Annotated in this window: 177 protein-coding genes, 9 pseudogenes and 1 riboswitch (1 of these 187 only partly in view); of the genes and pseudogenes, 94 read left to right on the forward strand and 92 right to left on the reverse strand. The window is 64.9% G+C overall.

The annotated features are described in order from the left end of the window. From ACQEVO_RS15520 to ACQEVO_RS15540, 5 genes are all read right to left on the reverse strand, one after another. Positions 1–920: the 5' portion of a hypothetical protein gene (locus ACQEVO_RS15520; RefSeq protein WP_432913554.1), read on the reverse strand. The gene continues 343 nt to the left of window position 1, outside the view; only the first 920 of its 1263 coding nucleotides appear in the window; it begins with the start codon at positions 918–920; the stop codon falls past the left edge of the window. Between the two features lie 223 nt (positions 921–1143). Then, positions 1144–1737: a recombinase family protein gene (locus ACQEVO_RS15525; RefSeq protein ID WP_432913556.1), complete on the reverse strand. Its 594-nt coding sequence runs from the start codon at positions 1735–1737 to the stop codon at positions 1144–1146. A gap of 318 nt (positions 1738–2055) precedes the next feature. Beyond that, positions 2056–2274 carry a hypothetical protein gene (locus ACQEVO_RS15530; protein ID WP_432913558.1) on the reverse strand — a complete coding sequence of 73 codons (219 nt, stop codon included), beginning with the start codon at positions 2272–2274 and terminating at the stop codon, positions 2056–2058. Positions 2275–2425: 151 nt separating this feature from the next. Further along, positions 2426–3229, reverse strand: coding sequence for a pentapeptide repeat-containing protein (locus ACQEVO_RS15535; protein WP_432913560.1), 804 nt, complete (start codon positions 3227–3229; stop codon positions 2426–2428). A 458-nt stretch (positions 3230–3687) separates the two neighbouring features. Beyond that, positions 3688–3897: a hypothetical protein gene (locus ACQEVO_RS15540; RefSeq protein ID WP_432913562.1), complete on the reverse strand. Its 210-nt coding sequence runs from the start codon at positions 3895–3897 to the stop codon at positions 3688–3690. Between the two features lie 197 nt (positions 3898–4094). Between ACQEVO_RS15540 and ACQEVO_RS15545 the strand changes: the two genes are divergently transcribed. Together ACQEVO_RS15545 and ACQEVO_RS15550 are read left to right on the forward strand one after the other, a co-directional pair. Further along, positions 4095–5138, forward strand: coding sequence for a DUF2637 domain-containing protein (locus tag ACQEVO_RS15545; protein WP_432913564.1), 1044 nt, complete (start codon positions 4095–4097; stop codon positions 5136–5138). A gap of 79 nt (positions 5139–5217) precedes the next feature. Then, positions 5218–5826: a hypothetical protein gene (locus tag ACQEVO_RS15550; protein ID WP_432913565.1), complete on the forward strand. Its 609-nt coding sequence runs from the start codon at positions 5218–5220 to the stop codon at positions 5824–5826. A 12-nt stretch (positions 5827–5838) separates the two neighbouring features. Here ACQEVO_RS15550 and ACQEVO_RS15555 read toward each other — a convergent pair whose 3' ends face one another. Both ACQEVO_RS15555 and ACQEVO_RS15560 read right to left on the reverse strand, forming a co-directional pair. Then, complete coding sequence (locus tag ACQEVO_RS15555) at positions 5839–6408, reverse strand: hypothetical protein (RefSeq protein ID WP_432913567.1); 570 nt, start codon at positions 6406–6408, stop codon at positions 5839–5841. A gap of 203 nt (positions 6409–6611) precedes the next feature. After that, complete coding sequence (locus ACQEVO_RS15560) at positions 6612–6791, reverse strand: hypothetical protein (protein ID WP_432913569.1); 180 nt, start codon at positions 6789–6791, stop codon at positions 6612–6614. Between the two features lie 918 nt (positions 6792–7709). Here ACQEVO_RS15560 and ACQEVO_RS15565 point away from each other — a divergent pair. The 16 genes from ACQEVO_RS15565 to mobF all read left to right on the forward strand — a co-directional run bounded on the left by ACQEVO_RS15565 (position 7710) and on the right by mobF (position 29463). Next, positions 7710–8303 carry a hypothetical protein gene (locus ACQEVO_RS15565; protein WP_432913571.1) on the forward strand — a complete coding sequence of 198 codons (594 nt, stop codon included), beginning with the start codon at positions 7710–7712 and terminating at the stop codon, positions 8301–8303. Between the two features lie 99 nt (positions 8304–8402). Next, positions 8403–9638 carry a hypothetical protein gene (locus ACQEVO_RS15570; protein ID WP_432913573.1) on the forward strand — a complete coding sequence of 412 codons (1236 nt, stop codon included), beginning with the start codon at positions 8403–8405 and terminating at the stop codon, positions 9636–9638. A gap of 90 nt (positions 9639–9728) precedes the next feature. Next, the gene (locus tag ACQEVO_RS15575; RefSeq protein ID WP_432913575.1) at positions 9729–9929 is read left to right on the forward strand and encodes a hypothetical protein; all 201 of its coding nucleotides are present in this window, start codon (positions 9729–9731) and stop codon (positions 9927–9929) included. A 103-nt stretch (positions 9930–10032) separates the two neighbouring features. Continuing rightward, the gene (locus tag ACQEVO_RS15580; protein ID WP_432913577.1) at positions 10033–11703 is read left to right on the forward strand and encodes a ParB/RepB/Spo0J family partition protein; all 1671 of its coding nucleotides are present in this window, start codon (positions 10033–10035) and stop codon (positions 11701–11703) included. A 117-nt stretch (positions 11704–11820) separates the two neighbouring features. Beyond that, positions 11821–12690: a bifunctional DNA primase/polymerase gene (locus ACQEVO_RS15585; protein ID WP_432913579.1), complete on the forward strand. Its 870-nt coding sequence runs from the start codon at positions 11821–11823 to the stop codon at positions 12688–12690. Between the two features lie 201 nt (positions 12691–12891). Continuing rightward, complete coding sequence (locus tag ACQEVO_RS15590; protein WP_432913581.1) at positions 12892–14043, forward strand: DUF4192 domain-containing protein; 1152 nt, start codon at positions 12892–12894, stop codon at positions 14041–14043. A 310-nt stretch (positions 14044–14353) separates the two neighbouring features. Continuing rightward, positions 14354–14740 carry a YraN family protein gene (locus ACQEVO_RS15595; protein WP_432913583.1) on the forward strand — a complete coding sequence of 129 codons (387 nt, stop codon included), beginning with the start codon at positions 14354–14356 and terminating at the stop codon, positions 14738–14740. Further along, the gene (locus tag ACQEVO_RS15600; RefSeq protein ID WP_432913585.1) at positions 14741–16243 is read left to right on the forward strand and encodes a YifB family Mg chelatase-like AAA ATPase; all 1503 of its coding nucleotides are present in this window, start codon (positions 14741–14743) and stop codon (positions 16241–16243) included. It begins immediately after the preceding gene. Positions 16244–16346: 103 nt separating this feature from the next. Then, positions 16347–16841 carry a hypothetical protein gene (locus ACQEVO_RS15605; RefSeq protein ID WP_432913587.1) on the forward strand — a complete coding sequence of 165 codons (495 nt, stop codon included), beginning with the start codon at positions 16347–16349 and terminating at the stop codon, positions 16839–16841. Positions 16842–17001: 160 nt separating this feature from the next. Continuing rightward, positions 17002–17634: a hypothetical protein gene (locus tag ACQEVO_RS15610; RefSeq protein ID WP_432913589.1), complete on the forward strand. Its 633-nt coding sequence runs from the start codon at positions 17002–17004 to the stop codon at positions 17632–17634. A 255-nt stretch (positions 17635–17889) separates the two neighbouring features. After that, positions 17890–18762 carry a DNA-processing protein DprA gene (gene dprA, locus ACQEVO_RS15615; RefSeq protein WP_432913591.1) on the forward strand — a complete coding sequence of 291 codons (873 nt, stop codon included), beginning with the start codon at positions 17890–17892 and terminating at the stop codon, positions 18760–18762. A gap of 235 nt (positions 18763–18997) precedes the next feature. Continuing rightward, positions 18998–19477: a single-stranded DNA-binding protein gene (locus ACQEVO_RS15620; RefSeq protein ID WP_432913593.1), complete on the forward strand. Its 480-nt coding sequence runs from the start codon at positions 18998–19000 to the stop codon at positions 19475–19477. A gap of 360 nt (positions 19478–19837) precedes the next feature. Further along, entirely contained in the window at positions 19838–21430 is a 1593-nt protein-coding gene (locus ACQEVO_RS15625) for a hypothetical protein (protein WP_432913595.1), read from the forward strand. 149 nt (positions 21431–21579) lie between these two features. Beyond that, the gene (locus tag ACQEVO_RS15630) at positions 21580–21873 is read left to right on the forward strand and encodes a hypothetical protein (RefSeq protein WP_432913597.1); all 294 of its coding nucleotides are present in this window, start codon (positions 21580–21582) and stop codon (positions 21871–21873) included. Positions 21874–22023: 150 nt separating this feature from the next. Continuing rightward, positions 22024–22764 carry a hypothetical protein gene (locus tag ACQEVO_RS15635; RefSeq protein ID WP_432913599.1) on the forward strand — a complete coding sequence of 247 codons (741 nt, stop codon included), beginning with the start codon at positions 22024–22026 and terminating at the stop codon, positions 22762–22764. A gap of 432 nt (positions 22765–23196) precedes the next feature. Beyond that, entirely contained in the window at positions 23197–29463 is a 6267-nt protein-coding gene (gene mobF / locus ACQEVO_RS15640) for a MobF family relaxase (RefSeq protein WP_432913600.1), read from the forward strand. 1026 nt (positions 29464–30489) lie between these two features. On the opposite strand, the gene ACQEVO_RS15645 is transcribed toward mobF, so the two are convergent. From ACQEVO_RS15645 to ACQEVO_RS15665, 5 genes and pseudogenes are all read right to left on the reverse strand, one after another. Further along, on the reverse strand, positions 30490–30717 hold the full coding sequence (locus tag ACQEVO_RS15645; RefSeq protein WP_432913602.1) for a hypothetical protein: 228 nt from the start codon (positions 30715–30717) through the stop codon (positions 30490–30492). Positions 30718–30733: 16 nt separating this feature from the next. Then, positions 30734–31901, reverse strand: a pseudogene (locus ACQEVO_RS15650) (IS3 family transposase). 337 nt (positions 31902–32238) lie between these two features. After that, positions 32239–34050, reverse strand: a complete 1812-nt coding sequence (locus tag ACQEVO_RS15655) for a hypothetical protein (protein ID WP_432913604.1) — start codon at positions 34048–34050, stop codon at positions 32239–32241. A 58-nt stretch (positions 34051–34108) separates the two neighbouring features. Beyond that, positions 34109–35416 carry a cytochrome P450 gene (locus ACQEVO_RS15660; RefSeq protein ID WP_432913606.1) on the reverse strand — a complete coding sequence of 436 codons (1308 nt, stop codon included), beginning with the start codon at positions 35414–35416 and terminating at the stop codon, positions 34109–34111. Positions 35417–35427: 11 nt separating this feature from the next. Then, complete coding sequence (locus ACQEVO_RS15665; protein WP_432913608.1) at positions 35428–36711, reverse strand: cytochrome P450; 1284 nt, start codon at positions 36709–36711, stop codon at positions 35428–35430. 289 nt (positions 36712–37000) lie between these two features. On the opposite strand from ACQEVO_RS15665, the gene ACQEVO_RS15670 reads away from it, so the two are divergent. The 6 genes from ACQEVO_RS15670 to ACQEVO_RS15695 all read left to right on the forward strand — a co-directional run bounded on the left by ACQEVO_RS15670 (position 37001) and on the right by ACQEVO_RS15695 (position 44993). Continuing rightward, positions 37001–40060, forward strand: coding sequence for an orotidine 5'-phosphate decarboxylase / HUMPS family protein (locus tag ACQEVO_RS15670; RefSeq protein ID WP_432913610.1), 3060 nt, complete (start codon positions 37001–37003; stop codon positions 40058–40060). After that, on the forward strand, positions 40057–40533 hold the full coding sequence (locus ACQEVO_RS15675; protein WP_432913612.1) for a GNAT family N-acetyltransferase: 477 nt from the start codon (positions 40057–40059) through the stop codon (positions 40531–40533). The genes ACQEVO_RS15670 and ACQEVO_RS15675 overlap by 4 nt, the downstream gene beginning before the upstream one ends. 321 nt (positions 40534–40854) lie before the next feature. Continuing rightward, entirely contained in the window at positions 40855–42165 is a 1311-nt protein-coding gene (locus tag ACQEVO_RS15680) for a phosphomethylpyrimidine synthase ThiC (RefSeq protein ID WP_432913614.1), read from the forward strand. Next, entirely contained in the window at positions 42054–43196 is a 1143-nt protein-coding gene (locus ACQEVO_RS15685; protein ID WP_432913616.1) for a hypothetical protein, read from the forward strand. The genes ACQEVO_RS15680 and ACQEVO_RS15685 overlap by 112 nt, the downstream gene beginning before the upstream one ends. Then, the gene (galE, locus tag ACQEVO_RS15690) at positions 43193–44167 is read left to right on the forward strand and encodes a UDP-glucose 4-epimerase GalE (protein WP_432913618.1); all 975 of its coding nucleotides are present in this window, start codon (positions 43193–43195) and stop codon (positions 44165–44167) included. Before ACQEVO_RS15685 ends, galE begins: the two co-directional genes overlap by 4 nt. 19 nt (positions 44168–44186) lie before the next feature. After that, positions 44187–44993: a class I SAM-dependent methyltransferase gene (locus ACQEVO_RS15695; protein ID WP_432913619.1), complete on the forward strand. Its 807-nt coding sequence runs from the start codon at positions 44187–44189 to the stop codon at positions 44991–44993. A 23-nt stretch (positions 44994–45016) separates the two neighbouring features. Here ACQEVO_RS15695 and ACQEVO_RS15700 read toward each other — a convergent pair whose 3' ends face one another. Continuing rightward, a complete protein-coding gene (locus ACQEVO_RS15700; protein ID WP_432913621.1) occupies positions 45017–45391 on the reverse strand; it encodes a DUF397 domain-containing protein in 375 nt (124 codons plus the stop codon). A gap of 2 nt (positions 45392–45393) precedes the next feature. Continuing rightward, positions 45394–46254, reverse strand: a complete 861-nt coding sequence (locus tag ACQEVO_RS15705; protein ID WP_432913623.1) for a helix-turn-helix domain-containing protein — start codon at positions 46252–46254, stop codon at positions 45394–45396. A gap of 155 nt (positions 46255–46409) precedes the next feature. On the opposite strand from ACQEVO_RS15705, the gene ACQEVO_RS15710 reads away from it, so the two are divergent. From ACQEVO_RS15710 to ACQEVO_RS15725, 4 genes are all read left to right on the forward strand, one after another. Beyond that, positions 46410–46706, forward strand: a complete 297-nt coding sequence (locus ACQEVO_RS15710) for a hypothetical protein (RefSeq protein ID WP_432913625.1) — start codon at positions 46410–46412, stop codon at positions 46704–46706. Positions 46707–46944: 238 nt separating this feature from the next. After that, a complete protein-coding gene (locus tag ACQEVO_RS15715; protein ID WP_432913627.1) occupies positions 46945–47301 on the forward strand; it encodes a hypothetical protein in 357 nt (118 codons plus the stop codon). 5 nt (positions 47302–47306) lie between these two features. After that, entirely contained in the window at positions 47307–47783 is a 477-nt protein-coding gene (locus tag ACQEVO_RS15720; RefSeq protein ID WP_432913628.1) for a DUF4254 domain-containing protein, read from the forward strand. Between the two features lie 161 nt (positions 47784–47944). After that, positions 47945–48265, forward strand: coding sequence for a hypothetical protein (locus tag ACQEVO_RS15725; RefSeq protein ID WP_432913630.1), 321 nt, complete (start codon positions 47945–47947; stop codon positions 48263–48265). Here the strand turns inward: ACQEVO_RS15725 and ACQEVO_RS15730 are convergent. Further along, positions 48254–49448, reverse strand: a pseudogene (locus ACQEVO_RS15730) (IS110 family transposase). The gene ACQEVO_RS15725 and the pseudogene ACQEVO_RS15730 sit on opposite strands and share 12 nt — an antisense overlap. Before the next feature lie 779 nt (positions 49449–50227). Here ACQEVO_RS15730 and ACQEVO_RS15735 point away from each other — a divergent pair. Both ACQEVO_RS15735 and ACQEVO_RS15740 read left to right on the forward strand, forming a co-directional pair. Then, positions 50228–50554, forward strand: coding sequence for a hypothetical protein (locus ACQEVO_RS15735; RefSeq protein WP_432913631.1), 327 nt, complete (start codon positions 50228–50230; stop codon positions 50552–50554). An 89-nt stretch (positions 50555–50643) separates the two neighbouring features. Further along, complete coding sequence (locus ACQEVO_RS15740) at positions 50644–52170, forward strand: hypothetical protein (protein ID WP_432913633.1); 1527 nt, start codon at positions 50644–50646, stop codon at positions 52168–52170. A gap of 172 nt (positions 52171–52342) precedes the next feature. Here the strand turns inward: ACQEVO_RS15740 and ACQEVO_RS15745 are convergent, their stop codons facing one another. Continuing rightward, on the reverse strand, positions 52343–52933 hold the full coding sequence (locus ACQEVO_RS15745) for a TetR/AcrR family transcriptional regulator (RefSeq protein ID WP_432913634.1): 591 nt from the start codon (positions 52931–52933) through the stop codon (positions 52343–52345). Between the two features lie 145 nt (positions 52934–53078). On the opposite strand from ACQEVO_RS15745, the gene ACQEVO_RS15750 reads away from it, so the two are divergent. Continuing rightward, positions 53079–53657, forward strand: a complete 579-nt coding sequence (locus tag ACQEVO_RS15750) for an SRPBCC family protein (protein ID WP_432913636.1) — start codon at positions 53079–53081, stop codon at positions 53655–53657. Positions 53658–54821: 1164 nt separating this feature from the next. Here the strand turns inward: ACQEVO_RS15750 and ACQEVO_RS15755 are convergent. Continuing rightward, positions 54822–55247: a MarR family winged helix-turn-helix transcriptional regulator gene (locus ACQEVO_RS15755; RefSeq protein ID WP_432913637.1), complete on the reverse strand. Its 426-nt coding sequence runs from the start codon at positions 55245–55247 to the stop codon at positions 54822–54824. 132 nt (positions 55248–55379) lie between these two features. Between ACQEVO_RS15755 and ACQEVO_RS15760 the strand changes: the two genes are divergently transcribed. From ACQEVO_RS15760 to ACQEVO_RS15770, 3 genes are all read left to right on the forward strand, one after another. Beyond that, positions 55380–56462 (forward strand): alkene reductase, encoded by a 1083-nt coding sequence (locus ACQEVO_RS15760; protein ID WP_432913639.1) that lies wholly within the window; start codon positions 55380–55382, stop codon positions 56460–56462. A gap of 80 nt (positions 56463–56542) precedes the next feature. After that, positions 56543–57370 carry an NAD(P)H-binding protein gene (locus tag ACQEVO_RS15765; protein ID WP_432913640.1) on the forward strand — a complete coding sequence of 276 codons (828 nt, stop codon included), beginning with the start codon at positions 56543–56545 and terminating at the stop codon, positions 57368–57370. A gap of 40 nt (positions 57371–57410) precedes the next feature. Next, the gene (locus ACQEVO_RS15770; RefSeq protein ID WP_432913642.1) at positions 57411–58337 is read left to right on the forward strand and encodes a zinc-binding dehydrogenase; all 927 of its coding nucleotides are present in this window, start codon (positions 57411–57413) and stop codon (positions 58335–58337) included. A gap of 228 nt (positions 58338–58565) precedes the next feature. On the opposite strand, the pseudogene ACQEVO_RS15775 reads toward ACQEVO_RS15770, so the two are convergent. Then, positions 58566–59476 (reverse strand): annotated as a pseudogene (locus tag ACQEVO_RS15775) (helix-turn-helix transcriptional regulator). Positions 59477–59606: 130 nt separating this feature from the next. Between ACQEVO_RS15775 and istA the strand changes: the two are divergent. The 4 genes and pseudogenes from istA to ACQEVO_RS15795 all read left to right on the forward strand — a co-directional run bounded on the left by istA (position 59607) and on the right by ACQEVO_RS15795 (position 64343). Further along, positions 59607–61223 (forward strand): annotated as a pseudogene (istA, locus tag ACQEVO_RS15780) (IS21 family transposase). After that, positions 61220–62014: an IS21-like element helper ATPase IstB gene (istB, locus tag ACQEVO_RS15785; protein WP_432913644.1), complete on the forward strand. Its 795-nt coding sequence runs from the start codon at positions 61220–61222 to the stop codon at positions 62012–62014. The pseudogene istA and the gene istB overlap by 4 nt, the downstream one beginning before the upstream one ends. Positions 62015–62203: 189 nt before the next feature. Continuing rightward, positions 62204–63538 carry a DUF1254 domain-containing protein gene (locus ACQEVO_RS15790; RefSeq protein WP_432913646.1) on the forward strand — a complete coding sequence of 445 codons (1335 nt, stop codon included), beginning with the start codon at positions 62204–62206 and terminating at the stop codon, positions 63536–63538. Between the two features lie 361 nt (positions 63539–63899). Further along, complete coding sequence (locus ACQEVO_RS15795; RefSeq protein ID WP_432913648.1) at positions 63900–64343, forward strand: NAD(P)H-dependent oxidoreductase; 444 nt, start codon at positions 63900–63902, stop codon at positions 64341–64343. Here the strand turns inward: ACQEVO_RS15795 and ACQEVO_RS15800 are convergent. Further along, complete coding sequence (locus ACQEVO_RS15800; RefSeq protein ID WP_432913650.1) at positions 64340–64621, reverse strand: transposase; 282 nt, start codon at positions 64619–64621, stop codon at positions 64340–64342. The two genes, ACQEVO_RS15795 and ACQEVO_RS15800, sit on opposite strands and share 4 nt — an antisense overlap. 119 nt (positions 64622–64740) lie before the next feature. On the opposite strand from ACQEVO_RS15800, the gene ACQEVO_RS15805 reads away from it, so the two are divergent. The 3 genes from ACQEVO_RS15805 to ACQEVO_RS15815 all read left to right on the forward strand — a co-directional run bounded on the left by ACQEVO_RS15805 (position 64741) and on the right by ACQEVO_RS15815 (position 67667). Then, the gene (locus ACQEVO_RS15805; RefSeq protein WP_432913652.1) at positions 64741–65184 is read left to right on the forward strand and encodes a MerR family transcriptional regulator; all 444 of its coding nucleotides are present in this window, start codon (positions 64741–64743) and stop codon (positions 65182–65184) included. After that, positions 65153–66169, forward strand: coding sequence for a zinc-binding dehydrogenase (locus tag ACQEVO_RS15810; RefSeq protein ID WP_432913654.1), 1017 nt, complete (start codon positions 65153–65155; stop codon positions 66167–66169). Before ACQEVO_RS15805 ends, ACQEVO_RS15810 begins: the two co-directional genes overlap by 32 nt. Positions 66170–66761: 592 nt before the next feature. Continuing rightward, positions 66762–67667 (forward strand): LysR family transcriptional regulator, encoded by a 906-nt coding sequence (locus ACQEVO_RS15815; RefSeq protein WP_432913656.1) that lies wholly within the window; start codon positions 66762–66764, stop codon positions 67665–67667. 19 nt (positions 67668–67686) lie between these two features. Here the strand turns inward: ACQEVO_RS15815 and ACQEVO_RS15820 are convergent, their stop codons facing one another. The 3 genes from ACQEVO_RS15820 to ACQEVO_RS15830 all read right to left on the reverse strand — a co-directional run bounded on the left by ACQEVO_RS15820 (position 67687) and on the right by ACQEVO_RS15830 (position 69590). Beyond that, positions 67687–68565 carry a TIGR03620 family F420-dependent LLM class oxidoreductase gene (locus tag ACQEVO_RS15820; protein ID WP_432913658.1) on the reverse strand — a complete coding sequence of 293 codons (879 nt, stop codon included), beginning with the start codon at positions 68563–68565 and terminating at the stop codon, positions 67687–67689. A gap of 137 nt (positions 68566–68702) precedes the next feature. Then, positions 68703–69038, reverse strand: a complete 336-nt coding sequence (locus ACQEVO_RS15825; protein ID WP_432913660.1) for a putative quinol monooxygenase — start codon at positions 69036–69038, stop codon at positions 68703–68705. 48 nt (positions 69039–69086) lie between these two features. After that, complete coding sequence (locus tag ACQEVO_RS15830; protein ID WP_432913662.1) at positions 69087–69590, reverse strand: VOC family protein; 504 nt, start codon at positions 69588–69590, stop codon at positions 69087–69089. A 432-nt stretch (positions 69591–70022) separates the two neighbouring features. Between ACQEVO_RS15830 and ACQEVO_RS15835 the strand changes: the two genes are divergently transcribed. Beyond that, positions 70023–70943 carry an acetamidase/formamidase family protein gene (locus tag ACQEVO_RS15835; RefSeq protein WP_432913664.1) on the forward strand — a complete coding sequence of 307 codons (921 nt, stop codon included), beginning with the start codon at positions 70023–70025 and terminating at the stop codon, positions 70941–70943. 302 nt (positions 70944–71245) lie between these two features. Here ACQEVO_RS15835 and metE read toward each other — a convergent pair whose 3' ends face one another. Continuing rightward, a complete protein-coding gene (gene metE / locus ACQEVO_RS15840) occupies positions 71246–73510 on the reverse strand; it encodes a 5-methyltetrahydropteroyltriglutamate--homocysteine S-methyltransferase (RefSeq protein WP_432913666.1) in 2265 nt (754 codons plus the stop codon). 135 nt (positions 73511–73645) lie between these two features. Further along, a riboswitch (cobalamin riboswitch) is annotated at positions 73646–73866 on the reverse strand. A 743-nt stretch (positions 73867–74609) separates the two neighbouring features. Here metE and ACQEVO_RS15845 point away from each other — a divergent pair. Next, on the forward strand, positions 74610–75902 hold the full coding sequence (locus ACQEVO_RS15845; protein WP_432913668.1) for a hypothetical protein: 1293 nt from the start codon (positions 74610–74612) through the stop codon (positions 75900–75902). Between the two features lie 295 nt (positions 75903–76197). Here ACQEVO_RS15845 and ACQEVO_RS15850 read toward each other — a convergent pair whose 3' ends face one another. The 4 genes from ACQEVO_RS15850 to ACQEVO_RS15865 form a co-directional block, all read right to left on the reverse strand. Continuing rightward, positions 76198–77886 (reverse strand): SRPBCC family protein, encoded by a 1689-nt coding sequence (locus tag ACQEVO_RS15850; protein WP_432913670.1) that lies wholly within the window; start codon positions 77884–77886, stop codon positions 76198–76200. Between the two features lie 2415 nt (positions 77887–80301). Beyond that, a complete protein-coding gene (locus ACQEVO_RS15855) occupies positions 80302–81612 on the reverse strand; it encodes a helix-turn-helix domain-containing protein (RefSeq protein ID WP_432922711.1) in 1311 nt (436 codons plus the stop codon). Between the two features lie 690 nt (positions 81613–82302). Then, the gene (gene qcrB / locus ACQEVO_RS15860) at positions 82303–83703 is read right to left on the reverse strand and encodes a cytochrome bc1 complex cytochrome b subunit (RefSeq protein WP_432913672.1); all 1401 of its coding nucleotides are present in this window, start codon (positions 83701–83703) and stop codon (positions 82303–82305) included. Between the two features lie 156 nt (positions 83704–83859). After that, positions 83860–84180, reverse strand: coding sequence for an antibiotic biosynthesis monooxygenase family protein (locus tag ACQEVO_RS15865; protein WP_432913674.1), 321 nt, complete (start codon positions 84178–84180; stop codon positions 83860–83862). Between the two features lie 156 nt (positions 84181–84336). On the opposite strand from ACQEVO_RS15865, the gene sigJ (ACQEVO_RS15870) reads away from it, so the two are divergent. Then, positions 84337–85257 (forward strand): RNA polymerase sigma factor SigJ, encoded by a 921-nt coding sequence (gene sigJ / locus ACQEVO_RS15870; RefSeq protein WP_432913675.1) that lies wholly within the window; start codon positions 84337–84339, stop codon positions 85255–85257. 780 nt (positions 85258–86037) lie between these two features. Here sigJ (ACQEVO_RS15870) and ACQEVO_RS15875 read toward each other — a convergent pair. Both ACQEVO_RS15875 and ACQEVO_RS15880 read right to left on the reverse strand, forming a co-directional pair. Further along, positions 86038–86802 (reverse strand): AMP-binding protein, encoded by a 765-nt coding sequence (locus ACQEVO_RS15875; RefSeq protein WP_432913677.1) that lies wholly within the window; start codon positions 86800–86802, stop codon positions 86038–86040. 728 nt (positions 86803–87530) lie between these two features. Beyond that, positions 87531–87881, reverse strand: a complete 351-nt coding sequence (locus tag ACQEVO_RS15880; protein WP_432913679.1) for a DoxX family protein — start codon at positions 87879–87881, stop codon at positions 87531–87533. 627 nt (positions 87882–88508) lie between these two features. On the opposite strand from ACQEVO_RS15880, the gene ACQEVO_RS15885 reads away from it, so the two are divergent. The 7 genes and pseudogenes from ACQEVO_RS15885 (at position 88509) to ACQEVO_RS15915 (ending at position 93637) form a co-directional block, all read left to right on the forward strand. Beyond that, the gene (locus tag ACQEVO_RS15885) at positions 88509–89309 is read left to right on the forward strand and encodes an SDR family NAD(P)-dependent oxidoreductase (RefSeq protein WP_432913681.1); all 801 of its coding nucleotides are present in this window, start codon (positions 88509–88511) and stop codon (positions 89307–89309) included. A 63-nt stretch (positions 89310–89372) separates the two neighbouring features. Beyond that, the gene (locus ACQEVO_RS15890) at positions 89373–89630 is read left to right on the forward strand and encodes a hypothetical protein (RefSeq protein ID WP_432913682.1); all 258 of its coding nucleotides are present in this window, start codon (positions 89373–89375) and stop codon (positions 89628–89630) included. A 19-nt stretch (positions 89631–89649) separates the two neighbouring features. Beyond that, positions 89650–89775 (forward strand): hypothetical protein, encoded by a 126-nt coding sequence (locus ACQEVO_RS15895; protein ID WP_432913684.1) that lies wholly within the window; start codon positions 89650–89652, stop codon positions 89773–89775. Positions 89776–89900: 125 nt separating this feature from the next. After that, on the forward strand, positions 89901–90380 hold the full coding sequence (locus ACQEVO_RS15900; RefSeq protein WP_432922714.1) for a thiamine pyrophosphate-dependent enzyme: 480 nt from the start codon (positions 89901–89903) through the stop codon (positions 90378–90380). Positions 90381–90553: 173 nt separating this feature from the next. Next, a pseudogene (locus ACQEVO_RS15905) lies at positions 90554–91461 on the forward strand (IS1380 family transposase); the annotation flags it as partial. A gap of 304 nt (positions 91462–91765) precedes the next feature. Continuing rightward, positions 91766–91918 (forward strand): annotated as a pseudogene (locus ACQEVO_RS15910) (4-oxalocrotonate decarboxylase); the annotation flags it as partial. A gap of 408 nt (positions 91919–92326) precedes the next feature. Further along, a complete protein-coding gene (locus tag ACQEVO_RS15915; protein WP_432913686.1) occupies positions 92327–93637 on the forward strand; it encodes a PucR family transcriptional regulator in 1311 nt (436 codons plus the stop codon). A gap of 67 nt (positions 93638–93704) precedes the next feature. On the opposite strand, the gene ACQEVO_RS15920 is transcribed toward ACQEVO_RS15915, so the two are convergent. Next, positions 93705–94274, reverse strand: coding sequence for a winged helix-turn-helix transcriptional regulator (locus ACQEVO_RS15920; RefSeq protein WP_432913688.1), 570 nt, complete (start codon positions 94272–94274; stop codon positions 93705–93707). Positions 94275–94437: 163 nt separating this feature from the next. On the opposite strand from ACQEVO_RS15920, the gene ACQEVO_RS15925 reads away from it, so the two are divergent. After that, entirely contained in the window at positions 94438–94779 is a 342-nt protein-coding gene (locus ACQEVO_RS15925; RefSeq protein ID WP_432913690.1) for a nuclear transport factor 2 family protein, read from the forward strand. Here the strand turns inward: ACQEVO_RS15925 and ACQEVO_RS15930 are convergent. From ACQEVO_RS15930 to ACQEVO_RS15940, 3 genes and pseudogenes are all read right to left on the reverse strand, one after another. Beyond that, positions 94765–95226, reverse strand: coding sequence for a CPBP family intramembrane glutamic endopeptidase (locus ACQEVO_RS15930; protein ID WP_432913692.1), 462 nt, complete (start codon positions 95224–95226; stop codon positions 94765–94767). The two genes, ACQEVO_RS15925 and ACQEVO_RS15930, sit on opposite strands and share 15 nt — an antisense overlap. 20 nt (positions 95227–95246) lie before the next feature. After that, the gene (locus tag ACQEVO_RS15935) at positions 95247–95537 is read right to left on the reverse strand and encodes a hypothetical protein (RefSeq protein ID WP_432913694.1); all 291 of its coding nucleotides are present in this window, start codon (positions 95535–95537) and stop codon (positions 95247–95249) included. A 318-nt stretch (positions 95538–95855) separates the two neighbouring features. Then, positions 95856–96715, reverse strand: a pseudogene (locus ACQEVO_RS15940) (aldo/keto reductase). A 421-nt stretch (positions 96716–97136) separates the two neighbouring features. Here ACQEVO_RS15940 and ACQEVO_RS15945 point away from each other — a divergent pair. The 7 genes from ACQEVO_RS15945 to ACQEVO_RS15975 all read left to right on the forward strand — a co-directional run bounded on the left by ACQEVO_RS15945 (position 97137) and on the right by ACQEVO_RS15975 (position 101752). Further along, positions 97137–97448, forward strand: a complete 312-nt coding sequence (locus ACQEVO_RS15945; protein ID WP_432913696.1) for a type VII secretion target — start codon at positions 97137–97139, stop codon at positions 97446–97448. 2 nt (positions 97449–97450) lie between these two features. Beyond that, positions 97451–98800, forward strand: a complete 1350-nt coding sequence (locus tag ACQEVO_RS15950; RefSeq protein WP_432913697.1) for a hypothetical protein — start codon at positions 97451–97453, stop codon at positions 98798–98800. 33 nt (positions 98801–98833) lie between these two features. Beyond that, complete coding sequence (locus tag ACQEVO_RS15955; RefSeq protein WP_432913699.1) at positions 98834–99163, forward strand: PE family protein; 330 nt, start codon at positions 98834–98836, stop codon at positions 99161–99163. Positions 99164–99209: 46 nt separating this feature from the next. After that, on the forward strand, positions 99210–100184 hold the full coding sequence (locus tag ACQEVO_RS15960; protein WP_432913701.1) for a PPE domain-containing protein: 975 nt from the start codon (positions 99210–99212) through the stop codon (positions 100182–100184). Continuing rightward, a complete protein-coding gene (locus tag ACQEVO_RS15965) occupies positions 100181–100972 on the forward strand; it encodes an ESX secretion-associated protein EspG (RefSeq protein ID WP_432913703.1) in 792 nt (263 codons plus the stop codon). Before ACQEVO_RS15960 ends, ACQEVO_RS15965 begins: the two co-directional genes overlap by 4 nt. A gap of 86 nt (positions 100973–101058) precedes the next feature. Continuing rightward, on the forward strand, positions 101059–101385 hold the full coding sequence (locus ACQEVO_RS15970; RefSeq protein ID WP_432913705.1) for a WXG100 family type VII secretion target: 327 nt from the start codon (positions 101059–101061) through the stop codon (positions 101383–101385). Positions 101386–101440: 55 nt separating this feature from the next. Next, positions 101441–101752 (forward strand): hypothetical protein, encoded by a 312-nt coding sequence (locus ACQEVO_RS15975; protein ID WP_432913706.1) that lies wholly within the window; start codon positions 101441–101443, stop codon positions 101750–101752. A 79-nt stretch (positions 101753–101831) separates the two neighbouring features. Here the strand turns inward: ACQEVO_RS15975 and ACQEVO_RS15980 are convergent, their stop codons facing one another. From ACQEVO_RS15980 to ACQEVO_RS15995, 4 genes are all read right to left on the reverse strand, one after another. Continuing rightward, the gene (locus ACQEVO_RS15980; RefSeq protein ID WP_432913708.1) at positions 101832–103826 is read right to left on the reverse strand and encodes a hypothetical protein; all 1995 of its coding nucleotides are present in this window, start codon (positions 103824–103826) and stop codon (positions 101832–101834) included. Between the two features lie 445 nt (positions 103827–104271). Continuing rightward, on the reverse strand, positions 104272–104694 hold the full coding sequence (locus ACQEVO_RS15985; RefSeq protein ID WP_432913710.1) for a DUF1877 family protein: 423 nt from the start codon (positions 104692–104694) through the stop codon (positions 104272–104274). A 211-nt stretch (positions 104695–104905) separates the two neighbouring features. Then, positions 104906–105706 carry an ESX secretion-associated protein EspG gene (locus tag ACQEVO_RS15990; protein WP_432913712.1) on the reverse strand — a complete coding sequence of 267 codons (801 nt, stop codon included), beginning with the start codon at positions 105704–105706 and terminating at the stop codon, positions 104906–104908. Positions 105707–105708: 2 nt separating this feature from the next. Next, positions 105709–107598 carry a hypothetical protein gene (locus ACQEVO_RS15995; RefSeq protein ID WP_432913713.1) on the reverse strand — a complete coding sequence of 630 codons (1890 nt, stop codon included), beginning with the start codon at positions 107596–107598 and terminating at the stop codon, positions 105709–105711. Positions 107599–108292: 694 nt separating this feature from the next. Between ACQEVO_RS15995 and ACQEVO_RS16000 the strand changes: the two genes are divergently transcribed. Further along, on the forward strand, positions 108293–108715 hold the full coding sequence (locus ACQEVO_RS16000) for a styrene monooxygenase/indole monooxygenase family protein (RefSeq protein WP_432913715.1): 423 nt from the start codon (positions 108293–108295) through the stop codon (positions 108713–108715). Here ACQEVO_RS16000 and ACQEVO_RS16005 read toward each other — a convergent pair. Further along, complete coding sequence (locus tag ACQEVO_RS16005) at positions 108600–109955, reverse strand: PucR family transcriptional regulator (protein WP_432913717.1); 1356 nt, start codon at positions 109953–109955, stop codon at positions 108600–108602. The two genes, ACQEVO_RS16000 and ACQEVO_RS16005, sit on opposite strands and share 116 nt — an antisense overlap. Before the next feature lie 320 nt (positions 109956–110275). Continuing rightward, positions 110276–110764 (reverse strand): annotated as a pseudogene (locus ACQEVO_RS16010) (winged helix-turn-helix transcriptional regulator). A gap of 78 nt (positions 110765–110842) precedes the next feature. On the opposite strand from ACQEVO_RS16010, the gene ACQEVO_RS16015 reads away from it, so the two are divergent. Continuing rightward, a complete protein-coding gene (locus ACQEVO_RS16015; protein WP_432913719.1) occupies positions 110843–111265 on the forward strand; it encodes a nuclear transport factor 2 family protein in 423 nt (140 codons plus the stop codon). A 470-nt stretch (positions 111266–111735) separates the two neighbouring features. On the opposite strand, the gene ACQEVO_RS16020 is transcribed toward ACQEVO_RS16015, so the two are convergent. From ACQEVO_RS16020 to ACQEVO_RS16080, 13 genes are all read right to left on the reverse strand, one after another. Next, complete coding sequence (locus tag ACQEVO_RS16020) at positions 111736–112353, reverse strand: TetR/AcrR family transcriptional regulator (protein ID WP_432913721.1); 618 nt, start codon at positions 112351–112353, stop codon at positions 111736–111738. Positions 112354–112441: 88 nt separating this feature from the next. Then, positions 112442–113917: a class I adenylate-forming enzyme family protein gene (locus tag ACQEVO_RS16025; protein ID WP_432913723.1), complete on the reverse strand. Its 1476-nt coding sequence runs from the start codon at positions 113915–113917 to the stop codon at positions 112442–112444. A 133-nt stretch (positions 113918–114050) separates the two neighbouring features. Beyond that, positions 114051–114965, reverse strand: coding sequence for an NAD(P)H-dependent flavin oxidoreductase (locus ACQEVO_RS16030; RefSeq protein ID WP_432913725.1), 915 nt, complete (start codon positions 114963–114965; stop codon positions 114051–114053). 56 nt (positions 114966–115021) lie between these two features. Beyond that, the gene (locus ACQEVO_RS16035) at positions 115022–116185 is read right to left on the reverse strand and encodes an NAD(P)/FAD-dependent oxidoreductase (protein ID WP_432913726.1); all 1164 of its coding nucleotides are present in this window, start codon (positions 116183–116185) and stop codon (positions 115022–115024) included. Continuing rightward, positions 116182–117000 carry an SDR family NAD(P)-dependent oxidoreductase gene (locus ACQEVO_RS16040; RefSeq protein ID WP_432913728.1) on the reverse strand — a complete coding sequence of 273 codons (819 nt, stop codon included), beginning with the start codon at positions 116998–117000 and terminating at the stop codon, positions 116182–116184. Before ACQEVO_RS16040 ends, ACQEVO_RS16035 begins: the two co-directional genes overlap by 4 nt. Before the next feature lie 13 nt (positions 117001–117013). Then, positions 117014–117550, reverse strand: a complete 537-nt coding sequence (locus tag ACQEVO_RS16045; protein ID WP_432913730.1) for a 3-phenylpropionate/cinnamic acid dioxygenase subunit beta — start codon at positions 117548–117550, stop codon at positions 117014–117016. Beyond that, on the reverse strand, positions 117547–118845 hold the full coding sequence (locus ACQEVO_RS16050; protein ID WP_432913732.1) for an aromatic ring-hydroxylating oxygenase subunit alpha: 1299 nt from the start codon (positions 118843–118845) through the stop codon (positions 117547–117549). The genes ACQEVO_RS16045 and ACQEVO_RS16050 overlap by 4 nt, the downstream gene beginning before the upstream one ends. Then, complete coding sequence (locus tag ACQEVO_RS16055; protein WP_432913734.1) at positions 118842–119195, reverse strand: non-heme iron oxygenase ferredoxin subunit; 354 nt, start codon at positions 119193–119195, stop codon at positions 118842–118844. The genes ACQEVO_RS16050 and ACQEVO_RS16055 overlap by 4 nt, the downstream gene beginning before the upstream one ends. Next, on the reverse strand, positions 119192–120115 hold the full coding sequence (locus tag ACQEVO_RS16060; protein ID WP_432913736.1) for a hypothetical protein: 924 nt from the start codon (positions 120113–120115) through the stop codon (positions 119192–119194). The genes ACQEVO_RS16055 and ACQEVO_RS16060 overlap by 4 nt, the downstream gene beginning before the upstream one ends. Beyond that, entirely contained in the window at positions 120033–120308 is a 276-nt protein-coding gene (locus ACQEVO_RS16065; RefSeq protein ID WP_432913738.1) for a hypothetical protein, read from the reverse strand. Before ACQEVO_RS16065 ends, ACQEVO_RS16060 begins: the two co-directional genes overlap by 83 nt. A gap of 16 nt (positions 120309–120324) precedes the next feature. Then, on the reverse strand, positions 120325–121164 hold the full coding sequence (locus ACQEVO_RS16070) for an alpha/beta fold hydrolase (protein WP_432913740.1): 840 nt from the start codon (positions 121162–121164) through the stop codon (positions 120325–120327). A gap of 402 nt (positions 121165–121566) precedes the next feature. Continuing rightward, complete coding sequence (locus ACQEVO_RS16075; RefSeq protein ID WP_432913742.1) at positions 121567–122385, reverse strand: IclR family transcriptional regulator; 819 nt, start codon at positions 122383–122385, stop codon at positions 121567–121569. Positions 122386–122682: 297 nt separating this feature from the next. Further along, positions 122683–123291 (reverse strand): helix-turn-helix domain-containing protein, encoded by a 609-nt coding sequence (locus ACQEVO_RS16080; protein WP_432922717.1) that lies wholly within the window; start codon positions 123289–123291, stop codon positions 122683–122685. A gap of 218 nt (positions 123292–123509) precedes the next feature. Between ACQEVO_RS16080 and ACQEVO_RS16085 the strand changes: the two genes are divergently transcribed. Beyond that, a complete protein-coding gene (locus ACQEVO_RS16085; RefSeq protein WP_432913744.1) occupies positions 123510–124880 on the forward strand; it encodes an MFS transporter in 1371 nt (456 codons plus the stop codon). Between the two features lie 542 nt (positions 124881–125422). Here the strand turns inward: ACQEVO_RS16085 and ACQEVO_RS16090 are convergent. The 3 genes from ACQEVO_RS16090 to ACQEVO_RS16100 all read right to left on the reverse strand — a co-directional run bounded on the left by ACQEVO_RS16090 (position 125423) and on the right by ACQEVO_RS16100 (position 128824). Next, positions 125423–125791, reverse strand: a complete 369-nt coding sequence (locus ACQEVO_RS16090) for an integrase core domain-containing protein (protein WP_432913746.1) — start codon at positions 125789–125791, stop codon at positions 125423–125425. Between the two features lie 970 nt (positions 125792–126761). Continuing rightward, positions 126762–128408 carry a cytochrome bc1 complex cytochrome b subunit gene (gene qcrB, locus ACQEVO_RS16095; protein ID WP_432913748.1) on the reverse strand — a complete coding sequence of 549 codons (1647 nt, stop codon included), beginning with the start codon at positions 128406–128408 and terminating at the stop codon, positions 126762–126764. 11 nt (positions 128409–128419) lie between these two features. Continuing rightward, the gene (locus ACQEVO_RS16100) at positions 128420–128824 is read right to left on the reverse strand and encodes an antibiotic biosynthesis monooxygenase family protein (protein WP_432913749.1); all 405 of its coding nucleotides are present in this window, start codon (positions 128822–128824) and stop codon (positions 128420–128422) included. A gap of 52 nt (positions 128825–128876) precedes the next feature. Here ACQEVO_RS16100 and sigJ (ACQEVO_RS16105) point away from each other — a divergent pair, with 52 nt between their 5' ends. Beyond that, complete coding sequence (gene sigJ, locus ACQEVO_RS16105; RefSeq protein WP_432913751.1) at positions 128877–129797, forward strand: RNA polymerase sigma factor SigJ; 921 nt, start codon at positions 128877–128879, stop codon at positions 129795–129797. A gap of 272 nt (positions 129798–130069) precedes the next feature. On the opposite strand, the gene ACQEVO_RS16110 is transcribed toward sigJ (ACQEVO_RS16105), so the two are convergent. The 6 genes from ACQEVO_RS16110 to ACQEVO_RS16135 are packed head-to-tail and all read right to left on the reverse strand — an operon-like array spanning position 130070 to position 134843. Then, positions 130070–131113 (reverse strand): amidohydrolase family protein, encoded by a 1044-nt coding sequence (locus ACQEVO_RS16110; RefSeq protein WP_432913753.1) that lies wholly within the window; start codon positions 131111–131113, stop codon positions 130070–130072. Continuing rightward, positions 131083–131607 carry a 3-hydroxyanthranilate 3,4-dioxygenase gene (locus ACQEVO_RS16115; RefSeq protein WP_432913755.1) on the reverse strand — a complete coding sequence of 175 codons (525 nt, stop codon included), beginning with the start codon at positions 131605–131607 and terminating at the stop codon, positions 131083–131085. Before ACQEVO_RS16115 ends, ACQEVO_RS16110 begins: the two co-directional genes overlap by 31 nt. A 14-nt stretch (positions 131608–131621) precedes the next feature. Next, a complete protein-coding gene (locus ACQEVO_RS16120; RefSeq protein ID WP_432913756.1) occupies positions 131622–132047 on the reverse strand; it encodes a RidA family protein in 426 nt (141 codons plus the stop codon). Further along, positions 132044–132805 carry a 2-keto-4-pentenoate hydratase gene (locus ACQEVO_RS16125; RefSeq protein WP_432913757.1) on the reverse strand — a complete coding sequence of 254 codons (762 nt, stop codon included), beginning with the start codon at positions 132803–132805 and terminating at the stop codon, positions 132044–132046. The genes ACQEVO_RS16120 and ACQEVO_RS16125 overlap by 4 nt, the downstream gene beginning before the upstream one ends. Then, positions 132802–133380 carry a hypothetical protein gene (locus ACQEVO_RS16130; RefSeq protein ID WP_432913759.1) on the reverse strand — a complete coding sequence of 193 codons (579 nt, stop codon included), beginning with the start codon at positions 133378–133380 and terminating at the stop codon, positions 132802–132804. The genes ACQEVO_RS16125 and ACQEVO_RS16130 overlap by 4 nt, the downstream gene beginning before the upstream one ends. Beyond that, positions 133377–134843 (reverse strand): 2-hydroxymuconic semialdehyde dehydrogenase, encoded by a 1467-nt coding sequence (locus ACQEVO_RS16135; RefSeq protein WP_432913761.1) that lies wholly within the window; start codon positions 134841–134843, stop codon positions 133377–133379. Before ACQEVO_RS16135 ends, ACQEVO_RS16130 begins: the two co-directional genes overlap by 4 nt. Before the next feature lie 562 nt (positions 134844–135405). On the opposite strand from ACQEVO_RS16135, the gene ACQEVO_RS16140 reads away from it, so the two are divergent. The 4 genes from ACQEVO_RS16140 to ACQEVO_RS16155 all read left to right on the forward strand — a co-directional run bounded on the left by ACQEVO_RS16140 (position 135406) and on the right by ACQEVO_RS16155 (position 140169). Continuing rightward, positions 135406–136845, forward strand: coding sequence for an APC family permease (locus ACQEVO_RS16140; RefSeq protein WP_432913762.1), 1440 nt, complete (start codon positions 135406–135408; stop codon positions 136843–136845). A gap of 108 nt (positions 136846–136953) precedes the next feature. After that, complete coding sequence (locus ACQEVO_RS16145) at positions 136954–138369, forward strand: aldehyde dehydrogenase family protein (RefSeq protein WP_432913763.1); 1416 nt, start codon at positions 136954–136956, stop codon at positions 138367–138369. 349 nt (positions 138370–138718) lie between these two features. Continuing rightward, positions 138719–139495, forward strand: coding sequence for an SDR family NAD(P)-dependent oxidoreductase (locus tag ACQEVO_RS16150; protein ID WP_432913765.1), 777 nt, complete (start codon positions 138719–138721; stop codon positions 139493–139495). Positions 139496–139764: 269 nt separating this feature from the next. Beyond that, entirely contained in the window at positions 139765–140169 is a 405-nt protein-coding gene (locus ACQEVO_RS16155) for a helix-turn-helix domain-containing protein (RefSeq protein WP_432922720.1), read from the forward strand. Between the two features lie 64 nt (positions 140170–140233). Here the strand turns inward: ACQEVO_RS16155 and ACQEVO_RS16160 are convergent, their stop codons facing one another. Further along, positions 140234–141163, reverse strand: coding sequence for a LysR substrate-binding domain-containing protein (locus ACQEVO_RS16160; protein ID WP_432913767.1), 930 nt, complete (start codon positions 141161–141163; stop codon positions 140234–140236). Positions 141164–141357: 194 nt separating this feature from the next. Between ACQEVO_RS16160 and ACQEVO_RS16165 the strand changes: the two genes are divergently transcribed. Beyond that, positions 141358–141852: an ATP-binding protein gene (locus tag ACQEVO_RS16165; RefSeq protein WP_432922724.1), complete on the forward strand. Its 495-nt coding sequence runs from the start codon at positions 141358–141360 to the stop codon at positions 141850–141852. On the opposite strand, the gene ACQEVO_RS16170 is transcribed toward ACQEVO_RS16165, so the two are convergent. Together ACQEVO_RS16170 and ACQEVO_RS16175 are read right to left on the reverse strand one after the other, a co-directional pair. Then, on the reverse strand, positions 141734–143233 hold the full coding sequence (locus tag ACQEVO_RS16170; protein WP_432913769.1) for an MFS transporter: 1500 nt from the start codon (positions 143231–143233) through the stop codon (positions 141734–141736). The two genes, ACQEVO_RS16165 and ACQEVO_RS16170, sit on opposite strands and share 119 nt — an antisense overlap. A gap of 710 nt (positions 143234–143943) precedes the next feature. Next, entirely contained in the window at positions 143944–144138 is a 195-nt protein-coding gene (locus ACQEVO_RS16175) for a hypothetical protein (RefSeq protein ID WP_432913771.1), read from the reverse strand. 691 nt (positions 144139–144829) lie between these two features. Between ACQEVO_RS16175 and ACQEVO_RS16180 the strand changes: the two genes are divergently transcribed. Beyond that, a complete protein-coding gene (locus ACQEVO_RS16180; RefSeq protein WP_432913773.1) occupies positions 144830–145024 on the forward strand; it encodes a hypothetical protein in 195 nt (64 codons plus the stop codon). A 197-nt stretch (positions 145025–145221) separates the two neighbouring features. Here ACQEVO_RS16180 and ACQEVO_RS16185 read toward each other — a convergent pair whose 3' ends face one another. Then, positions 145222–146001: an NAD(P)H-dependent oxidoreductase gene (locus ACQEVO_RS16185; RefSeq protein WP_432913775.1), complete on the reverse strand. Its 780-nt coding sequence runs from the start codon at positions 145999–146001 to the stop codon at positions 145222–145224. Between the two features lie 138 nt (positions 146002–146139). Between ACQEVO_RS16185 and ACQEVO_RS16190 the strand changes: the two genes are divergently transcribed. Then, positions 146140–147051: a helix-turn-helix transcriptional regulator gene (locus tag ACQEVO_RS16190; protein WP_432913777.1), complete on the forward strand. Its 912-nt coding sequence runs from the start codon at positions 146140–146142 to the stop codon at positions 147049–147051. Positions 147052–147848: 797 nt separating this feature from the next. Here ACQEVO_RS16190 and ACQEVO_RS16195 read toward each other — a convergent pair. Then, positions 147849–148382, reverse strand: coding sequence for an SRPBCC family protein (locus tag ACQEVO_RS16195; RefSeq protein ID WP_432913778.1), 534 nt, complete (start codon positions 148380–148382; stop codon positions 147849–147851). Positions 148383–148535: 153 nt separating this feature from the next. Between ACQEVO_RS16195 and ACQEVO_RS16200 the strand changes: the two genes are divergently transcribed. The 3 genes from ACQEVO_RS16200 (at position 148536) to ACQEVO_RS16210 (ending at position 149782) form a co-directional block, all read left to right on the forward strand. Next, entirely contained in the window at positions 148536–149132 is a 597-nt protein-coding gene (locus tag ACQEVO_RS16200) for a TetR/AcrR family transcriptional regulator (protein ID WP_432913779.1), read from the forward strand. A 114-nt stretch (positions 149133–149246) separates the two neighbouring features. Further along, positions 149247–149405 carry a hypothetical protein gene (locus tag ACQEVO_RS16205; RefSeq protein ID WP_432913781.1) on the forward strand — a complete coding sequence of 53 codons (159 nt, stop codon included), beginning with the start codon at positions 149247–149249 and terminating at the stop codon, positions 149403–149405. A gap of 143 nt (positions 149406–149548) precedes the next feature. After that, a complete protein-coding gene (locus ACQEVO_RS16210; protein ID WP_432913784.1) occupies positions 149549–149782 on the forward strand; it encodes a hypothetical protein in 234 nt (77 codons plus the stop codon). 259 nt (positions 149783–150041) lie between these two features. Here ACQEVO_RS16210 and ACQEVO_RS16215 read toward each other — a convergent pair whose 3' ends face one another. The 9 genes from ACQEVO_RS16215 to ACQEVO_RS16255 all read right to left on the reverse strand — a co-directional run bounded on the left by ACQEVO_RS16215 (position 150042) and on the right by ACQEVO_RS16255 (position 157873). Further along, positions 150042–150830 (reverse strand): CPBP family intramembrane glutamic endopeptidase, encoded by a 789-nt coding sequence (locus ACQEVO_RS16215; protein WP_432913787.1) that lies wholly within the window; start codon positions 150828–150830, stop codon positions 150042–150044. 241 nt (positions 150831–151071) lie between these two features. After that, on the reverse strand, positions 151072–151515 hold the full coding sequence (locus ACQEVO_RS16220; RefSeq protein WP_432913790.1) for a VOC family protein: 444 nt from the start codon (positions 151513–151515) through the stop codon (positions 151072–151074). A gap of 5 nt (positions 151516–151520) precedes the next feature. After that, positions 151521–152753, reverse strand: a complete 1233-nt coding sequence (locus tag ACQEVO_RS16225; RefSeq protein ID WP_432913793.1) for an NAD(P)/FAD-dependent oxidoreductase — start codon at positions 152751–152753, stop codon at positions 151521–151523. Beyond that, positions 152753–152950 carry a ferredoxin gene (locus tag ACQEVO_RS16230; RefSeq protein ID WP_432913795.1) on the reverse strand — a complete coding sequence of 66 codons (198 nt, stop codon included), beginning with the start codon at positions 152948–152950 and terminating at the stop codon, positions 152753–152755. The genes ACQEVO_RS16225 and ACQEVO_RS16230 overlap by 1 nt, the downstream gene beginning before the upstream one ends. Before the next feature lie 37 nt (positions 152951–152987). Beyond that, positions 152988–153914: a fumarylacetoacetate hydrolase family protein gene (locus ACQEVO_RS16235; protein ID WP_432913798.1), complete on the reverse strand. Its 927-nt coding sequence runs from the start codon at positions 153912–153914 to the stop codon at positions 152988–152990. 43 nt (positions 153915–153957) lie between these two features. Further along, positions 153958–154845 carry a VOC family protein gene (locus ACQEVO_RS16240; protein WP_432913801.1) on the reverse strand — a complete coding sequence of 296 codons (888 nt, stop codon included), beginning with the start codon at positions 154843–154845 and terminating at the stop codon, positions 153958–153960. Positions 154846–154919: 74 nt separating this feature from the next. Next, positions 154920–155780, reverse strand: coding sequence for a 3-(cis-5,6-dihydroxycyclohexa-1,3-dien-1-yl)propanoate dehydrogenase (gene hcaB, locus ACQEVO_RS16245; RefSeq protein WP_432913804.1), 861 nt, complete (start codon positions 155778–155780; stop codon positions 154920–154922). A 243-nt stretch (positions 155781–156023) separates the two neighbouring features. Further along, positions 156024–156560, reverse strand: coding sequence for an aromatic-ring-hydroxylating dioxygenase subunit beta (locus ACQEVO_RS16250; protein ID WP_432913806.1), 537 nt, complete (start codon positions 156558–156560; stop codon positions 156024–156026). Further along, the gene (locus ACQEVO_RS16255; RefSeq protein WP_432913809.1) at positions 156557–157873 is read right to left on the reverse strand and encodes an aromatic ring-hydroxylating oxygenase subunit alpha; all 1317 of its coding nucleotides are present in this window, start codon (positions 157871–157873) and stop codon (positions 156557–156559) included. Before ACQEVO_RS16255 ends, ACQEVO_RS16250 begins: the two co-directional genes overlap by 4 nt. Before the next feature lie 536 nt (positions 157874–158409). Between ACQEVO_RS16255 and ACQEVO_RS16260 the strand changes: the two genes are divergently transcribed. Next, positions 158410–159345, forward strand: coding sequence for an IS110 family transposase (locus ACQEVO_RS16260; protein ID WP_432913811.1), 936 nt, complete (start codon positions 158410–158412; stop codon positions 159343–159345). A 30-nt stretch (positions 159346–159375) separates the two neighbouring features. Here the strand turns inward: ACQEVO_RS16260 and ACQEVO_RS16265 are convergent, their stop codons facing one another. Further along, the gene (locus ACQEVO_RS16265; protein ID WP_432913814.1) at positions 159376–159957 is read right to left on the reverse strand and encodes a MarR family winged helix-turn-helix transcriptional regulator; all 582 of its coding nucleotides are present in this window, start codon (positions 159955–159957) and stop codon (positions 159376–159378) included. Between the two features lie 127 nt (positions 159958–160084). Between ACQEVO_RS16265 and ACQEVO_RS16270 the strand changes: the two genes are divergently transcribed. Then, complete coding sequence (locus ACQEVO_RS16270; protein ID WP_432913817.1) at positions 160085–160747, forward strand: TetR/AcrR family transcriptional regulator; 663 nt, start codon at positions 160085–160087, stop codon at positions 160745–160747. Between the two features lie 3 nt (positions 160748–160750). Here ACQEVO_RS16270 and ACQEVO_RS16275 read toward each other — a convergent pair whose 3' ends face one another. Beyond that, positions 160751–161107 (reverse strand): DoxX family protein, encoded by a 357-nt coding sequence (locus ACQEVO_RS16275; RefSeq protein ID WP_432913819.1) that lies wholly within the window; start codon positions 161105–161107, stop codon positions 160751–160753. 502 nt (positions 161108–161609) lie between these two features. Here ACQEVO_RS16275 and ACQEVO_RS16280 point away from each other — a divergent pair. Next, complete coding sequence (locus ACQEVO_RS16280) at positions 161610–162521, forward strand: VOC family protein (RefSeq protein WP_432913821.1); 912 nt, start codon at positions 161610–161612, stop codon at positions 162519–162521. 18 nt (positions 162522–162539) lie between these two features. On the opposite strand, the gene ACQEVO_RS16285 is transcribed toward ACQEVO_RS16280, so the two are convergent. Further along, positions 162540–163742 (reverse strand): IS110 family transposase, encoded by a 1203-nt coding sequence (locus ACQEVO_RS16285; protein WP_432913824.1) that lies wholly within the window; start codon positions 163740–163742, stop codon positions 162540–162542. A gap of 213 nt (positions 163743–163955) precedes the next feature. Here ACQEVO_RS16285 and ACQEVO_RS16290 point away from each other — a divergent pair, with 213 nt between their 5' ends. From ACQEVO_RS16290 to ACQEVO_RS16340, 11 genes are all read left to right on the forward strand, one after another. Continuing rightward, the gene (locus ACQEVO_RS16290; protein WP_432913827.1) at positions 163956–165188 is read left to right on the forward strand and encodes a Rieske 2Fe-2S domain-containing protein; all 1233 of its coding nucleotides are present in this window, start codon (positions 163956–163958) and stop codon (positions 165186–165188) included. Beyond that, positions 165188–166441, forward strand: coding sequence for a hypothetical protein (locus tag ACQEVO_RS16295; protein ID WP_432913830.1), 1254 nt, complete (start codon positions 165188–165190; stop codon positions 166439–166441). Before ACQEVO_RS16290 ends, ACQEVO_RS16295 begins: the two co-directional genes overlap by 1 nt. A 4-nt stretch (positions 166442–166445) precedes the next feature. Next, complete coding sequence (locus tag ACQEVO_RS16300; RefSeq protein WP_432913833.1) at positions 166446–167228, forward strand: alpha/beta fold hydrolase; 783 nt, start codon at positions 166446–166448, stop codon at positions 167226–167228. Between the two features lies 1 nt (position 167229). After that, positions 167230–168018: an SDR family NAD(P)-dependent oxidoreductase gene (locus ACQEVO_RS16305; RefSeq protein ID WP_432913836.1), complete on the forward strand. Its 789-nt coding sequence runs from the start codon at positions 167230–167232 to the stop codon at positions 168016–168018. 63 nt (positions 168019–168081) lie between these two features. Further along, complete coding sequence (locus tag ACQEVO_RS16310) at positions 168082–168618, forward strand: thiamine pyrophosphate-binding protein (RefSeq protein WP_432913839.1); 537 nt, start codon at positions 168082–168084, stop codon at positions 168616–168618. Next, entirely contained in the window at positions 168605–169183 is a 579-nt protein-coding gene (locus tag ACQEVO_RS16315; protein WP_432913842.1) for a thiamine pyrophosphate-dependent enzyme, read from the forward strand. Before ACQEVO_RS16310 ends, ACQEVO_RS16315 begins: the two co-directional genes overlap by 14 nt. Positions 169184–169233: 50 nt before the next feature. Then, positions 169234–170049, forward strand: a complete 816-nt coding sequence (locus tag ACQEVO_RS16320) for a 2-keto-4-pentenoate hydratase (protein ID WP_432913845.1) — start codon at positions 169234–169236, stop codon at positions 170047–170049. A gap of 196 nt (positions 170050–170245) precedes the next feature. After that, positions 170246–171394: an acetamidase/formamidase family protein gene (locus tag ACQEVO_RS16325; RefSeq protein WP_432913848.1), complete on the forward strand. Its 1149-nt coding sequence runs from the start codon at positions 170246–170248 to the stop codon at positions 171392–171394. A gap of 5 nt (positions 171395–171399) precedes the next feature. Beyond that, positions 171400–172143 carry a sulfite exporter TauE/SafE family protein gene (locus tag ACQEVO_RS16330; protein ID WP_432913850.1) on the forward strand — a complete coding sequence of 248 codons (744 nt, stop codon included), beginning with the start codon at positions 171400–171402 and terminating at the stop codon, positions 172141–172143. 83 nt (positions 172144–172226) lie between these two features. Continuing rightward, positions 172227–172787: a DUF4254 domain-containing protein gene (locus ACQEVO_RS16335; protein ID WP_432913853.1), complete on the forward strand. Its 561-nt coding sequence runs from the start codon at positions 172227–172229 to the stop codon at positions 172785–172787. A gap of 184 nt (positions 172788–172971) precedes the next feature. Beyond that, complete coding sequence (locus tag ACQEVO_RS16340; protein ID WP_432913856.1) at positions 172972–173196, forward strand: hypothetical protein; 225 nt, start codon at positions 172972–172974, stop codon at positions 173194–173196. Here the strand turns inward: ACQEVO_RS16340 and ACQEVO_RS16345 are convergent. From ACQEVO_RS16345 to ACQEVO_RS16370, 6 genes are all read right to left on the reverse strand, one after another. Then, complete coding sequence (locus tag ACQEVO_RS16345) at positions 173167–174030, reverse strand: aldo/keto reductase (RefSeq protein WP_432913859.1); 864 nt, start codon at positions 174028–174030, stop codon at positions 173167–173169. The genes ACQEVO_RS16340 and ACQEVO_RS16345 overlap by 30 nt on opposite strands. A 253-nt stretch (positions 174031–174283) precedes the next feature. Beyond that, entirely contained in the window at positions 174284–174568 is a 285-nt protein-coding gene (locus ACQEVO_RS16350; protein ID WP_432913861.1) for a hypothetical protein, read from the reverse strand. A gap of 50 nt (positions 174569–174618) precedes the next feature. Further along, a complete protein-coding gene (locus tag ACQEVO_RS16355) occupies positions 174619–211308 on the reverse strand; it encodes an amidohydrolase (protein WP_432913864.1) in 36690 nt (12229 codons plus the stop codon). Positions 211309–211324: 16 nt separating this feature from the next. After that, positions 211325–211834, reverse strand: a complete 510-nt coding sequence (locus ACQEVO_RS16360) for a YbaB/EbfC family nucleoid-associated protein (RefSeq protein WP_432913867.1) — start codon at positions 211832–211834, stop codon at positions 211325–211327. A gap of 14 nt (positions 211835–211848) precedes the next feature. Further along, a complete protein-coding gene (locus ACQEVO_RS16365; protein ID WP_432913869.1) occupies positions 211849–212184 on the reverse strand; it encodes a hypothetical protein in 336 nt (111 codons plus the stop codon). 37 nt (positions 212185–212221) lie between these two features. Continuing rightward, positions 212222–213736, reverse strand: a complete 1515-nt coding sequence (locus ACQEVO_RS16370; protein WP_432913872.1) for a hypothetical protein — start codon at positions 213734–213736, stop codon at positions 212222–212224. Positions 213737–214461: 725 nt separating this feature from the next. Here ACQEVO_RS16370 and ACQEVO_RS16375 point away from each other — a divergent pair. The 6 genes and pseudogenes from ACQEVO_RS16375 (at position 214462) to ACQEVO_RS16400 (ending at position 221127) form a co-directional block, all read left to right on the forward strand. Then, the gene (locus ACQEVO_RS16375; RefSeq protein ID WP_432913875.1) at positions 214462–215982 is read left to right on the forward strand and encodes a hypothetical protein; all 1521 of its coding nucleotides are present in this window, start codon (positions 214462–214464) and stop codon (positions 215980–215982) included. Positions 215983–216501: 519 nt separating this feature from the next. After that, positions 216502–216828, forward strand: coding sequence for a hypothetical protein (locus ACQEVO_RS16380; protein ID WP_432913878.1), 327 nt, complete (start codon positions 216502–216504; stop codon positions 216826–216828). A 559-nt stretch (positions 216829–217387) separates the two neighbouring features. Beyond that, entirely contained in the window at positions 217388–217891 is a 504-nt protein-coding gene (locus ACQEVO_RS16385) for a transposase (RefSeq protein WP_432913881.1), read from the forward strand. Between the two features lie 539 nt (positions 217892–218430). Beyond that, positions 218431–218971 (forward strand): annotated as a pseudogene (locus tag ACQEVO_RS16390) (tyrosine-type recombinase/integrase). Beyond that, positions 218968–219312: a hypothetical protein gene (locus tag ACQEVO_RS16395; RefSeq protein ID WP_432913884.1), complete on the forward strand. Its 345-nt coding sequence runs from the start codon at positions 218968–218970 to the stop codon at positions 219310–219312. Before ACQEVO_RS16390 ends, ACQEVO_RS16395 begins: the two are co-directional and overlap by 4 nt. A 144-nt stretch (positions 219313–219456) precedes the next feature. Continuing rightward, positions 219457–221127, forward strand: a complete 1671-nt coding sequence (locus ACQEVO_RS16400; protein ID WP_432913887.1) for a tyrosine-type recombinase/integrase — start codon at positions 219457–219459, stop codon at positions 221125–221127. Positions 221128–221240: 113 nt separating this feature from the next. On the opposite strand, the gene ACQEVO_RS16405 is transcribed toward ACQEVO_RS16400, so the two are convergent. The 5 genes from ACQEVO_RS16405 to ACQEVO_RS16425 form a co-directional block, all read right to left on the reverse strand. Next, a complete protein-coding gene (locus ACQEVO_RS16405; protein WP_432913890.1) occupies positions 221241–221450 on the reverse strand; it encodes a hypothetical protein in 210 nt (69 codons plus the stop codon). Beyond that, positions 221447–223258: a hypothetical protein gene (locus ACQEVO_RS16410; protein WP_432913891.1), complete on the reverse strand. Its 1812-nt coding sequence runs from the start codon at positions 223256–223258 to the stop codon at positions 221447–221449. The genes ACQEVO_RS16405 and ACQEVO_RS16410 overlap by 4 nt, the downstream gene beginning before the upstream one ends. A 10-nt stretch (positions 223259–223268) precedes the next feature. After that, a complete protein-coding gene (locus ACQEVO_RS16415; RefSeq protein ID WP_432913894.1) occupies positions 223269–224531 on the reverse strand; it encodes a cytochrome P450 in 1263 nt (420 codons plus the stop codon). Positions 224532–224610: 79 nt separating this feature from the next. After that, on the reverse strand, positions 224611–225783 hold the full coding sequence (locus ACQEVO_RS16420) for a cytochrome P450 (protein ID WP_432913896.1): 1173 nt from the start codon (positions 225781–225783) through the stop codon (positions 224611–224613). A 104-nt stretch (positions 225784–225887) separates the two neighbouring features. Beyond that, positions 225888–226781, reverse strand: coding sequence for an SAM-dependent methyltransferase (locus tag ACQEVO_RS16425; RefSeq protein ID WP_432913899.1), 894 nt, complete (start codon positions 226779–226781; stop codon positions 225888–225890). A gap of 409 nt (positions 226782–227190) precedes the next feature. Between ACQEVO_RS16425 and ACQEVO_RS16430 the strand changes: the two genes are divergently transcribed. Next, positions 227191–228459, forward strand: coding sequence for a hypothetical protein (locus ACQEVO_RS16430; RefSeq protein ID WP_432913901.1), 1269 nt, complete (start codon positions 227191–227193; stop codon positions 228457–228459). Between the two features lie 30 nt (positions 228460–228489). Here the strand turns inward: ACQEVO_RS16430 and ACQEVO_RS16435 are convergent, their stop codons facing one another. From ACQEVO_RS16435 to ACQEVO_RS16445, 3 genes are all read right to left on the reverse strand, one after another. Then, positions 228490–229134: an HAD family hydrolase gene (locus tag ACQEVO_RS16435; RefSeq protein WP_432913904.1), complete on the reverse strand. Its 645-nt coding sequence runs from the start codon at positions 229132–229134 to the stop codon at positions 228490–228492. Between the two features lie 96 nt (positions 229135–229230). Then, on the reverse strand, positions 229231–229884 hold the full coding sequence (locus ACQEVO_RS16440; RefSeq protein WP_432913907.1) for a hypothetical protein: 654 nt from the start codon (positions 229882–229884) through the stop codon (positions 229231–229233). Beyond that, a complete protein-coding gene (locus ACQEVO_RS16445) occupies positions 229881–230447 on the reverse strand; it encodes an NUDIX domain-containing protein (protein ID WP_432913910.1) in 567 nt (188 codons plus the stop codon). The genes ACQEVO_RS16440 and ACQEVO_RS16445 overlap by 4 nt, the downstream gene beginning before the upstream one ends. Positions 230448–230686: the final 239 nt, after the last annotated feature.

A 230686-nucleotide genomic window follows, 5' to 3' on the forward strand; every position in this document is an offset into this window, starting at 1 on the left:
GGTGCCTCGCCGCCGTGGACGATGGTCGATCTGAAACCGTACAGCCGCTTGAGGTCCTCGAACAGGGATGGCGCCGGGTCGTCTTCGTGTGCCAACAGAGCGGTCACTCGGGTGCACAGCCGCAAGGTCAATCCCTCGCCTTCATTGGTGCCCAGTATGACCCCCTCCAGTGCCGTCGCGAGGTCCACCAGCTGCTCGCTGTACGACGTCGTGTCATCGAGATTGGCGAATTTCTTGAGCGCTTCCCTGAAAGAACTCAGCCAGTGGTCCCTGCTGCCCGTCTTGGATTCGGCAGTGGCGATCAGGTTGCCGAGGGCCGCGAGTGCAGATCCCTCTGTGCCGTCGAGACGGGCGGTCCTCCGTGTCAACGGGGTGTGGGTGTTTCGAGCCAGGTGGTCAAGGTTGGCCGGCCGACCAGAGATACGGCTACTTGACCCGGATACCTGATACATGCCCAGGACGTTGGCGCCGGTCAGCAGGCAGACTCCTAACTGAAACCGGTCCAGTAGCCTCCTTAAATCACCCTCACCGTGGTAGCCGACTCCTGAGACGGACCTCCGCACAATCAGCAGCGCATGCGGGCGTCGGCCCGGTGTCGCAAGAAAGCGCTTCCAGGCATGGTCGGCGTCAGGGATCTCTTTCAGGATTCGATACGTCAAATCCCGTCGCTTGTCAGGGACGATGGTGACACCGTTGATCTCTAGCTCCCCATCTGGCACGAGGTGCGAGACATAACGTGCCAAAACCATGTCGTAGGGGCAACCGGACACGACCTCGGCGAACTGAGCAATCGAATCGGAGACTTCTTCGCTGTTCGGATCGTAGGCGTCAGCGTCGGAACATCTCTGTACGCACAGTTCCAGGAAACCGAAAACCAGAAGTGACACTGCGAACTCAGGCCCAACGAGGTCACCCTTCATGGGCAACCCCTCGGGCCCTAGAGCCATGATCGCCTCAGCGAGGCGCTCATATTCCTGGAGGTCTTGGATCGGCTGGCTCTCGAAATCAAGCCCATGCTGTAGGTGCCGATGAGAGGTTGACGTAGGGATTGCGTTTTCGGCCCGTAACCTCGCGAAAGCCGCGGCAACGAAGGACCTCACGATCGAACCGAACTCGTTCAAAAGACTCCTCTGTACAGGTGAGCTAGTTTCTAATCGTCGTTTCGGGCCGCTGGCTACCACCGTTACTGAGTTCGGGCAGGTACTTGTAAAGCGTGGTCCGGGAGACCCCAAGCAGCCGCGCGATCGAGGACACCGACTCATCCGGCCGGGTCAGCAGCGCGCGGGCCTGCCGGATCTGCTCCTCGCTCATAGCCGGTGGCCGGCCGATGCCCTGCCCGCGGGCCCGAGCGGCGGCGAGGCCTTCGTGGGTGCCGTCGACGATGAGCTCGCGGATGAACTCGGCCAGCGCGGCGAAGACGTGGAACACCGGGCGGCCGCCGGGGGTGGTGGTGTCGAGTGCTTCGTGCAGCGACCGGAACCCGATACCGCGGCGCCGCAGGTCAGCGACGATCGAGATCAGGTCCTGCAGGGAGCGGCCGAGCCGATCGAGGGAGGCGACGACGAGGCTGTCGCTGGCGCGCATGTAATCCAGGCACGCCGAAAGCTGTTCGCGCTCGGCATCCTTGCCAGACTTCTTGTCGGCGAAGGTCTTCTTGCACCCGGCCGCCTTCAGCGCTCGGGTCTGCCGATCCAGATTTTGATCGCCGGACTTCAGCGGTGATCTGTACCTTGACAAGGGGATTCGAGCCCTTACGCGTCAGATCATCTGACCCCTTATACACACGCGGTGTCACCGACCCCTCGGAGCTCCGTCCCTGGATTCGGCCAGCTGATCAGGCGAAACGTCACCCACGGTATGTTGCGCCAATCGGGGGTGTATTCCGACCTCGCCCTGGCCGACCGCGGCGATACGCTTTCCAGAGAGTCCACCTCACCAGCCGAACTGGATGGATCCGCGCTATGCCGGGATGTCCTAGAACCGATTGAGCCCAAGATCATTTTGTGAACACATCTAATCGTCCTCGCCAATTGCCGTATCACGTCCAGTGGCTCCTTACCGGCCACCACCCCAGCGCCACTTCTCACCGATCTCATCCCAGTCAGCATTCATCCTCTTATTGAGCTCGCCGTCGCCATCGGGCATGAGCTGGAATCCGTAACGCTTCCCACGGTCGCTCATGGCGCTTACCTGCATCCAAAGTGTGTTGGCGATATCGGAGTACAGCTCCGGGTCCAGCTCGGTATCGAACATGATGGTGATCTTCTTTGGCACTGCAACAACGCCTTTCGTGGTCAAGGGACGTCGCGGCAAGGATAGCGGCCGTACTCCGACTCGCCCACCGCGTCGGCTGAACTGCCCACTTCGACGCGGTCGGCCACAGGTTGATTTAGAGCAACTGCCTACGTAGAATCCCGCGTGGAGGTCACGGCGGCGGCCATTCCTGCGGCTTCACATTCTCTGGCTTTTCCACTTCGTTTGAATCCCACGCGAACTGTGGTGCGGGGGGACCCCAGCCACGAGGCGCACTGAAATCAATCAGACCAGTACCGAAGTCAGCTGTCGTGAAATCGGTCTTCGCTTCAAAATTCACTCTTCTGAACTGGGTGTCGCCGGCGAAGCTGGTCCTGTCGAACCAGGTGGGGCCGGCGAAAGTGGTCAGTCGGAGCTGGAGGAAGTCAGGCAAGCTAGTCACGTCGATCTCGGTGCTGCCAGCGCCAGCGACGGCGGCTCCAGCGAACAGCGTCCTGCCAGCGAAGGTGGCCTCGTCGAACCGGGCGGGCCCAGCGAAGGCGGCATCGTCGAACCGGGTGGTACCAGCGAAGGTGGCATCGTCGAATACCGCGTTTTCCATGTGAGCAGTCCGGAAGTCGAAGTTGTTGAGTGACCAGCTGTACTCTGCATCTGGCCGTAAGTGATCAGCGATGACACGCACGATGGTCGCGCGTACCTCACGGTCGTTCTGTCGGTACTCGACTGTTTCTTCTGTCTCACCCCGCACCCGCCCATGCTCAACGCGGGGTGCTTTGATTACGAACCTGGTCCGGCCACTGGCGCCATGTTCTGTGTCGTAGGGCAAGCGCAGGTACCCGCACAGGACGTCGATGCACTGCTGACGGCGCAACCCGTCGGATTCATCAGCCACTCTGGCCATCGCATAGACACCCGCGATCCGAACAGCGACGTCGGTCGCGCCGAGCTGAGCTGCAGCAGCGCCGAAGCGTTCCATGAACCGGCTCTGTTCCAGAGCCCGCTGTCGGCGGCAGGCGATCACTAACGCGACCACCCCGCCTACACCGACGCAACGGTCAAGGCCACTCGGGTTATGTCGATCTCGGCGGCGAGCTTGCTGGTATCGACTGGGGTGATCCACCGCAGTAGCCAATAGGCCGCGCTGGCTACAGCCGAACCGGCAACCAACGCGCACACGACCGCGGGGAGCAGCCCGATCCAGCCGATGCCATGATGGGTTGTCCTGATCCTCTTACGTACCGGTACACCGACGGCACTCATCCACCCACTCACTGCTCGATTTTGGCCGACGCCATCCGATCTCGCGACATCGCGGCCTAATTCTCGCGGCTGACCGATCGCGGCTTGCCATGGAGGCCGAGCATGCCGGATGCCGTCTCCCAGCTTTGGCTGTGAGACGTTTCCCGGCGTACGGGTACCCCCAGCAGGGCTGTCCTAGGCTCGTGGGAGTGCGCGCAGGGCGCCGACGATTTCGGCGGCAGTACCGCCGCGGTGTTCGGGTAGTTCTCCCCAGAAGACCACCGGACAGTCGTCGACCATGACGAAAGTGGTCTGTATTTCGGCTGGTTCGTCTGCCTGCACATTGCTGGCGCGCAGCCATTCGGAGATCAGCAGCTCGCGTTCGGCGGTCTTGATCTTCGTCAACCGGTATTTACACTTTCCAATTCCAGAAAGCTGATCTGGAAGACCTGCGTCCGTTCGGCGCGTGGTTTGAGACCCCGGCGCGCTGCTCAGCTCGCCTGTGCCCGAGGTGGTGGGCGGCAGATCTTCTCGCCGCATGTCACTCCATACAAAAATCCCGTCCCTTCGCCCTCCGCTGCACGGAAGGAGTCTCACGCACCATGGCCGATCTCGATGTCGACCGCACGACACCTGGTCGCCGCGCTGCGTCGGCGGTGTCCGCACGGGGCCCGCGTGCGCACACCTTCTTCTGGGCAGTTCTGATCACCGCCGCTGCGGTCAGCGTCACTGGTAACGCCACCCAAGCCGTACTCCACGACACACAGGTGCCCGCCATCGCCGCGGTCGTAGCGGTCATCCCACCGTTAGCGCTGCTCGCGGCCGTGCACGGGGTTTCGGTGCTTTCCCGTGCGCACGCCCACGCTCGCGGCACCCACCGGTTGGCCACCGCCATGACCGTGCTGATCGCGGCGGGCGCATTCTGGTTGTCGTTCACTGCACTGCGGTCGCTGGCGATCATCGCCGGGATTCCACCGGGAGAAGCTTGGCTTTGGCCCGTCATCATCGAGGGGTCCATGGGCCAGGCAACCGTCGCGCTGCTGTCTCTGGCCCGCTCCCCCACCTCTGACGACGAAGCAACCAATGCACCGGTTCCTCCCGTGCGCACTAGGAACGAGGTCGCCGCGCTCGATCATCATGGCACCACGGGCGAACGCACGGCCTGTGCGGACGAGCGGAACGACACGCGCAAACCCCTGGGACCCGCCGTGCGAACATCTGAATCCCTACTCGACACTGTGCGTACACCCCCGGAACCCGCCGTGCGTACACCCGAGTTCGTGCCGGGCACTGTGCGCACAGTGCCCGGAGAGGGCGAACGGACTCCGGAGAATCTGTCTTTGGTGGCGGAGCGAGTGTGCGCACGCGATCCGGCGGGGCGCCGCGATCCCGATCAGGTCGCACAGATTCTGACCCTCCACTACCTTGATGGCCTGAACCCGTCCCAGATCGCCCAGCGGGTGCCCCGGAGCCGCACCACGGTGAGCCGGATCCTTAGCGAAGCCCGCGACCTACATGCCGAGGGGCCTCTAGCGCCCTCGTCGGTGAGGGCGGCAATCAATCTGTCGTCCGGATCGGACACTGACCCGTGGCCGATGCCCCCACCATCACACTCGACAACCCACCGGAGAGCGGTGTTGGATTGATCTCAAGGTCTCACCCTTGGATCGGTCACCAGCAGCGCTGTCGCGTTCTCCACGCCGCGGCGTGGGAGGGAACGCCCGGATGGACGTCGATATCACCTGTCCCCAATGCCACCAACTCGACGGTGTGCAGAGCGTGCCGGCGATCTGCGCTGACGGGTCCTCCAGCAGCTACGACACCGATACCTACACCGGTGTCGGCATCGCCTCCACCGGACTCGTGCCCGTGGTCGGCACCACCACGACCGAACGCAGCCACAGCACGGCACTGGCTCGAAGCCTGGCCTGTGCGCCTGCACTTGAGCCGACCGGACGACTCACCGGTTTGGGGCTGTTACTGCTGGTACTGCCAGCCATCGTGCTCGCGATCCTGATCACCGCGATGATCTTCCCCCCGCCCAATACAGATCGGTCATCGCTGGTGCTCGGCACGATCATGTTCGTCGGAATGATCTCGCTGCCGGGACTGCTCGTCCTACGCAGTTCGTTCCAGCGTGGGCGTCACAATGCCCGGATCATGCGGGGTCGTCCCCGTGCGATGGCGGTGTGGGGCGCGGGCTGGTACTGCCATCGCTGTTATTTGGCTTTCTGGCCGTATTCGCCGCTGCCCGACATCCCAGCCCGCCGAGGCGTTGCTCCCGATCAGTTCCGTTGGCTGGTCTGGAAAGCCGGCGGGTACCTGAATCGGTAACCACATCACCGATCATTCCTTCCCAGCCACGGTTTTCGTCCTGTCGTGGCTCGGGTGTTCGGCTCCATCCGGTTCACCGCCGATATGACGTGCCGGTTCTGGGACAGGAGAAACGGGGTTCGGGTTATTCTGCTTCCGTCCTGTGCTTTGCGGTCCGGGCGGCGTAGCCGGTTGCGCTGTGGTGGGTTCGGTTGCGTTGTGGGCCAGCCCGAGAAGTCGTCGTGCTTCTTTTGGGGTGATCTCCAGGAGTTCGGCGATGTCGTCGGCGGTTTGTCTCTGTTCACGCAATGTTGCGGCGATGCCGGCCTGGGTGATGCGGTGGCGGTCGATTTCGGCTGCGGCGTCGGCTTCGACTTCGGTGATGCGGAGGCGGAGCTGCTCGATATCGGTGTCGCGTTTGGCTTCCCGGACTCTGATTGCCTGCCAGGCGTCGATGTAGCGTTTCACCGCCTCGAGGATGATCTGTTCCTGCAGCCGCGCGGCGTCGCGGCGAGCTTTGACTCGCTCCTGGGATCGTTGTATACGGTCGAGGGCTTCTGGGGAACGTCTGATTTTCGATGATCGGGGATGGTCTGCGTGCATGCGGACTCCTTGGACGCGGATACCCGTGCCATCTGATCTGTCCCGTTGCTATTTTATCCGAACGATCAGACACACGGTCGGCACTGCCATTCCGCATTCCGGCGTTCCGCCCTCTACAGCCTGGCCCGAACGGGAGGGGTGCCGGATATTCGTCCCGGTGTCTTCGCAGGTCAACATCTGTTAAGCCTCCAGCTGTACGCTGTTCATTCCTCGGGTTCGCCGCGGCCCGGTTGATCCCCGAACTCGCCGCCGTCGAATCCCACATCGCCCACCGGTTCCGCCTCGGTCTGAGCATGGCCGACACCATCGCCGCCGCCGAGCGCGGCGACGACCTGCCTGGGCAGGGAGATTTGTTTCTCTGCATGCGGGCCGGACCCCATCATTGAGCTGTAACCGGGAGTAGTCGGCCGCCAATATCTTTCGTCCGATGTGGATTTCGTCGTACTGCTGGTCCGCGGTCCGTCCCTGCGGTTCGGCCATTTGGAATCGATTGGCTTCCCACTGCACCGCCGGTGTCGCCATGCACGAGGGTAACGACCGACTCACTCGTGGGGCCGTGACGCCCGGATTCGCTCCACGGTCGCCCGAGCATCCCGGGTTACTGCCCGGCCTCCCTGCCGGATCCGGTGCGAGCGCGAGTAACCCGCTCATCCGCTGCACAGCCGACCTGCTCTGCTGAGGGCACCAGAGCCCGCCGACCATCACCGCCCTGATCACGCCTCGTGACCGCCTCGGCGTTGTTCTGCCGCGGCTCTGTCATCTGTCACCCGGAGAGGGACTGCCATGTCCACAATTTCCCACGCCGCGCATTTGGTGCAGTGGATTCACCAATGTCTTCCTCCGGTCGACGAAGACCGCCACCACCCGTGGCTGGCCGAACCCGCCACCCCCGGTGCGTTGGTCGCCTATATCGACGTGAGCGTCCGTATCCCCGGTTTCGGTGATCACGAAACACATCTCATTCTATCGGCGCCGCTTCTGGCCACCGACAACCAGCACCCTCCGCCCTCTGCTGGACGACACCCGTCTCCACCGGCCCTCACAGACACATCGACGACTACATGAAGCGGAAGCCATTCCTGTCTGACAACACTTTTCGAGCGCGGATTCCGCGTGAATTATACGCCACACGCTGTATTCGAAACCCCACGCACCACAGCGTCGCCCAGGGTCCCGCGACCACCAATAAGCGCTTCCACAGCCCGGCCGAGGGTGTCGGCATGCCTGGTCACCGGTGGGCCCGGAACCTCGTCCCACCGCTCAGTCATCCCCAGCCGCCTTGTTCCGGAAGGAAATCTGTGATGTCCATGCCTGCGTTCCGTCTCGACCCATCGGCGGTCATCTCCAGCAGCGCTGCCGCCTACGAGCTGTCACCTACCCCTGGCTATCCGATCACCGGCCGGGTCGTCGCCGTGGTCGAGGAGTACCAGGTCCGCGTTGATGACCGTGTCGAACCGCGCCCGCGGGTCCGGTTCGAGTTCTCCGACCTCACCGTCGGCGCAGTATTTCTCGGGGATCCGTGCTGCATGGTGGAGTTCCATCCGGATTTCTCCGATGCCACCGACGGGTATCGGATGGTCAGTCTCGGCGAGCCCGGCTACCTGCAACTGGTGACCGCGTCTGAGATCACCGTGGCTTCCGAACAGATCCGGCGGTGCGTCGCTGATCTGCTGGCCGCGCTGACCATCGAGTTCCTCACCGATCCGCGGGTCGCGCGGGCGCGGCGCGACGAAGCCTTCGCCCAGCTGCAGCACGCACGAACCCAGTATCTCGACCTGATCACCATTAACCAGGGTGCCCGCGAGAGGGTACAGCGCGCCCGCGCCACCCTCGCCGCCGCGACCGCGCTGCTGCGGTCGGTGCAGGCCCCGCTCGCCGGCTCCGACAAGGGCTGACGTTTTCGCCCTGCCACCCCATGGTCTCCGGCCCGTCCGTCTTTCGCGCGGGCAGGCGGCGCGTGTCTTATCCCTTGTCCAGGAAGGAAGTAATCGGCCATGTCGATCGCGACGGAGGTCCGTCACGCGGGCCTTCAAGATCTGGTGGCGCTGCTCACCGAGCAGAACGCCGCGAAAGTCGATGTCATCGCCCCCGCGGCGGCCCTGCGGGCTGTGGCCGGGGCGGTGCACTTAGCCGGGGTGGCGCCAGTGGTCGACGAGCACGGGGTGACCACGGTCGACGGACAGTACCGGCCGACCGCGGCCGCGGATGCGCAGTTGGCGGCCAAACTCGATATCCCCGCCGGCTATCTGAAACGACTCCGCCGCGACGGCCGCACCGACCTGTGGGATGCCAACATCAACGGCTTACTGCACGGACCCACCGATCCCATGGTGTCCGGCACCCCGGACGAGCGGACATTCCTGCTGCGGCTGTTCGCCTCCCACCGCCCGGGACAACCGGGGGTACTGCGGGCGGTGCTATCGGACCGGTACGGGGTAATCGATCACCTCGATGTACTGACCGCGGTCCTCGACGGTATCCGCATGGCCGACGCCGACGTTCAGGTGCGGTCGGCGGACCTGACGGCAACGTCGATGCACTGCCGCGTGTTCTCCCCGAAAGTCCGGGCGCTGGCGCCCGGGTTCCTCGCCGGTTACCGCAACCCGTTCGCGCATCCGGACTTCGCCGCCGACCGGCGCCGCGCCGCCAGAGCCCTCGCTGCTGGCCGCCAGCTCGCTGTCGGCGCCAATGAGCAGTATCAGCACGGCAGTGAGCCGGTCGTGTTCGCCGGGTTCCGGTTCTCCAACTCCGAAACCGGGCATCACGCCGTCACCCTCAAACCCGAGCTCGTGGTCCAGATCTGCGGGAACGGTCTCACTTTGCCGCTGTTCACCAGTACCCGCCGCCACCTCGGAGAGCGCCTGAAGACCGGAGTCGGTGCCTGGTCCCAGGACACCCAACGCAAACGTCTGGCGGTGCTGACCGCCGAAACCCGCGACAAAGTCGCCGAATGGCTATCCCCGGAATTTCTCGCCGCCCGGATCGATGAGCTCGAACACCGCGCCGCCACACCGGTAACCCGCCCCGAGCAGGCGATCGAAGTGGTGTCCAAACAGTTGGGGTTCACCGAAGACGAACGCTGCGGGATTCTGGCGCATTTCATCGCCGGCGGCCAGCTCACCGCCGCGGGAATCGCGAACGCCGTCACCAGCTATTCGCAGACCGTCACCGACGCCGACCGCGCCACAGCCCTCGACGACTGCGCCGTCGAAGCCATGACGCTCATCTGACGACACGCCAGCGGCTGTCCCCGCACTCCTATATCCAGCTCCGAACGTCCTATTTGGGCGCCCACCGTTTCCTCGAGGAGGTCACTTCTGATGCTGCACACCCTGACCCGCGACGAGTTCAGTCTCGCCGAGCATTTCGGTGCCGCCGGCCCGGTCACCGGTCTGGGCGCCGACACCGTCACCCGCTGGCGTGACCATGCGCCCGACTGGGCTGGCAAGCACTGGGTCTACAGCGAACCCGATGACCGCGGGGCCCGCTATCTGCATCCCGCCAACATCACCACCGACTGACCTACCCCTTCATCCTCCGCCACATCAATCCCCCGGGCCGGCACCACGCAGGCAGTGCGCCTCTGGTGCCGGCCCGTTCCGTCTCATCAGTCAGGAGCCCAGTATGTCCGCTGCCCTCACCCTCGCCCCCGAGGACGCAATCACCCACAGCGACCCTGTCGCCACCGCGCCCGGACCCGCTGTGCTCGATTCGGGTTCCCCGTTTGCCATGATGATCGATCCGGCCTGCTTGGAGGTCGGGGAGAACGTGCGCGTCGATTTCGATCTGGACGACGAACCCAGTTTCACCGCCTCGGTCCAGGAGCACGGGGTGCGTATCCCGATCACCGCCGTCCGCACCCGCGACGGCCGCTTCGTCGTGACCGACGGTCAGCTGCGCACGCTCACCGCACAAGCGTTGAAACTCGACAACGTGCCGGTGTGGGTGACCCATACCGAGGTCGATATCGACGACCGCCGCTGGCGCGCCAGCAACACTCTCGGCCAGATCACCGTCAACGACCGACGGATCGGGTTGACCGATGCCGACCGCGCCGCCGGGATCACTCTGGCTCTCGATCTGGGGACGTCGGTCACCAAAGTCGGTAAAGCTCTGCAGTTGAAACGCGACCAGGTCAAGCAGCTCGGCAAGGTCGGGTCCTCGACCGCGGCCCGACAGGTACTCGACACCGGCCAGCTCGACCTCGAACAGGCTGCGCTCCTGGCCGACTACGACGCGGTCGGTGATACCGACGCCGTCCAGCGACTGCTCGATGGTCCTCCCTACCGGTTCGCCTATACCGCTGCGCGCATCGCCGAAGACCGCGCCGAACAACGGGCGCGCCTTGCCGCGGCCCGCCCGTATGCCGAGGCCGGATTCGGGATCCTGCTCGACCACACCACCGGCCTCGTTCCCGCCAGCGATGTGGTCGACAGCGACGGCCGGCCCGCCACGGTCGAACGCCTGCACGCCAACCCGGCCGGGTGGCTGGTGCACTGCGAACCCTGCGACGAGCTGCTGGTCGTGGACCGCGTCACCGGTGACCGCGTCGAGCACGACGAGGTGGACTGGGACACCGAAGGCAACTCCGAGGCGGCTCCTGCCGAGGGGCTGCGCCACGCCGACAGCATCGAAGCGCGCACCGACTGGCGCGTCGACTATCTGCTGCCCGCCGAGCTGGTCGGCGAATCCGGCTGGCACTACCCGCCCTCCCCCGAACCCGAACACATTCCGGACACCGGCGCCGATCCTGATTCCCGCGCCGCCACGGCCCGCGATGCTGCCGCCGATCATGCCCGGGAGCAGGAACAGCAGCGGTATGCGCGGCGGCAGGTGCGCGAGCTCAACAAGCAGGGCGCGGCCGCCAAGACTGCGCGCATCGCGTTCGTGACGGCGCTGCTGGCGCGCAAAACCTTGCCGGGTGAGGCCTCGCGCTTCATCGCCGATTCTCTGGTGCGCGAGCCGAGCCTGCTCGGCGGCTACAAGGCCGACCTGTGCGCCCGCGAACTGCTCGGAGTCACCGGCGGCCGCGACACCCTCTCGGAAATGCTGGTCACCGCGAAACCCGCGCGCTGCCAGGTCATCACCCTCGCCTTAGTGCTCGGCGCCCACGAGCAGCGTGTCGAGAAGGACTGCTGGCGCTGGACCGTGAGCGGCACCCGCCACTACTTGGCGTTCCTCCGAGATCTCGGGCACAGCCTGACGCCGGTCGAACTCGCCGCTACCGGCGAACTCGACTACCACGACATCGATCTCGATACCGGTCCCGACATCGAGGCGACCGGGCAGGAATAACCCCCTTGGGTCGTGATGCCGGTGCGCCAGCACCCGCCTGCGCACCGGCATCCGACACCTGTCCTTCCCCTCGTGCACGCGCGCACCCGCCGACGTGCCCTGTACCGGAGACCCTCAATGTCCTGTGGTCCTGACCTCGAATCCGTACAGGCGGCCGCGCTGGCCGCTGCGGGACGTGGCTGGCCGGTGTTCCCGCTGCGGCCAGGCTCGAAAGTTCCGGCGATCGAAGGCTGGCAGACTCGCGCCAGCACCGACGACACTTTGCTGCGCACCTGGTGGCGCCGGGTTACCTACAACATCGGGATCGCCACCGAACCCGCCGGCCTGCACGTGGTCGATCTCGACGCCGACCACCTACAACCCCCGGTCACCGACCTGGACGCCGCACTGGACGAACTCGCCACAGTCCTGGGCGAACCGGTACCGGACACGTTCACGGTCACCACCCCGGGCGGGGGCTGGCATCTGTACTATCGCGCGCCGCCGTCGCTGCGGCTGCCATGCACGGTCGCGCGGCTGGGGCCCGGGATCGACACCCGCGGCCACGGCGGCTACATCGTCGCCCCCGGCTCGGTCACCGCCTGCGGTCACTACCGCATCCTGCGCCCGCACCCGCTCGCCGACCTACCCGCCACCGTCATCGACCGACTCACACCCTCACCACCCCCACTCCCAGCTGCACCGCTATACGTCGCGCCCCGCCACAGCCGGGGACGGCTGCGGGCTCTGCTGGAGGCGATCGTGGCCCGCGAAACCGACGCCGTTGCCCTCGCGGCACCGGGCACCCGTAACACCAGGCTGTTCCACGCGGCGCTGACCTTGGGCCGGCTCGTCGCCGGCGGTGAACTCGACGAACACGACGCCCGCGCCGTCCTGTCGGCGGCGGCCGCACCGCATATCGGCATCGACCGGTTCACCACCCGGGAAGTGGACCGCACCATCACCAGCGGCTTCCGCTACGGCGCACGCCGCCCCCGCCGACTCTGACCCGTCCCCGCATTCCCGCCTGCGCACGCACTGCAGCGGTCGGGCCACAACTGGCCCTGAGGCCGCGCCACTTCCACTGGGACCACAGTCAGGCCACCTGCCGCCCGCCGGGAACGTCCGGCGCGGCCGGCCGATCGGCTGTTGCCGCTCCGTGGCCCTGGCGGGGCCACCGACCTTCACCCCTCTGACAGGAGTTCACCCATGACGCCCGCACAGCCCGATCCCAACACCGCAAACACCTGGCCCGCAGGTCTGAACCCCGCAGATCACGCCCCTGCCAGCATGGACGATCCGGGCGAGTTCATCGCTGCCCTGCCGGCCATGCTCGGGTTCCTCCCTGAACGCTCCCTGGCCGTTGCCGTCCTGCGCGCGGCGGACAGCAAACCCGGCAAGGCGTTGATCGACCTGGTGATCCGATTCGACCTGTATCACCGAGACACCGGCGACCCGGCCGATCCGGCGACTCTCGCCGCGGCCGCCACCCGGATCTGCGCGCGCCCCGAAGTGGTAGGGGTTCTCGCGGTCGTCATCGACGACACCGCGCAGCCGCCAGGCGAATCCGCGGCGCCGCCACCGCAGCCGGTCCTCGACAATCTGGAGCACCGGCTCGCGGCCGCCGGTGTTCCGGTCCGAGCAGCATGGGCGGTCCCGGCCATTGCTGCCGGACAACCGTGGTGGAGCCTGCGCGGCCCGCAACACAGCGGGCACGTTCTCGACCCCGGCACCTCCCTGGTGACCTTCGGTCGCGTGCTCGACGGGCGACCGATAGGCTCTCGCCCCCGTAGCGCGCTCACCGAACAGGTGACCCCCGACCCCGCGATGCAGGCAGATGTGTCGGCGGAATTGGCCGATGCCGTGGCCCGGGCGAACCGACGCTCCCACGCAGCCGAGGCCCGCAACGATCACACGCTTTATCTGAGATCGCAACTCGATACAGTCCTCGGCTACATCCGCGGCCAGCAACGCGGTGAACAGACTCCGGCTCGTGCAGTCGCGGAGATCGCGGTAGCCCTGCACGATCACGAGGTGCGCGATGCGCTCTTCGCGCTCGCCGACAGCCCGCACGCCGACGCCGCCGAACAACTCTGGGCACAACTGACCCGGACGCTGCCTGGCCAGGATCGGGCCGAGGCCGCGACCCTTCTAGGCTATTTCGCCTACGTCCGCGGCGACGGCCCGCTCGCCGGGATCGCCCTGGATGCCGCGCTCGACGCCGATCCGCGACACCGGATGGCACGACTGCTGCACGTCGCGCTGGAAGCAGGGATACACCCGCAACGACTGCGGGATCTCGCCCGCTGCGGGCGCGACGCCGCTACCGAACTCGGTGTCACAATGCCCGCCGCCGAATAACCAGGGTCCGGCTGCCCGCACCTGAGCCGGACACCGCACAGGCGTAGTCCCAGGCTCGGCGATGCCACGTGGATGCAGGAGCAATTCACCGCGCGGCCCATGGACGACGTGAGCGTCTACGGCCTGAGCGCACCGACGTAGCCGTGCGCTCCGATGGCCCGGACATTCCGCGGTCCGGGCCATCGGCGCAGAGCATCGACACAGCCGGCGAAACCCCGGTCCGCAATCACCGCCAGTGCTGTTCCCCCTCTCCCTATTCAGAAGGTTGCCATGTCTTTACTCACGACGATTCCCACCGTGGTGGTGCGCTGTGTCCGATAATCCCCGCGCCCCACAATCCACCGGCGAACTGCCCGCGACCGGAAAGGATCTCGCGGAGCAGTTTCTGCAGACCGCCGGGATCGAGATCGTGTCCCGTGACTGGCAGTGCAGCTACGGCGGACTCGACCTGATAACCCGCGACGCGGGCACCACCGCCTTCGTCACTGTCACCACGCCAGCCGAGCCTGCCCAACCCGGCGGCAACATGGCGGATGCGCTGCTGTCGCCGACCGAACGCCGGCGGATCCGCCGGCTCGCGCTGTTGTGGCTCACCGACTCCGACGGTCCCTGGCAGCGCATCCGGTTCGACGTGGTCACGGTCGTGGCCGGCACCGACAGCGACCCTCGCATCGAACACCACAAGGCGGTGTTCTAGATGACCCGCGCACACGCAGTCTCGATCGCACTTCGCGGAGTCGACGGCCATATTGTCACCATCGAGGCCGACCTCGGCCGTGGACTACCGTCGCTGCACCTGCCCGACCTGCCCGGCAGCGCCTGGCAGGAAACCCGGGACCGAGTACGCGCCGCCGTGCTCAATTCCGGCGAGGCGTGGCCGGACGGCCGAGTCATCATCACGCTCTCACCGGCTCGGCTGCCGGTGCCCTCCAGCGTTCTCGATCTCGCGGTGGCCGCAGCGGTACTGACTGCGGGCAACATGATTCCCTCAGCGCGCCGGCCCGAGCCGGTGTTGTTGGGGGAACTGGCCCTCGACGGCCGACTGCGGGCAGTGCGCGGGATCCTGCCCGCGGTGCTCGCCGCTCGCAATGCCGGGTACACCACGGTGGTGGTGCCCGCCGCGGCGCTACCCGAAGCACGCCTGGTCACCGGGATCGAGGTGCTCGGCGCGGCCACACTGCGCCAGGTCCTGGCGTGGCTGCGCGGCCAGGGCACGCTCACCCGCCCCACCGACCGCGCGCCGGTGTCGCCTCGTGACCGGGGCGATTTGCGTCGTGTCACCGGTCAGGGCGAGGCGCGGTGGGCGCTGGAGGTCGCGGCGGCCGGTGGACATCACCTTCTGCTGATCGGCCCCGCAGACAGTGGGAAGACACTGCTGGCTCAGTGTCTTCCGGGGTTGCTGCCACCGCTATCGACCGACGAAGCGCTGGAGGTCACCGCGATCGAGTCGCTCGCTGGCACTCTCGACGACGATCACCTCAGCCTGTCGACGAGACCGTTTATCGCGCCGCATCACTCGGTGTCGGTTAGTGCGATGATCGGCGGTGGCACTGTCGCCGCGCGGCCCGGGGCGGTGGCCCGAGCGCATCGAGGCGTGTTGTTCCTCGACGAGTGCCCCGAATTCAGTACCCGAGTCTTTGAGGCCTTGCGCGCGCCGATCGAGGACGGCGAAGTGCGCCTCGCCCGACCCGACGGCCTCGTCCGCTACCCCGCCCGCTTCCAGATGGTGCTCGCCGCGACTAAGTGCCCGTGCGGGTCGGCACGCGAGACCGACTGTGTCTGTGCGCCGCTGGCCCGTCGCCGGTATCTGGGGAGACTGGCGGGGCCGTTGCTCGACCGCGTCGACCTGGTAGCCCCGACACACCCGCTCACCGGCAGCACCGCAGCCGCTGGCGACCCGGACACCAGCGCCGCCGTGCGTGAGCGGGTGCTCGTGGCGCGCCGGCGCGCTGCCGAACGCTGGCGCGCCGACGGCTATGACATGAACGCAGAAGTTCCCGGTCCTGTCCTGCGTCGACGGGTCCCGCTCTCGCCCGAGGCAACCGCCCCACTCGAAGACGCGCTCCGGATGGGCCGTGTCTCAGCCCGCGGTGCTGATCGAGCTCTGCGGGTCGCGTGGACGATCTGTGACCTGCGCGCCGGGAGGCAACCCACCGACTCTGATATCAGGGCGGCACTGGACTTCCGGTTCCGGCGCTGACCGCCACGATCTGCTCAATCAACCAGTGCCATCGCTCCCGCCGGGATCGGGCGCACGGATCCGAGATCCTGGCACTGGGGCGCCCAGCAAGAAAGGAGTGACCGTGACGAAGCCGACGATCACCCACCGTTCCGGCGACGCCACCGCGCCCACTGGTGTCGGCCCCCGAATCATTGCCCACATCGTCAACGATCAAGGGCGATGGGGCCGCGGCTTCGTTCTGGCGGTGTCGCGGCGCTGGCCACAACCCGAACACTGCTACCGGGACTGGCATCGGCACCGTGTGACCAACGACTTCGCGCTCGGCGCGGTGCAGCTCGTCACCGTCGGCGACGGGCTGTATGTCGCGAACATGGTCGCCCAGCACGGCATCCGCCGCACCGGTTCCTCGGTTATCCCGATCCGCTACGACGCCCTCGACCGCTGCCTGACCCGTCTCGGCAACTATGCCACGAGCCTCGACGCCTCGATCCATATGCCACGGATAGGCACCGGCCTCGCCGGAGGGCAGTGGGCTGTCATCGAACCCCTGATCACCCACGGTCTGTGCCGCCGCGGGATTCCCGTCACCGTCTATGACCTCCCACCCCACCGGTAATTCCGCGCGCACCCCGACCGTGGCCGCCGCGGCGGCCGCTTCGTACCTCCCTTAGCTCTACGGTCCCGGACCCAGGATTCCGCTTGTCGGCCGATCGCCGGTGATCCCTGGTTCGCTGCGACTTCCTCAGCCGTTTGTTCTTTCCTGGAAGGGATTTGTCATGCCTGTTCCCGCTGCGGTTCTCGACACGCTCTACCCCACCGGACCAACTTCTGCTTCAACCCAGGTTTCTCGCGCCGGCGCGGAGCGTTGGTCGGCACTCTGGCAGCGACTCACCGACTCGGGCAGCGTGGGGGCTGAGGATCCGGAGCAGTTCGCTGCATTGCTCACTGAAGCGTTGCTGCACCGTGACCCGGTATCGGCCGGTGGCGAGGATCCTTTCGATATCGATGCCTCGGCCCTTGCCCCGGTCGTGGGCTGGCGATGCGTGTGGTGTTTCATCGAACGCTCGCTCGCCGATACGCGCCCGATCGACCCGGTCACCGGGCAACGCCGGAGCGACGACGGGTTGTGCGATCACTGCCGCAGCAACGGCCGCCCCGGCCTGCCCCCGCACCCCTTTGGGCACGGCCACACCGAACTGGTCGAGGTGTTCTGCGCACATCTGGCAGAACGTTATCCCGGCAGCGTGGTCTCGCTGCTCGGTGAGCATGCTCGCCGCAGCCCGCTGCCCGACCGCGCACGCATCGCCGCCTGGCTGCGCACCCATCGGCCCGAATCCCGGCCGCCCGTAGCGACCGGCTCCCCCGCCGCCGATCCCCTCCGCGGCCGCGACCTGGTGGCCGCCGCGTAAGGACGGCCATTCCGGCTGGCTCGATCCGGCAGGTCGACACCCGCCGTGCCGCGGACACAGCCGGGGCACCCGCGGGTGTCGGCGGCATCGCGTTCACCGGTTCTGCGTTCAACACCGCGGCCCAGTTCAACGCTGCCGCCGCGCCCCGGCGACCTCCTCTTCGAAGTTTGTCGCCGTTCCCGCTCCCTGGTTTGTAGGAGGTCCTTGTCATGTCCGTTGCCGTGCCCGATCCCCGCGCCGTCGGGGTGATTCGTCATGGCTGATCCGCGTCGCCTGCCGTGGGCGATTCTGGCGCGGGCCGCGCTCACCGGTACCGCGTCCGCGCAGCAGGTGTGGCGCGCGTATGCCCTGGATGAGGCTGTCGCTCGGGTTCTCGAGGATCCGGGCGTGTTCGGTGTGCCGCCGACTGTGCGGCAGGCCGCGGCCGACGACCTCGACCGCGCCACCGAGATCGGTGCCCGCCTCATCACCCGCGACGACGCGGAATGGCCGAAAGATCGGTTCACGGTGCTCGCTGCGCCGCAGTCGTCCGGCCGTGATCCTGTGGCGTTGTGGGCGCGGGGACCTGCACGTCTGGATGCCGCGGTCGAGTCTTCCATTGCGGTGATCGGTTCGCGCTGCAGTACCGGCTACGGCGACCGGGTGACCGGTGAACTCGCCGGCGATCTCGCCGCCCGCGGTTGGACCATCGTCTCCGGTGCCGCGTTCGGTATCGATGGGATGGCGCATCGGGCGGCTCTTGCTGTCGGCGCTACCACGGTGGCGGTGCTGGCCTGCGGCATCGACCGGCCCTATCCCGCGCAGCACGATCGCCTCCTGGACCGGATCGCCGAATCGGGTTTGGTGGTCAGCGAGTACCCGCCCGGTGTGGTCGCCCGCAAGCAGCATTTCCTCGACCGGAACCGGCTTGTCGCCGCGCTCGCTCGCAGCGTGTTGGTGGTGGAGGCCGGTATTCGCAGTGGGTCGGCCAACACCGTCAGGTGGGCCGGCCGGTTCGCTCGGCCCGTGTTCGCGGTCCCGGGGCCGATCAACTCGGCGGCATCCACCGGCTGCCACACCATGATCCGCGACGGCCGCGCCCAGCTGGTCACCGACATCCAGCACATCCTCGACACCCTGACCGACTAAATCCGCCTCGGCTGTCTCCGCGCTCAGGTGATCCGGGCCCGCTCGCTCTGCGACGGCTCGAACCACCCGAGGTACAGGGTCGGCAACGGGCACCGGTTGCCCGGTGCCGCGACCGATGTCGGCCAGTGACGGTGAGCCGCCGTGGCACGGCCCTGTACTCGATCCGCCTCCTAGTACACCGATCTCCCCTGCTGTACGGGGTTTCGGTTCACCCGACGACGAAAGGTCACCTGTTATGCCCGACGACACCATCATCACAATCAAGGGGAACCTGACGGCAGACCCTGAGCTCCGCTTCACCCCGAGCGGGGTGGCGGTCTGCAACCTCACCGTGGCGTCCACGCCGCGGGTCTTCGACCGCTCTACCAACGAGTGGAAGGACGGCACCGCGCTGTTCATGCGCTGCACCGTGTGGCGCGAGGCGGCGGAGAACGTCGCCGAAACCCTGCGCCGCGGAATGCGCGTGATCGTGGAGGGCAAACTGAAGCAACGCAACTGGCAGACCCCCGACGGACACAACCGCAGCACGGTCGAGCTCGAGGTCGACGAAATCGGCCCCTCGCTGAAATTCGCAACCGCGAAAGTACAGCGCGCTCCGCGCCGCAACACCGGTGAACCCACCGGGACCAGCGGCGGCGAGAACGATACGGCGCGGGAATTGGTCGCCGCCGGCGCGGGCAGCGCCGACCCGTGGGGTGCCGAGCCGGGGTTCTGACCCCGGCTCGGCTGGATGGTTGCGTTGGGGTGGGCTGGCTGTCTGGCCGACTGCCCCGCCTGGCTGAGTGCTACCGGGGTGTGGCCCCGCCACGGCTGCGGGCCCGCGCCCGGTCACCATCGAATTTCCCCGGCGCCCCGTCTCCGACTCCCGCGCCAGTGGGTATGCGCGTGCGCGGAAATTCGATGCCGCCCGCTGGGGCGCGTTCCCTGCGCCGTGTCGGGGCCCCACCCCGGTCGGGTCGCACTCAGGCGGGTCAGCCGACCAGCCACCCAGCCCCGTTCCGGGGCTCGTGCGTTTCGTGCACGAGATCTCCCGGTACGGGGCTGTGTCGTCTTTCTCCGACCGAAAGGAATCGTCATGACCGCTGCACTCACTGCACCCACCACCGACACCGTCGACCTGCCCCGCCCCTCCGAGGCCAGCACCACCGGTTCGCTTTTCACTGACGCGCTGTGTGAGGTCGGTGCTCTGCTCGGGGTGGACCCGGATGAGGCTCGTGAACGTTTCCGCGCTGCCCTCGCCCTTGCCACGACCGCTGAGCGCGAGTTCCTCGATCGGGTCGTCGACCTGTTGTCTCGTCAGCCGTGGCCGGTGGCCGCCCGTAAACTCGGGTGGATGGCCAAGAGCCGCCCGGAGTGGCGGGACATGGTCATCGATTTGACCACCGACTCCGACCCAGGCCTGCATATCCCGAGCATGCCCGAGACCCACGAGGTGTCGATCGAGGCCGCCGAGTGGGTGACCCGCTCGCTGCGCGAGCGCCGCGACCGCTACCGCGACCGGCTCACCGCGACCCCGTCGCGGGAGACCGACGCCGCGCGGCTGCGGCCCGAGGCCATCGCCGCCCGCCGCGCCCGCACACCCCAGCCCCCGGCCGAGCGGGTAAGCCTGCGTCATCGCGACCGAGACCGCCGCACCGCGGCCCGCCGCGACGCCGAGTTCGCCGCCTACGCCGCCACTCGCTTGTTCGCGATCGACACCGAACCCGAACCCCGCGACGCCAACCCCGCCGCGGATCCGCGCAAACCCGCACACCTGGTGTGGAGCCATGTGCAGGCCCAGCTCTGGGACCGCAGCTACTTCCTGCACATCGCCGAGGCATACACCGATCGCGACCGCGACCTCCTCGACCCCGAAGCGAATTCCGTCGACCGCGTCCGGTCCGGCCGGCACAGCGCGCTCGACGCCGACGCGTCGCAGTTCCTGCGCGAGCACGGCGTCGACACCGGACCCGCCGACGGACCCGCCCACCGCCAGCGGCGCAGGCCGGTGCGGCGGGCGCGGATCAGCCCGATCGATCAGACCCGGTTCGCGGCTCGACGTACCGGGCTCGCCACGCCGAGTGACTACGACATCTTCCTGCCCTACAGCGACCTCGATACCCCCGAGCTCACCTGGGAGGGCTCGGGGTTGGATTACGATCTCGCCGCGATGGTGCCCTACCTCGGGTGGCCGTGCGTCGGATGCTGGATCGACCGCCCTCAGGCCGACCGCCGTGCCATCCACTCCCGCGACGGGCGACTGGTCAGCGACGACGGGCTCTGCGACGTCTGCCGCGCCGACGGCCACCCCGGCATACCCGAACTGCCCCGCCCATGGGGCACACACGAGTTCGTCCAGTCGCGGTGCGCCTACATCGCCGCCACCCACCCCGGGCAGGTCCGCATCATACTTGAACGGATCCGCGCTGCCGCCGCCAACTCCGGCCTGACCTGGCGGCTCATCACCCGCTGGATGGCCGCCCATCTCGATCAGCCCGCCCGCACACGCACCGCCCGCCCGGCGACGCCGCGACGGCGGCGGCCCGCCGCGCTCGGGGCCGGGCAGCGGATCGGCCGCTGCGATGCCTGCGCCCGCACCGGAGTCGTACATGCCGACAACTACTGCACGCAGTGCCGCATCGACCTCGGCGTCGTCGAACCCCGCGACCGCCCGGGCCGCGCCGCCTGATCCTGCCCTTCGCATCACCCCGTTCTCCGGTCCGCCGCAGTGTCGAGCTCCTGCGGCGGACCGGACCTCCACTTGCCCCGCCTCACGCTCTGGAGACGTCGTGCGCACTCCCCTCTCCCGCTTCCGAACCCCGCACGGCCGAGGTCTCGGTGTTCTGCAACGCCACCGGCCGCCTCGGTTACTACCGCCCCGAAGATCATCTGGTCCTCGCCCACACCTGCACCCTGACCGGCGGCGCCACAACCTCCGACACCGAGTTCCTCGAACGCGTCTTCGCCATGTTCAACGACCACCCCGACCCGAACTTCCCCAGCGACACCGCGCACACCTCCGCCTGGTACGACAGCGGCCTGCGTTCCCTCTCGGTCGGAGACATCGTCGCGATCAACGGCCGCCACTACGCCTGCGATTCCCACGGCTGGATCCCGCTCCGCACACCCTGAAACCGAAACCACCCATCGCTATCACGCAGGGCAACCACCACTGCGACCATCCCGGCACTCTTCGGTTCCACGTCACCGCCATCCGACGTGTTCCCGGTATGCGCCAACCCCGCCCATACCTTCCACCCCCAAATAAACCGAGGGAGACTCATGTCCGCACCCACAGTCAACGACATCGACACCGACAACGCGATCCTCGTCGCCCGACTGCTGCGCCACAACGAACGAGTCGGCTACGGCGACTATGCCCGCGAAGCGCTCAACCATGTGGGGCTCACCGCACTGATCCCCCGCGAGAGCAAAACATTCTCGATCGACCTCAGCGACTTCCTCGCCGCGCTCCCCCGCACCGCCACCATCGACGTCCTCACCGGCAACAACGGCGAACCCGACACCTACCGAGCCGGAACCCAAATCCGCAACCTCATCGAAACCCACCTCGACACCGCCATCACCGCGATCCGCCTCGGCCACACTCCCCTCTCCCTCATCCCCGACGACACGCACACCATCGAACGCGACGCAATCATCGAGCAGTGGGGCGACTTCGACACCCCTTACCCGCCGGCCGGCAACCCCACCGTCGACGACCATCGGCGCACACTCATCGCCACACTCCGCGCATACGGCAGCGACCAGCGGTGGTGCGACGAACTCGAGCACACCATCGAACGCATCGGCCTCGGCAACTACATCACTGAACCGGTCACCATCGACCTCACCGAACTCGGCGCACTCACCCTCCGCCTCCCCATACGACGCGACGGCACCCGCCACGACAACGCACTCAGCGAGCAACTCACCACCGCACTCACCGCCGAACTCCACCGCCGACCCGAACTCATCACCTCCACCCACACCCCCGACACCACAACGGCCACAACACGCTGACCAGAACCAGGCCGGGCAGGGCAGCCGCAGCAGTCGGCCGCCCTGCCCGGCAGCACACTCTCCGCCGTCCGAGCTCGCCTATCCGAGATCCGTTCCTCGCGTCGGCACTCGCCGAACGCCGTCGCGCGTCCGCGCGCCTTCGCGACTCGAGACCACCCACCTCACCATCGCGAGCACTCACGCAACCCCAACCCACCCCTCAACCGCCATCCACCACTTCCCACACACCATCACCCTCCCCTCTCCTCACGCACTCACCACCACACCACCCCTTCTCCCCCCACTCCACCCCCACCACTCACATTTTCAACAAGCAGACCTCTTGCATTCAGGATTGCAATCAGATAACGACCTGGGGGTTTGTTCGATTTACCGATTTTTGCGTGATTTTCGAACCTTGTCAACTTGCAGGCAAGGGCGCTCACTGAATATATGACCGCGACGATCCACAAGGTTGCGGCAGGCAATGGCTATCTCTATTACCTACGGAATGTTGCCGCGAATGATTCCTCGTCACGCGGGCGGTCGCCGTTGTCTGATTACTATTCCGCGCACGGGGAGTCCGCGGGCCTCTGGCACGGCAAGGGTTTGGGTGCGTTGCGTCTGTCTACAGGGCAGGAAGTCGCCGAGGAGCAGATGAAATCGCTGTTCGGGTTGGGTCGTCACCCGGACGCTGACCTCATCGAGAAAGAGGTCTATGCCGAGCAGATCCGCCTCGGCGCCACCCACCAAGAAGCAACCAAAAAGGCCGAAACAGAATCGCGTTTAGGGAATCCGTTTCGCTTCTATGGTGGTGTTTCCGAGTTCCGGAAACGCTGCCGGAAAGAATTCGAATCCTACAATTCGATGCGCGGAGCAGACCCGCAGGAACCGATTCCCGAGGAAGAACGGGAGTGGATTCGCACCCTGGTGGCCACCGACATGTTCACCGAACAGTACGGTCGGCCCCCACTCAACGATCGGGAACTATCCGGTTGGGTAGCGGTGAACTCGCGGCTGACCACCGCGGTCGCGGGATTCGACATCACCTTTTCTCCGGTCAAAAGCGTGTCGGCACTGTGGGCGCTGGCACCCAGAGCAGTCGCCGAGAAGATCGAGGCCGCGCATCAGGCAGCGGTCGACGACGCGCTCGACTGGCTCGAACAGCACGCGACCTTCACCCGGTTGGGTCGCAACGGGGTGCGGCAGGTCGATGTCGACGGGCTGGTTGCGGCCCGGTTCACCCACCGAGACAGCCGCGCCGGGGATCCGGATCTGCACACGCATGTGCTGATCGCCAATCGGGTCCGCACTGCGGATGGCCGCTGGCGCACCCTCGACGGTGCCGCGGTCTACCGGGTCGTAGTCACGGTGTCGGAGATCTACAACACCCGCCTCGAACACCACCTACAAGACACGGTGGGTGTGGAGTTCGCCGAACGGCCCGGCCGCGACCCCACCAAACGCCCGATCCGCGAAATCGTCGGCATCCCTGTGAAGTTGATTGCGCATTGGTCGCGTCGCGATGCCGCTATCACCGGGCGCTTGGCCGAACTGGCCGCGGCGTTCCAGCGCACGCACGGCCGCGAGCCGATCGCCACGGAAATGTACGGGCTGGCCGACCGCGCCACCTTGGAAACCCGCCCAGGTAAACACGAATCCCAGTCGCGGGCCGAGCAACGCCGCGACTGGCGCACCGAGGCGCTCGCACAGCTGGGCGGGCGGGCGACGCTCGCCGAGATGCTACGTACGGTGTTCAATCCGCTACGCCCGGTACGACCGCCGTTGACGCCCGCGCAGGTGGCTGCGACCGCGCAACGGGTACTCAAGGTGGTTTCCGAACAGCGCTCAACCTGGCAGACCCACCATGTGCGGGCCGAAATCGAACGCCAGCTTCGCGGGAAAATCGCGGGTCGCGACTGGGCACACACCGCCGAAACCGTACTCGCCGAAGCCTTGTCCCCGACGCGGGCGATCGCTGTCGACGACCCCGATATCGCCGATCAGCCGGTGCTCGGGAATCTGCCGGCGGCGTTGCGGCGGCGAGACGGCTACGGTGTGCACACCGTAGCCGGTACCCGCCTTTACACCTCCGCGGATGTGCTAGCGACCGAGAAGGCGTTGATTGCGCTGGCAAATCAGGCCGGCGGGCGCCAGCTGTCGCTGGGCACTGTCGCCAAAGCGGTGCGCGGCTACAACGAGGCGAATCCGGACCGGCCACTGAATGCCGGGCAGGTGGCGGTGATCGAAGGTTTCGCTACCTCGGGGATGCGCGTGCAGACCGCGAACGCCCCGGCAGGGTCGGGAAAAACCACGGCGATGCAAGTGCTGACCGACGCCTGGGGCCGCGACGGCGGCACCGTGCTCGGGCTGGCGCCCACCGCGTCGGCGGCGGCGGTGCTGACCGACTCCATCGGGGCACGGGTGGAAACAGTCGACAAACTCCTCGACGTCCTGTCCCGCCACACCCCTGGGCCGGATAATCCCGTCACCTATCGGCTGCATCCGCCGCCGTTACCGGAGTGGGTGTTGCAGATCGGTGCGGACACGCTGGTGATCATCGACGAGCACGTCAAAGTCGGCAACCTCAAACGCCTGCGGTTGCTGCAGTTCCTCACCGACCAGGGGGCGACGGTGCGCTGTATCGGCGACGACCGCCAACTCCCGGCGATCGGTGCCGGTGGCGCGGACGCCGATATGGCCGCCACCGCACCCGAACACACGCTCACATTGACGCATGTGGTGCGGTTTGCCTCCCGCGCCGAATCCGCCGCGAGTCTGCGACTGCGCGACGGGGATGCGGCCGCGCTCGGCTGGTATCTGGACAACGACCGCATCCACGCCGGGCACACCGGCGCCACCCACGATGACGCCTATACCGCCTGGATCGCCGACCACCGCGCTGGCCGCGACGCCATCATGCTGGCTGGAACCCACGAGGTGGTGGCCGCGCTCAACGCCCGCGCCCGCGCCGACCGCCTCACCCGCGCCGGCACCGATCCGGGCGCGGAATGTGTCCTCGCTGACGGCCTACGCGCCTCAGTCAGCGACGTCATCCGTACGCGCCGCAACAATCCCCGGTTGCGGGTCGGGGAACGCGATTGGGTGCGCAACGGCTACGCCTGGACCGTCACCGCCGTTCATGCCGACGGCAGTCTCAGCGCGACTCACCGCCGCGCGGGCGGGGCGGCGGGGCCTGAGGTGTGGTTGCCGGGCGAGTATGTGCGCGAATCGGTGCGGCTGGGGTATGCGACGACGATCGATTCGGCGCAGGGAATCACCGCCGATACGTGTCATGTCGCGCTCACCGGCAGCGAATCACGACAGCAGCTGTATGTGGCGCTTACCCGGGGCCTGCACGGCAACCATGCCTATGTTCCGACTGCGCTGCAGGGTGCGGAGGGCTCGTTCTTCAGTTACGCCGCGGTGTATCCGCGCACCGCCGTCGAGCATCTACTGGCGATCCTCTCCCGCGACGGTGCACAGAAATCCGCGCACACCATGCTGCGCGATGCCACCGATCCGCTCCGTCGGATCGGTCGCGCTCTCGACATTTACCTCGACACCGTCGGTGTCGACGCCGAGGAAACCCTCGGCACAGCAGGTCTGGCGCGCATCGACGCCGCCGCCGAACGCGTGCACCCGAACCTCACCGATGCCCCCGCCTACCCGGTCCTGCGCCAGCAGTTGGCGGTACTTGCGCTATCGGGAACCGATTCCGTTGATGCCCTGTTGGAGGCTGCGGCCGATCGGGAATTGGACTCCGCGCACGATGTCGCCGCGGTGTTGCACTGGCGCCTGTCTCCCACTACCGGGTCGGTCGAGGCGGGTCCGTTGCCGTGGATCGGCCTGCCGCCCGGGCCGTTCTCCGACTCGTTGGTGGCCGATCATGTACGCGCCAGGTGCCGGATCGTGGCCGATCTTGCACGCCGGATCCGCACCTACGCAGGGGCCTGGACCACCGCAACCGCGCCGACATGGGCGCGGCCATTGTTGCCGACAGCCCCTGAGTTGGTGGCGGATCTGGCGGTGTGGCGGGCCGCGTTGCACGTCGATGAGACCGATCCGCGTACCACTGGGCCGGTGCGTTTCGCCCGCAACGAGCGCGAGCATCAGCAGGTGCTCGATGAGCGGGTCGCCGGTGCGCTCGGCGACATCAGCACGCCATCCCGGCGGTGGGCGCCGCTGGCGGAACAGATCGAACCCCGCCTCACCAGCGACCCGTATTGGCCGGTGGTCGCGGCCAACCTCGACACCGCGTCCCGCGCCGGCATCGATATCGAGTCCTTCCTCACCGCGGCAGCCGCGGCCGGTCCGCTGCCCGACGAGATGCCGGCTGCCGCCCTGTGGTCACGTCTGGATCTGGACACCACCGTCTCCGAGTCCTCAGGTGCTTCCGGTCTGAGCCCGGACTGGAACCACGTTCTCACCGATGTTCTCGGCGAGCAGGTCGCGTCCGCGGTGCGCGCTGATGCCGGATGGCCGCGCCTGATCGCCGCTATCGACCGCGGCACCGGGACCGGTTGGACCGCCTCCGACTTGTTGTCGGCCGCCCACGACCTGCTCACCGCCGCCCGCTCCGGCACCGAACCCGCCTTGCTGGTGCCCGACCTGGTCACCGCTCTCACCTGGCGCATCGAGTTGCTGCTCCGGCCCACCCCCGCCGGTGACACCACCGGCCACTTCTCCGCAGGTGCACGACAGGACGCGTCGCCGCGCGGCCCGCACGCCACAACAAGGACCGGGCCCGGCGCCGATCACCGCTTCCACGACCACGACCCGGACGACCCCGGCCCGACAGAACCGCCACCGGACCACACCGAGACCGGTGTCCCCTTCCCTGATTCCGACGACCACGACGACCTGCAACCGGAGAAGATTATGGTCGACGACCCCCGCCCATCAGACAACACCGCACCGGAACCCGAACACACACGCCCAGCAGAATCGGCCACCGGTCCCGGCCAGGCAGGGCTTCCCGACGAGGTCGGCCGGGTGACCGCACTGTTCGCCTCGGGTGACCTCGCTGCAGCGGCCCACGCACTCGACGACGTCCCCGAACAGCATCGCCGCACCATCCGGAAAGTGGAAGCAACCCTGCGCGCCCGCCCCTTCCCTATCGCCCGCGCCCGCCTGAAATGGGCGGCCGAACAGAACCCGGAACTCCGCGCGGTCATCGAAGCTTGCACTCCCGACACCGACCCCGGGCTCTACCGCCACGACCGCAACAACGACGGCTGGCAACCCCCACGCGACGACCGCCGCTGGATAGACCCGACCAGGAGGGTCCCATCGGACCCGCACCGAACCGGCCCCAGCAGCACCGACCGCTACTTCCAGCACCGGCCCGACCTCACCGAACCCTGGGCCGGCGACCGCATCCCGCCCGCCCAAGAAACCGATGACCGCACGCAGCGGCCCGACGCGGTGGCCGCACGCTGGTCCGGAGACCGCCGCATCGACCGCGAACCCGGAGGACGGCAGGGACCGGACGGCCCGCTCAGCCTGCCGCCGCTGCACGACCCAGCACCGTACGGAAGCGGCGGGGACCACGAGCGAATGCTGCTCGAACCCCTGCGCGACCTACCCTGCGTCGAATGCGGAGTAGAGCGCGCTCTCGCCGACCACAGGCCGCGACCCGACCACACCACCTCCGACACACCCCATGACGACGGGCTCTGCGGTGACTGCCGCGACACCGGCGTCACCGGCATTCCCCCTCATAATCCTGACGAACGCATCACCGCCCGCGCCGCCCACATCGCCGGCACCCGCACACCCACCGAGGCGCTGGCCTTCCTTCGACGTGACTGGGTTCGCCTATCACTCTCAGCCCGATTCACCCTCAGCGACTGGGTCACCCGCCGCGGCCTGGACGCGGCCGAAGATCCCCGAAAGCCGGAAAACCCCGCACCGCGCGCCGCCGAAACACAGCACACACATGCACAGCCCGGTAGCGATATCGAACCGTCGACCCCTGATACGGCCTCCGACAATCCGCTGTTCGCGCTCACCGACACCGAACTCAGCGATCGCATCGACGCGTTGCAGCAGCGTCTCGCACTCACCGACACCGACACCGACGTGTTCAACCCGCCCGCATCCCGGCCCAGCAGTCTCGCCGGCACCGCCGAAGCCCAACGCCGCCACTACACCGCCCAAGACGCGATCCGCGCTGCCCGCACGGCCGGCCAGGACCTCGCCGCTGCCGACCGCGCCGTCCACGCCGCCGGCAGCGCTCTACACGCCGCCCGCACCGAACTCAACAACACCCCCAGCTACAAGCGGGCCGACCGCCGAGCCCTGCGCACCCGCGTCGATACCCTCATCACCGCACAGCGCGACGCCGCCGACGCCCGTGACACTGCCCGCACCGCCGCCCGCACCGCCCACCGCCACGCACTGCATCTGGCCGGACCGCCCGAACGCTGGGACAACGTCCTGACCCAGCCCGCCCCCGCCGCCAATCGAATCCCCCCAACCGCCGGAATCGACAAGGACGCCGACCTCACTCGCGAAATCCGGGACCGCACCCACGACATCGAACACCAACTGACCGAGCTGCACGACGAGCAACAGCGGCGCGCCGCGCTGTCACCCCGCCAGCACGCAGCCGAACAACGGTGGCGGCGGCATCAACCGATCGGCCCTGACGCCACAGACCGCTACGACCCCGAGCCCCGCACCGCGCGCAGCCCCGAAGCCGACCTGGGCTTATGATCCCTTGCTCGCCACCGACACCTGAGACAATTGCCGATGAAAGGCCGACATCGACGATGGTGTAGTGGAGCTGGGCTGCGTGCTCCGACAACCCCGAGAGCTGGCGACCGTGATTGATGCGGCGGGGTCGGACGTGGCAACCTTGCACGGCCCGATGGTGCGCTACCGCAGCGGCAATGAGATCGACAGCGATTCCTGCTGGACTGGTACACGCAGCTGCTCATGTCGGCCGAGGAGACCGACCAGCTCCACTACTCCGAATCTATGTCGGTTGCTGCCAATTCCTGACCGTACAGCTCGGCGAGGGCTCGTTTCCCAACGAAGAACTCGACGATTAATCACAGGAAGCCAGCGAGTTCTGCCTCGTCTTCGACAGTGGGTCGATCGCACCCGAAGTCGCCAACCAGTTCCGCGAGCCGGTCACCGACGCCGTGCTCTGGTCCTGTCCGCCGCGGTGCTCGACCCACTCCATGGCCACGACCTCGGCGTGCGATGGTCGCCGAAGTGATCCACCGCATGCCGCCCGGCCACAACGGCCTCGTACTACTGGACCCCTCCTCCGCTGCCCGAACCCGCCGAACCCATGCAGCACCTCGAAACCCTGGAAAAACTCTCCCGGCATTGGCAAACCAAACTCGGTGTCGTACCGGTCGACCAGCACCCCGGCATTGTCGGTCAGAGCACCGCCTACGTTCACCTGCTCTGAGCCCGAGACGCGCTACGCCGCCCCTACTCGATCACCGTCCCCCTCGAACACCTGGCACACTGCCCGGAACTTCCGCTGTCGCGCTGACTACGGGCTGTCGATGCCCACCTGCAGGCAGGACCGCTCCACCGTTGGCGCGTGTGCTCACCGTGGCCGATGGCGCCCCGAGCCGGGTCCGGCCGAAACTGTTTCAGCGGCGTCACGCCACAGCGATAGCCACGGTCACCCCGACCGGCCACATTCCGCCCTACCATCCTGAAGGGCTCTGCCTACCCATGCGGGTGCGGCAGGAAAATGCGCGTGTGGCCCAGGGGCCGGGCTCATTGCGGCCGGGCCAGCGCGGCGCGGATCTGATCGGCCAGCCCGACAGCTTGCTCATAGGTCCAGGGCACAGCACTGTTGCCGGGAGAGAGGATGTGATGTTGCTGGTCGGAGTAGGGCACCCCGGGCGGCAAGGGCGCGATCTGCCAGTGGATGTGGGAGTCCTGTTGCTGGCTGCCCAGGCTCAGCAAGTACATCCGTTCGGTCGGCACTAGGGGCTGCTGCACGATCAGGTGACAATGGTTAGGCAGCCTGACCGGCTGCTGCTGGGGTTATGATCGCTTCGTATTCGACCGGGGTCAACCGGCCCAGGCGGGCTTGGCGGCGTCGGCGGTGGTAGGTCCGTTCGATCCAGGTCACGATCGCGATCCGTAGTTGTTCGCGGGTATCCCACCGCTGCCGGTCCAGCACGTTGCGTTGCAGGAGGCTGAAGAAGCTTTCCATCGCCGCATTGTCACCGGCCGCGCCGACGCGGCCCATCGACCCGGCCATCCGGTGCCGGTTCAGGGTGTGAACGAAACGCCTGGAACGAAATTGCGACCCGCGGTCGGTATGGACTATGCAGCCGGCGACCTCACCACGGCGGGCGACAGCACTGTTCAACGCGGTGACCGCGAGCCGGGACTTCATCCTCGAGTCGATCGAATAGCCCACGATCCGGTTGGAGAACACATCTTTGATCGCGCAGATATAGAGCTTGCCTTCACCGGTTCGGTGTTCGCTGATATCGGCCAGCCACAACCGATTCCGATCCTTCGCGGTGAACACACGATGGACCAGATCGTCATCGACCGGCGGACCAGGCCGCCCGGATTTCCCGCGTCGGCGTTTGCCGAACCGGCTCCACCAGCGATTGGTCGAGCAGATCCGCCAGGCGGTCCGCTCTGCCATCGACTCACCCGCGACACCGGCCTCGTCGGCGAGGAACCGATACCCGAATTCCGGGTCATCGTGATGGGCGTCGAACAAGGCATTCGACCGATATGCCTCGACGAGTTCGGAGTCGATGATTGGGCTGTTCAACAGCGGTAATAAGGCTGTCGAGCAAGCTGCAGGACCCGGCACGTCACCACGACGGGAATCCCGTCGGCGGCGAGCTCGCTCACGAGCGGGTAGAGCCTTTTCCCGGAAGATGAGCTTGCGACAGATACGCTGCCGCACGGCGCAACACTTCGTTCTCCTGCTCGAGCAGGCGGTTGCGGCGCCGCAATTCGCGCAGTTCAGCGGACTCGCCGCTGCTGGTCCCCGGCTTAGTCCCGTCATCGACGTCGGCTTGACGCATCCATTTCGACAGCGTCACCGGATGCACCCCGAAATCGGCCGCGACCTGGTCCAGCGTCACGCCGTCCTCACGGTTGCGAGCGACCCGGACAACATCGTCGCGGAACTCCTGGGGATAGGGCTTGGGCACAGTGACATCCTTCCAGGCTCGCCTATCGGCAAGCCAGATCGATGTCACCTATCCGTGCAGCAGCCCGGACGGGTGTGGTGCAGCAGTTGATGCATGGCCAGCGAACGCACGATCATCTCCGCAACCCCAAGCTATGCGTAGTCGTCGTCGGACTGACCATCGAGCCAGGCGACTGCGGCAGTGAATCGCACGCATTCCGCCCCGTGGCCGCCGTGCAGCCGACGGACGAAATCCGCCTCCTCGTAGCAGGCGAAGGAAGGCTCCCCCTCGCCGCAGTCGGCGTGCCAGGATCGCCACCGATCACAATCGGCCATCCCCGCACGCGTACGGTACGGAGTCATCGGGTAGCGAATTTCGTCTCGTCCCACCCAGCTCGGTCGCTCCACGCCTGCAGGAAGTCGGGGGCGAACATCGGAGCGTCCGGGAGTTCTGGGATATCGAATGCGGCGGCCAGCAGGATCTGGTTCGCGGCGACGATTAACCGGTTGCATCGCAGTTCGTCGTGTATCTCCTCGGCTAGGTCCGGGGACTGGTTCCGGTGGGCGTTGTACCAGCCGCTGTGCCGGTCGAGGTAGGTGAGTGCCACCACCGCCGCACAGGCTCGGGCCACGGTGCGGGAGCCCGGGTCGGAGGCCTGCTCCGCGGCAATCAGCGCGGCGGTCGCCACGAGCCTGACACCTGTGGTGCGGGCGAGGTCGACCCTGGTCGAGTCGATCCCCAGGGCGGTGCCGTCGGGTTCGTACTTTTCGCCCGCCTGTTCGACGCCAGGGGCGGTGTAGAGGTCGGTGGCCAGGGTCGTCTCGCGGGTGATGATCATGTCGAGCCACCACGGCAACACTGCCGGGGTGCTGGGCAGCTTCAGCGTCGACAGGGCGTGATGGGTACGTCCGGCGGCCTTTTCCAGGACTTGGGTGTCGCCTTCGGCGGTTTTGGAACCGCGAGCGCCGGCGATCCAGTCGGGATAGTAGTTGCAGCGCAGTTGTCCTTGGGCACCCGCACGAGCGCTACACGTGCGCAGGGCTTTCTCGGCGATGGTGGTCAGGATGGGTTTGACCACCGTCATCCACGGGGGCAGCCGGTCCTGGTAGGCGTAGTCGGCGCTCAGGTGGCGGACCAGCCGTCCCAGTACACTGCCCGCGTAGACGTGCGCAGCGGAGGTGACCAGGTCACGTTGCAAAACGTCACTGTGACCGTGAGGCCGCTGCCTGCTGTAGTTGATCAGACCCGCGACTCCCGCGCGGGCCGCAGCGATATTGGCGGTGGCCAGGTCGAGACGGCCACCGACCAGTGGGCTGATGGAGCGATGGCAGCGTTGTCGCAAATCGGGTTCGTCGCAGCGGAACTCGCCCTCGGCGGTGATCGTGGCCCACTCCCCGCCGAGGAAACCTTCCCGCGGCACGAACAGCCGGTCGGCCAGTACCCACCCGTGGTCCATGGCGGCGCCGAGTTTGCTGGACATCTCGCCCACCTCGACACCCTCGGCCAATCCGCCGTCGAGGGTGCGCAGGCGTGACAGGAATAGGAACACACCCTCGTCGCGGCCCTCGACGATCAGGCGGGCGCTGAACACTACGATCTTCGGCACTGTCGTGTCGGCGATATTCGGCGGGCCTTTCACTGCCCCGCGCGTCGGAGTCCACAGCCAGAACCCGTCCGCGTCGCGATTCCAGACCGCCTGCATCTGCTGGTCGGCGCCATTGGTGCCGCCGAGCTCGGTCAGGGCGAGGACACCGACCGCGGCGCCGGTGTCGAGGTCGGCCAGGCACCCCTGTTGGTAGGGGGCGCCGGTGCCGTGGGTCGTTATCGCGCCGATCGAGAGGTCGAAATGCCCGGTCCACACCGTCAGCAGGTGCGGCGCGGCAACCGCGGCCCAGTCGCCCAGCGCACCCCGCAGGTGAGCGTCGGCAGTGATCTCGCGTGCAGGGACACCGACCTCGGACAGCACCCTGTGCAGCAGGTCCGGGGCGATACCGGCCTCCAGTGCATAAGATAGGTGGTCCTGGGGGACGTCGCCGAGTCGGAGGATGATCTCGCGGGCTTTGTGGTGGGTCGCCAGGTGCGGGCCGTAGATCGAGTCGCGTAGTGCGGCCACGGTGGGGTCGTCGCCGTGGTATCCGATGGGGCTGATCTGGTCGAGTGTTGTTGTCATGTCGGGTAGCTCGTTTCGGTGGTGCTCAACCGAGCACATCATTGGGACTGGTGCCGGGCTACGGGCGGACGGACGGCCACAGGACAGGAAGGGGCGATGTCGGCGCGAACACGACGGGCAGGGCGGTGAGCGCGCGGTGGAAGGGGCCGGGGCGCCAGGTGAGGTGCTCACGCGGGACGGCCAGCTGCATATCGGGTATTGCGTCGTAGAGTTGGCCGATCGCCTCGCCGACGATGAGGTCCGAGGATTGGTAGGCCATTTTCGGGCAGTGGTGCCGGCCGGCTCCGCGGCCGAGGTGCCAGCCGTTTCCGCCGCCGTAGTCCCAGTCGCTGTCGGTGTCGCGGCGCAGCTTGGGGTCGTTGTTGGCCGCGGCCATGCTGATCACCACGGGCTGGTTCGCGGGCAGCCATACACCGTCGATGAGCGTCCGGGCTCTGGGGTAGGTGATGCAGTAGTTGGCCATCGGCGGGTCGGTAGTCAGGTTTTCGACCATCGCATCGGTAACCAGCGGGGCGAAACCTTCTTGGTTGGGCCGGTAGCGGGGGTCAGTGAGCATCAACAGGATCGTGTTGGCGGCGTGGTTGCGCGGCACTTCGATGCCCGCGGTCAGCAGCGTCACCAGCTGATGCTGTTTCTCCTCGTTCGACAGGTCGGTAGCGGTGTGCACGAGGTGGGCCGTGACATCGGTATCGGCCGGGAGATGGCGTTTGGAATCCATGAGCGCACCCAGGGCACTGCCCAGCATCGCCTCGACATCGACGGTGGCATCGGTGTCGAACATCGCGACAGTGGCGGTCAGGACCGAATCGACGAGCTCCGGCGGGCAGCCCATGATGTCGGTGGTCAGGACGGAGATGAAGAAAGGGGCGAGGTACTGGCTGATCAGGTCCGCGCTGCCGTCCCCGCAGAAGCTGTTGATCAGCGGGATCGCCGTGCGTTCGGCGGCCGCGCGCACGTAATGCAGGTCGATCACCGCCAACCCGGCGTTGAGTGCTTTGCGGTATCGGCCGTGCACGTCCCCAGTGGTGCGGAGCGGGTTGGGCCGGTATTCCATCATCGGCCGAAGCGGATGCCGGTCCGGCAGCGTTTTCTGCCACGTCCGCGGATCGGCCGGGAACCGGTCATCGTCGTTGAGGATCTGCTTCGCGGTGTCGTAGCCGATCACCAGGGTCGCCGGAACATCCTCGGCCAGCAGCACCGGAACCAGCGATCGGCCACCGGCACGCATCCGCTGGTAGACCGCATGCGGGTTCTGGGCGAACGCGGCGTCGTACATGCGATAGTGCGGCCCCAGGTCTTCGATCGAGGGATACGACTGCGGAGTGGAGACTTGGGGGGCACTGCTGTGCAGCGAGTGAGATTGCACGAGAATTGTCCTTACGAGAGGTTCAGCGGCGGTGCGGGGGTGAACGTCACGGGCAGCGCGGTCAACGCCCGCAGGAATGGGGTCGCAAACCAACTCAGCTGCTCGGCGGGTATCGCCAGCTGCATCACCGGCAGCGCATCGAGGAGTTGTTCGAGCCCGATAGAGGCGATGAGCAGCGCGAGAGCACTCGATGGGCATTGATGTGCCCCCGCACCCCACGCCAGATGCGCACGGTTACCGTGACGTTCGCCGGTGTGAATGGCCGGATCCGCATTCGCCGCCCGAATACCGATAACCACCGGCTGGTGCGCGGACAGCCACACCCCATCCAGCCGCGGCGCGGTCGGATAACGCACGCACCCATTCGCCACCGGAGGGTCGAGGAACAACGTCTCCTCGACCGCTTCGCGAGCCCCGAGCGCCCCGCCCAGGACATCACCGCCGTACCGCTCATCGGTGAGCAACAGCCGCAGCGTATTCACCAGCAGTGAGATGGTCGGCTCAGCCCCGGAGAGGTAGAACTCCGCCAGCTGCCGCACGACCTCGTGGTCGGTCAGGTCGGCTGGATGTTGTATCAGCCGCGTCGCTACATCGTCGGTCGGTGTGGTTCTCTTCTGGCTCAGCACCTCGTGCAGTACCGCGGCGGCGAGGATGTATCCCTGCTCTGCGGCCTGGGCCTCGGTCGCGGTCGTGTGTTCGGTCAGTGCCTGATACAGGTGCGCACTCGCGTCCTCGGGTACCCCGAGGATCTGGCCCAGAACCGCGTACACCAGCGGCACACCGTATTCGGAGCGCAGATCAGCCTGCCCACCTTCACAAAACGCGTTGATCAGCCCGACCGCGGCGAGTTCCACCTGGGCCCGCACCGTGTGCAGGTTCACCCCGCCCAGAACATCGACCACCACGCCCCGGTACCGGGCGTGATCGGCACCGGAACTGCGCGCCGCGGTCGGCCGCCACTCCAGGCCCGGACGCACCGGGCACTCGCCCGACACCTGTTTCCGCCAGGCCCGCGGGTCGGCGGAATATAACTCGTCACGCAGGATGGCCAGCGCCTTGCCGTATCCCGTCACCAGCGTCGCCGGCACCTCGTCGGCCAGCGTGACCGGGACCAACGGCCCGAACTGCTCGCGCATCTGCTGGTAGGAGCGATCCGGATCAGCAGCGAACGCCGCACCCTGTAGCGGCACCGCCCGGCCGTCCGGCGCCATCGGCGAGCCCTGCGCAATCCCCGATCCCCCGGGTAGGGTCTGTGGTGGACGGGCGAGAGACCTGTTCACAACACTCCAAGCCATACATAGAAGTCGAATGCACGTGTCCCCCTGTGGTACACGTGGCGCCGCCGTCGTCGTGAGGGCTGGACTGCTGGGGTTTTCGACGTACCGGCTGAGGCAGATTCAGGCTGGCAGAGCACAAGATTCGCGAACACGAGCCGCTGCCCTAGACTTGTCCTACTCTCGTGTTCGACCGAGTGCCGATGCACAGTCTGAGTGGCGACCGATAAGGGGATGAACGGGGTCGATGGCGTCAGTGGTGGCCCGCTGGACGGGATACGAGGCCCGCGCCTTGCGTGAGGCCACAAGGATGAGCGTTCGCGAGTTCGCTGCTCACCTGGGGGTGAACGATGCAGCGGTCTCCAACTGGGAACGGCGCGGGATCGAAGCCAAGCTACGCTATGAGACTCAGCAGATTCTCGATACCGAACTCGCCCGATCTGAGCCGGACGTAATAGCCAGGTTCGAGTTCATCCTCCAGCCCGAAGCGGAAAACAATCCCGTTGGAACAGGAACGATTCCGAACCAGCCAGTGACCAGCGAGCCTGACCTCGGACTCCGGTCCAGGCGGCGAACGATGGCACTCCTCGATACAGCGACCACGGTCCTCATGGAGGCACCGTATCGAGTCGACGACGCCGCAGTCGCGACGTTTCGCCAATTCCTCACCTCCACGACGAGGGCCTTCGTCATCGCGGGCGGTGTGGGTAGCGGAAAGACCTGTCTCTCTCAACACTTGGTTCGCGAATGCCGGGAAACGGTGAATTTCCAACTTCACCTTTGCCAGACGTGGGTCCTGCCCACAACAGACCTGGCTACCGAAGTCCTGCGATACGCCTCGTTACCGAGCGGCGACGATGCGTTACTCACTCTGGAGCGCGTCGTCGGCGCGCTCGAATCCCCCTGCGTTGTCGTCATCGATGGCATCTCTTCGGCGGAGCACCTTTCCTTCGTCGGTCGCCAAGTCGATGGCATCTTGCGCCAAACAGACTCGCACCACCTTCGGTTTGTCCTCGTCGTCCGGACACCGCCCGACCTCGACCTCTCCCCTTTTCCGATCCTGGCGGCCTCTACATTCGGACACATAAGCGCATCACCGGCGGCTTCGTACACCCTGGCACCGTGGACGATGACCGAGACACGCGAATGGTGGGACCGCACGCGCCGCGAGCGTGAGATACCGTTCTCGCACCTGCCGGGGCCGCTGCAATCCCTGGCATCTATCCCTCTGTATTCGCAGATGCTTCACAGTGCAGGAGAGCCTCTCCAAGAAGGTCTCCCCGATGGTCCGGCGAATGGGTTCCGACTTGTCGACCACTGCGTGCGGACTGTTCTCAGCCGCAACGCCCAACCCATCGAGCCGTCCATCGAGAGCCTCATACAGGTAGCTCGTGCACTGGATCCGAACGCGATTCCGCCGTCTCTGACCACCGCTTACCAGAAAACCGATTACCGCGCCGAGCCTCCGCAGCCGACTCCTCTTTTCGTGGAGCGGGACCCCGACGGAGGTATCCGTTTCGCCCACGATATCTTCCGTGTCTACTTCCTTGCTACCTGGATTTCGGACCGGTTGGCAGAGACCGGGAGATCCGCCGCCACCGTCATCGCATTCAACGAACTGGCTGTTCGCGCGTCGCAGTCCGCCGCGGCGCGCAATGTGTTCGATTTTGTGGTGTGTGCACTCGATTCCCGTGCGCACCACCTCATCGAACTGATCGCATTGGCGCCATCGATCACGATGGACGTAGCGCTGCCGATGTTGCTCGAGACGATGGCGACCAACGGCGTACTGGCAGAAGACGCTATTCGTTCTTCTGCGCACCGCTGTGCCCAGTCGCAGGCACTGATCAAAGCGGTGCTGGCCACACCGGGCCTCCCGGAAATCCTTGGCGATAAGCACGCGCCCTGGGTGGTCGACCAACTACGCACTCACGGCTCACAGATCTGGCCCTCCATCGCCAGACATGTCGAGGAGGTCCTGAACGTAGAGATCAGCACTCGAATCGTCAGCTGCATCGACCTCGACAGCCCTGCGGAAGCGGCGTTCCTCGCCCGCTACTTCGACCTGTTCACCAATGCGGGCCACGACCCATTCGGTCTCCTGCACCGACTCGTGCATGCTCTGGACTGGCGTGTACGCGCGGCCCTCGCCGAATCATTACCGGGACGTGGCACGCTCAGCCCAACACAGGTGAACTCCCTGATCGAGCAACTCGCAGGTGATTACGACTACAAAGTGCGAGCGGGCCTCGCCAGGGCGGTCAGCGCCCTCGACATCGACGCTTCTCGTCGTGTCCTTCGGTTGCTGCTCACCGACAACAACTGGCATGTACGGGAGCAAGCACTCCAGTCGGTCGCCACCGGACGGCAGAACCCGGTGCCTGATCCAGCGGTCACGGGCGAAGTCCTAGCCATCATCTCCGCTGATAAGAGCTGGCTCAGACCCCCGGTACACGTTGCGAAGCTCATTACCCGAATACATTTGCTCAGCGGCACAACCACTCCGGATCCATCGTTTCGGGAAAATTCCGGGCTGATCGGGCTTCTCAAGGAAGTGCGTTCGGGCTGGATCACATTGCCGCCCGAGAGTGAGCAAGTCTTGGTCCGCTGCGGTCAGGAGTCCTCTCACTGGCTGCTTGCACGCGAAGCCGAAGCAGTCCGACGGCGACGTGAGTCCGGGACGCCCAGCATTCAGGAGTGGTACCGACGGCGCCGCGGAAGTCGTTCGCTCCAAGTAGCGCTCGATGTTCATTCGCTCGACCGGGCAGCAGAGATAGCCCGCGTGGCTGTCGAGGCCGGCGTGGACTTCATCGAGGTCGGTGATCCCCTGATCAAACGAGAGGGCGTCGCAGCGATCGAAGCGATCAAGCAGTGCGCGCCGGACACCGCCGTCGTCGCGGAGATGATGTCCGCAGACTGGGGCCGCGACCAGGTCGAACTCGCCGCTGAAGCGGGTGCTGATGTCATCCTCTTGATCGGTCCTGCATCGATGGCCAGCGTTTCTACCGCGGTCGCGGCGGCCCGGCGCCTGGGTGTCGCGCTCACCCTCGATGCCACACCCGAGCACGCTACGCCGGCCTGGCTGCGAGATATGGAACGCGCCGGTATCGATGGCTTCGTAGTCACCACCAATATCGACCTCGGTGTCGGCAGTAACCACCCCCTGCCCACCGCCGCCGCGGCCCGCAGATATAGCCAGCTGCCCGTCGCGGTCTCCGGCGGCTTCAGCCCCGGCGACGACGCGCTGAGCAGTGACGAATGGGATATCGCCATCATCGGCCGCAGCATTGCCGACGCTGTCGCGCCCGCCGATACAGCCGGCCAGCTGGCCACCCTAGCCCGTAAAATCCGCGCCAAGGAGCATCTGTGATCATCACGCCGCTACAGCCAGAACACATCGGCGAAGTCCGCCAGCTCATGCAGCTCGGGGAGCCCTACATCAGCGCGCGCACCCTGTCGGACTACTGGCTGTATGCGACGCTGTTTTCAACCACCTGCCCCGTGGCAGTCGACGAGGGGAACATCGCCGGCGCAGTCATCGCCTTCCGAAGCCAGGACGACCCCGCCGACGTGTACGTCCAGGACGTGATGGTTCATCCGAACTACCGCCGCCGCAACATCGCACGAACGCTTCTCGGTGCCGTGCGATCGCGAGCTGCCGGATGGGGTTGCACGCGGCTGTACTTGACGTCCGAACCCGAAAACCACGCAGCACACTCCAGTTGGATCGCACTGGGGCTCGAGAACCTCGAGGGCGACAAGGAGATCGATGGGATCTCCGTGACTGCCGACTTCAAAGGTCCGGGCCGAGACCGAGCTGTCTACGCCCTTTCCCTGGAATAGGCCTTCCCGCATCCGGACTCGACTTCCGCCTGATCGGCCCCTGGTCACCGGCTGCTCATCCTTGCTCAGCGAGCGCACACCACGGCCAGACTGCAATCCATGACGCGAGCCAGCGTCAGGCAACGCTGCCGCGTAACACCACCGCGCAGGACTACAGCAGAACTAGGGCAGGACCGCGGTATCTACTTTCGGTCTCACCGACGATGCTGATCACGAGTACGCGACTCCTCGTCGCCGACGGCCGAGCATCGTAACCTGTCGTTTCCGGCACCGACCTCACCAGAGGCGATGAGGTCCATTCGAGTGAGAGGTGAGCCCGTCATGCTCACACCGGAAACAGATTCCCAATTCGCCGAAACCTGCCGAGAGGAAGGAATCAACCCGGCCGAAGCCGCCCGCTCGATAGCCGACGGGACGATGGTCTTTCTCCGGTCCGAAGCCAGCAGACATATGGAGAACTTCAAACCCCTCCTTGTCGGCACCGGCACCAGGCCCAAGATCAGCGGGCTGATCGGGTTGGGGCCGCGTGACACCGATCGGCAGGCCGTCATCGACACGATGAGCGTCATCCTCGCCGCACGTCCCGATGCCGTCATGGACCTCACGACCAACCCGGAAGGTGTCGCGCTACGGACCGACCTCAAAGAGGTCATGGGAGTTCCGCTCGGTGCATGCCTGACCTATGACTTGTTCACCGATCCCCGTCGGCGCATGAGTCGTGCGGAGTTCCTCGAGCGATTCGAGATGGGATTGGCGACCGGGGTCGACTACGTGCTTGTCCATATGGGTATCACCCCGGCGATATCCGAGGCGATGAAGAAATCGACCCGCATCGTGCCCACCACTTCGCGCGGCGGCGGCCTGATCGACCGCTACATGCGGATACAGCACTGCGACAACCCCTTGATAGAGCACCTCGACGGCATCATCGAGATCTGCCGGCGCCGCGAGGTCGTGCTCGACCTCGGCGATATCTTCCGGCCTGCCTGCACCGCGGACGCCGCCAACCATGAACTGAAGTGGATGGAGCTGCGACTGCTGGCCCAGCTTCGCGCCGAAATACTGCGCGGCGGCGTGCAGGTGCTGTGTGAAAGCGGCGGGCACATCCCCCTCCATCTGATCCCCGAGCTCATCCCCGCCTACAAGGAAGCCCTGGGCGGTGCGCCGCTGTGGCTGGCCGGGCCCATGGTGATCGACAATGCCGTCACGCTCGACCAGGTCGTCAACACGCTCGGCATCCTCGCCGCCGGCCAGTGCGGCGGCGATATGTTCGCCTCCATCACCCACAACGAGCATTACGCCATGCCGACCGCACCCGACACCGCCGAAGCCATCCGCTTCGCACGGGTCGCGATCACTGCACTGGAGCTGGCTCGCGGAAAGAAATCCGAGACCACCCGGCAACGCGCGATGGGGCAGTCCCGGCGCCGCAACTCCTGGGCCGAGCAGGCCCAGCTGGCGCTATACCCGGACCTGGCAGATCAGGCGTTCATCCGCGAAGGACTCAAAGACGGTGCACCGTGCACGATCTGCGGCAAGTACTGCCCACTCGTCATCGTCCACAAAGACGACGAGAACCCGGTCACAGCCTCGGCCGCGCGGCCCTTGCCCGTTATCGAACCGGAGGACTGATCGTGCTGGCCACTGGTATACGCCACAGCATTGTGCGGCGCCTCGCGGATTCCGCCGAACTCGACGATTTAGCGACCGACATCGCGGACCGCCTCCTGTCGCTCGGCCGCCGGGTACCACCGGAAGACTGGCTGATTGTCGGTGGTTCCCTCGCCCGCGGCGAGCCGACATTCGTGCGGCACGACCAGCAGCACGTGCTGGCCTCCGATATCGATTTCCTGTACGTCCACTCCGGGCAGCGGCCATCGATGCCGGTAACGGAGCTGGCCGAGTTGGCCGAACAATACTTTTCGACTGTCGATCTCATGGTTCTGCCGTTGTCCGGCTACCGCCGCATCCAAACATCGCTCGGCTACGACTTCAAGAATCTCGGTGTAGCACTCACCGACACCGGTCTCCCAGGCCATACCCCTGTCGAGCTGGACCCCCGCGACGCCTACGAGATCCTGCTCTACTACACACAAGCATATTTCTGGTGCGGGCTGCACGACTCGTGGCTCAACGGCGAAGACACTGCGCAACACCACCTCGTGACCAACCGGCTGTGCATGAAGATCCTGCGCGCCACCGCGATGCTGGACGGCGCCTACGCGCACCACGACTTCAAGCGCATGCCACGGTCGATCGCGGACCGGATGAGAGCAGAACTGCGCTGGCGCCGGGACCCGTCGCAGCCTCCGATGGCCCCGGGGCGATTCTGGACCTATCTCGCCGAAGCATTGGCGCGTTTCGATACCGAATTCGGGCAACGGCGCGCCGACGCGGTCAACTACAGCCGCTACGCCACAACAAGCAGCGGGCGGATCGTCGCCCGCCACCACCAGGCAGCCCATCAGCTGGCGCGGACAATGGCTGACGCATGGCTCGTCACCAGCGACCCGCGGGCATTGGCTACGGTGAAACACCGTGCGTGGGCGGAATACACCGGCTGGGACGGAACCCACATACAGCCCAGCCCGGAAGACTACTTCCGCCGCCATAAACAAGACATTCACCACCATCTATTGGCGATGAAAGTGCAGGTTGTATGAAACTGCTGGTCACCGGAGGTGCAGGCTACGTCGGCGCCACCGTCGCTCGCATGGCACGCGACGCCGGCCACCAGGTCGTCATCATCGACGACCTCTCCCGCAACGACGACCGACAGATCCCCTCCGGCGTGGTCTTCGCGCGGCTACGCGTCCACGACATCGCCGATGTCCTCACCCCTGAAGCTGGTTTCGACGCAGTCCTGCACTTCGCCGGCCTCATCGCCGCCGGTGAATCCATGACGCATCCGGAATGGCACTGGGACAACAACACCTGTGCCTCGCTAGCCCTTCTCGACGCCATGCGTGCCGCCGAGGTCGGCAAACTGGTGTTCTCCTCCACCGCCGCCGTGTACGGCGAGCCGACCGAACTGCCGCTTACCGAAACCTCACCCACCAGCCCGGTCAACACCTACGGCGACACCAAACTCGCCGTCGACCGCGCCATCGCGACCTACACCCGCACGGGCACCCTCGGCGCGACCTCGTTGCGCTACTTCAATGTCGCCGGCGCCCACGCGTGCGATGACGGCACCATGATCGGCGAACGACACGACCCCGAAACCCACCTCATCCCCCTCGCCCTGGACGCTGCACTCGGCCACCGCGACAAACTTTCCTTGTTCGGCGACGACTACCCCACCGCCGACGGCACCTGCGTCCGCGACTACATCCACATCACCGACCTCGCCCGCGCCCATCTGCTAGCACTCGACGCGATCGAGCCGGGCGAACACAATATCTACAACCTCGGCAACGGTATCGGTTTCTCCAACCTTCAAGTCGTACAGGCCGTACGCGAAGTCACCGGAACACAGTTCGACGTCGAGATCGCCCCACGTCGACCCGGAGACCCCGCCACCCTCTACGCATCCTCGGACCTGGCACACAGCGAACTCGGATGGAAACCGGAGAAACCCGACATCACCCATATCGTCGCCGACGCCTGGACATTCCACCGCACCCACCGGTAACCGAACCAACAGGACACCGATGACAAGCCCCTCGCTGGACACCGAATACGCCGACCTCACTCCCCTACAGGTCCGCATCGCCACCCACCAGCGCCACTCCGAAAACCCCGACGACCCCGTCGCCGCCGTCCTCACCGCGCTCGGTCTCACCGGCAGCGAGGCCCTCGCCGATATCGGGTGCGCCGCCGCAGGTTTCCTCGCGCACCTCCGCGAAACAGGCCACACCGGCCGCCTCGTCGGCGTAGACACCTCACCCACCATGGTCGCCGCCGCGGCCATGGTCGCGGGGGTCACCGCGATCCACGGCGAGGCCGGAAAACTACCGCTACAGGACGCCCAGTTCGACGTGTGCACCGCCCGGCATATGCTCTACCACGTCACGGACCCACTCGTCGCACTCTCGGGGTTCCGGCGTATCACCCGGCCCGGCGGGATGGTCGCCGTCACCGTCAATCACGCCGGAGCCTGTCATCGCACACACGAACTTGTTGCCGCGCATGCCCGCAATTACGGCCTCACCCCACCGCAGGGAATGATCAACCACACCGTAACCAGTGAGAACTTATCCGACATGATGCAGGACGTTTTCGGCAATACAACGATCGAAGCCCACGACAATGCGCTGGTTTTCGACCAACCCGCGCCGCTGATCGCGTTCGCCGAGGCACTGTTCACCTTCTGCGGCATCGCAGCCGACTCCCCGCACCGCGTTCAGATCCTCACCGACATCACCACCGACATCGAACAATGGTTCATTGCCCATCCGAACCAACTCTGGCGCGACTCGAAGGGTTATACCGTCGCGACCTCAATCATCAATGGTTAGTAGCAGCGCCGGCGTTCCAGTCCTTACGCGGCAATGAGCTCGAATTCTCGGGCTTCGATTCCCGCGACGAAGGCGGCCCATTCGTCCGGGGTGAACACCAACGCGACGGCAGTAGCGCGGCATCTGACGGTCACCCAGCCGTCGTCGCGGTGGTGGATTATCGGCAGGTCGGACGCATCGTGTGCGGCTCGGTTCGTTGAGTGGCCACAGAAGGTGGGCCAAAGACCGGCTGGTATCGAGATCACTGGCTGCGCAGCAGGGTCGTTTTCCGGGTTCCGAAGGTATTTGCTGTCGCGCATGAGCACGTGGTCGCCGATGAGGTTGACCTCGACGCACGAGGCGCCCCCATTATTGCTGAACGAGCTTTTCCGCCAGCCGCGGCGGATCTGGGTGGTCATTGTTACTCCATGTTCTTGAACTGCGAGATCCGGCGCTCGATGGCTGCCGCAGTTTCCTCGGGTGTATACGCCTTCTGGCGCAGTCGGTCGGCCGCCAGTGTGTACAAGTCTACTTGCGGCTGATCCTGGAGATAGAGGGCGCCGGTGTGGTACTCGACGTAGGCGATGCCACGGGCTTCGGCGAAGTTGAGGATGATGAACGAGCCGGGAAGCCCGTCGTGCACCGCTACCTGAGTCGGGATGACCTGGAACCGAACGTTGTCCTGGTCCATCAATGTGAGCAGGTGTTCCAGTTGCTCACGCATGACGCGTGGGCCGCCGACGGGGCGGTCCAGAGCTGCCTCTTCGACTACGGCGCTGAGCTGAAGGGGGTTGTCGGTTCCGGACAAACGTTGGCGGGCGATCCGGGCGCGGACCGATTGTGCCAGGTCCATGGCGGGGATGTGGAGACTGTCGCCCAGGAGCGCGGTGGCGTAGTCCGGGGTTTGTATTTGTCCTGGTAAGACTTTGTCGGCGTACTCGAATTGCTGGGTCGCCAGACCTTCCAAACCAACAAAGGTCTTGAACCAATCCGGCAGCACCTCGTCGAAGGGTGCCCACCAGGTGCCGTGGTCGGCGCGTCCGGCCAGTGTGACGGTTCGGTCGACGTCTTCGACCTTGACGCCGTAGTAGCGCAGGAGTGCAGCGACTTCGTCGGGCGCTTGCTGGGTTTTGCCGCTTTCCATATAGCTGAGCTTCGCCGGCGTGCAGCCGATGTGTTTGGCGGCCTCGGCCTGCTTGACCCGTGCCTGTTCGCGGGCTGAACGCAGATCGTGGCCGACCAGGAAACGCAACGCTGACGGGTCGAAACGTTCGTCGCGCATGTCGTCCTCTCCCAGCTGCCGGATACCTGCGGACAAGTTACCGCATGAACTTCGCCGCAACCATAGCGTTATATTTGGATTTAAGTTTAAATCGATTCGTCACATCAAGAATCAGCGGCCCATCCGGAGCCACTCGATCGAGGCAGGAGGCGGTCATGACCGTGCGCGTCATCAACAACTCATTCATGCTGAGCGACCACACGAAACACCACGCCAGAGCAACCGGGAACGACGGATGGGTGGTGAGTTATCTGCCCGGCCGGACACTGTCACGCGCCCAAGCGGAAGCGTCCCTGCTCGCCCTCGAAGACATCGCGGCGCTGCGGGCACACGCCGGGCTGCTGGGGCTGACCGTGCTGGAGGTCATGGGTATGGCAGCGAAGGAGTTCCCGGCACCCCGCAAGGAAGGGTTCGCCGCGCGTGCGCTGGCCTGGGCAGGGATGTCGCTGTGATCGCACGATGGACATGTTCGGTGGCGAGCCCGATCGTGGCGTTCAGCGCAGGCGCGGCCCGCGGACGTCGCATGGCGGCCTCGATGCAGCCGGTATCGGGGCCTCGGCTGTTGGTGTCCACCAGCGGGCGCCATCGGAGGGCGGAGTGATGTTCGAGAACTGTCACACCCCGGTCGAGGTGGCGCACGTCTATCGCGGCATGGGATTTCCGGTTTCGTGCAGGTTCGGTCGGGTCGCGGTGACCGCGTCCAGATCGCTGGGTGCGGTAGTGATGCCACCGGATGTGGGCACCGCGGTCCGGCAAGAACACGACCACGACATCACGGCGCCGGTGCTGACCTATCATCGGCCGCGTCGCGACTGGGTGTTCATTGTCGGTCCCGGATCGGGCAGCACGCTTGGTACCGCCGCCCGTACGGCGCTGCACCGTGCGGGGGTGCGAGTGCTGACGGAGGGGCAGCAGGTGTGGCTGCCGATGTCCGACCAGCCCCTCACCTGGTACTGGATCTGGCCCCCGACCACCGCCCAAGCCCTACCCTCCCGGTCCACGGTGCTCACCACGGCCAGCCGACAACTCCTGACCGGACGGCGGTAACCGAGATGCGCGCCAGCACTCACATCCCACGGCCTACCCGTCTCACCGATCCGTCGGAATCGTTGTTCCCCACCGGAGAAGCACTGCTGTCGGCCATCCGGGACCATCACGTCGGCCCTCACCCACTCACGTCGATCGCCCACCGGTTCGGGCAACTGCACCAGCAGAATCTCCACGGCCCAGCCTGCCCGGCATACCCAGACCGCGCCGAACTGTCGCGGCAGGCCGATCTCTGGGTGGTCGAGCATGTACCGCCCCCGCACCCGGAGGCAATCATGCACTCCGAATCATTGGGGACCGTGATCGATCGGCTCGCCGTTCAGCAGGTTCAGGCGTTTCACCTGTTGATGAACGCCGAACCGTCCGACCCGATCGTGCACGCCGCTTGGTATCGCCTCGCGGAATTGGTCGACAACTACACCGATCTGACGACCGCAGTCGCCCGCCGGTCCCGACGCCTCCCCTGCACAGCCCGTCCGTAATCACCTGGGCAGCTTCACGCGCCCACACTGGAAGAAGCTCCGAGAATTTCTATTCCCGGCCTATCCGCGTCCGGCCACCGGTCACCACCACCCGCCGGTACCGCCAACGAGTTGGTGATCCTCGATCCGATATCGGTTGGCAGCCAGGAGGTCTCGTAGCATTGGCTGCCGCGGCGCGGGTGGTGTCAAACCTGGTCGTTGTCACCGCCGACGAAACCCGTGGCCGCCGCGCCCAGCTGGCCCGCCACGCGCTGAACCTGCTCGACCGCAACGACGTTGCGGTCATCATCCCGGGCTTCGATCTGGGCGGCGAAGATCGCTTCCTCCTCGACACCGACTACCTGTCTCCAGAACACGAAGAGGATTTCCTCGAACACATCCGCGGCCTCGATCGCATGATCGCCGCCGTGGTCGAACTCTGCGAGACCACCACCGGCCCGATCCAATGGGGGGTGTCCCTATGGTGTTCGTCAAGCCGCTGAGGGTGCCGGTGCCCGGTAGGGCTGTTTGCTGTGAAGCATGGCGTAGAGGACGTCGCAGCGTCGCCGGGCCAGGCAGATGAGGGCGGCGTTGTGTTTCTTGCCCTCGGCGCGTTCGCGGTCGTAGTAGGCGCTGCTGGCCGGGTCGTGCAGCGCGGCGAACGCGGACAGGAACAAGGCCCGTTTGAGTTTGTGGTTGCCGGATCGGGCGGGGTGTTCGCCTCGGATGGAGCTGCCGGAGCGGTGGGTGATCGGGGCGATGCCGGCATAGGAGGCAAGGTGGTCGGCCGAGGCGAAGGCGGTGGCGTCTCCGACTTCGAGCAGGATGCGGGTGCCGGTCCTGACCCCGATGCCGGGCATCGAATTCAGGACCTCGGCAAGAGGGTGATCGGCGAACATCTCCTCAATGTTATCGGCGATCTGCTTGCGCTGCAGCAGCACCCCTTTCAACGAATCGGCCAGCTTCGGCAGGACCGTCTCCGCGGCTATCGTGCCCGGGACGATGACGGTTTGCGCGGGCAGCGCGGCCAGGATCTCCTCGACCAGCCGGGCCGCCCATGCGGGGCGCGTGTTTGGTCGCGATGGCGGTGAGCTTGCGTCGGCCAGCGACCCGGATCCCTTCCGGGCCGCCGCATCGCGACAGAATTTCCAGCACTGCTGGATGCGCGATTCTCGGGCCGAGGACTCGTTCGAGGGCGGGATGGACGCTGGTGAGCAGGCCGCGCATGCGGTTGCTGGTGCGAGTCGCCTCGCCGGCCAGGTCGTCGTCGAACCCGGCCAGAACACCGAGCTCGGTCAGAGTGTCATCACCGATATCCACCCGGCGCAACGTGTGCGGCATCGTGCGCGCGGCATCAGCGATGATGTGGGCGTCGCGGGCATCGGTCTTGGCCCGACCTGGGTAGAGGTCGGCGATGCGGCGCATCGACAACCCGGGCAGGTAGGCGACATCGTGGCCGCAGGCGCGGGCCACGGTCACCGGCAGGGCGCCGATCGTGTTGGGTTGATCGACCACGATCAGCAACCGGCCGTGGGTGGCGAGCTTGTCGAACACCGCCCGCAGCCGGGACTCGTCATTCGGCAGTGCCTTGTCGAACAACCGTTTCCCGGCCGGGTCGAGCCCGACCACGTGATGCTCGCCTTTACCCACGTCAACGCCGCAGAACACGGCATAAGGTTGTGTCACCTTGCTCGGTCCTCAATCGCCTCGAAACGCTTTCCGGACGGCCGCCGATCCAGCGTCAACGCCCGGCACCCACGTTACGAAGAGACCTACCAGCGGCCCTGTCCCCATCAGCGGTCTGTCGACGCCATCAGGACCCGGCGACACCACCCCCCGGATCATGGACAAGACAGGGGCAAGAAGTCATACCGGGCCTGGCGACCGTGGGCCCGGTTCCGGGCCCACGAAAAAGGTAACGGGTTGGGTCCGATGTCCAACCTCACCGCTGTCATCTCCCGCGTGCCCGAGATCGCCGACCGGGTGAGGGTCACCAGCAAGCCTGCACTCACGGACGGTCAGCCGGGGTCGATCCACCCGGCAGGAGGTTCGGTGCACCCGCACCGGCCACTGCCCCGTCCGTCTGGCGTCGGCCGGTGGCCGGTCGGCGGGTCGCGCTCACTGTCGGCCAAGGCGATCCGGAATCCCATCGAATTACTGGTGGCGGTTGATTGAAAAGTCGATCCCCGAGCCCTGCATAGATAGTCCACCTCTGTCCAAGAGTGACAACCACGGGTCACATTGTGACTGACAGCGAATCACACCTCCGCGAGACGCCCTCTGACCCGGATTGTGCGCGATGCACTGTCCGCCGGTCGAATCATGACCTGTCGGACTATTCCTCAGCCGCCGAGGATCCAATATTCTGATACACGTCCGCCACGTGGCCCCGCGTGCAGACGACCCCTGCGATTGCCGACGACCGCGGGCCGGGGTGGTGACCAAGGCTGTATAGGAGCGTTTCCGTGCCCGCACAATGGGATGCGAATGACCTTGCCGTCGTCAGCAGCGGGCTCGAGGAACCGATGCGGATCATCGGCGACACACTGGATAGACTCACGGAAGCTGTCGAGCGTGTTGTGCACGCCGAAGGGGCTCTCACGGATTCCGATATGGGACCGGCCGAGGTCGTAGCAGCGTGGAACGCCTTCCGCAGCGCATTCACCGAGGAACTGGATGTCGGGATAGACGCGCTCCGATCCATCGCAGAACGGATTCCAGCGGCACTCATCGAATTCGCAGTGGCGGACAAGGTGGCGGAGGGGCAGGTCGGTGGAGTGCAGGACGAATGACACCAGGTATGTGCAATGGTGAGCGTTCGGGCGGTACCGCAAGTACCGGATCCGCAATGCCGAGTTCCGCGGTCCGGGGTATTTGATCCGTGGCGACCGCAGCGCAAGCATTGGAAGATCTGCTGGAGGTGATCGAGTTGATCACCTCTTCGGAATACTCCCTGGACAGGGCAGGCCTGGCGAACGCTGTGGCAGCGGCCGTAGGGGTGGCTCCACCCGCCGGTCTTCCCCGGGTACTTTCCGGGGCGACAATCGCGCACGACGGTTTAGCCCGCGAGTATCAGCAACTGGCCAAGACTGCGACGTACGGCGAATCGAATCTGGCGTATATCGCCGCTGGAGCGGTTCCCTCGGCCTGGCGCGGAGCGGCCGGGGAGAACGTGGTACAAGCTCTGGAGAGCGTGTCCGGCTACCACCTTGTTATCGCGAATATCTACTTCTCCGCACGCCAGGCGATGGAGACCTGGGCCGAGCAACTCGCTGAAGCCCAACGATACGATGACCATGGACGATCGGACCTTGCGCAGGCCGTGACAGCGATTGCCGCCGCGCAGGCCAGAAATTCATACGCGGCAAACCCGACTTCGACCGCCGATCTCATCGGCGGCTACCAGGAACGCCGGCTCGCAATCGAAGGCTGCCGGCTACGGTTACGAGGTGCACGATTAGCCGAACAAGCAGCAGCCGATTTCGTACACACCATGACCGGACTCAGCGGGCAGACCCGGGCACGAGCACTACGAAACGCCGGAATCGATCCACTCGCGGCGGTAGTCGCCGCCTACGCCCCACGCGGTATCGAACCCGCCGCGGTACTGGTGGCCGGGATATCCAGCCCCACCGAGATCACCCACGCGGCCCAAATATTCGCAACGCTCCCCACAACCGAACAGGCCGAGTTCCAGAAACTGCTCGCCGACTCGAACAGTCCTCAGGAAGCTGCGTGTCTGTGGAAGTTGCTGGGCCGGGGCGAACCCGTCGAAGCAATCGTCGCCGCGAACACGCAGCTCCGGCAGATCGGCATAGATCCTGTGGATATCGCCGGCGCTCTCGACAATGTCGGCGAAGCGATGTTACAGCCCGAGGATTATCGAATGATCGCCATGTCTCCAACACTGACCGACCAGCTCCGGGATCTGTATGCGAAAGGCACCACAATCAGCTACGCCGACCTGCGGCCCGGTGTTCTCGGTGCGTATCGAGAGCTGAGTGCCCTACCCGGTCTGAACGACCGAATCCAGCTCGACTCACAGTTCGAGAACACCGGTGGACGGGACTCCGTTTCGATCCTGGCTCATGAGGTCGGGCACGCCGTCGATCCGGAAATCTTGCTGCCCGACCTCACGCCCCGGGATTGGGGCGAGTCACCCGCCGAATACAGTGAGAAAAAAATCCAGAACGGACTCGAATGGGAAGCTAGGGCCGAGATGAACAGAAGTATTTCGTCCAACGAAATAATTGAAAGTGGCGGACCCGGCCTTACAGGATTTTCAGAGAACGAAGAGCGCATTTTCAACCTGTACCATCAGGGCGTCATTTCCGAGGATGAGACGATTGATCGGATAGTCGATTACAAATGGGAACAAGACGATTTCTACAAAGAGGAATACGGGTAGTTACCTGACAAGACGAGCCGTCGACAGGGTCGTAGCGACCACCCATCACCAACCTGCTGCTACCAGCACAACTCGAAGCGACGCGCACCGAACATGATTAGTTGCCGCTGATTGCGTTGACATAGCGCGATACCAAAGAGACCGATCTCGCTTTACTGTCTTGCACTGCTCCTCAGGTCCGACGCATGGCGATAAGTGACGTCACAGCGTGTTCGGCAAGATCGGCCGCATGGGCCGGGATCTCCCGCCCGGAATTCAGATATCGCCTGATCATCGCGTACGGCAGATCGACCACCGCGACCATCATCCGATCGGCCGCGTCGGGAGCGGTATCGCCACAGCCCTCGACCAGCGCGCTCAGCCTTTCGTGCAGCATGGCGTTCGCCCGGGCATTATCGGCGCACGCCTGCTCACTCCAACTCCGCTCGTCCAACTCGCGAGCGCCCACCAGCAGAACACCCGCGTCACGGGGATTGCGCCGCGCCCACTCCAGACTCGCGCGAGCACCGCGGCCGACCGCCTCCCAGGACTCCCCGTGACTCAGCGCCGCGAACAGGTCGTCGTGAAATCCCCGCAGCGCACGCGCCCACAACGCGGCCAGCAACGCGGGCCGATCCGGAAAGCGGTGATACACCGACCCGCTCGGCGCGCCTGCTGCCTTGGCGACCCCCGACATGGTGACAGCAGCCGGCCCGCCGGCAGCGAGAAGATCGGCCGCGGCGTCCAGGAGCCGGTCGGTATCGTGCCTCGGCGGTCTTCCCATGCAGTAGAGAATATGCTAACTTCGTTTTAGAGAACACTCTCTAAAACAGAACTGTCGGCCACCGCCGACCGGCATCCCGGCAGACCGAGCACTTCCCTCCCACCGGCAGATACGACGCCTACCAACCGAAAACGAGGACCCCATCATGGCCGATCTCAACATTCACCGTCGGCACCTGCCTGTGCCCGCGAGCGAAGTAGGCGCACTGCTGGACACCCTCGCCGGTGAAGACGACGCGCTCTGGCCCATACACCGCTGGCCACCGATGCTGTTCGACCGGCCACTGAGCGAAGGCGCGGCAGGCGGACACAGCCCCATCCGGTACACCGTGGAATACTACGTGCCCGGCCGGTGGGTCCGCTTCCGCTTCACCGGCCCCCGCGGCTTCAACGGCTTCCACGAATTCACCGTCCACCCCACCCCCGACGGCACCGAACTGACCCACCAGCTCGTCATGGACGCGCACGGACCCGCCAGGCTGACCTGGCCGCTGATCTTCCGTTGCCTGCACGATGCCTGCCTGGAAGACAGCCTCGACCGCGCCGAGCGGACCCTCACCGGCGCCGTGGCCCGGCCGGCCCGATGGAGCGTACGGGTCCGCCTGCTGCGCCGGATCGCCGCATACACCCTCAGCCGCACATCGGCGGAGGCGAAGAACGCTCCCGCAAACCAGCAGGCCAGGCGGCTACTGGCAGGCGATTACACCACGAATCCGTCGGTGTAGTTCGCACGGCGCCCCGGAAGGCGCCGTACTACTCCTACGTCGCCGGCAGCGGTATGGCCGACATCACCGGAGTCCGCGGCCACCGCGAGTATGTTTCGCTGACACCAGTCTCCCGCCGACCCTGCTCAGCGGCCCGGCCCCGCTGCAGAAGTGTCTCGACCTTCGGGGTCCTATTGTGTCGGAATAGAATCCGGCAATACCGACGAAGGCGCGGATCATCGGCGACCGCGTGCGCGATGTAGCCCGCGCCGGCGCACACTGCGACTGCCAGAACGGGTATCCGGCAGGTTCGCTCATCGTCGGTCAGGGCGGTAACCGCGGCGCGAATATCGTCGACCTTGCCCACTGGTGAAGTACCACCGCCATGCGACCTGGGCGTGAACTCGGGCAGGATGGTCAATCGCTGGTAGCCGGTCGACCACGCGATGGTTCGTTCGATCTTCCACCGATGCCGGCCCAGCCGCGAGGGGCCCCCGAACCCGCGACGGGCGATGCGGGGCACGATCCCACGGGCGCGTAGCCAACGGCGGTGCACATCGTAGTCGGCGAACGGGCTGTGGTCACCGCGGTCGTGTCGTATTGGCCAGCGGTTGTACGTGGCGGCATCTGCCGCCGCCGTTCGGGGTGGTGAGCGTGCCTACCGCGCACCGGCAGTTCATGGTGTGGGCCGCGGCCGGGGTTTCGATTCGCAACACCGGGAAATACTCGGGCGGCGAGTTGGAGAAATGCTGCGAAGAGGTGGCCGTGTTCGTAGCGCTTCCCGATGGATTGTCAGTCTATGTGTCGAGCAGCACGGTGCGTCAACGCGCGCATACGCTATTCCTCCGGGGGCAGCCCGATCAGTTTGCAGTAGGCGTCGGCAATCGCTGCAGGCTCGAGCGAGCCGCCCTCGTGGAACCAACTGACCATACTTAGTATCGCGAAGATCAATACCGACGAGGAAGCGTCGGGCAGCGCCCCCGCAGACTGGACTTCTTAGACGACTTTACGGACGGCGCCAACGAATTGACGCTCGTGCTCTCGAACCTCCTCCGCTACTCACGGTTCCAGCCATCGTTGCTCGGTGCGATATACGACGTAGGTGAGGTGGTTCGCGGTCACTGCGTAGCGCACAGCAGACCCGCTCGAGCGGTCGGCTCCTCGACGAGCCGGACCGCCATTCCGTCAACCCGGCAGCGCTTTCCGCAGCAGTGTCGTGAGCTGCTTGCGTTCCGCCGCGGTGAGGTTTGCAGCGGCCACCCTGGGGAGCTCGAAGGAGTCCTCGAACTCGCCATAGAGGTCGTCACCGCTCGGGGTCCGCACGATTTGGCGCGACCGCCTGTCCTCGGGGTTGGGCTCACGACGGACCAGATGGCGGGCCTCGAGGCGAGCGACGATCTGGGTGATATTGGAGGCATCGCAGCGCAGCTCTTCGGCGAGTTCACCCATGCCACGGCGGTTTTCGACCCGACCCAGCACGCAGGCGTGGGCGGTGCTGAGGCCGTGCTCGTTCGCCGCAGCCTCCCACGCCTGGTTGTAGGCGTCGACGAACGCGAACATCGCCTGTTCGAGATCGTTCGAGGCGCTCGCGGGGACTGAAGGCACTGCCATAAAACGATGGTATGCCACCCAGGCGAGTGACCAGATGGGCAGTAGTGCTTGATTCACTCAAGCAATCGTGCAAGGATTTCCTTGAGCTGCTCAAGTAACTCGAATTCGGGCACCTTACAGTGAGGAGAAGTCGTGAGTACTCTGTTCGATCCGGTAACGGTGGGCGCGCTGCAACTGCCGTCCCGCCTGGTGATGGCCCCGATGACACGGAACAGGGCGACCCAGCAGGGTGTCGTCACCCCTCTGACCGCCGAGTACTACGCTCAGCGGGCCGGCGCCGGCCTGATCATCTCCGAGAGCATCCAGCCGAGCGTGCTTGGCCAAGGCTACATTCTGACTCCTGGTCTGCACACCGCCGAGCAGGTGGCGGCATGGCGTACGGTTACCGACGCGGTGCACGCGAAAGGTGGCCGCATCGTGGCGCAGCTGACCCACTGCGGCCGGATCGCGCACCCATCGCTGTACCCGAATGGCGAGTTGCCGATCGCACCGTCCGCAGTGGCCTCCGGCGAGCAGATGATCAGCTTCGAGGGCCCGCTCGACCACCCGACGCCGCGGGAGATGACCGCCGAGGACATCACCAGCGTCGTCCAGGAGTTCGTCCAGGCCGCGCGCAACGCCGTCGAAGCCGGTTTCGACGGGGTCGAGGTGCACGGCGGGAACGGTTTCCTCGTGCACCAGTTCCTTGCCGACAACACCAACTTCCGCACCGACGAGTACGGCGGTTCGGTCGCCAACCGCGTCCGTTTCGCCGTTGAGGTGGTGCGGGCGATCACCGATGCTGTCGGCGCCGGCCGCGTCGGTATCCGGGTCTCCCCGGGTAGCCCATACAACAGCATCGTCGAGAGCGATCCGGTCCCGGTGTACACCGCGCTGCTCAGCGAGCTCGCCGCACTCGACATCGCCTACCTTCACGTCATCGAGATGGGCACACGCGACCTGACAAAGCAGCTCCGGGCCGCATGGCCGGGCACACTCATCCTGAACCCGCACGAGACCATGGAGATCTTCCCTGCCACGGCCGACGTGGCACAGGACACGATGGCGGCCGGCATCGCGGACGCAGTGTCCCTGGCCGCCTTGTGGCTCGCCAACCCCGACCTCGACGTGCGGATCAAGGCCGGCGGCCCGTACAACACCCCGAACCCGGAGACCTTCTACGGCGGCGACCACGTCGGGTACACGGACTACCCGACGTTGGAGAGCACCGAATAGGCCGGACAAACCACCCGCACATCGCTCCGACTGTCGTCCAGCAGACCGACCAAACCCGCAGTTGGGAAGGACCCGATCAAATGACCCGAACCATCTTCGTCACCGGAGCCCGCGGTAAGACCGGCCGCGAAGTGGTGGCGCAGCTCGCCGAACATGGTGACACCGAGGTCCGCGCAGGGACCTCGCAGAGCCTGCGGGAATCGACGACAGTCCACTTCGACTGGCAGGACCGATCGACCTGGCCCGAAGCGGTGGGCGAGGCAGACGCGATCTACCTCGCCCGCCCCGATGTCCAGGACGCCCCCGAGCTGATCACGCAGCTGATCGCCGCGGCGCCGGGCGCTCATATCGTCCTCGTCTCCGAACAGGGCGCCGAGCAGGTCGCGCCCGGTGGCTGGGTGCGGCGGGTCGAAGCGGCCGTCACCGGTAACGCCGGCCGTTGGACGATCCTGCGTCCATCGTGGTTTCAGCAGGTCCTGACCGATCCGCGCTACTTCCTCGACACGATCCGCCGCCAGCACAGGATCACGCTGTCCACCGGCGGCGCGCCGATCGCCTGGGTCGACACCCGCGATATCGCCGCCGTCGCAGTGCAGGCGATCGTGGACCCTGTCACCCACCAAGGCAAGATATACACGGTTACCGGCCCGGAGGCGGTCACCACCGCCGTCATCGCGGCGGACATCTCCGCCGTTATCGGCGCGGAGGTCTCGGCGGTGGATATCGCGCTTTCCGAAACCATTTCGGGCGCAAGCCCGTGGCTGGCCGATGTCGTCGGCGATATGTTCGGCCGGGTGCACGATGGGACGTTCGCGACTGTCACCGATGCGGTCGAGAGGGTCGCGGGCAGCAAGCCGCGCGCGGTCCGGGACTTCATCGTCGAGCATGCCGAGCAGTGGCGTGCCTGAACGGCATACGGCAGACCCCACCGGAAAGATCGGATTCACGATGAAGGCACTGGTTCACTACCGAGCAGGCGAGCATATGCTGCGAATGGATAGTGCGCCTCCTCCGAAGCCCGGACCGGCACAGGCGCTCGTCGAGGTCGTCGCGTTCTCGTTCAACTTCGGTGAGGTCGCGTTCCGGACGCCGGACCTGCCCGACGGCACGATCCCAGGTTGGGACGCCGCGGGCATCGTGGTCACTCCGGCTGCCGACGGCTCAGGTCCACCGGCCGGAACCCGTGTGGTCACCTTCGGCTGGTCAGGCGCATGGGCGGAATTCCGAGCCGTCGATACCGACGAGCTCGCGGTAGTTCCGGACGGAGTCGACCTCGGGGCCGCGGCGGCATTGCCGGTCGCCGGAGTCACCGCGCTCCAGGCGGTCCGCCGACTCGGCTCCCTGCTCGGTCGCCGCGTGCTGGTCACAGGCGCATCAGGTGGTGTCGGCAGATTTGCCGTACAGCTCGCGAGCCTGGGCGGAGCCGAGGTCGTCGCCTCCGTCGGGTCGGCCGAACGGGGCGAGGGGTTGCTCGAGCTGGGCGCGGCGGAAGTCGTCGTCGGGCCCCGGGCCATGGCGGGCCGGGTCGACGCGGTCGTGGACAACGTCGGCGGGCAGCAGCTGGCGGACGCGTACCAACGGCTCTCGAACGGCGGTATCGTGTCGGCGGTGGGTATGGCCTCGAAGGAGCCGACCACGATCGACTTCGAGCAGGCACGCATCGGGCACGACCGCGGACGCATCGAGACGTTCAACATCTCTGTGCCGCTCGGAGGTGACCTGACCGACCTCGTGCGCCTGGTTCAGCGGGGACAGCTAGAGACTCCGGTGGGCCTGCGTACCGACTGGCACTCCTACGATGAGGCCGCGACAATGCTGCTGAACCGAGAGGTTCGCGGAAAAGTCATCTTGGACGTACGGAAAGCTGATCTCTGACCACAAGCCGTCATCAGCCGACCTGTGCGACTCGGCGCCTCCTGCGCAGCTGGGCGTCCTCGTTTTCCGACAGTTCGGTGATGTCGTCGTCAAGGGTCTCCCGGATCCCGCAGACCACAGCGGGTGCCGTTCCGATGCTCGGCCCGGTGGTGTTCGCAGTGCTGCAACAGCAGTGCTGCAACGGCCTCAGCATCAACGGTCACATTCCCGGGGAAACAGTCCGGGTACTCATCCTCCTTCTACTGGCCCGCCCGGGCGCCCCGGTCTGCCACGGCCGCCGGCACCGCGGTGGTCGACGGGTCGTGGCGCGGGCTTCTGATCTTCGCTGCGGGTGCTGTCCGCGCCGAGGCCCGCGAGCAGCCCCAGCCCGTCCTCAGCTGGGCTGCCGGAGGCCGCGGATAGCACCAGCAACTCCAGACCCGTGTCGTCCGGGAGGGCGAAGTTCTCCTGGTGCAGTTCCCGCATTCCGACCAGGGGATGCCGGTACACCTTGCGTCCATGTGTGCGGGCACGCACGTCCGCGCGGGCCCAGAAACGGCGGAAACGCTCGCTGCCCATCGCCAACTCACCGATGAGCGAGGTCAGGCGGGGATCTTCGGGGTACTGGCCGGCGGCCAGGCGCAGATGTCCGACCACGTCGAGGGTGCACGCCTCCCAGTCCCCGTACAGCCGCGCTCGGCTTCCTCGAGGAAGATGTGCCGGGCGGTGTTCAGGCCGGGTATCGACCGGCCGTACAGAAGTTCGGCGAGGCGGTTCCCGGCAAGCACATCCAGACGGTGGTTCATGATCAGCGCGGGTGCGTCGGAGACCGAGTCGAGAACACGCAGCAGCTCCGGCCGGACCCGTCCACTCGGAGCCTTCACGCGCGGGCGGCGCTGCCGGGCGAGCCGGTGGAGGTGCCCGCGTTCGGTCTCGTCGAGGCCGAGGACATAGGCGAGTGCGTCGAGGACCTGCTCGGAGGGCTGGGGCGCCCGGCCCTGTTCCAGGCATACGTAGTAGTCGACACTGACTCCGGACAGGCGCGCGATCTCTTCGCGGCGCAACCCTTCGACCCGACGGTGCCTGTCGCCGGGTATGCCGACGGCCGCCGGGGCGACCTGGGAACGCCGGATGGTTTTATCGGTGATCTGTGACGTCACCTGTCGATGGATCTTGGCGTCGGTGTGGGGCGGAAGATGTTCGTATCGGCGAATTTTGACGTCGTGATCTTGGTTGCGGTGCGAGGATGCGTGTGCTTCATCCCGTTTCTCGCGTGGAAGAAGGTCACCGGTGCCTCGTCAGTCGAAGGTCGAGCTGTATGCCGCGATCCGGCGAGATGCGCGTGCTGGGGTGTCGGGGCGGGCGTTGCAGGCCAAGTATGGGGTGGGTTGGCGCACGGTGCAGGCGGCGACGTCGTCGGTGTGGCCGGCCGAGCGTCGCCGGTATCCCAAGCGTGGGTCGAAGCTGGATCCGTTCAAGGCATTCATCGACGCAGTGTTGCGGGAGGACCTGGTTGCACCGAAGAAGCAGAAACACACGGTCAAGCGCCTGTACGCCCGGTTGATCGACGAGCACGACATGGATGGGGTGTCGTATCAGACGGTCCGTGACTACGTCGCCGAGCGCAAGCCCCAGATCAGAGCCGAGGCCGGGCGAGGGCCGGCTGAAGTGTTTATCCGCCAGACCCATCGCCCGGGTGAGGAAGCGGAGGTGGACTTCGGTGATGTGACGGTCCGGCTGCGTGGGGAATTGCTGGTGGTCTGTCTGTTCGCGCTGCGGCTGTCGTTCTCGGGGAAGGCAGTCCATCGCTGCTTCCTGTCGGCGGGGCAGGAAGCGTTCTTCGAGGGTCACGCGCATGCTTTCGAGGTCCTCGGTGGGGTGCCGTTCGGCAAGGTCCGCTATGACAATCTGCGTGCCGCGGTGTCGCGGGTGCTCGGATTCGCGCGGTTGCGTGAGGAATCGGATCGGTGGACGGCGTTTCGCTCGCACTACGACTTGGAAGCGTTCTACTGCCAGCCCGGTATCGGCGGGCGCATGAGAAGGGCGGTGTCGAGGGACAGATCGGCTGGTTTCGCCGCAACCATTTCGTCCCGATCCCCGAGGTCGAGTCGATCGACGAGCTCAACGAGATGATCGATGCCTGGGATCTGGCGGATGAACAACGCCGCATCGGAGCTCGGCCCCGCATGATCGGAGAACTGTTCGCCGCCGAGAAACCACTGCTCAAGCCGCTTCCGGACGAGTCGTTCGAGACGGGGCGCTGGTTCACACCCCGAGTCGACAAGTTCTCCCAGGTCACCGTCCGCACCAACCGTTACTCGGTGCCGGTCCGGTTGATCGGGCGTCAGGTCCGGGTCTTGCTGCATGCCAACCACCTGGTCGTGTTCGACGGCCGCACCGAAATCGCGCGTCATGAGCGATTGCCGGCCAAGGCTGGGACCCGGTTGGATCTGGACCACTACCTCGAAGGGCTGCTGCGCAAACCCGGCGCGTTGCCTGGGGCGACCGCGCTCGAGCAGGCCCGGCTGGCGGGCAAGTTCACCCCGGTCCACGAGAGCTGGTGGGCGGCCGCGCCGCGCGCACGGCGAACGCGACGGCACCCGCGCCCTGATCGAAGTCCTGCTGCTGCACCGCCATGTTCCCCACGAGCAAGTCGTCGCTGGCCTGGCTGCCGCCTTGCGAGCGGGAGCGTTGACCGCGGACGCGGTCGCGCTGGAGGCCCGCAAGGTCGGCGAATCTCTTCCGGCCGAACACCGTGTCGTCGAGCTCGATGAACCGGGACAGGTGCCGTCTCTGACGCAGCGACGCATCGCGTCGCTGCCACCGGATCGTCGACCGATCCCGTCGGTCGCTGCTTATGACCAGTTGCTCCGCCGTTCACCCACGACGAAAGGCAGTTCCGCATGACAACCACCTCACCGCGTCGGCATGGAATGACCGAACAGGCCGCCGACGCCGCGGTCGACCAGGCATGCCGGCTGCTGCGGCTGCCGACCGTCCGGGCTCAGTTCAACGAGATCGCTGACGGCGCGTCCCGCGATCAAATGACCTACCGGGCGTTTCTGGCCGAGTTGTTGCTGGCCGAATGCGACGACCGCGCCCGCCGCCGTTCCGAACGCCGCATCCGCGCCGCGGGGTTTCCGCGCGACAAGTCGTTGCGCGCATTCGACTTCGACGCCAATCCGAACATCGAGGAAGCCACTATCAACACCCTCGCCCGCGGTGACTGGATCAAGAAGGGCCTGCCGCTCTGCTTGATCGGTGACTCCGGCACCGGAAAATCGCACCTGCTCATCGCGCTGGGCAGCGAGGCCGCGATGCAAGGCCATCGAGTCAAATACACCTTGGCAACCAAGCTGGTCAACGAACTCGTAGAAGCCGCCGACGAGAAACAGTTGACCAAGACGATCGCCCGCTACGGCCGGGTCGACCTGCTCTGCATCGACGAACTCGGCTATATGGAACTCGACCGCCGCGGCGCGGAACTGCTGTTCCAGGTACTGACCGAACGCGAGGAGAAGAACTCCGTCGCGATCGCCTCCAACGAGTCGTTCTCCGGATGGACGAAAACCTTCACCGACCCGAGGCTTTGCGCCGCGATCGTCGACCGCCTCACCTTCGGCGGCCACATCATCGAAACCGGCACCGACTCCTACCGCCTCGCCCGGACAGCGCAAGCAGTGGCCGCGGCGAGGTGACATCGAAATTCACCGATAGATCCCAGGTAGGCGTGCGGAAACGCGGCGGGGACCGGCCGACCGATTGATGGCGCAACCCCACCGATTGATCGACCGGTGCCGGATCACCCTGTCCGGGTGAAGCGGCACCGCCCCCCGCACGTCGATGCTTGCGCGGTACGGCTGCGCCGACGAGGACAAGGATCGCCGATGACCAGTGAAGCCCTGCCCGAGCTGGCCGCCCGCGCCTACATCTACGGGTTTCCGCTCGTGTTCAACCTGGAGCAGGTCGACCGCTATGTCCGGGAGGGGGTCGGGGCGAATCCGGCGGCGGCGTTCAACACCTTCTCCCACGCCCGGACCCTGGCCGGGCCTGCGGACACCTTCGTGACGATCAACAACGACACCTTGTACTCGATGGCACAGATCGACCTCTCGGTCGGGCCCGTCGCCCTGCGCGTCCCTGACACCGCTGGCCGGTACTACGTGCTGCAATTCGTCGACGCCTGGACCGACAACTTCGCCTACATCGGGCACCGCGCCACCGGCACCGGCGCCGGGGATTTCCTGCTCGTACCACCGGGATGGCGCGGCGACAGCCCGGAACAGGCCACCGTCATCACCTTCCCGACCACCATCGCCTCGATTGTCGGCCGGTGGGCCTGCGCCGGGAACGACGATCTCCCCGCGGTCCACGCATTGCAGGACGCCACGACCGTGACACCGCTGGACACCACCGCCCGCCCGGCCGGTCTGCCTTCACCGGACCGCGCCCTAGACTCGGACCTGCTGTTCCTCGAGATGCTGCGCCTGTGGTCGCAAGCGTTCCCGCCCGCACCACGCGACCGGGAACTCCAGGATTCGCTCGCGCCGGCCGGTATCGGTGACCCCGGTCCCTCGCCCTATGTCTCCATGGACGAAGTGACGGCCACCGCCCTGCGCGCCGGGTTGCGCGCCGGGGAGAAGAGCCTCGACACCGCACTGACCCACGGGTCCAGTCCCGAAGTCAACGGCTGGAAGCTGACGCTGCACGCCTTCGACTACAACCTCGACTACTTCGAAATCGGAGCGCTCGACGACCCCCGATTCAAGATCACCGATCCCACGCTGCGGATCGTCGAACGGGCAGCCGCCGCCAAGGGCGGACTGTGGGGTAACCACGCCTACGAAGCCGCCTACATCATGACCTACCTCGACGACCACGGTGAACAACTCACCGGCGCCCACACCTACGCCCTGCGTCTGGACCCCACCCCGCCCGTGGGCGCGTTCTGGTCGATCACCATGTACTCGGTCCCCGACTTCTACCTGGTCGAAAACCCCATCGACCGCTACTCGATCGGCGACCGCACCCCCGGCATCGTCTACGACCCCGACGGCGCGCTCACCCTCACGATCAGCCACACCGCGCCCGACGACCCCACCGCCCGAGCGAACTGGCTGCCCGCACCCGCCGGCGCGTTCCGGCCGGTGCTGCGGATGTACGAACCCGACACTTCAGTGCTGGAGCAGACCTACGCCGTGCCACCGATCACCAAAACATGACAGACCCGAACCCTTCGCACTCTGGATAGACACGTACGGCCAAGATCGGCCGACTGTCGTCGCACGCTCCAGACGGGCCACCCCAGTCTCAGACGACGTCACATTTCACCGTCACGATCGCAGCCCCGCGGACTCACACGGCGTCGGATTTCGTCGATAAACGGCGCCGGAATTCGCTGGCACAACCAGCCGGATCCGTAGAAAGCCCGCGAGGTCGTCCATGTCCCCCAGTATGGCGGCACCGGTGCCCGTAAGGGTGGTCCTGGCGATACCAGGAACTCCGTTCCGACGGAAAAGGCATCCCTGAACGGCAAGGAGCGCACCGGCCAGACTCGAAAGCACCGAATCTGAAGGAGTTCTGATGAAAACGCTGATCGTTTACGCCCACCCGGGGCCGAAGTCACTGAACGGCTCGCTGAAGGACCTCGCAGTATCCACGCTGGAGGCCGCCGGGCACGAGGTCCAGGTGAGCGATCTGTACGCGATGAACTGGAAGGCGGTCGTGGATGCGGCGGACTTCGGTTCCGACGCTTCGAGCCCGCTGAACGTCGCCCTGGACTCGGGCCGGGCCTTCGTCGAACCGCAGGGCTGCCCAGGCCCGGCGGAACCCGTGACACGGGTTCTTGCCGGCATAACTGCGCAGCCAGGACCGTGTCCCGGCATCGGGGTCTGCCGGTGTTTGCGCGGCCGGCAACCGGTGATAGGTGGAACGAGCCAGCCCGACGACTTTGCACGCGAACCGTTCCGACATGCCCATCCGATCTCGGAGCATGTCCGCGGCGCGTCGCTTGGCCGCCGGGCCTAGAATTTTCCCTTCGAAATTTCGCGCAGGGCGTCTTTCTCCAGCTCGGCGTCGGCCAGTAGCCGCTTCAATCGGGCGTTCTGTTCCCGCAGCTCCTTGAGCTCACGGGCGGCGTCGGTGTCCATACCGCCGTACTGGCGGCGCCAGTTATAGAGTGTCGCCGCCGAAACCCCCAGGTCAGCGGCGATCTGCTCGCCGGTCAAGCCCTCCGCGGCCAGTTCATCGGCGCGCCGCAGCTTACGCACGATGTCCTCCGCGGAATGCCGCTTGCGTCCAGCCATGGTTCCTATCGTCCCTCCTGGCCCTTACCAGGGCCAACGGGACTCTAATTCCAGCCGGTCGCATCCACGGGGAGCGGGTCAGCCGGAAGAACACGGTGCGCTCGAGCGTTAATTCGAGCATGAAGATCGGTGAGGCTTCCAGAATCAGCGGTGTGAGTGCGAGATCGTTGCGGCACTACGAGGAGGAAGGCTTGATCGTCCCCGGTCGCATCGGCAACGGTTTCCGTGACTACTGCCAGTCCACGATCGACCGGGTCCTCGTCATCCGCACACTGCTGGAGTCCGGGCTGCCCGTCCGCTTGATCAGGGAGCTCCTGCCCGGCCTCACTGACGGCTCTGTGCACACCGAGTCGGTGTGCACAGAGTTCCTGCAAGAGGTGCAGAGCTATCGCAATCGTCTTGCCGCTCGCATCGCCGTTCTCAGCGATCAGCAGGCAGCACTCGACGCCTACTTACGCGAGGCCCGCCGCGTTACTGCCGGACCGCGGCCGCTTGACCTTGACATAAGTGTCAAGGTCCTACATTCGCTGCATGGAAGTCAACGAGCAGAACAACACCGCTGAGCAGACGATGCGGGCACTCATCCAGCGGTCGCATCGTGGACCGCAGGATCTGATCCTCACGACCGATCAGCGCCGCCCCAGGCCGGGGCCCGGCGATTACCTGATCCGCGTGGGGGCTGCCGGGATCAACTTCGCCGACGTTATGCAGACCCACGGAACATACGGAGGAGGCCCGCAGGCCCCTTATATCGCGGGTTTCGAGGCCGCCGGTGAGATCGTGGAGGTCGGGCCGGATGTCGAGAGTCCACTGTCGCTCGGTACTCATGTGGTCGGAGCCGGCCCAGGGGCCTTCGCACAGTACATGACGATGCCGGCCGCCGGTGTGCTTGCGGTGCCGTCCAGCTGGAACGATGCCGCCGCCCTCGGCATGGTGCTGAACTGGGCAACAGCCATGGCGGCGCTTAAGCCGTTGGGCGAAATCAAAACAGGTGAGGTCGTGCTCGTCCAGGCCGCCGCCGGCGGCGTGGGGCAGGCTGCCGTTCGCCTCGCCCGTCACTACGGTGCACGCGTAATCGCCACGGCGTCACCAGAGAAGCACGATGCCGTAAAAGCCCTCGGCGCGGACGAAGTCTTGGACAGTCGGCGCCCTGATCTGGCCGAGGAGATCATCCGCATAACCGGTGGGGTCGACTTGGTCCTGGAATCAGTGGGTCAGGCCACATTCCAGACCAGCCTATCGATCACCAGACCCTTCACCGGACGCATCGTCGTCTTCGGCGCGGCGTCCGGCAATGCCACCCTGACCACGCACGACCTGGTCTTCACCCACCAGGTTCAGGTGAAGGGCCTGCACATCGGTGCGCTGGCGGTCGCAGCCCCGTCTATTTACCAGTCGGTGCTCGTCGAGATCGAGGCGCTCATCGCCCACGATGTATACCCGCCAGGCAGCCCCCAGGTTCACCCACTGGCCGCGGGACCGATGGTCCTGCAGCAAGTCGAAGCGGGCAAGACCGAGGGCAAGCTCGCCCTCGATCCCTGGCGTTAGGAACGCCCATGTTTCATCGAAACGCTCGATGAGAAAGCTGCCACTGCCACGGTCTTCCTCCATCGGGCCGGCTCGCGACGGGTAGCTACATCGACCGTGAGCCGCTACGGGAGATACATAGCCGGAACCTCGATTACCGTTCCCGGGAATGTGAATAACTGGTGCGAAGACTCTACACGGTGCGCAGTCTTCCCCTCCGAGTGTGGCCCGGCAGACATGGGGTTTATGCGGGTATCGGAAGCGTATGTGCGCCAGATGATCCACGACTTCAACGAACAGGGATTCGAAGCATTGGACCCAAAATGGAGCGGGGCAGGCCAAGCAAGATTGATCGGGCGACGAGTGAACGCATCGCCTGCATTGCCCGGTGCCGCCCCCACAAGTACAGGACACCGCAATCGGCGCCTACATCCGCTGGCGAAACCGGCACGCCCGACCGAAGCAACAGTTCGCAGTGAACTCCTTGAGCCGGCACCCGGATTACCTAGCCAACGTTGCTTGACGCGGCACTGGAATCTTTGCTGAACCTATTCTATTGTCACGATAATCTACTCTTTGCTATAGAGGGGATTCATAGCTAGTCTTTCCGCACGTGAACCTCCGTCAGCTCGAGTACTTCGTCGCCGTGGCCGACGAGGGCGGCTTCACTCGTGCGGCACAGCGTCTGTACGTCGCGCAGCCGACCCTGTCCAAACAGATCGCCGCGCTAGAGCATGAGCTGGGCGGACCACTGTTCGAGCGGTTGAACCGTGGTGTCCGGCTGACCCATGCCGGTCGGGCCTTTCTACCCGAAGCGCGGTCGGCGACTCTGTCCGCGAATCGGGCGCGCCGGGCAGCTCGGATGGCTCAAGATCTCACCTCCGCCGAGCTGGAGATCGCCGCCGTTCTGTCGATCGCGATCGGCCTGCTACCCAGATCTATTCGTGCCTTGCGTGAGCGTTATCCCGGCATCGCAGTCGAGTTGCACGAGTACCGCCACAAGGATCTGATGGAGGATGATGTGCGACATGGCGTCGCCGATCTGGCCATCGGTCCTGTGCCCGGTTCGTGGGACGGCCCGATCGAGTCGCTCGGTTGGGAGTCGTTCGTTCTGCTCCTGCCCGAAGGGGACAGACTTCTGAAAGAGGCCGGCCCCGTCGAGCTTTCCGATCTCAGCGATCGCCGATGGGTACTGCCCACGCCGACGGCTGGTATGGCGCCATTGCTCACCGCGGTATGCCGCGACGCGGGCTTCGACCCGGAACCCGCGGTGCACTCGGCCCAAATAGAAGGTCTAGCGCGGTTCACGGCTTGCGGATTGGGTCCAACGATGATGCCGTTGTCCGCCGTGCCGGGGGACCTGCAACACCTCGTCAAACACATGCGCAAACCGCTGGCGCGCGAGCTCTCTGCGTATACCCGAAGCGAATGGACCCCGCTCACGCGGGCGCTACTGGAAAGCTGCAGGGACGCCGTCGCGGCGACGCCGCGGCCCGCGCACGCGTTCATCGTTGGGTAGGTATCGACTTCGGGTGATGCTACGACAACAGTGCGTCGGCCAGCCGCTGCCAATGTCCGACAGCCGACTCGCCCGGATCGAGGCCGATTACTTGAATCGAAACGTGACTGGCGCCGGCGGCTATATGCCGTTGGAGCTTCTCGACGATCGTATCCTGATCACCCCAAAAGACGTAGTCATCGATGATCCGATCACTGCCGCCGTTTCCGATTTCTTCATCCGAGTATCCCAAACGGCGAAATTTCGCGATGTTGAACGGACTGGTGAGGTAGATATCCATATGCTCGCGGGCGATTGCGCGAGCCTTCTCGGGGTCACGCTCGAAAAGCACCGTCTGCTCGACGGCCAGGAACGTATCCGGTCCCGCCACCTCGCGTGCGCGAGCCGTATGCTCGACATTCGAATGATAAACCTGAACACCATCCGTACGATCACGTGCCAGCTCGATCATCTTCGGCCCGTATGCAGCCAGGAACCGACGACTCGGCGACTTCGGAGCCGGACTCGGGTCGGCGAACGAGTCCATCTCGTCCAGGTAGTCCCGCATCGCTGTCAACGGTTTCGTTCCCGCTTTGGGCTCGCCGCCGAATCCGAGTCCCACTACATACCGGTCCGGGTAGGCGTCGGAAAGCAGGACGCTGGAACTCTGCGCCCAGCGGGCTGGGCGCACCCAAATCTTGGCGATAGCACTGACGATCCTGATCTGCTCGGTGCAGGATAGCAAGAATCCCGCGTGCGAGAACGATTCGCGCCCCAGAAGCTCTGGAAACCAAAACGATTGCCAGCCCTGCCCCTCCAGTGCTTGAATCGAATCGCGTATCTGCGCGGCGGGCTGGAACTCGAAATCGAAAGTGTATATTCCGAAATCTCCGAGATCGAGACCGGCGATGCTACCCATTGGGATCTCCTTGATGTAGTGCGAAGAGTTGACAGAACCGTCACACGGTAGGGCAACGCGCGCCTGGGCGATGCCGGCTTCCATGGGCACCCGCCAGGGATTGCACCCCACAACGCCCCTGCCGGACAGCGACCGAATCAGGCGCGCGCATGTCCTGCTATCGAACCCTTGTCGGAATGTCCCCCTGGAACCGCCTCATAGTAAACGATGTCCGAGTTCGAGAAGAACTCGGGCACCCTCGACAAGGCGGTTTGTATGTGCGCACTGTTGAGGTGGGCGTCGAGCAGTGGACGAGACTCCCACCTTTCGACAAACACGAACCGCGATGGATCTTCGACGCCGCGATGCAGCGCGTAGAGCAGACATCCGTCCTCGGCGTGCGTGGTATCCAGCAGATCCGCGAGAAATATCTCGGCCGCCTCTTCGGTTCCCTGGTGGGCGGTGAACGATGCGACTACGACGATCTCAGACATTGGCTTCTTCCTTACACGGTCCAACCAGTTGGCTTTCGGAATTCGGGTCTAGCGGACATCGGAACGATCCGACAGGATGGCCTGCTCCGGCATGAACAGCGAGGACTGCCGGTTCCAGGCCGACAATTCGCTGTCGGGAACCCACCGGCCGGCCACGGCCGCGATAGTGCTGTCCAGGTCTGTGATATCGGGGTAGTCGACTTCGATGACGTTCCCCGCATGGTCCCGCATCCACATCTGAACGTTCCCGTTCGGCAACTCGAAAATGTGGTTCGGAAAGGTCTCGCGATCCAGACGATCTTCAGATTCCGCGCGCCGATACAACGCCTCGAACTCTCCACGGTCCTCGACGGACACGGCGAAGTGATAATTCGTCGACAGCTGATCTGGGTGCTGGACTAGATGGATCTGCGTCGGACCGAGCAGAAGCCACGCGACCGGCACCGGAAACTTCGGTGACGGTACGACACGAGCCCCGAACCAGTCCACGTAGAAGGCGCTGGCGCGGTCGACGTCATCGACCGGTAGCGCAACGTGATTGATGTAGGGCATCCGGGTTCCTTCCGCTCACACCTGGCGGTGGCGTCGTCACAGCGCCGGTGACTTCGTATTGTTCACAACACTCTCCACCTCCTGAGCCATGCTGTCCAATACGAAATATCCCCTCTTGCGATAGCCAGAAGTTATGGCTCACGACACCGTTCGTCAGACATGGCAACCGCCGCTCATGCAGGGCATGCCTGCGCCTCGGAACAAGAGGATGTGACGCCGGGCGGAATCGATAGCGGTAACCTTCACGGAAGGGGCATTGCCGACCTCGACGATGTCGCCGGTCCACGACGGTCGACCCCGGCGCCAGCGCGGCGATCGGTGTATCCATCCGGCAGGGCAGACGACCCCAGACACCTTGTCCGGATCTGCCGGAACGTACAGGTCGATACGATCAGCCACGAGGGAATCCTCGAAGACCAGGGCTCGGATCCCGTGCGCTACTTCGGAAGTCACGGGGTGGAGCGCGCGGAGGTGCTCGACGACGCGGTCGAGGTGGCCGCCCGGCGTCGCCACAACACTGACACGGGGCCGCATATCGTCACCGGTCCGATAGCAGTCGATGGGGCACGGCCGGGTGACCTGCTGGCGCTTCGTATCGATGCGCTCACCATGCGCGCGCCGTACGGGGTGATCTCGACGCGACACGGATGCGGTGTGCTGTCCGGCCGTCCCGGATTCGACGGTGACTATGGTCAGTTCTGCCAGGTCCACGACCGCGACGGCCGCTGGTTCGGCGCCCTGCCGCTCGATCCGGCAGGCCGGTCGGGGAACGCTATGTTCCCGCTGGCACCGTTTCTGGGAATCATCGGCGTGGCCACCAATACCGGCACCCGTATCGATTCCGTTCCGCCCGGACCACACGGCGGCAACATCGACGTCAAACTCCACACCGCCGGCGCGACCCTGTTCTTGCCCGTCCAGGTACCGGAGGCACTGTTCTATATCGGTGACCCGCATTTCGCCCACGGTGACGGCGAAGTGGCGCTCACCGCACTGGAAGCACCACTGCGTGCGACGCTCACCGTGGACCTCATCACGGCAGCTGAGATTGCCGGCGGTTTCGGCAGCCGGATCGGCCCCTTCGCCGCCGCGCACGGACTGCTGATTCCAACCGGTATGCACCGGGATCTGGACACCGCACTCCAGCTGTGCGTCGGCTACGCCGTGGACCTGGTGAGCGAACACTTCGACGCCCACCCGCGGCAGGCCTATCTGTACCTCAGCGCCGCCGCCGATTTCACGATCTCGCAGGCCGTGGACCAGGTGCGCGGGGTACACGGCATGGTGCGGCGATCCGATTTCGGTGCGGGCGCCGACACCACGCTCGCGCGTCGAGTCCTGGAGCGGGTGTGACGACTGAGGGTTTCTCACCCAGAACTTCGGTTATCCAACATATTTCGGACGACGCCCGTTATCACGAGTGCACACCCGGCAAACCCCACACCGATTCGGTCGAGGACGTTCGGATACCTCTCTACTGTCGTGGAGTGGGTTCGCAGGCTCTCATCGCCGACCGAGCTGCGGGCGCCCTTCAGGGCGGGTCGGACGGCATTGCGGGTTAACCCGCGGTCCGCGGGAAAGAATGATGGCCTCGGACTGGAAGGGAAACACCACGGAAACCGGGGCGCCCGCCGTGCGGGCGCCCCGGTCACGCATCAGCGCAGGGCCTGGGCCGCCGCGACGAGATTGCGCAGCGAGGCGATGACCTCGTCGGTACGGCGGGTCTTCAGACCGCAGTCCGGGTTGACCCACAGCCGTTCGGCCGGAACGGCTTTCAGCGCGAGCTCGAGCGACTTCTCGATCTCCTCGGTGCCGGGCACGCGTGGTGAGTGGATGTCGTAGACACCGGGGCCCACACCCAGGCCGAACCCGGCCGCGTTGAGGTCGTCGAGCACCTCCATATGCGAGCGCGCCGCTTCGATCGAGGTGACGTCGGCATCCAGACCCGCGATGGCACCGATGACCTCACCGAACTCCGAGTAGCACAGGTGGGTGTGGATCTGGGTGGTATCGGCGACGCCGGAGGTCGCGAGCCGGAACGCCTCGACCGCCCAGTCCAGGTAGGCGGCCTGGTCGGCCTTGCGCAGCGGCAGCAGCTCGCGCAACGCGGGCTCGTCTACCTGGATGATGCCGATTCCGGCCGCCTCGAGGTCCACCGTCTCGTCCCGGATCGCCAACGCGATCTGGCGGGCGGTGTCAGCGGGCGGCTGGTCGTCACGAATGAACGACCACGCCAGGATGGTGACCGGACCGGTCAGCATGCCCTTGACCGGCCTGCTGGTCAGCGACTGCGCGTAGGTGATCCATTCGACGGTCATGACCCGCGGACGGACCACATCGCCGTAGACGATCGGCGGCCGCACACACCGAGTGCCGTAGGACTGTACCCAGCCGTTGATCGTCGCAGCGAAGCCGTCGAGCTGCTCGGCGAAGTACTGCACCATATCGTTGCGCTCCGGCTCACCGTGCACCAGCACGTCGAGACCGATCTCCTCCTGCAGCGCGATGACCTCGGCGATCTCGGCACGCATCCGCGTATCGTATTCGGCCTGGTCGATCTCGCCTCGGCGCAGCTGGGCGCGGGCCACGCGGATGCGGCTCGTCTGCGGGTAGGAGCCGATGGTGGTGGTCGGCAGCAGCGGCAGGTTCAGCCGCTGCTGCTGCAGCACGCGACGTTCGTCGGCCGGGGTACGGCGCACAGCGTCAGCGTCCAGTCCGGCCAGGCGCGCACGCACCGACTCGACCCGCAGCCGCGGATCGGCCAAGCGAGCGGCCACGGCCGTGCGAGCGATCTCGAGAGCCTCCGCGACCGCCTCCTCGCCCGCGGCGAGTGCGGTGGCCAGCACCCGGATTTCGGCGATCTTCTCCTCGCCGAACGCCAGCCAGTTTCGTAGCCGTTCGTCCAGCTCGGTCTCGGGCGCGAGGCTGTAGGGCACGTGCAGCAGCGAGCACGAGCTCGACACGGCCACCGGCACCCCGGCGTCGCGCAGCCCGGTCAGCTGTGACAGCGCGTGATCGGGGTCGACCCGCCAGATGTTGTGACCGTCGACGACACCCGCCACGATCAGCTTGTCCGTGATCGACTGCGCCACCGCCACGTCCGAATCGCCACCGGCCACGAGGTCAACGGCGATACCCTCGATGCCGGTCTCCGCAAGCACCGGCAGCGCCACCCCCAACCGGCCGAAGTAAGCGGCCACCAGAATGGCCGGGCGCGCCGGCACCTGCGACAGCTGCCGGTAGGTGGAACGCACGGCCGCCAGCTCGGCCTCGGTCAGATCGGTCACCAGCGACGGCTCATCGATCTGCACCCATTGCGCACCGGCCTCGGCGAGCAGGCCGAGCAGCTGCTCGTAGAGGGGAAGCAGGTCGGGCAGCCGCTCTAGCAGGTCGCTGCCGTCCACCGACTTGGCCAGCTTCAGGAAGGTGATCGGGCCGATAACGACCGGGCGGGCCGGCACGCCCTGCGCCAGCGCTTCGCGCAGCTCGGCCAGCGGCTTCTCCGGATGCAGGGAGAACACGGTGTCCGCGGCGAGTTCGGGCACCAGGTAGTGGTAGTTGGTATCGAACCACTTGGTCATCTCCAGCGGCGTCACCTCGGCGTTGCCACGAGCGGCCGCGAAGTAGCGATCCAGTTCGTCGGCGATCCCCGACACCCGCTCGGGCAGCGCCCCGAGCAGCACGGCGGTGTCGAGCATCTGGTCGTAGTAGGAGAACGTGCCCACCGGCACCGAATCCAGCCCGGCGTCACGCGCCGCGGTCAGTTGCGTGGTGCGCAGGCCCGCCGCGACAGCGTGCAAGCCCTTGGCATCGAGGCGCCCGGCCCAGTAGGACTCGGTAGCGCGTTTGAGCTCCCGGTTGGGGCCGATACGCGGTAGCCCCAGCACGGTTGCGGAAAAAATAGTGTGCGGGTTCGACATCAATGAACTCCATGGTCGGCAGCAACGACCGCCACCCATACAGAGCGCACGCTGATGGAGCCCATGAAGCATCGTTCCCGTGCCCGAGTCCACTCAGCGTACGCCCGATCCACGAGGCGACGACCACCGGATACGGCGTATCCGGTACAACGGGCAGGTCTTCGGACTCATGGGCATCGACCTCGAACAGGTCGGCCCCGGCGCTCGAGGCCCGGAGCTGGTCCTACCGACCGTCGCTTCCCAGGCAGGCGCCCAGTGCGGATGACGGCTGCCGTTCCCACTCACCGCTGCGGGACAGTCCCGGATTCCCACCGGGTTCCCTCTCACTCGACGATGCGAACACCACCGAGCTTCGACACCATCGGACGGATCAGGGGCTCCTCGACTCCGCCTCCAGCGAACCAGCTGCACTCACAAATATAGCCGACCTCAGAAAGGATCCGGAATCGAGGTCTTTGCGAACGGGTGGGCCCTTCCTACACCCGCCGGTCAGTTCGGCTACGAGCCGTCGATCCGGGCACCGCGGGCCAGCGTGGCCTGAGTCATCTTCACATGCGCCGCGTCGACGAGACCCGTCGACCCCACTGCGCCGCGCCCGCCTCGGCTGTCGATCACCGGGTAGAACCGTCTTTTGGGCCGGAAGTGTCCTCCCCGAGGAACTTCGCAGCGTGGCGGATGACCGCCAACTCGGTTTCCAACTCTCGAATCCTGCGGCGAGCAGCACGCAACTCCACCGACTCCGCTGATGGTTACCTGGACGCAGACCGTGGTCGACGTCGAGTTGCCGTGCCCGCTGTGGTTTGGGTCGTTCCACGGATGCCGGGGTCGGGGTTTCGCCCCGTCACGAGACGAGGCGGGTCTGTCAGTGGTGACGGGTGCAGCGAATCCCACTGTCAGGTCAGGCGGGGTGACCTCACCGTGGTGCATCTGGATCGGTACAGGACAGAGGTTACCGTCTGGCTCACGGGTGAGAAGGTTGTGTAGGGCAGCGTCGGCGTGCACTTCGGTCGTCCGCACCCGGCAGCGGCGACAATGTGAACCAACCAGGGGAGGGAAGTCCGTTTCGCGATGATCTCTGAATCGCATTAGCCTTGCGCCCATGACCGCCAACGCCTCCCTCTTCATGCTCGAGCTTGCCACGAAGAATCGCATTATCGTTCTTCTGTCTTGGCGAGACAGCGGAAAAAGCCGATCGATGTTTCTCAGACGTGACGGAAAGCTGTGCAGCTTCACCGACATTACTCATCTCGTGGCTTTCCTGAACAGCAGCGGCCACTACGACTTGATTCCACGCTCCGCAGGGGAGGTAATCGACGGTCTTTCTGCATCGGAACTCAGCGAGTTGGTCCCGGTCCATGAATCTTTGGAGAGCAAGTTTCAACGGTCTTTCCCGGATCGCTACCTGGATCTGGCAACAATACCGGATGCAGTAGCCAGGAAGCACGCGCCCAACCGGATCGCTACAGCTGTGCAATTCGTTCGTATGCTGCACAGGATCTTCGGCCTCGAATCTGCCCCGGCACTTCTGGATTCGGGCATCGTCCTCGAATTCGAGCAGGTTTCGACTGCCCCCATCGCAGCCTGGTCCGACGAGCGCTGGAAATCGCTTCGGGCTGTTATCGATGAGCACTGGGGTGCGATCCTTGCCGAGATAGAATCCATTATTATCGACCCCCCGGTGAGTCATGACGAGCGAGTTCGCGCCTCGCGCGAACTGTGGTCGGCGCGCGTATCGGAGAAATACGACCTGGATCAGGCGGATTTCTCCTTCTTCTTCGGGGATGATTGGAATGAGGTGTTCTTCGAGGCTGCGGGCGTTGTGCTGATGGAAATAGTGAGTGATGCGGGAACTTATGTTACGGTCTTGTTCTGCGCCCACGGAATCGGTGGCGGATTCCATCTTCCGGGACGGGAGGGATCTATTTTCGCTTTTTCCGGCGAATCCGCCCTTGCTCGCTGGATGGCCGACAACTCCGAGCATGGACTAATTGGGGTGGAATACGATCATCACGACAGGAACTTCTACGATGGAAACAGCGACCTGACTATCGAAAAGTTCGAGCATGAGATGCTCGCATACCTTTTCGAGGACGAGGAAATCGATAAGTTCGTGCCCATTCCGACGATCGCTGCCGAGATCACGGCCGCCGAGAGTCGCAGTGCCGTGCGGTGCATCCTTGACCTGGTGAAGGTACGGGAAAGGATCCTGGGCGGGGGTGTGTCGGAAAACGAGCTTTCGCAGACGCTTTGGTTTATCGGTTGCCTCGGTGCGGCGGCTGGACTGGAAGCCGTGACCACCGCAAGTCGGCAATGGGAGGAGGACGGGAATCTCTCGCCGGGGGCGTGGGAGAAGGCTCTCACCGCTCTGGAGGGTGCGTTCAATCGAATGTAGTCCCGAAAAGCGGCGATGATCGTTGGCGCCCCACCCTAGGTCGGCTCATTCGGTTGGCCTCGGCCCCTGTCCACCGGGGCGGATCCCACCGATCAGCCGACATTTCGGCAATGTCGGCGGTCGGCTGGCAGTAGAGACACGCTGGTCCTCGTACGAGTCGTCGCCGAGGCGATTACATGGTCGTGCGCTCCCGCATGAAACCGGCGGGCAACGTGCACAGTATCGCTGTCGTGGACATGGCCCGTACTCGGCCGCGCCGGTACGCGGATTCGTCCGGAAACAATCGATGGGCTGCTCATCGCCCAGTCCGGTTTTCGCTCGGCGGCCGGATCTGAGGGAGCCGCGAGAAATGGGTGACGAGCGGCCCAGCCAGGTCCGGACGGCCCGCGATATCAGACATTAGGTGTAGAGCGCGGCGTGATGGCCGGGCACGACAAGTTTCCCACTTGCCGATCGAAGACGCCGACACTTGGTACCCACGCAGGCCGAGAGCTTTCGCCAGCTCCAGTCGGGTGCCCATTCCGAGGAGCCGGGCACGTAGCGCTGCGATCACTGCACCGAGATCCCGAAATGTATGGAGGTTCGTGCTGGACGGGATTGGTCCATCGAAATGCTCGATGGCGGCGTCGACGTAGGTGCGGGGCAGCCCGAGTGCCTGACCCGCCGCGCGTATGGTGGATGGCAAACCTTTGCCACGGAGTCGATTGCGCATTGTGTCGGTGCTGAGTCCCAGCAAGTCCGCCATAGCCGACATAGTGGTCACGGTGGGCTGATCGAGGAAAACGGTTTCCAGCCATTGGTGTACCCCGTACTCTCGGGCGAATTCGGTGGGATCGGGAAGGCGTGGTGTTGTTTCGGGTGCAGCGCCGACCGACCGCGGAGAGAAAGTGTGCCGCGGTGTTTTTCGGAAGAGGGCGATGAGTGCGGCGCTCAGGTTGGGGTCTTCGGCCAGACCTTGCAGCCGGCCCATGGCTTGCAGACTGTCGAGATCCGGGCGGGAATCGTCGGCTTCCCAGTGCCGTATAATTCGGGTGGTTCGGGCGAGGGCTGTAGCGAGCTCGGCCTGGGTCATGCCGAGCACGTGTTTCCGGATTGCCCGGAAGGCTCTGCCGCGGGTGGGGTAGACCGACCGGTCCGCTATTGTTTCGGCCGACGGGTGAGCTTGCTGTAGGCGTTCGATCAGTTTGGGCGCCCACTCGGACCGCCCGGCCAGCTCACAAATCACATGCAGGGCTTCGGGGCGCGGAGCCGATTCGCCTGTCTCCCAGCGGCCTACCGTGGCTACGCTTACCGCGTAGCCTCGCGACGTGAGTGCCGCCGCCAGCTCCGCGCGTGATGCCATCGCGAGGATCCCGCGCCGGATACACCGGATCAAATCTCCGATTGGCGTCGGCTGTTGCCAAGCGGCCGTGATCGAAGGTGAGACTGTAGATTCCGCAAGGTTCACGATGGGTCGGTCCTGGCCACGAGGTGTCGAAAACTCGCGTAAGCCTTCCAGTGCAGCCTCCGCGTGTTCCTCTAGCGCCCTAGTGAAACGTTCTAGCAGTGGTGTGATGCTCTCACCCCATTCGGCAACCGGCGACGCGGGTGATACATCGTATGCCCAGGTGATCTTGCATGCGTTATCGCCGAGCGCGGCCACCGAAATGGCAGCGTTGCCGTACAGTGGCCTGGCTGGGCCAAGCGATACGGAATAAACAACTCGCCTACGTACTGGGTCGATGGTCCGCAGGCGAAACTGCGCAGGTCCTGCCGCCGTTCGAGGCGCATCGGTGTCCACACAAGGCAGGGTCGTATCCGGCGGGACCGGCCATGGGCCTACCGCGGTGGGTCGCGCCGCGAAGTCCCGGACGAGTGCCCATACATGAGCGAGATCGGATGCGATCGTGATCTCTTTTGTGACCGCGTCGACGTGTTCCCAGCCTTGAATGACTGGGAGCCCTACCACGCCGCTGCGCAGCGTATTGGTGAGTTCCTGTTCCACAGGGGCGTACCTTCCCGCTTACGCAGAGGGACTTACAGCCCCTCCACAACGCATAAACCTCGGCGCGTCCCGCCGTGAGTATGTTCTCGGCTGCATTCACATCGCGGCCGTGAGCGGCCCTGGGTCTGCACGTCCATTCCTGAACGTGCACGGCTTTCCATCCACTAGAGCCCCGCACCAACGCAATCGGGGAGCCGGAACCTGCGCGACCCACCCGTGCTGAATGTCCGCCCATATCTGCGGGCTGTCTCCTCCAGCCTACGGGCGAACATGTCCCACCCCGCATGATGAACCGGTTTCACCGACGTTGTGCGGTCCGACCCTTCACGCACAGATCCGCGGCGCCCACCGCTAACCGCGTGGTGGCAGCTTTCGACCCCTTGCGTTTCCCTGCGATCGAGGTCTCCGGGCTGCGCAGCTCCCTCGACGAGGTCTCCGCTCGCAGGCTTTCCGGCGAATACACCGGATGAGTGAAGCGACACAGCATGAACGGCCGGTTCCGGCACCCCGGATACTTGGCCTCCTCGTAGAGCGGGGCACTCCTGTCGATCGTCCGCCGGCCCATCAAGCCGCACGGTCCGCCCTGTGAATCGGGGGAACCGAAATTGATGCGCTGACCCGTCCCTGAAGGACCGGGCGTGCATGTTACATCTCTCGGTCATTGTGATTCCCTGGGGCATTGTCGTTCGGGCTCAATGTCCACCGCACGATATTACAAGGCCGGAAATTGATCGGGAATATACATAGAAACCAGAAATCCATCTGACGACCGTCAATTTTGCACAATAATTGAAACACCGCTCTCCACGTGTATAATTTTTTCCCCAATCGGTTTACCTTCCGAAGAATCACCGACCCCACCATCGGGAAGCGCAATCCCCGTTCCCGCGCCTCCATCCGTAGCCAGGACGCCTCCTACCGCTACGTCACCCCCCAGGCAACGACACCCCGCGGCGGTCCACAATCCAGCTCACCGGCCACGTTTATTCCTGTCGCCCCCACGCCAACCCGGCCCCGGCAGTTAGTTCCTCCACGACCATGGCGACCTCGAAACGCTGATCCGCATCGCCCGCCAGGACAACACTGCGCACCCCGATCAGCTCACCGACCGGTATTCGGCGGCCGAACTTGCTGATATCACTTTGGGACGTCGCCGTATATTGCGCATCCAGGAAGTCGTGACGGCTGCGAACCAGACCTCCACCGCCTCGGACCCCAAGCCACACCGAACCCCTGCGCCGGCCGCAGACCGACTCGAACACAAAATGGTCAATATTTCCACACAACGACTGCGACGGAGGTGCAAACTACGACGCTCAATGCCTGCACTCATTGACCAGTCGCCTGGCGCCACCGGTCAATGACCTCGCGGGACACACGCCCGCGCGCGCCGCAACCGGTCGCCTCACCGACCCCGCCGGTCGTTTCGATGAACGAGACCTGGGTCACCAAGAGGGTCCGAGATCGGCCACCGGCGCAACGCTCGGCCGGTCACCTACCCCCGGCCGCTCAGATCCTCATAGCAGATCGACAAGCAATCCACTGCCGGGAAATATGCTCGTTCAATGAACACACGACCTGGCGTCACTCCTGCCGCCAACCTCAACGTTTACAACGCGAGGGACCGAATTTCATCGGCAAACCGGAGTCGGGTACCTACCCCGCGAGGCCGGCCGGAATGATGCAAGGTCAGCTACCACGGCGCCCTTCGTGTTCATGCTCGGCACGCCACCGAGCGATCACCCGGTCGATCTCGTATTGCATCGTGGTCGGCGGCGCCCCGGAGATCGCCCGGTCGTCTGTACTTCTACCTGGCACTGATGGTGACTCGTCGCACATAACCATGGTTTCGCCCTTCGCCGTTCCTCGTCCGGCAGACACTCGGACCGGAGCTCGAACAGCCACCGCCCACCTCGAAGTGCTTCGATACAGCCGCACCCTGTCCCAGGTGCGCATCGAAGGGTGAAAACCGGCTGCCGCCCTGGACTATGGGAGTGCTAGTAAGTGCCGGACCTGATGCGATCGAGGCCTCGAGGAAGCGCCATTCATGTGATCGTTTTCGGGGGGCCGGAAAAGCACTCTGCATTTCGCCGAACCTTCCATTTGAATACACCTTCACACTAGGAGCGAGACGGAGGAATCGAAACATCTCCCATAGCCAGAAATTGAGTAAAGCATTGTGCATTACGCACAATTACTCGCGGGATTTGATGAACGCATTCCTCTCGCCGCTGCTGTGCACCCGCCACCGGCGACATCGCCGAGCCGAGTTGCGTTCACGCCCGGTAAAACATTCACCCCACTGATCGACAGCAGGGAGTCCACCCAGGTCTCCCGGGCCGACGGCCTGGAATCGACCGGTCCTCGAGCGCACCGGAGCCCGGACCACTCCGGTCACCGCAGTACCGCATGGTTTCACGAGGGTCGGAGCACCTTCGAACCGAGGAAGTGGCAGATCCGGAGAGCCAGGGCGATATCCAGGCTCTCGTGCTGTGTTCCATCGGTACGGGTGGCGGTGAGGGCCTTGGTGATGCGGTACTTGACGGTGTTGCGGTGCAAAGTCATCTTCTGCGCGGTATGTACATGGCTCTCCCCCGTCTCGTAGAAGGTGCGTAGGGTGTCGCGCAATATCGCGGCCTGCACAGTGTTTTCAGCGAGTTCGCCCAGCGTCTCTTGCACCCATTCGCGAGTCGAGACCAGATCCTTGGCCAGCAGGGACACCACCGCAACTCCTGGATCTCCGAACCCGGTCACTGGGTGCTGGGGCTGGATATCCGGCACCGTGGCAACGAAGTAGGCCGCCGTGGCCTGCTGATGTGAACGCCGGAATCCGTCCACCCCTTCACCGGCCAGTCCGAGCGCCACCCGCACCCCTGCGGGGAGAGCGGCAGTCACGCTGAGTTCCCGGAGGCCGGCCGCGGGCCGCCCGTCGAACGGACACCACGCCCACATGGTGCGACGATCAATGGCAGTACTCAACGGCGGCGCGCTACTGTTTACCGCGTCGGCCACCGCCTGGATACCACTATCCAGCGCAGTCAATGCTTCGGCCTCCCCCTCGGGGCCGGAATACCAAACGATCAACGCGAGATGCGTGCGGTCGAGCCGGTAACCTGTTTCGGACTCGAAGCCGACCTGGTCCGGTATCGCCGCCGACAGCAGCGAGTGCACCGTGGACGAATGCACATTGCCCCGGACTTTCATCCACCGTTTGCGCTCTGTTTCATAGGTTTCGAATACGTACAGGGTGATCCGGTCAGCGTATGAGTGGACGATCTCGGTGAGGCGTTCGATCACTGCCAAGCCCAAGTCCACCGGAAGATTCCGCCGCCCGATCTCATCGTGGCAGATCCGCATCATAGCGTTCTGCCCCATGTGGTATGAGCGCACCAGAAAATGCGACGGTATATCTCGCTGCGCCGCGCGGCGAGCGTATTCCATCGCCGCGATCGGCGGCTGCAGGTGGTGGACGGGAATACCGTTGGCCAAGATCTCGATCATGGTTGCCACATTTGCGTGAACACTGGCGACACGAAGTTCCGCCAATTGAGGATCATCGCGAATGTAATCGACTTCTTGGGTGATCCGTTGAGTCAGCGTGGCGGTGATTTCCGATTCGCGTGCCCGTAGATCCATGCCGAAGCGGGTGACCTCGGCGGATATCCGTCCGGCGGAAAGCTCGGCCGAAGCCCCGTTCCGAGGCAATTCGGATTTGGACCGGATCATGGCAGCGACCTTCCACTTTGCGCACTCAGGCTTACTCAGGCTAGCCAGCGTTTCGCGACCAGAAAATATGCCGGTTGACCAGAACCGCAACGAAAACTGGTGCAACATGCACATCGCAGCAGAAAGGATTTCCATTTGAGCAGCTGAATCTCGCCGCTGCCCTACGGTGGAGAGTTCCTGCGTCGGCGGGCGCTGTCGTCCACCTGGACACCCACACCACGCGATCGTGGGGGATCTGCCGGGTTGTGGACATATCACCTCGTGGATTCGAGCTTCTGCGACGGTCTTCGCTGGGCCGAAGATCCGCTCACGCACTTGTGGCTGCACCCGGGCGACGACCGGCATCATCGATATCGCCCCCGGGGTACCACATCAGACTGTTACGGCACAAACCTCGTACGCGTGCTGAGCATCTTCGGGAAAGACGAGTACCTGCACCCGCCCACCCCAAGCGGTGGGTGTTCGCGCAGGACCGAACGTGGAACGGACACCGGCCTCACGCAGAATGTGCCGGACCACTTCCGCGTGCTGGCCGGTACCGACGGTAGCGGCGGCGACGAGCAAGCCGTATCCGGTAGTACACCGCCCCCGACCGACTCGGCGCCACATCAAAGGCTCCTGGTCTCGTCATCGGCGGCACGGTCGCGAATTGCCCGAAGGACCGCCAGCTGCGTGTGCTCGCCGTCGCGCTCATGCCGGTCCAGGGCCGCGGCTTTCCGTCGGCGGGTCGGGGGTGAGGAACGAGCCCATGCCGGGCCGGCCCCCGACGCCGAGCCGATTCATCCGCTTCGGCACCGGCGCGCCCTGATACCGCAGTGCGACCGGGTGACCGCTGCCGCTCCGCCCGAGCGCCTGGTGGACCTCGAGATATTCGCCGTGCGGCAGGCGTTTGATGATGCCGGTTTCGATACCGTGTTCGAGTACTTCCCGGTCGCTGCGTTGCAGGCCGAGACAGAACCGGTAGGCGATGTAGTAGGCCGCCGGCGGTGCCAGCAGGAGACCGATCCGACCGGCCCACACTGTCGCGTTCAACGAGACGTTGAATTGCAGCGCGATGAGGTCGTTGAGGCATGAAAGGGTGAGCACAATGTAGAAGGTCAGCGCCATTGCGCCGATGCCGGTGCGCACCGGTACATCCCGCGGTCGTTGAAGCAGATTGTGGTGCGCGGTGTCGCCGGTCAGCCGGCGCTCGATCGCCGGGTAAACAATGATCAGGGTGAAGACCAGTCCCATGACCACTGCGACCCAGAAGGCAGCGGGAATCGTGTAGGGACCGAGATAGATCTCCCATGCGGGTAACAACCTGGCCAGGCCGTCGGTCCACATCATGTAGAAGTCCGGCGCCGATCCCGCTGATACCTGAGCCGGGTTGTAGGGCCCCATATTCCAGATCGGATTGATCTGCAGCAGACCGCCCATCAGCGCGACCATGGCGAGGGTGATCATGAAGAACCCACCCTGGTCGAAGGCGAACACCGGAACGATCCGGGTGCCGACCACGTTCTTTTCCGTCCGGGCCGGTCCTGGGTATTGGGTGTGCTTCTGGTACCAGACGATTGCCACATGTGCGCCGATCAGCGCAAGCATTACCCCGGGTAATAGCAATACATGCGCGATGTAGAGCCGGGGTATGATCACGTTACCGGGAAATTCGGCGCCGAACAGCAACCAGTGCAACCAGGTGCCGATCACCGGAACACTCATCGTGATACCGCCGAGCGGGGACCGCGACCCGGTACCCGACAGCAGGTCGTCGGGCAGGCTGTAGCCGAAGTAACCCTCGAACATCGCCAGGATCAGCAGTACCGAGCCGATGGTCCAGTTCGCTTCTCGGGGTCTGCGGAACGCGCCCGTGAAGAAGATCCGCATCATATGCAGGATCATCGACGCCACGAACAGCAGCGCCGCCCAATGGTGGACCTGCCGGACGAACAGTCCGCCTCGTACGTCGAAGGAGATGTCCAGCGAACTCCGGTACGCCGTGGACATGGTGACGCCACGCAACGGCACATAGGACCCTTCGTAGACCACTTCGGTCATAGACGGGTCGAAATACAGCGTCAGATACACCCCGGACAGCAACAGGATCACAAAACTGTACAGGGTTATCTCGCCGAGCAGGAACGACCAATGAGTGGGAAACCTTGTTGATCGACCGCTTCGCGAATGCGGCCATCGCGAAGCGGGAATCCGCCTCCCGCGCGGCATGCGCCACGCGGGAGGCAGACGAGCCCGGCGCCACAGCACTCATCGAGCGCCGTCCTCCGGCTGATCCGCCGTGAACTCTGCAACCTGTCGGTACACCCCGGGATTCGGCGTGCCGAGCGCAGCGACCTGTTTCGCGAACTGCTGAGCCGCCGGGTCACCGAGTGTCGCCTTGGCATCCTCTGGGCTCGCCCACTCGGCGATGTTGATCACTTTGGACCCGTCGGCGGCGGCGAGAACCCGCACCGAAACGAAACCGGGTCGGTGCTGGATGACCTCCTCGGTGCCCTTGGTCAGCAGGGCAATTACATCCTGCTGCTTTTCCGGGTCGACGTCGATGATGTTGATGAAGGTCGCGGTCATGAGCGGCTCCTGTTCGTCGGGATCGGGCCCTCTCCCGAATCGGTCCCGATACAAGGACGACGCAGCACCCGAAAATGTCTGGTGGCGCGTCGCGCCTGACATCTCTGCCCGCTGTGTCGTCTACTTGATATGGGACCGATTCGAGAAGAGGATCCGATGCCCGGTGCACAGGACATTCCGCCCGACCTACAGGTTGTGGCCGATGAACGCCGGACGCTGCTCAACCTCGGCTATCGGCTGCTGGGCTCCGTCACCGACGCCGAGGACGCGATCGGGGAAACCTATCTCCGCTGGTACAGGCTCACCCCGCAGCAGCGCGACGATATCGACTCCCCGCTCGGCTGGATGATGAAAACGGCCGGCCGGATCTGCCTGGATATGCTCGGCTCGGCGCGGGCCCGCCGCGAGCAGTATGTCGGGCAGTGGCTACCCGAACCGCTCCCTGGCCCGAACCGCTGGACCAGCGGGCAATCCGGCGACGAGCTCACCGATCCCGCAGATCAGGTGACCATGGACGAATCGGTATCTATGGCGCTGCTGCTGGTTCTCGATACGATGACACCCGCCGAACGTGTTTCCTTCGTCCTCCACGATGTCTTCCGCTACCGATTCGACGAAATCGCCGAGATCGTCGGCCGCTCCCCTGGCGCCTGCCGCCAGCTCGCTTCCTCCGCGCGACGGCGCATCCACGGTACCCCCGTCGGCAGCGCGGAACGACGCCCACCCGTGGCACTGGTAGCCACCTTCAAGGCCGCGTGGGAATCGGGCGAGGTGCAAAACCTGCTTCGTGTCCTGGACCCCGAATCCACCGCCGTCACCGACGGTGGTGGACTGGTCACCGCATCGGCGGAACCGATCGCCGGCGCCCCTGCGGTCGCGGAATTCTTCCTTGAAGTCTTCCAGCGGCAACCAGATCTCGTCCTCGAGCATACCGACGTCAACGGCGAACCGGGTCTCACTGCGCGCTCCGCGGCCACCGGGGAGGTACTCGCGGTGCTGTCGTTCACCACCCGCGGGGACCGTGTCGACCACATCTGGGTCATGCGGAATCCGGAAAAGCTCGGTCACTGGAGATAACCGCCGTTATTGATGTGGTGGCAGATGGTCGCTGTTCCGACTGTCACTATCGGGCCGAGGTCGACGCGTGATGAAGGGCGTGGCGACCTCACTGTTATGTAATGACGCGTTCAATAGCGGCACCGTGGCCGGTACAGGAAATATAATCGCACCGACCTGTCCGGCCCCTGAGTGAGCACGTGGGAGAATCGGTGAGATGGGGGTGTTGCGAGGCTTATGTCCCGGTCGACCGCGCATTCGGATCGTCGGGCTGCCCGCCGCCGGATTCCGGTTGTGAGCGCCGGCGGTGAGCATGCCCGCCGGCAACAAACCCATGGTGTCGGTGGCGATTGGCGTTTGTCGCCACCGACCTTCTTACCAGTATCCTGTTCACGTGACACTGCGGGCACGATTTCTGCGGTCGGCACCGATGGGAGTCAATGATCGCCGCTGCCGAGCCCACTGCTCGTCGCTGCGCGAAGACGCGTACGCCGAACACGGTGTCGGCGATCGGCTGTGAGCCGAGCATGACAAATACAGACAACTCGACGATATCGGCGGACGAACCCCTTGGGGCGACCATGGTCGCGACAACCACTGATAAACCAGGAGTTATCATTTCGCGCTAAGCCACACGGGGCCGCTCCCATTCACTGGCGATCACATTTGCCCGCCCCAACCACCAACCCGACACCGCCGGCAACTTAAACGTGGCCGCTGCTGACGACATGTTCCAGCGCTCATCGAGCGATGCGGGGCACCCAACGGTCACCTGCCGGGATTCTTCTCCTGTCGGTTCGGTCACGAAACGAGGTTTTCCACGGGACCAGGGAGCTTCTCGGCAAGCAAGAGTCTCGCCCGCTTCAACGCGGGGCCGGCAGTTTCCACCTGGAGTGAACACCAACCGTCGGAGACCAACCTGACCCGTGCGCCTGTCAAGATCGCCGGTAGGAAATTCATGGCGATGACATCGGCACGGACCAGCGACAAGGCTATCGAACAAACGGCGGCCGCAGTGAGATCGAGATGTCGGACGGTCTGCCAGGCCAGCAGGCCGAGATCGGCGTGCGAGATCTCCTCGCACGCGGAGCTACCACGAGCCCGTACATAAACGAGCGCGATATCGTCGACGCCGGGCCCGGGCGGGGCAATCCAGCCTGCAGGCGCCCGCCGGGCCAGCGATTCGACCGAGAGACAGGGAATTCCACCCCGCCGTCGCGGCAAGCTGGGCAGCGGCAGATCGTCCAGCACCAGAACCGCACCGACGGCCCTGATCTCGTTCTCCACACGATTCCGGTCGGCCGCCGCATCCATCGGCGCGGCAACCGCACCGAGGCGCCAGACAGCCATCAGAACCACGAGCAACTCGAGAGAGTTCGACATTCGGATCGCGATCACACTTCCCCTACGCAGACCCACGGCGGCCAGTTGCGCGGCCGCGGCGTCGATGCGTTCGGCGAACTCGCGATAGGTCCACTCCCGACGGCGGTCTGCCACGCACGGCCTATCGTCCGCGCGATGGCGCCAAACCAGATATTCTACGGCTCCGGACACGACCCTCATCATCTTCCGTAGTCGGCGATATGATCAGACTAACCACCAGCATTCCGCCAGGGAACGGGCCCACAAACCAGCATCTGCCGACTTCCCAGTGCACGCCGCACAAAACCCCGGACGAGGCAGCCCAGTGAGTACGTCCACCCGGCAGAACCCGGCGGCACGTCCCGGTATCCGCACCGGTGAGGGCCATCGCTCCTCACCCCTTCTGAACGTCGGCCGGCGGTTATGTGTCTCGTACCGAACGACAAAACGATCATTGAGTGCGCTACATCATTGTCGTGTACAGCGGCTCCGCCACACCCATGAACGCAACACCCGCTTCGGGCCAGTTGGATATGCTCCGGCCGAAGATGCCCGTGGGCAGGCCTATTTCGCGCCCACAGTCGTCCATGTGCCCGGACCCGGCCGAAACCGGACACATTGCCGGTCAACACGATGTCGCTATCGCCGCGCTCGCCCCGGATCAGGCCGGCGGCCGACCCCCGGAAGAGGCCGTCCGAACGCTCACCGAGACGGGTGAGGCAGTCGACTTCCTATACGACGATGAAGTTGTCACCGAGCATTCTGGGTTCACGAGGCTGGTTCTCCTGGTCACAGCGGCACGGTGAACCGGTTTCATGTACCCGGGGCCGGATCAGCGACGCCGACCGCAAGTATCGGTACCGCTCGATAGATCCGGCCCCGGCAATCATCTCTCGATACGGGCCCGGAACTGATCGTGTGTCCCGGCTTCTTCACTGCGCTGCAGCGAGAGCGAGCGCCGCAACGGCACCGGCCAGGTAGACACCGGGAAAGGCGATGTTGTAGTACACACGTGCCCGGATATGGAATACGACGGCGCCGACGAAGAAGACAACGAGACCTGCTGCCGCGGCGATGCCGACCGGCCTCGCTCCGAGTAACCCGGCGAACAAGCCGAGCGCTCCCGCCATTTTTGCGGTGGCCAGCCAGGGTAGCCAGGACCTCGGAACATTCACTTCGGCCGAGTTCGCCAGAACGAACTTCGCGCGCCCGAAATCTGCGATGGCCATACCGGCATTGATGGCGATGACCAAGGTGGTCACCACCAAATAGGTGAGTTGCACAGACGAAACCTTCCACCGGCCGAACCGACTGGCCCGGCCGATCCTCGACGGTTGAGGGCGGCCACAGCCTTCACAGGGGGTCATGAAGGCTCCTTTCGCCACGAGCCGGGCCTGTCCCGGCCACTCTCGCAATAAGACGACGCAGCTCGGCAAAATGTCTGATCCATGTGATCCATAACACTCAAACAATTCTCGTGTACCGGCTCGGATTCCAGCGGTCGCGCGGCAGTCGCCTCAGCCGTGCCTCGAGGGACCCATGATGGCGACCGGGTTGTCGTCCGGATCATCGGCAACCGCCAGCCTGCGTCCCCAAGGAGCATCGTGTGGGGCCAGATGCGCCCGCCGACCGACGGCCGATATCAGCTGATACACTCGATCCACCGCGTCACGGGTGCCAACGGAACCACTGAGGAAGGTGCCCCCCGGTGGTTCCGCCCCAGCCGGAATACCCGATCGGCCACGCCCTCGAAATACATACCCGAGCAGCCGCCACTCTCCTGTGGATAGCCCTTTCTGCTCGCTTCTCCCTGGCTCGCTTCCGGCCCCAGGAATGGGCACGGGTCGTCGATGAGTTCATCTGGTCGCAGGACCTCGGATCACGAGCCTTCGCACACCACAACCACACGGATGAGAGTTGATATGTCACAAACAGCAGATTCGCCGCCGGTGCGACGCAAGCGCGTCGCGATCGTCACCGGGGCGTCCGGATGGATCGGCAGCGCGGTCGCACCACAGCTCGCCGATCTGGGTTATCACCTGGTCCTGCTGGGGCGCCGCGAGGAGAAGCTGATCGCTCTCCGCGAACAAATCGACAGCTTCGCGACCCATACCCCGACAGTGTTGACCGCCGACCTCACCGATTACGATGCCATTCAGCGGATAGTGGTCCCGACCGTAGCCGAACTCGGAATTCCCGAAGTACTAGTCAACACTGCGGGAGGTTGGAGCGGGTCACATTTCGGATCCTTCCTGTCGAAAGACGGCGTCGACCTGCGCGCGGAGATCGACGACAACCTGCTCACGGCGGTATTCATGAGCAGGGCCTTCCTACCGGCAATGGTCGAGAATCGATACGGACGTATCATCAACGTCTCATCGATCGCCGGGATAATCGCCCTGGAAGGGCATTCGGCGTACTCCGCGGCAAAAGCCGGGCACAGCGGCCTGGCTCGGCAGCTGGCGGTCGAATTCGGGCCGATGGGTATTACCACCAACTGCGTGGCGCCGGGTGCCGTTCTCACCCCCCGCGCGGCCGAGCTCCTCGCCGCTTCTGATGTTAGCCTCAATACGATGCTGCAGATGACTCCCAGTGGCCGCTTGACCACGCCCGACGAAGTGGCCGAACTCGTGCTCTTCCTCGCGTCGGTGGATGCTGCGCAGATCAACGGCCAGACCATCGCGATCGACGGAGGCATGACGTCCGCATAAAAGTCCATCCCACGGGCGAGCCCTCGGATTTCCGTAACCTGGGCTCCGAAAGCGAAGGAAAACATGCCGAATTCCGCAATCACAGCGCGGGCCGACGCGATCGTCGCGGAACTGATCTCCGCAGGTATCTCGGTGGCGGCAACGCTACCGGAAAGCTGGCTCGGCGCCGTCCTCGACCAAGTCGATCGCGAACCGAGTATCCGGCATATTCGTGTAGCGCGCGAGGACGACGGCGCGGCCGTGTGCGCCGGTGCCGCACTGGCCGCCAAACGCAGTGGCTCGCGGCGAACAAGACGATGGGTACTTCTGTCAAGCCTATAAAGGTCAGGTCAGCGAACCGGTGCTCAACGCCATCGGAATGCCGTATCACCACCTCACCGGCAGCGGCGACGACCACATCATCAGCGAGGCGATGAACCAAGCCTGGCTGTACCGGCGACCGGTTGCGGTGCTGTGCAGCCGGTGATCCCTCCTGGGCGAAGGCAGTGCATATGAAGCGAAGTGAATTGGCCTACGAGATCTCTCGCCGGCTCGGAGCCGAACATATCGTGATCTGCGGGATGGGGTGCGACAACCTTCACGTGGCGAGCGCTGAACTCCTCTGCACCAACCTACTGCTCCGCAGATCCGATGGGGCTCTCCCCCGGCCTCGCTCTGGGCTTCGCCGTGTCGCGGCCCCAGAACGATATCGTCCTGGTCGTCGGAGACGGGGATCTGGTCATGAACCTCAGCGTTCTGCTGGCCTGGTCCGAAACGGGACCGCAGAACCTCCGGATGGTCGTCTTCCACAATCACCGCTACGAAACCGGGGGCGGGCAACACCTTCCGGCCGGCGACCGGCTCCGGCTCGATGAGGTCGGCGCAGCGATGGGGATCAATTGGGTTGCCCGCACCGGCGCCGGGAACGCCCCACTGTCACCCGGGGACGCCATCGACGCTTTTCTCACTGCCCCCGCACCAGCCATGCTGGTGGTGGACCTCGAGGCCGAGCCGGCCGAATACGCCGACCTCGGTGATATTTCCGGTGCGGAAGACCGCACCGAGTTCCAGCGGCGCATCCGAGGGAGGTAGTGGATCGATGTCCGGCTCACCCGAATCCCACACAGCCAGGAGGACTCCATGTTAGCCTCGCGCGTTCATGCTAATTCCGGCACGTTGTGCCGGAATTAGAGAAAAGGTGCCCTGAACTGCAATAATTCGGCTTGTCTAGGGTCGAATCATGTAGTTGCAGGAGCACCTTTTCGGTGAGTAAGTCTATGTCGTGGTATCCGTCGCTGAAAATCGAGGACGGCGGGTCGGCGGTGGTGTCGCAGGCCGGGGCGGGGTTGCTGTTGCGGACCGCAGAAAAGACCGGTTTGGCCAGCGGTTTGTCCGAGAATCTGTCGCTGTGGCGTAAGCCTGGTGCCCTTCACGATCCCGGGAAGATCGCCACCGATGTGGCGGTCATGCTCGCGCTCGGCGGGGATTGCGTGTCCGATCTTGCGTTGCTGCGTGGCGAGCCCGGTCTCTTCGGTGTGGTGGCCTTGGATCCGACGGTGTCACGACTGATCACGACACTGGCAGCGGATGCGCCGAAAGCGTTGTCGGCTATCGCTTCGGCTCGTGCGCAAGCAAGGGCACGAGCATGGGAATCGGCCGGCCCGGCGCGCAAGCGCCCGGCCATCGGGCCGATGCCGCGGCGCCGTTGGTGATCGATGTCGACGCCACGTTGATCGAGGCGCACTCAGAGAAACAACACGCAGCACCGACGTTCAAACGAGGATTCGGTTTCCACCCGTTGTGGGCGTTCATCGACCACGGCGGGACCGGAACCGGGGAACCGGCCGCGGTGACGCTGCGGCCCGGCAACGCCGGATCCAACACCGCCCATGACCACAAGCAGCTACTGGCTGATGCTTTGACGCAGATACCACAGGTCAACCGGTGGCGGGTCGGACGCAAACTGCTGGTCCGCGCCGATTCCGGAGGCGGCACTCATGAATTCCTCGACTACTGCCACCGCCGCGGAGTCCAGTACTCGATCGGGTTCGGCCTCAGCGACGATATCGTCGCCGCTGTCGACGGTCTCGATCCCGACGACTGGATACCGGCCCTCGACGGCGACGGCCACGTCCGGGACGGGGCCTGGGTCGCCGAGGTCACCGACCTGGTGGGAAGCGAAAACACCACGGCTACGGCTGTTCTCGATCCCCGCCCGCCTCGCCCGTCACGCGAGGCGAGTCCACCTGCGGCTGTCAACTCACAACCCGTGGACCGGCCTCGCTGCCACTGCATTCATACGCATCGCTTCCCCCTGACCAGCACCTACCGTCCCTGCGAATCAGAAAGGCGCACCATTCCGGGCCCGTGGAACCCGGCAGCCCACCCGCTGGCCGGGGCGGCTCACGCCGCCCCGACCAGCGGAAACAGAAACTCAAACCCCACCAGGTCAGCCGAAACCCTCACGAAAAATTGAGGTGGCCGCCAACTCACTTGCCGAACGCGGCTACGCGATCGAGGAGGGCTGGATAGTCATGACCGGCGGTATGACGGACGCGGTCCCGGCGGCGCCCGGGACCAAGGTCGCGGCTCATTTCACCCATCTCGGCTCGGTCGCCATCAAGTGTTGAGGATTCGGTCCGGCAGGGACGTATCGCTCGACAGCGGGCCCGCAGCCACAAATGGCGTGTGCAAGTGGAGAACAACGGCGTCTTCCGCGTATCGGGCCCGCATTCAACTATATCGGTCCGCCGGTCCTGCCCGGTGGACCGTGACGGCGCTCGGCACCGCGCCGTACCCGCTGCTCGCGTCCGCCGTACCGCGCACGGCCCCTGCTCGAAGCCCGGTTGCGCGCAATGGTCACGCGCCACCGTGTCCGTGTCCGCGGAAATCGCAGCGAATCTCGGCGCAATGTCGCACGAGCTCGCATGCATCGAAACCTCACGGTATTATCTGCGCGATCGCACCGCTGCCGCGTCCGCGTCCGATGACCGCGAACCCGAGCCGAGCATAACCGGGTGCGATGAAAGGTTGCATCGATGACCAGCATTCCAATCGAACGCCCTCGGCCGAAACCGCCGGAAATGGCACCCGGCCACCAGGTGTCCGAACTGATCGCACAGATCGGCGCCTCGCTCCGCGCCCGGGAATCGGAGCTCGCTGAAGCGATGACGCACCGCATAGTCCACGAGGTTCCCGACCCCAGTGGCCTCCCGGGGCTGGGCGACCTCCGGGCCGCAAGTATCCGCGCCAATATGGCGACCGCCATCGATATGCTCGCCGACAGAATCCCCATCCATCACTTGCAGCCACCAACAGCCGCGGTCGAATGTGTCCGCCGCGAGGCGCAGTGGGGCATTCCGTCCAGCCTCTTGGTGCGCTCCTACCATCTCGGGCAGGGCGCCATGATGCGTATCTGCCATAGCGAAGTCGGACGACGGAACCTGCCCGGCGCTCTCGGATTGGCCGTCATCGAACGTCTCACCGAGCTCATCCATTCCTATGCCGACTGGATTACGCGGTACCTCTTCGAAACCTATGAGGTCGAGCGTAAGCAATTGACGAGCGTCTCCAGCACAACGCACTCCACCGCCGTGCGCAGACTGCTGTCGGCCTCGACCCCCGATCCCATGGCGTTCGAGGCAGAAACGGGCTACGCGCTGGACCGCACCCATTTGGCCGTGATCATGTGGTACACCGGCAAGGACAGGTCCGAGGCACCAGCTGTCCTCGATACCTGTGTCCGGGCTCAGGCCCGCGCCTTGGGGTGTGGCGATGCACCCTTGATCGCCCCGATCGACAGGCACACTCTGTGGGCATGGTTCCCGTTCAACCAGCATACAACCCCCGACACCGGTCGGCTGCGGTCGGCCGACCTGCCAGGTAAGAATGTGCGCCTGGCCATCGGGCTACCGGGCCCGCAGACCGAAGGCTTCCGCCGTTCCCACCGGCAGGCCGCGGCCGCGCACCGGGTGTCCGCGATGCCAGGTGTACCCACAGACCGCCACGTCATCGGGTTCGGCGACCCCGGTGTGGCCATGGTCTCGCTGGTTTCCGACGATCTGGATTCCACCCGAGAATGGATCCGCGCGACGCTCGGAGAGCTGGCCTACGATACGGACCACGCCGCGATACTGCGTGAAACCCTGGCCACTTTCTACGAAACCGGCGAAAGCCATGTCCATACCGCGCAGAAGATGACCCTGCACCGCAACACCGTAAAATATCGCATTACCAAGGCCCTGGCCGCCACTCCGTCCGGCGGCAGCGCACCGGAAGGCATAGATATCGCCCTGGCCCTGCGGGTCTGCCGGTTCCTCGGCAGCACAGTGCTACGACCGCCCGTCTGAGTCGGGCAGCACTCCACCGTTCGGAACCGGGGTCGCGCCAGAGCAAGGGGCCAGGCCACCACGCTCGCTATCGAGCAGAGGGCCGAGTCGGCACGGAATGCGGCGGCGATGATACCGAAGTCTTCTCGAGTGGCGAGCTCTCGAATCTGGACAGGAGGCGGCCCAATAAGGCCGTGCCTGGACCTGGCCGCCCACCCGGACCCGGCGCGATACGGACAGTATCGGCGCTCAGCTCCTCGCCGCACTCACTGCACACAGGCCGGGCGCCTGCAGGTCGGCCGCAGGGCTGGTGGATCAACAGCGCCGGAGGACCCGTTTCGTGATCGGCCCAGCGATCACCCCACGCAACGATCGCGGCCAAAACGGGAAACAGATCCCGGCCTTTGCCGGTCAGGTGGTACTCGAAGCGTACCGGGCGGTCCTGGTACTTATGCCGGCTGATGATGCCGTGTTCCTCCAGCCGCTGGAGCCGGTCGGTGAGGACGTTGGGCGCTACGCCGAGGTCGCGGCGCAGGTCCTCGAACCGGCTGATTCCGGCGAACAAGTCACGAAGAATCAGCAGGGTCCAGCGTTCACCGATCACATCCACGGTCCGGGCGATCGAACACGCCATATCGCCGAATGATTGCTTTGGCATCACCCCAGACTAGTTCATTGTTTTTAGCAATCGACTCGTCTAACGTCACGTTCTATGAGTGATGCGCTGAGCCGATTCCTGATCGCTACCCATGAATGCGATATCGCCGGCATGGTCCGCGAGCTGGCCCCGACGCCGAGCTGCGGTCCCCCTGTTCGGCGGCATGACTTTCCGTGGACGCGATGACGCGAAAGTGGTGCTGGGGACGGTCTACCGCATCCTGCGCGATCCACGATGGGAGCGACCGATCGGCACCGGTTCCCACCGGGCAGTGGTGGGTACGGCGCGGCTGGCACGCACCGAACTGACAGATGCGCTGATCGTGGATCTCGACGAACAGGACCGCATCACCAGGCTGCAACGACATCTTCGCCCTCTACCGGCGACCACCTTGTTCATGCTGCGTCTCGGGCCGGCATTGGCCCAGGAACCTGGGGGGTACGGCGCGCAAGCGGTGGGGCGCGCACGCCTGACGATCGTTGCGCCCGCATCAGCACCTCGGTGAGCGCTGGGTCCCGGGTGCGGCGCAGCATCGCTTCCGGTTCAGCAGCACGACGAGCACGGCCGCTATTCCGAAAACATAGTTCTCCCACGGCTGACCCTCCGGCCAGGCCGGGCCGTTGGCCTGGAAATGGAACAGCGCCGGGAGGAGGATGCTACCGCCGGAGGCATTACCCAGCGGCGTTATGAGGACCGACAACGCCAGCGCGCCGAGGAAGAAGGGACCGAACGACCACGCGTTCTGCTCGGTCCCGGCGAGCGCGAATGCGGGCAGGTGCCATAATCCCCAGAAGACGCCCACGATCGAGGCCGACGTCAAAGGCGTGTACCGCAGTTGCAGTAACGGCCGGGCCACCCCGTGCCAGCCGATCTCCTCCACCGGCCCGATCAGCAAAGCCGGGACCATGGCCGCGAAAACACCGTGCCACGGCGAGATCGGGAACTCGGCCACTGTACCGTTGAGCGCAGCACTCAGGTACTTGCCGGACCGAGTACCAACAGCACCCACCAGATGGCCGGCATCCGCCAGAGCCCGAATCGCCGGAGGAAACCGAGCACAACACCCAAACCGTGACAACGCCATACCAGGACCAGGCCGGCGATGGTCGGCGAGTACACGGCCAGGACGAACACTGGGTTGTAGTAGGACACCGCGCCGAAGACCGCCTCGACCTGCTCTGTGAACACCAGCAGCACAGCCAGCAAACTCCACCCGATCCCGAACGTGAGGGCGAAGAACGTCGGTACGGACCGGGTCGTCAACTCACGTGCGGGTCGTGGAACACGATACAGAGCAAAAGACATCGGGCCCGATCTCCGGGGAAGGCGGTGGCCGGCGGTTCGCTGTTCCGCCGGCCACCGCGAAAGAAGGTCATCAGGGATGAGGACCGATGACCTGCGGGTAGTTGGCGATATCAGGCTAGCCAGCAGCCGCTCGGCACGAAACGGATCTGCGGGCCAGAATCGTGCGCGGACTTCGTGCTCCATGCACATATCGAGATGCACGGATCGGCAGTCGCTGGGCGGATGCGCACCGGTCGGCGGAGCCGCTGTCCGCTGCCGGATTCGGCCACCCGCCGATCAAGCCATGGCCGACAACCTCTCGAATCGTTCGTCGGTGAGTGTTGTTTCGACCGCGGCGATGTTCTCGGCCAGATGGTCGGCCGAGGTCGTTCCCGGGATCGGCAGGATCGTGGGCGATCTGCGGAGCGGCCAGGCCAGCGCGGTCTGTGCAGGGGGTGGCGCCGATCTCCTCGGCGAGGGCGGCGAGCGGACTGTCCGGGCCCACATGCGCACCACCGGCCACCGGAAAGAACGGGATGAACGCGATCCGGCGCCCGGCGGTGTAATCGACAACCGGCTCGGAACCGAGGTCGGCCAGGTTGTACCTGTTCTGCACGACGGCGATCGGGGTGATCTGTTCGGCCGCGCGCAACTGATCGACCGACACCTCCGACAGACCGATATGGCGAACCTTGCCTTCCACACACAGTTGGTGCAACGCACCGATCTGGTCAGCCACGGGAACCGGGGGGTCGACACGATGCAACTGCAACAGGCCGATCCGGTCGAGCCGCAGTCGCCGCAAGCATAATTCGGCCTGCTGTCGCAGGTATGCCGGGTTGCCGACAGGTACCCATTCCGTCGGCGAGGACGGGGCAAGACCGACCTTCGTGGCGATCACCACGTCCTCCCGGTACGGATACAGGGCCTCAGCGATCAACTCCTCGTTGGCTCCGAGAGCGTACGAATCCGCGGTATCGATGAGGTTCACCCCGGATTCGACGGCCTTGCGCAGCCGAGCAATCGCCGCGGCCCGGTCTTCCGGCGCCCGCCAAGCGTCCGCGGCCCACCGCCTGGAATGACGCCGTCAATCGCATCGCGCCGAACCCGATCCGATTCACCGGCAGGTCGCCACCGAGCAAGAACGACGTTTTCATGAGTCACTCCCAACGATTCGATCAACAACGGTACTGACTCCGGCCTCCCGAGACTGTCCATTTCGAACTGGAGAACGAAGGCGGTCGGTGGGCTCGTCCGGACGGCCGGATCGGCGGTCCGCGCTCGCGCCACGTTACCGCACGGATCGTCACGAATCGGCAAGTTGATCGCGTCTGTGCATAACCGACAAGGCAATACCGATCACGTTGTTTCCGGTAAACCAACTTTTCACGCGATGCCAATAATTCGATACCCGACAGCCGCGGATTCATTATGCTTACGAGCGCAGGTGCCGGCACAGCTGGCGCCGAGTGTTCATCGATACACATTGCACCGCAACTGATTACCAACGAATGAAGACACCGATTGCGGCCGTGTTCAGATAGAATACTGCCTCGTTCATCAGGATTGGATAAAGCTATGAACGGAATTTCTGCCGTTCCGGATGCGATTCGCCAATACGGCAACGAATCCGCCGCCATGGCCGCCGGAATTGCCACTACCGCCGCCGTGGATCAGGTGGCGACGATATCTTTTGCAGCGCCAGCATTCGGGCTGATCGGCCAGGAATTCCTCGCCCTCTTCGCCTGCGCGCAGGCCGATCATCTGGCGTCGGCGACCGAACTCGCTGCCGTGCACGCGGCCACCGCCCTCGCCGTGCATCGGGCCGCCGGAAGTTACGAGGCCATGGACAGCGGTAATGGGGCCGGATTCGACGCGGTACATCCCTGAACATGAGCCCGTTCGCAATCCCGCCGATGCCGGGGGGTGAGCCGCCGAGTGCCACATCCCTCGATCCGGCTCTACTCGAGGAGCTGCGCGGTAGCGCGCTGGCCCCCCTGCTCGATATGCCGGTGAACGACATTCTGAACAGTATGGGCCTGCCGAACCTGCCGGAGCTTCCGGCGTTCGACGCGCTACCAGGGTTGCCGCCGCTGCCGGCGCTCGACCTGACCGCGCTCATGCGCCCGCTCACCGACCTGGCGGCAGCATTCGGCAGTGGGGAACTGGGCGTATCGGCGCCGCCCCCGGGAATTGCCGGGGATCAGGTGGCCGCACCGGCGCCAGCAGGTGCCGATCCCGCCCAGCTGCTGACGCAGATGTCGACGGTGCTACAGAGCGCAATGCAGACCGGGACATCCGCCTTGCAAGCGGTGATGGCCCTGTGGCAGGGCATGGCCGCGACGGGCGCCGCGGAAAAGGCCGGGCAGGCTCGAGCCGACGCCGCGGCACTGGAAGCGCAGAGTATCGGCGAAAAGGCCCATCTCCTCAAAGGCGCGACCAGTGTGGCGATCGGCCGCGCCGAACTTGCTGTGGTGATCGGTGCATTCTCGGCGAAACTGGCGCTCGCGCCGCTCTACGCGAGTTCGGGGCCAGGGGCGGCGTATCTGGTGGCCTCGGCGATCGAGGCGGCAGCCGAAGCGCTGGCGATCACAGTGAAGACAAAAGGCGAACTCGGCGCAGAGGGGGCGGCCCTGGCGAAAACCGGGATGAAGATCAAGATCACAGACGCGCCCGCGAGCACGGATCCCGCCGAGCTGATGCAATTGATCGGGATGGTCGCGCCGCTGGTGAGTTCGGCGAGCCGGACCGCGCAGGAGCTCGGCGGGCCCGCGCCGGCGAATATCGCGCTGTCCGCCCCGAAGCCGCTTACCGACGAGACCGGGAAGGCGCGCACGGGCGCACCGAGCGGTGCAGGCGCCAGCGGTGGTTTCGGTCCGGTGGGTGTGGGGCCGGCTCCGCTCGGCACCTTCCCGGGGTCCAAGCCGGCAATGCCCGGCCCGCTGGGTGCTGTGGGGGCGCTAGGTAGTCCCGGTTCGAACACGTCGGCATCGTACGCAGGATCGTCGTCACCCGCGGCTGCGGGAGCGTCGAGCCCGGCCGGCACCGGGCCCATGCCGATGGGTGGCGGTGCGGGCATGCCACGGGACGGTGCGTCCGCGAGCGACAGCTCGGCCCGGGGCCGGGTGTCCGCGGATTACGGCGATGCGATCACCGGAACCACTGCCGATACGTCGGTGCCGGTAATCGGTGCGACGCAGCCGATTTCGGAGCCCTCACCGGACAAGGCGCTGACGCTGTGACGCACCACCGCGACCAGCACGAAAGAAGGTCTTATGAACAACGATACGGGTGAGGTGTTCGACGGGGTCCGGTTCGACCCCGGCGCGGCCGGGCGGGCGTCATCGGGGCTGGACGCCCTGGCCGACCGGCTCACCGCCGATCTGGCAGCAGTCCAGCAGGCACTGAACGTGATGCCGGCGGGAGCGGACGAGGTATCGGGCCGGGCGGCGCAGACCCATAACGACGTCGCACTGTCCTATCTGACCAGCGCCCGCGCCGGTGTGCACGAAATGCGCAAATTCGCGTCCGCGCTGCGATTGACAGTCGACCGGTTCGCCGATTCCGAAACCGAGGCTGCCGCCGGTTTCGGCAGACAGGTGTGATCGTGGCCCGCACCAGGCGCGACGAGCGAAGGATATTCCGACAGCGATGATCGAACCGCCCCAACCCGGCTTCACCGGTGTCGTGTGGCCCGCACGCCCCGCCGCCCGGCTGGCCCGCGAGCTCGCCACCGGGCCGGGCACACTGCCGATGGCCGAGGCCGCAGTGGCGTGGACACGCTTGGCGACAGCGTTCGGCACGGCCGTGCTGGAGTACGAGAAAGTCGTCACCCAGGTACGCGAGGCATGGGGTTCGCGCCACAGTAGCGATCTCCTGCAACGTGTTTCGGCGCTGCGCGACTGGCTGGTCGAGACCACCGAGGCCGCCGCGGCGAACGCGGCACTGTTCCAGGCACAGGTCGGGGCCTATGAGGTGGCCCGGCTGGCCATGCCGCATACCGCCGAGATCGAGCAGATCCAGCAGGTCCAGCGGATGCTCGAATCGATCGGCAATATAGCCGGTGCGGCTGTCCGGGCTGTCGCCGACGACGCCGACCGGGACTCGGATATGGCACAGGCCGTGGCCTCCCGGGTCATGGAGACCTACGAGAAAGCAACCGAACCACTCGCTCTGGCCTGGCGGCAGGCCGAGCCCCCGGTCATCGTGGCCGAGCCAGCTTCGGTCGCTGAATATTCCGGCACCACACCCACCGCCGGCGGTGGCGTTCCGGCGGGATTCCGGGGGCTCCGGTTCGGCGTGAATCCGCCCGCGAGGGCGCCGCGGGTTCCGGGCGCCTACCAGGCACCGATCTACACCCAATCCGCCAGCGGGCAGGCTAAGGTGCCATACTCCGGTGGCCTCGGGCCGGAGACTACTTCGTCGCGAGCGATGCCGGTGGCGCCTGGCGCGGCGGCCGGCGGCGTAGCCGGTGCCACGGAGGCAGCACGGTTCCCGCGGGCTGGTCTCGCCGGACCTGGGGGCGATCATCTCGGTGCCGAGAACGAACTGCGCGCCGCACCGGCCGTGCTCGGCGGTGTCGAACCCGCCCCCGCGCCGGAGGGGCGCGCCAGGAGTTCGTCATGACCATCCTGACCAACGACGCGCTGCTGGCCGTCGCCGAGCGGGCCGGCGTCCAGACCCTGCCGCTGGTGCTCGGCGCCGGACCTCGACAGGATTCCTACCGCGAATGGCAGGCCATGCGAGAGCGCGCGGTCACCGACCTCACCGCCGCGGGCATCCTCGACGACGAAGGTGAGGTGGAACCCGCAGTGGCGCAAGCGCTGTCCGTGCTCGCGCAACCGGAGCGGGAACTGGTGGCCCGCAGTTTCGCCGCCGGCCGCACACTGCGCTTCTGTCTGGCCGGCCGCGCCGGGCAGCACGCCCTGGCGGTTCGCACCGGAGATATCTTCGAGATCGGGTACATCTGGTGCGACGGCTCCCCGGGCGCGCTCGCGCGGCCACTGCTGGCGGCGCTCGGCCCGGCCGAACCGGCCGAGGTCACCGGTTTCAACGCGCCGGCCGGTGAATTGGCCGAACGCCTCGATCCCGCGCAGGGCACCGGCGATTTCGCCGACGCCTTCTATGCACTGGGAGTCGCGGACCGGGATGCCACCCTGCTCGCGGCGGCCTTCGCCTCCTGCCGGGGCGTCACCGAAATCGTGGCCTACAGCCACGACTACGGTGTCGCCACCCGTGCTCCGGGCGCGGTCGCGGTGTACGACACCGGACGCGGCCGGCTCGTCGCGGCGCCCATGGTTTCACCGGATCAGCGGATCTGGTCGACGGTCACAACGGGCACCGACCACCGGGTGACGCAGGCGATCGCCACGCTGCTCGAAGGCCTGCCCGGGGGGAGGTGGACCGCACCGTAACCCCCTGAGGTAGCAACCACCGATCCGCCGCCGCGGCCTCCCGTGCTCGCGGTGGAAAAGACAACCTCACGATAGGAATTCGAACAATGGCAAATGTAGCAACCTCGGTCGAGTTGGGCCTGATCACCACCGTAACCGGTGATATGTATCAGGCCATCGAAGATCTGCGGCTGAGTGTCCGAGCTGTGGACGATGCCAGTGACACCGTCCGGGCCGGCTGGAAAGGAACCGGGAACGATTCGTTCACCCGCGCCTCAGAGGAATGGAGCATCGAGTCCGACGAGCTCAACAAGACACTCGACGCGCTCACCCAAACCGTCGAGAAGGCGACCGAGTCGATTGTCGGTATGGATGAGGACGGCTTCATCCCCGGCGGTGGCTACGAGAGCCCGGCCAAATACACCAGCCTGTGACCTGCTCCCGACACCACACCCCATGAATACACTCCCCCCGGAAGGAAGCACGATTATGGCTGACCACGACAAGATCTTGTATGACGAGGCTGCCATGCAGGCCTTGGTCGATACCTTGAACAGCGAAGGCAGCAAGATACAGGGACAGATCGAAGCGCTCGGCGTGGCCAAGACCAACTTCTTGAACGCCATGGGTGGCGAAGGGGCTCAGTCCGGGTTCGAGGCCGCCTACAAGAATGCGGTCGAGACGAAGCTCAACGACACAATGCAGAAGCTTGGTAACCTGCGCAGCGGCGTCGAAGACGCACTGGTCAAGGCAAAACAGACCGACAGCAAGATCTACCAGGACCTGTCCGATTTCGCCTGACAACGGCACCGCCACACACAACGGCCGGCCGGATCCGATCAGGGACCCGGCCGGCCGTTCCATTTCGTGCCTACTCCGGTCAGGTTTCCAGAACCGGCCGTACCGCGAACGGATGCTCCCCGATCGCGTCCTCGAGCCACTCGTCCGTATCCAGGAAATCGGCGGGCTTGTGTTCCCCTTGCGACTGGCCGGTCCCAGCCCCCGCGCCGCCACCACCGCCGCCCATCGGGGCGCCGCCCATCGGGGCGCCGCCCATCGGCATCCTGCTCGGTCCCGCGGTTACCGCCGAGGTACTCATTCCATGGGCCATGCCCGCCGAGGCCGCGCGTGGGAAGAGTCGCGAGGCCTGCTCCACAGCCGGTAGCTGTGGCGGTTTCGACCCGGCGCCGAGACCTGCCCCGGAACTCCCACCCGCGCCGGATCCGCCCAGCGCTTTGCCCATCTCGTCCAACGCCGAATGATACCGTTTCGCCGCCTCTTGCAAGGCCGGCGCCAGCCCACCCGGGCCGTTGGCGGCGAACTGTTGCATCACCTGCTGCGCCGCGGACGACAGCTGCGGCAGAGCCTGGCCGACCGCCGACAGTCCCTGCTGCATGGCCTGCATTGCGGCCTGCTGTTGCTGCTGCTGCGCCTGGGCCCGCAATAGTTTCGAGGCGTTCCACTGGTCCTTCGAGATCCCCACCACTTGCGCTTCCAGTTGCCGCTGCGCCAGTTCCAGATCACGGCGTGTGGTCGCCAGTTCTCGCCGGATGGCCTGCAGTTCCCGCTGGGCGGGGGACTCCGAACCCGGCGGCTGGTCCGGCGCAGGCCGCCCAGGTTTCGGATTCGGGGCTCCCGGTACCGCACCGGGCTGCCCGCCCGTGGGCAGCCCGGGTGTCGGGACACCGGCTGAACCGGTGGGCAGCGCCGGGGCACCGCCTGTACCGGCCGGCAGGGCCGGGGCACCGCCCGGCACCGCACCGGAGGCACCGGCAGGGGCGGCGCCGGATCCGTTCGCGGAGCCCCCGGCCGCGTTCCCTCCGGTATCGCCGCTCCCCGAGCCGGCACCGTTCGCCTGTCTCGTACCGGTGATGGGACTCGGCATTACCGGAACAGCCGCGGCCGCGGCGTGGATTCCTGGTTCGTACCAGTTTTCATAGGCAGTCCTGGCCAGCGACAGTGTTTCCCACTGGTACCGCTGATAGTCCACCGTGTACACCGACTGCTCGTTCCATTGGAACGCAGGCATGAACGCCGCGGTCTGATAAGTCCAGACGGCCGCCGCCTGCAAGTTCTCACCGAGCAACGACATCGCGGACAGCAGGCTCTGTCCCCGGTTCACATACGACCGGACGGCCAGGGCAGCGCCCTCGGCTCCCTGCCCCTTCCAACGGTCGGAGTTCTCCACCAGGCGCAACATTTTCTGGTCGAAGCCGGAGAAGCCGGTCTCGAGTTGCAAACTCATCCGGTTCCAGCCGGTGCCCTTCATCGCCAGGGAATCGGTGTGCCCGGACAATGCCTGGCCGAGGCGCCACAGATCGTTGTAACCCATTCCTACCGCCGGGGGAACACTGATGCCGAGCGACTGCCGTTCGACCCCTCGCGATTTGCCCAGGCCCTCCGGAGGGCCGTACTTGCTGTCGGGATCGACACACTCGGTCGGGACGCTGTAATCGGGACGCCAGCGCCCGGTACCGTCCTCGACCATCTCGATATGTTCGAGCGGAGCATGCGAGGTACTGTCACCCGTGAGGTCGCGGAAACGGCGCGCCGCATCCGAATCCGTGCCCTGGTATTTCTTATCGGCCAGGATGAACGCGATGCCGAGATCGGTGACGATTCGCTTGTGCTCCTTCAGCACCTGCCGGAAATCGCCCGCGCACTCACTGAGCTTGTCCGCCAGCCGCTCGGCACCGGGGAGATGCCCCAGCCCCCGGACATTCTCGACCTCGGCGATACCGTTTTCCACGAGCACGTAGACATTCGCCAGATCCGCACAATATCCGGCCGCGTCCACACCGGCGTTCGTATCGAAGGCGAATCCGCCACCGGCCGCCCGGTCACGGAGCTTTTCCCACTGATTCTCCCCGGACATCGGAGGCTCCCTTCCGATCGACACATTCCCGTTCGGGGTAGTCACCGAGTTATCTCGGCTCCGCCGAGCGTCCCGGAACGGGAGAACAACCTCACCAGAATACCCACCCCGAAATTCGGCGCCTCCCATATTTGAGAACCTCCCACTACTCCGCCGGATACACAGCGACTATGCCCGCCACAAGTATTCATCGTGCACAAATCGTTTGGCCCATATTGGGCTTCTGGCACATTTCCCGATCGCGGATGACCGGCGAAACCAGGAAGAATCCTGTGTGCTGAAACGGATGACCGTCCGCGTTCGTAACCGTGGATGCCCGAGTGCTGACACCGCTGGACCCGCATGCGTTTCTTCGGCATCGACAACCTCGTGCCGGATACCCTGAAACACAACTGCGGATCCTGGGGAACGGCTGAACGGCCCGGCGATCGAAGTCAGCAGTCGGTCAACCCATGGACATCACCGCCGCGGTACCCGCGGCAGCGGCTGAACCGAAGAATTTCACCAGCACTTCGTAGTATTCGTGCAAGTAGTCCAGGTCATCCTCGTCGACGGGTTCGTTCTCGTAGTGCGCGGCAAGTGTCGCGAAAGGTGTGTCACGCAGCTTTTCCGCAGTCCGCTGGACCAGCGCAGGCGACCAAGAGAACAGATCCTCCGAGCCGTCGATCAGCTCGCCGTCGGCGCCGAGGTCTATCTGAGTACCGGAGCTCATGAGGAGTTCGGACAGGTCGGACCAGGCTTTGTCGAGATAGCCATCCGTTTCGGCGCTGTCTGGGTCGTCGACGACTTCCCAGTAATTGTCCGGATCGGCGATTATCTTTGCCAGTTGTGCGTCGGATACACGTTTGAACGATACTATGGTTCCCATGATTCACCCCGGCGGTCGCATTCGGTCAGCGGGATGGATACTAGCCCTTGGTGCCAGCCGTTTCCACCGACAAGAAACGATGCCGCGTGACAACCCGCCCCATCCAGTACAATTCGGCTCAGTTCCCAACAATGCGGCAGGCCCACCGCGACCGCGGTCGATTGTCGGTCGAAGTGGCGACTCCTCATTTGAAGTGGCACTTCGAGGCTGCTCACTGCGGTTCGTTCTTGATCGACTGGATTACCGCCGCGATCTTCGAATTCACCGCGGCCACAGCAAACCGGCTGTCGGCAGACCGGGCGACCTGATCGTCGACGATGTAGCGGCCGTCGTCTTCCAGATCACGCCAGTCTATGCGGTAGCGGGCGATTCCGCGCGGACCGAAAACCGAGTATCCCTGCTCGACTTCGATACTCCCCGCGCGGACCAGCGGCGCCGCCAGGAACGCGGTTGCGCGCGCACCGGGCGATTCGGTGAAGTAATCCCGGATCCGGGAACGGCGAGGGTCGTAGTCGAGCTCGGTATCGGTCTGGTCGCCCGGCAGAACGGTATCGGCGCGCGTTCCGGCCGCATATTCGGGCATCTTCGCTACCAGAGTGTCGGCGAGGTGCAGCGCGTCACATTCGGTGATGGTGAATCCTCCACTATGCCAGCAAGTTTCCCCCGGCAACTGATGGATCACATATCCGCGTACACCGCGGCGGACGCCGGACAGCCGCACCAGCAGTTCGGGATCCGCTGGGGCCCGGCTGCCCATACCGTCCACGGTAATCCGGATATCGGGCTGCGCCATCGCTTCAAGCGCGGTATCGAATGTGTGACCCAGCCGGCGGGTCAACTCCGCATGCGTGCGCGCTCGATCGGCGTGAAATTTCGCGGGGTCGTGGGTCGCGGCAGTGTAGAAGAAGGGGAAGGGCAAGCCACCGCGATCGAGCCGGGACCACAGCGCGAAGAATTCGAGGCCGGTGAACTTCCAAACATTCTGCACCGGAGCGGTTTCAGTTGTCACCATGGTCACGCTTCGCCTCCCTCGTACAGCTCGGCGAGCTCGTCCTCCTCGGACAGCCGGGAGTTGGCCACCAGCGAAAACATCACCGCACCCGTCAGGTCACGCAGGATCAGCGTGGCTTCTGCCCCCGGCCAGCGCAGCTCGGGCAACTCACAGCCGGCCGATCCCGACGACGTACCGAGAACCGCGGTCAGCACCTCCGCCTCGGCCATCTGCCACGACCAGTCCAGCGAACGCAGCCCGGCCGCCAACTCCGCGACCTCCGCATCGGTCCATGCCGGTAACTCGCTCATTCGCCGTCCCGGATACGTCGCATCTCCTCGAGCTGCCGGGCCAGCTCCTCCTTGGTACCGGGCGGCATTGCTCCCGTCGAGCTGGCCGTCGAATGCCTGCCGCGCCACCTCCACGAGTTCACTGGGAACATTCGGATACGCCCGTGCTATCGCCCACAGCGCCTCATCGGTTTCCATATCCAGGCCCGTTTCCGAACGGAGGGCCGGGCCCAGCGCCTGCGCGAGCCCGGCCTGCTGCCCCAGGGGTGGGGGCGGCGCCAGTTGACTGCTACCTGGGGAACCGTTCCCGGAATCGCCCGCGTTGCCACCATCCCCGGCTTTTCCGTCGCCGCCCTGGTGATCAGGTCGCGGAATCCCACGAATCCTGTCCGGATCACCGAACTTCCCGTCATCCGCCGGCGCCCCGGGCGGCGCGGGTTGCGGCTGCTGCGTCGCTTCCGACCCGGGATTGTCGGTTCCCGCGGGGGCCACCACGTTCCCGTCGTTGTCCACCGTCACCGGGTTCCCGCTTTCATCGACGTATTTCGGTCCGGATCCAGCGGTGTCGCGGTCCGGACCGGCTCCGCCGGCGGGCACGGTCGTCGAGGTCGCAGGCAAGAAAGCAGTGAGATCTGCAATCTTCTCGGAGCTCGCCTCCAGTCCCGATATATACGCCACTTCCATGGCGCGAGCCCCGTATCTGCGCATCGTTTCTTGCTCGATCTGCGTAACCTGTTCCGCGGTGTAGGTATACGAGTTGGTGGCCATCACCGCGGCCGTCCGGCCTTCCTGCAGCACGTTGTGAGTACCAGCAAGCCAGTGAGAGGTAAAAAGAAGATTGTTGCCGACATCGTTCATCCGGGCGGCGAGATCCTCGCCTAGGTTGGCAAAGTTCTCAGGCAACCGTTTCGCACTCTCGGCTCCGGCTCCTCGCCAACGGCCACCTATCGAGTCGAACTCCCACTTCAAGTCGCTGAATTTCTCCACGAGTTCGCGGGCAAACCATCTCCAGTCGTTGCCTGCCCGGAAAGCCGCCACCGGCGGCGGAACGGTCCCACCCCCCAGATAATTCTCGAGTGTTACGTACTGGGCATACGCCAGATGGCTCGGATTTTCAGGGTCGAAATTTTCTGCGATAGCCGTCGAGTCGACTGCCGCCGTGGTCCCGTTCGGCAACTTCAATTGCTCATCGGATAACTGGAATGTGTTCCAAGCGCTTCCGAACTGATTGATATACGGTTCCGGCATTCCGTCGCCACTGTCCGGCCGCGACTCGGTGAGCGCGCCCGAATTCTGCAACCTTTTGAACGTGTAAGTAGAATTCTCGTCGTCGGCACGGTACGCCTTCCCCGCGGCCTGAATGGTGTCGAGCATTCCGTTCAGGAATTTCCGGAACCCTTTCAGAACATCCCGCAGGTCAACTGCCTGCTTGTTGTACATCCGGGACAGTTTCCCACCCGACTCCAGCGAGGAGAGCGGCGGCAGGTCGTCGACCAGATGCACTCTGTCCGCAATGGCTTCCACCCGCGCACGAGTGTCGTCCACTGCACGAGCCAGAAGTTTGAAGCTATCCGGGTCAACTTCCAGGGTCAGGCCACCACTGCCGGCCATCTCCTTCAGCACGCCCCAACCAGGTCCACCCGGAACCGGTCCCGGATCCGTAGTGCCCGCCTCGGCCATGCCGGTAGGGATGGGAACGGCCTGCGCCATGTCCTGCCTCCGTCTCGATCTGCATCCGAACGCCGATCAACCCCGGAACCAGCCGCTGGTCCGCCTTGCCGACCCAAATGCCGGTATTCCAACGCGTTCCGAATGAGAAACGGTGCCCGGTATCCCTTCCATTCTCCCAACCACCAATCCACCCAACTCCCCATTTCTGGTCAGTGCACGGTGCATATTCAGACGAGTTGTACTGCAGCGCATCGCACATAAGGATTCATTTCGATCACCATCGAGCAGCGCCCGTCGGGCATCACACCGCCGAGCTCAGGCCCGACGACGATGGGTCCGACGGCGTCGACTCACCTGCTCAGACGAACACCACGCCGACGATCGATGTCTCACCGGGAAGTTTCCGGCAGTTCGGAGGCCTCCGTCTCGCGCTGAACCGGCTGCCACCGGTCCCACCGCGGCTCGCCGGAATCGAGATGCATCGGCCCGAATCAGCAGTGTCGGCGAAGTCGACAACTGATGCGGGGCAGAACTCATTGCCGAGTAATCCGGGTCCTCCGGTGGCTCGACGCCTGCACGGACGAGCACACTTTCGGAACCAATCGCGTCTTCTCCGGACCGATGTGATCGGTCGCCTTGTCAACAGGTGGAACACCGCCAGCGAAGTCGCGAGACCCTGCAGGCCTTCCAGATCTTCCATCGGCGCCGGGGTCACCGACCGACCGGTGGGCACAACCGTGGCCGGAATGACGAAACGGGCCAGGGGACCGTTGCTGTCACACCCGGGGTGGGTGAGTCGATCACCGTGCCCCCGCTCAGCACAACGGGCCCGTGCTCGATCATGATCTGCGAGAGGGTGCCTGCGAGCTCCTCAGTGCACGGCCGGAGTACTCGACACCGACACCTGACCGCGGTCGGATATCGGTGTCACCGAAGCCGGGGGATCCGCTCGTTCACGGTGAACGGAGTACCTTCGCACCCAAGAAGCGACAGATCCGCAGAGCGAGTGCGATATCCAGACTTTCGCGCGACACAGCGCCGGTACCGGTGGCTGCAAGAGCCTTTGTGACACGGTATTTGACGGTATTGCGATGCAAGGTCATCTTCTGTGCGGTGTGCACATGACTTTCCCCCGTTTCATAGAACGTGCGTAGGGTGTCGCGCAACATCGCCGCCTGCTCGGTGTTCTCGGCGAGTTCACCCAGCGTCTCCTGCACCCATTCACAGGTGGCGGCCAGATCCTTGGCCAGCAGCGACACCACCGCGACACCGGGATCGCCGAACCGGGTAACCCGATGATCGGACGGGCGATCCGGGACCGTGGCGACCAGATAAGCGGCCGAGGCCTGCTGATGCGAACGGCGGAATCCGTCGACACCATAGCCTGGTAGTCCGATCGCCAACTGCATACCAGGCGGCAGGCCCGTGGCCACACTCGAGTCCTGGAAGCCGTCGGCGGGCCCGCCGTCGATCGCACACCACGCCCACATGGTGTGCCGATCGATCGCAGTGCTCAACGGAGGACCATCGCTGGTCAGCGCGCGAGCAGCTGCCGTGATACCGGTATCCAGAACGGCCAGCGCTTCGGTCTCGTCTTTGCCGGTGTACCATCCGATCAGCGCGAGATGGGTGCGGTCCAGCCGGTAACCGGTCTCCGATTCGAATCCCACCTGGTCCGGCGCCACCGCCGTCAGCAGCGTGTGGACCGTCGAGGCATGAACATTGCCCTGAACATTCAGCCACCGTTTGCGTTCGGCCTCGTAGGTTTCGAATACATACTGGGTGATCCAGTCGGCATACGAGTGGACGATATCGGTGAGGCGTTTGATAACGGCGAGTCCCAGATCGACAGACAGGTTTCGCCGCCCGATCTCGTCGTGGCAGATCCGCATCATCAAGTTCTGCCCCATGTGGTACGATCGCACCAGAAAATGTGAGGGTATCTCACGCTGCGCCGCGCGGCGCGCGTATTCCAACGCCGCTATCGGCGGCTGCAGGCGGTGGGCCGGAATATCATTGGCCAAGATCTCGATCATCGTCGCCACATTCGCGTGACCACTGGCGACACGTAGTTCCGCCAGCTGAGGATCGTTGCAACCGTAATCGACTTCCTGGGTGATCCGGCCGGTCAGCTTCGCGGCGATCTCGTGTTCCCGTGCCCGCAGATCCGTACCGAATCGCACGATCTCTGCGGATATCCGATCCGCCGAAAGCCCGACCGCTGCCTCCTTCGGCGGTAATTGGGGTACAGGTCTCAGGGTGGTCGCCCGCACGGCGTTCCTGTCCGTGATCTGTTCAGTGGTGGACATATCGTCTCCTGGACTCGGGCTTCTTTTTCCCTCTCGTCCAATAGACGAGACAGCGCACGCGCCCGTGACGCAACTCTGTCCGCACTCGCGATAACAGACCGCATCGGTGGTGTCCACACCGGCACTCGTGCGCTGTGTGCCGTGACCGATGGGCAGCAGGCCGGCTTCGTTTCCCTTCGGCACGGTCAGGACACGAGGTCTTCCGCCCGATGCGGTGACCGTGCGGTAAATGAGACCGCCGCTCACTCTGCCGGTGGACCGGCGCTTTCCGGTCCACAGCGAACGCCGCCGATCGGAGACCAGCCCGATCCTCGCGCCTGTCAGTCCCGCCGCCTCTCGGAAGCGCCGAGAAAGTCGCCCAGTAGTGCGGTGCCCGGACCGGCTCGCCCACCCGGCCCGCGCGCCACGCTGACTGTGGCGGCGGTCAGGTCCGCGCTGCACTCGCTGCACACTGTACGGGCACTGGCGGGTCGCCCACAGGGCTCGTGGATCAACAACGCTGGAGGCCCTTCTTCGTGGCCGGCCCAGCGATCACCCCATGCCACAATGGCAGCCAGGATGGGAAACAGATCGCGGCCTTTGTCGGTCAGGTGATACTCCAGCCGCACCGGACGTTCCGGCTACCGGCGCCGGCCGATAACGCCGCTTTCTTCCAGCCGCTGGAGCCGGTCGGCGAGCACATTGGGGGCCACACCGATGTCCCGGCGCAGATCTTCGAACCGGGTGATTCCGGCGAAAAGATCACGCAGGATCAGCGGCGTCCAGCGCTCGCCGATCACATCCACCGTCCGGGCGATCGAGCAGGCCATATTGCCGAGCGATTGTTTTGGCACCAACCCAGGCTAGTCCATTGTTTTTAGCAAGCGACTCTCCTAGTGTCTTGTTCCATGAGCGATGCATTGAGCAGGTTCCTGATTGCCACCCATGACTGCGATGTAGACGGCATGGTCCGCGAGCTCGCCCCGGATGCCGAGCTGCGGTCTCCGTTGTTCGCGGGCATGGTCTTCCGCGGACGTGACGATCTGGGCATACTCCTGGGCATCATCTACCGGATGCTGCGCGATCCGCGCTGGGCGCAACCGATAGGCGCCGGTTCGCAGCGGGCCGTGCTGGGCACGGCACGGCTGGGTCGTGCCGAACTGACCGATGCGCTGATCGTGGATCTCGACGAGCAGGATCGGATCACCAGGCTGCGACCACATCTTCGCCCGCTCCCCGTGACCGTCCGGTTCATGCTGCGTCTCGGGCCCGCACTGGCCCGGCACCCCGGATTGTTACGCCGCGCGCGCGGCGGCGCGCACACGCCGTGACGACCTGTTCGCCGGCATCAGCACCTCGGCGAGTGCCGGGTCCGGCCTCCCCGGAGTCCGAATCGCCGGAGCAAACCCAGCACGTGACCGAACCCGTGGCAACGGCACTCCAGCAGCCTGCCGACGAGGGCCCGAGGAACAACACGGCCAGGCTGAACACCGGACCGCAGGATGACAACGTGCCGACTATCGCCGACTATCGCGGAAGGAGGCCACCGCGAATGAGGACCGATGACCTGGTGGTCGTAGGCAACACTCACGCTGGCCAGCAGCAGCTCACCGCGAAACGGGTCCACGGGCCAGATTGGTCCGCACTTCGTCATGTTCGATGCACAAACCGAATACCGGGCATATCGGTCCGGTTTGCTGAGTGGGTGACGCTGCCCGGCGGCATCGAAGCGAATACATACCCCGCCACCCGCGTTCTGTCGCCGCTACCGTGAAGACCGCCTCCGATACCTGCGGCGCCGTCATCCCCGCGGTGGCAGCCCGATGAGTTTGCAGTAGGCGTCTGCGACCGATGCGGGATCCAATGAGCCTTCCTCGTGGTACCAGCGATGGCTTTCGCTGACCATATTCAGAATGGCGAAGGTCAAGACCGACGACGGTGCTTCCGGGAGCTGCCCCAACGCCTGGACCTTCTCGACGACGCTACGAACGGTAGCGACGAATTCACGCTCGTGGAGGTGCACCTCCTCGGCCACTGCCGGCTCCAACCAGCGCTGCTCGCTGCGATATACGGCGAAGGTGAGATGGTTCGCGACCACCGCGTATGTGAACCGTGTGATGATCGCGCGCAGTTGGGTGATCGGATCGTCGCCCTCCGCCAAGCCTTCGTGCAACGCGGTCGTCATATCTCGATCCACCTGCTGCGCAATTTCGCGCAGCAGGTCTGCCTTCGATCCGACATAGTGATAGATGGACGGCTGACTGAGATCGAGCTGAGCCGCGATCTCCTTCGTTGTTCCCTTGTTGTACCCGCGGGAGGAGAAGACGGCCGCAGCACCGTCGAGGATACGTCGCCGCTTGTCTTCCCAGGCCGACTCCCTTTCGGCCGGCAGTGGCGCAATCACGTCAAGGCCTCCCACGAAGCGCCTCCGAATTCGAAGTCATCAGCTTAACCTGCGGATGATCTCGCGAGTCCACCGGACCAGCGGAGCGGCCGTAGCTGCCCTGTCACGTATCGGCCACGATTCGACGCAACGCCATTCGGTCGATCTTGCTCGCGGGCGTCCTCGGCAACTGATCTACCACTCGGATTTCCCGCGGTTGTTTGTAATGCGCCAGGTCAGCTGCGCAATAGTCGGCCAACGCCGTCTCGTCCAGAACGACACCGTGGTCGGCGACCACAAACGAGACGGGACGTTCTCCGCGCCGGTGGTCGGGTACGCCCACCGTGGCAGCCTCCGTGATCCCCGGATACCGGCACAGTGTCTCGTCGATTTCGCGCGGATAAACATTGAATCCGCCGACGATGATCATGTCCTTCTTGCGGTCGACAATGAAAAGGTAGCCGTCCTCATCGAGATATCCGATATCCCCGGTATTGAGCCAGCCATCGACGAATGCTCCGTCGCCCTGCGCCGGGTCGTGGTACCCGACGGTCATATGCGGCGCTCGGACCTGTATCTCGCCGGATTCGCCCGCGGCTGCGAATCGGTTCGGATCCTCCAGATCGACAATCCGCACCTCGACCGAGCGGGCGGGCACACCGACCGAGCCCAACCGCGATGGCATGTCCGAACGATTACAGGCGATCGGTGCCAGCTCGGTCATCCCGAAGGCCTCGCGAATCTCCACGCCGGTTCGACGCAACCAGCGATCGTGCAATGCACCTGAGAATCTCGACCCACCGCCGGGACAGATACGGAGGGTCGACAGATTCACGCGATTGACGAGATCGGTCGACAGCAGACCGGCGTAGATCTCGGCGGGCCCGCCGCCGAAGACGGTGACACCGTGATCTCGAATCGCCGCGGCGACCGAACCGGGATCGAACCTTCGATAGGTCACCACGGTCGCGTTGCGGTAGACAGGGTTGAGAATGCCCATCAGCAGCCCCCAGATGTGAAACGATGGCGCCACGTTCAGCCACACTTCGGCGCCGAACCTGGTCGGCCAGCACTCCTCCATGCCACGAACGGTGAGCATCAATGTGTAGTGGGTGTGATCGACTCCTTTCGGAACACCGGTGGTACCACCGGTGAACATCATTGTCGCGAGCCGGTGAGGCGGCGGCAGCTGACCCACGTCGATAGTGAGTGTTTCGTCGCGCCACCACGATTCGAGGACCAGATCGTTTTCGCCGAGCACGAGGAGCTCGAGACCGAGTGACTCCGCCGCGGCGGCGGCTGTATCTGCGGCACCGGCCACAGCCAGCACGAGATTGGCCTCGGACCGTTCGAGTAGAAGCCGCATCTCGCGGTCGGTAAAGGCCGGGTTCATCAGGGCCACCTGCGCACCGGTCAGCCAGGCGGCGAAAATCGCGACTGATAGCTCGGGGCCGTTCGGCATAACTACCGCGACCGGGCGTCCATCAGCGATCAACCCGGCCAGACGGCGCGCGAGACCCGCCGCCGATCGGCCCAGCTCCGCGTATGACAGCGTTCGGTCACCGGATACGATCGCGGCCCGGTCGGGTGTCTCGATCATCGCCCGACGCAGGCATTCGACCATGCTCCCGGACGATTCTCGTCTCGGGCCGGCCATTTCCTCGGTAGTCACTGCGCCCACAACAACCTCCAGTAAAGCGGATACATATCTTGTCCAGTTCCCTGCATGATGATCAGGTGGAAAGGTGCGCGGTGGAGCCCGTGAACCGGGGCACCGAGTCCGGCCGGATACGCGCCGACGCCGCCTCGTACTCGGCGCACAGTACGGACACGACCTCCGCTACCGATTCCGGGCCACGGACCGCGCCGACACCCTCACCGGCCGACCACACATCCCGCCATGCCTTGGATTCCGAGATAGCGCCTGAGAAGTCGATGCCGGTCGGTCCGCCGGAAGCCGACGTGTGCCGATGCAGGCTCTCGGTGAGCCAGTTCGCAGCAACACCGGTCACTTTGTCCGAGGTGGTGATATCCGCGATTGTCGCGTCGATCACCATCCGGCGGTGGCCCTCGGCCGCGGCGCTTTCCGAGGTCGCGAGCAGTCGCGTACCGACGGTGACGATATCGGCGCCCAGGACCTGCATGGCGAGAATGCCCGCACCCGAACACACCGCGCCACCGGCGATCAGCGGTCCGTCCCAGAAATCCCGGATCGCGGTGATCAGCGAGAAGGGACTGTACATACCGGTATGCCCTCCAGCCCCCGAGCAGACCACCGCGACACCGTCCGCGCCGGCGGCGATGGCCCGCCGGGCCTGTTCGGGTGTGTTGACCTGCGCGAGGACCAGGCCACCCCAGCCATGCGCGGCCGCGAGTGCGCGCTGGGGATTGCCGAGCGCGGTGATCACGAGGGCTGGTGCGGCATCGTGCAGGAGCTCCAGTTCGGCGTCGAGCCGATCGTAGGTGCGGTGCACGATAAGGTTCACTCCCCACGTGCCCCCGCCGGAGCCGGCGGTGATGCCATCGATCAGGACACGCAGATCGTCGATCGTGCGTGCGTTGGCGGCGGGAAAGGTACCGATGATTCCGGAACGCGCGGCGGCGGTGACCAGTTCGGTGCCCGAGACGAGGAACATCGGGGCCGCCATGACGGGGATCCGCAGCGACCCGACGAGCTCCGCGAAGGTCTGTCGACTTTTCGATATCAACGCACCACACCGGCTTCCGGTCGAGTTGCCGACTCGAGCGTCTTGCGAGCCCGGCGGACGAGATGCGGAGCGTCGAGCGCCAACACGGCCGTCGGGTGCCCGCCGCGGGTCCAGGTCACTGCTCGCCCGGAGCGGAAATCCGCGCGGATCTCGGCCGTATCGGTGCGGCTGTGACGGCCGATATAGTGCAGGCTGTGTCCCAGTTGATGGGACCAGAAGTAGGGCAGTGGATCGTAGGATTCGGCGGCGCCGAGGATGTTCCGTGCCGCGACCTGTGCGGACTCGGCCGCATGATGCCAGTGTTCGAGATGCATATCGGTTTCGTATCGGGATGAGCGCCAGGCGACCGCGTCGCCTGCCGCGTAGACGCCGGGAAGGCTGGTGCGCAGGTATTCGTCTGCGGTAATGAACGCTGCCCGATCAAGGGTGACCGGCGAGCCGTCCAGCCACGATGTCGCGGGCGACCCACCGACCGCGACGATCACCAGGTCGGCGGCCTGCACACGAGAATCGCTCAGAAGCACACCGGTGGAATTGGTTTCGAGAGCGCTCACCCCGACGGTGAGCTGGATCCCGCACTCGTCGTACCAGCCGCGGATCTCGTCGAGGACCGTATCGGGGAGTCCGGGCAGGGCGGGTCCGAACTCCGGGCTGACGACGGTCACTCGGCAACCGGCCGCGGCGGCCGCCGTCGCGACCTCGGCCCCGATCAGGCCCGCGCCGACGATCAGGATGGCCCGATCAGCAGTCAGTTCGGTGCGCAGCTGGACGGCGTCGTCGAAGGTGCGTAGCACCCGAGCCTCTGGTGCACCGAGTTCGCCGGGCAATCGCCGTGCCCGCAGACCGGGTGCCAGTATGGCGGCCCCGAAGGGAAGTCTCCCGGCCGTGGTGAGGATTTCGCCGTGCCGAATGCCGACCGCGACGGTATCGGTCTGCAGCTCGACCTCCAGATCGCCGAGGCCCGGGCTCAACGTCGGACGAGTTACCGCCCCTGCCAGCAGCTCCTTGGACAGCGGCGGTCGATCGTAGGGCTCGGTGGATTCCCGGGTGATCAGGCTGATCTGCCCCTGGAACCCGCACCTACGCAACGTCACGGCAGCAGTGTGACCCGCCAGGCCGCCGCCCACGATGACCACTCTCTCCGGGGGCGTTGTCATCATTGTTCCTCTCTGTCCGGACCGGAAGCGGTCCGGCGCCCGCGAACTTCCAACCCGCCATCGTTCGGGAACACCGCGCCGGTGACGAAGCCGGTGTCCTCGGGACAGGCCAGCGAAACATAGAGGCCGGCCTGTTGTACCGGCTCACTCACGAATCCCAGTGGAATCGACCTCACGATGCTGTCGAGCAGGCGCGTCTCCTCGGACAGGCGCCGACCGCCACCGAGGTCTCCGATCCCTGTCAGGCGGGTGCGGGTCGCCCCAGGTGCAATGCCGTTCACCCGCACGTCCGGTGCGAGTTCATAGGCCAACTGCCGGATGAGCCCCACCACGGCGTGCTTGGATGCCACGTAGAGTGCGCCACCACCACCCGCATAGGAACCGCTCGACGAACTGGTGAGAATGATGGAGCCCCGGCTGCTGCGCAGGGCCGAAATCGCTGCGCGCACTCCGAGCAGATAACCGAGTACGTTGGTGGCGAAGATTTCGTGGAAATTGCCGGGTAGCTCCATGATCTCCAGGTCGTGGATTTTCGCGCCGAAGTCGTACACACCGACATTTCCGACATAGGTGTCCAGTTGCCCGAACACGTCGAGCGCGCATTCGGTGGCTGCGAGGTGGGTCGCGGGATCGCGGACATCGCCGATTACGATGGCAACCCGACCGGGATGTGCGTCCGCGACCATTGTCGCGAGCCGCTTCTCACGTTCCACTACGACAACGCTCGCGCCCTCGTGCACGTACCGGTCGACCACGGCGCGTCCTATGCCGCTACCGCCCCCGGTGACCAGCGCGACCTGACCTTCCAGTCGTCCCATTCGAGGTGTCCTGTCAGAAGAAGGTGTTGATGTTCTTGGCGGGCAAGGTCGCGTGATTGAGCATGACCTTTCGCGCCGCGATGCGTAGCTGACCGTCGATGCGTCGCAACCGATCGATCCGTCGGCCGTAGAGGGTCGCCGAGTCGGCGCCGCCCTGGCCGCGGTAATTTACGAAAACGGAGCGCACAGTCAGTTCGTCCGGTACGTCGCCTAATTCGACCTCGATATTGGAAACAACATGCAAATGCCGGGTCGCCGGGTCCTCGGCCCACGCCGTCGGTGCAGTGAATCGGTTGACTCGGTGTCGGAGATCGGCGACGGTGTCGTCGAAGTACGCCATCCGCTCCGGTGCGTGGGTTCCGGATCGGTCGTGGCGGCCGCGGTTCTCGATGCCCGGCACCCAGTAGGTTGCGTCTTCGGTGAACAGTGCCAACCATTCGGGATACCGTTCTTCGTCCAGGAGTCGCGCTTCCCGTGCCGCGAACGCGATGACCTCGAGGTAGAGGTCGGTATCGACATGTTCGACCCGTTTCGGGCCGGCCGGTGTCATCGTGTATCCCTTTTCTCCAGAAGATCCGTCCAGTCGGTCGAGTTCATCATCTTCGACCACTGCCGGTAGAATGCTCGTTGATTGGCGTCATTGATCTGTCCCCGGTACACATTCCCGGGGAGTTCGGGGTGATCCAGTCGGCTTTCCAGGCCGAGTCCGTAGTGCAGCGGCTGCCGACGGGTCATAAACCCCCGATTGCTGTGTGTCGAACCTTCCCAATTTTCGCCGTCGTCCATTTCGAATACCCCGGTGGGAGAAAAGGTCAGCATCGCACCCTTCTTCCATGCCTCCTTGACCTCTGGCGGAGCATTGCGATTCACCAGGACCCACGTCCGCAGTTCGGTCTTGTGCGGGCCGAGCGGCTGCCAGGTACGGAAAGTGTTCTGACCGGGCAGGAACGAGAAGTTGGGAAAGACGTTCGCCGAGCTGACCGACCCCACCATCTTCGCCCGCGTCGCTCCGAGACGGGCTTCGAAATCGCACCGATGGTCACGAAGATAGCTCATGATGCGTTTGTCACCGAGCGTGGCCGCATTGCCTACACCGTCGAGATTGAATTCCCAGCAATGGCCGTTCACATTGACGTGGTAGCTCTCGTTGGCCTCGTCGCCGAGTGCAGCCACCGGCCCGCCGAGCATCGCCTCGGCTCCCGACGCATGTGTCCACCCCGCATGCAGCGCGTCACCGGCAAAATTCTCGGCGGCAAACTTCCAATTGCAGCCGAGGACCGATGAGATACAGCCGCCGATGAATTCGGTCCCGCCGGCGTCGTTGTCGAGTATGACGTCCAAGTAGAATGTGAAATCGCCCAGAAATTCGGCGAGTATGGGTGCGGTCGGGTCGAAGGTGGCAAAGATCAGACCTTTGTAGCTATCGATCCGGGCCACCGGTGTCAGGCCCATCCTGGATCGATCGAACCGTGGTTCACGGTCATAGGAATCCGACTCGTGCATACCACGTAGTGACCCATCGAGCCCGAACGACCAGCCGTGATAATTGCAGACGAATCCGCGCGCGACCCCCACCTCCGCCGAACAGACACGATTTCCGCGGTGCGGGCAACTGTTCAGGAAAGCTCCCACCCGGCCGTCGCGATCACGAACCACGATCACCTCGTCCTCACCGATCCTGGTGGTGAGAAACGAGCCGGACTGCGGGAGTTGACTCTCGTGCGCGACGAACTGCCACGCACGGGCGAAGATCTTCTCGAGCTCGAGCTGATAGATCTCCTCCGACCAGAAAATCTCGCGCGGCAACCATCCCTCATCGACGGCTGCCGAGACCGATTTAATCATAGTTCGTCACTTCCGTTGCTGTTTCTTCTCCGGTGAACGTAGATCTGACCGCCCTCGACCGAAACCGGATAGGTGTCCAAGGCTTTGGTTGCCGGAAAGCACAATGGCTGTCCTGTTCGGATATCGAATTCCGCCCAGTGCACCGGACAAACGATCGAATGACCTTCCAGTTCGCCTTCCGACAGCGATGCGGTGGCATGGGTGCAGGTATCGGCGGTCGCGTAGATTTCTCCGTCGACCCGGTAGATCAAGAGTGGTGGCCACCCTTCCGGGGTCATCCGCACCATATCCTGGCCGTCGAGTACGTCGACCGGACCGAGCGCGCACGAGACGGTTGCGCCGGTCGTCACGAGGCGATCCGTCCGACGTCCCGATACGGGATGAGTTCGGCGAAGCCGAGGCCGGTGATCCATTCCGGTACCGCCTCGTATGCGATGATTTCCCCGGTGCATGGTCCCAGCGCGGACATAGCGGCGACGAAGTTTCGGATTTCGAGGCCGCCGTTGCCGCCGTGCTCGAGAATGTATTCATCGCTGAACGAGACCAGCTCCGCTACTTTTCCGGCTGCGACGAGATCGAGGATCATACGGTCGAATTGCACATTTACCCGACCCATTTCGGCGGTGCCGACCCAGTGGCTGATGCCACCGCTTCCGATGACGACCACCCGCTCATCTTCGTGCCAACTCTCGACGGCGGCCTTGAGGTTCTGTCCGATCTGCGCGGTCCGCGGCAGCGGCACCAGCGGCTCGACGCCGCAGGCCAGATAGATCGGAATCACCGGAATATTCGTTTCGGCGCCGATCCGGAAGTACGGAATCGCGATCGAATGATCGACTGTCAGTGAATCGGCCACCGCCCAGTCGATACCGGTGCGATGTCCGTGACGTACCAGATGACGCGCAAATGCCTTGTTGTCCGGTAACTGCCGCTTGCGCATACCCGGAAGACGTTCTATCGGCCCCTCGATATCTCCACTGCCGATCAGCGCCTGAGGCAAGCAGCCGGGTCCGAAGAGCAGGTAGTGGTCGGTGCCGATAATGATCAATGTGGTGGCGCCGAGATCCGCGACCCGCCGTGCGACCTCGGCGTATGCCTCGGAGATTCGTTCGCGGACAGCATCGGCCACTGCCGTCGGATCGGTGATGACCATCGGGTCGTGTGGCACGAGGAAGCCGCCTACCAACTCAGCCATTCTTGTGGTCCTTCGGAATCGAGAGGGATTTGTTGCCTTCGAGTGCGGACAGATAGCCGGACAGGCTGCGATCACCGAAGGTCATCCAGAGTCCCCACAGCAACATGGGGTTGGCGCCGTGCTGCCGCAGTGCCGGCAGGTCGATGCTGTCCACCGCGGAGCGCTCGTCCGGATCGAGCCGGTACCTGTCGAGAAACTCGGAGGCGTCGGAGATAAAGCTGTTGCGTGCCTGCTTGCCGGTGACGAGGTCGTACAGTGCCTTATCCACTCCTGATCGGCTCATCTCACAACCTGCCCAGGAATTCGCGTACTTCGCAGAGGAATTCGCTGCTGCGTTCCAATTGCACCCAGTGGCCACACTTCGAGAACACCTTGAGGTCGGCATTCGGGATATGATGCGCGGCGCGCCAGGCCAGCTCGACCGGAATAACCGGATCCTCCCGCCCGTGCAAGATGAGTGTTGGCTGGGTGATGGTCTGTAGTGATTCCTCCGGCACGCCTTTGACCGGTGTACCCTCGGGACCGGGTTCGGGAATGAGGCGACGGTAGGCATTCTGCGCTCCGGGGCGAGCACTGGCCTCGTACCTCGTACGGACCATATCCTCGGTGACCAGGGCAGGATCGTGCGCAAATATCTGCAGGATCCGGCGCATTTCGCTTTCGTCCGGTTCGTAGTGCCATCCGGACCGCAGACCCTCGGTCATCTCGAAGGTTCCGACCGGAGTGCCGAGCAAGATCAGCCCATCGACTCGCTCGGGGTGCTTCAGGGTAGCGGCGAGAGACAGCCCGCCACCGAAACTGTTGCCCAGCAGGGTGGCCGAGGGTACTTCGAGTGCGTCGAGCAACTCCACGAGTTGCCGCACCCAGAGCTTGATTCCATAAGTGGTGCCCACGGGCCCCAGCGAGGCCCCGAAGCCCGCAATATCGGGTGCGATCACCTGGAAGTCTTCGGCGAGTGCAGGGATCACCTCGGACCAGTTCGCTGCAGCGGAGACGCCCGGTCCGGACCCGTGCAGTAGCACGATCGGGCGGCCCGATCCGGCCGTGAGGACGTTGGTCAGGATCCCACCGGCCTCGACAACACGAGTTCGTGGTGCGAGATGGTCGGCAACGCTCTGCGGCATCTACCCAACACCTTTCCGAGTCGATTGATTGATTGATTGATTGAACGATAGGTCCGTTGCGCAGGGCAGTCAAGAGGTGCGGTCGATGTCGACTCTGCGATAAGTGGGCGTCCCGGCGCGAAGGCAGGTCGATGCCCGGCTCCCATGTCCGGTCCCCCGGCGGGACGGCTGGACTGTGGCGGATCGGTGGGGTCGAGGTGCGCCGACCGTCACGTAAACCGATCAGCCGGGGCGGTATCCCCTCGGGTCATGGCATCGCCGAGTCCGGCGGCCGACTGCGGCCGGGATCGACACCGCGCCGGCGGCAGTGCGCTGCTACGCGCCAGGCCGCCCATTGGGAAAGAAGCGCATTCGGCATGGCGAGAGCGAAGCGGTCCCCCCCCAAAGGTAGGAGGCAGATCGTCACATGACGATTGTTTCGCGCGGCGAGATGCGGGTTATGTTGTCCAGATTTGCCAGTGTCGATACTCGAGATGCTGCTGCGCAGATTCGGCGCAGCGGGGCCTCGAGACCGCCCACATCGAGGTGACCGGCCTTGCCGGAGATGGACAATGCGGCAATCGCCCGCCCCCGCCCATCGAACACCGGCACTGCCAAACAGGCGAGCCCGAGCTGCCCTTCTTGAGCGTCGAACGACACACCTCGGCGCTGGATGGTGCCGAGTTCCGACTCCAGCTGTGCGACATCTGTGATTGTTCTGGGCGTGAGGGATGGAAGTGGCACGCTCAGCGCCCAGCCGGCCGCGACAGGGCGGTAGGCCAGCAGGGCCTTGCCGACGGCAGTCGCGTGCGCGGGCAGCCTGCCACCGATTCGGGATGGCGTAGGGACGCAGCGGTGGCCATAGAGCTTGGCGAGATATACGACATCGGTTCCGTGTAACACCGCCAGGTGCACTGTTTGATGAGTAACTTCGTACAGCTCGGTCAGAAATGGGAGCATCAGGTCGCGTATACGCTCGTTTTCCGGCGTGCACACCGGCTGCACCAACCGATGTAGTCGACTGCCGAGGCGATAGTTGGTCCCGAACCGTTCGACTATGTCGTTGCGTTGCAGCACGCCCAGTACCCGATGGGCTGTCGACTTGCTGAGTTGGGCCCGGCGTGCCAGTTCGCTGACTCCGATACCGGTGCTCGACTCGTGACCGAATGCCGCGAGCAGGCTGATCGCTTTGTCGACTGCCGCGCGATCATCGCGAAGCGGTTCGGGGATGGACCTTGTCATGACGGCTCCCTCCTGCCCGAACCTGCGCTGTCACCTGTAGTCCAACAGCTCGGCACCTGGGCGAAATAATGATGCCGCTGCCCGCGGTGGTCGTCAAGGGTGGCAAGATGTCACTTAAAAGTGACATGGCCTCGATGTCGAGCAAATCCGTGCGCGCCGCCGACCGCTTCCGAGGTCCATGTAGCGAGGCAGAAATCGAGGGTGCCCGATGCCCGAAGCCGGGAAACCGACGCGGACTGGCCATCACACAAACTCGATGCCGATCCCCTCGGCGGCCCGGTGGTCGGTTGTTCCTGCTCAACCGGCATCGACGACCGTTGTACTGAACTGCCGGACCTGCGGAACCGTAGTCACCATGTAGGCAACCACCCGATCGCTCAAACAGACATACTTATGCGGGATATCGCCCGGGAACCGGACGAAATCACCCGCCGCCAGGTCCAAGGAATCGTTCACCGGACCAGCCCGCAATTTCCCTGTGATTACGTACAGGTGGTGCAGTGTGCCTGCGGTGTGCGCAGCGACGACCCGCGGCGGGGTTCTAGTCCGCTCCAATCGCAGGATCAGCGTCCGCAAGTAGCCCGAGCCGTAGACCTCGTCCAGCAATCGCTCCGCGCGATCGTCGAATTGACGCCAGGAGGTCTCGGCCGCGCGCTGCACATAGACCGGTGTGCCCCATTCGGTCAGCAACTGGCGAACCGAGACATCCAGGGCTCTCCCGAGCAACGCAAGCGTATCGACCGTCGGATTGCCGACGCCCTGCTCGATCTTCGACAGTGTCTGCTTCGATAGTCCCGACCTTCTCGCCAACGCGCCGAGCGACATAGCCCGTTCCTGTCGGTAGCGGCGGACGTTGCGTGCGACGAGTTCGTTCTCGCTCGCCCTATCGTCACTTTTGATCTGCATCATGTCATTCTCGGCGAACACCTCGCCCCAGACATCATCCACGCTACTCCTGCCCGTTCGAGCGAACTCGGGTCGAGGGCTGCCGGTCAGGCAGTACGCCGGTCGGCGGTCTGCGTTCCGCTCGGCAGCACGCAACCTTCGGTTCGTCACCGTACGCGCCTACCGTCGTGACCTAGCCCATAGCTGGAGCAATGTCACGCCAGGCCCGGAGGACCGCTATGAAAGAAATTCTCGCATCGTCGAGCCCAACAGTGAATTCCCTGTCACAAAAGGACCGGCGACGAGCGCTGATCTCCAGTTTCCTCGGCTCGACGGTCGAATACTACGACTTCGTGCTGTACGGCGCCGCCGCGGGATTGGTCTTTCCGGCGCTCTTCTTCCCGGAGACGATCGGCCTCGCGCTGGGTTCCAGCCTGTCTTTCGTGGTTCTTCTCGCCGGCTATATCTCCCGCCCGGTCGGCGGAGTCTTGTTCGGGCATTTCGGTGACAAGATCGGACGCAAGAGCGTGCTCGTGATCACGCTCATGGTGATGGGCCTGGTATCTGTGTGTATCGGTCTCATGCCGACCTACGAGACGATCGGGATCGCCGCGCCCATCTTGCTGGTAGTGCTGCGAATCGTGCAGGGCCTGGCAGTGGGAGGAGAATGGGCCGGTGCTACGTTGATGGCCGCCGAGCACGCCGACCAAGGCCGCCAGGGCTTCTCGGCCTCGGTGGCCGTGGCCGGGGGGCCCGCAGGTTCAGTACTGGCTACTCTCGTCCTCGGGCTCTTCGCGGGCCTGCCGGACGACGCGTTCTTCAGCTGGGGCTGGCGCATACCGTTCCTCCTGTCGGCCGTGCTGGTGATCGTCGGCTTGTACATGCGCTACCGAGTGACCGAATCTCCCTACTTCTCCGAAGCGCGTCGCGCTGGTGAAATACGTACCGGCGTACCGATCCTGCGTGTACTCCGGCGATATCCGTTGTCGAGTCTGTACGGGATTCTCGCCACGGCCGGTCCACTGTTCATGCAGGCCTTACTCGCGGTTTGGCTGGTGCCCTATGTCGCTGCGCAAGGTGTCGTTTCACGCCAGGAGGCGCTGTACATGCTGACATTCTCCAGCGTCCTGCACATCTTTGCTATTCCGTTGTTCGCCTGGCTTTCCGACCGCTATGGGCGCCGCCCTGTCATGCTGGCCGGAGCAGGCGTCTCTGTTGCGCTGGTATTTCCGATGTTCGCCTTGTTCAATTCTGGAAGTTACTGGTTGTATGCACTCGGATTCGTTGTTGGCAACCCGATCATCCAGGCATCGATGTACGGTCCGATCGGCGCCTTTCTGGCGGAGAAGTTCGAGACTCTCGACCGCTACACCGGTGTCTCGGTAACCTTTCAACTCGGCTCCGTTCTCGGCGCCGGCACCGCACCGTTGATCGCGGACTGGCTGTTCGATCTCGGCGACGGCGGAACGAACAGCATCGCGTGGTATTTCATCGGTCTCATCGGAGTCTCGGCACTGGCGGTCTTCCTGTCCAAAGAAACACTCGCGCACCGGAAGCACCGTTCGACGCCGAACAACCGAGGCTCGGATAGTGCGCTCGCCATGAGCTGAAGGACGAAGGCCACTCGGCGGAATGCCGCAATTACTACGAGACCGGTGAATTGATGCCCATCAGCGCCGGAGCGCGAGCTCCGGCGAATCACCTGCGGCACCGGAGAGCGGTCAACCAGGGGCTGAGCGCGCCGTAGCTTATGGCCCGGCGCGGCTCGCTGGGCTCCGGACGCTCTCGACATAGGAAGGGCTGGGGCACGGATGAGTGACATCGTGATGTTCCCCCGGTTTCGTGGAGTCGAGATACCGGGCCTCAGGCCACGGGGTTGGGTGAACGGTTGTGTCACCTCGTAGTCGATCGGGTCCGCACGGCGTTGTCGTAGCAGTCGCCGATCGACCCGATCGACGGCACCAGACCGGACTTGCGGGCGCGGTCGGTGAAAGCCCAGGACGTGAATCGAACGCTGTGGCCTGGAATGAATGGCGGTCCGGTAAACTTTGCCTTCCCGCGCTTGGACGCCGGCGATCGTCGCGACGGTTGTGACCGGTCCCCGATGATGCGACCACCCGGTGTTGGAGTCCGGGGTCGATTCGATCCAGATTCAGTTGATGCTGCAGACCACGGGGTGATGAGTATGGCTGCAGCGGGCAGTGTACTCGGCCGGGGTCAGATAACCCAGCGCCGAATGCCGGTGCCGGTGGTTGTGGTCGGTCTTGAAGTCGCCGATCACGACGCGGGCTTCGAGCAGGCTGGTCCAATGGTTGCGGTTGAGGCATTCGTTGCGTAGCCGCCGGTTGAACGACTCGATGAAGCCGTTGTTCCACGGCGTTCCGGGCGGAATGTAGACGATCCCGACTCGGTTGGTGCAGAACTGCTGCAGGGCATCGGAAATCAGTTCCGGACCATTGTCCATCCGCAACACTTTCGGTGGCCCACCAACCGCAGCGAACACCCGCTCGAGCTCGGCCACCAAACACTCGGTGACGGTTGTACACTCGGCACAGTTCGAAGCGCTGGCTCGATTCGCTGCCTGCGGACTGGGTCCGACAATGCTACCCATTTCCGCCGTTCCCGGAGATCTCCATCACTTGATCAAACACGTATGAAAACCACTCATACGGAAGCTGGCGGTGTACACGCGCAACGACTGGTCTCCTCTATCCCGAGCTCTTCTGGATACCCTGTGGGATGCCTCGAGCGCACCACGACCTCTGCATGCCTTCGTCGTCGAATGACCTGAGCGTGGAGTTCTGAAGGCCAGTGCCATAAACCATCGGACTGCACCTTGTGTTGATAGAGCGCAATCGCTACGACGAAACGCGCATCGACTCTCACACTCGGTAAGCGTGATCGCGACCTGCACGGTCATAAATATCGGGCAGAAGGGCCTCCGGTTGACCTTGCGCAACCGGCACGCGGTCAGCGCGCGGTGCAGTCCGATCCTGTCCGGAGCCGCCGATCAGGCCCTCACGCGCACCGCAGCGACCGGATCACGGTCTGCTATACGACGGTCCCGCAGGCGGCGGCCCGGGGATGCTCGCCGGGGAGTTTCGCGGGGCTGAACAAACCATGGAATGCCCGGTGACACGTTCGCCGCAAGCAAAGCAACGACCCGCGCCGACACGCATCCCGAACACGCGCTGGCGGGTCGCTCCACAATTATGGTGCGACCCGCCAGCGCATCCCCGAAGGGTCGGATCGTCAGCGGGTGTGTCGGCACAGTATTTCGTAGGCATGCCAGGCGTCCTCGGGAAAGACGAGGACATCGACACATCCGCCCCAGGCTCGGGGAGACGGTGACGGTCCGGAGGTTGCACGGACACCACTCTTCCGCAGGAGACGCCGGACAACCATGGCCTGCTGATGCGTGCGGACTGTCGCCGCGGCCACCAGCAGCCCATACCCATTATCGGCGCGCCGCGTGCGGATTCGCAGCCGCACTACCGGCTCCCCACATCGTATTCGCCGACACGATCCTGGACACCCCGCAATGCGGCCAGTTGCACGTGTTCAGCGTCGCGCTCTTGCTGTGCCAAGGCGGCTGCCTCGGCGGGCGGGTCGGCGATCAAGAACGAACCGATCCCGGGCCGACCCGCGGTGCCCAGCTGGTTCATCCGCTTCGGCACCGGCGCTCCCTGATATGGCAGGGGTTCCGGAACACCGTCTGGGCCGACCTGTCCCAGCGCTTGATGGACTTCGAGGTATTGGCCGTGTGGCAGGCGTCTGATGATCCCGGTTTCTATACCGTGTTCGAGCACCGCACGGTCACTGCGCTGCAGGCCCAGGCAGAATCGGTACGCGAGATAGTAAGCGATCGGCGGTGCCACCAACAGCCCGATCCGGCCCGCCCACACCGCCGCGTTCAATGAGATGTCGAACTGGAACGCGATGATATCGTTGAGACACGACAGTGTGAGCACTATGTAGAAGGTCAGAGCCATCGCGCCGATACCGGTCCGCACCGGCACATCGCGTGGCCGCTGGATCAGGTTGTGGTGCGCGGTATCACCGGTCAGCCGCCGCTCGATCGCTGGGTAGACGATGATCAGCGTGAATATCAGTCCCATGACCACGGCCACCCAGAATGCTGCGGGGATCGTATAGGGGCCGAGGTAGATCTCCCATGCCGGCAACAGCCTGGCCAGACCGTCGGTCCACATCATGTAGAAATCCGGAGCCGAACCCGCCGACACATGCGCCGGGTTGTAGGGCCCCATATTCCAGATCGGGTTGATCTGGAACAGGCCGCCCATGAGGGCGACAACCGCGAGCGTGATCATGAAGAACCCGCCCTGATCGAGGGCGAACACCGGCACGATGCGAGCGCCGACCACGTTTTTCTCGGTACGGGCGGGCCCGGGATACTGAGTGTGTTTCTGGTACCACACGATCGCCACATGTGCGCCGATCAATGCGATCATCAAACCGGGTAGCAGCAGCACATGCGCGATATAGAGCCGGGGAATGATCACATTGCCGGGGAATTCGGCGCCGAACAGCAGCCAGTGGAGCCAGGTACCGATTACCGGGACACTCATCGTGATCCCGCCGAGCGGAGACCGCAACCCGGTACCCGACAGCAGATCGTCGGGCAGGCTGTATCCGAAGTACCCCTCGAACATGGCCAGGATCAACAGGATCGAACCGATGGTCCAGTTCGTTTCCCGGGGTTTACGGAAGGCACCCGTGAAGAAGATCCGCATCATATGCAAGATCATCGACGCCAGGAACAACAGCGCGGCCCAGTGGTGCACCTGCCGCACGAACAGCCCACCCCGCACATCGAACGAGATTTCCAGCGAACTCTCATAGGCCCGCGACATGGTGACACCGCGCAACGGCGTATAGGTGCCGTTGTAGACGACCTCGGTCATCGACGGATCGAAATATAACGTGAGATACACCCCGGACAGCAACAGGATAACGAAGCTGTACAAGGTGATCTCGCCGAGCAGAAACGACCAGTGTGTAGGAAAAACCTTGTTGATCGACCGCTTCACGAAAGCGGCTGCGTGGAAGCGGGAGTCCGCCTCCTGCGCGGCATGCGCCGCGCGGGAAGCGAACGCCACCGGCGCAGAGGCACTCATCGAGCGCTCGCCTACGCCTGATCCGCAGTGAAGTCCGCGACCTTCTTGTACACACCTGGGTCCGGCGTGCCGAGCGCCGCGACCTTCTTCGCGAACTCCTGCGCCGCCGGATCACCAAGGGTCGCCTTTGCGGCGTCCGGGCTCTCCCACTCGGCAATATTGATCACCTTCGACCCGTCCGCGCTGGCCAGCAAGGTGACCGAGACGAACCCCGGCCGATGCCGGATCAGGTCGTCGGTCCCCTGACTCAGAATGTCGACGACCTCCTGCTGCTTCGCCGGATCCACGCTGATGATGTTGATAAACGTCGCGGTCATCAGAATCTCCTGTTCATCGGGGATCGGGCTGTGTCCCGAATCGGTGCCCGCATCAAGGACGACACAGCCAAGAAAAACGTCTGGTGTGTCGCCTGACATACCCTGCCCCTGCGTCGTCTACTTGTCGTAGATCCATTCGAGTGGAGGACCGATGCCCAGTGACGAAGAAGTACCGGCGGAACTACGCGATGTCGCAGGCGAACGCCGCGCACTGCTGAACCTCACCTACCGGCTACTCGGCTCGGTAACCGACGCCGAGGATGCGATCCAAGAAACGTATGTCCGTTGGTACAAGCTCAGCCCACGCCAGCGCGACGACATCGACTCCCCTCTCGGCTGGATGCTGAAAACAGCCGGCCGCATCTGCCTGGACATGCTCGGCTCGGCCCGTGCCCGCCGCGAACGCTACGTCGGCGAGTGGCTACCCGAACCGCTTCCCGGCCCCGACCGCTGGACCAGCCAGCGCTCCAGTGCCGACCTCACCGACCCGGCCGACCAGGTCACGATGGACGAATCCGTATCCATGGCCCTACTGCTGGTCCTGGACACACTCACCCCGGCCGAACGTGTCTCGTTCGTCCTGCACGACGTTTTCCAGTACCGCTTCGGCGAAATCGCCGAAATCGTCGGCCGTTCCACCGGCGCCTGCCGGCAGCTCGCCTCCTCCGCCCGCCACCGGATCCACGCCGCCCGAACCGACGCAACCGCCCGGCGCCCACCAACCGAACTCGTCACCACTTTCAAGTCCGCATGGGAATCGGGCAACTTCGGCGACCTGCTCCGAATGCTCGACCCCGAGGCCACCGCAATCACCGACAGCGGCGGACTCGTCACCGCAGCACCCGAACCGATCACCGGCCCCCACGCCGTAGCACAATTCCTGCTCGAAGTCTTCGACCGGCAACCCGACCTCGTCCTCGAACACACCTCGGTCAACGGCGAACCCGGACTCGTCGCCCGCTCCGGCACCACCGCTGCCGTCCTTGCCGTCATCTCGTTCACTGTCCACAACGACCGCATCGACCGAATCTGGGTAGTACGCAATCCGGAGAAACTCCGCCAATGGAAATAGACCGGCATGATGTGACGCGGGTGCGCGTGGCGGCAGCTGCCGTCGTGCCAGACGCCGGCCTGTCGGCGGCGATGCTCACCGATCAACGACAGCTCCGCCGGTGATCACACCGGCCTGCCCGCGCACAGCACCGCATCCACCACATCGAATACCACATCCGCCCGGCCGAGTCGCCGCCATCGGCCAATGGCTGCGAAACAAGTGAGGGCGACCCCAAGGGGCCGCCCTCACTTCCTCGTCACGGAACCTAGCCGGTAGGAGTATGACGATGATCAGCTGCCGGGTCCCTGTTGCCCGAGGAACCGGCGGGCGTTGCCGCTGGTGATCAACTCGCGAGTCCGCTCGTCGAGCCACGGATTGGTCGCCACGACACTGCCGGCCGGCCGCTCACCCAGCGGGTACGGGTAGTCGCTACCCACGAGAACGTTTGCTGCCCCGAGTGTGTCGACCAGCAGGCGCAGTGCCCGGTCGTCGAATACCACCGAGTCGACATAGAACCGGCCCGTGTAGTGCGATGGCGGGAATTGCGAGGTGCCGATCACGTCGTTACGGTTGTGCCAGGCATTATCCATGCGGCCCAACCAGAACGCGAACGACCCGCCACCGTGCGCGAACGCAATCCGCAACCGCTCGTCGACACGGTCGAACACTCCGCCGAGCACCATGGCCAGGATCGACAGATGCGTCTCCGCGGGCATCGCTGTGAGCCATTGCGCCATCCACCGGTCCAGGCGCGGTGAGCTGGGCATGTCCCATGGATGCACGAATACGGGCACATCGCGGTGCGCGCAGTGCTGCAGAAATGCCACCACGCCCTCACTGTCGAGGTCGCGGTCGCCTACATGGTTACCGATCTCCACACCGCGGTGACCGTTGTCCAAGCACCTATCGAGCTCCTTGCACGCAAGATCCGGATCCTGCAGAGGAACCTGGCAAAAGGGGATGAGTCGGTCCGGTGCCGGAGCCACGATGTCGAGTGCCAGGTCGTTGAAGATCTGCGCGATCTTCGCGGCATCCGATCCAGTCCGCCCGTAATGGAAGAGAGCCGGTGTGGGGGAAACGACCTGGAGCCGTACACCATCGTCATCCATATCTCGCAGCCGTTCCTCAGCATCCCAGCAGTTCGACCGAATGCGTCTGAACTCTTTCTGCCCCATCATCATCATCGCTTCGGATTCGCTCTCGATGCGCAGCCAGGGTGCATCCGGCCCAGCCTGGGCCTCTATATCGGGCCAGCCTTTTGGGACGTAGTGCGTGTGGACGTCGATGATCTCCGGCGCGTCGCTCACGCGCGGCCCCGATGCAGGGCACCGCATTCGGAGCACTCGCGGGCACGTACGTTGTTGTAGAACTCCTCGAACACCGGAGGCAGGTCGGCGACGATGTCGCGCACCTGCAGCTCGACTTCGTGGACCGGGGCATTGCACTCGGCGCAGAACCACAAAAACTTTTCGAAGGTACCCTCTTCGCGAACCCGCTCGACAACCAGGCCGATAGAGCCCTCGGTCGGCCGCTGCGGGGAGTGTGGGATTTCACGCGGCAGCAGCCACGCCTGGCCCTCGCGGATATGCACGTCGGTGGGGCCGTCGTCGGTCATCAGGGTAACGTACATATCGCCCTTGATCTGGTAGAACCACTCCTCGTACGGATCCATGTGAAAATCGGTCCGCTGGTTCGGGCCGCCGACGATCTGCACAATAAAGTCCTTGCCCAGGGCCATGGACCGGTTGTTCACCGGGGGTTTGAGAAGGTGCGCGTGTTCGTCGATCCACCTTTGGAAGTCGATGACGGGCGGGAGGATAGTGGTCATTGACCTATCTCCGTTCACAGAGGGGTCGTTCGCCGAGTGGCGACGAGCTGAATTTCGATCAGAAGGTGCGGGTGGGGCAGCTGGTGCACAGCCACCGTGGTGCGCGTGGGTCCGGTCTCGTCGAAGTACTCGGCGTAGACCTCGTTGTAGCCGCCGAAGTCGTTCATATTGACCAGGAAGGTCGTGACCTGGACAGCGTCGGAAAGATCGGCACCGACTTCGCCGAGAATCGCGGCGATATTAGTGATCACGGCGCGAGTCTGTGCACGGATGTCGAGGCTCGTGGTGCCGAGCTCGTCCACCTCGACGCCCTCGAAGCTGTTGTCGGGACGCCGAGCGCTCGTACCGGAGACAAAGATCAGGTCACCGGCAATTTTCACATGCGGGAATCGCCCACGGGGCGTGGCGAACCCGTCGATGACCCTTCCGATGGTCGTCACGGCCGGACTCCCTTCACGGCGACCGTACCCAGGCCGGCCACTTCGCAACGGGCGCCGTCGGCGGTGAGAGGTAGTGCGGCCGTTGCTGCGCCGGCGAGAATCACGTCCCCGGCGCGTAAAGTGAATCCCCGCTGCCGACACACCCGGCCCAGAGCGTGCAAAGCATGCACAGGGTCACCGAGGATTGCCGAGGTGGAGCCGACGATCTCGTCGGCTCCCACCGATAATCGGACCGCGCGATTGCCCACCGGCTGCAGCGGCTGCCAGTCGCCGATGGCGAACGCGGCGGCCGAGGTATTGTCGGCGACGACGTCCGTGAGGGTGAACCGGAAGTCCCGGTAGCGGGAATCGATGATTTCCACCGCCGGCGCCACGGCGTCAACACACTCGACGAGATCGCTGTCGAATCCGGCGTCGCGGCCGAGACGGTAAGCGACCTCCGGCTCGATCCTCGGGTGGATAAAGCGGGTCAGGTCGACATCGTCTCCATCGGCGAGACGCATGGCATCGGTGAGACGGCCCACAATCACCTCGGAGACACCCATCTGGGCCATCTTCGCCTTACTGGTGAACCCGAGCTTGGCTCCGATCACCGTCTCACCCCGCCGCTCGCGGCGATCGATGAGGAGTGATTGGATGGTGTAGGCATCGTTCACGTCCAGCTCGAAGTCGTCTGCCAGGCTCGAGGTCTCCGTGCGGTGGATCTGCGCGTCATCCAGGCGGCGCGCAAGGAATTCGAATACCGGTGGGTGATTCATGGTATGGACACCGTCTCGGTCGTACGGAACTGCGTCTGCGCCTTTTGCTGCATGCTCGCGGCTATGCTGATAACCATGTCTCCCTGACCTCCGACGATGTCGCGGCGGCCGCCGACCCCGCGAAGAGTGCTGCAGGAGTCAAGGCCGAATCGCCGGGAGGCTCGCTCGACATGTAGTAATAAGCTCAAGTACACCCGTGCCGATCTCAGCATCCACGTCCTGTGATCGACCTGAACCGGCTCGAGGCGCGGCGGGTGGATCACGTCGGCGGCGACATCATCGAGCGCGAACCGGACGCAGTCGCTATGCCGGCTGCTTGGCTCGACGACGGCGACGAAGGCCTCGGTGAGGTCCATCCAGGTGCCAGGACCTTGTCCGAACAGCGCGAGGTCGACCCGGTGCGCGCCGCGCTCTCCAGCGGTCACGTTATCTGCGAACGCCGGCGACGAGGTGTCGTGGGTGCCCGCTCCTATCTGCGGAGCGGTGGCCAGTGTTGATCGGTCCGCGTCGATGCGCCGGCGCACGGTGGCGTCGAGGAATGCTGACTGCGCGGCATCGGTTGCTGCCCGAGTCACAGCTGCACGCACACGTTCGTCGGGTCGGTGTAGAAATGCAACGACGACGCACCGCCTTCGCGCCCGAGGCCGGAAAGGCCCATACCGCCGAACGGTGACCGCAGATCCCGCAGAAACCAGGTATTCACCCAGGACATGCCCACGTTCATCGCTTGTGCGACACGGTGCCCACGGCGCAGATCATTGGTCCACACCGAGGCGGCCAGCCCGTAGTCGGTATCGTTGGCCAGTCCAATCGCCTCGTTCTCGTCGCTGAACGGAATCAGTGCGGCGACGGGGCCGAATATCTCCTCACGCACTGTGGTGGCGTCGTTGGTCAGCCCGGTCCACAGCGTCGGCTCGATCCAAAATCCGCCGTTCAGCTCAGCGCCGAGGTCGGGTACCCCGCCGCCGACCAGCAACTCCGCGCCCTCGCGCTCGGCCAGCTCGAAGTAGCGCAGCACCTTGTCACGATGCGCTTGTGAGATGAGCGGGCCGGTCGTCGTGGCGTCGTCGGTTGGCCGGCCCAGGGTCAGTGCCGACGCGCGCGCAATCAATCCATTCGCGATTTCGTCGAAGATGTCGCGATGGACGTACACTCGCTCAGTGCACAAGCACACCTGTCCGGTGTTGGTGAAGACGGACCGTGCCAGCCCGTCGAGGGTTTCGTCGAGATCGGCGTCCTCGAACACCACAGCGGCGTTCTTACCGCCGAGCTCGAACGACACGGGCCGCACACGCGGCGCTACGGCGCTCATTACCCGCGTACCGGTGGCGGACGAACCGGTGAAGGTCACACCGTCGATGCCCGCATGCCGGGTTAGGAACTCGCCGACACCGCCGCAGCCGTGGACGACGTTGAAGACACCGGCAGGCAGGCCGACCTCGGCGAGCACCTCGGCGAGCAGCGTCGCGGTCGAGGGAGTCTCCTCGCTGGGCTTGACCACCACCGCGTTCCCACATGCCAGGGCCGGGGCCACCTTCCAGGTCAGCAGTAGCAACGGTAGGTTCCAGGGTACGATCACGGCCACCACGCCCAGCGGCTTGCGGACAGCGTAGTTCAGGGCGCGCCGACCGTCTCCGGTCTCAGTGATAAAGGATTCCTGGCCGGCGGCAGCCACAATATCGGCAAAGCTGCGAAAGTTCTGCGGTGCGCGGCGCACGTCCAGTAACCGCGCCTGGGTGATCGGCTTGCCGGTGTCGGCGACCTCCGCAGCGACAAACTCCTCGAAGCGTTCTTCAATGCGGTCGGCCGCTCGGCGGAGCAGCGCGGCCCGCTCGGCGACCGGAGTCTTCGCCCACGAAGTCAGAGCGCGGCGTGCCGAAGTGACGGCACGGTCCACCAACGCCGTGTCGGCCGCGTGCACGCGGCCCAGCGTGGCCCCGGTCGCCGGATCGATGTTGTCGTACCCCGAGGTTTCGTTGGGTTCGGTGTATGCGCCGTCGACAAAATTGCGCACCCAGTATTGGACCGTATCTGCCATATCAGCAATCATCGAGTTCGTGATGTATGCCTGACAAATGCCAAACCGTGGCGTACCTATGCTTGAAAGGGCATTGCCCATGGAACGTTGGGTGTCCTATGGATCATCCCGGCAGCGGAGCGAGACATACAGTCAGTAGTCGACCGACATTTCAAAGTCGAATGGCCATTTCGAGCTTGGCGATTTTCGCAGTCTCGGGCGTCATCCGCTCATTGAATGGTCGCGGTGCCGCTTGCTCAGCGCAGTGTGATCACCGAATCCAGCGCGTCCCACCGCCATGCTGCGCCGGCGAGAGGTTTTCGGACCGATCCGGTATTGCTCTCTGGCGCCAGCCATGCCTCAAACGGCATGTCAAGACCGCACTTCGGCATTGGACAGGTTCCCAATCATTCGGAAGGGTTCCAACAACTACCCCGAAGTCCCGAGTCCGATCCGGAGTCGAATCGTGATGATCATGGCGTTCAGGGAGCCGCAGCCAATATCCAGGAGTAAGCAAGTGCCCAACGAAGAGCATGTCGGCGTATCGCGGAAACGATCTCATAGCCTACGACCATGGGAAGTCATGGCATTGTCACTCGCCTCGGTCGGCCCCATGATGGCCCTGTCGGGGAACGCCCAGGGAATCGCCGGCTACATCGGAGCCGCCGTTCCGGTCGCGTTTGCTTGCGCCGCCGGTGGGGTGCTCCTCATTGCGCTCGGGTTCGCCATCCTGTCGCGACACACCGCTCACATGGGGAGTGTCTACGGGTTGGTCGGTAAAGCGATCGGCCCACGCAGTGGCATGTTCAGCGGCCTCGCGATCCTCGGCGCGTACGTCGCACTTGCCACCTGTTGCGGCGGCATCTTCGCGGCGACGTTCAACTCGTTGCTTCAGCAGATTCAGGGAGCCGCGGCCTTCCAGCTACCGTGGATCGTGCCTGCGCTGTTTTGCGTCGTCGTCGCTGCGACCCTCGCGTTCGCGGGAACGTCGACCGTCGCCCGGGTACTGCTGATCAGCGAACTACTCGGCGTCGGACTGGCGCTCGTGCTGGCGATCGCCGTCTTCGCCAAGGGCGGCGCCCCGTCGACCGGCATCGATCTCTCATCGACACTCGATCTGGACGGCATAGCTCCCTCCGCGCTTCTCGCCGCCGGGGTCATGGGATTCCTCGCCTGGGCGGGATTCGAGGCCGGCGCCGCGCTCGGGGAAGAGACTGCCAACCCGAGGCGGAACATCCCTCTCGCCCTGGTAGGCGTCGTTGTCATCGTAGGCTTGCTCTACACCTTCGTGATGACCGCGCTGGTCTGCGGATTCGGCACCGACGCCTCAGGGTTGGAAGCCCTCGAGAGCTCTGGTAGCACACTCGGTGACCTAGGCACCCGCTACCTCGGCACCGGGTTCGGTATCGCGATCGTCATCACCGTCTGCATCTCCGCGTTCGCCGGAAACCTTGCCCTTGCGTCGGCCGCCGGCCGCATCATCTTCGCTCTCGCACGTGACGGTATCGGGCCGCAGGCTCTCGCCAAGAGCCACCCCAAGCTGGGTGTGCCGACCAACGCTATCGTCACCGTCCTTGTTCTGAATGCCGCATGCAACACCCTCGGTTGGGCAACGAGCTTCACGGACATGGGGACGGGCAATCCTGCGATCGACGCATTCATCTACTTCGCATCAATCGGGTCGGTCGCGTTGCTCGTCACCTATCTCACCGTCCAGGTCGCCAGCATCCGTCACTCCTTCACCCAGTTCCGCACCGGCGCTGCGGTTGGTATGTTCGCACTACTCACCCTTGGTGGAGTCGGCGTCGTCCTCGTATTACTGGCAAATCTACGCGCCCAGGAAAGTATCCTGACCGGTCCGGCGACCTGGGGGCTGCTGTGGTGCGGTGTAGGCCTGGCAGTGGCGCTCTTCAGTAGCCGAGCGACAGCGCACCGGATTCAGAGTTCCCTGCAGCCCGAACCGGAATACGACGCCGGTGCGGTAGTGGCGGCCGAAGCAGGAATCCTCTCGAGAGACCAGTGACCGCGACCTGGCACCTATCAGCCAGCATATTCGCATCGTGGTGGAGTGGCAGCGTCGCGGATCCACCGAGATGTGCCGAAAACCGACAACAACGAAGGATGAAAACAGATGCAGTTGAAGCATTTTGTGGACGGCAAGATGCTCGGTGGCGACGACCTTCTCGAGATCGTCAACCCGTCGACCGCCGAGGTCATCACGCACGCACCGTCGGCGGCCCCCGATGTAGTGGACGTCGCGGTACGAGCAGCACAGGACGCGTTCGCGAGCTGGAGTGGACAGACGCCCGGGTATCGTGCCGGGGCACTTTTGGCGCTTGCGCAGGCGGTCGAGAACGATCTGAGCCACCTGCTCGATCTCGAATCCACCAACGCCGGCCTGCCGGTCGGCCTATACGGCGAGGATCTGGCATGGGGCGTCGACGTGATCCGGTATACCGCAGGTGCCGCGCGCGTCGTGGGCGCCCCCGTCGCTGACGAATACGTCAGCGGGTGCACGTCGATGGTGCGACGCGAGCCACTGGGGGTCGTGTGCTGCATTGCCCCGTGGAACGACCCGCTGCTGCTGGCGCTGACCAAACTCGCGCCCGCGTTGGCTACCGGGAACACTGTTGTCCTCAAGCCGGCACCGAATACCCCGATGACCGCTGTGCGCCTTGCCGAGCTTGCCGCGGACATCCTGCCTCCTGGGGTGCTCAACGTGGTGCTGGGAGGGCAGGCGACCGGTGAGGCGCTGCTCGAGCATCCCGGAATCGATGCCGTCGCCTTCACCGGCTCAGTGGAGACCGGGAAGCGAATTGCCGAGATGGCGGCCCGGACGCTCAAGAAGACGGTTCTCGAGCTCGGAGGCAAGTCACCGGTTGTCGTGTTCGCCGACTCGAATCTCGAGAAGATCGCCGAGACGATCTCGGGGCTAGGGTTTTACAGCGCGGGGCAGAACTGCATTGCTGCGACGCGGATACTCGTTGAGGAGAGTGCGCACGACAAGTTCGTGCAGCACCTGACCGAGCGTGCTCGGACGTTGGTCATCGGAGATGCACGGTCCCCGGAGACCACCCTCGGCCCGCTCGTATCGGCGCGGCAACGCGAGAGTGTCGAGGGGTTCCTGGAGCGCCGGGAGTCGCATACCGAGATTGTGACCGGCGGCGTCCGGCCGGCCGGGCTGGCCGGCTTCTTCCTCGAACCCACGATCGTCACAGGCCTGCGCGAAGGTGACGAGATGACCCGCGAGGAGATCTTCGGCCCTGTGCAGACGGTGGAGACCTTCCGCGATGAGAGCGAGGTCATCCGGCGCGCGAACGCCACCCGCTACGGACTCGGCGCGTCGGTGTGGACACGCGACGTGGCACGAGCTCTGCGGCTGGCCCGGGGAATCAAGGCCGGCAGCGTCTGGGTCAACACCCACTCAGCGGTCGCCACGGAGCTGCCCTTCGGCGGCTTCAAGGCATCCGGGTATGGGCGCGAGTTCGGTGCCAGCCTCGATGAGTTCACCGGCACGAAGCACGTGGCGGTAAGTCTCGAGGACTAACAGCTGTGGGGGACGCACGGCGCGGCTCGTGCTCGCTCCGCAATCCTGGGAACGCGTCGCGGTGCGCCGCACCGACCGTCGGCGCGACCGTCGCACGGTGAACCTGCCGGCGTAACCAGGCTGTCCATCTCCACCCGATCACGCCGGCGCCCTCGCTCTGCCCCGTCTCGATATACGTGTTCGCAATGCGAAGCGATAGCGGACGCTACCGATGGTCGATGCGCCGGTTTCCACTGGGCGCAATCAATGATGGGTACGACGACATACCGAGCGGCAAGAATACTCGCGGCATCCTCGATATCTGGCACTGAAGACTCTCTTACGCAGCACTTTTATGAGGAGATTCGTTATGACCGATCTGACCGGTCGAGTAGCAATCGTCACAGGGGGATCATCAGGTATCGGACAGGCGACGGTCCGTAAGCTGAGCGCCCTCGGCGCACACGTCGTATCGGGTGACTTGACACCGTTTCCTGAGTCTCTGGCCAGGGTCGCCGGGGTCGTCACCGACCTCTCCACAGCTGAGGGATGCGCAGCGCTCGTCGAGCGTGTGAAAGAACTTCACGGGAGACTCGACGTGATTATCAACAACGTCGGCATAGCACCGACACGCGATGGGTTCGAGTCGATCACCGATGACGACTGGTCCCTGCTGTGGAACATCAACCTGATGAGCGCGGTCCGCGTGACGCGCGCGGGCATTCCACTGCTGAGGGAGTCCAACTACGCATCGATCGTCATGATGTCCTCGTCGACAGCGCGCGTAGTCGATCCGTACTGGATCGACTACGCGGCGACCAAAGCCGGCCTGCTGGCGATCACCCGCGGGCTTGCCGAGGAGCTCGGCGCTGACGGCATCCGAGTCAACGCTGTGTCGCCGGGATCGATCAGGACGCCACTGTGGGACGTGCCCGGCGGGTTCGCCGAGCAGCTCGCGATCCGCCACGGCACCGATGTCGAGTCCGCAATCGGGAACTATGTCCGGAATGAGCGCCGAATCACCCTGGGCAGACCCGGCAGCGCCGAGGACGTGGCCAACACCGTTGCCTTTCTGGTCTCCGACGAGTCGTCCTACATCACCGGGTCCGATTTCCCCGTGAACGGCGGCAGCGTCAAGCACATCTGAGAAGAACCGGACGAGGAGCCGAGACACCCGATGAAGAGCCGCGCGCATTCATCGACAGCTAGTGCCCCGTCCAGATAGGTTGCGCTGGTAATCCGGGTGTCGGTTTGAGCCGCTGCTTGTTGTCGGTGATGCTGCTGGTGGAGGTGGTGTCGATGGCACGGAAACCGGAAGTGTTCGTGCGGGAGGTGACCCCGGACGAGGGTCGCCGCCTGCAGAAAATCACCAAGACGAGCCGGCAGCCGATCAGGACACGGCGCGCGATCGTGGTGATGGCCTCGGCACAGCATCAACCGGTCCCGGCGATCGCCCGGTTGATGCAGGTGTCGGAAGCGTATGTGCGCCAAGTGATCCACGATTTCAACGAGCGGGGGTTCGAAGCTTTGGACCCGGGCAGGCCGAGCAAGGTGGATCGGGCGACGCGTGAGCGTATCGCCTGCATCGCCCGGTGCTGCCCCGCAAACTCGGCCATCCGTTTTCGACATGGAGCCTGTCGAAACTGCGAGACGTGCTGGCCACCAGCAAGATCGCTGACATCAGCCGCGAAACCAGGACGCTGCGATCGGCGCCTGCATCCGCTGGCGCAAACAGCACGCCCGACCCAAACGAGAGTTCGCAGTCAACTCCCCAATCCGCCGCCCGGATTACCTACCCAACGTTGCCTGACAAGGTACTAGCCCGAACACAGGAACCAGATGTATGCGCCGAGGGCGTGTGGTGAGCGGTGGGAGGCAGGCTGCTCTAATCAGGGATTGCGATATGCTGTGCGGTGGTCTCGAGACTATCGATCAACGCCACGGCGGATGGACTCAGCGCTCGTGTAGCCGCAGTGGTGATTCCCACACTGTGCCCGACCGTGTCCAAGGGAACGGCCAACGCACGAAGTCGAGAATCCTCAGCGGCTATAAAGCTCGGTAACGCGGCAATGAAGTCGTACTCGATCAGCAGTTTCCGCACCGTGAGAAATGACGTCACTTCTACACGGTTGCGTGGTAAATCGAGGCCGCGTCTGACGAAAAACTCTTCCAGCTCACGGCGCAGCGACGTTTCGACACCGGGCAAGATCCACGGATACGCGGTCAAGCCTTCCAGCGGAACATCAAGAATTTGGGCCAGTGGATGTTGCGGGCGACAGCATAGCCGGACTGTTTCATCGTAAAGCGTTCTACGCGAAATAAATTCGGTCGTTGGTGACGTGAGGCGGCCCACGATTACGTCTACTCGCCCGGCTTCGAGTTCGGCCAGCAGAGCCTCTGGCGTCCCCTCGCGCACGATGACTGTAAGTGAGGGTCGAGTTTGCTTGAGCAGCCCGATCGCCATTGGCAGGAGGACGCTGGAACCAGCCAGGTGTGTGCCTACGGACACCGTGCCACGCTCGGCGTCGGCAAGCTCCAGTACGTGACGTCCGGCTTCATTCAGCTGCGCCAGGACGGCACGAGCATGCTCGGTAAAGGCCTGACCGAAGATAGTCGGGCTGATACCTCGCGGGCCGCGCTCATAGAGCGCAACGCCGAGAATTTCCTCAACTTCCTGGAGCCCGCGCGTAGCTACCGGTTGCGTAACATGCAGCTCGACCGCCGCTCCGCCGACCGAGCCCTGGCGCGTGAGTGCGTCGATCAGCACCAGGTGGCGGATCTTCAACCTACCGTCGAGCAGTTTGGGGAGGTTCATTATGTAGCCTTCCGCACGGTCATTTGTATGCCTATTCAAGCATGAATTATCCGAATATCGTTAATAGTTGTGCATATCTACGGTCAATGATTCGACCGCGATCTTCGACCGCGGTTGTTCACGACACTCGACGGCACGTGGCCTGCGGGTAGGCGTGGTGTTCACTGATTTCGGCGTCGCTGTGCGATGGCCGGATTCCGGGTCGAGTACGCTCTCGCCGCCAAACTCGTCGATGCCGTAGAAGGGGAACAACTCACCGAAACCGTCGCCCGCTACGGTCGGGTCGATCTTCTCTACTCGACGAACTCGGCGACATGGAACTCGACAAACGAGGCGCTGAGCTGCTGTTCCAAGTTCTCACCGAACTAGAGGAGAAGACCTCGGTCGCGATCGCCGCCAACGACAGTTTCGGCTCCGGAACAAAAACGTTCACCGGCCCGATCCTCCGTGACGATTGTGGACCGCCTCACCTTCGGCGAGAAGGTGTATGCCACAGCCTCCGGGCTGCGTGCAGTAGCAGAGGTAGAAGTGATCGAGAGTGGCCGGCGGTCGGCTGGCCACCAGCCACCCTCACCGGTCGTCGGCCGGCGATCCGGCCCGGCGATCGCCCCGGCCCACCACGAAGGCGATGGCCCCCATCAGCAACAGCACTCCGGCGCCGGTCGCGATGGAGGCGTGCGCGCCGCTGACGAACGATTGCCGTGCCGCGGCCAGCAGTCCGGGATCGAGCGCATAACGCTGGATCGTTTCCCCGAGAGTCGGCGCGAACTCACCGCCGGCGCGAAAGGCCAGCGCCGCGAGCGACCCCAGCAAAGCCAGGCCCAGGGCATTACCGAGTTCGAAACTGGTCTCGGAGATACCGACCGCCGAACCGGCCCGTTCCGGCGGAACCGCGGCCACCGCCACCTCCGAGACCAGCGTGAACACAATGCCGTAGCCGATACCGGCGATTGCCGACCCAGCCACATACCAGCCCACGCCGCCGTCGGCGCCGATACCGAGCATCAGGAGATTGCCGACCGCGGCCGTCACCAGTGCCGTGACGAACGCCCACCGCACCCCCAGCAGCCGCGCCGCCGACGATCCGCTCACCGAGAAGATGAACACGGTTGTCACCATGGGGATACCGAGCACGGCCGCCTGCAGCGGGTCCCGTCCGGTCACCGACTGCAACCAGATACTGCTCAGATAGCCGAGCCCGGCCAGCGACATCATCGCGGCGGTACTCGACCCGATGGCGACCGAGAACTGGGCACGGGTGAACAGCGACAGATCGACCAATGGGTGGGCCAGTCGCCGCTGCCGGCGGACGAACAGGGTCAGCACCGCCGCGCCGAGGAACGCACTGACGAGGGCCTCGATACCGGGCCCGTGCTCAGCTATGTGCTTCACCGCGTATACCGTGGGCAGGATGCCGCCGATGGACAGTGCCACGCTGGGCAGATCGAGCGGTCCCAGCGCGGCGGCCCGGTGCTCGGGCAGCAGCAGCGGCCCGAACGCGAGCAGCACCAGCAGGACCGGCACATTGATCAGGAACACCGACCCCCACGAGAAGTGTTGCAGCAGGGTTCCGCCGATGATCGGACCGGCGGCCGAGCCTCCCGCGAAAACTGCTGTCCAGATCCCGATGGCCCGCGCACGGTGCCGCTGGTCCGGGAAGAGATCGGAGATGAGCGCCAAGCCTGACGGGAGCAGCGTGGCGCCACCGATTCCCATCAACGCGCGGGCCGCGATGAGCACCGCCGCACTGGGCGCGAAGGCCGCGATCGCCGAGGCGGTGCCGAATACGGTCGCACCCGCGAGCAGGATGGCGCGGCGGCCGACCCGGTCACCCAGATTGCCCATGGTGATCAGCAGCCCGGCGATGAGGAACCCATAGATATCGAGGATCCACAACTGCTGGGCGGCACTCGGATCGAGATCGGCGGTGAGAGTCGGCAACGCCAGGAACAACACCGACCTATCCATGGACACCAGCAACACCGGCAACAGGAGTACGGCCAGACCCAACCAGGCGCGCCGCCCGCCGCTCGTAGCCGGCGCGGTCCGTGCCGCCTCCACGTTCGTCATCCACGTCCCTTCCGAGTCGTCGGTTCAGCCAGTGGTTAAACCCGTCGCCGCGGTGACTGTTCGTGGCCGCGGCGACGAGCGGCGATGATGACCACCACCGCGGCGGGGGCGGCGCGCGGCGATCGTGTTCCGATCCCGACGGTGAGCGGCGGTATCGCCATCTGCGGGCTCCGGCCGGCGGTACGCGCGCCCGCCCGTTTCATCGGTCGGCTCGTATCTGACGACGTCCTTTGATTCCGGAGTCGCCGATCACGCTGACCGATGCCGCCCAGCACGGCTTATCGGCGCCTTCGGGTCAGAACCGGGAACGGGGAGCGTCGTTGATCCCCTGAGCAGCGCTATTGATGCCCTCCCGGTCCAAGCCCGAGTCTGTTGCTGTCGTTACCGGCTACGAAACAGTTCGCCGATCACTCTGAGCCGACTCGGCCCTTGAGAACGTTGTTTTTTGGGTCGAGCCAACCGGCAACAGCCAGCCAATCCTCCGGGGTCATTTCAGAAGATTGAGGTACGAACCTTTTGCCGGAATGCGCGGTAGTGCGATGTTCAGCCGGACATATATGGCGAGAGCGATCGTATCTGCTACGAAATACGCACCCGCACTTATGGCATAGGATATCCATTTCATCCTCCATCTACAGCCCGCCGGAACCGATCGGTTTCAAAAGGATCATTGCAGGCTTTCGCTATTTTCCCCATCCCCATTTTCTGCTTCAAATGAAACCTTCATCCACTGGTAAACCAACCAATTGAACGAGGTTGTCAGCGACAGCAGTGCCAAGGATCGCGTTGCGGGCGCGAATCCTGCGCAACGCCTGTACCATCAGCTCGATAGAAATGACCTCCCGCCGGCGTATGGCTCGTGCGAGTTCGGTGGTTGTCGGGTGCGATCCGATCGTCCTGGCCATGAGACTGATTCCGGTAAAAAATGATTTGATGGACCGATCAATGTGGTGGAGATGCTCGTCGAGATCACATTCTCGACGAACTGGTAAACGTATACAGGCAGACGGCATGGACCTCCGCAGCCAGTGGCGAAATCTACGAGAACCGGTGCGCCGCCGGCCTCATCTCAGAACAGGCCCGGGATGAAGCTCGACCAGGTACCGAAGCGCCGATAGCACCGCCTGACCGAACTCTGAGAAGACTTGCCATAAGCCGAGTGTCAACCATCACACCTGTGCATGGCAAATGCCGATATCGGGTGGAGGTATGCCGTTACAGGCATATCAACGGGCCCGTTCTGAGGCCTGTAGATGCCAGTAGGACCTCCCCGTAGGCGACCAGTAGTTTTTCCGCTGCCGGCTACCTGGGTTTCCCCAACGGCTTCACCCCCGCGCCGTTGGTGGCTCGAGGGCACTACTCTCTCCACCGAAAGTGGGCCACAGCGTGATTCCGCAGGGGGACAACGGATCCGGGCGCGGGCACAGCGGCCGAATCGATCATGCCATCGGGCGATCTCTTGGCGGTCCGACGATGAAATCGATCTCGTGTAGTACTGCTGAGCTACGAACGTAGGATATCGACACTTATGTCGAGACTGAGCGGCGGCCTGGAATCAACACGGCGGGCCTCGCTCGAGTAGGCGTCGAGTGGTGCTTGCTGATCGCTGAGAACGGCTACACGATCGTGATAGCTCTGCACCTCCTGCAAGAACTCCGTGCACACCGCCTCGATGACGGCCTCGGAGCCGTCACCGAGGCGGGGCAGGAGTCGTCTGATCAGCGGACGGGCAGCCCGGACTCCAGCAATGTGCGGATGACGAGGACCCGGTGGACCGTGGACTGGCAGTAGTCGCCGAACCCATCCCCGAAGCGACCAGAACAATCCCGTCTTCCTTCTCCTGGTGCCACAACGATCTTGCACTCACACCGCTGATTCTGGCGCCTCATCGATCTTCATGCGAGCAGCAACATTCGAGCGCACCGCGATCTTCCGGCACCCACTTACGACGAGTCGACGACTTCGGAGTGACGGGAAACTTCTCCTGGTCAGCCGCGCGTGTGTAGTCCGAAACCTGTGCGGCCCGCGGGTTCCAGTCCTTCTTTCAGGTGCAGCGAGGGGATCTCGTAGTCACCGAAGTTCTGCCGCCGGTATGCGACCGGTTCTGTCGATTCCAAGGTGAGCAGGCGCTGCTTCCATGCTTCGGCGACGGCCGGGTAGTTCTCGTCGGTCATCCGGTCGGTGCCGTACAGCACGAACGGCGGCAGCACCTCGATGCCTGGGTAGTAGAGGATGCCGTGCTGGATCGGGAACAGCAGATCGTCGATGGGACCGTTGATACCGCGCGCGGCGTAATGCGATTCCGGTCCGCCGGCGGTCACCGACAGCAGCGCCTTTCTCCCCACGAGGGTTCCTTCGCCGAAGCGCTCACCATACTTGGTGTCGCTGTGCTCGCCCACCCCGTATGCGAAGTGGTAGCTGAACACCCGGTCCACCCAGCCCTTCAGGATGGCGGGCATCGTGTACCACCACATGGGGAATTGGAAGATGATGGTGTCGGCCCACAGCAGTTTCTGCTGCTCGGCGTGGACGTCCGCGGTGAGCGTTCCGGCGTCGAAGGCCCGGCCCGAGGCCAGCGCGACATTCAGCCGGCTCGAAGCGTCGGCACCGAAGTCTGTGGCATCCACGACCGCCTTCCAGTTCATCGCGTACAGATCGCTCACCTGCACCGTGTGCCCGGCGGCCTCCAGCGTGGATACCGCGAGGTCCTTCAGCGAGCCGTTCAGCGACTTCGGCTCCGGGTGGGCGTAGACGATCAGCGTTTTCATGGCAACTCCTTCGGATCGGGTGACTTCGATCCTGGGCGACGCCGCACCTGCCGTTCAGGGGCTCCTCTTCCATCGGAACGGACTTCCTGGTATCGGCAGGGCCACCTTCACAGGCACTGGTGCCGCCATACTGGGGGCATGGACGACCTCGCGGGCTTTCTACGGACCCGGCGTTCCCGGGTCGACCCCGCGGCCGTCGGCATCCCCACCTACACGCATCGCCGCGTAGTGGGGTTGCGCCGCGAAGAGATCGCGCACCTATCCGGAGTGAGCGTCGACTACTACGTACGCCTGGAACAAGGCCGTGCGACCCAGCCTTCCGAGCAGGTCCTCGACGCAATCGCCCGCGTCCTCGGCCTCGACGAGACCGAACGCGGGCACCTCCACCGCCTCGCCCGGCAGCGCCGCCGCCGTGTGCAGGCACCGGTCGACCGGGTCCGGCCGGAACTGCTGCGCGTCCTCGGCCTCGTCACCGATGCACCTGCACTGCTCGTGAACCGCCGCTTGGATGTGCTCGCCGGAAACCGTATGGCCGGGCTCCTCTACGGCCGGGCGATGCCGGGTCTGAACACCGCCCGGCACATCTTCCTCGAGGAGGACGAGCGCGGGCTGTACGGGGACTGGGAGACATGCACCCTCGATGTTGTCGGGCATCTGCGCCTGGCGGCCGGAAAATACCCCGAGGACCCCGGCCTGGCCTCGCTCATCGGCGAACTGGCGATGGGCAGCGAGCGCTTCCGCCGCCTCTGGGCCCGCGCCGACGTGCGCGCCCGCACGCACGGCCTCAAGCGGTTCCAGCACCCCATGGTCGGACAACTGGAACTCCACCAGGAGAACTTTTCCCTCCCGGACGAGACAGGTATGGAACTGCTGATGCTGTCCGCGGCCCCCGGCAGCCCCGCCGAGGACGGACTGCGCCTACTCGCGGGCCTCGGCGTGGACGGCATCGGCGGCGATGATCAGAAACACACGCCGCGATCCGTCGACCACCGCGGCGTCGGCGGCAGTGGCGGACCGCGACGCACGGGCGGACCGGCAGAACGGGATTGAGTATCCGGACTGCTTCCTCCAGGATCGTGACCGTGAACGCAAGCTCGTTGCAGCACTGCGAACACCGCCGGACCGAGCACCGGAACGACACTGCAGTGTGTTCGCCGGATCCTGGGAGACCCATGACAACGACCTCACCGAACCATCGGGAATCCAGGACGCCCAGCTGGAACAGATATCGAGTCTCACAGGTCGGCTGATGACGAAGACTTCGATTCAGAGATCGAGGAGTCCTTCGCTCTCCCGAGGACAGCCGCGGCAAACCTCACCGCCGAGGAGCGCGAGCAGCTCGCGACGCTCTTACAGAAAGCACTGCAAGACTGACGCGACAGTGAAATCCGGCAAGGAAGGCAGGGGCGACGATATTCGCGCCGCGGTCACCGCACCGACCGAAATACGAGCGAACCCGCCGGATACCCGCTCCGGCCGCCGGGATGTGCGCCGGCACGGGCTGCGTGGTGCACGCGGTCGTCGATAATCCGCAGCTTCGCCGGCAAGGCCGGATTCCACTCCGACACAGAGTCTCTCCGTCGAGCGAGACGATACGGGAGCGGGCGGTCAGGGTGCTGACTCGAGTTGGTGAGCCAGATCGATTTCTACGACGACCCGCGCCTCAGCGTTGCCGCCGCCGACGCCACGACGGCAAATTTCCGTCCGCGCTCGCCGCGGTGGTCCCGAATAGCCCGACCGGCGCCCCGCACGACGATGGCGCCGACGGCGGCAAGGCGCTGGCTGCCGATAGCGGACCCCCAACGTGTCCCTTCCCTCACAGCGGGCGCCTCACCGGAATCGCGTGATCACACAGGCTGGTATGCGCCAGTACTCTTCGCGGCCGATGTGCGGCCGAGGGCGTACGCGGCGATCCGGCGCAGCAGGCGAACCCAGAGACTCCATCGGGCCGGATGGGCCACAGTGCCGGTGAGAGCCTGTTCGGCGCGGTCCAGGCTGTCTTCCAGGCAGGCATCGTGCAACCAGCGGAAGACCAGCGGCCAGGTCAGCCTGGCGGGGCCGCGCGCGTCCATGATGAGCAGGTCGATCAGTTCGGTGCCGTCGTCGGTGGGACGGACGGTGAATTCGTGGAAGCCGTGGAAGCCGCGGGGGCCGGTGAAGCGGAAGCGCACCCAGCGGCCGGGCACATAGTACTCCACGGTGTACCGGATCGGGCCGTGCCCGCCTACGGCGCCTTCGCCCAGTGGCCGGTCGAACAGCATCGGTGGCCAGCTGTGCACCGGCCAGAGTGCGTCGTCCTCTCCCGCGAGGCTGTCCAGTAGTGCACCTACTTCGCTTTCGGGCACGGGAAAGTGCCGACGATGGATATTGAGATCGGCCATGGCTCGGGTCCTCGTTTTCTGGAGGTGGGTGTCGCGTCTGTCGATGCGCGGGCAGGTGCGAGGTCCGCCGGAGTCCGATCGGTGATGGTCGGCGCGGCCCGCGGCTTTTTAGAGATTTTTCTCTAAAAGATATTAGAGCATATCCTCTATTGCATGGGAAGACCATCGAGGCACGACACCGACCGACTCTTGGACGCGGCGGCCGATCTCCTCGCCGCCGGCGGGCCGGCCGCCGTCACCATGTCGGGGGTGGCGAAGGCGGCCGGTGCGCCGAGCGGGTCGGTGTATCACCGCTTTCCGGATCGGCCGGCACTGCTGGCCGCGTTGTGGGCGCGTGCCCTGCGGAGGTTCCACCACGACCTGTTCGCGGCGCTAAGTCCCGGAACACCCGGGGAGGCGGTCGGCCGCGGTGCCCGCGCGAGTCTGGAGTGGGCGCGGCGCAATCCTCGTGACGCAGGTGTTCTGCTGGTGGGCACGCGGGAGCTGGACGAGAGAAGCTGGAGTGAGCAGGCGTGCATCGATAATGCCCGGGCGAACGCCATGCTGTACGAGAGGCTGAGCGCGCTGGTCGAGGACTGTGGGGATAGGGATACCGCTCCCGACGCGGCCGATCGGATACTACTCGCGGTGATCGATCTGCCGTACGCGATGATCCGGCGATATCTGGGTGCCGGCCGGGAGATCCCGACTTATGCCGCTGATTTCGCCGAACATGCCGCGACGGCGCTTTTCGCGATGGGGCGGACCTGAACCGTCACGGGGCAGGGCCCTTCCTTCGTAAAGGAAAATGGTCACCATCAGGTCGATGCATTATCCGCCCGAGGTTCGTGAGAAGCCGTGTGTGTCTGGCTATCGAACGGCTCGATGAGCACGGATCCCACCTATGCCGCTACCCGCGCGATCGGCCCGCTGGTCGATGTGCAGCACGAGACGGTGGATCAAGAAGGCCCTCGCCGCCGGCGGACGATCGGGCGAGTCGACCCCACCGGGCTTGTCGTTGGCCGAGCGGGAACCGAGGAGTAATCCGCCCGATGTTGCGCTGGCGCGTTGAATCCACCCCACCCTGAAATGCGTGTATCTGTGACTCGTTCCCCGGCCGCGCCGACTGAGACGCCGTCCGCCGCGCAGCCGGCATGCCACCACCGGCCACGACGACATGCTCGGCGGTGAACTGGAAACTTCCCCGCTTCTGCCCCCCCGCGACCTCGTCCCCGACACCTACCGCACCGCCGACCACGACGCGAGCGACCCGCACCCACCTCCCGATCGCCGGCCTGACCGAATCCACCGCCGACGGGATCATCGGCCGCTCGCCCCTGGCCGACGCGACCAAGGGCAAAGCGGCGTTGGAAGGCCTCACACAGTCCTTCGCCGACCACCTGTCCACGCTGGGCCGATAACGCAGATTCCACTCCGAACGCGACCGCGCGCCGCACCGGCCGCGAGGCGCAACCCGCCATCGGCTGAAACTCCTGTCCAGCTGGACAGCCACCGCTCCATCGACAGCCGGCCACACGATCCGGCACGAAGGTGCCGGGTAGACGGAACTGTTCTCCCCCGGCAGAGGTTCCAGATGCCTCGTGGTTCCCATCGCTTCCCGAAACGCAGGGTTGACCGATGTAGCGCTGTTCGGTAGTAGAACTGTTGCGGATCGGCTACCTATACCGGGGCCTGTGACCGGTCCGGGAGCAGAATCTCCGTGACGGCCCCGTCGCGGCTCAGCATGGCCCGTCGGTTCAGCAGCACGACCACCACCGCCCCGACCGCGAACACATAGTTCGCCGTCGGCTGCCCATCGGGCCAGGCGGGGCCGTTGCACTGGAAGTGGAACAGGGCAGGGATCAGGATGCTGCCGCCGGAGACATTGCCCATCGGAGTCATGATCACCGACAGCGCGATGGCGCCCAGGAAGAACGGGCCGAACGACCAGGCGCTCTGCTCGGTGCCGCCGAGCGCGAAGGCGGGCAGATGCCACAGCCCCCAAAAGACACCCACGATCAGCGCGGCGGTCAGCGGCGTGAACCTGCGCTGCAGCAACGGGCGAGCCACCCCGTGCCAGCCGATCTCCTCCACCGGTCCGATCAGCAGTGCGGGCAGCAGCGCCGGAATCACCCCATACCACGGTGAGAACGGGAACTCGCCGAGCGTGCCGTTCAGTGCCGCACTCAGATACATGCCGACCGGCACGCCGGCCACCAGGACCACCCACCAGATCGCCGGCATCCGCCACAGCCCGAACCTCCGGAGGTAGCTGAGCACTCCCCGGCCGCCGTAGCATCTCCAGACCATCATGAGACCGGCGATGGCAGGCGAGTACACGGCCAGGATGAACACCGGGTTGAGGTAGCCGATCGGTCCGAATACCGCCTGGATCGGGTCGGCGAACAGGAACAGCAGTGCCAGCACACCCCATCCGATCGCGAAGGTGAGCACGAAGAACAAAGGCACCGACCGTACCGTAAGTTCCCTTGGCGCGCGGGGGGCTTCGCCGAGATCAACAGTCACCGTGTATCGCCTTCCAGACGTCGGGCACGGGGTCGGCGTCCGGCGCCGGCATGTGGGCCGCGGCCTTCACCACGAGTCCAGGACTCGTGGTGACCCATGCGGGCCGCGCGGCCGCGTCCAGCCGTGGCACGGAACCGAAACCGTCTTCACTCTCGCCGACGGACCCGACCGGCCGGATCCGGATTCACCCTGAATTCACCCCTGACCCGACCGGATCAGGGCGCGCTTCGGGGCTTTGTGGCCCCATGATTGCCACCGGGTTACCATCCGGGTCGTCGACGATGGCCAGTCGCCGCCCCCAGGGGGCGTCGTGCGGTGCCAGATGCTCACACCGGCCGGCACCCGAAAGTAGTCGATGAAGGCGATCCACGGCGTCGCTTGTGCCGACAGAGAATCCGAGGACCGTGCTACCCCCGGTGGTTCCGTTCCAACCGGAGTCCCAGCCGGCGACGACCGGCGCCTCATCTATCTCGAATACTGTACCGTTCGGTAGTGTCGCCGCCGCATGGCCGCCGGATACCTCGAATTCCGCGCCCAGAAGCCGGTAGAATTCGAGCGAGCGGGAAAGGTCCGAGGCGACAATTTTTATCTGGCAGAAGAACGGTGTATCTCCGTCGGCTTCATCCATTGTGGTCATACCACTGTTCGCTCGCCACAGGATTCGCGTACCGATTCGAGCGCCGATGCGAAGGGCATCCCCTGCGCGATCATCCGTCGTACCTGAACCGATACTCGCGGCCGATTCACCGTGACGCTGCCGATCAAACGATCCTCCGCATCGGCACACAGGATCGCGGCGCCCAGCTGCTCACCCGCGAAATCCAGCGTGCCCACGACCTCGTGGTAAGCGCTCCCCGCCACGTCGCCGGACAACTGTAGTTTGACGCCGTATTGGTCACTCCAGACATAGTCCGTGGGTCGATACGCCGACAAATCGTCCGGGTTCACAATATTGTGCGCGACAACTGTGGCCTGCTCGATCGCGTTGGTCCAGTGCTCCGATCGGACGAGCTGCCCGGAGACAGGATGTGGATACCTCGCAACATCACCGACCGCGAAAATATCCTCCCGGCCCACGGCCCGGCAGAACCGGTCGCAGACCACGCCGTCGGCCACCGCGAGACCGGACCCTGTCAGCCAGGCGTCGTTCGGTACGGCCCCGATACCCGCCACCACGATGTCCACCTCGAGACATGATCCGTCGGTGAGGACCAGCTCGGCGCTTCGGCGCGAGTCCCGTATCGCGTCCACGCCCACCCCCAACCGCGTCTCGACACCGAAGCGCTGCGGCAGCGGGGCCAGGACAGCGCCCACATCCGGGCCGAGGCTTCGATACAGCGGCACCGGCATAGGATCGATCACGGTAACCTCGCACCCGATCTCCCGTGCGGTCGAGGCGACTTCGGAGCCGATGAACCCGGCGCCCACGACCGCTAGCCGCACACCTCTGGCCAGCCTCGTCCGCAGTTTCAGCGCATCGTCCACCGTCCGTAAGCTGAACACGTGCGAGCTCGGCGACCACCCGGTGGTCCGCGCCGCGGCTCCGGTCGCCACCACACATACGTCGTAGTCGATACCGGTCTGCTCGGTGCGGACACGTTGCGCGGCGACGTCGAGGCCCACGGCCGCAGTCCCCAGGCGGAGATCGATTTCCGCAGACTTCCAGGATTGCGAGTCCAAGAGGTCGAGATCGGTTCGGCCGGTCGGCGCGGTGCGGAGAAAACTTTTCGACAGAGGCGGGCGGTCGTACGGAGGATGCGGCTCGGCTCCGAGCACTACGATCTCGCCGTCGAATCCCGAGGTACGCAACGCCTGCGCTGTGCGGGTTCCGGCGAGCGCCGCCCCCACTATCACCACGCGAGCCATCAGGAGTGACCGATCCGGAGAGCGTTGACAGGGCAGCTGCGGATCGCGGTCGTCACCCGGCCGACATCGCCCTCACCGATCTCGGCCTGATGAACGACGACCAGACCGTTGTCGTCCACTCCGAAGATGTCGGGCGCGCTGACGGCACAGTTGCCGTAGCCCTGGCAGGTCCGCGTATCGTATTCGATCGACGGCATGATGTTCCTCCTCGAACACACCGATTCCATTGGTAAGTCAGGGCGCCGGATGCGCCTCCCGCACCAGCGGGATCCAGGGCCAGTCCACGGGAGCGCCTTGTTCCGCCACCACGAGGTTGCGGATCGCCCCGATGCCCTCGATCGCCACCTCCACACGGTCACCGGGCCCGAGGTACAGCGGCGGCTTCCGCGCGAAGCCCACACCACCGGGAGTTCCCGTCGCAATGACGTCGCCTCGGCGCAGCGTCGTGAACGAGGAGAAGAACTCGATGGTCTCCGCCACTCCGACCATCATCTGCGCCGTATTCGCCGACTGCATCTCCACACCGTTGACCGTGGTGGTCAACCGCAGATCGGTGACGTCCACCTCGTCGGCGGTGACGATCTCCGGCCCGATCGGCATCGAGGCGTCGAAGTTCTTTCCCGGTGTCCACTGCAGCCCGGCCCGCTGCCAGTCGCGCGCCGTCACATCGTTGAGAACCGTATAGCCGAAAACCGCCTCCAGGGCGTCCGCGGCACGCACATACCGGCAGTCCCGGCCGATGACCACGCCCAGCTCCCCTTCGAAGTCCAGACAGGAGGTGAAGGCGGGACGGACCAGTTCCGCGTAGGGGCCGGCCACACTATCGGCACCCCGAACGAACGTCTCCGGCCAGTCGGGGATGTCCGCCGCGGACGCGATGTCGCCGACCTCGAGGGCGTGCTCACGATAGTTTCGGCCCACGCACAGGATTCGCCCGGGATTCGGGGCGGCGGGGCCGAACTCCGATTCGTCGATATCCGATCCCGCGCGTTCCCGAAGCTCTCCGAGCCGGTCGGCCAGGCTCGGGTACCCATCGATCAGGCCGTTCAGCGAGGCAAGACTTTCGTCGTCCGCGGCATCGCCTAAATCGATGTAGCCGCCGGCCGCGGTTCGAAGGTGGGTCCGAAGGCCGCGGGCCGTATATATTTGCGCAAACCGCATTGTCATTCCTCCCGAGTCGTCGGCGACACCGTCTGCCCGAGGGCTAGACCATGTTCATCAAGCCGGCATGTCCCCACGAATTACCGGGTTTGAGCAGGTAATGCTCGGTGGTCCAGTTGTCCGGGTCGATCGTGCGCGGCTCGAAGCCGTACTCGAACATCCACTGGGACGGGTTGCGGAAGTAGAAGGAGAACGTTCGGTCGTTGTTGTGGCGGCCGAGAGATGTCGCGGTTATTTCGCGTTCCAGGCACAGGTCGTAACTGAGGCCGACATCGTCGAGAGTCCGCGTTTCGAACATCACATGCTGTATCTTCCTGGGCGCTTTGTCATTCGCAATGAACGCCAGCGAATGATGGCGAGGGTTGCAGTGCAGAAACGCGGCAAGGGGACCCACGCCCGGGATGACGCCGTAGTCGGATATTCCGAACCCGAGGCTGTCACGGTAGAACTCCGCGGCGACCTGCACATCCGCCGTGTACAGCACGACGTGCCCCATTCCCAGTTCGGCAGTACGGAAACCGGCCAGATCCCGGGTCGGCTTGAACCGTGGTGTGAACACGTGTTCGTGGCCGACGACGATTTCCATCCGCACACCGGTGTACGGACAGTCGAAATACACCAGCTCCAGGACCCGGCGGTCGGCGAGCTCGGTGGGCTTCCCCGAATGCACTGTCACACCGCGACGTTCGATGCTCGCGGCCGCGGCCTCCAAGGTGCTGTGGTCGGCGACCTCCCACCCGACATAGGACACGTCGTCGTGATCTCCGGCATGAATACCGAGACGGTGATGTCGTTCGTCGGTTCGCAGGTACAGCAGGCCGTCATCGCTGTCGGGCGCGACCTCGAGTCCGAGAACTTCGGTGCCGTAACCCCGCCACGCGGACAGATCCGTGGTGCTTGCGCCGACATACGCGAGCTGGCTGATCAACATGGAAATTTCCTCTCGAATGCCCCCCGAAAAGTGATTTACAGAAGCCGCAACCGCGGCCGGAACAACGAATGCCGCTACATGTCACCGGCGCCGATCGCGCCGTCCAGCGGAATGAGCCCTCGGCTGTCCAGCCCGCCGTCCGATCGGATCACGCAGCCGGTCACCGCCGCGATACGCGATTTCGTGGCGAGGAACAGATACGCCCACGCGTGGTCACTCGGTTCCGGAACAACATGCAGTGGGTTGACCGCCCGGATCATCTCGGCGATATCGGGCACATCACGCAGCCGCTGTTGGTCGAGGCCCAATGCTTCCGCGCCACGCAGCGGCGTGACGGTACCGCCCGGCGCCACCGCATTGACCCGGATCGCAGGCGCCAGCTCGTATGAGAGTTGCGAAACCAGTCCGCGCACCGCGAATTTCGAAGCCGTATACAGCGGTCCGCCACCACCGGGCAGATAACCGGCATTCGAAATCGTGTAGACGATGGTTCCCTCCGACTCCCGGAGTGCCGGCAACGCGGCCTTGGTCGCGAGCAGAGCGATCTTCACATTGATATCGAAGATCTCCCGGAACGCACTGTCGAAACTCTCCACGGGCAGGTCCGCCAGCGAGGTGAAATGGTCGGTGATACCCGCGCAGACCACCAGCGTGTCGATCCCGGAAAACGCCGCGATCGCCTGGTCCACAGCGGATATGTTGGCGGCCATGTCGCGGGCATCGCCGAGAACCGCCCGCAGCGCCGGGTCGCGGCGCTCGGACAATGCCTCGATCGCGTCCTTCGAGTAGTCCAGGACCGTCACCAAAGCGCCCTCGCTCAGGAACCTGTCGACAACCCCCAATCCGATACCCGTTCCACCACCGACAATGAGAGCGCTCTTACCAGCGAGCGATCCGTCGCGCGAAACGGCCCGCGTCTCGACCTCGCCGCTCACGACGCCGCTCCGCTCCATCGTGCCGGCAATGCGCTGAGCCGACGCCCGCTCATGGCCGCACCGATCCTTCCAAGAGCGCCGAGAAATGGGCTGTGGGTTGCCATGTCAATGCCTCCAGTTCTACTGCGTCCAACCAGACCGCGGTCCCCCAGCGTTCCGACCGCACCTCTACACGGTGCCCATTCCCGTAACGCACCAGTGATACCTTCACCTCGGCGAATTCATTGGTCACGGTGAATGCCGTCACAGGAACACCCCCAAATTGATTGTCGGGATCGTCGTATGGGCCAGGTACACGGTTCGGTGCACGAGGTGGAACGACGCCCCTGCCGGGCGCAGCAGATCGTGGCGATCACCGGCGATCAACTCGTAGTTCGTCGACGATCCGTAGGAACGATGCATCAGGAACTTGCTCCGCACCTCGACATCGCCGTCGTCCCGGGCATCGCTTTGCACATTGGTGACCATCCGCGACGTGCGTGACGGCGGGTTCTCGGCGAACGCGTGCTCGGTCTGCAGCCGCCTGACCCGCATCTCCAGTGAACGATACGAATCACGGGCGTGGACGCTGTCGGTACGGAATTCGTTCGTCAGGTCTTCGGCACCCACGGTGACCCGCACCGGTATTTCGTAGATCAGTTCGGGGTGCAGCATGGACAGCCAGTCGTCGAATTTCCGGCGGTCGAGCAGTTCGGCCTCCCGGTACAGGAATGCCGCGCAGACCGCGTTCAATCCTGCGTCGTACTGTGTCCGGTCGACCTCCGCGGGCGAGGTGTTCATGCGCGCACCATCTCTTTCAGCCACCGGCGGTACATGGTCAGCTGTGGCAATTCACCCAGCATCGTCGTCGTCGCCGTCCCCGGGTACGGATATTCGGTATCGACGGAATAATCGCTCATCCCGTCGAAGCCGAGCTGATAGTTGAACTTGACTTCACGCTTCCGTGCGAATGCCGACCGGCCGACGTCCGGCGCGCCGGACCAGGCGAGCCCGTCGTCCTGTTCGAGGATGCCCGACGGTCCGTGCTGGCTCAGGCCTCCGATATAACCGGTCTCGTTGAATTCTTCCGGCGCGGAGTTCCAGCGCAGCATCCAGTTCCAGTTCACCACCTGGTCGGATTCCAATGGCTGCCACTGCCGCAACAGCGTGAAGACCGCCGGCATCTCACCCGGGGCGGTGACCGCGGGAACCCGGAGGAACGCCAGGTTCGGAAAGATCAACAGGTGTGTGACCGCATGCTCGGCCACGAACTCACGCTGCAGCGGGGTCAGCCGGTCGAGATCGAACGTGGCCGAGACCTCCGGCGGGAAACCGCCCTTGTCCCAGGGTTCCGGCAGATACCCGGAATTGAGGAGCAGACCGTGCCCCTGCGGAAAGGACACATGCTTACCGGGGCCGTTGCCGCCGGTGACGTCGATATCCGGAAACGCTCCGACTTCCTCGATCGAACGATGGAGCGAGGCAACGTGATACGAGTCCCCGACGAAGTTGTCGGCGCCCATCTTCCAGTTGGTGGGGACTTGCCATCTCTGCGGTTCGCCGATGACACTCATGCCCTCGGGCGACAATCCGAAGATGACGTCGAGGTACCAGGCCATGTCACCCAGATACTCGCGCAGGGTCGGGCCCTCCGGATCCAGGCAGGCGAAGATCAGGCCGTGCACCGTGTCCACCAGCGGCGCAGCCTGCAGACCCCATTCCTTCGGATCGAGTTTCCGATAGGCCCGCGCTCGCAGTGGTGCTCCGTTCCACTCACCGTTGTTCTTGTAGATCCACGCGTGGTACGGGCACCGGAAATGGGTCGCGTTGCCCTTCTCGACCCGGCAGATGGGACTTCCCCGGTGCGCGCATCGATTGAACAAGACATGTATCTCATTGTTTTCGTCCCGCGTGACGATGAACTCGTCTTGACCGATGTAGCGCAGCATGTAATCGCCAGGCGACGCTATCTCGGACACATGGCCGACGAAGACCCAGCAGCGGGTGAAGATCCTTTCCATCTCCAGCCGATGCACTTGTGGGTCATTGAATATCCGGGCCGGTACGGTGCCTTCTTCGAGGCTATCCGCGACCTTCCCGAGGAGCTCGTCCATCTCGGGAATCGGGCTCGGGAAAGAATGATTGCTGCGGAGAACGGACATGGGCACGTCCTATATACGTAGGGAGGTTTGCCGCGGTCGCCGATGGCAAGAGGGCTGTGTGGTAATTACCTCAACGTTAAGGTACTTAATGTTCACAGAAAGCGCAAGCCCTGTCCTACTGTTGATCATGTACCGGCACCGGGCAAGACCGGTGAATACCCCGTCCGCACCCCTCGCAGACCAGATCAGACTGTGCGGAAACAACTCCCGGGCGCGGTAGCCTCGACATGATGCTGCCCGGGCGTCCGAATGGCCCCCGTTACCTTTTTCGTGGGCCCGGAACCGGGCCCACGGCCGCCGGGCCCGGTATGACTTCTTGCCCCTGTCGAGTTCATGATCCGGGGGGTGGTGTCGCCGGGCGCCGGTGGCGTCGATGGACCGCTGATAGGGGCAGGGCCGAATACAGGTCTCGTCGTAACGTGGGTGCCGGGCGTCGACGCTGGTCGGCGACCGTCCGGAGGCGTTTCGATGCGACGAGGACGAGCAGGGTGACACAGTGCTGTGCCGTGTTCTGCGGCGTTGACGTGGGCAAAGGCGAACATCACGCGGTCGGGCTCGACCCGGCCGGTAAGCGATTGTTCGACAAGGCGCTGCCGAACGACGAGGCCCGGTTGCGGGCGGTGTTCGACCAGCTCGCGACTCGGGGGCCGCTGCTGATCGTGGTCGACCAGCCGAACACGATCGGCGCCCTGCCGGTCACCGTGGCCCGCGACTGCGGCCACGACGTGGCCTATCTGCCGGGCCTGGCGATGCGCCGCATCGCCGACCTCTACCCCGGTCAGGCCAAAACCGACGCCCGCGACGCCCACATCATCGCCGATGCCGCCCGCACCATGCCGCACGCGCTGCGCCGCGTCGACACCGGAGACGAAGCACTGACCGAGCTCGGGGTTCTGGTCGGATTCGACGACGACCTGGCCGGGGAAGCGACCCGCACCAGCAACCGGATCCGAGGCCTGCTCACCGGCATCCACCCGGCCCTGGAACGGGTCCTGGGTCCTCGTGTCGCGCATCCGGCGGTGCTCGAGATCCTCTCGCGCTGCGGCGGCCCGGCCGGCATCCAGGCCGCCGGCCGACGCAAACTCACCAGCATCGCGGTCAAACACGCACCCCACATGGGTGCCCGACTCGTCGAGGAAATCCTGGCCGCCCTGCCCGCGCAAACCGTCGTCGTCCCTGGCAGCAAGGCCGCCGAAGTCGTTCTGCCGAAACTCGCCGATCAACTCAAAGCTGTTCTTCAGCAGCGGAAAACGATCGCCGCCGATATCGAGGAGATGCTCGATGCGCACCCTCTTTCCCGGGTCCTGACCTCGATGCCCGGCAGCTCCGCTCTCATCTGCCTCGCCCGCCGCCGCTGCGACGTACTGTTCGCCATGCTCAAGTCCAAAGAGCCCTACCGAACCCCCGCAGCGGCCGCCCCTTGACAAGAACCATAGGGCCCCCCGCGGGGCGAGCTACAGATCATCGGCCAGCAACCGACCGCCCTCGAGATTGTCGACATCGAAACGCTCAGCAGGCGGTGCGTCCTCGTCCCCCACCGGAGAACCTTCGATCGCCAGCAGAATGGCCCGTAACGCATCGTTGAGCAGAACGCGGGTGTCCGAATCGAGAAATCCGAACAGCCGTTCGTCCGCATGTGTTGTCACCGTGAGCATCTCGTCGGTGCGCGTCAGCCCTTCGGGCGTAAGGGTGACCAGTACCTGCCGGCGGTCGGCCGGATCCATCGTACGTTGAATCCAGCCTCGCTTCTCGAGCCGCGCCAATCGGTTCGAGATGGCGCCCGAGGTGACTCCGAGCCGCCTGAGCAGGTCACCCGCCGTGCAGGTGCCGACATGACGGAGCGTTATGAGCACCTCGAACTCCCACACCTCCATGTCGTGGCGGGACAGTTCGTGGCGCTGCGCGCGACGGAGATAATGGGCGACCCGAGGCAACCTGATCGCCAGTTGCTTCACCGTGCGGTCGAAAGTCGGCGTTTCCGCGTACCACGCCGCAATGACCCCGTCGACATGATCCTGCGGCTGTGTCGTACCCATGAGTACCAGAGTAATACAATGCATCCGGGGGTCGTCGCGGCACCGCAGGGGCTCCGACCGGGAACACACTGCTCCACACCACACGGCCGACACCACACCGGCGAATATGAAGTAGGATTCATGGGCGATGCCCAACAACGACAAGACAAAGCCACAGCACCGGCGCAGGCGTGCACGGGCCGAGGCAATTCTCGACGCGGCGGCAGCACTCTTCGCAACTGCCGGTTATACAGGTACGAGCCTGGCCGATGTAGCCGAAAAAGTCGACCTTACGCCGAAGGCGCTTTATCACTATTACCCGTCGAAGCGTGAACTTTTGGAAGAAGTTCTCATTCGCCAGTTCAGGTACTTCGACATGGACGTGCTGGAGTCCAGGCGTACCGCGTGGCAGCGACTGGGCCTGTTCGAAGCACTGGTCGAGAGCTCGATCGAAGCGTTGCAGCAGTTGTTCGACCACCGCGAGCTCCTACGGGTCTCCTTCACCGAGACATTTCACGGCAGTGAACGCATTCAGAGCCGGCACGAGATCTTCCAGAAAAGCTGGATTTCGCACGTCGAAGCGATTGTCGACAGTTACGCCGAGGTGCCGGCGCGCCTCCGATCGGAACTTGCCGATCACCTGGTGGCAATATTGTTCGGGGCCGCAGTCGATGCAATTCTGCGACCCCGTCCGGATATTGTCGGTGCTGTGGGCACGGCACCGTCGCGTAACTATGTCGAATCGGTTGTCAGAAACCTACTCGAAGGTGTCCTGCGAACGGACGGCGATCAGCCGTCCGCACCGGAATGAATATCAGCCGATTAGCGGTTCGGTATCGGCATATATCGTGACCAGAACAAACGAGGCCACAGCGAAAGCCAGATAACCGAGCGGCCAGAATATGTTGTAGAAGACCCGTGCGCGAATATGTGTTGCCACCGCGAGCACAAAGAAGAGCACGAGACCGGCGGCTGCGGCAATTCCCAAGATCGGGAAAACCAGCGCGCCGACGAGGAGTCCGAGTGCCCCGGCCAGCTTGACGACCCCGAGCTTGGGTATCCAGGAGGGCGGCAAGCCGACCTCGCCGGAAGTCTTCTGTACGAATTCGGCATCGACCAGATCGGCGATGGCCATGGCGGCGTTGATGAAAACCGTGATGGCGATGATCACCAGATAAGTCGTGTACATCGAGGCCTCGATCCATTTGTTTCTTGCGGCGGCGGAAACCTACGTGGAGACGCATCCGCAGCCATATCTGAAGACGGAGACCATGGGATCGTTCTCCATTACCGAAACCAGGGCACCGAGCCTCGCTCGCCGACACGTGCAGGGCTGGTAGCCGGTCGGCTTCGATCGAGGCTGCGAGCCGGGGTCCCAGACCTCCTCGGATTACGCGAAGGGCTGCACCTCGTCCGAGGAAGTGACCCACCGCACATTTGCACCTTAAGTCAGTTTTAGACCGCAAGTCAAGCACTGGGCGCCACCGTCGATCGGCAGTCGTTTTCAAGGCCACCGCGAGACGCCCTGCGCCGCAGCGTCACACCACGTCAACAGCTACCCGTGGCGTCAGCGGGTGTCGAGCCCACCCGCCGAACCGCCGCAAAAGTTTTTCTTGACCCTGGGTCAAAACCTGACTTATGGTTAGGTAGATCACAAGGGAAAGGCCACAGTCATGACGCCATTACGACTCGGCTACCTCGGTCTGGCAGTGCCCGACCCGGATGCCTGGGCGCCGTTCGCACACGAGGTTCTGGAATGCGGATATCGCGAGCCCACCGGACCGATGCCGGCACAGATCGTTCTGGACGATGACCGGCCGGCCATATTTCTCGAGCGCTCACCCGAAACCGATGTGCGGTTCCTGGGGTGGGAGTTCCCGGATCACGCCACGGCCACCGACAGAGTACGTCGACTCACCGAACTCGGTATCGAGGTCGTACCGGGGCCGGACACCGTCCGGCAGTCTCGGCGAGTCGACGGCCTGTGGTCCTTCGACGATCCCTTCGGCTACCGGCACGAAATCTATTTCGGCCCGCACCGTCGCCTCCGCACCCTCCCGAGCCAGCTCGGCCATCCCGAATTGGGACATGCGTTCTTGCTGGTCGGAGACCCTGCGGAAGCCGAGGAATTCTTCGGTGAGGGGCTCGGGCTGCCGATCAGCGATCGCATCAGTTTCACCATGGGCGCGACCCCGTTCGAGCCGGGCGATGTTCCCGTCGACGTCAGCTTCCTGCTGGCGCACCACCGTCACCATGTGCTGGCGGTGGCCGGTCTGCCCGACGGCGGGCCGACCCGCGGCCTGGCCCACATCATGATCGAAGTGGACTCGCTCGACGAGGTCGGCAAGGCCTACGACGCCTGTCTCGACCGCGACCTGCTGGTCACCACCATAGGCCGGCACACGAACGACGAGGTTGTTTCCTTCTACCTATCCGCGCCCGGCGGGGTCGTCATCGAATTCGGCTGCGGCGGCCGGCCCGCCGATCCCGGACCGCACTCGATTCCCCGATATGACGCACCGAGCCTCTGGGGTCATCGACCGTACAAGCCCACGCCGGAAACCCACCCGGCCCATGCCGAATAAGGAGTCTCAATGAAGTTGTCAAGCCGCGAGCGTGACGGGTGGAGCGGGGGTGAACGCCCGTCCGTCGCGCAGCAAAGCCCACAACACCGAGACCCGCCGGCGTGCCAACGCGATCACCGCCTGCACGTGCAGGCATCCTTCGCTGCGCTTCTTGAGGTAGAAGTCCCGGTTCGGCCCGTCGCGGATGATGCTGGTCTGCGCCGACAGGTAGAACACCCGGCGCAACCGCCGGCTGTAGCGTTTCGGGCGGTGCAGGTTGCCGGTCCGTCGACCGGAATCGCGCGGGACCGGCACCAACCCCGCCGCCGACGCCAGATGCCCGGAATCGGCGTAGGACCCGAGATCGCCTGCGGCGACGACCAGTTCCGCGCCCAGGATCGGGCCCATCCCGGGCAGGGACTCGATGGTCTCGGCTTGGGGGTGCGTGCGGAAGGTGTCGCGGATCTGGGTCTCGAGGCGTTTGATCCGGTCGTCGAGGTCCAGGATCGCGCGCGCGAGCTCGGCCACGATCTGGGAGGCCACGGCTTCACCGGGCAGGGTGGTCTGCTGGGCGGCCGCGGCCGTGATCGCGGTGGCCGCGACCGTTTCCGCGGAGCGGACACCACGTTTGGCCAGCCACGCCGTCAACCGGGTGTGCCCACGGCAGCGGATCGCGGACGGGGTCTGATACCCGGTCAGCAGCACCAACGCTCCTTTGTGGGCGCTGTAGTCGAACGCGCGCTCCAAGGCGGGGAACACCCCGGTCAACACATCACGCAGCCGGTTGATCATGCGGACCCGGTCCGCGACCAGGTCGGCGCGGTGCGCGGTCAGCAACGCGAGGTCGGCGGCCAGCTGCGCCGGCACGTCGATCGTGGCGAAATCGTTTCTGTGTCTGGATGTTTCAGCGATGACATAAGCGTCTTTGGCGTCGGTTTTGCCTTCGCCCCGGTAGGCGCCCGACATGCGGTTGACGGTGCGGCCGGGCACATAGACCGCGGAGATGCCGTGCGCGGCGAGCAAGGCCAGCAGCAGTGCCGAGGCGGTGCCGGAGATATCGACAGCGAAGGACACCTCCTCGGCCAGGGCGAGGATCTCGCCCAACGCGGTCAGGATCGCGGTCTCGTCGTTGTCGATCTTCTTCGACCACAAGGTGGCGCCGGTGTCATCGACAACCGCTGCCCAATGGTGGCCTTTACCGGCATCGATACCGGCCCACGCTCGGGCTCGTGGTGGGGTCACGCAACTCTCCTCGCTTGTTACGGCACAGGTTCGGTCCGAGGAGCACCCCGCTGTCGTCTCCGTAATCAGCGACCACATTCCGCGCACATATCTCAATCAGCAGCCAGGGCGCCCCGGAGGGTCGGACGGCCACTCCTTGTGAGCCACTTCAGGCAAGCCACCATCAGCCACATCCGGCCCTCCTGGGCCGCCTAACAACTTACGGAGCCCACCATGAGCGAAGTGATCGACACCCCACCGAATACCAGGAAGCCGAAACCCTCGTCGTGGCCACGTTACATCGAGGCCGAACTGGGCTTTCGTGATCATTGGTACCCGGCTTTTTTCGGTGCCGAATTGACCGAAGCGGATATCAGTGACCACCACGGCGACGAGGTTTCCAATATCCGCACAGAAGTCCTTCTCGGCGAGAGAATCCTGTTCCGTCGGGTCAACGGTAAGGTCTACGCCGTCGAGGACCGCTGCCGGCATCGCGGTGTAACGCTCGCCGCTCGCCCCGAGTGCTACACAGCCGACACGATCACCTGCTGGTATCACGGCTTCACCTACAATATCGAGGACGGCAAGCTGGCCACGGTGATCACCGATCCCCAGTGCCCGCACATCGGCAGAATAGGGCTGCATTCCTATCCCACGGAGGAACTGGCGGGAATTGTCTGGGTGTATATCGGCGACGACGACCCACCGCCGCTCGCCGCGGATATCCAGCCCGAATTGCTGGAGGCAGATCTGACGGTCGCACCGTTCGGCTGGAGCAAGGTTGTCAATTCGAACTGGCGCATCGCCGCTGAGAATGCGTTCGATCCGGGACACGCCTATATTCACCGCAACTCGGAACTGGTGATCGAGAACCGCGTGCCGACCGTGCTGAGCAATACGAACATCAAGCGCGGAAACGGTATGGAGGTTGTAGATCCCGAGGAGGGCCCGATCGGTGTGCGAATCGAACGGGCCGGCGGCACCCAGGTATGGGAAGCTGTTGCCGCCGAGGGCGTTTCGATCGGAGCGCGGTTCCGGCCGGGTGATCCCGGCGCCATGGAGGGCATGGTTCCCGACGTCAGTATCTGGCTGCCCGCCGGCGTTACCGTCGACCCGTTCCCCGCCCCCGGCATCATGCAGTTCGAGTGGTTCATCCCGGTGGACCGAGGCCGGCATCGGTACATGATGACCTGGGCCAAACGTGGTCTGACCACCGAAGCGCAGCGTCAGGAGTTCTTCGCCGAGCTCGAGGGGTCGTGGCTCAACGACGTGCCCGAAAAGTTCAATCACGACGACGTATTCGCTCGCGAGGCCATGGCAGAGTTCTACGATCGCGGCGAAGGATGGGCGAACGAGCGGCTGTACGGGCCCGACGCGGTGATCACCGCGTGGCGTCGGCTGGTGAGCCACCGCGGCGGGAAGATCCAGACCCCCGCGCACGCGTGGGCCGACGAGGAAACCGCCTGATGTCCGCGCCGGCCACCGATGACAGTACGCGGTCGCTGCTGCTGATGCTGTTGGCGACCGCCAGCCCCACCGGGTCCGAACGCGCCCTCGCCGAGCAGATCGCGGAGTGGGCCGTCGACCGGGGCATCCGCGGCCGGCTCGACACGGGCGCCGGTGATTCCGCCAGCGTCGTGCTCACCGTACCCGGTACCGACCACACCGCGCCGTCGGTACTGCTGTACGCGCCCATCGATACCTTGTGCGGCACACCGGATCCGGATCATGCACCCTGGTTCGGTACCCGGGAGATGCGCGCACAGTGGTCGCATCCACGGGAGAACCAGGGATGGATCCTCGGTGAGGGTGCGGAGAACCCGAAGGGATACGCCGCGGCCGCGCTGGGTGCGGCGATCGATATCGCCCGATCGCGCCGGAATGCCGGCGATGTGCGGATCGCGTTGTGCGGTGGGTCGGTGCCGTCTCTCGGTGACGGCGAATCACCGGTATTCGGATTGGGTTCGGGCATCCTGCGGCTGCTGCAACGAGGTCTGAGCGCGGACGCGGCACTCGCCTGCAAGCCCGGATGGTTCGTGTCACACGAGGAAGCCGGCATCATATGGTTCCGGCTGACGCTCACGACCCTCGGATCCTATGTCGGCTTCCGGCATTCGGCGCCGTACCGCAATGTCATCCCGATCGCCGGCCGACTCGCCGGCGGTCTCGACGAGTGGCTCGAAGAATACGCTGCCACAGAGCATTCCGGCACAGTCGCACCGCAGGGCGCGGTGAGCGGTATCCGGGCCGGTGTGCCGGAACTGGGCGCATTCGTCGGTGAGACCTGTGAATTGCGTATCGATGTCCGCGTCGGTCCACAGCGCACAGTCGCCGCGGTGGACCGGCAGGTCCGGGAGGTAGTCGGTGATCTGCTGGCCGACGAGGCGGTCGGCTGGCACCTGGAGACGATCGCGACGCTGCCGCCCAGCACGACTCCAGAGCACAGTCCGATCATGGAGGCGGCGCGTAATGCCTGGGCGGAGCTCGAAGACGCGCCGGCGAACCGCCCGGAGGCACTCAGCGGAGCCTCCGATGCCAACCTACTCCGCAGCTGGGGAATCCCCACAGCGCGGGTCGGAATGCCGAGAAGTCCGCTGCCACAATATGTCGAAAACGATCCGTTCGGAATGAACGCGGTGAACGTCGCCGATTGCCATCGGCTCAGACGTTTCCTGGAGACTACCGTCTCTCATTTCGGGCAGCTCCGCGAAAAGAGGTGAACCGATGCCGAAATTGGCCCGAGATGCCGTCGAGCTCTTCTACCACGACGAAGGAAGCGGCGAGCCGCTGGTGCTTCTACACGGCGCCGCCAGTTCGAGTGTCTGTTTCGACGACTGCGCCGGTCCGCTGGCCCGCAAGCGGAGGGTGGTGCGGCCCGACCTCCGCGGTATGGGACGCAGCAGCCGGATCGACTCCCTACGCCCCACCGACTGGGTCGAGGACCTCCTCGCTCTGCTCGACCACCTGGGGCTCGACCGCGTGGACCTGGCCGGCACCAGCCTCGGCGCGCGCATCGCGACCCGCTTCGCGCTCGATCACCCCGACCGCGTCATGACGCTGACCCTGGACGCCCCGATGGTATTCGCCGAACCAGCCGGGGAAGAACTGATCGATCAGATCTTCGGTCCCGACCGCGACCCCGGGATGGCCGAGACGCTGCGCCGCTGGCACGGCGCCGACTGGGAAGCGGTCACCTCGACCTATCTGCGTCTGCGGCAGTCACGAGAGCTGCAGGAGTTCCTGGATTTCCGCCAAGATCTCGAACGCCTCGGTATGCCCGTTCTCCTGACCCGCGGCGACGACGACGACCCGATCCACCCGATCGCCCACGCACTCGAGATCCATACCCGGGCCTCGGCCACACTACTGTGGATAGCCCCGTCGGCCCGGTTCGCGCTGACGCGTTTCCGGCCCCAGGAATGGGCACGGGTCGTCGATGAGTTCATCTGGACCCACGATCTCGGATCACGGGCCGTCTCCCATTCCGACCACATCGATAAGAGCTGACATGTCACAAGCAAACGATTCACGATCGGCCGAACAGGCACGAGTCGCTATCGTCACCGGAGCGTCCGGCTGGATCGGCAGCGCAATCGCACAACGCCTCGCCGTTCTGGGGTACCGGCTGGTCCTTCTGGGCCGCCGTGAGGAGAAGCTCGCGGCTCTCCGTGCGGAAATCAAAGGCATCGCGTCACATGCTCCCACCGTGTTGACCGCCGACCTCACCGATTTCGATGCCATTCAGCGCACAGTCGGCCCGGCTGTCGCCGAACTCGGAACTCCCGCGATCCTTGTCAACAATGCCGGTGGTTGGAGCGGGTCACGTTTCGGTTCGTTCCTTTCGAAAGACGCAGCAGACCTGCGGGCCGAAATCGACGACAATTTGCTCACGGCTGTGTACATGGCCCGGGCCGTGCTACCGGCAATGGTCGAGAATCGCTACGGGCGAATCGTCAATATCTCCTCGATCGCGGGAATCATCGCTCTCGAAGGACATTCGGCGTACTCCGCCGCGAAGGCCGGGCACAGTGGCCTGGCACGTCAGCTGGCGGTCGAATTCGGTCCGTTCGGCATCACTACCAACTGTGTCGCACCGGGCGCGGTGCTCACCCCGCGCGCGGCCGAACTCCTGGCAGAGTCGGACGCAAGCCTCGAAACCATGCTGCGGATGACCCCGAGCGGCCGGTTGACCACCCCCGAGGAAGTGGCGGAGCTGGCGCTTTTCCTGGCCTCGGAGGATGCCGCGCAGATCAACGGTCAGACCATCGCGATCGACGGCGGCATGACGTCCGAATAGAGTCCGTCCCCACCGGCGAACCACCGAGTTTCCGATATGGGGCTCCGCAAGCAAAGGAAAATCATGCCGAACTCCGCAACGACAGCCCGGGCCGAGGCGATAGTCGGCCAGCTGGTTACCGCTGGTATTTCGGTGGCGGCGACGCTGCCGGAAAGCTGGCTCGGCGCCGTCCTCGACCGAGTCGATCTCGAACCGGGCATCCGGCACATTCGTGTCGCGCGCGAGGACGACGGCGCGGCCGTCTGCGCAGGCGCCGCACTGGCGGGCAAGCGCAGCGTTCTCATCTGTCAGAATTCCGGCCTGCTGTTGTCGGTGAACGGTTTGGCGGGGTACGCACTGCACCATCAATTGCCATTTCTGGCGTTGGCGGTGGCTCGCGGCGAACGCGACGACGGGTACTTCTATCAGGCCTATAAGGGTCAGGTCACCGAACCTGTACTCAATGCCGTCGGCATGCCGTATCACCGCCTGACCGGTGACGGCGACGACCACATCATCGGCGAGGCGATGAACCAAGCATGGCTGTATCGGCGACCGGTCGCGGTCCTGTGCAGCCGACGATCACTTCTGGGCGAAGGCGATGCATATGAAGCGAAGTGAATTGGCCGGCGAGGTCTCCCGGCGACTCGGAGCCGAGCATATCGTCATCTGCGGAATGGGCGCGACGACATTTACCTGGCGAGCCCTGAATTCCCCGACACCGACCTACTACTCGGCGGATCCGATGGGGCTCTCCCCAGGCCTCGCCCTGGGTTTCGCGGTGTCGCGGCCACGGAACGACATCGTCCTGCTCGTCGGGGACGGCGACCTGGTGATGAACCTCAGCGCGCTGCTGGCCTGGGCCCAAGCGGCACCGGAGAACCTCCGCATGGTCGTCTTCCACAACCACCGCTACGAGACCGGCGGCGGGCAGGCCATCCCGGCCGGCGACCGGCTGCGACTCGACGAGGTTGCCGCCGCCATGGGTATCGGCTGGACGGCCCGCACCGGCGCCGACGACGCCGCATTGTCCCCCGGGGAAGCCATCGATGCTCTACTGGCAGCCCGCGGGCCGGCCATGTTGGTGGTGGACCTGGAAGCCGAGACGGCCGAATACGCCGACCTCGGCGATATCTCCGGTGCGGAGGACCGCACCGAATTCCAACGGCAGATCCGATCGGTCTAGGCGCATCGATGCCCGCCCCGACAGAATTCCCGACCAGTCAGGAGACCCCAATGCCGACAGAGCACGACCGATCGCACGGGTCCGGGCAACCTTCGCTCCCGATCGACGCGATCGCAGACCAAATGCTACAGGCGGAGCTCACGGGCAGCGCCCGTGGTCCGCTCACCGACGATTACCCCGCAATGGATACCGAGCTGGCCTACCAGATCCAGGACGAGGCGCTCAGCCAGCGAATCGAACGCGGCGAAACCGTGGTCGGCGTCAAACTCGGGCTGACCTCGCCGGCGAAACAGCGCCAGATGGGGGTCTCCGCGCCGCTGACTGCCTGGCTCACCGATGCGATGGTCCTCCCCGCCGGCACACCGCTGCCACGCGAACAGCTGATCCATCCCCGGATCGAACCCGAGATCGTCTTCGTCATGGGGCGACGGCTGGCCGGGCCCGGAGTCACAGCGGCCGCGGCCATGGCCGCTGTGCATCGGGTCTACGCCGGTCTCGAGGTGATCGACAGCCGATTCCTGGACTTCCGGTTCACATTGCCGGATGTCATCGCGGACAATGCATCCTCGGCATACTACGTCACCGGACCGGTCGGACTGGATCCCGCTGCGTTGAACCTTCGCCTGGAGGGCTCGGTCCTCGAAATCAACGGAAACATAGCCGAAATGGGTGTGGGCGCGGCAGTCCAGGGACACCCCGCCGAGGCATTGGCAATGGCCGCCAATTCGCTCGCCGAACGCGGCCACGTGATCGAGGCGGGCTGGACAGTCATGACCGGCGGTATGACAGATGCGATTGCGGCAGCACCCGGAACAACGATCGCAGCACATTTCACCCACCTCGGATCGGTCAGCATCCCCTGTTGACGATCCACCTCGGCCCCGGCGCATCGATCACCGGCCGGCCCGCAGCCACAACGGCGTGTGCGAGTGGAGAACAACGGCGTTCTCCGCGTATCGGGCCCATTTCGAGGACATCGGCCACCCGGGCCAGGTCCCGAGCGGACGGTGACAGCTGTCGGCTCTCGATGCACCGGCCAGTTCAATCAATGAGGAGGTCACGGTGAATCCGCTGACCAAACAAGATTACACCGCCGCATTCCCAGCGTTGCAGCCGGGCTCGGGAATCGCCCCCGGCACCGTGTATGTGCCGGTGGATCCCGGCGAGGTGCTCTGGGGCCGGCTGCCCGGCCGGACGGATACCGCAGTAGCCACGATCGCACCCGGGTCGCGGGTGGTGATCGATACCATCAGTCACGAGGGAATGCTCGAAGACCAGGGCTCGGATCCGTTGCGTTACTTCGGAAACCACGGTGTGACACACACAGAGGTGCTCGAGGATACGATTGCCGTGGCGGCTCGGCGGCGACACGAACCGGATGCCGGTCCGCATATCGTCACCGGTCCGATCGCGATCGACGGTGCGCGTCCCGGAGATCTGCTGGCGGTCCGGATCGACGATCTCACCATGCGCGCCCCATACGGGGTGGTGTCGACCCGGCACGGCCACGGAGTACTGGCCGGCCGGCCCGGATTCGACGGCGACTACGGACAGTTCTGCGGCGTCCACGCGCGCGAGGACCGGTGGTTCGGTGTCCTGCCACTCGACCCCACCGGCCGGGCCGGGAACGCCGTGTTCCCGCTCGCCCCGTTCCTCGGGATCATCGGCGTGGCCACCGACACCGGGACCCGCGTGAATTCCGTCCCGCCCGGACCCCATGGCGGTAATATCGACATCAAACTTCTCACCGTGGGTGCGACCCTGTTCCTCCCGGTCCAGGTCCCCGACGCCCTGCTCTATATCGGCGATCCACATTTCGCCCAGGGGGACGGCGAAGTCGCGTTGACGGCGTTCGAGGCACCGCTGCGAGCGACCCTGACCGTGGACGTGATCCCGGCGTCCGACGTCGCCGGCGGGTTCGGTAGCCGGGTCGGCCCGTTTGCCGCCGCCCATGGGCTGCTGATCCCCACCGGAATGCACGCCGACCTGAACACCGCACTGGAATTATGTGTCGGCCATGCGGTGGACCTGGTCACCGAACTGTTCGAAGCCGACCGCCGGCAGGCGTATCTGTATCTCAGCGCCGCCGCCGATTTCACCATCTCTCAGGCGGTAGACCAGGTGCGCGGGGTACACGGCGCCGTGCGCCGATCCGACTTCGGCGCGGGCGCTGATACGCAATTCGCGCGCCACATCCTGGGGCGGGTGTGATAGCCATGGACGCGTTGACCGTGGTTCTGCTGCTGGCGGCCGGTTTCGGCTCCGGTTTCTGCAACGCCATCGCCGGTGGTGGCAGCTTGCTGTCGTTTCCGGCGCTGCTGGCCACCGGCCTGCCACCGGTCGCCGCGACGGTGACCAATGCCGTCAGCGTCTGGCCCGGATACCTGGGCGGTGCGGCCGCCCTGCGGTCGCGGCTGGCCGAATACCGTAGTCTGCTACCGGGATTGGTCCTCACCGGCGCCGCCGGCGCGCTCGGCGGTGTGATCGCTCTGTTGGCCGCGCCGCCCGAGGTCTTCGCTACGCTTGTGCCTTACCTGGTGTTGATGGCGACGGCGCTGCTGGCTGCCCAGCCGATGATCTCGCGATGGCTCGCCGAGAAGGGCAGTGACTCCCGGCTCAGGCTTTTCACAGGAGTCTTTCTGGGTGGGGTCTACGGCGCGTACTTCAACGGCGGCATGGGCATCGTGTTGCTGACGGCGCTCGCGCTCGGGATCGATGCCTCGATCAACCGGCTCAACGGCCTCAAAAGTGCACTCACCTTGACGGTGTCGACCACCGCGACCGCGGCCGTGGCGCTGTTCGGCCCCGTCGAATGGTGGTCTGTCGCCGTGCTCGGACCCGCATGCCTGGTCGGCGGGATGGTCGGCGCGAAAATCTCCGACCGCTTACGACCCAGCATATTCCGGGCCGTGGTAATCCTTTTCGGCACCGGAGCAGGCATTGCCATGCTGTTCATCTGAACATGACCACGACATCACGGCGCCGGTGCTGACCTTTCATCGACCGCGAGCCGCCAACTCCCGACCGCACGGAGGTGACCGAGATGCCCTCCAGCCCTCCCATCCTACGGGCCACCCGTCTCACCGATCCATTGGATTCGTTGTTCCCCACTGGAGAAGCACTCTTGTCGGCCATCCGGGGCCAACACGTAGGTCGTCACCCACTCGCTTCGGTCGCCCACCAGTTCGGGCAATTGCACCAGCAGCATCTCCGCGGCCCAACCTCCACGAAATACACATCCCGCGCACAACTGTCGCTGCAGGCAGATCGCTGGGTGGTCGAGCATGTACCGCTCGCTCACCCGGAGGCGACCTTGCACTTCGAGTCATTGGGCACCGTGATCGACCGGATCGCCGTTCAGCAGGTTCGGGCGTTTCACTTGTTGATGAACACCGAGCCATCCGCCCCGATCGTGCACACCGCATGGTATCGCCTTGCGGAATTGGTCGACGACTACACCGATCTCACGACGGCGGTCACGCGCCGGTCCCGACGCCTCCCCCTGCACGGCCCGCCTCTGATCGCTTCGAGCGGCTTCACCCGGCCCAGGCCGGAAGGAGCCCCGACAATTTCCATCCTCGGACCAGTTCGTGTCTCCCGATAGTACGAATCGATCGACCGCCGACCAACACCCACACCACCACCGGCGGTGGCGGCCGGGGTTTGACCATGCTGTTGAAGTCCGGTCAGGTTGAGGATTCGCCGCTGCTCGAGGCAGGGCTCGAGCAGGTATCGGTTCACTCGGCGGAGGACCCCACGACACAACCGTCGCCTACAAGCGTCGCAACATGGCCGAACGCGCATTCGACAAGACCGAACACTGGCGTGGAGTCGCGATCCGCTACCACACGATGATTGTGACCTACCGCGCGGGATTCACCATGGCCCTCATCCTCGAACGGCTCAGATCATCGGGAGACACGGCCTGGTCGCCGGCCCAGCTGCGCATCCGCCGGATAGCGCCGATGCCCGGCGCCGGGAGATCACACACTGGACGACAACTGCTCGAATAGCACGTCGGTCAGCGCTAATTCGGCCGCGGCGATATTCTCGGCCAGATGGCCCAAGGAGGTCGTACCCGGGATCGGGAGCATTGTGGGAGAACGGTGTAGCAGCCAGGCCAGAGCGGTCTGTGCGGGAGTGGCGCCGATTTCCTGCGCGAGGGCGGCGATCGGGCTGCCCGGTCCCGTATGCGCGCCGCCGGCGACCGGGAAGAACGGGATGAATGCCATCTCCCGCTCAGCCGCGTAATCGACGACCTCGTCGGAACCACGGTTCGCCAGGTTATACAGGTTTTGCACGCTGGCGATCGGGGTGATCCGTTCGGCCTCACGCAGCTGATCGACCGATACCTCGGACAGACCGATATGACGGACCTTGCCCTCCGAACGCAACTGATGCAACGCACCGACCTGATCGGCCAGGGGCACGCCGGGGTCGACGCGATGCAACTGCAACAGGTCGATCCGGTCGACTCGCAACCGGCGCAAGCTCAGTTCGGCCTGCTGCCGCAGGTATGCCGGATTTCCGACCGGTACCCATTCCGTCGGTGAAGGCCGGGCCGAGCCGACCTTCGTAGCGATCACCACATCATCCCGGTACGGCCACAATGCCTCGGCAATCAGCACCTCGTTCTCTCCCAGCGCGTACGAATCCGCGGTATCGATCAGGTTCACCCCGGACTCGACGGCCTTGCGCAGCACAGCAATCGCCGCGGCCCGGTCGTCCGGCGCCCGCCAAACAGGCCATTCCGCCGACTCGATCCCGGGCTCGGGTACGGCCGACAACCGCATGGCGCCGTAGCCGATCCGATTCACCGGCAGGTCGCCACCGAGCGTGAAGGACATATTCATATCGGAGTACTCCCAACGATCCACCCGATCGTCACGCTACGGGCATGAAGAATTGACCGAAACGGCCCAGGAGCCCAAGGATTCGGAGCTCGCTTGTGCAGAATGCGCTTTTCTACCGATGTAATCAGCGACCTTCACCTTCCAGGTGATTCTCCCCGCGATTCCGGCCGCCGCCCGGCGTGACATTTTCTGGAAAATCCTTCGGTCACCTCGACTGATTCCGCGGCGGTCCATACCGGCAACTCCATCATTCGCCGTCCCGGATACGCCGCATCTCCTCGAGCTGGCGGGCCAGCTCCTCCCGGTGCCGCACAGTATTGCTCCCGTCGAGCTGGCCGGCGAACGCCTGCCGCGCAGCCTCGACCAACTCGTCGGAAACCTCCGGATACGCGCGGGCTATCGCCCACAGTGCCTCGTCGGTTTCCATGTCCAGCCCGGTTTCCGAACGGAGTCCGCCGCCACTGCACACCGACTCGAGTTCGGCGTCGAAGTTCTGGATCAATTCCTCGCGGGTGGGATGGTTCAGCCTCATCGATGCTCCTCGAATCGTTGTCGTTTCCTTGGCCGGCGCGATGCCCGGAATCACGTGAACTCTTTGTCGCGCCGGTCGGGGTCGGCCAGGACCTTGCTGATGTGGGCACAGAGATCGAGCTCTGGTAGAGATTCGTACGTCAGATTCGCCAGTATGGTTGTCCCGGCCTCGAGAACCACGAATCGGCTCTGTCGCCGACCGACCGGAATACAGTGAGCAGTTACCTCGGCGGTACACGCGATGCGCTGATCCCCGATCCGCAGCGCCAGCAATCCGCTGGGCTCGCGATAGAACACCACCTTGACCTTGCCCAGGAAGGCATACATACCGGCCGGCTTCCCCACCGCGGCGAGGCCGGGGCTGACGCCACCGGATCGCGGGTCGAACTCCACCGGCACCCCGGGGCCGGAGAACGCCCGAAGCGCAAGGCGCGTTACCGCGACGGCCGGCTGCCTGGTCTGGTCCGAGACCGGCCGGAAGTCGGGGCTCGCGGGCCGCTCGGGCTCCCCGGACCCGGTCGGAAACTCCGGATCGCCCCGTCCGCCGGAGGGTTCCGGGTCCAGGGCGTCCGCAGCGCCGGGAATCAGGTCGGACGGCCTCCTCGGACCCTCCGGGGTATCGGCACCGCCTCCGGGACGGTCCGGCGGCCATCCCCGCATATGCTGGGTCAGCACATCGTAGATCATCTGCATCGGTTCGGCGGCCGCGGCGAACCCCTTGGCACCCAACTCGACCAACGCAACCCCCATGGCCACCGTCGGCGGCACGGAGGTAAGCGGCCCCGTCTCGGCGCTAGGCTGCGGAAGATACCCGGGAAAGGTCCGGCGTAGCCACTCGCCGTATCCGTATTGCTGCGCCTCGGTATTCGAAAGGTAGAAACTCCCCAGAGCCAGATTCAAGGCTTTCTCGGCCGCCGCGGGATCGCGATATCCGATCCTCTCACCGAACCCGTGGAGTACCGCCAGATACTCCGGGTGATTGGCCACCGCTGCCGGATACCGGCCGGACCGAACCATCGCCCACGCGAACTCCTGCAAATCCTCTGGAGCGCCATCGGAAAGTGCCGACCGGAAGTACTTCGCATTGAAGACCAGCTCGTGACGAATCTGCCCGTTCGCGGGATCCGGCACGGAAATCATCGCCACGAACCGATTCTCGGCGTTACCGGCGAACCGCTCGGATTGCTCGACCCCGACCCGCTGAATATCCAGGGTCGGCAGCAACCTGAATATGTCGAGGGTTGCCTGCGCCAGGCCCCGGACCCGCTCCTCGGACAGCCCCTCGCGATCCAGCCCGTACACCTCCACAGACTGCCAAGTGGCCTCGTACACCAGCCGATTCAGTTGCTGCTGAGCCGATAGTGGATCCAGTCCGGCGAACGGGCCGGTCGCTACCGCGTCCCGCGAATCGAACCCGAGCTCTTTCGGAGAGTCGGGTCGGCTCACCTGGTCGACGGCACCGGGTGCGGTGGTCCGCTCAACCTGCACGTGGACCGGCGCACCCAGATACTCCGGACGCTGTTGCGGATGGGTTTCCAGCTGCTGACGGCTGTCCCCCACACTGTTCGGGCCGGGCACGGCGGACTCGCCCGGATCCTCTCCGCCCTCACTGCCCGCGGCGACCGGTCCCAGGTACTCCGGGTTCACCGGCACGGTCTGGATGGGCCGATCCGGATCCGGCGACCATCCGAGCAGCCGATAGATTTTTTGATCGTCCAGCCCCATGAGCATTTCATATGTCAGTCGAACCGGTTCCCCTACCCGGCCGATCCCATCGAGAACTACTTCGGTGAAGGCATCGACAGGCCCGAGGTAGGCGTTGAACAAAGAGGTCGGCGTGAAGGCGAAGCCGCTGAAATGTTCGGCGAGCCAGCCGAGAAGCCCGATCTCGCTCAGTTCACCCAACGGTTCGGGACGAGTCCGGTAATACAAGCTCAGGAACCGCTTTATGTTCTGAGCGATTCCGCGGTTCACGCCGTGCACCATGGCCTGCCCGATCGCCTGGATACCTGTTGCGTAGGGGCTCGTGCGATACGCGCTACGCGTGCCGAACCCGGCGTATTGCCCGGCTACCGCATCACGGTATCCGACCGGATCTCGCGCGAATTCGGCATTGAATGTTATCCGGATTCCGTCGCCGGTCGGGTGTGCCGTGGACAGCATACCCTCCGGTACAGGACCGAACCCGACCTGGGAAATCGTCGGACGGACTCCACGTTCTCCGAGATGACCGACGGCATCGGCGAGTCCCCTGGTGTACTCGGAGACGATGCCCGGATCCAGGTCCGCATCGTCGAACCCGAAGACTTCCACACCGGCAGTACTGAGCATCGTCTCCAGCCGGGCAACCAACTGCGTTCCCGCCGCTTCCGGGCTCAGCCCTGCCCATTCCGCATGAGTCTCCGAATGTGGAATATCTCCGTCGGAGGGGCGCACATCGGGCTCCCTGGGCTGCCATGAGGACTCGACGCCGCGCGCCCGGACCGGCCCCTTGACATCACGGTCGACAACCTTCGGCGCGTTTCCGTCCTGCGCAACATTGATCTCTGCCAATAACAGGACGAGATCAGAGATTCTCCCGCGCTCGGCCGTCGCCAGCTCGGCCTCACTCTCGGCCAATGCCTCATTGATTTTTATTTCACCCGTATGCGTCACAGCATTGCGCGGGAGACTGTCGGACAACCACAGCGAACGGTGAATATCGGTCGCCCGACCCAGATGGTTACGAAGGAAGTGGTAATTCACGTTGCTCGGCGCCACGTCGAGCGCCATTGTGAAGTTATCCAATTCTCGGACATGTCCGACTTCATGACACCCGATCGCGTATGCGGCCTGCGCTGCTGCACCCTCCTGCCAGTAACCACGCTCAACGTCTTCGCGAACCTTGTTCTGGAACTCTTCAGGGTCGGAGATCTGTTCCACGTTGAACCAGATGGCCGCCCGAGTCCGTTCCCGGGTCAACGGATCGGCATTTCCTGTTGTCACCGCGTAGGCCGTATTCCACCTCGCCGGGTCGACCCCTACCGGCCCTTTCTCAGCGAAGCCGACCAACTGGAGAATGGAATGCCGATTGTCCTGGACGTAGTCGGCGATCGCCCGAGCGTAGTCCCGAACTATCGCCACGCATTCCCGGGGAACCAGTTCGAACCCGAGCACCTCGACACCACGGGAATCGAGCAGGGTCTGGTGCAGGAACCTTTTCAGCATGCGGCCGACTTGCGCCGGATCCTGCTCCTCCATCCACTCATAAGTGGTTGGCGCTCCCGGCAAATCGGTGTATTTCGGGTCTCCCGGATGTTGCCCGTTCGCCGGCACCTCGACCGCCCCCGGCATCCAGCCGACACCAGCAGGTTGGTCTGCTGTTCCGGCTTCACGAACTTCCGGTTCACCCACCAGGCTGTCGCCGTAGGCACCGGCGTCCAAGGCTTCGGGTATGGGTATTCCCCGGTCGACTGTGGGAAGAGACGCGGTCCGAACATCCCCCACATTGCGCGGCTCACCGCCCTCGTCGGCTCTCTGCGACGCATCGCGTCCCAGCGGTGAATACCCCAACCACTCGGCAAACTTTCCGTCCAACGCATCCAGCGCCCTGCGCACCCGCTCCGGTTCGGGACCTGGCTCTACTTCTACATACCGCACACCGGCTTGGCCACTGAACTCCACCACCGCCCGGCCCGGCTCACCTCGCACCGGTACGATCGCCAACGTCACCCGGATCACCCGGTCCAAGGATTCGACCTCCTCAGCCCGGATCGCGAATCCCGGGCCGAATCCGTCGAACAGTCCCGCGTTTCCGGACTCGATGTCCGCCAGTAGGGCAGCCTGGCCCTCGCTGATGACCTGGTCGGCCGTCGGCATCTCAACCTCCGGGTCCCACAGCGCACCGCGTGATTTGAACCGGCAATCGGTGTCCGACAGGTCGGCACCATGGCGCTGCAGCTCGTCGAGTACTTGCGCGGCATAGAGCGGATCGAGCATGGCATTGCCGAATCGGATCATGCCGTCTGGCCACAGCATTGCCAACTCTCCCGCAATCACTCGCCACATGCCGAATCCCGCGACTTCGTCAGCGGGGTCATCGGAGTCCGCATATTGCGCAAGGAGCTCTGCGTGACCGGGGTCAGCCTGAACGGTCATGAACTTCCCCGACGCGTTCATCACGAAGGCCTCATCCGCCCAGGAGGTGTACGGCTCATCATCAGGGTCCAGGAGCAGTCCGCCCGTGCCCAAAGTGAGCTCCGTAGACATCCCGAGTGGCTTGCTGGGCTCAACTCCGGGTGTCACAGTCGCATAGTGAGCACGACTGCGCGAACGCGCATCTCCCTCGCTATACGGTTGCACGTCGTCGGAACCATCCGAGGGTCCGGAAGCGTGGTATCCCTCGAGTGATTTGGAGGAAGTCTCGGATACGTTGCCGTCCTCACGCCCTGGTTCGCCAGGGCGTCGCGCTGCGGAATCAGCTTCATTACCAGGCTCATCTCCGGTTTCTTCAGGATCGGCCCGGATCCCCATCAGATCGCGTTCACCATCACGAGAACCATCCCCCGAATCCCGCACCGCCCCAAATGACCCCTGGGTAGGTGGCTCGCCGGATGTGACAGCGGATGGCGCGTACCACTCCAGCAGTTCGGCCAGCACTCGAACCGGTTGTGGCACCTGGACCGGTTCTTCCGATCCTTCTGCAGCCCGCACCCGGGAGTACGCCTCTGCCACCGCCTCAGGGCCCCGCAGTGAGAGTGTTCCGTCCGGGTTCTTCTTCGTGCTGTACGGCGAGAGCATCCGCAGCCATGCCTGGTAGTCGGCGCCTTCCCGCCTGGCTGCATCCATCAGTTCCGCTTCTGCCCTCAGGGATGCCTGGCATCCGCCTGCGTGATCGAGCGCGTGGCCGACCTCATGCCTGGCCAGTTTCTTCATCGACCGGATCTGGGATCCGGGCGGCAGCTTCCCGAGGGCGACGCCTTGCTCCATCGCGTCCCGCAGCCACAACGGGTTCCGCGCCGCCGCCCGGCTCAGAATGATCTCCGAGGTGTACTGCTTACCGGTTTCGGTGTCGAGGGCCCGTATCGCCTCACTGAATTCCTTGACGTCCTCCTCGTCCGCCATATCGCGGACGCTGAGCCCCCGCACATCAGCCGCCGGCGTCGCCGCCAGCTCTGCCGCGAGATTCCGTACCCAATCCCGCACCGCCGCGACACTGAGTTCCGCTGGATCACTGGTATCCGGTTTCTCGCCCCGCCTCGGCGGATCACTGAGTTCCGGCCCGAACCCCCACAGCCTCGCATTCGAAAACTTCTTCCGGATTTTCGGTACGAGATCCCCGATGGTGGTGGCCTCGGACCACCAATCGCTTCGGCATTCCTCGGGTATGTCCAGCAGATCGTCCTCGGTGGCCGCGAGCCGAGCACGGTCCACGGCGGGTTCGCCGGTCAGGCCGGCCGCCTGGAAGAGGTTACGTCCCTCGTCGGTCTCGAGCGCGGGGCCCGGATCCGATGTCATACCGTGCGCGTAATCCCATACGGCACCGAAAAACTCGCTGTAGGTCCGGCCGGGTGAGATCTCGAGTGCGGTGAGTTCGCGCAGTATGTTCGCCAAACCGTTGTCGTGCGCTTCCTGTGGGCTCGTCGCGGCCGACTCCGGAGAGTATGCCTTGGTATACACCCGCTCCAGTGGGAGAACCGGGAGCCCGGTACCGTCCGGCCCGTCCGTACCGAATGCCTGCCGCCACTGGCGCAGCGCCAGGATCGCCATGAACTTCGGCATTACCTGCCGGTCGAGCATGTCCACGATGAATTCGTCGCGAGATGCGGTCAGCAGGAAACGCACTACCTCGTCGGTAGTGCGGGTGTCGTGGTCGATATGCGCGGCCGCCTCTACGAGGGCGAGCATCTGTTCGGCCGGGGACGCGCCGGGATCGATTACCAGTAGCCGTTGCGCTGGATAGTACCGGTGGATGGCGTGGGACCGGTATTCGATCCGGACCTCGTTCTCCCGCAGGGTCATCACGGCAGCTGCGGGGATCTCGGTGCTCGCCAGCAGCTCTGTAAATTGTTGTATTTCCCGATCCACGTACTGCTGCGCCGCACCCGGCCATACCGTGTCCCGCTGATCCTGGCGCGCGGCAACCGGGGCGGACGGTTCCTCGATCGAGCGGACCCGGACCAGCCCCTCATCGGCGATCTCGACTTCGAGGTACTCCGTATGGAAGTCATCGCCAGACACGAAGGCGTGGCTTCGCGTAGTGACTTCCCTGAGGGCCTGGTGGTGCCCACCCTTGCTCGCCACGACCACGAGCCGGTCCGGCCGGCCGGACCGTCCTTCCGCCCAGGCGACATGATCGCTGATCGGCTCACCCTCCACCTGCGTCGCGAGCACATGCCCGACCGCCAGCGTGTGGGCGTGGTCCCGTATACCGTGCCATTCCGACAGCGCCCAGCGGTAGGTGTGGCTGAGGTCGGCCAGCCGGTGTAGCTCGTGGCGGCGGCGCCGCAGCCGAGCAGCCGCTTCGGTGGATCCGGCGGATTCGGCGGTGACGAGCTCGAGTTCGGTATCGAAGACTGCCCGGTCGATCGCCGGCTGGATATCGGAGCCGAGCGGATTCTCGGTGATCGAGAGATGCCCCGCCAGCAGTACCGCCTCCTTACCGGCCGCATGCCGCCGCAGATCTGCGGCTTTCAGGTCCAGCATGGTGCGTCGCAGCGCCTCGTCGTAGCCTGCTTCGGGGAGCTGCTGCCAGCCGTCGGCGGATTCCGGCGGGCGCTGATTCCGATATTCCCTCCAGGTCATGCGGTACTCATCGGCCAGTTGGGCCTCGAGCAGATCGCGCACTTTACCGGCAGCACGCTCATGCGCCCGGACCGCGCGGCGTTCAGCAGACTCGGTGCCCTCACCCGCCTCGGCGTAGTACGCAGAGATCCCGGCATAGTAGGCGTTCGCCGACGCGAATTCCGCGACCGGATAACCCTGGGCGGTCAGTTCCTCGGCAAGTTCGATCACCAGCATTTCTGCTGCGTGGTCCAAGTCGATACAGGCCGCGGTGTACTCGAAGCGCTTCATCGCCAGCGGGTCGGGAATGAGACCCTTCTGCCGCTTATCCGCCTCCACTGCGAGACGCGCCAGGGTCGTCAATTGAGTGAGCAGACCGGACCCCGTGGTGAAGACACGTGCTGTCTGCGACGACGAATCGTACACGCCGAGAGCCGATCCGCCCTCGCCGGGATCGAATTCGGTGAGCTCGACCCGAACCCGGTTCTCACCCAGCATTTTCAGGATCTCCTGGCCGGTCGCGGTCCGGCCCAGCAGGTGGTAGATCTGCGGCTCCGGGGCGTCGAGAGCCACCGTCATGAGGTCACGGGACAACCCGTTCTCCGGGACACCGCCGACGCGCATATCGACCGGCTCCGCTCCGGAATCGCCTCCGGGCATCAGTCGCGTCCGCGCCACATCGACTGCGACACGTGCGCGCCGGAATTCGGCCAAGGTATGGGCCGTGGTGGGTTCGACGAGGTTCGCGATGAGGCCCGCCCGATGTAATTGGGCGCGAATGGAATAAGGCATGGCCCAATAGGCTTTCAGCCATCCGCGCACAGCATCGGCGTACTCGACCGCCGACTTCCGCTGGGCCGCCGACGCGGCCGGATCCCGATACACCCGCCGCGCCGCATCGAGCGCATGCACAAGCCCGCGGGACTCCCGCACCAACTCCTGCATCGCCGGCCGGTCCTTTATTCCGGTCACTGCGCAAGCCTCGGTGCGCGCCTCATGCACACGATCCGCGGCGTCCCGCAGGGCGTCCCATCCGAGCATCACCGCACCGAACGAACCGCCTGACCCATCCGTCCGACCGGCGGCAACAGCGGATAGCAGGCTCATTCCAGGGTGAACAGGTCCTCCCGGAGCGATGGCCTCCAGCGCCATCAGGTGCCGGTCGCTCTCGTCGGAATCGCGGCCCTCAGCGGACCCTTCTGCCGCTGAACTGTTGTTGTCTTCGGCCGGATCCGGCAAACCGGCAGGCCCGCTCGGGCCGGATTCCGGCCTGTCTGTGCGGGAGGTCCGCGGGTCGCCGGCGAACGAAACGGGAGCAGACCGAGATCCCGAGACTTCTTTCTCCGCCGATTCTGTCGCGTCGGCACCCGCATTCTCCTGTGCGGGTTCACCCGGAAGTTCCGGATCGGCATGCGGCCCGCGCGCGCGGTCTCGCTCGGTTGCCGCCGAGCCAGGGAAAATCTCGGCGATTCCGGCCAGGAATTCGCCTGCTGCGTCATCGACCTCGCCCCTCGCTGCAGCAACCGCGTCGGCCGCGTCGGCCGCGGCGAGGAGGTCCTCGACGATCTCCGCCTCGTCCCTCCTCGCGTGGTCGAAGACGCCCATCACCTGCTCGTACAGGTCCTGCAGCACAGGAGGGAGATGCCTGTCGAACCATCGCCGAAACTGGTTCCGGGGACCGTCCGCGGAGTCGGTATAGCCGCCGCGGGCGTCCCGACTTCGATGCTCGGCGGAATCATGTCCAGGTGCACCGTTGTCGATCCCGTCAGATCCGCCATGCTCCCGCACACCGGGAGCCTCGGGCTCCACCACAACCGAGTCGGTGAGCGCACGCAACGCAGTCTCCAGCTCGTCGATCCGGCGCAACGCGTCGCTGCGCCGGGAGGAGTGATCGCTGCGACGCTCCTCGTCCGAATCAGCCGAACTCGGGCTCGCGTCGCGAATTGATGACAGCGCGTCCGCCTCCCACTCTGCGGACAGCAGCTCGATCTGCTGTCGCAGCTGAGCCAGCTGCATTCCGGGTACGCCGTTATCGACCTCGAGCGTGATCCGATAGTCCAGGTCATCCAGTTTCCGATCGAGCCACGCCCACCTCGCATTCCAGTAGGCGGCCGCCGAAATGTCCGGGTCCACCGCCGCCTCGATCTGGTCGACCTCCTTCAACAGCTGGACCGCTACGTCCGAGCCGAGTGCACCCGCCCGCTCGGCAGCTGTGATCTCCGCACGAGCCTGCTGAACATCGGTGAGGAATTTGCGTCGCCCATCGGGACCCCAATAGCTGTCCCGGAGCGTGCGGACGAGTTCGGCCGCCGAATCGTAAACCTGAGATTCGTCGAATACCTGCCCTGCTCTCGTATGGATTCGAAGCCGGGTATCCCCCGCATCGCGTAAGGTCTCGAAATACTCGGGAAGGCGGGTGCTGTCGCCAAAACTCCGATCATGGACGTGTGGGGGCATGTAGACATCCTCACCACGCACGACCCGCAGGATCATCGACAGCCTACTGACCTGGCCGGGAACAGCGAGAACCTCGATATCCACCTGATAATTCCGCCTTATGAACTGCCTGACCAGTTTGGCAGCACCATCCGGCGACCCGAATGTCTCCTCCACCGCCACGTTGTACCCATGGTCGATGGCGTACTCGAGTGCCATGACAAACCAGGCCGCCGCCTCCGGAACAATCGGGTGCGCTGGATTGAGGACACCGCTCGCCACCAGCGCCGCATATTCGGGATGGAATTCGAACATCTGATTGGCGGTGAGATGCACCAGCCCTGGGGCGCCGAACGCGTTGGCCCAATGCGCGGTCAGGGTCGATTTTCCGGCCCCGGTCTGGGCTATCAGGATCACCGCCCGAGGCGGTCCGTCCTCGACCGCACTCCTTCCCTCGAAGAACGCGGGCACGATCTTGTTGTCGAAAATTCTCTGCAGGGAATCCTCTGTCAGCCGGTATTTCGCACTGTGCAACAGCACTTCGAGAGTGCCGTGGATATCGGCGCGAACGTCGGCGATAAAGGCTTCCCTCGCATCAGCCGTGGACAACTCACCGAAATGCCGCCAAATCGACTCGATGGTTTCGGCCCCCAGGTTGTGCTCGGTCAACACCTTTCTGAGGGCAACCACCTGTGGCAACGTCCGCCCGTACCGGTCGTCCCGGCTCGGCATGCCGGGTTGTTCGGCCCGTTGTTCTTCGGATGCCCGCTGGACCAGCAGATCGTGGCCCATGCGGGTATCGCCGACCTCTACCACCACCCCGGTATCGACGTACACCCGCTCGGCCACTTTCACCACAGAGAAGTCCCCGGCGAGCTTCTCGCCCCACAAAAACACCTTCTCCGGCGAAACGACATGTCCCGAATGCGTACTCACCAGCCAGTACTCGCAGGCACCGACTTCACCTTCACGGGGATCGAGGTCGTAGCCGGGCAACAGTTGCCGCCACCAATGCTGCCCGTGCTCGGCGATCCGGGTCGGCAGTACGTCCTCGTACCACTGTAGCCTCAGCCCCTCCCGCCAGCGCGACCCGAGCGCCTCCCAGTCCCGGCACAGCTCCGTCTTCCCACCGGGTGGCAGCTCGTCCCACCAACGCTGTTCCCGCTCCGCACGCTGTTTGCGGGACAGTTTGTTCCACCACCGCCGTGCCTGCGCCGCGCGCTCGTCCGGTGTGAGCCTCGCCCACCACCGCTGCTCACGCCGCAGCAGTTTCTGGAAATGGTCCGCCATCATGGTGACGATCAGCTCGCGGGCCTCATACTCACCGGCCACTTCGTAGGCATGCCCCACCTCGTGCATGGCCAGCGCATAGGCCGGACGGGCCCGATACGCCTCCGGGAAATGGCCGGCTTCGACCTGCTCGTCCATGTACTCCGCCAGCCGCCGGCCATCCGCCACGAACCGGGTATTGAACGTTATCGTTTTCACGTACTTGCGGCCATGGCGGTCGATATCGAATTCGGTTCCCGCCATCCGATACCGGCCCAGATCGGCGAATCCGATCCGCTGGGGCACCACTCGAGCATTCGGGGCTTCCGTGAAACCGTCCTGGAGTCCTCGGGCGAGATCCCGCAATACCACCTCGTCCAATATCGTCGGACCAGCTTGCTCGGCGCCGGTTCCTCCTGCCGTAGGCACCACACTGTCCGGCAGCGTATGGTGCTGCGCAGGAAAGCCGAACAGCTCGATTTCCGCGCCGGGGAATGCGTCGTGCAGCATCTCGGCGTAGGCATCCCGCATGCCGAACAAGGGCACGTCACACCAGTCGTCCTCGACCTGCTCGCCCTGGCGATCTGTGTACCGGTCGGCAGAATTCAGGGGACGCACACCGAGGGCGTCGTACACCGCATCGTGCAACTGTGTGCCCAGGGCGCCCGGGGGGTCGGTTATCGGACTGAACACTGCACCAGGATTGAGGCCGAGACCGAGCCGGAGATCGAGTCCGGCGGTGTACATACCACGCACGACCTCGTAGAGCGTGTGGTGTTGCGGCATCAGGGACGCCAGAATGGCTGCGGCGAAATCTTTTTCGAATACTTTGGGCGCCTGCAGCCATCGGAAACGTGCGGCCATCCTCAACCCGGTGCCGGCAACCCCTGACATAGTGTCGATTCCGTGCTCGCGGTTAACGCGATAGGACCACTGGTGGTCCTTATCGAATTCGATACCGGCCATGCCCGGACGCCACGGAAGCAGGACTTCGAGGCGCTCCGGTTCCAGGTCACTCACCTTCGTGAGATCCTGCTCGGCACCGACCTCGTGGAAGAGTGCGACCCCTGTCACGACGGCATTGCCGTCAGCGTCTCGTACCAGGGTGCCGTGCGAATCCTGAAGGTACTGCGGGCTCACGCCGCGGAGAGTTTCGTACACTTCCATGAGTCGGGACTTCAGCTCCTGGGTGTCCACCCAGCCTTCGGAATCGCGTGGAATCCCGAGATATGTATTCGTTCGCGGATCACAAAGCATGACCCGATCGCTGGGCAGAGCCGCCCATTCCCGGTCCGACAGCGGCATTCCGAGCGCCCGAAAGTCTTCCGCAGTGAGTGACCACGGCAATGTGTCCGGCTCCGATCGCCGCTTCCGCCCCTCATAACAGTGAATGAGCTCGGAGAGAACGGCATCGCGGTCCGGATCGCTCGGCGCAGTGTGCTCGGTGTAGATATCTTCGGCGATGATCACAACCGGATCTCCGCCGGTGATCTCTGTCCGCATCCTGCCGAGCGCCTCGACATCGAACCCTAGCCGGTGCGCCTCTGTTTCCCAATCTTCCCGATTGAGGAGCGCGGCAATACCCTCGTCAAGAGTAGTTCCCGACGGAACAGGTATTTCCCGGCTGCGGATCATGCCATTGAGCACCGCCGCCATCACTTCACGCAGATTTCCTTCGGCCAGAAGCACTTCCAGTGGCACCGACCGCAACACCATGCCGCCTGCGGTCGCATTCTCCGGTGCATAAAAGGCGTTGTCGATCTCCGCATCGCTCGCGTTCGGATACAACTCGTGCAGCACAGCGCGCAGATGAACCAGCATGGCTCGCGCGGCGGTCAGAACCTCCGGCCGGTGGTAGAGCGTGGCGGCCAGATGGATCTCCTGCTCGGCATGCTCGTGCGCGAAACGCGGATCACCGGCGTACCGGGGTGCGGTCCAAGAGTCCCTGCGGATGTGTAATTCGTCGATGGCGGTGGCGCCTACCAGATTGTCCCTCGGTCGACCGCCGTCCGGCACGTCGACCGCCGAGTCGGCATCCGGCGCTGTAGCCGACCCGATTTTCCGGCGCGTCCGGGCTGCCACCGACTCGACCAAAGCCAACCAAATCGCCTGTTCGGCCACATTGAGCTCACCAGACCCGCGACGATCTGTACGACTCGCGACATGAATGATCGCAGCCTCGACGCTCAGCTCGAGGTCGGCGTGGAAGCACCCGGCGGGCAGCTGACGTCGCAACCACTGCCGGAAACCGTCTCTGATCTCCGCGAGCTCCCGACCGAGTGCGTCGTACCCGGCCACGTCCAATCGCCGCAATTTCTCCGTATGTTTCAGCTGCAGAGCCTGGTATTCGCCTACGCCTTTCGGGCCGGCGTATTGCCCGAACAAACGGTCCATGGCACGGCGCTGCACGGCCGGCTCGGATACAAGCGTCCGGAATTCGTCCGGCCCCACCGCCGGCGGGACCGAATCGGTGTCGGTGCCTGTGGTGTCGGAGGATTCACCCACATCGGACTCCGTCGGCGCAGGCATGGGTGCGACCACTGCTTCGGTGTCGAGGTTGTACAGCGGGAACCGATACCCCAGCCAATCCAGGATGACCGTGACCCGCTGCGACCACGGCGCATTCCGCGAGTGGGATGTCCGGACCACGAGATCATGTAGCAGCTGTACCGGCGCGCTCACATTCTCTTCGTTCAATGCCTGCGCATACGCTTCGGCTACGGCCTCCCGCGCATCAAATCTGCCGTCCGCTTCGAAGCTGTACCCGACGAAATGATCCTGCAACCACTTCTGGAAGCTCGAAATATCCGGGTTACCGAGCTTGTTCGCCATGTAGTAGTGCAGCAGCACCTTCGATGCCAGCTTTTCCGGCAGGCACCCACGATCGAATGCCAGCACATGCCCGAACTCGTGGTCGATCAGGGTGCCTATCGGGCGGTCCGCGGCACACTGCACGCGGAACCGGCTGTGAGCAGCAGATTGCGCATCCCACCACAATCGCCCCGGATTCTTCACAGTATCCAGATTGATGAATATCTCGGCCGACGGTTTACGAGTGCGCCCGGTCGAATCGCGGTACGTCCTCGAAGCACGGTAGGTTTTGGCATCGAACCTTCCCCAGGCATCGCCTGTGACCGGATCGGCGCCGATGATACTGATGCCGCTGAGGCGGGCACGGGGATTCTCCCGCATACGGATGATCAGGCGTCGAGCGATCTCGCGTGCTGCTTCGGGATCGATATCCGGATGGTCGAAACCACGCACCGTGAAATTCCGGTGACGCCGGTGCACCGCCCTGATCATTTTCTCCAGTTCGATCGCGACTGCCGGAGGAGAAAGCTCGGACCATTCATCGGGAACCGGCACACCGAGCTTTTGTGCCGATGTCATAGGCGAAATCGCTACGGATTCCTCGTATTTCTCGCCGAGCGTTCTCGGCTTCACCCCATCTTGGGCTTTCCAGAGATTGTAGAAAAACCGTTGGGCCGGCCCGACCCGATCACTGTCCACTCCGTGCACCGCCGCCACTGTGCAGGCATGGATGAAAGCGGTCGACGGCCGGGTCGCACGGATCCGGCCGAAATCGTCAGTGAATGTGACGGTCAACCATTTCCGAAAACCCTCCTGAGTGGGCGACTCCGGAGTGTTGTCACGGTAGTAATGCCGGGCATGCTGATCGAAAACGAGTCCGGCCATCTCGCCGTTCAGCTCGAAGTCCGCCTTCGCTAGTCCCTGAACCATCAGCGCGTAGGCCGGCCGATCGTGCACCGCCGACGGAAGTATCCGTGGATCGGTGATCTGCTCGAGGAACCGGTCACCACTGGGCGTCGGGCCGCCGGAGCTGTCCGCGGGTGGTTCGAAGAGCCGAGCATCGAGTACGAGCGACTCGACATACCGCTTGCCGGTATCCCTATCGATCCCTGTGGTCACATCGATGCGATCCGGGTCCGGTGTGGTGTCGATGACGATCTTCCGCACATCCAATGCCGGCTCGTTGGTGAACCGGTCGACCATGGCCCGCGCAAATTCCTGTACCGCCACGTCGGTGACACCCGGCCGGACCAACCCGGCCAACTCGATATCGCGGCCGGCGATACTGCGCAGCCGCTCGTGCAACCGATCGACAACGTCCTGCGGGGTCGAGTCCGACCACTCGTCCGGCTTCGGCACACCGTATCGTTCGGCGTCCTCTCCGGGAGTGAACCGTCCCGGCCTCGGCGGCACCTGATCCGGATCGCGCGAGCCCGCCCCGGCGTCCGACTCGCGCAGGCTCGCCGCCCCACCGGAATAGCTCACGTCCGCGGGTACTTCAGCGGCATCGTCCGACTCGACGCTTTCGGCGGGCGCGGTATCACCAGGTGAACCCGGTGCGCCGCCGTCGGCAGGTGGCGCGTCGGCTCGCGGTGGCGTGGTGCCCGGATTCCGGCCTAGGAGGAGGTGCGTAATCACCTTGACCCCGACCGCCAACGCCGCCGGGTTCGCCGCATACCTCGGGTCGTGGATGTCGAAATTCGGCCTGTCCGGCCACCCGACCCCGATATTTACGTACACCCCCTTCCCGCACTTCTTCATCAGCACCCCGAAGTCGTCGCTGCCCGGAGACGGCAGACGGGTGCCCAGACCTTGCGGCCCGAGCGCGTCGACGACCGCGGCGCGCATCTGCTGGGCTGATTCCGGGTGGTTCAGGACCGGCGGGGCGACCTCCCTCAATGTCAGGTCGTAGCCGAGTTCGGAATTGGGCGGGAGGTCAGCATTGCTGAGTATCGCGGTGACGCACTTCCGTACGGTGGCCTTCAACGTGCGCATGTCGCCGTTGTCGTACAGTTCTTCGCTGTAGAGGCGGATACCGCCGAGCAAGCTGCCCTTGGGGGGGATGACATTGAATGTCGACCCGGTATGTGCCGCGCCGAATGACATCGCCAGCAAGGATTTCCGCCCGATGATGCCCAACCTCCGCAGTTGGTCGCGAACCAAGGCCGGGAGACCGGTCAGCAGCTCACCGAGGCGTTTCGGCACATTGTCGGATTCGCCGGGACGGGAACCGTGACCGCCGAGACCGTCCACACCCAGTTCGACACCGATAGCGGCGGCGTTCATCTCCCCCGTGAGAACAGCGACGGTCCCGGCTGGCAACGTGGAATCGGTGTGCATCGCCGCCACATCGGTGACGCCCTCCATTGCGCCTGCTTTTACCAGCGCCGTCGCCCCGGTACCGACCTCTTCGGCACGCTGCCACATGAAACGCACCCGCACGTCGAGGTGCTGTTCCATCTGTTTCACCGCCTTGGCGGCGTGCAGCGCGATGGTGGTGTGCACATCGTGGCCGCATGCGTGCATGACGGGCTTCTCGTTACCGTTGGCATCGATACCGGTGGCGGTGGAGGCGTACTCCAGGCCGCTCTCTTCCCGGACCGGTAGCGCGTCTATATCGGCCCGGTACCCGACGAGGGGGGCGTCCTCGGGACCGATATCACAAGTGACGGTGACTATCCGACCGTCGTCGTCCTTCCAGATCTTCGGTTCCAGCCCCGCGGCATCGAGCTCCCGTACTAAGAAATCGATCGTTTCGTGCTCCTGCCAGGACAGCTCAGGGTTCCTGTGCAGGTGCTCGAAGTCCTTCTTCATGGCCGGCTCGTCCCGGTTCACCCAGTCCTCGACCTCCTGCCGGAGATCGTCCGGCAGGACTTCGTAGCCCGGGCCATCGCTGAGCCCTTGGTCCGAACCACTGTCGTCGGCCGTGGCCTCGAGTTCGCGGGCTACGGTCGCCGCCACGGCCGGGTCCGGGTACACCTCGAGGAGGAGACGAGCGATACGCGCCTCCAGGGCAGCACGTGCGGCGGGGTTCCGCGTGGTATGCAACGCAGCAACGAGTTCGTCGTATGTCGTATCCCATCGCTTCAGCTCATCGGACGTTCGATCGTCGAGACCGATGCGGACAATCTCGGCGGGACGAATTGTGAATTCGAAGGAGCCCGGGAACTCGTGCGAGGAGGCGCTGTTGTCGCGCAGACGCCGCATTTCCGCAGCCGCATCGCTACCGACATGGCTTTCCAGACGCTGGTTGCGCTGATGCGGTTCGGCCAGCACAACAGTCGAGATCGACCAACCCTGCCGGACCAGGTACTCCGCCGCGTGCAGTTTCCGGAACGCCGTTGCGCTCGTCGCTTCGGCCAGCGTCAGAACGATAACGCCGTGCCGCGTTCCGTGGTCCGCGAGATCCAGAGTGAACGCCGAGCCTGGTACCTGCACCTCGACATTCGACTCCAGCTCGTCGTACGGTGCCGATTTACCCAGCTCATCCAGGTAAAACCGCCGCTTGGCCCGCATCGCGGCCCACGTGCGTTCGGACTCGTACTGTGCCGCATTCACTTCCTGCGGGGTTGCGGGGACAGCGACCGGCTCCATCACGCCGGAGTCGACGGGCGGATGCAACACAGTCTCCTGCTGGTCGAGCCGGTGCAACGCACCGCTCCCCCGGCCGTCCTGATCGCCGTGACGCTTCTCGCCCGAATTCGCCGAACTCGGGTTTGTCTCGGGAATTGATGCCAGAGCGTCCGCTTTCCGCTCCGCGGACAGCAGCTCGATCTGCTGCCGCAGCTCAGCCAGATACTTTCCGGGTTCGCCGTTGTCTACCTCATGCCTGATCCAGTAGTCCAGGTCGTCCAGTTCCCGTTCGACCCACGCCCACCGCGCATCCCAGTACGCGGCCGCAGATACCTCCGAGTCCGGAACTGCCGTCACATCGTCACCTGACGACACACCCGAATCATCGAGCGGCCCATCCGATTCCCCCGGCACCGGGGGTATCGCATCAGCGCCGGCACCCGAACCACCCAGATCCGTGACGACCGCATGCTCACCACGGCTGTGCTCAGGTTCGGCATCCAGGCCGAGGTTTCCCACGCTGTCCGCTGACCTGGCTGGCTCGGCGCCAGACCCCTCCTCCGACTCCTGGGTATCCGATACGCCGACTTTCGGATCCGGCTCCGCCGGCTCCATCGATTCCGCAAGTTCCGCGATCGCATCGAGTTCGACGAGGAGCGGTTCCCATTGCGCGGGTTCGTTCTCCGCTTTGTCCCGCTCCTCCTCCACGATCGCACGCAGGTCGGCCAGGTCCGCGATGAGTTCGCGGTACGCCTCGGCAGTCAATACGGTGCGGCCCGCGACCAGGGCACGCAGGGCTTTGAAGGTGCCGTCGCCGGGGGATGCGTCGTCCAGGAGTGGACCGGCACGGTTGCTGACCCCGATTTTGCTCACACCGAGGTCGTATTCCCCGGATTCCAGCAAGTAGAGCAGCTCGCCGGTGTTCCAGAACCCTTTGTCGTGAGTGCCGGTGTCGACCATACGGCCCGGATCTCCGTCGAGACGCATCTGGACGAACCGACGGATGATCGACAGCCGGCTCACCGGCATCGACTCCGACATGAATTGGAGTTCGACGTCATAGCCTTCATCTTTGAACCGCTCGATCAACGCCGCGGTGCGCTCGGGGCTGGACACCGCAGTTTCCATGACCGCATGGAAACGATTCTCGATGACTGCGTCCACCAGATCATTTCGCCAGGAAACGATCACGTTGTCGGCGGGGAAATGGCCGGTAGCCAGGTCGTCGGCACGCGCATATCTGTCGTAATCCGGGTGATAGTCCTTGAAACTGTCGGCGTTGATCGGAACCGCGCCCTCGCCCTCCGCGAAGCCGGCCATCAGACTTTCCATCAATGTGGTTTTGCCGGCGGCGGGTTGCCCGATCACCACCACCAGCTTCGGCCGCTTCGCTGTGACCGGCCTGTGCGCGCCACACAGGGCCGCCCAGATCTCCTGGAATATATCCCGGGCGCGCGGGCTATAAGGATTGATCAAGGCTTTGTCCCCGAGCAACTCCAGCCGCTCGGCATCTTCCTCGGTGAGCGGCCGCGGGTTCTCCAGATCGCCCTGCGGCCCGTACACTCCGGGGTCCGCAGCGGCGAGTTCTTCACGCTGTTCCGGTGTACCGACCGACCGGGCCGCGGGGTCCGGTGCCGAGGAATCCGGACCGTCGATCCGTCGGCGAGGGAACCGGCCTTCATGTGTGGGGTCGTCCAGGGGCGCCGCCATCGGATCCGGACCGTCGGTTACCGGGCGTGCCGATTCCTCATCTACCGGTTCCCGCCGGTCTGCTCCGAAGGTCTTTGGGTCACCCAACGGCGACGACGGATCGTTCGCCAGAGTAATCAGCAGTTCGTGCAGGACAGCATACGGCCGTGGCATTCCACCCGGACCGTCACGCAGGTATCGGGCATGGACCTCCCCGAACGCTTCCTTCGCCCGCAAGGAGCCATCCGCATTGCGGCTGTTCTTCGTGAACTCCCTCAGCCACTCCTGAAGATCGGCCCCCTCTTGCTCGGCCACCCATGCCAGGTAGCCCGCCGCACGGGCGGACGCCTGTCCTTCGCCGGCGTGTTCGAGTGCATGGCCCAGTTCATGCCCGGCCATTTCGTCCATCGGCCGCAGTTCCACATCCGGCGGGTACCAGCCGTCATCCACCCCTTCCGCGGTCAGATCCCGGAGTAGCTGCGGACTCTTCGCGACCACCCGGCTCAGGGTGATCTCGGAGGTATACGGCTTCCCAGTTTTCAGGTCGAACGCGCGCTGCGCCGCACTCAGCCAGCCCACAGCCATATCCCGGACCCCGAAACCCCGTACATCCAGTCCTGGAACCAGCAGGCGTGTCTGCGCCAGGCGTTGCTCCAACAGCCGCGCGAACTCCCGCAACGCGGCGATATTCAGTTCGGACGAATCGCTGAGATCGTGGACGAACGGCGGAATGGGAGCATCACTGTGTTTTCCCCCCAGTCCTCGCAACTGGAATCCCTTGAACCTGGCACGCATCATGGCAACGAACCCATCGAGGGTCTCCACCTGTGACCATTCATCATCGCGCGCAGTCGCAGGCACATTCAACGCATCATCGTCGGCTCCTGCAGCCCCGCTGGCGGCAACGGTTGCCCTGTACTGATCTGCCCCCTCGGCAAAGCCGGGTACTCGGGGATCCACCGATAGGGTCGGCTGGCTCGGAGGCGCCAACGGCACTGCCCGATAGGCAGTGGCTACACCTTCCGTGTCACCTATCGACTCCCGAACACCAGCAAGGCGCCCTATGACCCCAGCAGTACCAGACTCCTGTGAGCCTGGGTCACCGTCAGCCGAATCCGGTACCGCCGCCACATCGTTGCCCGGCGTAACCGGACGAGGACCATCCGATATGGCGACACCATCGTCGGAATCCGCTTCGGACAAACGGGCACCGGAATCCAGCGCGAACACCGCCGCGGGCCGAGCGGTGTCTCCGAGGCGTTCGAGCCGCTTCGCCCGCTCACGGAAAAGATCGCTACCGGCACGAACTGCCTCCGCCCATTCTGCGGGTGTCGAGAACAGATCCTTGTCGAAGTCCGCAAGCGCGCTTGGTGAGAGTCTGTTGTTCTCCAATGACCAGTTCATCAACAACCGCGAAAAGCGGCCACTGAAGTCGTGCCATGGGTGGATGGAAACGAGACGCTGCTGGAGCACGGCAGCTAGACGATACGGGTCTGTGATGTGCCTGCGGCGAGCATCGTTGTACCAGCTACACGTCCGCTCCAGTTCATCCAGCTTCGCCTCAGCAGATGAGACACCATATTCGATCGCGGCATAACGGAAGGGCACCCCGTTCCCGGGATCGGATGCTTCGATGAGCTTCAGATATGGATTCGCCTCGACGATGGATCTCTCCTCGTCAGTAAACGGATGTGAGTGCCCAGCTTGGCGCCTGCCATCCGCCAGGACTCCACCGATTACAGGTTTGGAGAAGTGAGCCAGGCACCGATGCAATTCGACCATCACTTCCACGGTCAGGTCCGCGTCACCGTAGTTCCGCAGCAGAATTCGCGCATTCAGGTGGCCTGCCCAATCGCGGCTGCCGAACCTCAACTCGGGATGCTGATCGCTATCGAGGACGAGTGGATTCAGAAACTTTGGCTCGATCAGCAGGCTTGCCTCCAGAGCACGGTGAGCCCGAGTGCCCAGCCCCAGCTCCGCTTCCAGCTCACCGACTGCGGATTTGATTTCAGGGTCGAGGTTTTCAGTGTTCCCGGGCACCCGGTCGCCTTCAAGGTCAGGACCTGGCCGCATACTGGCTTCCAACGCGTCCAGGGCCAGACCACTTATCTCCGGCACGAGCGTATGAAGAACATCGACCAGGTCCTCGCCACTGGCTGGGGGGAAACCTTCGGCCACCAAGGCAGTGTCCGGGAGCAACACCTGTTCAGGCTGCAGCCCCTCCGATTCGACAGCAACGGTGGGCGCTTCAGCACCCCCTGAACCGGGTTCGCCGCCGTGGGCCGATAAGGCACCGTCTGCGCTGCCTGGACCACTGTCGCCGACACCACCGGGGTTGCCGTCGTTACCCTCAGGCGTCTCGGCGTCATCGCCGAATCCGTCCTGATCTACTTCGTCACTCTCGGTGAGCAGCCGCGGGTTTGCCGGATCGCCGTCCGAACCCCCGAGGTCACTCCCGGTGTTCTTCTCCGAGTCGGTAACCGGCCACAATGAAACCTCGAGCATTGATTCCGGAACAGCCGGAGCCAGGGAAGCGGCGAGATTCCGCGTTCTCCCGACCTGTCGATCACGCCGGGCAATCTTGTTCAATGTCTGTTCCACCGGGTTCCCCTGGTCCGGTATGGAGGTGCGCGCGGTCTGCAACGCCGCGCGGATATCGAGGCCACCTGCATCCGCCCAGGTCGTCGTACCCACCCGATCCACGAAGACATAACCGCGATCGGGGGGCAGCTGCCTTTCCAACCAATCGCGGTAGTCGGCGAGGATCGACGTGATCCGTGCCGCGTCCTGTTCGTAGCCAGTGGGATCCGAGGCCCGTCGTTCCGCTGTCTGCCGGCGCATTAGCTCAGGAAATACTCCTCGATCCGGAATATACATGTGCAGCCGCTGGGTCCAGTACAGCTCCCACAACACTTCGGCCACAGAATTTTCCGAGGTCGGGCCGGCATCGTAGGACTTCGGAATGCGCTGGAAATTTGTCTTGCTCCCGGATGCCGACATCTGACCATCGGACCCCTCGGACCCGCCGGAGTCGGCCCGCTCCGAATCGCCGCCCCGCACATCGACCACATGGAAGGGGGTACCCTCTTGATCCAAGAGGACGAAGTTCGGGGCAGCTGCGTTGAGCGTGCCCGCCGAGACACCGATCAGCTCATGAAAAGCCCGCCACGACTCCAGTGCGGGCTTATGTCTGCCTAGCACCCAGTTTTTGACCGAAGAGCGACTCACGTCGAGGTACAGGGCGAATTCCGTCCAGGTCAACCCCAGAGCCTGAATGAATTCCCCGAGCCACGTCTTGAAATTCTTACCTTCGAACTCGGGCACCACCAAATCCACCGACGCAGGATCACCGAGAACTACATCGACCACACGGTATGCACCGGATTGGTGCCGGAGCCCGAACCTCTCAGATGCCTCGTTCAACACCTCCGCCGAAACGCCTATATTGTAATGAATTGCACGCCACGAATCCAGATCGGGCTTGTCCGGACCGCGCAGCCAGTGAACGACAGCAACTTCACTCACATCGAGGTACAGGGCGAATTCCATCTGGGTCAACCCCAGAGCCTGAATGAGTTCCCCGAGCCACGTCTTGAAATTCTTACCTTCGAACTCGGGCACCACCAAATCCACCGACGCAGGATGGCCGATCTCCACATTCCCCGACCGGTCGAGCTCTCCAGTCTCGTTCGAGAATTTGAAATGGTTGAGGGCCTCTTGCAGAAGAGATTGCGGCACACCGACTTCTCTCACCATAGCGCGAAGCAACGGCAAACCCGGCGGTAGATTTCCGTACACCCAATTGAGGACAGTTCTCGGCGCGAACCCGATTATCTCGGCGAACTCCGGCACGGTCAGGCCTGTTGCCTGAATCACCTTCCGCAGCCAGGAACCCCAAGCGTTCTCCCCGAAACGCATGGGATCCGGCCATACAGATCCCACCGCCGACATACCGGCATCATCGTCGGAGACCGCTTCGGACATACGGGCACCGGAACCCAGAGCGAATACCGTCGCCGGGTGAGCACGGGCACCTTCCAACTCACCAACTGCGGTTCTGATTTCTCGGTCACGGTTTTCACTGCCCCCGGGCACACTGTCGTCTCCGGGATCTGGACCCAGCCGCGTGCCGGCTTCCAACGCGGCCGGGGCCGGACCACTCATCTCCGGCATGAGCGCCTGAGGAACCTCGGCCAGGTCGTCGTCACTGCCCGGGGGGATATCTTCGGCCACCAAAGCGGTCCGGTTCACGATCACCCAGTAATCCGGCCCCTTTCCGCTTATGCGATAGGCGTCATATCCGGATGCGACGGCGAATCGCCCCAGATCCGAATAGAGCTGCTCCCGCCACCACAATTCGGAAAAGCGATCGAATTCGCCCGAAAGCTGATCGCGCTCCGCCCGCAATTCCTCCAGAAAAGCTGTCTGCTCGGCTTCCAGTTTTTCCTTGGTTGTAGTCCTGACATCCCCCAGCGGAAGCGCCAATCTTATCAGTCGATCGCGGCTTCCGCCGGTATACAGCTCGGCGACCTCACGGGAGGTGGAAGCATATATTCCATTTCCATCGTCGGAGGAATTTTTTCCATTTCCGTCGAGGACGCCGACGCCTGGATAGAACGCTCCGCGAAGAAATTCCTGGGCGTACTCCGCTTTGGAAACACCCCGGAACAACTCGACAGCACCGTACTCGACGACAGCAGTTACCCGATCGGAATCCGTCACAGCGGGAACACCGGTGAATCCTTGACGATCGGCGAGCTCACGTAACTGCGAATCGCCCTGTGGATCGCCTGGTCGTAAGTTCGGTGCCGGCGGAATATCGGCTGCGGCGACAACGGCGCGCAGGTCCTTACCCCGAGCCGGTCGCCAAGTGTCCGGAAGTACCAGCTCAGGCTGTGGCCCCTCCGAATCGACAGCAACGGGGGGCGCTTCATCGCCCACCGAACCCGGTTCGCCGGCGGCCGCAGTGTCAGTGGCACGGAGATTCTTCGACCGTCCATCCGGGTCATCGAGAGGAACCTCCATTCGATCATTCGGATCACTGGCGCTGGTGAAGCCGGGTCCGCGCACTTTCCAACGCGACCCGGGTATCTCACGCCGCCGGAAGTGGACCGCTCGCGTGGTGGCCCCACCCGTCGAGTCGTTGTGCACGACCTGGATCGGCTGGAGTCCGTAGTCACCGGCAATCCAGCCCAATTCGCTGTTCGCCACCGCCGCAGTGATCCCGGCTCCCGAAAGGGGCGCACCCATGTCGTCGGTGGGCGAGAGGTCGTCGGCGACACCCTCCACCCGTGTCCATTCGACCCGAAACTCCGTCGACAGAAGTCCGTAATCACGGAGCACATCGGCGACCATCTCCGGACCCCGCCGACTTCCGTCGAGCCGGAACGCGGCCCGCAGCACACCGCTCTCGTCGAACCAGGCCCGGACGCCGTCCCCATCCGATCCGTACAGGTTCTCATATCCGCCTACCGGATCATCGTCCTCGCCGTCAGGTCCCGGCACGGCGTCGACGTGCGGCCGCTGTTGCCTCCCGGGTTGTGGTGAGTCTGGACCAAAAACTGTGGACCCGACGTTGATGTTGTCATGCGCGACGATAAGGGCGATGAACTCGCTCTGGCTCGTCACCAAGGCGAGTGCATCGATGTCATGGGGGAAATCAGGAACTCGGCCGAGGTAGTGGACGCCGACGGCAGCCATGAACGAGCGGATGACTGCATCGGACCCTGATTTCCGCTGCGGTGCGTGGAACAGTTTATAGGCGATATCCGCCCAGGTGGCTGTGGTGAATTCGCCGGGCGCGGCAAGCTGGGTGAACGCGTCGTGCAGGATTCGCGCGCGTTCTGCCGGAACGGACGTCACGGAAAACACATCGTCAGGAGCCACAGGCGGCCACTGGTAGGGGGTTACCCCTGCTCGTTCGGCCCGTTCCGCAATGATCCGCCGGGACTCCTCGGCGAGGCGTTCGGCGGCTTCACCGCGGACGAGTGATCGTCCGAGAGCGGTCGTGCCGTCGGTGAGACGGACTCGGGTTTCCAGGATGTCTCCGCTGACGCCCTCGGCGGGGAACCGCAGCTGGGCCCGCTCGCCGGCGGCGGCGGCGAAGGTTTCCTGCGCCCAGGTCGGCAACTGCAGCTCCTGCTGCGTCACCGGATCCCATACCGAGCCGTCACCGTAGTAGGAGATCATTCCGAATCTGGTCTTGCGGCGCCCAGTGATCGGCTGGGAGAGAGCCTCCGATCCAGCCTCCGAGGCGGTTGCCGTGGCCCGCTGCTCGGTAACTTTCCAGAAAGCAGTTTCCCAATCGGCGGGCCCGGGAGGATGCTCGAGCCCACGCAGACCTGCAACCATGGTGTTGGCCCAGTCAGCCTGGACCCCCGCGAACTCGGCAATTCGGTCGAGTTCCGCGGCGGCCTCGGCGGTGTGCGGGCGGGTTCTCCGGTCCAAGCTTCCTGGCAGGGGAAAATGTCTGGGCTGCACAAGCAGTGGCTGCGAGGCTTCTGCGCGGGCGGTGGGGGTCTGCTGGTCGGTCATCCGGTCGCGGATCGCGCGCAGGCCGGCGAGCGTGGCGAGTGCGTCCAGAGTAGCGGGAGTGCGGTGGGGGTCGGCGGTCGCGAGCCGGTCTCGTTCGGTGTCGAAAGCTGCGGTGAACAGGGATTCGAGCCCGGTTTCCGGGATGTCGACGTTTGCCTTGCGCAACTGCCGATTGCCGAGAAACCGACGGACGTGGGCGCGGGCTTCCCGGTTCTGTATGGCGGGGACAGATGACCGGCGCCCGGTCACCGGCAGGGAGCCGGCCGGGGCGTCCTGGGCAGCGGCTTCGATGAGGGTCGCGGCGTACATCATCGCCGACAATTGCTCACCCTCGGACAGCTGGTCGGAGAGGTACAGGGTGTTGGCGTCCGGGTCGTACTCGAAGTACTCCCGGTTCCCGTACGGCCGGTATTCGATGCGGACCTGACGGTCGCGCAGGATCTTGTCGGCCCAGGGACCAATATGCGAACGCCTCGGATGGCTGAGCACGGCCCGTACTCGGGCGAGCCGCTCGGCCGGCGTGATATCCGGGTGGCGCGCGTTGGCGGCGATATAGGTCGCGGGCTTCCCCAGTGGCGACTCGGAGTTCTCGGCCAACTCCGTCAGCAGATGGTTCAGCAGCAGCACCGGCACCGGCAGCTCAGCGATCTCGCCACGCTCCGCCGCCCGCCGATACCGGTTCCCGGCTTCCGCCAAAGCCTCACCGGGCCGGAGCGCCCCGCCGCCCGGGTCGCGGCTGTAGCCCGACAACTCCGTCAGCCACTGCTCGTAACCGATGTCCGGATCAGCGACCAGCCCCAGCTTTTCGATCACCGCCTCGAACACCTTCAGTGCCTCGGGGCCCCGGTCCCGCCTACCCGATTCGACATCGGCGGCCCACCGGCCGGAGAGTACATCGGCCATATTCCCGAGGAAATCTTCCGCTACCTCCCGCGCCCGGTTCCCGCCCGCGTGCTCGCGTGCGTGCTCCACTTCGTGCCCGATGATCGAATCGATGGGCTGCTCCTCGGACCCCGGCACGAACAAGCCCCTGTTCACCCCGGCCTGGACCAGCCGGCGCGCCCGCAGCGCGTTCGCGGCCACTTCCCGGCCCAGCGCGATCTCGGTGTATTCCTCCTTCGTCACCGGATCGACATGGCGGATCGACTCACCCAGCACCCCCGGCCCCAGATCCAGGACACTGAACGCCCGCACCTGCTTTCGCAGGACCTCGTCGTCCAACTGGTGCTCGAGAGACCTCGCGGCCGCCCGCACCACCGCCGCACTCCAGTTCGTGGGATCGCCGGCATCGCGGCTCCGGGGCGGGATCGGGTCGTCGCTCAGGTCCGGTCCGAAACCGTGCAACCGGATCTCCGGGAACTTCCTGCGCCACAAGGCGACCACGGCGTCGATCGACATACACGTCGACCAGTCGTCCCCCATACCCTCCACACCCAGCAGCCGGTCCGCTTCGATATCGGGGAGGCTCTCCGGTGAGTGCGGTAGACCGGCGGTTGCGAGGTCGGCGAGGGTCAGGCCGAGGACTTGGAGCCGGCTCTGGGCTTCCGGGTCCTGCAGGCCCGGATCCGGATCCTTTCCGTGTACCAAGTCCCACGCTGCTCCGTAGAACTCGGCATAGGTCAGGCGGTTGGTGGCCGGTTCGTCCCGCAGCACGCTCCAGACCGCGTCGCCCGCATTCAGGTGTGCCTCTTCGAATTCGGTACCCAGAGCGAGCGCCAACTCGAGAGTTTCGGTGTATGTCTTTTCCAGTTTGTCGGGCGGGGGAACATCCAGTTCGGGCAGCAGATCCGGCCGCATTTCCAGGATTGCCCGAATCTCGAGTTTCTCGCGGATCGCCCGGTTCTCGATCACCGCCTGCTCTTCGTGCATGCTCTCGACGAAGCTCTCTTTGTCGTCCACCAAGGCTTTCACCAGGAGACGGTCGCGCGGCGGCGGTGATCCGGCGAGATACGCCGCAGTCTTGACCATTGCCATCATCTGGTCGAAATCGGAACCTCCGGGATCGAGCCGCAGCAGGCGCTGCGCGGGATGGTATTGATCCACCTCGCCATCCGACCCGTATACGGTCACCACGCCGTGGTTCCCGAACATCTCGTCGATCCAGTCGCCGGTGGCCCGCATCTCGGCAACACCGTCTGCTGTGAGGCCCTGCACGTCCTGGGTCAACTCGTTCAGCAGATTCTTCAACCGCGAAGTTTCCCGATCGACATTCTGCTGTGCCGCGGACCGGGACAAGGTCGGCTCGTCCGGTGGATCAGCGGGAGACAGTTCGGTGACCTCATAGGCTCGGATCAGCCCGGCGTTCGCGTTGTCCAGGACCTCGACCTCGAGGTATTCACAGACGAAGCCTCCAGCTTCGAGGTCCAGGCCGAACTCAGCGAGCGCTGCCGCGCGCGCTGCCTCGTGATCACCGCGGCGCGCCACGATCATCAGCCGATCCAGCCCCCCATCGGTTGCCGGGATGAGCGCGGCGGCCTCGGTATGGAGCACATCGGGGGGCACATCCAGCTCCGCCAGCCTCGATTCCAGCACCACCTTGGCAGCCATTTCGTGCATTGAACGGTGGACACGACGTCGCTCGTTCGTATCGCGGCGGTATGTGTCGCACAGGTCGATGAGCCGGTGCAGGCCGTGGCGGCGACGCCGGATATCGGCGGCGGCTTCGGCGGATTCGGCTGCGACCAGCTCGGCCGGTATCCGCTCGAGCGCGGCGTCGATCTCGAGCTGATCCGGTAGCTCCGCGGCCGCCCCCTCCTCGCGAATTCCGAGATCCGTGGCAAGTCGCAGCGCTTCGGCATGCGCGGCATCCTTGTGGCGCTCGAGGGCGCGCAGTTCGGCCAAGGCGCCACGCATATCGCGATCGAAATCCGCGTCGACCGGACGCTGCCATCCTTCCGCGGACGGGGGCGCAGTTCCCCGGCGGTGGTTCGCGAGCCGGTGTTCCTGGCGATATCCGTCGGCTGCGTCCGATTCGGAATAATGCCGGCGGAGCGCGGCGACACCCCGCTCATTTGCCTCTCGCGCCCGGTATTCGGGCGCGGCGTCCTTGTCTTCCTGGGACAGGAGGTAGGCTTGCCGGGCCGCGGAATAACGGCCCGTGGTGGGAGGCCCGGAGATCTGGAGGCGTTCGCGGCGCCACTCGGCGACCAGGGTGATCATCAATACGTCGACCAAGGCGTCCTCGCCGGCCCGCGCGGCGACGTAATCGTCCTCGTTCACCCGGAGGGGATCGGCAACGTTGCCGTCCAGCTCGAGTTGCGCCCGCACCACCTTGCCGGCCAGATCGCGCAACTGAGCGAGCAGACCGGTGTTCGTCGTGGCGACTTGGATATCGAGCCGAGCGTGCGGATCCTCCGCCGCCCCAGCGCGGCGGTGCTCGACGAATTCGATGGTGACCCGGCGTTCTGCACGACGAAGGACAGCGAGGCAGGCTTTGCCCATCGGGGTCAGTTCGAGCAATTCGCGGACCTGGAATTCCGAGTCGTCTTGAATCACCAACAGGTCACGCTCCGACCGGGTTGCGCCCGCCGCCGTGTCAGGGAAGAAGCCGATGCCTCCCTCCGGAACGATGTCGGCTGCAGTCGTACCCGGGAAGCCCGGCGGGGACTCCACCTCGACAGACTGGGCGGAGGCTACTTCCTTCGGATCATCGCTCGACTCCCGACCACCGAAGGGACGCCTTTCGCTCCCGGCCGAACCGGACTCCGGTGAGCCTTCGTCATCACCAGCTGAATCCGAAACCGCAACCGCACCACCGCCCGGCCCAACCAGACCAGGACCGCCCGATATGACGACGCCACCAGCGCCACCGGGCTCGCCGTCCTTATCGTCGTCAGGAGTCTCCGGACCATCTTCGGGTTCGCCTGGATCCTCCTGCACGCGCCCGGCAGACGAACTCTCGACATGCTCATTCCGACCCGCATTACCTTGGAATGTCGGCTGTTTCGAGCCCCTGGCCGCATTTTCGCTTGGTATCAGATCGTCGATGTCGTCACCGAGGGACGGCTCAGTCGGGCGCGGCCGAGCAGCCACGGAATCCAGCCGCTGCGGGACAATACCATTGTCGACCGGTTCTGGTCCGTTTTCGGCTTGGACGGACCGGGCAGAGGGGCCCGGCGTCGGCTCGGCCCGCGACGGATCACCCGGTATGCCCTCCAATCCCTGGTTCCCCAGCCGCTGAGACCCGCCGGTCCCTGTCCTGTTCGGTCGGCCTTCGGCGATCTCGCCGGTATCGTTGCGCGGAACCGCGTCGAACGGAATGATGATCGATTGCAACTTCCGAGCGTACTTCGCCAGGTATTCCGGGGGGCTCTCCGAGCATTTACCCGACTGCGGGTCCCACCACACGGGCCCCTCGGCACCGATCGGGTAGACGATCGTCGTCGCGTGGGCGGCCCATCGCCAATCGACGCGGATGAGCGCCGCAGAGCCTTCACCGGCACGCGCGACCTGATCATGGAGCTGCTGGAGCTGCTCGGGTATCGGCAACGGTGGTCGGCCGCCGCGGTGGTCGGCGAAGCGACCACCCACCCATGACCCCATCCACCGATCGCTGTCGATCATGGTCCGCACCGGGTAAAAGAGGTCGATAAGTGCGGACCGCCAGGTCTCGGGCAGCTCCGCGTGGGCCACCTGCGGCTGACCGAAGAACGAGGACAACCCCGACATCGCACAATCCATGCAGTTGGTGGTCCGGCCTCGTGTCGGATAGCCCGGATTGATCAGCGTCGCGATGGGATGGTTCATCGGGTTCGCCGTGCCTACCTGGTACCCGTTGCGGTCTTCCCGGAGTAGCGCCTCCTGCAATGTCGACAGTAATTCTGGGTCTTCCAGCTCATCCAGGCGCTTCGAGCCGGTGTGGCGGTATTCGGTCAGATCGGGGAAGCGGGTGCCGGTGTTGGCCAGCGCGATCTCATGACTGATCTGCTGCAGATCCGCGGATGTGAGCGCACCCCCCTGCTCACCGGGAGGCAAGCCCAGCAGGCGCCGGATGCTCTCGGCGACTGCTGCGGGCGAGTCGAGCACTGACCACGAGCCACGCGCGTCGGCCCCGAACGGGATACTGGTATCAGCGGTGGCGGGATCGTCGGTGAACACCACGTCTACCACCAGCCGATCACCAGAACGCAACTGCTGACCGGTGTTCAGGACAGTGTCGAGCGCCTCGTCGGCCAATTGCTCGACGACCGGGATACGGTCCGCAGCCTTCGCCCGGTTGACATCGAGGAACGCCCGCACAGTGACCAGCTGCACCCCCTCACCATCGTCGGCGCGGTAACGGTGCACCGAATACCGTTGCACACCATCGGCGTCCGGCACTGTGGTCGGAGCGGCGCCGAGCGGCGCCGATATCCGATAGGCGAGCCGTTCCGAGCGCCCGATCCGAGCCGGCAGAGACAGTTCGCCCGCGGCACGTGGTCCCTCGGTCGCTGCCGGGGCCACGACCTCCCCGTTGTCTAGACCCGGAACTCTCCGCTCTCTGGCCAGATCCCGTCCGCTGCGCTGCGGGCTTGCGCCCAGCTGAGGGTGTAACTGCTCGCCGGGTGCCGGATCTGCGGATCGGTCCGGCTGCGGAGGGTTGTCTTGTTGATCGTCAAGCGCTGCTCGATCGGCGGATGCTCCGGAGGCCCGGTCAGCGACGTCCCCCGCACCAGGTACTCGATCTCGGTCTCCGTCTCTACCGTCCGTCTGCAGCGGATCTGCAGCGTCGGCGGGTACACCTGCGCGCCCATCACCGGCGTACCGTCCTGGATCGCCTCGTCGTACTCCGCCCCGATCACCTCCGGCGGCAGGCTGCGATGAGCCGTCACCACGCCCGTCTGCTTGTTCACCACGTAGTTCCCCAGGCCCATATCCATCCCCCGGTCCAGTTCGCGCTGGGTGAGTATCGGCTGCGCGACCCACGCCCTGCTGCTCTCGTGAATCCGGTAGGTCCGGTCCGGATCCATGATGGCCGCGAGATACTGCGCCACCTGTTCCCTGGTCTCCCACTGGAAGTCCGGCACTGCCCTGCCCTTCTGTTGCGGACGTATCTGCTCCGGGACGTATCCGGCTGGTCGAATCGATCAGTGTAGGACGATCACCCGACGCGGCCGGAACACTCCGTGATGCGGCATCCAGGGAATCCGCTGTGTTCGCCGTTGCCTCGGCGGGATCCCCGAAGTCTGTCGGAGACCGCCGTTCCGGCTCCGGCACACCTGGTACCGCGGCAACGAAATCGGTCGTTGCGACCGCGCCGGGGCCGATGCCCGCCTTGTCGGTGTCGCCAATTCCTTGTGGGTCGGCGCCGTCTACGAGGTGGGTGGGGAACAAAAGCTTACGGCGGGTGATCGCGTCGACGGGCTGGGTCTGATATCCGGAGGTACCGAATCGCTGCCGGTCGACGAACCGGCGCACCCGGCCCGGCAACGAATCGTCAGCGGCGCGGATCGTCACGTCGTAGATGATCCGTACCGCATCGTTGACGTTGTCGTAGCCCTGCGAGCGGACGTCGGTAAAAGCCTCCGCGATGGCTTCCCCGGGGTTCAGTCGTCCATCCGGGTGAAGGCTGTAGTTACTGAGCTGGTCTTTCAACCAATTCTCGTAGCCTGCAACCGTTGCCGGGCCCAGGCGCTTCGTCATGTAGTGCCGGAGGAGGGCATTGCCGATCAGCTTCCGGGCCACCCCGTGGCCCGCGAAATCGGCGCTGTGCCCCAGCTCGTGCAGAACTGTCGCCCGCACCGGACGGTCCCGGCCGCTGGCCGGGTGGAAACCGGCATCCACCGAGACATTCATCGCCCGCCAGAAGTTCTCCGCATTCATGGCGTATGTGCGGTCCAGCACCAGCTTCTCGGTATGTGTGAGCCGGACCGGGCGTCCCTCGGGATGCTCGACCTCGAACCGCCGAGAGCTCTCCCCCGCGTCGTAGCCGCGTCGCGCAAACCCCATCACCCGCTTGCCGGTGGACTCTCCGGTATCGAGGATCGCGATTTCGCGAACATCGAAGGCCACCAGATCCTGGAGATTCTCGGCCACCGTCCGGGCGTATTCCCGCAACACATCCAGGTCCAGATCGGGATCGAAACCGGTCACCGCGAAATACCGGCCGGTTTCCCGAAAAAGGACATTCTGCAGATGCGTCGCGATCTCCTGCGCAGTCGTCAACTCGGCTCGCGAGTATGCCGAAGCCGGTGCCCATACGTCATCGATCACCGTGTGCGGCATCAATCCCGCATTACCGGGTTCGGGCAGAACCACCTGATCGGCATCGGCGGCGACAGTGGTCCGCGGTGCGATCCCGTCCTGTGCGGTTAGCAGCTCGGCCAGCCGGGTGAGCGGTTCGCTCGCCGGATTCGGCAGCTCCGTGGCAAGCAGACCCGCACCCAGCGCCCGCGATATGTCCAGCACACCGGTGGACTGATCGAACGCGAACGGCAGCTCGTCCCCCTGCCAGCGCCGGAATTCCGGACCGTGCTGCGGTTCCCGACCCGAGGCGGCGAAGCTTTGTTGCAACACGGCCTCCACGGCCGGATGCGCCATCCGTCCGCGCGAAACATCCAGTGCGGCACCGAACGCCAGCACGGCCATCGCGTACGCTGGACGATCCAGCACCCTTCCCGGAACGAGTCCCGCGTCCACAGCGCGGTTCACATGTTCCAGGAAGTAGTCACCGTACGGATCCTGCGGGGTCGATGCCGTGCTGGATTCCGGCTCGAATACACCCGGTTCCATGAAGAAACGGAAATTCACGAACATCGAGACCACATGCGGTGGTTCCTGGCCGGACGCGGATTCCCCGACACGCCGGATCCCCGGATCATCGGAAGCAAATGCCTGGACCGCCTGGTCTTTGTCCAGCAGGGAAGGCTCGATCGCCGGAATCCGCACATCCGGATACTCGGTGAACAAATGCACCCATGCGCGGGCGAACTCGGCCAGCACCTCGGGCGTGAACCGAGCGTCGGCGAGATTCACCGCAACCTCTTCGTGACCGGGAATTTCACGTAGCCGGGTCTGCAGCTGAGCGCTGATCGCGCGATTCTTCTCCAGCTGGGACGAACCCGAATCCAGCAACGCCGACCATTCGTCGGAGATATCCGGTCCATACCGTTCAGCGGGCGGAATCGCTGCCCACGAATTCCCCGACGGTATGCCGGGAGCGGCGGCCATGACCGCCAGGTCCGCGGGGACAAGGGCACCTACGAGATCGGCGTCGTCGCCGGGCGTATCGGCGATCGGCCCGGATTCGGCGCCGAGACTCAGGGCTGCCTGCGCGGGCGGCTTCGATTCGGTTGCCGTTGCCGCCTCGTCCTCGTGCACGATGGGGGGCGGTGCCGCGGACAGGACCATAGCCCTCAGCAGGAGAGGGAGGGGCACCCCATGCATCGGCTCCAGTTCGACAAAAGTCGTCCAGCCGGTTCCTGTAGGACGTTTCCCTCTTCCGCCACGCCCGGCCTCGATCCACTTGGCGTCGGCCAGTTGCCGGAGCCGGTCGGCTTCGTACTGCGCGGTGGCCGCCACCTCGTTGTGCTGCCCGAGCGCCGTTGTGCCGCCCATGGTGAACGCGTGTTCTGCCCGCTCGCGCAGATAGGCCGCGCGCTGCGCGGCCAGCTGCCCGGTGATATCGAGCCGACCGGCTTCGGTACGGGCGGCGAACCGTTCCGGAGACTCACCACGCTTACGCCCGGCGAGATAGGGGTCGTCTGGGGTGGCACGCTCGTCAATACTGCGGAGGTGCTCGGCCAGTGGGCGCACCCGCGCATCGAGCCAGTCCGGGCGGACCGGCCGTCCGGCGCCGTCGTACAGCACCGCCGAGACCGAATCGACCTCGCGGGGCGGCAGCGGCGGGAAGCGGCGTTTCCGGTTTTTCGACGGGTCGGATACCTCGATGTAGTGTTCTCCGGTTTCCGGGTCGAGCCGGACGGTCATCGTGTAGGCGTGGCTGCCCACCGGTTCCCCGTCGGCTGTTCCGGCGTACTTGTCCACGACCAGGGCCCGTGGGCCCCGGCCCATGAGGATAGAGCGCGGATCCTGTCCGGCGGCCAGCCGCAACAGCTCGTCGGCTATCGGCTGATGCCGGGGGCTGCCCTCGGCGCCGGGTGGGAACTCGAACAAGGGGCTGCGCGCCGCATCCTCGAGTTCCTGCTGGGACATTCCCTCGGGACCGACCGGCCGGCTCGGAATCCGGATCACCGTGCTACCGGTTCCCACGGCGATCTCCGCGAGGGCCGCCACCGCACAGTCGTGCCCGCGAGAGCTGCGGTCGGCTGTCGATGCGGGGCCCGGCCGCTCCGCCGGCGAAGCGTTACCGGCCGGTTCGGCTGCCGCCGGAAAGGTGGCAGGTAGCATGATCCCGGAATCGCCGGGTTCTCTGGAGCCGGCGGAATTGTTGGTGGTGTCGTCCTGTGCTTGCAGGGCGCCCCGGTGCCGATTCGTACCGGGGGCGAGATCGGTGGACTGCCCGTCGGATCCGGGCGCACTGCCGTCCGGCCGGCTCGGCGCGGCCGGGGACGGACTCGCCGGTCCTGGGTCCGCAGCGGCGGATCCCGGACCACCGGCCGCCGAACCGGCACGGTTCCCCGGAGTCCCGGTAGCGGCTATCAGCCGTGATTCGCCGGCCACCGTCGCCGGGACACCGGCCGACGCCAGGCCGGGACGGCTCACCGAAGTGGTCCCCGGCGATGCGGCCGCACCGGCACCCGCCGGGGACCCAGAAGCCGCGGCAGCAGCAGTACTCGTGACGGACGTCGCCACGGACCTGGGCGTCTCGGCCCGTCTCCCTCCGGGATCGGCATCGGCTCCCGCGACATTCCCGGGGCGCAGCCCCGCATCCGCCACGCCGGTTCCCGCAGCGGGGGTTACTGCGGGCGCGACGCCCGAGAGCTGATCCGCCGGCTCTTCCGCGGATACCGAGGCGCCGGGTTGCCCATCCTGTGCTCCCACAGTGGCGGTACCGGACTCCGGATCCGGGACCGTAAGCGCAGGGTCACGGGATTCGGAATCCGGTACCGTTGCGTCGGATGCGCCCGCGTGCGAGCCCACGGCCCCGGTGGGCGATCGCCCGGGCCCGGATTCCGCTGCGGCAGAATCGGATTGCCCTGCCGGGAGGCCCCGTGCGGGCAGGGCGGATTCCTTTTGCCGGGCTCCTTCCGCACCATCGGATTCGGCCGAATTCCCGCTGCCCCCACCGGAGGAGGCGGACGGTTGCGTCTGTGGCACGGAGTCCGCGCTGCGTTCAGAGCCCGCGCGGCCGGGCTCGGCTCCGGATTCGGCAGCGGCCCCCACCGTCGTGGCGGCAGTGTTGTCGCCCGCAGTAACTCCGGCCGCGACCTCGGCGGATCCCGGATCATCGGCGCTTACGGCGCTACCGGCCCATGCCGCCCTACCGCCTGCGTCGTCATCGGCACCCGCAGCCGTTACCGCGGGCCCAGCTGCTCCGGAATGCGCCGCCGGGTCGTGGAAGCCGGTTGCCGCGGTATCTCCGGCATCGGTCTCCTCGACCGCTTCACCCTCATATCCCGCGGTCTCCGGCGGACCGTCGATACCACCGTCCGGGGACCCGATACCAGGCCCGCCCGCGGAGTCCCCCAAAGTCGCGTTCGCCAGCCGGTCACCGAAGGTGAAGTTCCCCCATTTGTCCTGATAGTTCCTGCCGTTCACACCCCACGGAATCGACCGCCCGATCCCGGAGGCGAGCCCCTCGGCCCCACCGCTGAGCGCACCACCGCTGATCATCAACGGGCTGAACTGCGGTGCCAAGGTGTCCCGGGACAGGGTCCCGGCGCGGATCTCGTCCCAGGTCTTGCCGCTGTGCAGATCGATCCCGACCTGGGTGCCGATGGCCGCACCGAGTCCCGCCGCGCCCCCCACACCGCCCGCGAAGGCACCCGTCACCACGCCGTTCGCCAGCCGCATCGGCACACCGTCCCCGAACCGCCGGGCCAGCTGCCCGCCGAGCCAGCCCGCGGCCGGGCCGGCCGCCATACCACCGGCCGCCGAACTGATCGCGGTGATCCCGAGCTGGGTCGGATCGATACCGTGCCGGCGCCGATCCCCCTGCCAGGCCTGCACACCCCAGTCCTGACCGACACCGAGCACCGTGTCGATCGCGGCGTGCCGAACGGCGAAGCTCGGCAGAGTCCGGACACTGAAATTCAGCAGCCGGTGACCGGCCATCCGCCCGGCCGCCCCAGCGATCTTCAGCAACAACTGGCGGAGTATCGCGACAGTGACGACTCGGGCCAGCCCGATCGCCACCGCCTGCACCGCCGGCGCTCCGGGCCCCGCGGCCAGTGCCAAGACGATTTCGACAGCCAGCAACGCCAGCGTCGTCCAGAACATCAGCTTGGCATATTCGATTTCGGTACCGGTGTCCCATACCGCGTCCGCGGTGAGCCGCAAATGGGCGGCGAGGGTCTCCAGAGACGCATCGTTTTCCGGGGACGCCCCCGGCATGCGCAGAGACTCGAAAGCCTGACGCAAACCTTCCCGCATATCGCCCTGCGGGGCGCCGGCCAGCGCCGCGTCCATGGCGTCGAGGAGTTCACCGGCCGCGATCTCATCCAGCCGGTCGGCAGCACTGTTCCAAACGTCGGACAGTGACCACATCTCGTCCTGATCGCCGGCCGGCCATTCCATCCCGACCAGCCATTTGAGCCATTCCAGCTCGGCGGGCAGTTCCCAGACCATCAGCGGGTTTCCGGCCTCACCAGCCGGTTTCGGTGATCGAGCCGCGGCGGCCCCGCCTGCTGTCCTCGGCCGATCCAGGTGCGGCGCTGCCGTCGGAGAACTGCCGCCGCCGCCTGACTCGCGGTGACTCCAGCGGCGCCGCAACACCTTCCGGGATCTCCAGGCCCGGGGCGTCGATCGACAGTTGCGCGAGCAGATCGGTCAACTTGGGCATCCCGGCTCGCTGCGCCTCGAACGGCGTCATCAGTTCCGCGGATTTCCGGCTGATCTCCGCCGAAGCCTTCCGAGCCGCCTCGACCACCGCGCGAGCGATCTCAGAGTAGCCGAGATCGGCGATATCGCCGGCGAATTCGACATCGACCACCACATTGTCGGCGTTCACCGTCACCGTGACCTTCTTACCGCGGGCCTGCGCACGGGCGGTGAGCACCGCCCGCTCCTGCTGAATCCGGGTGAGCGCGCGAATCTGCTCCTGCGCACCGTCGAGCGCGGCGGCTAATTGGGATTTGACCTGTTCGTTCGGCATTTGCCCGCTTCCGTTCAGCCGCCGAAACCGGCGCCGTTGCTCTCGTCCATCCCCTGGGCTTCGGGCACGACGGAATACCGCATCCCGGCGGCGAGACCGGTCGCCGATTCGGCGGTGGCCCGGATTCCTTCCATCAGATGAGCGGAATTCTCCGCGTAACCACCACCCTCATCACCGACTCCGTTGTAGAACGTGTCGCCGATCTGGTCGTTTCCCCAGGCACCGTGGTAGTTGTCCATCGCGGCCTGCAGGGTCTTGCCCACCTCGTCGATCGCCTCGGCGAGCCGGTCGACGGCACCGGCGGCGATGAGAAATCCCATTTTGTCGAATTCGAAAGCTTGTGCACCCACGACTTTTCACTCCTCCAGAAATCGCGTCTGTCGCGGTTCACAACAGCGCCCGACTGCGGGCTCGGAACCGTTGTTCGAACTCGATGGTGTATTGGGACGGAGCTACCGCGGAGGAAGACCATTCCACGACACCGTCGTCGGCGACATAGAAAATCGTCCGCCCGACAGCCAACTCCCCAGGTGGGACCGGGACATACACCATCCAGCCGGTGGTGAGCCGGTCCGCCCGGAGCTCGGCCACCGGATAGCCGGACAGATCCAGCCCACTCGAGGTCAGTTCCTGGGCGACCCGGCCGAGCGCTTCCTGCTCGGGCAGCGGCGGCGCGGCGGCGATTCCGCCCAGGTGCAGCTGGTAGTAGGCCGCGTCGAGCTCGGCCGTACCGGCCGCAGGGAACACCGCGGCCAGCGCCGGCCGGGGCACGGCCCCGGATTCGGCGGCGGTAACCAGATCCACTACAGCACCGGATCGGGCGTCCTGCCCGTCGGCGAGTTCGTCGATGATCGCGATGACGGTGCCGGAGTCCCACACCCCGGGCAGCGCCACCGCGACCTCGTGCGCGGGCGGTGATTCCCCTCGGTACCACCGTCCGCCGTCCCACCAGTAACAGAAGGTAAGCGTGCCGTGGGCCGCCCGATCGTTGAGCACCGGTTCGGCGACCCACTCCGGCGCCCCACGATATAGCCGTGGCAGAGCAGCACCCCGGTTGTACGTCTCGTCGAGTTCCGGTGCGTCCCACACCCCGCCCGACAGCACCGCCCGCCCGCCCGACAGCGAATACAACGACGATCCGCTGCGCTGGGCACCCTCGAACCGGCGCAACGCGGGCAGCACCCGCGGGCCCCACGGCGAACCCACGGCTGCGAACGCGGCGGCCAGAATTGCCCATCGAGCTGTGAGCAGGGACAACGGCGGAAGATCGACCCCGCTGGGGTCGCTGCGCACGCCCGCATCCCGATCGGCCGCCGCCTCGGTCACCGCCCGCGCCGGGGAACGCAACTGCCGGTTATCGTGTTTCAGGTAGGCGGCGAGCCACACCGGAAGCTCCGCGCGCGGAAAGGCGTCCAGATCCGCCCGGTACGCCTCGGGCGGAAAACGCTGGCCGTCGGGAAACGGTTCGCTGCCGTAGTCGTACTCGACCTCGATCCCGCCGTCAGCGGTCACCGACAGCAGCAACCGCCACCAGGGCCCGTCACCGAGTTCGGCCGACAGCGTCCGATGCCGCCGGATGGATTCGAGCACCGCAGGTGGAGGCACCGCTGCCACCGTATGCCCCGGGGTCGAGGAGTAGATGACACCGGTTTCGGCGGCCACGGTCAACGCGAATACGGCATCCATCCGAGTCCAGCCGGCGGGCGCACGGGTAGCCATCTCGCGAGCGGCCGTCTCCAGCAGTTGCCAGCCCCGCTCCGTGGGATCCTCGGACGCGGCGGGTTCGGGTTCCGATCCACCACTCAAAGTGAACTGTATGTCCGGGGAATCCGTCCCATCGGCGCTCGCCGACGCGTCGACCGCTTCCGGGTCCGCGACGGCCGGCAACGCAACAGAACTCACGCGACGCGGATCACCGGCTGCAGCGCGACCGTAGTCCACATGCGCCGACCGACTCGAGCCAGCACTGACTGTCGAGGTCATAACACTCGAATTCCGTGGAAACGAACACCGAAATGAACAGATCGGACCCGAGCGCTCATTCCACCTCCATAAAACGCAATGCGTCAAGAGTATTGAAATGCACTCCCCTGAAACATATGCCACCGAGCCAAACTTCACCCCGGACGACCGTGCACCGTGCACAATCCCAGAACGTCGCCGGACCGGACCAAGCGGGGTCCCTATTCCAGCCCGACTCGATGCCGCAACCAACCCGGGCCCGGCATGCCGCCTCCCACGCCTCATCCGCACGGCCGCCGACTCACCGATCCACCGCTTCCTCTCCCGGATCGCAGAACGCGGAGTGGCCTGTGCCGGCTCCGCCGAGGCGAACCGGGCCCGGCCCTCGGACAACTGCCGACCCGAACATTCGATTGTGTCCGGGGCACAGCCCGACGCTCAAATTCTGGCTCGCCGGCCCATTTCCCAGCCCTCGCAAGTTCAGTACAATTTATCCAGTTGATACTTTTGCCGCGTGCGCTGGGTCGCTGCGGTAACCGACACCCGCGGTGGAGAGGCGGTTCCCGGGCAGAGAGGATTTACTTCTTGTGGCCGCACAACAGCCGCAGCCGAATGACCTTACTATGGCCGACAAGCCAAGTCCGATGACCCGGGAAACCTGAGCCGTGACGAGCGCATCGCAGGCATTGGAAGAATTGCTTGAAGTGATCGAAACGATCACCTCCTCGAGGTATGCACTGGACCGAGTTGCCTTAACGGACGCCGTGACAGCGGCTGCTGGCGTAGCCTCGCCATTCGGCTACCCCGCTGCATTTTCCGCCGTGCCGTTCGCATACGGCCTTCTGGCCGAGACTGCAATGTACGACGAGGAGAACTTGGCGTATATCGCCGCCGGATCAGTCCCTTCGGGGTGGCGCGGAGCCGCCGGGGAGAATGCAGTACAGGGTCTGGAAAGCCTCACCGGCTACTTGCTCGTTATCGCGAACATCTACTTCTCCGCGAACCAGGCGATGGAGACCTGGGCGGAGAAACTCACCGAAGCCCATCGAGGCGATCGACACGGCCAATCGGATCTATTTGAAGCTCTGACGGCAATTGCGGACACGCAGAGCAGGATCAAGTACGCAGCAAGTCCAACATCGACCGCCGACCTGATCGGCGGCTACCGCGAACGTGAACTCGCCCTCGAAGGATGCCGGTTACGCCTGCGTGCGGCACGAGCAGCCGAAGACGCGGCGGCCGACTTCATCCACACCTTCACCGGACTCGCCGAACAAGCCCGGGCACGGTCACTGAGAAACGCCGGAATCGACCCGCTCGCGGCGGTAGTCGCCGCATACGCCCCACGCGGCGCAGTACCCACGGCGGTGCTGGTGGCCGGAATATGCAGCCCCGCCGAGATCACCCGGGCAGCGGATGTTTTCACCAGACTCCCGGCGACCCAGCAGGCGGAATTCGAAAGTTTGCTGGCCGGCTCCAACAGTCCACAAGAAGCCGCCTACCTATGGAAACTTCTGAGTGCGGGCCCACCCGTCGGAGCAATCGCCGACGCACGCCGACACCTCCGGCAACTGGATATCGATCCGGTGGATATCGCCGGCACGTCGGACGATATGGGCGAAGCAGTCCTACATCCGGTGGAATATCGTGCTATCGCCACGTCCCCGACACTTTCCGACCAGCTCCGGCATCTGTATGCGCAAGGCACAAGAATCGAGTACAGCGATTTGCCGGACAGTATACTCGGCGAGTTCCACAGTCGGAGTCACGTGCCCGGCCTGGACGACCGGATCCTACTCGACTCGGAGTACAAGAACAATCCTGGACCAGATTCTGTTGCGACCCTGGCCCACGAGGTCGGGCATGCCTTGGACCCAGACGCTACGCGCATGAACAGACCGTCATGGGAGTGGGGCGAGTCACCCTCAGACTACAACGAGAAAATGATCCGGCACGGACTTGAGCTCGAAGCGCGAGCCGACCTAAACATAGGAATTGCGCACAAGGAATCTTATGAAACCCGCGAAGACGGCATCGCAAGTATTCATGATCCGCTCAACGCCGCGATCTTCGAGGATTACCATGCGGGCACTATTTCCGAGGAAGAGGCAGTGGATCGCATAGCAGACAGCAAATGGGAACACGAGCCATTCTACAAAGACTATTACGGGATTCTCCCGGACTAGTGGGTCGCCGCCGGATTCTCAGGTCTGCGGATGGCGAATAGTTCGGATTTCCTGTTCTGCATCAACCGGAGCCCCGCCTCCACGAGAATTGCATCGCCGCGGTGGGAATGCCCACTGGTCGCACTCTCATGAACTTCGACCGCTACGAGCAACGTCTCACGCCGGCCAAGGATGTCCGGTCGCGTGTGGTATCAAGAGGTAGCGGTGCGCTGGCACTCCTGGTATCCATCCGAGCCAACTCCCAGAATGGCACGTCGGTCAGATGCCGTGAGCAAGCCTGTCGACTACGATCACACTAAGCCTCACAAAGAATTACACCCAACTGGGACGCCCCTCACCCGAATTGTGCGCGGCGCACTTTCCGCCACCCGAGTTCTGTTTCCACGGGCCGTTTCTCAGCTGTCGAAAGTTCAATATTCTGTAACCAGTACGTGGAGTGACGCCATGTGCGACCAGCTAGGTGGTTGCCGACGAATACGGGCCGGTGAGGTGACTCCCGGCCGGGAGGAGATTTTTCCTGTGCCCGCACAACGGGAACCCGATGAAATCGCCGTCATCGGCACCGAACTCGAAGAACCGATAAAGCTTATCCGCAACGCACTCAACGTATTCACGGAAGCGGTCGAGCACGTTACGAATATAGAAGCGTCCCTGACAGATTCCGAACTGGGCCCCGACGAAGTCGTAGAAGCGTGGAACACTTTCCGCAGCACGCTGGCCGAGGAACTGGATATCGGGATGAATGCACTGCAGTTCATCGCAGCGCAGATTCCCATGGCACTCGTCAAATACGAGGAAGCGGATCAAGAGGCGGGGGCGCAGGTCGACGCCACGCAAGACAAATGATGCCGGGTACGCCTGGTCACGAACTATGCAGACGTGCAACCTTCGAGGTCCAGATGCAGACCTGCCGGCCGTGATGGCGGCGGGCTTCGCATCGGCCAGCGGGAGTTGCGCTTCGAGAGCGCCGAGATGAGGTTCCGGCGAGGCGGGCGCGGTCGGTGACCTGATTCCCTTCTCAGGAGCATCTAATTCCGCCTGAACGCGCCACCAAACTGGGGGGAACCCGCCCGGTGCGCTATCCCGATGACATCGACAACGATCTCCGGGAACGATTCGACCGTGACTATCCCGACTGGGCCCGCGGCAAGGGGTCATGGCCGCTCGAGTTCACATTGAAGCCGCACGGTCCGCATCGGAACTCAGCGAGTTGGTCCCGCGCTGCGGTCCACGCACTGCTCGACGACGGTGCGAGTCTCCGCGCCATCGGGGTTCGGCTCGGTCTTGCCCGGGGAACCGTTCGCCGTTTTGCGCGTGCCTCCAGCGCGGAGGAATTACTGGTCAACAACGGCACCCGTCGCCGTGCTGGTCTGCTCGACGAGTTCAAACCCTACCTGCACCGGCGATGGAACGAAGGCTGCACCAACGCCACCAGCTCTTCGGCGAGATCTCCGAACTCGGTTATCGTGGAAGCAAGAAGATCGTGCTCAACTACCTGCACCCCTTCCGCAGCACCGGCCGTATTCCCCGCCCGGCACGCAAACCGCCGTCGGTTCGTCGTGTGGTGAGCTGGATGATGAGCGATCCCGCCCGTCTCGATGCTGGCGATCGGCAGCGGCTCGATGCCATCCTGGCCACGAGCAGTGAACTCACCGCGCTGTCCGGTCATGTCCGGGCGTTCGCGGAGATGATGGCCGGCCGTCGGGGCCGTGAGCTGGAACGCTGGATGGCCGCCGTCGACGCCGACGATCTGCCCGCCCTGCACTCGTTCGTGCGCGGATTGCGTCGCGACCTCGACGCGGTCACCGCTGGTCTGACGTTGCCCTGGAGCAGTGGCCCGGTCGAGGGCCACGTCAACCTAAAAGTTACCTGGAATCTGGCCCGGGCGGTGATCATGTCGTCCGGGTGACCACGGACTTGGGAGATGGGCTTGGGCGTCGCGGTGGCGTTGACAGAGAAGTGGCCGGTGTTGGGCCGGCACGAGCAAGCGGCGGTGTGGCTGGGCATCTGGGTTGATCTCGGCGGGCGCCGCGCACGATCGACGCTTATGGGCGCGGGCTGGCAGAGCATCTGCTGCTGTGCGAGCGCGAACAGGTCGATCCGGTGACCGCGACCCGTGCCGATGTCGCAGTGTTTGTGCGGGAGTGGACTTCTCGTCCACACCGCCACGGCGGGAACGTAGTGTCGCTCGATTCCGGTTCGGGTTTGGCGAACGCGACGATCCAGCAGCGGCTGGTGCCGGTCCGGTTGTTCTACGACTATCTGATGGAAGAGGGCCTGCGGCAGTCGAATCCGGTAGGCCGGGGCCAGTACACGCCTGGCCGGCGGGCCGGCGGCATGGTGCGGGGCCTGGTGCCTCGGCTGACGAAGCTGCCGTGGATTCCCGACGAGCAGCAGTGGATGCAGGTCCTGGACGTGGCGCGGCGTGAGCCCATCCGCAACCGGCTGATGTTGGCGCTGGCCTACGACGCGGCGTTGCGGCGGGAGGAGCTGTGTTCGTTGCGCACCGACGACCTCGATCCTGCTCATCGGACGTTGCGGGTGCGGGCGGAGACGACGAAGAACCGGCTCGAGTGTGTGGCCGTATTCGGCGTCCACCGGGGTGTTGCTGTCGCAGTATCTGGTCCATCGGTCCGCGATCAGCCGGGCCCGCGGACCGTTGTTTCTATCCGAGTCACGCCGTAATCGTGGTGAGCCGCTGAGTTTGTGGACGTGGTCGAAGGTGGTTCGGCGCATCGCAATCACCGCCGGGGTCTCGCAGTTCTCGACGCATACGACCCGCCATCTGTGTTTGACGGACTTGGCGCGGATGGGGTGGGAAGTGCATGCGATTGCCGCCTTCGCCGGACACCGGCAAACCGACTCCACGCTCAGGTATATCCACCTGTCCGGCCGGGATCTGGCCGACAAGCTCGCCCGCGGCATGGACCACATCCATGCCTGGCGGATCGAGGCCCTGACCGGCACCGACCTGGTGGCGGCGCGGTGAGCGCCGTCCCTGCCACGGTTTCGGCCGGTGACGATCTGCGCTGGCGGTCACCGGTCGATCCCGGCCGCTACGACGTGACACCTGTGCTGCGGGTGGCGGAGAAGGATGCGATCACCGAGCTCGGTGTCGACAACCTGCGACGCTTGGCCCGCCACGACCCCGACGCTCGAGGGTGGACGAAGATCCGTCGACTGCTGCTGGCATTGGACGACGCCACTGCTGCAGTCCAGGCACCGCGGACGCCGCACCGGCGGCGAGCGATGCTGGACGCGACCGCGGTGGTGTTGTTGCACTGCGCGCAGACCGGCACGTCGTTCTGGTCATGGACAGACGAGCAGTAGGCTGCGCTGATCGGCGCAGACCTGCACGAGTTCCGGGCCACGACCCCGGGTTGGGCCGACGATGCGGTGCATCCATATCTGGCCACGCACGCGTTTCTGCTCGGCGGGTTCACCGCGTTCTATCGGCTTGGCAGCTTCAGCCGTGTGACGCTGGCCGAGAACATCTTCGGCCGTGACCTGGTCGAGGGTGAGATCGGCCGGATCCGGTTGGTGCTGGCCGGGTGGGGCTATCAGCTGGGCCGCGGCGATGATCGACTGCTGCCCGGGGTCGCTTGCCAGGTGCTGCTGCTCAACCGCAGCCCGCACCTCGACGAGCTGAACACCGAACTGTTCGAGTGGATCCGTCGTGAACGGCTGCTACCTGCGGCTCGCGGCAACACACTGCACGCGATGCAGCGGGCGGTCGCCGCACTGGGCTACTGCGATCCGCCGCAGCAACTCACCGGGCGGCGCTCACCCCGGGCTACTGGCGGCGCACCCAAATGGGCCGAATGGGTCGATCGCTGGCATGACACCTCGACACTGACTCCCCGGGTCCGCGGCGGATTCCGCTCCACCCTGCTGCGGGTCGGGCGCTGGCTGGAGGCCGAACATCCCAAGGCTGCCGATCCGGCCGACTGGACGCGACAGACCTGCGCGGCCTGGATCGCGGCGCTGGACCGGATGAAGGTCGGTGATTACGTCCAACGCACCACCGGACTCAGCGACCGCCTCGGCAAACCGTTGGAAGCCTCTACGAAGGCGGGACAAATCGCTGCGGTCCGCCGATTCTTCCGGGACTGTCAGGAATGGGAGTGGCTGCCACGGCGCTTCGACCCGAACCGGGCGTTGTCCACTCCACGCAGCATCGCCGCCCTACTCGGCCCCGATCCCCGCATCATCGCCGACGATGTCTGGGCGAAACTGATCTGGGCCGGGTTGAACCTGGCTCCTGATGACCTGCCCCAGTCCCAGGCCGGGAACTTCTATCCGATCGAGCTGGTTCGGGCGGTCACCCTGACCTGGCTGTTCTCCGGGCAACGCAGTGACGAGATCGCGCGATTGTGCATCGGCTGCATCCGCTGGCAGCACAACGGGACGCCTATTCCCGGTGACTCCCAACAGATCCTGGCCCGTGACGCGGTCTGCATGCTCGACGTCCCGACCCACAAGACCGGCACCGCATTCACCAAACCGGTCGACCCGATCCTGGGCCAGGCCATCGACACCTGGCAGGCGAACCGGCCCGAGCAGCCGCCGTTCGTCGACCGCCGCACCGGACAACACGCCGATCTGCTGTTCGCAGTCCGCGCCCGCCGCATATCCTCGGCCTACATCAACAACACCGTGATCCCGATGCTCTGCCGCAAAGCCGGAGTCCCGGCCGCCGACGTCCGCGGCAATATCACCAGCCACCGGGCCCGATCGACCATCGCGAGCCAGCTCTACAACGCCAAAGACCCGATGACCCTGTTCGAGCTGCAGGCATGGCTCGGCCACCGCTCGCCGCAGTCGACCCAGTTCTACGCCAAAATCAGCCACAAGCACCTCGGCCGCACCGGGCTGCGCGTCAGTCGATTGGCGCTGGGCGATGAACTTCGGCTTGGTCACCGACGAATATCAGTGACCAAAATTGAGTTCGACTACCGAGACGATATCCATCGCTTGCTCACCAGAATCATGGCCGCGAAACGAGCCGTAGTGGTCCCACTCAGCTCAGTTTCCTGCTGGGCGGTTCGCGCCGACAATCTGCTATGCCCTGATACACGCGTTTCCATTCACGCTGGTCGTGACGGCCGGGGGCCGATGGTTGGACATGTCGATCTGGGGGGCTGAGTCGGTCGGGATGCCGCGCTTGGAACGAGGGATACCGGTCTGGCTCGGTCCGGTAGACGGGTGTGGTGCAGGAGTTGGTGCATGGCCAGCGAGCGCACGATCATTGCCCTGAGCTATTCGTAGTCGTCGTCGGTGTGACCGTCGAGATATGCGATCGCGGCAGCGAATCGCACGCATTCGGCCCCGTGGCCGCCGTGCTGTCGACGGACGAAGTCTGCCTCCTCGTAGCAGGTGAAGGTGGGTTCGGTTTCGCGGCAGTCGTCGTGCCAGAACCGCCATCGGTCACAGTCGATGCTTCCGGTGCGAGCGGCGGGTGTGTTCACTGCGCCACGAACGTGTGCTCGTCCCAGCCGGCCCGGTGGCTCCATGCCTGCAGGTAGTCCGGGGCGAACATCGGGGCGGCGGGAAGTTCGGGGATATCGAATGCTGCGGCCATCACGGTCTGGTTCGCGGCCACGATCACCCGGTTGCGCCGTAGTTCGTCGTGGGTTTTCTCGGCGTGGTCCGGGGGCTGCTGCCTGTGGGCGTTGTACCAGCCGCTGTGCCGGTCGAGGTAGGTGAGTGCCACCACGGCCGCACACGCTCGGGCCACGGTAGCGGCTCCCGGGTCGCAGGCCTGCTCCGCAGCGATCAGCGCGGCCGTCACCACGAGCCTGACACCGGTGGTGCGGGCAAGGTCGACCCTCGTCGAGTCGATCCCCAGCGCGGTGCCTTCTGGTTCGTATTCGTCGCCGTCCTGGTCGCGACCGGCTGCGGTGTAGAGGTCGCTTGCGAGGGTCGTCTCGCGGGTGATGATCATGTCGAGCCACCACGGCCACACGTTCGGGCTGCCAGGCAGTTCGACTGTCGACAGTGTGTGATGGGTGCGTCCGGCGGCTTTCTCCAGGACTTGGGTGTCGCCTTCGGCGGTTTTGGAGCCGGTGGCGTTGGCGTTCCAGTCGGGGTAGTAGTTGCAGCGCAGCTGACCCTGGGCTCCCGCGCGTGCGCTACACGTGCGCAGGGCTTTCTCGGCGATGGTGGTCAGGACAGGTTTGACGACCATCATCCACAGCGGCAACCGGTCCCGCTGGGCGGGTTGCGTGGAAAGGTCGCGGACCAGCCGACCCAGCACACTGCCCGCGTAGACGTGCGCGGCGGAGGTGACGAGGTCACGTTGCAAAACGTCACTGTGACCGTGCGGGCGCTGCCGGGAGTAGTTGATCAGGCCGGCGACGCCGGCGCGGGCAGCGGCGATATTGGCGGTGGCCAGATCTAGGCGACCCCCGATCAGCGGGCTGATCGAGCGCTGGCAGCGCTGCCGCACATCGGGTTCGTCGCAGCGGAACTCGCCGTCGTCGGTGATCGTGGCCCACTGTCCCGCCAACAAGCCCTGGCGGGGAACGAACAACCGATCGGCGCGGACCCAGGCATGGTCCATGGCGGCACCGAGTTTGCTGGACATCTCCCCGACCTCGACACCCTCGGCCATCCCGCCCTCGAGAGTTCGCAGGCGGGACAGGAACAGGAAGATCCCTTGGTCGCGGCCGTCGACGATCAGGCGTGCGCTGAACACCACCGTTTTGGCGACGGTGGGGTCGGCGAGGTTCGGGGGACCTTTCACCGCCCCCGGGGTGGGGGTGGACAGCCAAAACCCGTCCGCATCACGGTCCCACACCGCTTCCATCTGTTGGTCGGCGCCGTTGGTGCCCCCGAGCTCGGTCAGCGCGAAGACGCCGACCGCCGTCCCGGTGTCCAACTCGGCCAAACACTTCTGTTGATATGGGGCGCCGGTGCCGTGGGCCAGTATCGCACCGATCGCGAGATCGAAATGCCCGGTCCACACGGTCAGCAAGTGGGGTGCGGCGACCGCGGCCCAGTCGCCCAGCGCGCCCCGCAGGTGGGTGTCGGCGGCGATCTCGCGCGCCGGGATCCCGACCTCAGCGATCACCTGACGCAGCAGGGTCGGGCCGAGGTCGGCTTCCATCGCGTAGGTCAGATGATCCTGAGGTACATCGCCGAGGCGGAGGATGATGTCGCGGGCTGTGTGGTGAGTGGTCAGGTGCAGGCCGTAGATCGAATCGCGGAGCGCGGCCACGGTGGGTTCGTCACCGTGATATCCGATCGGGGTGATCTGGTCGAGAGTTGTTGTCATCGTGGGCAACTCATTTCCGTGATACGGGACGAGCGGTGACGGTCAGCGGTGGTGTGGGTGGGAAGGTGACGGGCACGGCTGCGGGTGCTCGGTGGAACGGTCCGGGCCGCCAGGGAACCTGAGAGGCGGGGACGGCGAGTTCGGTTTCGGGGAGGGCGTCGAAGAACTGGGCGATCGCCTCCACCGCAAGCTGTTCCGACATCTGGCGAGCGATCGGTGGGCAGGCATGGGGGCCGCTACCGAAGGCCAGATGAGAGTTGTTGTCGGTCCAGCCTCGGGTGCCGACGATCGCCGGGTCGGTGGTGCACGCGGCCATACTGACCAGCACCGGCTGGTCCGCGGGTAGCCACACTCCGTCGATCAGGACGGGTTGTCGTGGGTAGGAGTTGCAGAGGTTGGCCATGGGCGGGTCGTTGGCGAGGGTTTCCTTCACCGCGTCGCGGACCGGTGGCGTGTACTGGGTGGGGTCGGGCCGGTAGCGGGGGTCGGTCAGCATCCGCCGCATCGTGTTCGCGATCAGGTTCCGTACGGGTTCGATACAGGCGGAGTAGATCGTGACCAGCTGCGACATCCGCTCCTCATCACTGAGGCCGTCGCATTCGTGGACCAGCCGTGAGGCGATATCGCGGCCTGGGTGGCGGCGTTTGGACTCGATCAGCTCGAACAACCCCGCGGCCACCTGTGCGTTGACCTCGTCGGTGTTGACGCCTTCGAACATCGCCGCGAACGCCGGCCGCAGCCGGACACCGATGCGTGGTGGGCAGCCCACGGTTTCGTTGAGCACGGTGATCACGACCGGGGTGATGTAGTCCTCGATCAACTCCGCCTTTCCGGCGCCGCAGAACCGGTTGATCAGCTCGGCGGCGACCCGGATGGTGTGCTCGCGTACCGCGTGCAGGTCGACCACCGCCAGCGCGTGGTTGAGCACCTCGCGGTAGCGGGCATGTTCCTTACCGGCGGTCCGCAACGGGTTGGGCCGCCATTCCAGCATGGGCCGCAGCGGGTGATCTGTCGGCAGGCTCTTCTGCCAGACCCTGGGGTCGGCGGGGAACCGTTCGGGATCGTTCAAGATCCGGATCGCGGTGTGATACGCGACGACCAGCGTCGCGGGCACCCCCGGCGCCAGTTCCACCGGAGCGAGCGTTCGCCGACCCGCACGCATCCGCTCATACTCGGCATACGGGTCGGCAGCGAAGTCGGGGGTGTAGAGCTTGATCCTCGGGCCGAGGCTTTCGATCGAACGGCTACCGGCCCGAGACTGCTGGGTGACCATGATCTTCTGGTGTCCTCACAAAATGCGCAACAAGGCGAAAAAGCGACAGAGCGGGTGGGCGGTGAGTACGAGGGGAGGGTCAGTGCGGCAGCGGCCGGGCCGGTGCGAACCGCACCGGCAGCGCGGTCACCGACCGGTGGAACGGGCCCGCCCGCCACACCAACTCGGCGGCCGGCCGCATATCCGGCACCGCGTCCAGCAGCTGGTCGACCGCGGCCGCGGCGATCAACCGGGCCAGATCGGAGGCCGGACAGGCGTGTGGCCCGGCCCCGAACGCAAGATGCGAGCGGTTGCCTCGCCGATCCCCGCGGGCGATGGCGGGGTCGCGGTGGCACGCGGCCAGGCCGATGACGACCGGTTGGTGCGCGGGCAGCCACACGTTGCCGATCAACTGCGGCACCTGCAGATACCGCACACACCACTGCGCCAGCGGTGGATTGTCGAACAGCACCGCATCCAGCACATCCCGCGTGGACTGGCTGCCATCCAACGCGGCGTCCATGCGGTCGTCGGCCACGAGCGACGCCACCGTGTTCAAGATCAGCCCGACAGTGGGCTCCACCGCCATGTCATAGATCAGCAACAGCTGCGCAACCACCTCGTCCACCGACAACCCCGCGTCGTGGGCCAGGAGCCACGACGCGAGATCGGTGCCCGGGACAGCACGTTTATCCGCTACCACCCGATGCAGCACCGACTCCAGCAGTCGCCGACCCGACGCTGCCGCCGCGGCATCCGCGGTGTCGGTCAATCCGAGGATCGCCTGCGCCACCTCACCCGGCCATTGCTGCGGCAGCCCGACCAGCCGGTTGACCGCGGCCAACACCAGCGGGGCCGCGAACTGGGCACGCAGCTCCGCCTCACCGCGATGCCAGAACTGCTCGATCAGCATGACCGCGTCCCGCTCCACCCCCGCCTTCTCCGCATGCAGGTCCACCCGGCCCAGCACCGCGACATGCGCACCCCGGTACCGAGCATGCTCGACACCGGACGTCCGGGCCGGAGAAGGGCCCGATCCCAGCACAGGCCGCACCGGGCACTCAGCCGGTACTCTTTTCAGCCACTCGCCCGGGCTGGGTGGGAACCGTTCCGGGCCCCGCAGAATATGCAGCGCCTCTGCATGACCCATCACCAGCGTCGCCGCGACACTCGGGGCCAGTTCGACCGGCGCCAGCGGCCCGAACTCCGCCCGCCACTCCCGATAGAACCGGACCGGATCGGCAGCGAACCCAGCCGTATACAACGGCACCACCCGGCTATCCCGATCGACCGGCGACCCATGCACCGCCGGTTGGCCGGCTCGAGCGCCGACAGACCTCGTCACCACACTTCTCCCCTGCTTCTTCGATTCCGCATTCAGTCCGCCGCCCCACGTCGGGCACGGGCCAGCCGGAGCAGCGGCGGGCGCTTACACCCCAACCCGCCGCGCATCGTCCGTTCCTCCGGCGACCGCTCACACTCAGGCTTGGGCGGTCCGAGCGGCCACCAATCGTCGAGCTCGACCAACCCGGGTGGCTCCACCTCCAGACCGGTGAGGAATTCGAGGATCTCCTCGCGGGTGCGATACCAGCCCGACCCCACCCCGTCGGTGAACGCGGCCTCCAAATCCCGCGCTACCCGATGGATTTCCGGGTGCTCCTCCCCCTGGTCATAGAAATGCGAGACAGCCACATACGAACCCACCGGCAGCCGGTCGATCAGCTCACCCATCACCCCGGCCGGGTCCAGGTCATCGCCGATATGCTGCAACACCCCGCAGGCTAGGACGCCGATCGGGCGATCCAGCTCGAAATACTGGGTCACGGCCGGGTTTCCCAGCAGTGTGCCCGCGTCCAGGAAGTCTGCCAGCACATAATGGGTGCGTTCGTTACGCTCGAGCAGCGCCCGCCCATGCGCCGCGCACACCGGATCGTTATCGACGTAAACGACTGTCGTCCTGGGGTTTCCCAGCTGCGCGATCTCATGGGTGTTGCCCACCCTCGGCAGGCCGGCGCCGATATCGAGGAACTGCTCGAGACCGACCTGCTCCGCCAGGTACCGGACCACCCGATGCTGCCAGCGGCGATTCGCCAACGACACCTCCCGCTGGCCGGGCGCGACCTGGAGCACCGTCCCCAAAGCCTCGCGGTCCACGGCGTAGTTGTCCTTACCGCCCAGGCTGTAGTCGTAGACCCGGGGGATGCTGGCTCGCGCGATATCTGTACCGACTGGGGAGGGAGCGACTATCTCCGGAGTGGGCGTGGCACTCATCGACCGCCTCGAGCCGAAAGCGGGAGCTTTCCCGGAACTGGGTCGAGTTCCCCAAGAGTCCGGTCGTCGAGGGCCGACGCGGGGGGCACACCGTCCGGAGTTTTCACTGACAGTCGATATTGGGATGTGGGGTAGGACACCGAGGTGAATGGGTAACGACAGTTGTGGTCCAACGAGTTGAGCCACACCTCGGACTGGGTGGATGGTCCGCATCAGATAGTCCCTCTCGCACTCGGATGGTGGCGGAAGATCAACCTGGCCACTCGCCCACGCATCGATTGATGTCCGCCGTTACACCAGCATGACCTGCACTAAAGTCCGAAAAAAGGACATACAAGAGGACTTCATAAGGCCTCAGGACGGGGCACACGTGTCCACAGATGCCCAATAGCGGACTATGATCGCCCGTATGGTGAACTCAGGAAACGCCGCCCTCCGAGCAGCCCGGCAAGCTCTCGGGTATCGATCCCAAGCGGCGCTGGCAGATGCACTCACCACTGTTGCCCGCGAGATCGGATTGAGAATCGAAGTGGCAAGCCGCACAGTACGGCGCTGGGAATCGTCGGAGCCACCGTGGCCGAACCCGGAATATGCTGCCGCGCTGGAAGCGCTGTTCAAACGTCCTGTGACCGAGCTCGGATTCGTTCCACCCTGGTCCGACGACGCGGCAACAACGCCCGACGCACGGGCGAACGGTGCCACCGGCTCGACGAGGAAATACCGTCGAGCCGGCTCGGCTACTGCTCTGCCGGCGACCGTCGCCCACGAGTACAGAGCGATCACGGTCGCGCATCGGCACTTGTACTGGTCGTTGCCCGCGAGCCAGCTACAACGCTCCGTATCCACCCACGCACGCCTGGGGGAAGAGCTGCTCGCTCATATCGAGGGTGCAGCAAAAACCGTAATGGCTCAATCGGTTTCGGAGTCCAGCTTGCTGTCCGGCCGATTGGAGTTCTTCGACCTTCAGCAACCCAAAGACGCGCAATCGAGCTTCGTGCTCGCTCTGCAAACTGCGCACGAGGCCGGTGATGCCTTGCTCGGCGCGGCGGTACTCGCGCATATGGCGTTCATTCCGGCATTCTCCGGCGACATGGGCAGAGCAGACGAAGCACGCGAACGCATTCGCGCAGCACGAGCATTTGCCCGCAGAGGCCAGGCAAACCATGAAATCACCGCATGGTTGGATGCCGTGGAAGCGGAAGCCGAAACCCGATTCGGAAACCCACGCCAAGCAGTCAGCATTCTCGAACGTGCCGAAAAGAACTACGCACTCCACGACCCCGCGCAAGCACCGTCGCCCGCCTGGATGGACTGGTTCTCACCGACACGCCTTGCAGGGTTCAAGGCAAACACCCTGATCACCACGGGTGACGGCCGACAAGCACTGGCAACGCTCGAACAGGTACTCGACGAGTTGCCCCCGGAATCCGAGAAGCAGCGGTCGGTCTATCTCGCCGATGCAGCCGCGGCATGCGTGCTGGAGAAAGCGCCCGAGCAAGCATGCACCTACCTGGGCGCAGCGCTGGATATCCTCGCAGAACACTGGTACGCGACCACCCTCGACCGCATCAAAGCGGTCCGGCAGAAACTCCGCAAATGGGACTCGCTACCCGAAGTACGCGCCTTGGACGAGCGCCTGTACGACTGGCACACCACCGTCAACTCGATCGTCCGCTAACGACCGTGAATCATGATCACCTGCGACCCGTCAAGAACCGGCAACGATGCCGGGGAGTTCGGTGAGGTCATGGATGATCCAGTCCGACAGTTCAGCAACATCTTTCCTGTCGCGGTGGATCCATCCCCAAGGGCCGCGCTGAATGTATGCGGTACGCATACCCACCTTCTTCGCCGGGGTGATGTCGTTGTCGATCCGGTCACCGACATAAACGATCTCATCCGGCACGCACGCCGCGACCTCGACCACCTTGTCGAAGAAGGCCGTATCCGGCTTCTGCACACCCCAGTCATCGGACGTCGCGATGAAGTCGGCGGGAAGATCGAGCCCACGCAGCAGCCCGCCCGCGCGTTTGGTCTGATTACCGACGACACCGACCCACACACCCATATCCCGCAACGCGGATAGGGCGGGGTGGACGTCGGGATACAGGTCATCCTCGCCGAACCACTCCGGCTTGCCCGCATCGACGCGTGCCTGCCGCTCACGGTCGAGGTCGAACCCAGGCTTGAAGATCTGGAATGTCTCGCGGTAGTCGAGGCCACTGGCGATCACAGCACCGAACGCGGCAGCGAAAGTGTGACGTGGCACACCCAACCAATCTGCCCAGGTACCGTACTCACGGGTTTCGTCGACGAGGGTTTCGCCGACATCGAAAACAACCGCCCGTAGCATCCTTTGTCTTCCTCCCGATCCACCGCCTGCACCATGCACAAGGCCCGCCTAAGCATGTCAGCCTAGTTCGCTATATCCAGAGCTCCGAGTTGGACCTCACCGATCCGACGACCCGCCTGGGACGGTGCCCGGCGAGCCAGGTCCATGACTCACGCATTGGTTGGTCGGCAATCCGCCGCCGCCATTTTCCTCGACTTGGTCGCCGATTTTCCCGGCGGTCTCGTCTTCTCGTCGGCGAAGAGAGGGCACTGGCCATCGCTGGATATCGTGGTAGATCCGGTCTGATAGGGAATCGAGTGTCCAGGCGGCGTCGATGCGGATTTCATCGACGAATCGCAGCGGCTGCCACCCGTGATACCAGTCGGCCATCTGTTCCGGCAGGATCGTCGCCGATTGAGGACGGCCCGCATGGCGTGTCAGTGTTTCAGCGAAGGAGAGGTCGAAGCTGTAGAAAAGGGCCGAGTCCACCGTGCCGGCGAGCCGCTCGAGCATCGCTCCATATCTATTGGCGTCGAGGATGCCTTCCACGATCACCACCATCCCTCGGGCCAGGCACAATCCGGCGATCTGCTCGATCAGATCGATGTTGAACGCAGCGGGCTCGTCCGGCTCGCGGACGATGTTTCGACGCACCACGTCCTGTGACACCACCGCACATGTTCCGTGGGCGAAGCGACGCTGGACCGTCACGGCAGTGGTCGATTTTCCGGAGGCAGAGTTGCCGCGGATCACCAACAGTGTGCCGGTCACGCGAGGGCGGGGCGCAGCGCGCTATCGAGTTTGTGCAGGAACCGTCCCAGATGTGGGTCCGAGTCCGGAATTCCGTAGGGGTCGAGATCCCACCACTGGCCCCCGTCGAACTCATCGGGATCCAGCTCGTACTGTTCGTCGCGGTGACCGCGTGCGACGAACCACAATGAGGTGTCGATATGCCCGCCGGTCGGACCGATGGTTGTTGTGACGGTCAGAAACAGCGGGCGGTCCCCGACAATATCGAAACTCGGGTCCAGCCCGAGTTCTTCGTGGGCTTCCCGGCGCGCTGCCGCCAGCTGGTGCTCGAAGGGTTCGAGATGTCCGCCCATCGGCAGGTGCAGACCTGACTTGCGGTGTCGCCCTTGATAGATTCCACGTTCGACAGGGTCGACCAGAACCACACAGGCCACCAGATGCGGTGATGGTGTCGCCGGCGGGAAGCGGCGATACACATCGTCGGTCCGCTCGAGCCAGGCCAGGGTCTGCTCGATATGTCGCCGCTCCAGGTCATCGATGGGAGTAATCGTGCCGATGAGGTCAGCGGCAGTGGCGGACTCCATACGATCGAGGATATCCATGCGCGCCGCCATGCTGCGCGGCTCCGTAATTCATCGTCGAAGCGCGGCATATAAGGGCGGGAACTCCCCGGTGGCAATCCGTTTCCACAGGCGAAGATCGTTGTTTTCGAGTTCGGTTTGCTCGGTGAGCGGTTCGGCGCAGCGACCTGGTGCTGGGCGAGTGCGGTAATTGCTCGGCAAGGGCGTATCGCGGCGGACGTGTGCGTTACCCGGCGCTGAGT

The sequence above is a fragment of the Nocardia sp. CA-290969 genome (assembly GCF_050936135.1).
Lineage (GTDB): Bacteria > Actinomycetota > Actinomycetes > Mycobacteriales > Mycobacteriaceae > Nocardia.

What these genes read in the sequence shown, in the direction of transcription:
- ACQEVO_RS15535 (WP_432913560.1), bottom strand. Translation starts at nt 3,229, where the DNA reads ATGGAACGCTTCGGCGCTGCTGCAGCTCAGCTCGGCGCGACCGACGTC.
- ACQEVO_RS15545 (WP_432913564.1), top strand. Translation starts at nt 4,095, where the DNA reads ATGGCCGATCTCGATGTCGACCGCACGACACCTGGTCGCCGCGCTGCG.
- ACQEVO_RS15550 (WP_432913565.1), top strand. Translation starts at nt 5,218, where the DNA reads ATGGACGTCGATATCACCTGTCCCCAATGCCACCAACTCGACGGTGTG.
- ACQEVO_RS15555 (WP_432913567.1), bottom strand. Translation starts at nt 6,408, where the DNA reads ATGCACGCAGACCATCCCCGATCATCGAAAATCAGACGTTCCCCAGAA.
- ACQEVO_RS15560 (WP_432913569.1), bottom strand. Translation starts at nt 6,791, where the DNA reads ATGATGGGGTCCGGCCCGCATGCAGAGAAACAAATCTCCCTGCCCAGG.
- ACQEVO_RS15565 (WP_432913571.1), top strand. Translation starts at nt 7,710, where the DNA reads ATGTCCATGCCTGCGTTCCGTCTCGACCCATCGGCGGTCATCTCCAGC.
- ACQEVO_RS15570 (WP_432913573.1), top strand. Translation starts at nt 8,403, where the DNA reads ATGTCGATCGCGACGGAGGTCCGTCACGCGGGCCTTCAAGATCTGGTG.
- ACQEVO_RS15575 (WP_432913575.1), top strand. Translation starts at nt 9,729, where the DNA reads ATGCTGCACACCCTGACCCGCGACGAGTTCAGTCTCGCCGAGCATTTC.
- ACQEVO_RS15580 (WP_432913577.1), top strand. Translation starts at nt 10,033, where the DNA reads ATGTCCGCTGCCCTCACCCTCGCCCCCGAGGACGCAATCACCCACAGC.
- ACQEVO_RS15585 (WP_432913579.1), top strand. Translation starts at nt 11,821, where the DNA reads ATGTCCTGTGGTCCTGACCTCGAATCCGTACAGGCGGCCGCGCTGGCC.
- ACQEVO_RS15590 (WP_432913581.1), top strand. Translation starts at nt 12,892, where the DNA reads ATGACGCCCGCACAGCCCGATCCCAACACCGCAAACACCTGGCCCGCA.
- ACQEVO_RS15600 (WP_432913585.1), top strand. Translation starts at nt 14,741, where the DNA reads ATGACCCGCGCACACGCAGTCTCGATCGCACTTCGCGGAGTCGACGGC.
- ACQEVO_RS15610 (WP_432913589.1), top strand. Translation starts at nt 17,002, where the DNA reads ATGCCTGTTCCCGCTGCGGTTCTCGACACGCTCTACCCCACCGGACCA.
- dprA (WP_432913591.1), top strand. Translation starts at nt 17,890, where the DNA reads ATGGCTGATCCGCGTCGCCTGCCGTGGGCGATTCTGGCGCGGGCCGCG.
- ACQEVO_RS15620 (WP_432913593.1), top strand. Translation starts at nt 18,998, where the DNA reads ATGCCCGACGACACCATCATCACAATCAAGGGGAACCTGACGGCAGAC.
- ACQEVO_RS15625 (WP_432913595.1), top strand. Translation starts at nt 19,838, where the DNA reads ATGACCGCTGCACTCACTGCACCCACCACCGACACCGTCGACCTGCCC.
- ACQEVO_RS15635 (WP_432913599.1), top strand. Translation starts at nt 22,024, where the DNA reads ATGTCCGCACCCACAGTCAACGACATCGACACCGACAACGCGATCCTC.
- mobF (WP_432913600.1), top strand. Translation starts at nt 23,197, where the DNA reads ATGACCGCGACGATCCACAAGGTTGCGGCAGGCAATGGCTATCTCTAT.
- ACQEVO_RS15655 (WP_432913604.1), bottom strand. Translation starts at nt 34,050, where the DNA reads ATGACAACAACACTCGACCAGATCAGCCCCATCGGATACCACGGCGAC.
- ACQEVO_RS15665 (WP_432913608.1), bottom strand. Translation starts at nt 36,711, where the DNA reads ATGGCTTGGAGTGTTGTGAACAGGTCTCTCGCCCGTCCACCACAGACC.
- ACQEVO_RS15670 (WP_432913610.1), top strand. Translation starts at nt 37,001, where the DNA reads ATGAGCGTTCGCGAGTTCGCTGCTCACCTGGGGGTGAACGATGCAGCG.
- ACQEVO_RS15680 (WP_432913614.1), top strand. Translation starts at nt 40,855, where the DNA reads ATGCTCACACCGGAAACAGATTCCCAATTCGCCGAAACCTGCCGAGAG.
- galE (WP_432913618.1), top strand. Translation starts at nt 43,193, where the DNA reads ATGAAACTGCTGGTCACCGGAGGTGCAGGCTACGTCGGCGCCACCGTC.
- ACQEVO_RS15695 (WP_432913619.1), top strand. Translation starts at nt 44,187, where the DNA reads ATGACAAGCCCCTCGCTGGACACCGAATACGCCGACCTCACTCCCCTA.
- ACQEVO_RS15700 (WP_432913621.1), bottom strand. Translation starts at nt 45,391, where the DNA reads ATGACCACCCAGATCCGCCGCGGCTGGCGGAAAAGCTCGTTCAGCAAT.
- ACQEVO_RS15705 (WP_432913623.1), bottom strand. Translation starts at nt 46,254, where the DNA reads ATGCGCGACGAACGTTTCGACCCGTCAGCGTTGCGTTTCCTGGTCGGC.
- ACQEVO_RS15710 (WP_432913625.1), top strand. Translation starts at nt 46,410, where the DNA reads ATGACCGTGCGCGTCATCAACAACTCATTCATGCTGAGCGACCACACG.
- ACQEVO_RS15720 (WP_432913628.1), top strand. Translation starts at nt 47,307, where the DNA reads ATGCGCGCCAGCACTCACATCCCACGGCCTACCCGTCTCACCGATCCG.
- ACQEVO_RS15745 (WP_432913634.1), bottom strand. Translation starts at nt 52,933, where the DNA reads ATGGGAAGACCGCCGAGGCACGATACCGACCGGCTCCTGGACGCCGCG.
- ACQEVO_RS15750 (WP_432913636.1), top strand. Translation starts at nt 53,079, where the DNA reads ATGGCCGATCTCAACATTCACCGTCGGCACCTGCCTGTGCCCGCGAGC.
- ACQEVO_RS15755 (WP_432913637.1), bottom strand. Translation starts at nt 55,247, where the DNA reads ATGGCAGTGCCTTCAGTCCCCGCGAGCGCCTCGAACGATCTCGAACAG.
- ACQEVO_RS15765 (WP_432913640.1), top strand. Translation starts at nt 56,543, where the DNA reads ATGACCCGAACCATCTTCGTCACCGGAGCCCGCGGTAAGACCGGCCGC.
- ACQEVO_RS15770 (WP_432913642.1), top strand. Translation starts at nt 57,411, where the DNA reads ATGAAGGCACTGGTTCACTACCGAGCAGGCGAGCATATGCTGCGAATG.
- istB (WP_432913644.1), top strand. Translation starts at nt 61,220, where the DNA reads ATGACAACCACCTCACCGCGTCGGCATGGAATGACCGAACAGGCCGCC.
- ACQEVO_RS15790 (WP_432913646.1), top strand. Translation starts at nt 62,204, where the DNA reads ATGACCAGTGAAGCCCTGCCCGAGCTGGCCGCCCGCGCCTACATCTAC.
- ACQEVO_RS15795 (WP_432913648.1), top strand. Translation starts at nt 63,900, where the DNA reads ATGAAAACGCTGATCGTTTACGCCCACCCGGGGCCGAAGTCACTGAAC.
- ACQEVO_RS15800 (WP_432913650.1), bottom strand. Translation starts at nt 64,621, where the DNA reads ATGGCTGGACGCAAGCGGCATTCCGCGGAGGACATCGTGCGTAAGCTG.
- ACQEVO_RS15805 (WP_432913652.1), top strand. Translation starts at nt 64,741, where the DNA reads ATGAAGATCGGTGAGGCTTCCAGAATCAGCGGTGTGAGTGCGAGATCG.
- ACQEVO_RS15810 (WP_432913654.1), top strand. Translation starts at nt 65,153, where the DNA reads ATGGAAGTCAACGAGCAGAACAACACCGCTGAGCAGACGATGCGGGCA.
- ACQEVO_RS15820 (WP_432913658.1), bottom strand. Translation starts at nt 68,565, where the DNA reads ATGGGTAGCATCGCCGGTCTCGATCTCGGAGATTTCGGAATATACACT.
- ACQEVO_RS15825 (WP_432913660.1), bottom strand. Translation starts at nt 69,038, where the DNA reads ATGTCTGAGATCGTCGTAGTCGCATCGTTCACCGCCCACCAGGGAACC.
- ACQEVO_RS15830 (WP_432913662.1), bottom strand. Translation starts at nt 69,590, where the DNA reads ATGCCCTACATCAATCACGTTGCGCTACCGGTCGATGACGTCGACCGC.
- metE (WP_432913666.1), bottom strand. Translation starts at nt 73,510, where the DNA reads ATGTCGAACCCGCACACTATTTTTTCCGCAACCGTGCTGGGGCTACCG.
- ACQEVO_RS15845 (WP_432913668.1), top strand. Translation starts at nt 74,610, where the DNA reads ATGACCGCCAACGCCTCCCTCTTCATGCTCGAGCTTGCCACGAAGAAT.
- ACQEVO_RS15855 (WP_432922711.1), bottom strand. Translation starts at nt 81,612, where the DNA reads ATGATCCGGTCCAAATCCGAATTGCCTCGGAACGGGGCTTCGGCCGAG.
- ACQEVO_RS15865 (WP_432913674.1), bottom strand. Translation starts at nt 84,180, where the DNA reads ATGACCGCGACCTTCATCAACATCATCGACGTCGACCCGGAAAAGCAG.
- sigJ (WP_432913675.1), top strand. Translation starts at nt 84,337, where the DNA reads ATGCCCGGTGCACAGGACATTCCGCCCGACCTACAGGTTGTGGCCGAT.
- ACQEVO_RS15875 (WP_432913677.1), bottom strand. Translation starts at nt 86,802, where the DNA reads ATGATGAGGGTCGTGTCCGGAGCCGTAGAATATCTGGTTTGGCGCCAT.
- ACQEVO_RS15885 (WP_432913681.1), top strand. Translation starts at nt 88,509, where the DNA reads ATGAGAGTTGATATGTCACAAACAGCAGATTCGCCGCCGGTGCGACGC.
- ACQEVO_RS15890 (WP_432913682.1), top strand. Translation starts at nt 89,373, where the DNA reads ATGCCGAATTCCGCAATCACAGCGCGGGCCGACGCGATCGTCGCGGAA.
- ACQEVO_RS15915 (WP_432913686.1), top strand. Translation starts at nt 92,327, where the DNA reads ATGACCAGCATTCCAATCGAACGCCCTCGGCCGAAACCGCCGGAAATG.
- ACQEVO_RS15920 (WP_432913688.1), bottom strand. Translation starts at nt 94,274, where the DNA reads ATGCCAAAGCAATCATTCGGCGATATGGCGTGTTCGATCGCCCGGACC.
- ACQEVO_RS15925 (WP_432913690.1), top strand. Translation starts at nt 94,438, where the DNA reads ATGACTTTCCGTGGACGCGATGACGCGAAAGTGGTGCTGGGGACGGTC.
- ACQEVO_RS15945 (WP_432913696.1), top strand. Translation starts at nt 97,137, where the DNA reads ATGAACGGAATTTCTGCCGTTCCGGATGCGATTCGCCAATACGGCAAC.
- ACQEVO_RS15950 (WP_432913697.1), top strand. Translation starts at nt 97,451, where the DNA reads ATGAGCCCGTTCGCAATCCCGCCGATGCCGGGGGGTGAGCCGCCGAGT.
- ACQEVO_RS15955 (WP_432913699.1), top strand. Translation starts at nt 98,834, where the DNA reads ATGAACAACGATACGGGTGAGGTGTTCGACGGGGTCCGGTTCGACCCC.
- ACQEVO_RS15960 (WP_432913701.1), top strand. Translation starts at nt 99,210, where the DNA reads ATGATCGAACCGCCCCAACCCGGCTTCACCGGTGTCGTGTGGCCCGCA.
- ACQEVO_RS15965 (WP_432913703.1), top strand. Translation starts at nt 100,181, where the DNA reads ATGACCATCCTGACCAACGACGCGCTGCTGGCCGTCGCCGAGCGGGCC.
- ACQEVO_RS15970 (WP_432913705.1), top strand. Translation starts at nt 101,059, where the DNA reads ATGGCAAATGTAGCAACCTCGGTCGAGTTGGGCCTGATCACCACCGTA.
- ACQEVO_RS15975 (WP_432913706.1), top strand. Translation starts at nt 101,441, where the DNA reads ATGGCTGACCACGACAAGATCTTGTATGACGAGGCTGCCATGCAGGCC.
- ACQEVO_RS15980 (WP_432913708.1), bottom strand. Translation starts at nt 103,826, where the DNA reads ATGTCCGGGGAGAATCAGTGGGAAAAGCTCCGTGACCGGGCGGCCGGT.
- ACQEVO_RS15985 (WP_432913710.1), bottom strand. Translation starts at nt 104,694, where the DNA reads ATGGGAACCATAGTATCGTTCAAACGTGTATCCGACGCACAACTGGCA.
- ACQEVO_RS15990 (WP_432913712.1), bottom strand. Translation starts at nt 105,706, where the DNA reads ATGGTGACAACTGAAACCGCTCCGGTGCAGAATGTTTGGAAGTTCACC.
- ACQEVO_RS16005 (WP_432913717.1), bottom strand. Translation starts at nt 109,955, where the DNA reads ATGTCCACCACTGAACAGATCACGGACAGGAACGCCGTGCGGGCGACC.
- ACQEVO_RS16015 (WP_432913719.1), top strand. Translation starts at nt 110,843, where the DNA reads ATGAGCGATGCATTGAGCAGGTTCCTGATTGCCACCCATGACTGCGAT.
- ACQEVO_RS16025 (WP_432913723.1), bottom strand. Translation starts at nt 113,917, where the DNA reads ATGATCGAGACACCCGACCGGGCCGCGATCGTATCCGGTGACCGAACG.
- ACQEVO_RS16030 (WP_432913725.1), bottom strand. Translation starts at nt 114,965, where the DNA reads ATGGCGGCCCCGATGTTCCTCGTCTCGGGCACCGAACTGGTCACCGCC.
- ACQEVO_RS16035 (WP_432913726.1), bottom strand. Translation starts at nt 116,185, where the DNA reads ATGATGACAACGCCCCCGGAGAGAGTGGTCATCGTGGGCGGCGGCCTG.
- ACQEVO_RS16040 (WP_432913728.1), bottom strand. Translation starts at nt 117,000, where the DNA reads ATGGGACGACTGGAAGGTCAGGTCGCGCTGGTCACCGGGGGCGGTAGC.
- ACQEVO_RS16045 (WP_432913730.1), bottom strand. Translation starts at nt 117,550, where the DNA reads ATGACACCGGCCGGCCCGAAACGGGTCGAACATGTCGATACCGACCTC.
- ACQEVO_RS16050 (WP_432913732.1), bottom strand. Translation starts at nt 118,845, where the DNA reads ATGATTAAATCGGTCTCGGCAGCCGTCGATGAGGGATGGTTGCCGCGC.
- ACQEVO_RS16070 (WP_432913740.1), bottom strand. Translation starts at nt 121,164, where the DNA reads ATGCCGCAGAGCGTTGCCGACCATCTCGCACCACGAACTCGTGTTGTC.
- ACQEVO_RS16075 (WP_432913742.1), bottom strand. Translation starts at nt 122,385, where the DNA reads ATGACAAGGTCCATCCCCGAACCGCTTCGCGATGATCGCGCGGCAGTC.
- ACQEVO_RS16080 (WP_432922717.1), bottom strand. Translation starts at nt 123,291, where the DNA reads ATGCAGATCAAAAGTGACGATAGGGCGAGCGAGAACGAACTCGTCGCA.
- ACQEVO_RS16085 (WP_432913744.1), top strand. Translation starts at nt 123,510, where the DNA reads ATGAAAGAAATTCTCGCATCGTCGAGCCCAACAGTGAATTCCCTGTCA.
- qcrB (WP_432913748.1), bottom strand. Translation starts at nt 128,408, where the DNA reads ATGAGTGCCTCTGCGCCGGTGGCGTTCGCTTCCCGCGCGGCGCATGCC.
- ACQEVO_RS16100 (WP_432913749.1), bottom strand. Translation starts at nt 128,824, where the DNA reads ATGTCAGGCGACACACCAGACGTTTTTCTTGGCTGTGTCGTCCTTGAT.
- sigJ (WP_432913751.1), top strand. Translation starts at nt 128,877, where the DNA reads ATGCCCAGTGACGAAGAAGTACCGGCGGAACTACGCGATGTCGCAGGC.
- ACQEVO_RS16110 (WP_432913753.1), bottom strand. Translation starts at nt 131,113, where the DNA reads ATGCGGTGCCCTGCATCGGGGCCGCGCGTGAGCGACGCGCCGGAGATC.
- ACQEVO_RS16115 (WP_432913755.1), bottom strand. Translation starts at nt 131,607, where the DNA reads ATGACCACTATCCTCCCGCCCGTCATCGACTTCCAAAGGTGGATCGAC.
- ACQEVO_RS16125 (WP_432913757.1), bottom strand. Translation starts at nt 132,805, where the DNA reads ATGAATCACCCACCGGTATTCGAATTCCTTGCGCGCCGCCTGGATGAC.
- ACQEVO_RS16135 (WP_432913761.1), bottom strand. Translation starts at nt 134,843, where the DNA reads ATGGCAGATACGGTCCAATACTGGGTGCGCAATTTTGTCGACGGCGCA.
- ACQEVO_RS16140 (WP_432913762.1), top strand. Translation starts at nt 135,406, where the DNA reads ATGGCATTGTCACTCGCCTCGGTCGGCCCCATGATGGCCCTGTCGGGG.
- ACQEVO_RS16145 (WP_432913763.1), top strand. Translation starts at nt 136,954, where the DNA reads ATGCAGTTGAAGCATTTTGTGGACGGCAAGATGCTCGGTGGCGACGAC.
- ACQEVO_RS16150 (WP_432913765.1), top strand. Translation starts at nt 138,719, where the DNA reads ATGACCGATCTGACCGGTCGAGTAGCAATCGTCACAGGGGGATCATCA.
- ACQEVO_RS16155 (WP_432922720.1), top strand. Translation starts at nt 139,765, where the DNA reads ATGGCCTCGGCACAGCATCAACCGGTCCCGGCGATCGCCCGGTTGATG.
- ACQEVO_RS16160 (WP_432913767.1), bottom strand. Translation starts at nt 141,163, where the DNA reads ATGAACCTCCCCAAACTGCTCGACGGTAGGTTGAAGATCCGCCACCTG.
- ACQEVO_RS16170 (WP_432913769.1), bottom strand. Translation starts at nt 143,233, where the DNA reads ATGACGAACGTGGAGGCGGCACGGACCGCGCCGGCTACGAGCGGCGGG.
- ACQEVO_RS16175 (WP_432913771.1), bottom strand. Translation starts at nt 144,138, where the DNA reads ATGGCCAGGACGATCGGATCGCACCCGACAACCACCGAACTCGCACGA.
- ACQEVO_RS16185 (WP_432913775.1), bottom strand. Translation starts at nt 146,001, where the DNA reads ATGAAAACGCTGATCGTCTACGCCCACCCGGAGCCGAAGTCGCTGAAC.
- ACQEVO_RS16190 (WP_432913777.1), top strand. Translation starts at nt 146,140, where the DNA reads ATGGACGACCTCGCGGGCTTTCTACGGACCCGGCGTTCCCGGGTCGAC.
- ACQEVO_RS16195 (WP_432913778.1), bottom strand. Translation starts at nt 148,382, where the DNA reads ATGGCCGATCTCAATATCCATCGTCGGCACTTTCCCGTGCCCGAAAGC.
- ACQEVO_RS16200 (WP_432913779.1), top strand. Translation starts at nt 148,536, where the DNA reads ATGGGAAGACCATCGAGGCACGACACCGACCGACTCTTGGACGCGGCG.
- ACQEVO_RS16205 (WP_432913781.1), top strand. Translation starts at nt 149,247, where the DNA reads ATGAGCACGGATCCCACCTATGCCGCTACCCGCGCGATCGGCCCGCTG.
- ACQEVO_RS16220 (WP_432913790.1), bottom strand. Translation starts at nt 151,515, where the DNA reads ATGGATGAAGCCGACGGAGATACACCGTTCTTCTGCCAGATAAAAATT.
- ACQEVO_RS16225 (WP_432913793.1), bottom strand. Translation starts at nt 152,753, where the DNA reads ATGGCTCGCGTGGTGATAGTGGGGGCGGCGCTCGCCGGAACCCGCACA.
- ACQEVO_RS16230 (WP_432913795.1), bottom strand. Translation starts at nt 152,950, where the DNA reads ATGCCGTCGATCGAATACGATACGCGGACCTGCCAGGGCTACGGCAAC.
- ACQEVO_RS16235 (WP_432913798.1), bottom strand. Translation starts at nt 153,914, where the DNA reads ATGCGGTTTGCGCAAATATATACGGCCCGCGGCCTTCGGACCCACCTT.
- ACQEVO_RS16240 (WP_432913801.1), bottom strand. Translation starts at nt 154,845, where the DNA reads ATGTTGATCAGCCAGCTCGCGTATGTCGGCGCAAGCACCACGGATCTG.
- ACQEVO_RS16250 (WP_432913806.1), bottom strand. Translation starts at nt 156,560, where the DNA reads ATGAACACCTCGCCCGCGGAGGTCGACCGGACACAGTACGACGCAGGA.
- ACQEVO_RS16255 (WP_432913809.1), bottom strand. Translation starts at nt 157,873, where the DNA reads ATGGACGAGCTCCTCGGGAAGGTCGCGGATAGCCTCGAAGAAGGCACC.
- ACQEVO_RS16265 (WP_432913814.1), bottom strand. Translation starts at nt 159,957, where the DNA reads ATGGGTACGACACAGCCGCAGGATCATGTCGACGGGGTCATTGCGGCG.
- ACQEVO_RS16270 (WP_432913817.1), top strand. Translation starts at nt 160,085, where the DNA reads ATGCCCAACAACGACAAGACAAAGCCACAGCACCGGCGCAGGCGTGCA.
- ACQEVO_RS16280 (WP_432913821.1), top strand. Translation starts at nt 161,610, where the DNA reads ATGACGCCATTACGACTCGGCTACCTCGGTCTGGCAGTGCCCGACCCG.
- ACQEVO_RS16290 (WP_432913827.1), top strand. Translation starts at nt 163,956, where the DNA reads ATGAGCGAAGTGATCGACACCCCACCGAATACCAGGAAGCCGAAACCC.
- ACQEVO_RS16295 (WP_432913830.1), top strand. Translation starts at nt 165,188, where the DNA reads ATGTCCGCGCCGGCCACCGATGACAGTACGCGGTCGCTGCTGCTGATG.
- ACQEVO_RS16300 (WP_432913833.1), top strand. Translation starts at nt 166,446, where the DNA reads ATGCCGAAATTGGCCCGAGATGCCGTCGAGCTCTTCTACCACGACGAA.
- ACQEVO_RS16305 (WP_432913836.1), top strand. Translation starts at nt 167,230, where the DNA reads ATGTCACAAGCAAACGATTCACGATCGGCCGAACAGGCACGAGTCGCT.
- ACQEVO_RS16310 (WP_432913839.1), top strand. Translation starts at nt 168,082, where the DNA reads ATGCCGAACTCCGCAACGACAGCCCGGGCCGAGGCGATAGTCGGCCAG.
- ACQEVO_RS16315 (WP_432913842.1), top strand. Translation starts at nt 168,605, where the DNA reads ATGAAGCGAAGTGAATTGGCCGGCGAGGTCTCCCGGCGACTCGGAGCC.
- ACQEVO_RS16320 (WP_432913845.1), top strand. Translation starts at nt 169,234, where the DNA reads ATGCCGACAGAGCACGACCGATCGCACGGGTCCGGGCAACCTTCGCTC.
- ACQEVO_RS16330 (WP_432913850.1), top strand. Translation starts at nt 171,400, where the DNA reads ATGGACGCGTTGACCGTGGTTCTGCTGCTGGCGGCCGGTTTCGGCTCC.
- ACQEVO_RS16335 (WP_432913853.1), top strand. Translation starts at nt 172,227, where the DNA reads ATGCCCTCCAGCCCTCCCATCCTACGGGCCACCCGTCTCACCGATCCA.
- ACQEVO_RS16340 (WP_432913856.1), top strand. Translation starts at nt 172,972, where the DNA reads ATGGCCGAACGCGCATTCGACAAGACCGAACACTGGCGTGGAGTCGCG.
- ACQEVO_RS16345 (WP_432913859.1), bottom strand. Translation starts at nt 174,030, where the DNA reads ATGTCCTTCACGCTCGGTGGCGACCTGCCGGTGAATCGGATCGGCTAC.
- ACQEVO_RS16350 (WP_432913861.1), bottom strand. Translation starts at nt 174,568, where the DNA reads ATGAGGCTGAACCATCCCACCCGCGAGGAATTGATCCAGAACTTCGAC.
- ACQEVO_RS16355 (WP_432913864.1), bottom strand. Translation starts at nt 211,308, where the DNA reads ATGGTCTGGGAACTGCCCGCCGAGCTGGAATGGCTCAAATGGCTGGTC.
- ACQEVO_RS16360 (WP_432913867.1), bottom strand. Translation starts at nt 211,834, where the DNA reads ATGCCGAACGAACAGGTCAAATCCCAATTAGCCGCCGCGCTCGACGGT.
- ACQEVO_RS16385 (WP_432913881.1), top strand. Translation starts at nt 217,388, where the DNA reads ATGGAACGAAGGCTGCACCAACGCCACCAGCTCTTCGGCGAGATCTCC.
- ACQEVO_RS16410 (WP_432913891.1), bottom strand. Translation starts at nt 223,258, where the DNA reads ATGACAACAACTCTCGACCAGATCACCCCGATCGGATATCACGGTGAC.
- ACQEVO_RS16415 (WP_432913894.1), bottom strand. Translation starts at nt 224,531, where the DNA reads ATGGTCACCCAGCAGTCTCGGGCCGGTAGCCGTTCGATCGAAAGCCTC.
- ACQEVO_RS16425 (WP_432913899.1), bottom strand. Translation starts at nt 226,781, where the DNA reads ATGAGTGCCACGCCCACTCCGGAGATAGTCGCTCCCTCCCCAGTCGGT.
- ACQEVO_RS16430 (WP_432913901.1), top strand. Translation starts at nt 227,191, where the DNA reads ATGGTGAACTCAGGAAACGCCGCCCTCCGAGCAGCCCGGCAAGCTCTC.
- ACQEVO_RS16435 (WP_432913904.1), bottom strand. Translation starts at nt 229,134, where the DNA reads ATGCTACGGGCGGTTGTTTTCGATGTCGGCGAAACCCTCGTCGACGAA.
- ACQEVO_RS16445 (WP_432913910.1), bottom strand. Translation starts at nt 230,447, where the DNA reads ATGGAGTCCGCCACTGCCGCTGACCTCATCGGCACGATTACTCCCATC.